Annotated in this window: 198 protein-coding genes, 6 tRNA genes and 4 pseudogenes (1 of these 208 only partly in view); 82 read left to right on the top strand and 126 right to left on the bottom strand. The window is 61.4% G+C overall.

Annotated features, from left to right (window positions below):
* The 3 genes from dapE to cls form a co-directional block, all read left to right on the top strand.
* A protein-coding gene (dapE, locus tag AB6809_RS09950; protein ID WP_371026515.1) for a succinyl-diaminopimelate desuccinylase crosses the window boundary here: on the top strand, positions 1-94 show its 3' end. The gene continues 1,046 nt to the left of window position 1, outside the view; 94 of the gene's 1,140 nt are visible here — the last part of the coding sequence; its start codon lies beyond the left edge, outside the window; it ends in the stop codon at positions 92-94.
* 38 nt (positions 95-132) lie between these two features.
* Positions 133-1,017 carry a 50S ribosomal protein L3 N(5)-glutamine methyltransferase gene (gene prmB, locus AB6809_RS09955; protein WP_371026516.1) on the top strand — a complete coding sequence of 295 codons (885 nt, stop codon included), beginning with the start codon at positions 133-135 and terminating at the stop codon, positions 1,015-1,017.
* Positions 1,018-1,308: 291 nt separating this feature from the next.
* Positions 1,309-2,790, top strand: a complete 1,482-nt coding sequence (gene cls, locus AB6809_RS09960) for a cardiolipin synthase (RefSeq protein WP_371026517.1) — start codon at positions 1,309-1,311, stop codon at positions 2,788-2,790.
* Between the two features lie 23 nt (positions 2,791-2,813).
* Here cls and AB6809_RS09965 read toward each other — a convergent pair whose 3' ends face one another.
* Positions 2,814-3,293: a glutathione peroxidase gene (locus AB6809_RS09965; protein WP_371026518.1), complete on the bottom strand. Its 480-nt coding sequence runs from the start codon at positions 3,291-3,293 to the stop codon at positions 2,814-2,816.
* A gap of 135 nt (positions 3,294-3,428) precedes the next feature.
* Between AB6809_RS09965 and AB6809_RS09970 the strand changes: the two genes are divergently transcribed.
* The gene (locus tag AB6809_RS09970; RefSeq protein WP_371026519.1) at positions 3,429-5,393 is read left to right on the top strand and encodes an ATP-binding cassette domain-containing protein; all 1,965 of its coding nucleotides are present in this window, start codon (positions 3,429-3,431) and stop codon (positions 5,391-5,393) included.
* 175 nt (positions 5,394-5,568) lie between these two features.
* Positions 5,569-6,711, top strand: coding sequence for a CaiB/BaiF CoA transferase family protein (locus AB6809_RS09975; protein WP_371026710.1), 1,143 nt, complete (start codon positions 5,569-5,571; stop codon positions 6,709-6,711).
* 44 nt (positions 6,712-6,755) lie between these two features.
* On the opposite strand, the gene AB6809_RS09980 is transcribed toward AB6809_RS09975, so the two are convergent.
* From AB6809_RS09980 to alr, 3 genes are all read right to left on the bottom strand, one after another.
* The gene (locus AB6809_RS09980; RefSeq protein ID WP_006053001.1) at positions 6,756-7,034 is read right to left on the bottom strand and encodes a DUF2866 domain-containing protein; all 279 of its coding nucleotides are present in this window, start codon (positions 7,032-7,034) and stop codon (positions 6,756-6,758) included.
* Positions 7,035-7,189: 155 nt separating this feature from the next.
* Entirely contained in the window at positions 7,190-8,566 is a 1,377-nt protein-coding gene (radA, locus tag AB6809_RS09985; protein WP_371026520.1) for a DNA repair protein RadA, read from the bottom strand.
* 62 nt (positions 8,567-8,628) lie between these two features.
* Complete coding sequence (gene alr / locus AB6809_RS09990; protein WP_371026521.1) at positions 8,629-9,699, bottom strand: alanine racemase; 1,071 nt, start codon at positions 9,697-9,699, stop codon at positions 8,629-8,631.
* Positions 9,700-9,917: 218 nt separating this feature from the next.
* Here alr and lplT (AB6809_RS09995) point away from each other — a divergent pair, with 218 nt between their 5' ends.
* Both lplT (AB6809_RS09995) and thiD read left to right on the top strand, forming a co-directional pair.
* On the top strand, positions 9,918-11,225 hold the full coding sequence (gene lplT, locus AB6809_RS09995; protein WP_006052998.1) for a lysophospholipid transporter LplT: 1,308 nt from the start codon (positions 9,918-9,920) through the stop codon (positions 11,223-11,225).
* Between the two features lie 82 nt (positions 11,226-11,307).
* Entirely contained in the window at positions 11,308-12,117 is an 810-nt protein-coding gene (gene thiD, locus AB6809_RS10000) for a bifunctional hydroxymethylpyrimidine kinase/phosphomethylpyrimidine kinase (RefSeq protein WP_006052997.1), read from the top strand.
* Positions 12,118-12,133: 16 nt separating this feature from the next.
* On the opposite strand, the gene AB6809_RS10005 is transcribed toward thiD, so the two are convergent.
* The 4 genes from AB6809_RS10005 to tsaB all read right to left on the bottom strand — a co-directional run bounded on the left by AB6809_RS10005 (position 12,134) and on the right by tsaB (position 15,663).
* On the bottom strand, positions 12,134-13,096 hold the full coding sequence (locus AB6809_RS10005; RefSeq protein ID WP_371026522.1) for a DUF1853 family protein: 963 nt from the start codon (positions 13,094-13,096) through the stop codon (positions 12,134-12,136).
* Positions 13,097-13,194: 98 nt separating this feature from the next.
* On the bottom strand, positions 13,195-14,367 hold the full coding sequence (locus AB6809_RS10010; protein WP_371026523.1) for a uracil-DNA glycosylase family protein: 1,173 nt from the start codon (positions 14,365-14,367) through the stop codon (positions 13,195-13,197).
* Positions 14,354-14,848, bottom strand: a complete 495-nt coding sequence (gene rimI / locus AB6809_RS10015; protein ID WP_006052994.1) for a ribosomal protein S18-alanine N-acetyltransferase — start codon at positions 14,846-14,848, stop codon at positions 14,354-14,356. Before rimI ends, AB6809_RS10010 begins: the two co-directional genes overlap by 14 nt.
* Positions 14,845-15,663: a tRNA (adenosine(37)-N6)-threonylcarbamoyltransferase complex dimerization subunit type 1 TsaB gene (tsaB, locus tag AB6809_RS10020; protein WP_371026524.1), complete on the bottom strand. Its 819-nt coding sequence runs from the start codon at positions 15,661-15,663 to the stop codon at positions 14,845-14,847. Before tsaB ends, rimI begins: the two co-directional genes overlap by 4 nt.
* Before the next feature lie 169 nt (positions 15,664-15,832).
* On the opposite strand from tsaB, the gene AB6809_RS10025 reads away from it, so the two are divergent.
* From AB6809_RS10025 to aceA, 3 genes are all read left to right on the top strand, one after another.
* A complete protein-coding gene (locus AB6809_RS10025) occupies positions 15,833-16,102 on the top strand; it encodes an acyl-CoA-binding protein (protein WP_006052992.1) in 270 nt (89 codons plus the stop codon).
* A gap of 478 nt (positions 16,103-16,580) precedes the next feature.
* Positions 16,581-18,194, top strand: a complete 1,614-nt coding sequence (locus tag AB6809_RS10030; protein ID WP_006052991.1) for a DEAD/DEAH box helicase — start codon at positions 16,581-16,583, stop codon at positions 18,192-18,194.
* 430 nt (positions 18,195-18,624) lie between these two features.
* Entirely contained in the window at positions 18,625-19,932 is a 1,308-nt protein-coding gene (gene aceA / locus AB6809_RS10035) for an isocitrate lyase (protein ID WP_371026525.1), read from the top strand.
* A gap of 310 nt (positions 19,933-20,242) precedes the next feature.
* Here the strand turns inward: aceA and AB6809_RS10040 are convergent, their stop codons facing one another.
* On the bottom strand, positions 20,243-20,677 hold the full coding sequence (locus AB6809_RS10040; RefSeq protein WP_006052989.1) for a universal stress protein: 435 nt from the start codon (positions 20,675-20,677) through the stop codon (positions 20,243-20,245).
* 172 nt (positions 20,678-20,849) lie between these two features.
* The gene (locus AB6809_RS10045) at positions 20,850-21,752 is read right to left on the bottom strand and encodes a LysR family transcriptional regulator (RefSeq protein ID WP_029970826.1); all 903 of its coding nucleotides are present in this window, start codon (positions 21,750-21,752) and stop codon (positions 20,850-20,852) included.
* Between the two features lie 148 nt (positions 21,753-21,900).
* On the opposite strand from AB6809_RS10045, the gene AB6809_RS10050 reads away from it, so the two are divergent.
* Entirely contained in the window at positions 21,901-22,719 is an 819-nt protein-coding gene (locus AB6809_RS10050; RefSeq protein ID WP_371026526.1) for a haloacid dehalogenase type II, read from the top strand.
* A gap of 96 nt (positions 22,720-22,815) precedes the next feature.
* Positions 22,816-24,426: a malate synthase A gene (gene aceB, locus AB6809_RS10055; RefSeq protein ID WP_371026527.1), complete on the top strand. Its 1,611-nt coding sequence runs from the start codon at positions 22,816-22,818 to the stop codon at positions 24,424-24,426.
* A gap of 97 nt (positions 24,427-24,523) precedes the next feature.
* Here aceB and AB6809_RS10060 read toward each other — a convergent pair whose 3' ends face one another.
* The gene (locus AB6809_RS10060; protein ID WP_006052985.1) at positions 24,524-24,925 is read right to left on the bottom strand and encodes a gamma-glutamylcyclotransferase; all 402 of its coding nucleotides are present in this window, start codon (positions 24,923-24,925) and stop codon (positions 24,524-24,526) included.
* Between the two features lie 145 nt (positions 24,926-25,070).
* Between AB6809_RS10060 and AB6809_RS10065 the strand changes: the two genes are divergently transcribed.
* Positions 25,071-25,991 (top strand): helix-turn-helix domain-containing protein, encoded by a 921-nt coding sequence (locus AB6809_RS10065; protein ID WP_371026528.1) that lies wholly within the window; start codon positions 25,071-25,073, stop codon positions 25,989-25,991.
* Between the two features lie 26 nt (positions 25,992-26,017).
* Here AB6809_RS10065 and AB6809_RS10070 read toward each other — a convergent pair whose 3' ends face one another.
* The 7 genes from AB6809_RS10070 to gltX all read right to left on the bottom strand — a co-directional run bounded on the left by AB6809_RS10070 (position 26,018) and on the right by gltX (position 28,971).
* Positions 26,018-26,482, bottom strand: a complete 465-nt coding sequence (locus tag AB6809_RS10070) for a GNAT family N-acetyltransferase (protein ID WP_371026529.1) — start codon at positions 26,480-26,482, stop codon at positions 26,018-26,020.
* Between the two features lie 141 nt (positions 26,483-26,623).
* Positions 26,624-26,700: transfer RNA gene (locus AB6809_RS10075), tRNA-Asp, on the bottom strand.
* A 92-nt stretch (positions 26,701-26,792) separates the two neighbouring features.
* Positions 26,793-26,868: transfer RNA gene (locus AB6809_RS10080), tRNA-Glu, on the bottom strand.
* A gap of 61 nt (positions 26,869-26,929) precedes the next feature.
* A tRNA-Asp gene (locus AB6809_RS10085) sits at positions 26,930-27,006 on the bottom strand.
* An 80-nt stretch (positions 27,007-27,086) separates the two neighbouring features.
* Positions 27,087-27,162, bottom strand: a tRNA-Glu gene (locus AB6809_RS10090).
* Positions 27,163-27,346: 184 nt separating this feature from the next.
* Positions 27,347-27,422, bottom strand: a tRNA-Ala gene (locus tag AB6809_RS10095).
* Positions 27,423-27,561: 139 nt separating this feature from the next.
* On the bottom strand, positions 27,562-28,971 hold the full coding sequence (gene gltX / locus AB6809_RS10100; RefSeq protein ID WP_371026530.1) for a glutamate--tRNA ligase: 1,410 nt from the start codon (positions 28,969-28,971) through the stop codon (positions 27,562-27,564).
* Between the two features lie 419 nt (positions 28,972-29,390).
* On the opposite strand from gltX, the gene AB6809_RS10105 reads away from it, so the two are divergent.
* A complete protein-coding gene (locus AB6809_RS10105; protein WP_006053094.1) occupies positions 29,391-30,341 on the top strand; it encodes a patatin-like phospholipase family protein in 951 nt (316 codons plus the stop codon).
* A 121-nt stretch (positions 30,342-30,462) separates the two neighbouring features.
* Here the strand turns inward: AB6809_RS10105 and AB6809_RS10110 are convergent, their stop codons facing one another.
* The 6 genes from AB6809_RS10110 to AB6809_RS10135 form a co-directional block, all read right to left on the bottom strand.
* Positions 30,463-31,128: a C40 family peptidase gene (locus tag AB6809_RS10110; protein WP_107706669.1), complete on the bottom strand. Its 666-nt coding sequence runs from the start codon at positions 31,126-31,128 to the stop codon at positions 30,463-30,465.
* Positions 31,129-31,265: 137 nt separating this feature from the next.
* Positions 31,266-32,912, bottom strand: a complete 1,647-nt coding sequence (locus AB6809_RS10115; protein ID WP_371026531.1) for an ABC transporter ATP-binding protein — start codon at positions 32,910-32,912, stop codon at positions 31,266-31,268.
* 2 nt (positions 32,913-32,914) lie between these two features.
* A complete protein-coding gene (locus tag AB6809_RS10120) occupies positions 32,915-34,021 on the bottom strand; it encodes an ABC transporter permease (RefSeq protein WP_006053091.1) in 1,107 nt (368 codons plus the stop codon).
* Positions 34,021-35,058 (bottom strand): microcin C ABC transporter permease YejB, encoded by a 1,038-nt coding sequence (locus tag AB6809_RS10125; RefSeq protein ID WP_053858284.1) that lies wholly within the window; start codon positions 35,056-35,058, stop codon positions 34,021-34,023. Before AB6809_RS10125 ends, AB6809_RS10120 begins: the two co-directional genes overlap by 1 nt.
* Positions 35,059-35,122: 64 nt before the next feature.
* Positions 35,123-36,949 carry an extracellular solute-binding protein gene (locus AB6809_RS10130; RefSeq protein ID WP_371026532.1) on the bottom strand — a complete coding sequence of 609 codons (1,827 nt, stop codon included), beginning with the start codon at positions 36,947-36,949 and terminating at the stop codon, positions 35,123-35,125.
* A gap of 341 nt (positions 36,950-37,290) precedes the next feature.
* Positions 37,291-37,638 carry a hypothetical protein gene (locus AB6809_RS10135; protein ID WP_006053088.1) on the bottom strand — a complete coding sequence of 116 codons (348 nt, stop codon included), beginning with the start codon at positions 37,636-37,638 and terminating at the stop codon, positions 37,291-37,293.
* A gap of 605 nt (positions 37,639-38,243) precedes the next feature.
* Between AB6809_RS10135 and AB6809_RS10140 the strand changes: the two genes are divergently transcribed.
* The 9 genes from AB6809_RS10140 to AB6809_RS10180 all read left to right on the top strand — a co-directional run bounded on the left by AB6809_RS10140 (position 38,244) and on the right by AB6809_RS10180 (position 48,867).
* Positions 38,244-39,530, top strand: coding sequence for an MFS transporter (locus AB6809_RS10140; protein ID WP_006053087.1), 1,287 nt, complete (start codon positions 38,244-38,246; stop codon positions 39,528-39,530).
* Between the two features lie 18 nt (positions 39,531-39,548).
* The gene (locus AB6809_RS10145) at positions 39,549-41,972 is read left to right on the top strand and encodes a TIM-barrel domain-containing protein (RefSeq protein WP_371026533.1); all 2,424 of its coding nucleotides are present in this window, start codon (positions 39,549-39,551) and stop codon (positions 41,970-41,972) included.
* A gap of 69 nt (positions 41,973-42,041) precedes the next feature.
* The gene (locus AB6809_RS10150) at positions 42,042-43,226 is read left to right on the top strand and encodes a porin (protein WP_371026534.1); all 1,185 of its coding nucleotides are present in this window, start codon (positions 42,042-42,044) and stop codon (positions 43,224-43,226) included.
* 159 nt (positions 43,227-43,385) lie between these two features.
* The gene (locus tag AB6809_RS10155; protein ID WP_371026535.1) at positions 43,386-44,219 is read left to right on the top strand and encodes a GntR family transcriptional regulator; all 834 of its coding nucleotides are present in this window, start codon (positions 43,386-43,388) and stop codon (positions 44,217-44,219) included.
* On the top strand, positions 44,216-45,955 hold the full coding sequence (locus AB6809_RS10160; RefSeq protein ID WP_371026536.1) for a fumarate reductase/succinate dehydrogenase flavoprotein subunit: 1,740 nt from the start codon (positions 44,216-44,218) through the stop codon (positions 45,953-45,955). Before AB6809_RS10155 ends, AB6809_RS10160 begins: the two co-directional genes overlap by 4 nt.
* A gap of 12 nt (positions 45,956-45,967) precedes the next feature.
* Positions 45,968-46,243 carry a ferredoxin family protein gene (locus AB6809_RS10165; RefSeq protein WP_006053082.1) on the top strand — a complete coding sequence of 92 codons (276 nt, stop codon included), beginning with the start codon at positions 45,968-45,970 and terminating at the stop codon, positions 46,241-46,243.
* 39 nt (positions 46,244-46,282) lie between these two features.
* Positions 46,283-47,287, top strand: a complete 1,005-nt coding sequence (locus AB6809_RS10170) for a HEAT repeat domain-containing protein (RefSeq protein WP_371026537.1) — start codon at positions 46,283-46,285, stop codon at positions 47,285-47,287.
* A complete protein-coding gene (locus tag AB6809_RS10175; RefSeq protein WP_371026538.1) occupies positions 47,284-47,586 on the top strand; it encodes a gamma-butyrobetaine hydroxylase-like domain-containing protein in 303 nt (100 codons plus the stop codon). The genes AB6809_RS10170 and AB6809_RS10175 overlap by 4 nt, the downstream gene beginning before the upstream one ends.
* A 336-nt stretch (positions 47,587-47,922) precedes the next feature.
* On the top strand, positions 47,923-48,867 hold the full coding sequence (locus AB6809_RS10180; protein ID WP_371026539.1) for an AEC family transporter: 945 nt from the start codon (positions 47,923-47,925) through the stop codon (positions 48,865-48,867).
* Between the two features lie 61 nt (positions 48,868-48,928).
* Here AB6809_RS10180 and poxB read toward each other — a convergent pair whose 3' ends face one another.
* The 3 genes from poxB to AB6809_RS10195 form a co-directional block, all read right to left on the bottom strand.
* Positions 48,929-50,650 (bottom strand): ubiquinone-dependent pyruvate dehydrogenase, encoded by a 1,722-nt coding sequence (gene poxB, locus AB6809_RS10185; RefSeq protein WP_371026540.1) that lies wholly within the window; start codon positions 50,648-50,650, stop codon positions 48,929-48,931.
* 144 nt (positions 50,651-50,794) lie between these two features.
* Positions 50,795-51,304 carry a DUF3331 domain-containing protein gene (locus AB6809_RS10190; protein WP_371026711.1) on the bottom strand — a complete coding sequence of 170 codons (510 nt, stop codon included), beginning with the start codon at positions 51,302-51,304 and terminating at the stop codon, positions 50,795-50,797.
* A gap of 75 nt (positions 51,305-51,379) precedes the next feature.
* Complete coding sequence (locus AB6809_RS10195) at positions 51,380-57,346, bottom strand: AAA family ATPase (RefSeq protein WP_371026541.1); 5,967 nt, start codon at positions 57,344-57,346, stop codon at positions 51,380-51,382.
* 478 nt (positions 57,347-57,824) lie between these two features.
* Between AB6809_RS10195 and AB6809_RS10200 the strand changes: the two genes are divergently transcribed.
* Complete coding sequence (locus tag AB6809_RS10200) at positions 57,825-58,832, top strand: LysR family transcriptional regulator (RefSeq protein ID WP_161966572.1); 1,008 nt, start codon at positions 57,825-57,827, stop codon at positions 58,830-58,832.
* A gap of 20 nt (positions 58,833-58,852) precedes the next feature.
* Here AB6809_RS10200 and AB6809_RS10205 read toward each other — a convergent pair whose 3' ends face one another.
* Together AB6809_RS10205 and AB6809_RS10210 are read right to left on the bottom strand one after the other, a co-directional pair.
* A complete protein-coding gene (locus AB6809_RS10205; RefSeq protein WP_371026542.1) occupies positions 58,853-60,586 on the bottom strand; it encodes an FAD-dependent oxidoreductase in 1,734 nt (577 codons plus the stop codon).
* A gap of 100 nt (positions 60,587-60,686) precedes the next feature.
* Positions 60,687-61,364 carry a type 1 glutamine amidotransferase domain-containing protein gene (locus tag AB6809_RS10210; protein ID WP_006052667.1) on the bottom strand — a complete coding sequence of 226 codons (678 nt, stop codon included), beginning with the start codon at positions 61,362-61,364 and terminating at the stop codon, positions 60,687-60,689.
* 315 nt (positions 61,365-61,679) lie between these two features.
* Here AB6809_RS10210 and AB6809_RS10215 point away from each other — a divergent pair, with 315 nt between their 5' ends.
* The gene (locus tag AB6809_RS10215) at positions 61,680-62,327 is read left to right on the top strand and encodes a response regulator transcription factor (RefSeq protein WP_371026712.1); all 648 of its coding nucleotides are present in this window, start codon (positions 61,680-61,682) and stop codon (positions 62,325-62,327) included.
* Between the two features lie 157 nt (positions 62,328-62,484).
* Positions 62,485-62,898 carry a response regulator gene (locus tag AB6809_RS10220; RefSeq protein WP_149029180.1) on the top strand — a complete coding sequence of 138 codons (414 nt, stop codon included), beginning with the start codon at positions 62,485-62,487 and terminating at the stop codon, positions 62,896-62,898.
* 23 nt (positions 62,899-62,921) lie between these two features.
* Here AB6809_RS10220 and AB6809_RS10225 read toward each other — a convergent pair whose 3' ends face one another.
* The 3 genes from AB6809_RS10225 to AB6809_RS10235 form a co-directional block, all read right to left on the bottom strand.
* Positions 62,922-63,386 carry a universal stress protein gene (locus tag AB6809_RS10225; protein ID WP_006052664.1) on the bottom strand — a complete coding sequence of 155 codons (465 nt, stop codon included), beginning with the start codon at positions 63,384-63,386 and terminating at the stop codon, positions 62,922-62,924.
* Between the two features lie 56 nt (positions 63,387-63,442).
* Positions 63,443-63,802 (bottom strand): BON domain-containing protein, encoded by a 360-nt coding sequence (locus AB6809_RS10230; RefSeq protein ID WP_371026543.1) that lies wholly within the window; start codon positions 63,800-63,802, stop codon positions 63,443-63,445.
* Positions 63,803-63,911: 109 nt separating this feature from the next.
* A complete protein-coding gene (locus AB6809_RS10235) occupies positions 63,912-65,237 on the bottom strand; it encodes an epoxide hydrolase family protein (protein ID WP_371026544.1) in 1,326 nt (441 codons plus the stop codon).
* Between the two features lie 383 nt (positions 65,238-65,620).
* Here AB6809_RS10235 and AB6809_RS10240 point away from each other — a divergent pair, with 383 nt between their 5' ends.
* Positions 65,621-66,577: an enoyl-CoA hydratase/isomerase family protein gene (locus AB6809_RS10240; RefSeq protein ID WP_181324804.1), complete on the top strand. Its 957-nt coding sequence runs from the start codon at positions 65,621-65,623 to the stop codon at positions 66,575-66,577.
* Between the two features lie 5 nt (positions 66,578-66,582).
* The gene (locus AB6809_RS10245) at positions 66,583-67,038 is read left to right on the top strand and encodes a VOC family protein (RefSeq protein ID WP_371026545.1); all 456 of its coding nucleotides are present in this window, start codon (positions 66,583-66,585) and stop codon (positions 67,036-67,038) included.
* Between the two features lie 163 nt (positions 67,039-67,201).
* Here AB6809_RS10245 and AB6809_RS10250 read toward each other — a convergent pair whose 3' ends face one another.
* The 4 genes from AB6809_RS10250 to AB6809_RS10265 all read right to left on the bottom strand — a co-directional run bounded on the left by AB6809_RS10250 (position 67,202) and on the right by AB6809_RS10265 (position 71,309).
* The gene (locus tag AB6809_RS10250; RefSeq protein WP_371026546.1) at positions 67,202-68,143 is read right to left on the bottom strand and encodes an aldo/keto reductase; all 942 of its coding nucleotides are present in this window, start codon (positions 68,141-68,143) and stop codon (positions 67,202-67,204) included.
* An 83-nt stretch (positions 68,144-68,226) separates the two neighbouring features.
* Entirely contained in the window at positions 68,227-68,559 is a 333-nt protein-coding gene (locus tag AB6809_RS10255; RefSeq protein ID WP_371026713.1) for an ArsR/SmtB family transcription factor, read from the bottom strand.
* A gap of 20 nt (positions 68,560-68,579) precedes the next feature.
* A complete protein-coding gene (gene ilvB / locus AB6809_RS10260; RefSeq protein ID WP_371026547.1) occupies positions 68,580-70,445 on the bottom strand; it encodes a biosynthetic-type acetolactate synthase large subunit in 1,866 nt (621 codons plus the stop codon).
* Positions 70,446-70,643: 198 nt separating this feature from the next.
* Positions 70,644-71,309: a GlxA family transcriptional regulator gene (locus tag AB6809_RS10265; protein ID WP_371026548.1), complete on the bottom strand. Its 666-nt coding sequence runs from the start codon at positions 71,307-71,309 to the stop codon at positions 70,644-70,646.
* Between the two features lie 348 nt (positions 71,310-71,657).
* Here AB6809_RS10265 and AB6809_RS10270 point away from each other — a divergent pair, with 348 nt between their 5' ends.
* Entirely contained in the window at positions 71,658-72,683 is a 1,026-nt protein-coding gene (locus tag AB6809_RS10270) for a GlxA family transcriptional regulator (RefSeq protein ID WP_371026549.1), read from the top strand.
* Complete coding sequence (gene mug, locus AB6809_RS10275) at positions 72,680-73,210, top strand: G/U mismatch-specific DNA glycosylase (protein ID WP_371026550.1); 531 nt, start codon at positions 72,680-72,682, stop codon at positions 73,208-73,210. Before AB6809_RS10270 ends, mug begins: the two co-directional genes overlap by 4 nt.
* Here mug and AB6809_RS10280 read toward each other — a convergent pair.
* Positions 73,183-74,103 carry a LysR family transcriptional regulator gene (locus tag AB6809_RS10280; RefSeq protein WP_371026551.1) on the bottom strand — a complete coding sequence of 307 codons (921 nt, stop codon included), beginning with the start codon at positions 74,101-74,103 and terminating at the stop codon, positions 73,183-73,185. The genes mug and AB6809_RS10280 overlap by 28 nt on opposite strands.
* 136 nt (positions 74,104-74,239) lie before the next feature.
* Positions 74,240-74,440, bottom strand: coding sequence for a hypothetical protein (locus AB6809_RS10285; protein ID WP_371026552.1), 201 nt, complete (start codon positions 74,438-74,440; stop codon positions 74,240-74,242).
* A 14-nt stretch (positions 74,441-74,454) separates the two neighbouring features.
* Between AB6809_RS10285 and AB6809_RS10290 the strand changes: the two genes are divergently transcribed.
* The 4 genes from AB6809_RS10290 (at position 74,455) to AB6809_RS10305 (ending at position 79,593) form a co-directional block, all read left to right on the top strand.
* Entirely contained in the window at positions 74,455-75,141 is a 687-nt protein-coding gene (locus AB6809_RS10290) for an antibiotic biosynthesis monooxygenase (RefSeq protein ID WP_371026553.1), read from the top strand.
* 355 nt (positions 75,142-75,496) lie between these two features.
* The gene (locus tag AB6809_RS10295; protein ID WP_029970787.1) at positions 75,497-76,969 is read left to right on the top strand and encodes an MFS transporter; all 1,473 of its coding nucleotides are present in this window, start codon (positions 75,497-75,499) and stop codon (positions 76,967-76,969) included.
* A 12-nt stretch (positions 76,970-76,981) separates the two neighbouring features.
* A complete protein-coding gene (locus AB6809_RS10300; protein WP_371026554.1) occupies positions 76,982-78,058 on the top strand; it encodes an HlyD family secretion protein in 1,077 nt (358 codons plus the stop codon).
* Positions 78,055-79,593 carry an efflux transporter outer membrane subunit gene (locus AB6809_RS10305; protein WP_371026555.1) on the top strand — a complete coding sequence of 513 codons (1,539 nt, stop codon included), beginning with the start codon at positions 78,055-78,057 and terminating at the stop codon, positions 79,591-79,593. The genes AB6809_RS10300 and AB6809_RS10305 overlap by 4 nt, the downstream gene beginning before the upstream one ends.
* 597 nt (positions 79,594-80,190) lie before the next feature.
* On the opposite strand, the gene AB6809_RS10310 is transcribed toward AB6809_RS10305, so the two are convergent.
* Genes AB6809_RS10310 through AB6809_RS10325 form a run of 4 tightly spaced genes read right to left on the bottom strand, consistent with a single transcriptional unit; the run spans position 80,191 to position 85,209 of the window.
* A complete protein-coding gene (locus AB6809_RS10310) occupies positions 80,191-81,267 on the bottom strand; it encodes a substrate-binding domain-containing protein (protein WP_371026556.1) in 1,077 nt (358 codons plus the stop codon).
* Positions 81,268-81,314: 47 nt separating this feature from the next.
* Complete coding sequence (locus AB6809_RS10315) at positions 81,315-82,697, bottom strand: LLM class flavin-dependent oxidoreductase (protein WP_371026557.1); 1,383 nt, start codon at positions 82,695-82,697, stop codon at positions 81,315-81,317.
* A gap of 45 nt (positions 82,698-82,742) precedes the next feature.
* Entirely contained in the window at positions 82,743-83,957 is a 1,215-nt protein-coding gene (locus AB6809_RS10320; protein ID WP_114156200.1) for an SfnB family sulfur acquisition oxidoreductase, read from the bottom strand.
* A 4-nt stretch (positions 83,958-83,961) separates the two neighbouring features.
* Complete coding sequence (locus tag AB6809_RS10325; RefSeq protein WP_371026558.1) at positions 83,962-85,209, bottom strand: SfnB family sulfur acquisition oxidoreductase; 1,248 nt, start codon at positions 85,207-85,209, stop codon at positions 83,962-83,964.
* Between the two features lie 236 nt (positions 85,210-85,445).
* On the opposite strand from AB6809_RS10325, the gene AB6809_RS10330 reads away from it, so the two are divergent.
* Genes AB6809_RS10330 through AB6809_RS10345 form a run of 4 tightly spaced genes read left to right on the top strand, consistent with a single transcriptional unit; the run spans position 85,446 to position 90,013 of the window.
* The gene (locus tag AB6809_RS10330) at positions 85,446-86,486 is read left to right on the top strand and encodes a sugar ABC transporter substrate-binding protein (protein ID WP_371026559.1); all 1,041 of its coding nucleotides are present in this window, start codon (positions 85,446-85,448) and stop codon (positions 86,484-86,486) included.
* Entirely contained in the window at positions 86,483-88,036 is a 1,554-nt protein-coding gene (locus tag AB6809_RS10335; RefSeq protein ID WP_371026560.1) for a sugar ABC transporter ATP-binding protein, read from the top strand. The genes AB6809_RS10330 and AB6809_RS10335 overlap by 4 nt, the downstream gene beginning before the upstream one ends.
* Positions 88,033-89,061: an ABC transporter permease gene (locus AB6809_RS10340; protein WP_371026561.1), complete on the top strand. Its 1,029-nt coding sequence runs from the start codon at positions 88,033-88,035 to the stop codon at positions 89,059-89,061. Before AB6809_RS10335 ends, AB6809_RS10340 begins: the two co-directional genes overlap by 4 nt.
* Positions 89,054-90,013 carry an ABC transporter permease gene (locus AB6809_RS10345; protein WP_371026562.1) on the top strand — a complete coding sequence of 320 codons (960 nt, stop codon included), beginning with the start codon at positions 89,054-89,056 and terminating at the stop codon, positions 90,011-90,013. The genes AB6809_RS10340 and AB6809_RS10345 overlap by 8 nt, the downstream gene beginning before the upstream one ends.
* Here the strand turns inward: AB6809_RS10345 and AB6809_RS10350 are convergent.
* Positions 90,004-91,083 carry an ABC transporter permease gene (locus AB6809_RS10350; protein WP_371026563.1) on the bottom strand — a complete coding sequence of 360 codons (1,080 nt, stop codon included), beginning with the start codon at positions 91,081-91,083 and terminating at the stop codon, positions 90,004-90,006. The two genes, AB6809_RS10345 and AB6809_RS10350, sit on opposite strands and share 10 nt — an antisense overlap.
* Positions 91,080-92,576: a sugar ABC transporter ATP-binding protein gene (locus tag AB6809_RS10355; protein ID WP_371026564.1), complete on the bottom strand. Its 1,497-nt coding sequence runs from the start codon at positions 92,574-92,576 to the stop codon at positions 91,080-91,082. Before AB6809_RS10355 ends, AB6809_RS10350 begins: the two co-directional genes overlap by 4 nt.
* A 300-nt stretch (positions 92,577-92,876) precedes the next feature.
* Here AB6809_RS10355 and AB6809_RS10360 point away from each other — a divergent pair, with 300 nt between their 5' ends.
* Positions 92,877-93,167, top strand: coding sequence for a co-chaperone GroES (locus AB6809_RS10360; RefSeq protein WP_006052637.1), 291 nt, complete (start codon positions 92,877-92,879; stop codon positions 93,165-93,167).
* A gap of 18 nt (positions 93,168-93,185) precedes the next feature.
* Complete coding sequence (gene groL / locus AB6809_RS10365; protein ID WP_006052636.1) at positions 93,186-94,826, top strand: chaperonin GroEL; 1,641 nt, start codon at positions 93,186-93,188, stop codon at positions 94,824-94,826.
* Between the two features lie 162 nt (positions 94,827-94,988).
* On the opposite strand, the gene AB6809_RS10370 is transcribed toward groL, so the two are convergent.
* The 10 genes and pseudogenes from AB6809_RS10370 to AB6809_RS10415 form a co-directional block, all read right to left on the bottom strand.
* The gene (locus AB6809_RS10370) at positions 94,989-95,753 is read right to left on the bottom strand and encodes an amino acid ABC transporter permease (protein ID WP_371026565.1); all 765 of its coding nucleotides are present in this window, start codon (positions 95,751-95,753) and stop codon (positions 94,989-94,991) included.
* The gene (locus AB6809_RS10375; protein WP_371026566.1) at positions 95,750-96,490 is read right to left on the bottom strand and encodes an amino acid ABC transporter permease; all 741 of its coding nucleotides are present in this window, start codon (positions 96,488-96,490) and stop codon (positions 95,750-95,752) included. The genes AB6809_RS10370 and AB6809_RS10375 overlap by 4 nt, the downstream gene beginning before the upstream one ends.
* A 91-nt stretch (positions 96,491-96,581) precedes the next feature.
* Positions 96,582-97,400 (bottom strand): ABC transporter substrate-binding protein, encoded by an 819-nt coding sequence (locus tag AB6809_RS10380; RefSeq protein WP_371026567.1) that lies wholly within the window; start codon positions 97,398-97,400, stop codon positions 96,582-96,584.
* 258 nt (positions 97,401-97,658) lie between these two features.
* Positions 97,659-97,787: pseudogene (locus AB6809_RS10385) on the bottom strand (ABC transporter ATP-binding protein); the annotation flags it as partial.
* Between the two features lie 76 nt (positions 97,788-97,863).
* Positions 97,864-98,241 carry a nuclear transport factor 2 family protein gene (locus tag AB6809_RS10390; protein WP_371026568.1) on the bottom strand — a complete coding sequence of 126 codons (378 nt, stop codon included), beginning with the start codon at positions 98,239-98,241 and terminating at the stop codon, positions 97,864-97,866.
* A 133-nt stretch (positions 98,242-98,374) separates the two neighbouring features.
* Positions 98,375-98,728 (bottom strand): DUF1428 domain-containing protein, encoded by a 354-nt coding sequence (locus tag AB6809_RS10395; RefSeq protein WP_006052629.1) that lies wholly within the window; start codon positions 98,726-98,728, stop codon positions 98,375-98,377.
* 159 nt (positions 98,729-98,887) lie between these two features.
* Positions 98,888-100,090: an MFS transporter gene (locus tag AB6809_RS10400; RefSeq protein ID WP_371026569.1), complete on the bottom strand. Its 1,203-nt coding sequence runs from the start codon at positions 100,088-100,090 to the stop codon at positions 98,888-98,890.
* A 113-nt stretch (positions 100,091-100,203) separates the two neighbouring features.
* Complete coding sequence (locus AB6809_RS10405) at positions 100,204-100,965, bottom strand: SDR family oxidoreductase (protein ID WP_029970770.1); 762 nt, start codon at positions 100,963-100,965, stop codon at positions 100,204-100,206.
* 42 nt (positions 100,966-101,007) lie between these two features.
* Positions 101,008-101,808: an SDR family oxidoreductase gene (locus AB6809_RS10410; RefSeq protein WP_053858320.1), complete on the bottom strand. Its 801-nt coding sequence runs from the start codon at positions 101,806-101,808 to the stop codon at positions 101,008-101,010.
* 159 nt (positions 101,809-101,967) lie between these two features.
* Complete coding sequence (locus AB6809_RS10415) at positions 101,968-102,939, bottom strand: GlxA family transcriptional regulator (RefSeq protein ID WP_029970767.1); 972 nt, start codon at positions 102,937-102,939, stop codon at positions 101,968-101,970.
* 208 nt (positions 102,940-103,147) lie between these two features.
* On the opposite strand from AB6809_RS10415, the gene AB6809_RS10420 reads away from it, so the two are divergent.
* Together AB6809_RS10420 and AB6809_RS10425 are read left to right on the top strand one after the other, a co-directional pair.
* Positions 103,148-104,797, top strand: a complete 1,650-nt coding sequence (locus AB6809_RS10420) for an FAD-dependent oxidoreductase (protein ID WP_371026570.1) — start codon at positions 103,148-103,150, stop codon at positions 104,795-104,797.
* 110 nt (positions 104,798-104,907) lie between these two features.
* The gene (locus AB6809_RS10425; protein ID WP_371026571.1) at positions 104,908-106,281 is read left to right on the top strand and encodes an FAD-dependent oxidoreductase; all 1,374 of its coding nucleotides are present in this window, start codon (positions 104,908-104,910) and stop codon (positions 106,279-106,281) included.
* 172 nt (positions 106,282-106,453) lie between these two features.
* Here the strand turns inward: AB6809_RS10425 and AB6809_RS10430 are convergent, their stop codons facing one another.
* The 10 genes from AB6809_RS10430 to AB6809_RS10475 all read right to left on the bottom strand — a co-directional run bounded on the left by AB6809_RS10430 (position 106,454) and on the right by AB6809_RS10475 (position 117,395).
* Positions 106,454-107,356 (bottom strand): SMP-30/gluconolactonase/LRE family protein, encoded by a 903-nt coding sequence (locus tag AB6809_RS10430; RefSeq protein ID WP_006051458.1) that lies wholly within the window; start codon positions 107,354-107,356, stop codon positions 106,454-106,456.
* Positions 107,357-107,393: 37 nt separating this feature from the next.
* A complete protein-coding gene (locus tag AB6809_RS10435; RefSeq protein ID WP_371026572.1) occupies positions 107,394-108,335 on the bottom strand; it encodes a 3-hydroxyacyl-CoA dehydrogenase in 942 nt (313 codons plus the stop codon).
* 15 nt (positions 108,336-108,350) lie between these two features.
* Entirely contained in the window at positions 108,351-110,450 is a 2,100-nt protein-coding gene (locus tag AB6809_RS10440) for an ABC transporter permease (protein ID WP_371026573.1), read from the bottom strand.
* Positions 110,451-110,460: 10 nt separating this feature from the next.
* Positions 110,461-111,984: a sugar ABC transporter ATP-binding protein gene (locus tag AB6809_RS10445; protein ID WP_371026574.1), complete on the bottom strand. Its 1,524-nt coding sequence runs from the start codon at positions 111,982-111,984 to the stop codon at positions 110,461-110,463.
* A 10-nt stretch (positions 111,985-111,994) separates the two neighbouring features.
* Positions 111,995-113,134 (bottom strand): sugar ABC transporter substrate-binding protein, encoded by a 1,140-nt coding sequence (locus AB6809_RS10450; protein ID WP_029970761.1) that lies wholly within the window; start codon positions 113,132-113,134, stop codon positions 111,995-111,997.
* 39 nt (positions 113,135-113,173) lie between these two features.
* Entirely contained in the window at positions 113,174-113,953 is a 780-nt protein-coding gene (locus AB6809_RS10455; RefSeq protein WP_371026575.1) for an N-acyl homoserine lactonase family protein, read from the bottom strand.
* Positions 113,954-113,969: 16 nt separating this feature from the next.
* Positions 113,970-114,902 (bottom strand): 3-keto-5-aminohexanoate cleavage protein, encoded by a 933-nt coding sequence (locus tag AB6809_RS10460; protein WP_006051452.1) that lies wholly within the window; start codon positions 114,900-114,902, stop codon positions 113,970-113,972.
* Positions 114,903-114,917: 15 nt separating this feature from the next.
* The gene (locus AB6809_RS10465; RefSeq protein ID WP_006051451.1) at positions 114,918-115,724 is read right to left on the bottom strand and encodes an SDR family oxidoreductase; all 807 of its coding nucleotides are present in this window, start codon (positions 115,722-115,724) and stop codon (positions 114,918-114,920) included.
* Between the two features lie 31 nt (positions 115,725-115,755).
* Positions 115,756-116,481, bottom strand: coding sequence for a GntR family transcriptional regulator (locus AB6809_RS10470; protein WP_006051450.1), 726 nt, complete (start codon positions 116,479-116,481; stop codon positions 115,756-115,758).
* A 260-nt stretch (positions 116,482-116,741) separates the two neighbouring features.
* Positions 116,742-117,395, bottom strand: a complete 654-nt coding sequence (locus AB6809_RS10475; RefSeq protein ID WP_310399508.1) for a helix-turn-helix domain-containing protein — start codon at positions 117,393-117,395, stop codon at positions 116,742-116,744.
* Between AB6809_RS10475 and AB6809_RS10480 the strand changes: the two genes are divergently transcribed.
* Positions 117,396-118,145: an SDR family oxidoreductase gene (locus tag AB6809_RS10480; RefSeq protein WP_371026576.1), complete on the top strand. Its 750-nt coding sequence runs from the start codon at positions 117,396-117,398 to the stop codon at positions 118,143-118,145.
* Positions 118,146-118,244: 99 nt separating this feature from the next.
* Here AB6809_RS10480 and AB6809_RS10485 read toward each other — a convergent pair whose 3' ends face one another.
* The 4 genes from AB6809_RS10485 to AB6809_RS10500 form a co-directional block, all read right to left on the bottom strand.
* Entirely contained in the window at positions 118,245-118,907 is a 663-nt protein-coding gene (locus tag AB6809_RS10485) for a GntR family transcriptional regulator (RefSeq protein WP_006051447.1), read from the bottom strand.
* Positions 118,908-118,918: 11 nt separating this feature from the next.
* Positions 118,919-120,550, bottom strand: a complete 1,632-nt coding sequence (gene hutH, locus AB6809_RS10490; RefSeq protein ID WP_371026577.1) for a histidine ammonia-lyase — start codon at positions 120,548-120,550, stop codon at positions 118,919-118,921.
* Positions 120,551-120,731: 181 nt separating this feature from the next.
* Entirely contained in the window at positions 120,732-121,739 is a 1,008-nt protein-coding gene (locus AB6809_RS10495; protein ID WP_371026578.1) for an alpha/beta hydrolase, read from the bottom strand.
* 26 nt (positions 121,740-121,765) lie between these two features.
* Positions 121,766-122,659 carry an MBL fold metallo-hydrolase gene (locus AB6809_RS10500; RefSeq protein WP_107706629.1) on the bottom strand — a complete coding sequence of 298 codons (894 nt, stop codon included), beginning with the start codon at positions 122,657-122,659 and terminating at the stop codon, positions 121,766-121,768.
* A gap of 74 nt (positions 122,660-122,733) precedes the next feature.
* On the opposite strand from AB6809_RS10500, the gene AB6809_RS10505 reads away from it, so the two are divergent.
* Complete coding sequence (locus tag AB6809_RS10505; RefSeq protein ID WP_371026579.1) at positions 122,734-123,702, top strand: LysR family transcriptional regulator; 969 nt, start codon at positions 122,734-122,736, stop codon at positions 123,700-123,702.
* Positions 123,703-123,737: 35 nt separating this feature from the next.
* Here the strand turns inward: AB6809_RS10505 and AB6809_RS10510 are convergent, their stop codons facing one another.
* Positions 123,738-125,246, bottom strand: a complete 1,509-nt coding sequence (locus tag AB6809_RS10510) for a M81 family metallopeptidase (RefSeq protein WP_107706627.1) — start codon at positions 125,244-125,246, stop codon at positions 123,738-123,740.
* 287 nt (positions 125,247-125,533) lie between these two features.
* Between AB6809_RS10510 and AB6809_RS10515 the strand changes: the two genes are divergently transcribed.
* The 3 genes from AB6809_RS10515 (at position 125,534) to AB6809_RS10525 (ending at position 128,789) form a co-directional block, all read left to right on the top strand.
* Positions 125,534-126,484: a LysR family transcriptional regulator gene (locus tag AB6809_RS10515; protein ID WP_006051441.1), complete on the top strand. Its 951-nt coding sequence runs from the start codon at positions 125,534-125,536 to the stop codon at positions 126,482-126,484.
* A 110-nt stretch (positions 126,485-126,594) separates the two neighbouring features.
* Positions 126,595-127,932, top strand: coding sequence for an MFS transporter (locus AB6809_RS10520; RefSeq protein ID WP_371026580.1), 1,338 nt, complete (start codon positions 126,595-126,597; stop codon positions 127,930-127,932).
* 38 nt (positions 127,933-127,970) lie between these two features.
* Positions 127,971-128,789 carry an oxaloacetate decarboxylase gene (locus tag AB6809_RS10525; RefSeq protein WP_006051439.1) on the top strand — a complete coding sequence of 273 codons (819 nt, stop codon included), beginning with the start codon at positions 127,971-127,973 and terminating at the stop codon, positions 128,787-128,789.
* Between the two features lie 58 nt (positions 128,790-128,847).
* Here AB6809_RS10525 and AB6809_RS10530 read toward each other — a convergent pair whose 3' ends face one another.
* A complete protein-coding gene (locus AB6809_RS10530) occupies positions 128,848-129,534 on the bottom strand; it encodes a GntR family transcriptional regulator (protein WP_006051438.1) in 687 nt (228 codons plus the stop codon).
* Between the two features lie 198 nt (positions 129,535-129,732).
* Between AB6809_RS10530 and AB6809_RS10535 the strand changes: the two genes are divergently transcribed.
* From AB6809_RS10535 to AB6809_RS10560, 6 genes are all read left to right on the top strand, one after another.
* Complete coding sequence (locus AB6809_RS10535; RefSeq protein ID WP_371026581.1) at positions 129,733-131,070, top strand: FAD-dependent oxidoreductase; 1,338 nt, start codon at positions 129,733-129,735, stop codon at positions 131,068-131,070.
* Positions 131,071-131,081: 11 nt separating this feature from the next.
* The gene (locus AB6809_RS10540; RefSeq protein WP_107706624.1) at positions 131,082-131,822 is read left to right on the top strand and encodes an enoyl-CoA hydratase/isomerase family protein; all 741 of its coding nucleotides are present in this window, start codon (positions 131,082-131,084) and stop codon (positions 131,820-131,822) included.
* Positions 131,819-133,447 (top strand): CoA-transferase, encoded by a 1,629-nt coding sequence (locus AB6809_RS10545; RefSeq protein ID WP_371026582.1) that lies wholly within the window; start codon positions 131,819-131,821, stop codon positions 133,445-133,447. The genes AB6809_RS10540 and AB6809_RS10545 overlap by 4 nt, the downstream gene beginning before the upstream one ends.
* 130 nt (positions 133,448-133,577) lie before the next feature.
* Positions 133,578-134,879 (top strand): MFS transporter, encoded by a 1,302-nt coding sequence (locus AB6809_RS10550; protein WP_371026583.1) that lies wholly within the window; start codon positions 133,578-133,580, stop codon positions 134,877-134,879.
* A 28-nt stretch (positions 134,880-134,907) separates the two neighbouring features.
* On the top strand, positions 134,908-136,239 hold the full coding sequence (locus AB6809_RS10555) for an MFS transporter (protein ID WP_107706622.1): 1,332 nt from the start codon (positions 134,908-134,910) through the stop codon (positions 136,237-136,239).
* Between the two features lie 424 nt (positions 136,240-136,663).
* Positions 136,664-137,047, top strand: coding sequence for a hypothetical protein (locus tag AB6809_RS10560; protein ID WP_371026584.1), 384 nt, complete (start codon positions 136,664-136,666; stop codon positions 137,045-137,047).
* A gap of 198 nt (positions 137,048-137,245) precedes the next feature.
* Here the strand turns inward: AB6809_RS10560 and AB6809_RS10565 are convergent, their stop codons facing one another.
* The 3 genes from AB6809_RS10565 to AB6809_RS10575 form a co-directional block, all read right to left on the bottom strand.
* A complete protein-coding gene (locus tag AB6809_RS10565; protein ID WP_371026585.1) occupies positions 137,246-138,013 on the bottom strand; it encodes an SDR family NAD(P)-dependent oxidoreductase in 768 nt (255 codons plus the stop codon).
* A 204-nt stretch (positions 138,014-138,217) separates the two neighbouring features.
* The gene (locus AB6809_RS10570) at positions 138,218-139,132 is read right to left on the bottom strand and encodes a LysR family transcriptional regulator (protein WP_371026586.1); all 915 of its coding nucleotides are present in this window, start codon (positions 139,130-139,132) and stop codon (positions 138,218-138,220) included.
* Positions 139,133-139,857: 725 nt separating this feature from the next.
* Complete coding sequence (locus tag AB6809_RS10575; RefSeq protein WP_371026587.1) at positions 139,858-140,310, bottom strand: DUF2934 domain-containing protein; 453 nt, start codon at positions 140,308-140,310, stop codon at positions 139,858-139,860.
* Between the two features lie 775 nt (positions 140,311-141,085).
* On the opposite strand from AB6809_RS10575, the gene AB6809_RS10580 reads away from it, so the two are divergent.
* The gene (locus AB6809_RS10580; RefSeq protein WP_035570457.1) at positions 141,086-141,343 is read left to right on the top strand and encodes a DUF1488 domain-containing protein; all 258 of its coding nucleotides are present in this window, start codon (positions 141,086-141,088) and stop codon (positions 141,341-141,343) included.
* A gap of 580 nt (positions 141,344-141,923) precedes the next feature.
* Here the strand turns inward: AB6809_RS10580 and AB6809_RS10585 are convergent.
* From AB6809_RS10585 to AB6809_RS10605, 5 genes are all read right to left on the bottom strand, one after another.
* Positions 141,924-142,130 carry a hypothetical protein gene (locus tag AB6809_RS10585; protein ID WP_029970752.1) on the bottom strand — a complete coding sequence of 69 codons (207 nt, stop codon included), beginning with the start codon at positions 142,128-142,130 and terminating at the stop codon, positions 141,924-141,926.
* A gap of 160 nt (positions 142,131-142,290) precedes the next feature.
* The gene (locus AB6809_RS10590; protein ID WP_371026588.1) at positions 142,291-142,704 is read right to left on the bottom strand and encodes a type II toxin-antitoxin system HicB family antitoxin; all 414 of its coding nucleotides are present in this window, start codon (positions 142,702-142,704) and stop codon (positions 142,291-142,293) included.
* A gap of 391 nt (positions 142,705-143,095) precedes the next feature.
* Positions 143,096-143,539: a hypothetical protein gene (locus tag AB6809_RS10595; protein ID WP_371026589.1), complete on the bottom strand. Its 444-nt coding sequence runs from the start codon at positions 143,537-143,539 to the stop codon at positions 143,096-143,098.
* A 78-nt stretch (positions 143,540-143,617) separates the two neighbouring features.
* Complete coding sequence (locus AB6809_RS10600; protein ID WP_371026590.1) at positions 143,618-152,224, bottom strand: GH36-type glycosyl hydrolase domain-containing protein; 8,607 nt, start codon at positions 152,222-152,224, stop codon at positions 143,618-143,620.
* A 919-nt stretch (positions 152,225-153,143) separates the two neighbouring features.
* Positions 153,144-153,788, bottom strand: a complete 645-nt coding sequence (locus AB6809_RS10605) for a hypothetical protein (RefSeq protein ID WP_053858331.1) — start codon at positions 153,786-153,788, stop codon at positions 153,144-153,146.
* Between the two features lie 204 nt (positions 153,789-153,992).
* Here AB6809_RS10605 and AB6809_RS10610 point away from each other — a divergent pair, with 204 nt between their 5' ends.
* Positions 153,993-154,466, top strand: coding sequence for a DUF2254 family protein (locus AB6809_RS10610; protein ID WP_371026591.1), 474 nt, complete (start codon positions 153,993-153,995; stop codon positions 154,464-154,466).
* Positions 154,467-154,673: 207 nt separating this feature from the next.
* Here AB6809_RS10610 and AB6809_RS10615 read toward each other — a convergent pair.
* From AB6809_RS10615 to AB6809_RS10625, 3 genes and pseudogenes are all read right to left on the bottom strand, one after another.
* Positions 154,674-155,364: pseudogene (locus AB6809_RS10615) on the bottom strand (phosphatase PAP2 family protein).
* A 332-nt stretch (positions 155,365-155,696) separates the two neighbouring features.
* Positions 155,697-156,002, bottom strand: coding sequence for a hypothetical protein (locus tag AB6809_RS10620; protein ID WP_371026592.1), 306 nt, complete (start codon positions 156,000-156,002; stop codon positions 155,697-155,699).
* 326 nt (positions 156,003-156,328) lie between these two features.
* Positions 156,329-156,910: a chemotaxis protein CheB gene (locus tag AB6809_RS10625; protein WP_371026593.1), complete on the bottom strand. Its 582-nt coding sequence runs from the start codon at positions 156,908-156,910 to the stop codon at positions 156,329-156,331.
* Between the two features lie 717 nt (positions 156,911-157,627).
* Here AB6809_RS10625 and AB6809_RS10630 point away from each other — a divergent pair.
* Positions 157,628-157,800, top strand: a pseudogene (locus AB6809_RS10630) (hypothetical protein); the annotation flags it as partial.
* Positions 157,801-158,309: 509 nt separating this feature from the next.
* Here the strand turns inward: AB6809_RS10630 and AB6809_RS10635 are convergent.
* Positions 158,310-159,176, bottom strand: a complete 867-nt coding sequence (locus tag AB6809_RS10635; protein WP_053858335.1) for a LysR family transcriptional regulator — start codon at positions 159,174-159,176, stop codon at positions 158,310-158,312.
* A 137-nt stretch (positions 159,177-159,313) separates the two neighbouring features.
* Between AB6809_RS10635 and AB6809_RS10640 the strand changes: the two genes are divergently transcribed.
* From AB6809_RS10640 to AB6809_RS10650, 3 genes are all read left to right on the top strand, one after another.
* Positions 159,314-160,519 (top strand): MFS transporter, encoded by a 1,206-nt coding sequence (locus AB6809_RS10640; RefSeq protein ID WP_371026714.1) that lies wholly within the window; start codon positions 159,314-159,316, stop codon positions 160,517-160,519.
* Between the two features lie 23 nt (positions 160,520-160,542).
* Positions 160,543-161,541: a zinc-binding alcohol dehydrogenase family protein gene (locus AB6809_RS10645; protein ID WP_371026594.1), complete on the top strand. Its 999-nt coding sequence runs from the start codon at positions 160,543-160,545 to the stop codon at positions 161,539-161,541.
* A 92-nt stretch (positions 161,542-161,633) separates the two neighbouring features.
* Entirely contained in the window at positions 161,634-162,113 is a 480-nt protein-coding gene (locus tag AB6809_RS10650; RefSeq protein ID WP_371026595.1) for a hypothetical protein, read from the top strand.
* Positions 162,114-162,286: 173 nt separating this feature from the next.
* Here AB6809_RS10650 and AB6809_RS10655 read toward each other — a convergent pair whose 3' ends face one another.
* The 5 genes from AB6809_RS10655 to AB6809_RS10675 all read right to left on the bottom strand — a co-directional run bounded on the left by AB6809_RS10655 (position 162,287) and on the right by AB6809_RS10675 (position 169,991).
* Positions 162,287-162,988: a TetR/AcrR family transcriptional regulator gene (locus AB6809_RS10655; RefSeq protein ID WP_371026596.1), complete on the bottom strand. Its 702-nt coding sequence runs from the start codon at positions 162,986-162,988 to the stop codon at positions 162,287-162,289.
* Positions 162,988-163,962, bottom strand: a complete 975-nt coding sequence (locus AB6809_RS10660) for a LysR family transcriptional regulator (protein ID WP_006051408.1) — start codon at positions 163,960-163,962, stop codon at positions 162,988-162,990. Before AB6809_RS10660 ends, AB6809_RS10655 begins: the two co-directional genes overlap by 1 nt.
* A 73-nt stretch (positions 163,963-164,035) precedes the next feature.
* Positions 164,036-165,538, bottom strand: a complete 1,503-nt coding sequence (locus AB6809_RS10665) for an efflux transporter outer membrane subunit (protein WP_371026715.1) — start codon at positions 165,536-165,538, stop codon at positions 164,036-164,038.
* 167 nt (positions 165,539-165,705) lie between these two features.
* Positions 165,706-168,843, bottom strand: coding sequence for an efflux RND transporter permease subunit (locus AB6809_RS10670; protein WP_371026597.1), 3,138 nt, complete (start codon positions 168,841-168,843; stop codon positions 165,706-165,708).
* A 14-nt stretch (positions 168,844-168,857) separates the two neighbouring features.
* Positions 168,858-169,991, bottom strand: coding sequence for an efflux RND transporter periplasmic adaptor subunit (locus AB6809_RS10675; protein WP_371026598.1), 1,134 nt, complete (start codon positions 169,989-169,991; stop codon positions 168,858-168,860).
* A gap of 570 nt (positions 169,992-170,561) precedes the next feature.
* On the opposite strand from AB6809_RS10675, the gene AB6809_RS10680 reads away from it, so the two are divergent.
* Positions 170,562-171,545 (top strand): AraC family transcriptional regulator, encoded by a 984-nt coding sequence (locus tag AB6809_RS10680; protein WP_371026599.1) that lies wholly within the window; start codon positions 170,562-170,564, stop codon positions 171,543-171,545.
* 3 nt (positions 171,546-171,548) lie between these two features.
* On the opposite strand, the gene AB6809_RS10685 is transcribed toward AB6809_RS10680, so the two are convergent.
* The 4 genes from AB6809_RS10685 to AB6809_RS10700 all read right to left on the bottom strand — a co-directional run bounded on the left by AB6809_RS10685 (position 171,549) and on the right by AB6809_RS10700 (position 174,271).
* Positions 171,549-172,169, bottom strand: coding sequence for a glutathione S-transferase family protein (locus tag AB6809_RS10685; RefSeq protein ID WP_371026600.1), 621 nt, complete (start codon positions 172,167-172,169; stop codon positions 171,549-171,551).
* 2 nt (positions 172,170-172,171) lie between these two features.
* Positions 172,172-173,218 carry an aldo/keto reductase gene (locus tag AB6809_RS10690; RefSeq protein WP_371026601.1) on the bottom strand — a complete coding sequence of 349 codons (1,047 nt, stop codon included), beginning with the start codon at positions 173,216-173,218 and terminating at the stop codon, positions 172,172-172,174.
* Positions 173,219-173,220: 2 nt separating this feature from the next.
* Entirely contained in the window at positions 173,221-173,769 is a 549-nt protein-coding gene (locus tag AB6809_RS10695) for a nuclear transport factor 2 family protein (protein ID WP_371026602.1), read from the bottom strand.
* 76 nt (positions 173,770-173,845) lie between these two features.
* Positions 173,846-174,271: a MarR family winged helix-turn-helix transcriptional regulator gene (locus AB6809_RS10700; RefSeq protein ID WP_006051400.1), complete on the bottom strand. Its 426-nt coding sequence runs from the start codon at positions 174,269-174,271 to the stop codon at positions 173,846-173,848.
* Between the two features lie 350 nt (positions 174,272-174,621).
* Here AB6809_RS10700 and AB6809_RS10705 point away from each other — a divergent pair, with 350 nt between their 5' ends.
* Entirely contained in the window at positions 174,622-175,413 is a 792-nt protein-coding gene (locus AB6809_RS10705) for an alpha/beta fold hydrolase (protein WP_006051399.1), read from the top strand.
* Positions 175,414-175,966: 553 nt separating this feature from the next.
* Here AB6809_RS10705 and AB6809_RS10710 read toward each other — a convergent pair.
* The 3 genes from AB6809_RS10710 to AB6809_RS10720 form a co-directional block, all read right to left on the bottom strand.
* The gene (locus tag AB6809_RS10710; RefSeq protein ID WP_371026603.1) at positions 175,967-176,698 is read right to left on the bottom strand and encodes a dienelactone hydrolase family protein; all 732 of its coding nucleotides are present in this window, start codon (positions 176,696-176,698) and stop codon (positions 175,967-175,969) included.
* A gap of 228 nt (positions 176,699-176,926) precedes the next feature.
* Positions 176,927-177,892: an alpha/beta fold hydrolase gene (locus AB6809_RS10715; protein ID WP_371026604.1), complete on the bottom strand. Its 966-nt coding sequence runs from the start codon at positions 177,890-177,892 to the stop codon at positions 176,927-176,929.
* An 82-nt stretch (positions 177,893-177,974) separates the two neighbouring features.
* The gene (locus AB6809_RS10720; RefSeq protein ID WP_371026605.1) at positions 177,975-178,619 is read right to left on the bottom strand and encodes a glutathione S-transferase; all 645 of its coding nucleotides are present in this window, start codon (positions 178,617-178,619) and stop codon (positions 177,975-177,977) included.
* 114 nt (positions 178,620-178,733) lie between these two features.
* Between AB6809_RS10720 and AB6809_RS10725 the strand changes: the two genes are divergently transcribed.
* Positions 178,734-179,297, top strand: a complete 564-nt coding sequence (locus tag AB6809_RS10725; RefSeq protein ID WP_006051394.1) for a TetR/AcrR family transcriptional regulator — start codon at positions 178,734-178,736, stop codon at positions 179,295-179,297.
* A 624-nt stretch (positions 179,298-179,921) separates the two neighbouring features.
* On the opposite strand, the gene AB6809_RS10730 is transcribed toward AB6809_RS10725, so the two are convergent.
* The 7 genes from AB6809_RS10730 to cysS all read right to left on the bottom strand — a co-directional run bounded on the left by AB6809_RS10730 (position 179,922) and on the right by cysS (position 188,365).
* Entirely contained in the window at positions 179,922-181,151 is a 1,230-nt protein-coding gene (locus AB6809_RS10730) for an integrase arm-type DNA-binding domain-containing protein (protein ID WP_371026606.1), read from the bottom strand.
* An 80-nt stretch (positions 181,152-181,231) separates the two neighbouring features.
* A tRNA-Ser gene (locus tag AB6809_RS10735) sits at positions 181,232-181,325 on the bottom strand.
* Positions 181,326-181,524: 199 nt separating this feature from the next.
* The gene (locus AB6809_RS10740) at positions 181,525-182,775 is read right to left on the bottom strand and encodes an aspartate kinase (protein ID WP_006051483.1); all 1,251 of its coding nucleotides are present in this window, start codon (positions 182,773-182,775) and stop codon (positions 181,525-181,527) included.
* A 400-nt stretch (positions 182,776-183,175) separates the two neighbouring features.
* Complete coding sequence (tilS, locus tag AB6809_RS10745; protein ID WP_371026607.1) at positions 183,176-184,648, bottom strand: tRNA lysidine(34) synthetase TilS; 1,473 nt, start codon at positions 184,646-184,648, stop codon at positions 183,176-183,178.
* 61 nt (positions 184,649-184,709) lie between these two features.
* Positions 184,710-185,681, bottom strand: coding sequence for an acetyl-CoA carboxylase carboxyltransferase subunit alpha (locus AB6809_RS10750; protein ID WP_006051481.1), 972 nt, complete (start codon positions 185,679-185,681; stop codon positions 184,710-184,712).
* 126 nt (positions 185,682-185,807) lie between these two features.
* Complete coding sequence (locus AB6809_RS10755) at positions 185,808-186,920, bottom strand: DNA-3-methyladenine glycosylase (protein WP_307255160.1); 1,113 nt, start codon at positions 186,918-186,920, stop codon at positions 185,808-185,810.
* A 47-nt stretch (positions 186,921-186,967) separates the two neighbouring features.
* Positions 186,968-188,365 (bottom strand): cysteine--tRNA ligase, encoded by a 1,398-nt coding sequence (gene cysS / locus AB6809_RS10760; RefSeq protein ID WP_029970742.1) that lies wholly within the window; start codon positions 188,363-188,365, stop codon positions 186,968-186,970.
* 345 nt (positions 188,366-188,710) lie between these two features.
* On the opposite strand from cysS, the gene AB6809_RS10765 reads away from it, so the two are divergent.
* The 4 genes from AB6809_RS10765 to AB6809_RS10780 all read left to right on the top strand — a co-directional run bounded on the left by AB6809_RS10765 (position 188,711) and on the right by AB6809_RS10780 (position 191,711).
* Positions 188,711-189,571 carry a tetratricopeptide repeat protein gene (locus AB6809_RS10765; protein ID WP_307255164.1) on the top strand — a complete coding sequence of 287 codons (861 nt, stop codon included), beginning with the start codon at positions 188,711-188,713 and terminating at the stop codon, positions 189,569-189,571.
* 45 nt (positions 189,572-189,616) lie between these two features.
* The gene (locus AB6809_RS10770) at positions 189,617-190,201 is read left to right on the top strand and encodes a peptidylprolyl isomerase (protein ID WP_029970740.1); all 585 of its coding nucleotides are present in this window, start codon (positions 189,617-189,619) and stop codon (positions 190,199-190,201) included.
* A 171-nt stretch (positions 190,202-190,372) separates the two neighbouring features.
* Positions 190,373-190,867, top strand: coding sequence for a peptidylprolyl isomerase (locus AB6809_RS10775; protein WP_006051475.1), 495 nt, complete (start codon positions 190,373-190,375; stop codon positions 190,865-190,867).
* A gap of 46 nt (positions 190,868-190,913) precedes the next feature.
* Positions 190,914-191,711 carry a UDP-2,3-diacylglucosamine diphosphatase gene (locus AB6809_RS10780; RefSeq protein WP_006051474.1) on the top strand — a complete coding sequence of 266 codons (798 nt, stop codon included), beginning with the start codon at positions 190,914-190,916 and terminating at the stop codon, positions 191,709-191,711.
* Between the two features lie 224 nt (positions 191,712-191,935).
* On the opposite strand, the gene cysE is transcribed toward AB6809_RS10780, so the two are convergent.
* Positions 191,936-192,856, bottom strand: coding sequence for a serine O-acetyltransferase (cysE, locus tag AB6809_RS10785; protein ID WP_371026608.1), 921 nt, complete (start codon positions 192,854-192,856; stop codon positions 191,936-191,938).
* Between the two features lie 274 nt (positions 192,857-193,130).
* A complete protein-coding gene (locus AB6809_RS10790) occupies positions 193,131-194,006 on the bottom strand; it encodes an RNA methyltransferase (RefSeq protein ID WP_371026609.1) in 876 nt (291 codons plus the stop codon).
* A gap of 795 nt (positions 194,007-194,801) precedes the next feature.
* Here AB6809_RS10790 and AB6809_RS10795 point away from each other — a divergent pair.
* From AB6809_RS10795 to AB6809_RS10810, 4 genes are all read left to right on the top strand, one after another.
* Positions 194,802-195,605, top strand: a complete 804-nt coding sequence (locus AB6809_RS10795; RefSeq protein WP_029970735.1) for an inositol monophosphatase family protein — start codon at positions 194,802-194,804, stop codon at positions 195,603-195,605.
* A 416-nt stretch (positions 195,606-196,021) separates the two neighbouring features.
* Positions 196,022-197,320, top strand: coding sequence for a lysophospholipid transporter LplT (lplT, locus tag AB6809_RS10800; protein ID WP_029970734.1), 1,299 nt, complete (start codon positions 196,022-196,024; stop codon positions 197,318-197,320).
* 104 nt (positions 197,321-197,424) lie between these two features.
* Positions 197,425-198,432, top strand: coding sequence for a DUF2515 family protein (locus tag AB6809_RS10805; protein WP_006051469.1), 1,008 nt, complete (start codon positions 197,425-197,427; stop codon positions 198,430-198,432).
* 22 nt (positions 198,433-198,454) lie between these two features.
* Complete coding sequence (locus tag AB6809_RS10810) at positions 198,455-199,054, top strand: flagellar biosynthesis sigma factor (RefSeq protein ID WP_371026610.1); 600 nt, start codon at positions 198,455-198,457, stop codon at positions 199,052-199,054.
* Between the two features lie 785 nt (positions 199,055-199,839).
* On the opposite strand, the gene AB6809_RS10815 is transcribed toward AB6809_RS10810, so the two are convergent.
* From AB6809_RS10815 to AB6809_RS10835, 5 genes are all read right to left on the bottom strand, one after another.
* Positions 199,840-200,226: a hypothetical protein gene (locus AB6809_RS10815; RefSeq protein ID WP_035570426.1), complete on the bottom strand. Its 387-nt coding sequence runs from the start codon at positions 200,224-200,226 to the stop codon at positions 199,840-199,842.
* A 181-nt stretch (positions 200,227-200,407) separates the two neighbouring features.
* Entirely contained in the window at positions 200,408-200,830 is a 423-nt protein-coding gene (locus AB6809_RS10820) for a hypothetical protein (protein ID WP_371026611.1), read from the bottom strand.
* Between the two features lie 453 nt (positions 200,831-201,283).
* On the bottom strand, positions 201,284-201,856 hold the full coding sequence (locus AB6809_RS10825) for a hypothetical protein (protein WP_244814116.1): 573 nt from the start codon (positions 201,854-201,856) through the stop codon (positions 201,284-201,286).
* On the bottom strand, positions 201,849-202,049 hold the full coding sequence (locus AB6809_RS10830; RefSeq protein WP_371026612.1) for a hypothetical protein: 201 nt from the start codon (positions 202,047-202,049) through the stop codon (positions 201,849-201,851). Before AB6809_RS10830 ends, AB6809_RS10825 begins: the two co-directional genes overlap by 8 nt.
* A 98-nt stretch (positions 202,050-202,147) precedes the next feature.
* Complete coding sequence (locus AB6809_RS10835; protein WP_244814118.1) at positions 202,148-202,414, bottom strand: hypothetical protein; 267 nt, start codon at positions 202,412-202,414, stop codon at positions 202,148-202,150.
* Positions 202,415-202,855: 441 nt separating this feature from the next.
* Here AB6809_RS10835 and AB6809_RS10840 point away from each other — a divergent pair, with 441 nt between their 5' ends.
* The 4 genes from AB6809_RS10840 (at position 202,856) to AB6809_RS10855 (ending at position 204,964) form a co-directional block, all read left to right on the top strand.
* Positions 202,856-203,254, top strand: coding sequence for a DUF6088 family protein (locus AB6809_RS10840; protein ID WP_244814119.1), 399 nt, complete (start codon positions 202,856-202,858; stop codon positions 203,252-203,254).
* 249 nt (positions 203,255-203,503) lie between these two features.
* On the top strand, positions 203,504-204,013 hold the full coding sequence (locus tag AB6809_RS10845; RefSeq protein WP_371026613.1) for a hypothetical protein: 510 nt from the start codon (positions 203,504-203,506) through the stop codon (positions 204,011-204,013).
* Between the two features lie 161 nt (positions 204,014-204,174).
* Positions 204,175-204,396, top strand: coding sequence for a hypothetical protein (locus AB6809_RS10850; protein ID WP_244814121.1), 222 nt, complete (start codon positions 204,175-204,177; stop codon positions 204,394-204,396).
* Positions 204,397-204,469: 73 nt separating this feature from the next.
* Positions 204,470-204,964, top strand: a complete 495-nt coding sequence (locus AB6809_RS10855) for a hypothetical protein (RefSeq protein WP_244814122.1) — start codon at positions 204,470-204,472, stop codon at positions 204,962-204,964.
* Between the two features lie 673 nt (positions 204,965-205,637).
* Here AB6809_RS10855 and AB6809_RS10860 read toward each other — a convergent pair.
* Positions 205,638-206,837 (bottom strand): hypothetical protein, encoded by a 1,200-nt coding sequence (locus AB6809_RS10860; RefSeq protein WP_244814123.1) that lies wholly within the window; start codon positions 206,835-206,837, stop codon positions 205,638-205,640.
* A gap of 113 nt (positions 206,838-206,950) precedes the next feature.
* Between AB6809_RS10860 and AB6809_RS10865 the strand changes: the two are divergent.
* Positions 206,951-207,540: pseudogene (locus tag AB6809_RS10865) on the top strand (DUF935 family protein).
* On the opposite strand, the gene AB6809_RS10870 reads toward AB6809_RS10865, so the two are convergent.
* Positions 207,535-208,548, bottom strand: coding sequence for a hypothetical protein (locus tag AB6809_RS10870; protein WP_371026614.1), 1,014 nt, complete (start codon positions 208,546-208,548; stop codon positions 207,535-207,537). The pseudogene AB6809_RS10865 and the gene AB6809_RS10870 overlap by 6 nt on opposite strands.
* Before the next feature lie 154 nt (positions 208,549-208,702).
* Between AB6809_RS10870 and AB6809_RS10875 the strand changes: the two genes are divergently transcribed.
* The 5 genes from AB6809_RS10875 (at position 208,703) to AB6809_RS10895 (ending at position 211,399) form a co-directional block, all read left to right on the top strand.
* Positions 208,703-208,921, top strand: a complete 219-nt coding sequence (locus tag AB6809_RS10875; protein WP_244814126.1) for a hypothetical protein — start codon at positions 208,703-208,705, stop codon at positions 208,919-208,921.
* Positions 208,922-208,969: 48 nt separating this feature from the next.
* Positions 208,970-209,110 (top strand): hypothetical protein, encoded by a 141-nt coding sequence (locus AB6809_RS10880; RefSeq protein ID WP_244814127.1) that lies wholly within the window; start codon positions 208,970-208,972, stop codon positions 209,108-209,110.
* A gap of 303 nt (positions 209,111-209,413) precedes the next feature.
* A complete protein-coding gene (locus tag AB6809_RS10885; RefSeq protein ID WP_371026615.1) occupies positions 209,414-209,743 on the top strand; it encodes a hypothetical protein in 330 nt (109 codons plus the stop codon).
* A 136-nt stretch (positions 209,744-209,879) separates the two neighbouring features.
* The gene (locus tag AB6809_RS10890) at positions 209,880-210,332 is read left to right on the top strand and encodes a hypothetical protein (protein ID WP_371026616.1); all 453 of its coding nucleotides are present in this window, start codon (positions 209,880-209,882) and stop codon (positions 210,330-210,332) included.
* Between the two features lie 755 nt (positions 210,333-211,087).
* On the top strand, positions 211,088-211,399 hold the full coding sequence (locus AB6809_RS10895) for a hypothetical protein (protein ID WP_371026617.1): 312 nt from the start codon (positions 211,088-211,090) through the stop codon (positions 211,397-211,399).
* Between the two features lie 146 nt (positions 211,400-211,545).
* Here AB6809_RS10895 and AB6809_RS10900 read toward each other — a convergent pair whose 3' ends face one another.
* From AB6809_RS10900 to AB6809_RS10940, 9 genes are all read right to left on the bottom strand, one after another.
* Positions 211,546-211,818 (bottom strand): S16 family serine protease, encoded by a 273-nt coding sequence (locus AB6809_RS10900; RefSeq protein WP_244814131.1) that lies wholly within the window; start codon positions 211,816-211,818, stop codon positions 211,546-211,548.
* Positions 211,819-212,104: 286 nt separating this feature from the next.
* Complete coding sequence (gene xseB, locus AB6809_RS10905) at positions 212,105-212,368, bottom strand: exodeoxyribonuclease VII small subunit (RefSeq protein WP_371026618.1); 264 nt, start codon at positions 212,366-212,368, stop codon at positions 212,105-212,107.
* A 13-nt stretch (positions 212,369-212,381) separates the two neighbouring features.
* The gene (gene xseA, locus AB6809_RS10910) at positions 212,382-214,112 is read right to left on the bottom strand and encodes an exodeoxyribonuclease VII large subunit (RefSeq protein WP_371026619.1); all 1,731 of its coding nucleotides are present in this window, start codon (positions 214,110-214,112) and stop codon (positions 212,382-212,384) included.
* Positions 214,113-214,228: 116 nt separating this feature from the next.
* The gene (locus AB6809_RS10915; protein WP_371026620.1) at positions 214,229-214,747 is read right to left on the bottom strand and encodes a hypothetical protein; all 519 of its coding nucleotides are present in this window, start codon (positions 214,745-214,747) and stop codon (positions 214,229-214,231) included.
* A 34-nt stretch (positions 214,748-214,781) separates the two neighbouring features.
* Positions 214,782-215,732, bottom strand: a complete 951-nt coding sequence (locus AB6809_RS10920; RefSeq protein WP_371026621.1) for an ADP-ribosylglycohydrolase family protein — start codon at positions 215,730-215,732, stop codon at positions 214,782-214,784.
* Positions 215,733-215,826: 94 nt separating this feature from the next.
* A complete protein-coding gene (locus AB6809_RS10925) occupies positions 215,827-216,354 on the bottom strand; it encodes an HD domain-containing protein (protein WP_371026622.1) in 528 nt (175 codons plus the stop codon).
* Between the two features lie 820 nt (positions 216,355-217,174).
* Positions 217,175-218,755, bottom strand: coding sequence for a DUF2779 domain-containing protein (locus tag AB6809_RS10930; RefSeq protein ID WP_371026623.1), 1,581 nt, complete (start codon positions 218,753-218,755; stop codon positions 217,175-217,177).
* Positions 218,752-219,150, bottom strand: coding sequence for a hypothetical protein (locus AB6809_RS10935; RefSeq protein WP_371026624.1), 399 nt, complete (start codon positions 219,148-219,150; stop codon positions 218,752-218,754). Before AB6809_RS10935 ends, AB6809_RS10930 begins: the two co-directional genes overlap by 4 nt.
* A 42-nt stretch (positions 219,151-219,192) precedes the next feature.
* Positions 219,193-219,903 carry a hypothetical protein gene (locus AB6809_RS10940; RefSeq protein WP_244814140.1) on the bottom strand — a complete coding sequence of 237 codons (711 nt, stop codon included), beginning with the start codon at positions 219,901-219,903 and terminating at the stop codon, positions 219,193-219,195.
* Between the two features lie 1,660 nt (positions 219,904-221,563).
* Here AB6809_RS10940 and AB6809_RS10945 point away from each other — a divergent pair.
* Entirely contained in the window at positions 221,564-222,556 is a 993-nt protein-coding gene (locus AB6809_RS10945; RefSeq protein WP_370653304.1) for a helix-turn-helix transcriptional regulator, read from the top strand.
* Between the two features lie 343 nt (positions 222,557-222,899).
* Entirely contained in the window at positions 222,900-223,625 is a 726-nt protein-coding gene (locus tag AB6809_RS10950) for a Sir2 family NAD-dependent protein deacetylase (RefSeq protein ID WP_244814142.1), read from the top strand.
* A gap of 255 nt (positions 223,626-223,880) precedes the next feature.
* Here the strand turns inward: AB6809_RS10950 and AB6809_RS10955 are convergent, their stop codons facing one another.
* The 7 genes from AB6809_RS10955 to AB6809_RS10985 all read right to left on the bottom strand — a co-directional run bounded on the left by AB6809_RS10955 (position 223,881) and on the right by AB6809_RS10985 (position 230,651).
* A complete protein-coding gene (locus AB6809_RS10955; RefSeq protein ID WP_371026625.1) occupies positions 223,881-224,651 on the bottom strand; it encodes a hypothetical protein in 771 nt (256 codons plus the stop codon).
* A gap of 126 nt (positions 224,652-224,777) precedes the next feature.
* The gene (locus AB6809_RS10960) at positions 224,778-225,356 is read right to left on the bottom strand and encodes a hypothetical protein (protein WP_244814144.1); all 579 of its coding nucleotides are present in this window, start codon (positions 225,354-225,356) and stop codon (positions 224,778-224,780) included.
* 183 nt (positions 225,357-225,539) lie between these two features.
* Positions 225,540-226,946: a hypothetical protein gene (locus AB6809_RS10965; RefSeq protein WP_244814145.1), complete on the bottom strand. Its 1,407-nt coding sequence runs from the start codon at positions 226,944-226,946 to the stop codon at positions 225,540-225,542.
* A 116-nt stretch (positions 226,947-227,062) separates the two neighbouring features.
* Positions 227,063-227,890 carry an NAD-dependent deacetylase gene (locus tag AB6809_RS10970; protein ID WP_371026626.1) on the bottom strand — a complete coding sequence of 276 codons (828 nt, stop codon included), beginning with the start codon at positions 227,888-227,890 and terminating at the stop codon, positions 227,063-227,065.
* Positions 227,887-228,825 (bottom strand): 5'-nucleotidase, encoded by a 939-nt coding sequence (locus AB6809_RS10975; RefSeq protein ID WP_244814147.1) that lies wholly within the window; start codon positions 228,823-228,825, stop codon positions 227,887-227,889. The genes AB6809_RS10970 and AB6809_RS10975 overlap by 4 nt, the downstream gene beginning before the upstream one ends.
* A gap of 284 nt (positions 228,826-229,109) precedes the next feature.
* Positions 229,110-230,102 (bottom strand): hypothetical protein, encoded by a 993-nt coding sequence (locus AB6809_RS10980; RefSeq protein WP_244814148.1) that lies wholly within the window; start codon positions 230,100-230,102, stop codon positions 229,110-229,112.
* Between the two features lie 132 nt (positions 230,103-230,234).
* Positions 230,235-230,651, bottom strand: coding sequence for a hypothetical protein (locus AB6809_RS10985; RefSeq protein ID WP_244814149.1), 417 nt, complete (start codon positions 230,649-230,651; stop codon positions 230,235-230,237).
* Between the last annotated feature and the right edge of the window lie 35 nt (positions 230,652-230,686).

Genomic DNA, 230,686 nt, shown 5'->3' on the forward strand with positions numbered 1-230,686 from the left:
CAGCATCCACAAGATCGACGAACATATCGAAGTTGCCCACATCGAGCCGCTCAAGAACGTGTATCGCCGCGTGCTCGAACAACTGATCGCTTAACCCTCGGCACATACGAGGGACATTCAAGGACTATTGCGATGACGCTGCCCTTTTCCACCGTCCGCGACCTGCTGCGTTTCGCGGTGTCGCGCTTCAATCAGGCCGGGCTCTCGTTCGGCCACGGCTCGGCCAACGCCTACGACGAAGCCGCCTACCTGGTGCTGCACACGCTCCATCTGCCGCTCGACCTGCTCGAGCCGTTCATGGACGCGCGTCTCTCGGCAGCCGAAATCGACGCCGTGCTCAACGTGATCGAGCGCCGCGCCAGCGAGCGCGTGCCGGCCGCGTACATCACGCAGGAAGCGTGGATGCACGGCTTTCGCTTTTACGTCGACGAGCGCGTGATCGTGCCGCGTTCGTTTATCGGCGAGCTGCTGCAGGACGGCCTGCAACCGTATGTGGAAGATCCCGAGCAGGTGAGCGCCGTGCTCGAATTGTGTACGGGTTCCGGGTGTCTCGCGATTCTCGCGGCGCACGCGTTTCCGAATGCCGACATCGACGCGGTGGACCTGTCCGCGCCGGCCCTCGAAGTCGCCGCGCGCAACATGGCCGACTACAAGCTCGACGACCGCATCGCGCTCTTCGAAGGCGATCTTTATGCGCCGCTCGCGCAGCGCCGCTACGACGTGATCATCAGCAATCCGCCGTATGTGAACGCGGCGTCGATGCAGGAACTGCCCGCCGAGTACAAGCACGAGCCGGAAATGGCGCTTGCGGGCGGCCCGGACGGTATGGACATCGTGCGACGAATCATTGCGGACGCACGCAACTGGCTGACCGAAGACGGCGTGCTCGTGATCGAGATCGGCAACGAGCGTCAGCATGTGGAAGCGGCGTTCGGCGGCCTGAACCTCGTCTGGCTGTCGACGAGCGCCGGCGACGACAACGTGTTCCTGATTCAGGCTGCGGATCTGCCTCTCTGATGTTGTGACGATGTTTTAGCGCCGAGCGGTGCGTGGGCGAGAGGCGCCTGCGCGCCGGTCGGCGTTGGCTTGCCTCTTTTGCTGGGCTGCGCGCCGAAGCCAGCCGGCGAGCACGCGCGCCGCCGCGCGCACGCGCACGCGCAGTCCACAGAAGCTCTAAGCCCGCCCCCGCCGCCGCCCCACACAAACCCCGCCCTCACCCCAACCGCCTCGCGTTCGGTAAGATGAGCGCCGTTGCCCGCGTTCCTCCGACGCCCCGGCACCGCATTTCGCTCAACCCTTCGCTCGCCTATGCAATTCGACCTGCTTCACGTCGGCACGCTGGTGGCCCTCGCGCACATACTCGGCGCGGTCGCGGCGTGTCACGCGATTCTCAATACCCGCACGTCGCAAGGCGCGATCGCGTGGGCCGTGTCGCTGGTCGCGATGCCGTATCTGACGCTCGTCCCTTATCTTTTCCTCGGGCGCAGCAAGTTCGCCGGCTATGCCGACGCCCGCCGCGTCGAGAACGAACTGTTGCGCACGCACGCGCATCCTCCGCAGTGGGACAAGCTGGCTTCGTCGGTCGAACTGCCCGCGCACGCGCTGGGCGGCAGGCTCGTGCACTCGCTGACGCGCCTGGGCGGCATGCCGTTTCTGCCGGGCAATGCCGTGCGTACGCTGGTGAACGGCACGGCGACTTTCGAGGCCATTTTCGACGCCATCGAGCACGCGCGTCACTACATCATCGTGCAGTTCTTCATCGTCCGTGAAGACGCGCTCGGCGAGATGTTCAAGGAAGCGTTGATCGCGAAAGCGCGGCAAGGCGTGCGCGTCTATTTTCTGTACGACAGCATCGGCAGCTTCGATCTACCTCATCGTTACGTCGCGTCGTTGCGCGCGGGCGGGGTGGACACGCGTCCGTTCGCGACCAATCGCCTGTTCGTCAACCGGCTGCAACTGAACTTTCGCAATCACCGCAAAATCGTTTCCGTCGACGGCGAACGCGCGTTTGTCGGCGGACACAACGTCGGCGTCGAGTATCTGGGCGCGAAGCCGCCGCTTTCGCCGTGGCGCGACACGCATATCGAAGTGCGCGGGCCGGCGGTCGCGAGCATCCAGTTCGTGTTCACCGAGGACTGGTACTGGGCCACGCAGCAATTGCCGCAACTCGATGTGCCGCCGATGCCGGTGGACTCCACGAACGCGTCGCTCCCCGCAAGCTCAACGCCCGCCGCAAACCACGACATGCACTGCCTGGTTGTGCCGAGCGGCCCCGCCGACAAGCAGGAAACCTGCTCGCTGTTTTTCGTCGAAGCGATCAACGCGGCGCGCGAGCGCATCTGGATCACGACGCCCTACCTCATTCCCGACGAAGCCGTGTTCTCCGCATTGCGGCTCGCCGCGCTGCGCGGCGTCGACGTGCGCATCATGATTCCGAGCCGGCGCGATCACGTCGTGGTGTTCGAAGCGTCGAAGCTGTACGCGTACGATTCGCTGCGCGCGGGCATCCGCATCTTTCGTTATCAACCCGGCTTTCTGCACCAGAAGGTCGTGCTGATCGACACGGTGGCCGCCGCAGTGGGCAGCGCCAACCTCGACAACCGTTCGTTCCGGCTCAACTTCGAGATCATGGTCGTGACCGTCGATCAGTCATTTGCGAAAGAAGTCGAAGCCATGCTGCTCGACGACTTCGCGCAATCGCGCGAGATCGACCGCAACGAGTATCGCCAGGCGAGCGCGGTGCGGCGCGTACTCATGCATGTGGCCCGGCTGTTCTCGCCGATTCTCTAAAACCCCGCCACGTGCCGCCGGTTTCACAGCAGCTTTTCGATGTCCTCGGTAATCGTCTCCGGCTTGGTCAGCGGCGCATAGCGCTTGACCACGTTGCCGTCGCGGCCGATCAGAAATTTCGTGAAATTCCACTTGATGCCTTCGAGGCCGAGCAGCCCCGGCGCCTCGCCCGTCAGATAACGGAACAGCGGATGCGCATTCGCGCCGTTCACGTCGATCTTGTCGAACATCGGGAACGTCACGCCGTAGTTCTTCTCGCAAAAGCTACCGATCTGCGCGGCGTCGCCCGGTTCCTGCTTGCCGAACTGATTGCATGGAAAGCCCAGCACCGTGAGCCCGCGCGCCGCGTAGTCGTCGTAGAGCTTTTGCAAGCCCGCGTATTGCGGCGTGAACCCGCATTCGCTCGCCGTATTGACGATCAGCAGCACCTTGCCTTCGTACTGCGCGAGGCTCACTTCTTCGCCGCCTAGCGTGCGGGCCGTAAAAGAATAAATCGATGTCATATGCTCTCCCCACGAAAGCCGTCAGTCTATGTCAAAAGCGCGGCCGATACAGTCGGCCGAATGGCCGATGCCGGCTAAGGTCCCGGTGTCATCCCCGGCAGTCTAAAATAGCGTTTTTCTTCAGCCGGCCTTTTCGTGATCCGCTTTAACCAGTTCAGCCTCGCGCGCGGCACCAAGCCGCTCTTCGACAACACCACGTTCACGCTCAATCCCGGCGAAAAGGCCGGCCTCGTGGGCGCAAACGGCGCGGGCAAGTCGACGCTGTTTGCCGTGCTGCTCGGCGAACTGCACGCGGACGGCGGCGATTTTTCGATCCCGCCCACGTGGCAGATCGCGCACGTCGCGCAGGAAACGCCCGCTGCCGACAAGACCGCACTCGCCTATACGCTCGACGGCGACGCCGCATTGCGCGCGATCGAAGCACGCATTGCCGCCGCCTCCGCCGCGCACGACGGCGCGGCCGAAGCCGAAGCCCACGCAGCCTTTGCGGACGCCGACGGCTACACGGCGCCCGCGCGCGCCGAAGCCTTGCTGCTCGGTCTCGGCTTCACGCTCGAGCAGACCCGCGAGCCGGTCAGCAGCTTCTCGGGTGGCTGGCGCATGCGCCTGAATCTCGCGCAGGCGCTGATGTGCCGGTCGGACTTGCTGCTGCTCGACGAACCGACCAACCACCTGGACCTCGACGCAATCGTCTGGCTCGAGGAGTGGCTGCATCGCTATCCGGGCACGCTGATCGTGATCTCGCACGACCGCGAATTTCTCGACTCCGTCTGCAACGTCACGCTGCATCTCGAACAGCAGCAGATCAAACGTTACGGCGGCAACTACTCGCAATTCGAAGTGCTGCGCGCGCAGCAGATCGCGCTGCAACAGAATGCGTACGAGAAGCAGCAGCGCACGGTCGCGCATCTGCAGAGCTACATCAACCGTTTCAAGGCGCAGGCCACCAAGGCGCGTCAGGCGCAAAGCCGCGTGAAGGCGCTGGAAAAGATGGAACTGATCGCGCCGGCACACGCCACGTCGCCGTTCACGTTCGAATTCCGCACGCCCGATTCCGCGCCGAATCCGATGATGGTGATGGAAGACGTGCGCTGCGGCTACCACAGCGAGGACGGCGCGGAGATTCCGATCGTCGAGCGTGTGATGCTGTCTATCCAGAACGGTCAGCGCATCGGCCTGCTCGGCGCGAACGGCCAGGGCAAGTCAACGCTGATCAAGACGCTGGCCGGCACGCTTGCGCCGCTCGGCGGGCATGTGCGCGAAGGCAAGGGTTTGCGCATCGGCTATTTCGCGCAGCATCAGTTGGAGACGCTGCGCGCGGACGACACGCCGTTGCAGCACCTCGCGCGTCTCGCGCCCGACACACGCGAACAGGAATTGCGCGACTTCCTCGGCAGCTTCAATTTTTCCGGCGAAATGGCGACGTCGAAGATCGCGCCCTTCTCCGGCGGCGAGAAGGCGCGGCTCGCGCTTGCGCTGATCATCTGGCAAAAGCCGAACCTGCTCCTGCTCGACGAGCCGACCAATCACCTGGATCTGGAGACGCGGCATGCGTTGACGATGGCGCTCGCGCAGTTCGAAGGCACGCTGATTCTCGTCTCGCACGACCGGCATTTGCTGCGCGCCACGACCGATCAGTTCATGCTGGTCGCGAAGCATCGTCTGCAGGAATTCGACGGCGATCTCGACGATTACCGCGACTGGCTGTTGCAGCACGCAGCGGAGCAGCGCGCTGCGTTGAAGGCGGGGAATGCGGCGAACGGCGTGTCCAACGGTGGCTCGAACGGTACCGACAACGGCGCTGACGGCGGCGTGAATCGCAAGGAGCAACGCAGGCTCGAAGCAGAAACGCGTCAGAAGCTCGCGCATCTGAAAAAGCCGCTGCAAAGCCGCATCACGAAGATCGAGAAGGAAATGGACGCGCTCAACGCGGAGAAGGCGACGCTCGACGCGTTCGTCGCCGATCCGGCCAGTTACGAGCCCGCTCAGAAGAGCAAGCTGACGGACGCGATCCGCCGTCAGGCAGATGTGAACGCACGCCTCGAGGCGCTCGAAGCCGAGTGGCTCGAGACACACGAGGAACTCGAACAAATCGGTTAGCGGAACGCTCGCTGCGATCCGCGCCGGCATCGACGAGAGGTTGGCTTTGTCATCTGCGACGTCTTCCGCTGCATCTGCTGCATCTGCTGCATCTGCTGCATCTGCTGCATCTGCTTCGTCTTTCGGCGAGTCCGCGCCGGCCGACGCCGCGCCACCGCCTCTAAAGGGCCTGCGCGTGCTCGACCTCACGCGCCTGCTCCCCGGCCCGGTTGCCGCTTTGCGGCTTGCGGAACTCGGCGCCGACGTGCTGAAGATCGAAGCGCCCGGCGCCGGCGACCCTACCCGCACGATGATGCAGTCGTCGAGCGACCGCGTAGCCGGGCGGCCCGGCGCGTTCTACCGGCTCGTCAATCGCGGCAAGCGCGAGACGCGTCTCGACCTCAAATCCGAAGCGGGACGCAATGTGCTGCGCGCGCTCGCGTCCGAGGCGGACGTGCTGATCGAAAGCTTCCGGCCGGGCGTGATGGACCGGCTCGGCGTCGGCTATGCGACGCTGCGCGCGGCCAATCCGCGGTTGGTGTACTGCGCGATTAGCGGCTACGGCGCACGCGGACCATTCGCCGATCGCGCCGGGCACGACCTGAACTACATCGGCTACGCGGGTGTGCTGGATCAACTCCAGAGTCGCGACGGCACGCCTATCGTGCCCAACTTTCAGATCGCCGATCTGCTTGGCGGCGCGCTTAGCGCGGTCACGCAGATTCTCGCCGCGTTGTGGCAGGTGTCGCGCGGCGGCGAGGGCCGCTTTGTCGACGTTTCCATGACGCACGCCACGCATGCGCATAACGTGGTCGCGCAAGTTGCGCTTGCCAATGAGAATGCCGCGGCAAACATAGCAGCAAGCGCAGCGGGAAACATGGCGGCAAGCGCAGCGCGACAGGCGCCGGAAGAAACACGCGCGGGTTCGGGTCTGCTGAACGGCGGGGTGCCCTGCTACAACCTCTACCGCACGCTGGACGGCCGCTGGCTCGCGGTCGGCGCGCTCGAACTGAAGTTCTGGGAGAGCTTGTGCATGGCGCTCGATCACCCCGAGTGGGCCACTCGTCACTGGAGTCTTGGTCAGGCGATTGGCGGACCGGACGCCGCCGCGCTCACGCAGGAGCTTGCTGACGTGTTCGGCTCGCGCGCACTCGACGAATGGGTCGCGCTGCTCGAGCCGCTGGATTGCTGCGTCTCGCCTGTACTGACGGCGGCGGAAGCGGCGCGGCATGTGCTGTTTGATCCGCGGGCGTATGAAACGCAGGAAGCGGATCAAGCGCATGAGCCGAACCACGAGCTCGACGCGTTCGGTCAGCGCAACAAGGAAAGCGAAGGCTAAAGCGCCCTTCGCTCCTCATCCCAACCCGAGGACGCCGCCGACAACTACCGCCGCGCCACCGTCTGCCGCGGCAACGTCTGACGCGGCGTCTTTTCATCGTCGTAAAGCAGATGCTTGCGGCCTTCCACGTGGCGATTGATGGTGGCGCGCACGTCGGCGGCGGTGGCGTCGCCCGCTACCACGCGGCGTGAAATCTGTCCGGTCCGGTCGATCCACTCGACAATCCGGCAAGCGCCGCCCCACGGTTGCTGAATGGGCGCGGAGACCCGGCAACCGCGCACCTGTATCGGCCGCTCGGCTACGGTTTCATGTGACTGTTTCAAGGCGCGATCCTTTTTCCGGCATCGAAGGGATGCAATACCCTGGCAGCTTAAGGAAAAAGGAAGGGCTTGTTGGTTACAGCCAACCTGGAGATATTTACCGCGCATTACGGCAAGCGCCGCGCGCGCCCCGGTCGCGGCAGCGGCGAAACGCCCGTCTACTCGAGCGTACGAACCCGGTCGATTGCCTGTTCGATACGCTCGACCGCAACGACCTGTAAGCCTTCGATCGGCTGCTTGGGCGCATTGGCCTTCGGAATCACGGCTACCGAAAAGCCGAGCTTGGCCGCTTCCTTCAGACGTTCCTGACCACGCGGCGACGGCCGGATTTCGCCGGCGAGGCCGACTTCGCCGAACACCACGAGACCTTTGGGCAGCGGCTTGTTACGCATCGACGAATGAATGGCCAGCAGCACTGCGAGGTCAGCGGCCGGCTCGGTGATCTTCACGCCGCCCACCGCGTTCAGGAACACGTCCTGATCGAAACAGGCAATGCCCGCATGCCGATGCAGCACCGCGAGCAGCATCGCGAGACGATTCTGTTCGAGGCCGACCGCGAGGCGCCGCGGATTCGGCGCATTGGCGGCATCGACGAGCGCCTGCACTTCCACCAGCAGCGGCCGCGTGCCTTCCTGCGTCACCAGCACGCACGAGCCCGGCACCGACTGTTCATGCTGCGACAGAAAAAGCGCCGACGGATTGGCGACGCCGCGCAAACCGCGCTCGGTCATCGCGAACACACCGAGTTCGTTGACCGCGCCGAAGCGGTTCTTGATCGCGCGCACGAGGCGAAACGACGAATGCGTGTCGCCCTCGAAGTACAGCACGGTGTCGACGATATGTTCCAGCACGCGCGGCCCCGCGAGCGCGCCCTCTTTCGTGACGTGGCCGACCATGATGATCGTGGTGCCCGACTGCTTCGCGATGCGCGTCAATTGCGCCGCGCACTCGCGCACCTGGGCGACTGAACCGGGCGCGGACGTGAGCGCGTCCGAGTACACGGTCTGGATCGAATCGATGACGGCGACATCGGGCCGCTGGTCGGCAATCGTCGCCTGAATTTTTTCCAGCTGGATTTCGGCGAGCAATTGCAACTCGCTCGCCTTCGAACCCGGTTCGAGCAGCGACAATCGTTGCGCGCGCAACGCAATTTGCGCAGCCGATTCCTCGCCGCTGATGTAGAGCGCGCGCTTGTCGGCGGCAATTTCGGCGAGCGACTGCAGCAACAGCGTCGATTTGCCGATGCCCGGATCGCCGCCGATCAACACCACGCCGCCCGGCACCAGACCGCCGCCGAGCACGCGGTCGAATTCGCCGACGCCGGTGGTGAAGCGCGGCACGTCGGACGCTTCGATGTCGGCCAGACGCCGCACCGGCGCGCTCTTCGCGAGCGACTGGAAACGATGTGTGGAAGGTGCTTCCGCAACCGATTCGACCAGTGTGTTCCAAGCCTGGCATGACGGGCATTGTCCTGCCCATTTCGGCGATTGACCGCCGCATTCACTGCATACGTACAACGTTTTTGCTTTTGCCACGCGTTCCTGCCCGAGTTGCGGTTGTTCTAATGTTGCTTGGTTGTTATTTGCTGTCGCCTACGTCATTCCGCACGCACCGGAACCCGCGGCGCGACCGCGCACATCAGCTCATAGCCGATCGTGCCGCACGCGCGCGCCACATCGTCGATGGGCAACGACGCGCCGCACAATTCGACGCGCGAGCCGACGTTCGCCGTGGGAACCGGCGTGAGGTCGACGGTCAGCATGTCCATCGAAACGCGTCCGACGATCCGCGTGCGCACGCCGTCCACGATCACCGGCGTGCCTTCGGGCGCGACCCGCGGATAGCCGTCCGCATAGCCGCACGCGACCACGCCGATGCGCATCGGCCCGCGCGCCTTGAAGAGCGATCCGTAGCCGACGGTCTGACCTTCCGCGATGTTTTGCACGGCGATCAGTTCCGACGCAAGCGTCATGGCCGGCTGCAAGCCGGTGCCCTGGATCGCCGCGGACACGCCCGAAGGCGACGCGCCGTAGAGAATGATGCCCGGCCGCACCCAGTCGAAATGCGATTGCGGATGCCACAGCGTCGCAGCGGAATTAGCGAGGCTGCGCGCGCCGGCGATGCCTTGCGCGCCGCGCTCGAACGCTTCCATCTGGTGAGCCACGCCGCGCTCGCTGTCGGCGTCGGAGAAATGGGTCATTAGCGTGATCTGGCCGACGCCCTGGCAGGCGCGCGCCCGCTCCCACGCCGCGCGGAATTTTTCCGGCGTGTAGCCGAGCCGGTTCATGCCGCTGTTCATCTTCAACTGGATGTTGACGGGCTTGGAGAGCCGCGCCATTTCCAGCATGCGCAACTGCTCGTCCGAATGCAGCGCCGTGGTGAGGCTATAGCGGTCGATGACGTCGATGTCCGTCGGACGGAAAAAGCCTTCGAGCAAAAGAATCGGGCCGGCCCAGCCCAATTCACGCAACTTCACGGCTTCTTCGAGGTCCAGCAACCCAAAGCCGTCGGTTGCGCGCAAACCTGGAAAAGCGCGCGCGAGGCCATGCCCGTAGGCGTTGGCCTTGACGACCGCCCAGATCTTCGATTTGGGCGCATAGCGGCGCGCGACGGCAAGGTTATTGGCAAGGGCGGACGTGTGAATCGTGGCTGAGAGGGGGCGCGGCATGGAATATTTTCGTAAAGACGCTTGCGAATCAGCGGCTTACAGGGCGTTTTCAACGCGCGGCAGCCCGCTGGGCGGTGCGATCAAGGATTCTGCTAGTCTGAATGCAGCTATTTTCATGATATAAAGCCGTGCGCACAACCCATTTCGAACGGCATAAGCCCGGACGCATAACAAACGGCCGGGGCGGACAGACCGCAGCGAGGACAGCATCGCATCAGATGAAAAAAGGTTTTTACACCATCATGGCCGCGCAGTTTTTTTCGTCGCTGGCCGACAATGCGCTTCTGATCGCCGCTATCGCACTGCTGAAAGATCTTCACGCTCCGAACTGGATGACGCCGCTGCTCAAGCTGTTCTTTGTGCTGTCGTACGTCGTTCTTGCCGCCTTCGTGGGCGCCTTCGCCGATTCCCGTCCGAAAGGACGCGTGATGTTCATCACGAACACGATCAAGGTGCTCGGCTGCATCACGATGCTGGTCGGCGCGCATCCGCTTATTGCCTACGGTATTGTCGGTTTCGGCGCGGCGGCGTATTCGCCGGCCAAATACGGCATTCTCACGGAACTGCTGCCGCCTGACCGCCTGGTTGCCGCCAATGGCTGGATTGAAGGCACCACGGTCGGCTCGATCATTCTCGGCACCGTGCTCGGCGGCGCGCTGATCAGTCCGCATATCGCGGCGCCCATTCTGCGGCACCACATTCCCACAGTGAACACGCCCGCCGAAGCGGCGATGCTCGTGATCATGGTGATCTATGTGATCGCGGCGCTCTTCAATCTGCGGATTCCCGATACCGGCGCGCGCTATCCGAAGCAGCAGCACGGTCCGATCAAGCTCGTGACCGATTTCGCCGACTGCTTCGTCGTGCTGTGGCGCGACAAGCTCGGGCAGATTTCGCTGGCCGTCACCACGCTCTTCTGGGGCGCGGGCGCGACGCTGCAATTCATCGTGCTGAAGTGGGCGGAAGTGTCGCTCGGCATGTCGCTCTCCGAAGCCGCGATTTTGCAGGCGGTGGTGGCCGTCGGCGTCGCGGCCGGCGCGATCTTCGCGGCTTCGCGCGTGCCGCTCAAAAAGTCGCTGTCGGTGCTGCCGGTCGGCATCATGATGGGCATTGCCGTGATGCTGATGGCGTTCTACACGCGCCACCTGTTCCCCGCTCACTGGGGGCTGTACTTCGGCCGCATGCATGTGCCCGGCTATCTGATCTTCGCGTACATTTTCCTGATGATCGTGGGCGGCCTGTCGGGCTTCTTTGTCGTGCCGATGAATGCGCTGCTCCAGCATCGCGGCCACGTGCTGCTGTCGGCCGGCCATTCCATCGCCGTGCAGAACTTCAACGAAAATCTCTCCGTGCTTGTCATGCTGTGCCTGTACGCGGTGCTCGTCTGGCTCGACGTGCCGGTCGCGGCGGTGATCGTGCTGTTCGGCACCTTCGTCTGCGTGATGATGTGGCTCGTCATGCGACGTCACCAGGCGAATCAGCGCGCGTTCGACTCGGTCGCGCTGATCGGCGAAGTCAAGCACTGAACCACGCGCGCGGCCCGGTTGTCGGGCCGCCCACCGTCAACCGTCCTCGCGGCTTTACGCTGCTGTGCCCGTCCGCTTTGCCATGACCCAATCGATTCCCAATGTGCTGACGATCGCCGGTTCCGACTCGGGCGGCGGCGCCGGCATTCAGGCCGATCTGAAGGCCTTCTCCGCGCTCGGCGCTTACGGCGCGAGCGTGATCACCGCGCTGACCGCGCAGAACACGCGCGGCGTCACCGCGATTCACGCGCCGGACGCGGGCTTCGTCAGCGCGCAACTCGACGCGGTGTTCGACGACATCCGCATCGACGCCGTGAAGATCGGCATGCTGGCCAATGCGTCGATCGTGCGCGCCGTCGCCGACGCGTTGCGCCGGCACAAGCCCGCGCACATCGTGCTCGATACCGTGATGATCTCGAAGAGCAACCATGCGCTGCTGCTGCCCGACGCGGTCGCGGCCTTGCGCGACGAACTGCTGCCGCTTGCCGATCTGCTGACGCCCAATCTGCCCGAAGCCGCCGCGCTGCTCGGCGGCGCGCAAGCCGCTGCCGACGAAGCCGCGATGCTCGAACAAGGCGAAGCGCTGCGCGCGCTCGGCGCCCGCGCGGTGCTGATGAAGGGCGGCCATTTGAACGCCGCCGACAGTCCCGACTGGCTGGTGCAGGAGAGCGGCACGCTGCGGCTGGGCGGTCCGCGTGTACCGGTGAAGAACACGCACGGTACGGGCTGCACGCTGTCGTCGGCGATTGCAGCGCTGATCCCGCAACGCGGCGATCTGGCGAGCGCGGTCGCGGATGCCAAGGAATATCTGACCGGCGCATTGCAGGCGAGCGATCGCCTCGACGTCGGCAGCGGCGTCGGGCCGGTGCATCATTTCTATCGATGGTGGTAACGCAGCGCGCCCACTGCTACTGCTGCCGTGCGTAGTCCCTCGCCCGCTGCGGCCAATCGTCGGGCACGATGAAACCGCGACTGCGTTCGAGCAGATTGCCCGTCGTGTCTTCGTCGAATGCGGCGACCATCGTCGGAACGTGCTGCTGTGAAGTTTGAGCCGCGAGTGTTTGTGCATCGACGAAGGGCGTGCTGGCCGCGTGTTGTTCGTCCACACGATAGCGGCGCGGCGCCAGCCATTCGAGACGCGGCAACGTGCGCCAATGCCGGCCATGCGCCGACGCGAACCGCAGCCACTCGCCATGCGTCACCCACCAGCCGCGGCCATGCGCGGGATCGAGTTCGACGGGATCGGCCGGCGTCTCGCCGTGTCCGTGCCGATAGAACAGCCAGCCCTTGATGAACATTTGCGGCGTCCACGAGCCCGGATAGCCGGCCGACGCGAAGTCTTCACGCGCGCTCAACAGCAATTGATGGCCGAGCAGATGGGCGAGCTTCAGATCGAAGCGGTCTTTCAGATTTGGGCCGACATAGTCCGATAGCTCTGACGCGTGGTGCGTGCCGGAATGGCCCGCATGCAGATAGCACTTCACCGCGAGTTCCCAGTGAAGCCGCGCGCCTTCTTGCGTTTCGAGCAGAAAATCGCATTCGCCAAGCGTGACGCCTGCGCGCCGCAACGGCACACCGGCCGCGACGAGCCGCGCCGCCGGTCCGTGCTGCAGAAACCAGCCCAGCAGACGTTCGGCGTAGCGGCCAAGCCGCGTGATGCGCGTCGCCGCGAGATCGCGATGCAAAGGCTCGGGCGCGGCGTCGAGCGAGCGCAGAAAGTCCAGCGTTTCGGCGAGTTCCTGCGGCGTATGAAAAAGCGTGGCCAACTCGCCTGCCGGCGGTTGCGGACGCAACAAATCGGCGCTCAGAAGCAGCCACGCGAGATCGCGCACTGCGGGGTCATGCAACGCGTCGAGCAAGGCGCGAAGCATCGCCGCGTCGGCGCGCGGCGCGTCAGGCCGGGCCGCGTCAGGTCGGGCCGCGTCAGGCCGGGCCGCGTCAGGCCGGGGCGCCGACGATGGGTCGACCGTCACTGGCTCGCCGCATTCGACGGCGCGCCGCCCGCCTCGCGCCACGTATCGCGCGCGAGGCACAGATCGGCCCACGCTTTCGCTTTGTCAGGCAGGCTGCGCAGCAGATAGGCCGGGTGATACGTGACGATCACCGGCACGCCCTCGTATTCGTGGACGCGGCCGCGCAGCGACGAAATGCTCGCATCCGTCTTGAGCAGGCTTTGCGCGGCGAAGCGGCCGAGCGCGACGATCAGCTTCGGCTTGACGAGCGCGACCTGGCGTTGCAGATACGGCTCGCAGCGCGCGACTTCGTCGGGCTCGGGATTGCGGTTGCCAGGCGGGCGGCACTTGATGACGTTCGCGATATAGACGTTGCTGTCGCGCGCGAGCGTCAGCGAACGCAGCATGTTGTCGAGCAGCTTGCCGGCCTGGCCGACGAACGGTTCGCCCACGCGGTCCTCGTTTTCGCCTGGCGCTTCGCCGATCAGCATCCAGTCCGCGTTCCGATCGCCGACGCCGAATACGGTCTTCGTGCGTTTCTCGCACAGCCGACAGCGCTCGCAGGTCGAGACGCGCTCGCTCAGTGCGTCCCAGTCGAGCGTGTCGATTGCGGGCAGCGCCGGCACGGCGGCGTCGGCCTCGGCGTCTCCCGGCGGATGTAGCGGCAAATCGTCGAACCACGCGAAGCCGTCGTCGGGCGGGGCGTCGAAAGAAGACGGCTCCGATGTGCGCGGCGGCTGCGCCACGGCCGGCTCATCGCTTGCGGCGATGGAAGGCCGGCGCTCCGGCTCAGGCGTGCCCAACGGTTGCGCCGTTCGCGGATCGCTGCCGTCGGCTGCCGGTTGCACGCGTTGCTGCTGCCGCGCTTGCGACGCAGGCGGCGCACCAAGGCCGCCAAGCTCCGCGCCCTGCTGCGCGCTCCCGGCGAAGCGCGCGGACTCGGCGGCGCGCCCGGCCGGCTCCCCGCTCTGCGACCGCTCACGCGGCAGCGCTGCCGCTCGTGGCGTCTGAACGCCGTCAGTACGCGATCCCGCTTCAACCGAGGTTCGCGCGTGGACCGCATCGTCGGTCCGCGTGCCCTGCTGCTCGTCGCTCAGCCCGGCAGCCGCTTCCTGCACCGCGCCCATACCGCGACGCACCCAGCGCGGCGCGAGTCCGAATTCTTCCAATACCGATTCATGCAGCGCCATCCGCGCCCTCCCTGACAAACGATAAACGCATCACGATGGCGTCCTCCCGGCTGCGATGCCGCGCCGGATAATAGTTTTTGCGCCGGCCAATCGACGTAAAGCCGAAACGCTCGTAAAGCCGGATCGCGCGATGGTTCGACGGCCGCACTTCGAGCAGCAGTCCGTCGAGCTTTTCGGCGCGCGTGATGCGCACCGCTTCGCGCAGCAGCGTGAGCCCGGCGCCCGCGCCTTGCGCATCGGGCGCGACGCACAGATTGAGCAAATGCATTTCGTCGACGACGGGCATCAGCACGCAATAGCCAATCAACGTGCCGGTGACATGCCGCAGACAGATGCCGAAATAGCCGTTGCGCAGCGAGTCGCCGAAGTTACCGCGGCTCCACGGAAATTCATAGGCGAGCTTTTCGATGGCAGCCACTTCGTCCAGATCGCCTTCGGTCATCGGGGACATGTAGCGATCCGCCAGCAGCACGCCGCTCATGGCCGGCCCTCGCGCAATGGGGTGTCCTCCGCACCGTTCGGGCGCTCCGCGAGCGCCGCCGCCTGCTCCGCTTTCGCGGCTTTTTCGGCGATGCGCTCCGCCGTGGTCTGCGCGACCTTGTTGCGCACGTACTCGGGCGCGGCCTGGTCGGCGGGCACCGTGCGTCCCGCGTGGAACGCCCGCAGCGCGGCGTAGGCGAGCGGCAACGCATGCGGCAGCGCGTCGTGATCGACGGTTCGGGCGGCGGACGCGGCCGGCAGACGCGCGCCGAAAGCCGCGGCGGCGTTGCCCGCGAGCGTGAACGGCTCGGCGGGCACGACAAGCTGCTGAGGCGTGTCGAGCGACGCTTGCTGCAAGACGCGCCACTCGCCTTGTGCTTCGTCCCACGCGTAATCGGCCCAGTAAATCTCGTCCATGCGGGCGTCGAGCGCGGCCAGCACGCGCGTCGCGGCCGGATCGCGGCGCCGGGCGCTTTCCGCGCAGACGAGCAACGTGCTGATCGGCACGACCGGCAGATCGAGGCCGAACGCGAGTCCCTGTGCGACGCCCGTCGCGGTGCGAAGTCCGGTGAAAGAGCCGGGGCCGGAGCCGAATGCGATCGCGTTGCAGTCGGCGAGCGTCAGGCCGGCTTCGTCGAAAAGTTCGCGGATCGCGGGCAGAAGCCGCGTGCTGGAGACGGCGCCGGTCTGCTCGTGGCGGACCCACGCGCGCGGCCCGGTTTGCGCGTTGCCGGCGGCGTCGACGGCGGCGGACAACAGCGCGACCGAGCAGAATTCGGTGGAGGTATCGAGGGCAAGAAGCACGGTCTGAGTCATGGACGGTATTGTAATCGGCACGGCGCACCCGGATGCGGTTTGGGCCCGCATCCGGGTGCCGGTTTGCCGATCAGCGATCGCCGGCGTTTGGAATAAGCCCTCGGCCACGCCGCGGCATGCAATTGCTATGATCGTCGGCCACCCGATCACCGCGCCGGAGCGCATCAAGATGACGAACCTCGACACGCAGTTCACCCAGGCCCAGGAAGACGTCAAGCAACTGCCCGAACGCCCGGGCAACCTCACGCTGCTGCGCCTCTATGCGCTCTTCAAGCAGGCGAGCGAAGGCGACGTGCAGGGCGACAAGCCGGGCTTTACCGACATCGTCGGCAAATACAAGTACGACGCGTGGGCCGCGCTCAAGGGCACCGCGCAGGACGCAGCCAAGCAGCAATACGTGGAACTCGTGGAATCGCTGAAGAGCGGCGCCTCGGCCTGACACGCGTGCGGGCGGGAATCCGGCTGGAAATTCGGCCATAAGCGCAGCCATAAAGCGGCCGAAACACGCGCCCCAACGCGCCGCAGCGCCGGCCCGCGCCGCAAGTTTCGCGCTAGGAAATATCCTAACAGTGGCGCAGTGCAACAAATACCTATACAATGCTGCCTGCGCTTCACTGCTTTGCCCGGCTTTCTCAAGCGGCCTTTGCGGCGCAGCGCCTCGTAGCGTTTAGCTCCAATCCAGTTTAGAACCTGTCCCCTCCTGCCTAGCCCCCTACGGGCGATCATGTCCCAGGCTGGCGGCAAGCCAATGTTGGCGTGTCGCATCCGATACAGCTTCTAACGAAAAACTCGCCCTCCATTGGTGCGAGTTGCCCCCGTTTTTCGATTTGCTCGCTGCTTCTTTGCTCGCTGAATCCGACGACTTGGGTATGCCGATTGGCGCCGACGTTTTAATTCCCTGTGTTTTAAGGATTCTCATGACTTCGAGCAATACCCCCAGCAGCCCGTTGAACGCCATCGCCGACCAGGCCCTCGGTTTCGCCGACGCACCCGCGCAAGCTGCAGCACCCGCTGTTGCCGCTGCCGCGCCTGCCGTCGCCGCTGAAGCCGCCGCCCCCGCCGGCCCGTCGTTCGCGTCGCTCGGCCTGTCCGCGGATGTCGTCTCCGCGCTGACCGCCGCTGGCTATCAGAACCCGACGCCGGTTCAGCAACGCGCAGTGCCCGCCGCCATCGCCGGCCGCGACCTGATGGTCTCGAGCCCGACCGGTTCGGGCAAGACCGCCGCGTTCATGCTGCCCGCCATCGAGCGTTTCTCGCAATTGCAAAAGGCGCAAGCCAGCCAGCCGCGCGAGCCGCGTCCGGCCGACGGCGCCCGCAACACGCGCCGTCCGCAACCGGTTGCACGTCCGACCATGCTGGTTCTGACGCCGACCCGCGAACTCGCGATGCAGGTCACCACCGCCGCCGCCACGTACGGCAAGCACCTCAAGCGCCTGCGCACCGTCAGCATTCTCGGCGGCGTCGCTTATGGTCAGCAATTGATGCTGCTGGCAAAGAACCCGGAAATCCTGGTTGCCACGCCGGGTCGTCTGATCGACCACCTGGAACGCGGCCGTATCGACCTGTCGCAACTGCAGATTCTCGTGCTCGACGAAGCTGACCGCATGCTGGACATGGGCTTCATCGAAGACATCGAAACGATCGTCGCCGCTACGCCGGCTACGCGTCAAACGATGCTGTTCTCGGCCACGCTCGACGGCAAGATCGGTTCGCTGACGGGCCGTCTGCTGAAGGATCCGGAGCGTATCGAGATCGTTCAGCGCCTGGAACAACGCACGAACATCGCGCAAACCGTCCATTACGTGGACGACCGCGATCACAAGGACCGTCTGCTCGACCATCTGCTGCGTGACGAAGGCCTCGATCAGGCCATCGTCTTCACGGCAACCAAGATGGACGCCGATCAACTGGCCGGACGTCTCGCCGACGCCGGTTTCGAATCGGCCGCACTGCACGGTGACCTGCCGCAAGGCGCGCGTAACCGCACGATCAAGGCATTGCGCGAGCGTCGCGTGCGCGTGCTGGTGGCAACGGACGTCGCCGCTCGCGGCATCGACATTCCGGGCATCACGCACGTGTTCAACTACGACTTGCCGAAGTTCGCCGAAGACTACGTGCACCGTATCGGCCGTACTGGCCGCGCCGGTCGCTCGGGCATCGCGGTGAGCCTCGTGCATCACGCCGAACAGGGCGCGCTCAAGCGCATCGAGCGCTTCGTGCGCACGCCGCTGCCGGTGAACGTCGTCGTAGGCTTCGAGCCGCGCAAGTCGGCTCCGTCGGGTAACGGCCGTCCTGGCTTTGGCGGCCGCGGCCGTCCGGGCGGCGGCAATAGCGGCGGCCGTCGCTTCGGCAGCGGCTCGGGCAAGCCGGCCGGCAGCGCAGGCAGCTCGCGCAGCGGCAGCGGCAATGGCAGCGGTTGGGCCGGCAAGCCGGCAGGCAGCGGTTCGCGCGAAGGCTACGGCGGCTCGCGTGACGGCGGCTACGGCGCACGCCGCAGCGACGGTCCGCGTACCGCGCGTCGCGGCAGCTAACGTACGCAGCGCTACGCTCTGCGTAGCAATGGGTTGAATGACCCCGACAGCGCTTCATCGTCGGCTGGTCGACAGAAAAACCGGTGCCCAGGCACCGGTTTTTTTTCGCCTGCGACGCATCGCCGCCCAAATTTCACGATGTGGAAAAATTTTTTGCGTCGTAAAAAATCGTGCTGCACGGCACAACGACGGGCATTGCAGCAGGGAAAATAACGTTTCTTAATGCGGAACGTCGAAGATAACCTACTGATTATTCGAATAAAGATTTATTGGAAAATCGCGCCCGCCCCGCTATTGCGCGTCTGTCGATTTGCCTAGACTCTTATATAAGACTTCACGAAACGAAACGCTTAGGCGCTGAGCGCCGGCCGGCCCGCTTCGACGAAGACAGAGTCCACCATCTGTTCATTAGGCAACCAAGGAGAAAATCATGACGACGCGCGAAGAACAAGCCCGCCAACTTCAACAGCAATGGGAAACCGATCCGCGCTGGAAAGGCGTGAAGCGCAGCTATACCGCCGAAGACGTGATCCGCCTGCGCGGCTCGGTGCCGGTCGAGCACACGCTCGCGAAGCGCGGCGCCGAAAAGCTCTGGCATAGCGTGAACACCGAGCCGTTCGTCAACTCGCTCGGCGCGTTGACCGGCAATCAGGCGATGCAGCAGGTCAAGGCAGGGCTGAAGGCGATCTATCTGTCGGGCTGGCAGGTCGCGGGCGACGCGAACGTGGCCGGCGAAATGTACCCGGACCAGTCGCTGTACCCGGCGAATTCGGTGCCGCTCGTCGTCAAGCGCATCAATAACACGCTGACGCGCGCCGATCAGATCCAGTGGTCGGAAGGCAAGAATCCGGGCGACGAAGGCTATATCGACTACTTCGCGCCGATCGTCGCGGACGCCGAAGCCGGTTTCGGCGGCGTGCTGAACGCGTTCGAACTGATGAAGGCGATGATCGAAGCCGGCGCCGCGGGCGTGCACTTCGAAGACCAGCTCGCCTCGGTGAAGAAATGCGGTCACATGGGCGGCAAGGTGCTCGTACCGACGCGCGAAAACATCGCCAAGCTGACCGCCGCGCGTCTCGCCGCCGATGTCTCCGGCGTGCCGACCGTGCTGCTCGCCCGCACCGATGCGGAAGCCGCCGACCTGATCACATCCGACGTCGACGAAAACGACAAGCCGTTCCTGACCGGGGAGCGCACCGTCGAAGGTTTCTATCGCACGAAGCCGGGTCTCGAACAGGCGATCTCGCGCGGCCTCGCCTACGCGCCCTACGCCGACATGATCTGGTGCGAGACCGGCAAGCCGGACCTCGAGTTCGCGAAGAAATTCGCCGACGCGATCCACAAGGAGTACCCGGATCAACTGCTGTCGTACAACTGCTCGCCGTCGTTCAACTGGAAGAAGAATCTGGACGACGCGACCATCGCCAAGTTCCAGCGCGAACTCGGCGCAATGGGCTACAAGTTCCAGTTCATCACGCTGGCCGGCTTCCACGCGCTGAACTACTCGATGTTCAACCTCGCGCACGGCTACGCGCGCAATCAGATGACGGCGTTCGTCGAGATGCAGCAGGCCGAATTCGCGGCAGCGGAAAAGGGCTTCACCGCCGTCAAGCATCAGCGCGAAGTGGGCACCGGCTATTTCGACGCGGTCACGCAGACGGTCGAGCGCGAAGCATCGACGACCGCGCTGCACGGCTCGACGGAAGACGAGCAGTTCTTCGACAAGAAAGTCGCGTAACGGTCTCGCGACCTGATCGCAAAAATGAAAGGCAGATAGACAGCGGACGGGCGGCGCAGCGGTTGCGCCGGCTGGCCGCCGTCGGCAGGGAGGAGCTTCAGCGGCGCATCGGCGGTTCTTGTGCGCAGCGCCGGAGGGAGTTGACGGTAAGGCGGGGGCTGCATAAAGCCAGCACAGCCAGGCATCACCGGATTGTGCGGCGAATGGACGACGCGCCGGCCCAGGCGCCGGCGCGTTCTCCACTATCAGCGATCACGACGGCGGTAACGACGGCGATAGCGACGACGATAAGCGCCGGTATCCGCGAATTTCAGCGATACACCAGCACTGGAATTTTCGTGTGCGTGAGCACGCGCTGCGTTTCGCTGCCGATCAGCAGACTGCCGAGACCGCGCCGTCCGTGCGACGCCATGAAGATCACATCGCAGCCACCGCGCTCCGCGGCTTCGATGATCCCGAGATACGGCGCGGGATGTACGCTCGTGCGTCGATCGACGACCACGCCGACGCGGCTCGCCGCAAATTCGACTTCGCGCAGATGCTCTTGCGCTTCGCGCTCGCTGCGGTTGAGAAACTCCGACGGCGGTTCGACGGCGATCTCGGAGAACGGCGCGTACGGATATTGCGGCAGGCACGCGTACGCGGTAATGCGCGCGCCGACCGCCTGTGCGAGATCGATGGCGCCGGCGATCGCTTTGCGCGAGAGGTCCGAACCGTCGGTCGGGACGAGAATGTGCCTGAACATGTGCCCTCCGTTTGCGTGCCCGGTTGGGTTGCTGCTGCGGTTGCGGGTCGGGTTTAAGCGCAATCCCCGCGGCGCTTTTCATCCACGCCTTAAAACCGATTGTAGGCCGCAGAAACCGGCGCCCAGGTCTTATTGCGGGTCTGTCCGAATATCGAAAACCCGTTGCGCGGCGTCATCCCCAGTAGTCTGGAAGGCCATACGTATGCTTGAGAAAATCCAGGAAGAGCCGCACGCGCAGCGGCAAATGGCGGCGCTGCGGAAACACCGCATGAATGCCGATGGGCGGCGCGGCGAACTCGTCGAGCACGCTGACGAGCCGGCCCGCCGCGATGTCCGCGCCGACTTCCCACCACGAGCGCCACGCGAGGCCGTGGCCTTCGAGGCACCACTCGTGCAGCACCGCGCCGTCCGAGCATTCCATCGTGCCCGATACCTTGATCGACACCACCTTGCCGTCGTGCTGGAACATCCAGCCGCGCTGCTGATTGGCGCTCGCGCCGAGCGCGAGACAGTTGTGCTGCGCGAGATCCGCGAGGCTGTGCGGCGCGCCGCGCCGGCTCAGATACGCGGGCGACGCCACGCACACGCGCCGGTTTTCGCCCAACTTGAGCGACACGAGCGACGAATCAGGCAATTCGCCGAGCCGCACCGCGCAATCGAAACCTTCGTTGACCAGATCGACGAGCCGGTCCGACAGATCGAGCGTGATCGACACATCGGGATGCGCGACGGTGAACGCCGGCACCAGCGGCGCGACGTGCCGGCGTCCGAAGCCGGCCGGGGCGGAAACGCGCAAATGCCCGCTCGCCTTCACGCCGCCCGCCGACACGCTCGCCTCGGCATTCTGCATGTCGTGAATGATGCGCTGACAGTCCTCGAGAAACGCCGAGCCTTCGAAGGTCAGCGTGATCTTGCGGGTCGTGCGCACCAGCAGCTTGACGCCGAGGCGCTCTTCGAGCGCGTCGATACGGCGGCCGATGATCGCCGGCGCCACGCCTTCGGCAAGCGCCGCGGCGGACAGGCTGCCTTTGGCCGCGACGGTGACGAAAGTCTCGATCTGCTTGAAACGGTCCATGGAAGAAGCGCCGCTCGGGCGGCAAAGTTGGCCGGTGCGCGCCAGATTAGGTGGATGAAAGTAAAAGATCAAGTGATCTTTAGCCTCTTTTTTAGCGCGCAGTACCGCTAATACAATCTGTCCCGACCTCTGACAGGAGCGCACGGCAATGTCGGCCACAACGACACTCTCCCCAAAAGCCATCATTTTCGACGCCTACGGCACGCTGTTCGACGTGCACTCGGTGGTCGCCGCGGCGGAGCAGATCTTCCCCGGGCGCGGCGACGCGCTTTCCCAGTTGTGGCGCCAGAAACAGATCGAATACACGCAGTTGCGCACGCTTGCCGATGCCGGCGAAGGCGCCGCGCACTATCGGCCGTTGTGGGACATCACGCTCGACGCTCTGCGCTTTTCCGCGAAAAAACTTCAGCTCACGCTCGGCCGTACCGCGGAAAAACGTCTGATGGACGAATACGCGTGTCTGTCGGCGTTTCCCGATGCGGTGCCGGCGCTGCGTCTGTTGCGCGATGGGGTTTCGTCGTCAGCGGCGACTAGCGCGCGCCCCGGCCTCGCGATTCTCTCCAACGGCAATCCGCAAATGCTCGACGTCGCCGTGAAAAGCGCGGGCATGAGCGGCCTGTTCGACCAGGTGCTTTCCGTCGACGCCGTGCGCGCCTACAAACCCGCGCCGGTCGCGTATGCGCTCGGCACCCAGGCTTTCGGTGTGGAGCCGCGCGACATCGTCTTCGTTTCGTCGAACGGCTGGGACGTGGCGGGCGCGACGTGGTTCGGCTTCACGACGTTCTGGCTCAACCGCCAGAACGCGCCGCTCGAGGAACTGGGCGTGACGCCGCACGGCACGGGCGCGGGCATGAACGATCTGCTGGCTTTCGTGAACACGCTCGCATCTGCCGGCGATGCGCCGCGCCCAGGACGCGCCACCGCCGCGAGCCGCACGCGCCGTCCGCGCAGCAGCGGGGGCGCATAGCCGCGCCTCCCTTAGCCGACTCATCAAGCCCACTCAAACGATTACAACCGCACCTCAACTTTGCATCTTCGCAATCTGACCGACCAAGGAGAAAACATGGCGAATTCGCTGCCATCGCTGTCATCGTTAGACCTGCCGCAAGGCATGGAAATCACCGGCGAAATCAAGCCCGGCTATGAAGCGATTCTCACGCGCAAGGCGCTGGAGCTCGTCGCCGCGCTGCATCGCACGTTCGAGCCGCGCCGTCAGCAGTTGCTGCAGGCACGCGCCGAACGGACCAAGCGCCTCGACGCCGGCGAGCGCCCCGACTTCCTCGCAGAGACGAAGAGCGTGCGCGAAGGCGACTGGACCATCGCGCCGCTGCCGCGCGACCTGCAATGCCGCCGCGTGGAAATCACCGGGCCGGTCGAGCGCAAGATGATCATCAACGCGCTGAACTCGGGCGCGGATTCGTACATGACCGACTTCGAGGATTCGAATGCGCCGAGCTGGGAGAACCAGATCACCGGCCATATCAACCTGAAGGACGCGGTGCGCCGCACGATTTCGCTTGAGCAGAACGGCAAGAGCTACAGGCTGAACGACAAGGTCGCCACGCTGATCGTGCGTCCGCGCGGCTGGCATCTCGACGAAAAGCACGTGAAGGTGGACGGCAAGCGCGTGTCCGGCGGCATCTTCGATTTCGCGCTCTTCATGGTGCACAACGCGAAGGAACTGGTCGCGCGCGGCTCGGGCCCCTACTTCTATCTGCCGAAGATGGAGAGCCATCTCGAAGCGCGTCTGTGGAACGACATCTTCGTCGCCGCGCAGGAAGCGGTCGGCGTGCCGCGCGGCACGATTCGCGCGACGGTGCTGATCGAAACCATTCTCGCCGCGTTCGAAATGGACGAGATCCTGTACGAGCTGCGCGAACATAGCTCGGGCCTGAACGCCGGCCGCTGGGACTACATCTTTTCCGCGATCAAGAAGTTCAAGTCCGACCGCGACTTCTGCCTCGCGGACCGCTCGCAGATCACGATGACGTCGCCCTTCATGCGCGCCTATGCGCTGTTGCTGCTGAAGACTTGCCATCGCCGCAATGCGCCGGCTATCGGCGGAATGAGCGCGCTGATTCCGATCAAGAACGATCCGGCCGCGAACGACAAGGCCATGGCCGGCGTGCGCTCGGACAAGGCGCGCGATGCCGGCGACGGCTACGACGGCGGCTGGGTCGCGCATCCTGGCCTCGTGCCGATCGCGATGGAAGAGTTCGTGAAGGTGCTCGGCGACAAGCCGAACCAGATCGGCAAGCAACGCGACGACGTGCTCGTGACCGCGACGGATCTGACGGACTTCCGCCCGGAAGCGCCGATCACCGAAGCGGGTCTGCGCAACAACATCAACGTCGGCATTCACTACCTGGGCTCATGGCTCGCGGGCAACGGCTGCGTGCCGATTCATAACCTGATGGAAGATGCCGCGACCGCCGAGATCTCGCGCTCGCAAGTGTGGCAGTGGATTCGCTCGCCGAAGGGCACGCTCGACGACGGCCGCAAGGTGACTGCCGAGCTGGTGCGCGAACTCGCCGTGCAGGAACTCGACAAGGTGAAGCAGGCTGTCGGCGGCGATACGAAGCCGTACGAGCGCGCGGCGCAGATCTTCGAGCAGATGTCGACGTCGGAGCAGTTCACGGACTTCCTGACGCTGCCGCTCTACGAGGAAATCTGAGCAAGGGCGCAAAGAATGACCGGCCTTACGGCCCGCGAGGCTTGCTGTCTCGCGGGCTGTTTTTTTGCGGCGTGCCGGCGCTTTTGCGGGCTATCTATCAGCGCGTTGCGCGATACTTGACCCAATCGCCGGATTTGATTTCCGGCAGTCCCTTCACCGTGTTCGGCGCGACCGGATAGAAGCGGCAGTTCACCACGTTGCCGTCCACTTTCACCATCACGTCGCGAGCCAGAAAGCGATCTTCGACGCCGGGATACACGGCCTCGATTTCGTCGAGTACGGCGACGAGTTCATCGTCGATTTCGTAGACATCGCCGATCACGTCCACACCCTGATCGTCGACCACCAGGCCCGGATACGAGCCGAAGTCGAACAGATGGCCGCGAACCGTGGCCGTGCCGAGCAGCGTCGGCTCGGCGATCTCGTTGCGCGCCGCAGCTTCGCGGATGTCGTTTACTTCGCCCGCTCGCAGCGTGCCGTAGACAAAGACGGTTTGCATCGTCGTTCGTGCTCCTCGAGTATGTGGTCGGTCAGACTGGCCATTATGCAACGTCGCAAAGCGCGCACGCTCTACAATAGGAAACCGCCCGCCCGCGATCGCGCTTCGTTCAGTGGCGTTTCGTTTTATGGATCGACCTTTGCCCATGACTCCGTACGCCGGCTCGGACCGCTCGAGCTTCGTCAGCCTGACCGACACGCCGCCAGAATTTCAGCCGAACGAAGCGCACCCGATTCGCGTGCGCTCGCGTCCCATGCCGATGGGTTCGCACTTCGCGCGTCACCAGCATGCGTGGGCGCAGGTCGCGTATGCGTCGCGCGGCGTGTTGCGCGTCGCCACAACCGGCACGACGTGGATGGTGCCGCCCTCGCGCGCCATCTGGGTGCCGCCGCATGTGACGCACGAAGTGGTGGCCGTCGAAGACGCGTTTCTACGCACGTTGTACATCACCGAAAGCACGGTGCCCGCGGGGCTCGACGCGCCCCGTGTCGTGGAAGTGTCGAATCTGCTGCGCGAAGTCATTGCCGCGCTGGATACGCCCGGCCTCTCGCCCGCGCGCGAGCGCCTGCTTGGCGCACTCGCGCTCGACGAGCTGACGCGTTCCCAGCCGCTGCCCCTTTCGGTGCCGATGCCCAACGAAAAGCGCCTGCGCGCGCTCTGCGAAGCGGTGATCGCCGACCCGACGCCCGGTGAATCGCTCGAACAATGGGCAGCGAGCGTGGGCGCGAGCACGCGCACCATCGCGCGGCTTTTTCGGCAGGAACTCGGCGTGAGCTTTTCGCAATGGCGCCAGCAGGCGATTCTGGCGCGCGCGATTCCGCTGCTGAGCCAGGGACGGCCGCTGTCGCACGTCGCACAAGAGTTGGGCTATCAAAGCCAGAGCGCTTTTTCCGCGATGTTTCGCCGTGCCTTTGGTGAAAGTCCGCGCGCGTTTATCGAACGCGGCTCGGAACATCGGCTGGAAAATGGCGAAAGCGCTGACGACGCCGATCAAGACGAAATTTCTCTTGAACAGACTTTGCCGACCGGCGCCGATCCGATCGCGCCGGGCGCGGACCGCCGCTAAGCGCCGCTAGGCGCCGCTCGGCGAACTCAAACCCGCCGCGCCAGATGACGAATCGCGCCGAGTTGCGCGAGGCGCGGCCCCGCGAGCTTGTAGCCCTTGCGCTGATAGAGACGTGCGGCGGGATTGTCGACGAACACGCGCAGCTCCAGCTCGCGTAGTCCACGTTCGCGCGCCCATTGGTGCGACATGTCGAGCAGGTAGGTGCCGGCGCCGAGCCGCCGGTAGCCCTCGGCGATCTGCACGTCGCGAATATGCAGCGAATCGCCCTCCTGCGTGATGCGCAGCACGCCGATCGGCTTGCCGTCCATTTCGAGGATGAAGTTTTCGGACTCGCGCCAACTGCCGAGAAAAAGATCGCCGCGCCAGACGAGATGATGCCGCTGATAGTAGCCGCCCATGTTGCCGTGAGTCAGCGCCTCGGCGAACTCGAAGTCGTCCATGCTGGCTTTGCGCAGATGGAACGGTGACGGAGCTTCGGTTGGATCGAACATGGCGGCACGACGAAGAGAAGTCGGATAAACGGTAAAACAGGCCGCGCGCGCTGGCAATGGCTGTTTGTCCCGAGCATAGCCAGGCGGAAAGGCGGCGCAATAAAAAAAGCCCACTTCTTTCGAAGTGGGCTTTTCAAAATCTGGCGGAGCGGACGGGACTCGAACCCGCGACCCCCGGCGTGACAGGCCGGTATTCTAACCAACTGAACTACCGCTCCAGATTTTTACAACTGACCGGCAAGTGAGAAGCAAGGCTTTGCTCGCTCGCCAACCGCACCGTTCAACTTCTTACCGAACGACGCCGATGTTCTGGCGTCCCCTAGGGGATTCGAACCCCTGTACTCACCGTGAAAGGGTGATGTCCTAGGCCTCTAGACGAAGGGGACAACGTACTGCTTACACCTTTAATGAAAAAGCCCGTTCAAGTTTGCATGAACGGGCTTTGTCTGGCGGAGTGGACGGGACTCGAACCCGCGACCCCCGGCGTGACAGGCCGGTATTCTAACCGACTGAACTACCACTCCAGTCTTTACACCCTAGCTTGCGAGCGTCGGTTATGTCTCTGCAAGCTGCGCTGCTTTACTGCTAAAGCGACGCTGATGTTTGGCGTCCCCTAGGGGATTCGAACCCCTGTACTCACCGTGAAAGGGTGATGTCCTAGGCCTCTAGACGAAGGGGACATAATCGTTTCAGACTCTGTCTTTAACTCGCTGCTGACTCGAATCAACTGATACTAACCGCGGTTACTGGTCAGATGTTCGTTTCGTCAACTGCGAAGACCGCTATTTTAACTACGATACAGCGGCTTGTGAAGTCTTTTTTGCTACAAGCTCCAGACTTCGGAACGACTTCACTCTGCTCTGATGGTGGAGGTAAGCGGGATCGAACCGCTGACCTCTTGCATGCCATGCAAGCGCTCTCCCAGCTGAGCTATACCCCCCTTGCAGAACAGAAACGAGATTCTAGAGGCCGTTTTGCGCTTTGTAAATACCCTTTGAGCAACTGCGTGCGACTTTTTTCCGAACTCGCACGCAAACCATCTCAATGCACGGACGAATGCGCTTGCGCCCTTCCGCGTCTTAAGCCAGCGCCTTCTCGATACGGCTCACGACAACCTCGCGGCCGAACAGCATCAGCACCGTATCGATCGACGGCGTATGTGTCGTGCCCGCCACCAGCAGACGAACCGGCATCGCCAGTTGCGGCATCTTCAGCTTGTGCGCGGAAAGCGTTGCCTTGAGCGCGGCGGCGATGGCTTCCTTGGTCCACTCGACCGTTTTCAGCGCGGCGGCCAGTTCGCCGAGCGCCGGGCGCACCGCATCGGTCACGTGCTGCGCGAGGGCTTCGGCATCCGGCGCCGGCGTGCGATAGAACATCGCCGCGTTCTCGGCGATCTCCTTGACCGTGGACGCGCGATCTTTCAGCAAGCCAACCACCGCGGTCAGATCCGCGCCTTGCGCAATCGTCGCTTCGTCGATACCCAGGTCGGCGAGGAATGGACGCGCGAGGCCGGCGAGGCGCGCGTCATCCGCTTCCTTGATGTAGTGCGCGTTGAGCCAGTTGAGTTTGTCGTGGTCGTACTGCGCCGGCGACTTGCCCAGATGCTCGAGATCGAACCATTCGACGAACTGCTCGCGCGAGAAAATCTCGGCGTCGCCATGCGACCAGCCAAGGCGCGCGAGATAGTTCACCACCGCTTCCGGCAGATAGCCGGCGTCGCGATAACCCATCACGCTCATTGCGCCGTGACGCTTGCTCATCTTTTCGCCCTGCTCGTTGAGCACGGTCGGCAAATGGGCGTAGACGGGCGGCTCGGCGCCGAGCGCGCGCAGAATGTTGATCTGCCGCGGCGTATTGTTCACGTGGTCGTCGCCGCGAATGACGTGCGTGATGCGCATGTCCAGGTCGTCCACCACCACGCAGAAGTTGTAGGTCGGCGTGCCGTCCGGCCGCGCGATCACGAGGTCGTCGAGTTCCTCGTTCGAGATCTCGATGCGCCCTTTCACCGCATCGTCCCAGGCGACCACGCCGGTCAGCGGATTACGGAAGCGCAGCACGGGCTGCACGCCCGCCGGCGGCTCGGGCAGCACTTTGCCCGGCTCGGGACGCCATGTGCCGTCATAACGCGGCTTTTCGCCGGCTTCGCGTTGACGCTCGCGCAGCGCGTCGAGTTCTTCCGTCGACATGTAGCACGGGTACACGAGCCCGGCGCTCTGCATCTGCGCGAGCACTTCGCGGTAACGGTCCATGCGCTGCATCTGGTAGAACGGGCCTTCGTCGAAATCGAGGCCGAGCCATTCCATGCCTTCCAGAATGGCGTCGACGGATTCAGTCGTGGACCGCTCGACGTCGGTGTCCTCGATCCGCAGCACGAAGGTCCCTTTCATCTTGCGCGCGAACGCCCACGGATAAAGCGCGGAGCGGATGTTGCCGAGGTGAATGAAGCCGGTGGGACTCGGTGCAAAGCGGGTGCGAACGGAGGTGGTCATTAGCGGTTACTCGAAGACGGGCGCCGGCCTCGGACAGACATCGCCCGTCAGGCGCGGCAGCGAAGCGCGCCCGGACGGCACAACGGCTGCCGCGCGGACACGAAGGAATCAAAGCAAGAGCCGAATTATACCTTTCACGGACGGCCCGGCCGCCCTCGTCCGAATGGCCTGGCGAGGCGCCAGGGAAGCGTCCATGCAACGTTTCATTACGCGCCGCCGCGAGCGCGCCGCTTTGCTTTATGATGTGCGCGCGCTGGGGCGCGGACCCGTCAGCGCGCTGGAGGCGCTTTGTTTGCGGCCGCGTGGACTTTGTCCCTGGCGCTGTCTTCGGTGTTGTCCCCGGTTTGTCCCTGACCCTTGCCTGATCGCGGCAGTTGGCGGCGCCCATTTCGCCGCTTACGCCGTTGCTGGAGAACTCGTTGAAACCTTCGTCGCCTCGTTACGGCCGCCGCCATTTTTCGCTCGCGGCCGCTTCAGCGGTGCTCGCCGCCTGCACCACGGCCGGCAGCAAAATCGACGGCGTGTCGTCGAACGCCGCCACGCCCACCACGAACGCGCCGCCGCTCGACAAGCCGCAGCGGCCGCTGCGCGTCGCGCTCGCGCTGGGCGGCGGCGCGGCGCGCGGCTTCGCGCACATCGGCGTGATCAAGGCGCTCGAGGCGCGCAACATTCAGGTGGATCTGGTGGCCGGCACGAGCGCCGGGTCGGTGGTCGGCGCGCTCTACGCGTCCGGCATGAACGGCTTTGCGCTCAACAAGCTCGCGCTCACCATGGACGAAGCGTCGATCAGCGACTGGGCCATGCCGTTTCGCACGCGTGGCTTTCTGCAAGGCATCGCGCTGCAGAACTATCTGAACACCACGCTCAACAATCGGCCGATCGAGAAGATGGTCAAGCCGCTTGGCGTCGTCGCCACCGACCTGAAAACCGGCCAGCCGATTCTTTTTCAGCGCGGCAATACCGGCGTTGCGGTGCGCGCGTCGTGCAGCGTGCCGTCGATCTTCGAGCCGGTGAAAATCGGCGGACATGAATATGTGGACGGCGGCCTTGTGAGTCCGGTGCCGGCCTCGTTCGCGCGCAAGATGGGCGCGGACTTCGTGATCGCGGTCGACATCTCGCAGCGCCCGGAAAGCGGCCTCACGGCCAGTTCGTTCGACGTGCTGATGCAAACCTTCACGATCATGGGCCAGACGATCAAGGCGTACGAACTCGACAAATACGCCGACATCGTGATCCGGCCGAATCTGGCGGCCATGAGCGGCAGCGACTTCTCGCAACGCAACGCAGCGATTCTCGCCGGCGAGGAAGCCGTCGCGAAGATCATGCCGGAGTTGCAGCGCAAGCTGGCCGCGAGCCGGGTGGCGGCTTAAGGGCTTAAGGGCTTAGTGGCGAAGGACCTAAGGGCTTAGCGGCAACACGCAAAAAAGCCTGCTTCTTTAAGAAGCAGGCTTTTTTCGCTGGATCAGCACAACAACCGCCGGCGAACCGGAATCAGTTGTTTCCGCCGATCGTCGCATTCACGCGCTTGCGCAGATCTTCGCCTTCCTGATACGACGTCTCGATCCGGCGTGCGCCCGTGAAGCGCTTTTCCCAGTAGCCGCTATCCATGTCGTCGACGCGGATCGTGCTGCCCGTGGAAGGCGAATGCACGAACTTGTTGTCGCCGATATAGATGCCGACGTGCGAGAACGTGCGGCGCATCGTGTTGAAGAACACCAGGTCGCCCGGCTTCAGGTCGCTCACGCGAACCTTTTCGCCGACGCGGCTCATTTCCTCGGCGCGGCGCGGCAGTGCCATGCCCAGCGTGTCCTGGAACACGTAGCGCACGAATCCGCTGCAATCGAGCCCGGAGTCCGGCGTGTTGCCGCCCCAGCGGTAGCGCACGCCGATCATGTTCAGCGCGCCGACGACCACGTCGCCCGCCTTGCCGGCCATGCCGGAAAGAAACGATTTGGCGCCGCTGTCGGTGTTGCCGGCGAGCGATTGCGAACTGGAGGAAGACGAGGAATTCGCCGGGTTAGTCGGCGAAAAGGAGGCATTCTGATTGAAACTGCTTACTTCGTCGGCGAAAGCGCCGGGAGCTGCTGCGATCAAGACGCCAATGAACATCCCGGCGACGGCGCGCGTGCAAGCCTGGGTCAGATTTCTGTGCTGCATTGGTCGGTATTTTTTGCTAAAGAATCAGGGGTCTACGGAAAAAAGTTTGGTCGATACTAGCCAGTAAGTATTCACGTGTCAAAACAAATAGAAAAATACAATCGAGACACGCACCCAATTGGTGAAAGGGTGAAAAATCAGCGGTCCAACGCGGCTTTCAGGAGTTTTCGAGTGTACGGGTGCGAAGGCGTCGCAAAGATCTTCTCAACGTCTCCACTTTCGACGATAGAACCGTTTTGCATGACCGCCACGCGGTGTGCCATCGCCCCGATCACGGCCAGGTCGTGGCTGATGAAAACGAAGCCGAGGTTGTACTTCTGCTGCAGTCCGGCGAGGAGTTTCAGCACTTGCTGCTGGATGGAAACATCCAGCGCGCTGGTCGGTTCGTCGAGGATCAGAATGCGCGGCTCGACCACGAGCGCCCGCGCAATCGCGATGCGCTGACGCTGCCCGCCGGAAAACTCGTGCGGATACCGGAAAAGCGCGGTCCGGTCGATCCCGACCTCGCGCAGCACGGCAAGCACCTTGTCGCGCCGCGCTTGCGGCGACATCTGCGGCCGGTGCAGCGCGAGCCCTTCCCCAACAATGCGTTCGATCGTCTGACGCGGCGAAAGCGAGCTGAACGGGTCCTGAAACACGACCTGCATGTTCGAGCGCAACGTCGTCTGCTCCGTGCCGCGGTAGCTGCCGAGCGCCCTGCCCTGAAATTCGATGTCGCCATGCGCGGTGCGCTGCAGGCCGAGCAGCGCCATCGCGAGCGTCGACTTGCCCGAGCCCGATTCGCCGACAATCCCGAGCGTCTCGCCTTGCCGCACGGCAATCGTCGCGTCGGCGACCGCACGAAAGCGCCCCGAGCGGAACCAGCCGGCCACGCCCGGCAACTTCGTTTTGAAATCGACGGATACGCCGCGCGCTTCCAGCAGCACGGGCGAAATGGGCAGCACCGGCACGACCGTGCGCTGCGGCCGGCTCGCGAGCAGCCGCTGCGTGTACGGATGCTGCGGCGACTCGAACACCTGCTCCACCGATCCGCTTTCGACGAGCACGCCGTTTTCCATCACCGCGATGCGCTGTGCGAAGTGGCGCACGAGGTTCAGGTCGTGCGTGATCAGCAGCACGGCCATGCCGCGCTTTTCGGCCTCGTCGCGCTGCAGTTCGAGCAGCAAGTCGACGATTTGCGCGCGAATCGTCACGTCGAGCGCGGTGGTCGGTTCGTCGGCGAGCAAGAGACGCGGACGGCACGCGAGCGCCATCGCGATCATCGCGCGTTGCCGTTGTCCGCCGGAAAGCTCGTGCGGGTAGCTGTTCACGCGCTTGCCCGGCTCGGGAATGCCCGTGCGTCCAAGCAGCGCGACCGCGCGCTTGCGGGCTTCCGCTGCCGGCACGCCGTCGTGCACGACGATCGTCTCCGCAATCTGCTCGCCGATCGTGTAGAGCGGGTTGAGCGCCGTCATCGGCTCCTGAAAGATCATCGCGATGTCCGAGCCGCGCAGGCCGCGCATCTCGCGCTCGCTCTTGGCAAGCAGATCCTCGCCGTCGAAACGGATCGCGCCGCTCACCTGCGCGTCGCTCAACAGACGCAGGATCGACAGCGCCGTCACGCTCTTGCCCGAACCCGATTCGCCGACCAGCGCGATGCGCTCACCGCGGCGAATGGTCAGCGTGACGTCGTCGACGGCGACCGTTTCGCCGAAGCTCACATGAAGGTGATCCAGTTCGAGTAGCGGCGCATGGCTCCCCGCTTCGCCGCCGTCGTGCTGCTGCCCGTTTGTTTGCCGTTGCATGCTCACTGGTTTCCTCCGGCGCGCATCGCATCTGAGATGCGGGTGTCGAGCGCGTTGCGCAGCGCGTCGCCCATGAAAGTCAGCAGCAACAGCATCGCGACCAGCACCCCGAAGGTCGACAACGAAATCCACCACGCGTCGAGGTTCGCCTTGCCCTGCGCGAGCAGCTCGCCGAGGCTCGGCGTCGGCGAAGGCACGCCAAGGCCAAGAAAGTCGAGACTGGTCAGCGCGAGAATCGAACCGCTCATGCGAAACGGCAGGAACGTAATCACCGGCGTCAGACTGTTGGGCAGCACGTGACGCCACATGATCTGCCAGTTGGACAGGCCCATCGCTTTCGCCGCGCGCACGTAGTCCTGCTGACGGTTGCGCAAAAACTCCGCGCGCACATAGTCGGACAGGCCGATCCAGCCGAACAACGAGAGCAGCACGATCAGCAGAATAAATCCGGGCTCGAAGATCGACGAGAAAATGATCAGCAGATAAAGCTCCGGCATCGCGCTCCATATTTCGATCAGGCGCTGCCCGACAATATCAGTACGTCCTCCGAAATAACCTTGCACGGCGCCCGCCGCGATTCCGAGTATCGTGCCGATGAAAGTCAGCACGAGGCCGAATTCCACCGAGACGCGAAAGCCGTACAGCAGACGGGCGAACAGATCGCGGCCGCGATCGTCGGTACCGAGCCAGTTTTCACGCGAAGGCGGCGCCGGGTTGGGCGCTTTTGAAAAATAGTTCAGCGTGTCGTAGTAGTAATGATTCGGCGGATACACGGCGAAATTGCCCGGCGCGTCAAAACGCTGCTTGATATAAGGATCGAGATAATCCGCGGGCGCGGGGAAATCGCCGCCGAAGGTCGTTTCCGCGTAGGTGTTGAAAAGCGGGAAATACAGATGGCCGTCGTAGCGCACCACGAGAGGTTTGTCGTTCGACCACAGCGGCCCCGCGAGGCTCGCAGCGAACGCCACGACAAATACGATCAGACTCCAGTAACCAAGACGCTGTTGGCGAAAGCGCTGCCATATGCGGCGCGCGGGCGAAGGCGAGACGAACGCGCGCGCGGGTTCGACGCGCGCTGCTGCATCGGCTGAGAGGCGGGCTCGATTCATCAGCGTTCCAGTTGTTCGAATTGGATGCGGGGATCGACCCACACATAGCAAAGATCGGAAATGAGCTTCGTCGCGAGACCGATCAGCGTGAAGAGATAGAGCGTGCCGAGCACGACCGGATAGTCGCGCCGCACGACCGACTCATACGACAGCAAGCCGAGACCATCGAGCGAAAAGAGCGTCTCGATCAGCAAACTGCCCGTGAAAAAGGCGCCGATAAACGCTGCGGGAAAACCGACGATCAGCGGCAGCATCGCGTTGCGAAACACATGCTTCCACAGCACGCGTTTCTCCGAGAGACCTTTCGCGCGCGCGGTCAGCACGTATTGCTTGCGGATCTCGTCGAGAAAGGCATTCTTCGTGAGCATCGTGACGACGGCAAAACTGCCGACCACCGAAGCCGTGATCGGCAACGCGATATGCCACAGGTAATCGAGCACCTTGCCCACGACACTCAACTGCGCCCAGTTATCCGACGTGAGATTGCGCAACGGGAAAAGCTGCAGGAACGTGCCGCCGCCGAACAGCACGAGCAGCAGCACGCCGAGCACGAAGCCCGGGATCGCATAACCGATCAGCACGACGAGACTCGTCGCGATGTCGAAGCGCGAGCCGTTGCGCACCGCTTTCGAAATGCCGAGCGGCACCGAAATCAGATACGTGAGAAAAAACGTCCATAAACCGATGCTGATCGACACCGGCAACTTGGACACGATCAGCGACCACACGCTCTGATGGCGGAAATAGCTCTGTCCGAGGTCGAACGTGGAGAAGCGCTTGAGCATCAGCACATAGCGCTCGAGCGGCGGTTTGTCGAAACCGTAGAGCGCCTTGAGTTGCGCGATCTGCTGCGCGTCCACGCCGCTGTGCGCGCGCAGGCCGAACGGCGCCGCGCCCTCGGCGCCCTTGCGCAGTTCATGCTGCATCTGTTCGACGGGACCGCCCGGCACGAACTGGATCACGACGAAGGTCAGCGTCAGCACGCCGAGCAAAGTCGGAATCATCAGCAGCAGGCGTTTGAGAATGTAGCTCCACATGGCGGGCGTTCCGTTGCGAGGGCGGTGTGTGAATGACGATAGCGTGCGGGTTCAATGCCGTCGATTACTGCGGCTTCGCCTGACTCGCCGCTTGCGGCTCTGCGAACCACCACGTCGACGTGATCCAGCCTTCCGCGCCATAGTACAGGGGCAGCGTCGACGGCCAGGCCAGCCCGCGCTTGAACGCCACGCGATGCGTCGCGCTGTACCAGTGCGGCACCACATAATAGCCATGCATCAGCACGCGATCGAGCGCATGCGTCGCATCCAGCAGTTGCTCGCGCGTTTGCGCCTGCACGAGCGCGCGCAGGATTGCATCGACGGCCGGCGACTTCAAGCCGATTACGTTGTCCGAGCCGTGGGTATCCGCTGCCTTGCTGCCGAAGCGCTCGATCTGCTCGGAACCTGGCACCTGCACGTCGGGCATGCGAATCGTCGTGGTATCGAAGTCGAACGCGTCGAGGCGCTTCTGATACACCGCGAAGTCCGCCACGCGAAACGTTGCCGTAATGCCGAGCTTTTTCAGGTTCCGAATGAAGGTCGCGACGATCGGCTCCATTTGCCCAGCCGATCCGGAGTCGTCGAGTATCTCGAACTCGAACGGCTCGCCTTTCGCGTTGCGCAGCGCGCCGTCGCGATAGGTCCATCCGGCCTCTTGCAACAACGCGCGGGCTTGCAGCAGATTCGCGCGCAAAGAGCCCGGCGGATCGGTGTCGGGCTGCTTCGGCGGCGGCCCGAAAACCGCAGGGTCGAGCTTCGCGCGCCACGGCTCGAGCAGCGCCAGTTCACCGGGCGAAGGCAGTCCCTTTGCCTGCAGATCGGTGTTGGCAAAGAAACTGTCGATACGGCTGTACTGATTGAAGAACAACTGCCGGTTCAGCCATTGGAAATCGAGCGCGAGATCGAGTGCCTTGCGCACACGCACGTCCTGGAACAACGGCCGCCGCGTGTTCAGCATGAAGCCCTGCATGCCCGTGCCGTTGTGCTGCGGGAACACCTTCTTGATCAATTCGCCGCTGTCGAACCGCTTGCCGACATCGCGCCGCACCCAGTTACGCGCGACATACTCGACGAGTGCATCGTATTCGCCCGCCTTGAACGCTTCGAGCCGCGCGACGCTATCGGAATACAGCTTGTAGACGATGCGATCGAAGTTGTACATGCCCACGCGCACCGGCAGCGCCGCGCCCCAGTAATCGGGGTTGCGTCGATAGGCGATGGTGCGCCCGTTGTCGTAGCGTTCGATCAGATACGGACCGCTGCCAATGGGCTTTTCGAACGCGAGCTGATCGAACGGAATATGGCTGCCGTCGGCTTTCATCCCCCACTTGCGCGAGAACACGGGCATGCCGCCCGCGAGCAACGGCAACTCGCGATTGCGCTGGTGAAATTCGAAGCGCACCGTCTGCGGATCGACGACGACCGCGCGCACGATCTGACCGAAGATCGACATGAACTGCGGCGCGGCTTGCGGACTCTTGAGCGTGTCGAGCGAATACTTGACATCGTCCGCGGTAACGGGATCGCCGTTCGAAAAGCGCGCGCGCGGGTTGATATGGAAGGTGGCCGACAGACCGTCCGGTGCAACCTTGATGTCGTCGGCGAGCAACCCGTAGGCGGACGCCACTTCGTCGCTGCTACCGGTCGTCAGGCTTTCGAACAGCAGGTCGACGCCGGGCGCGGAATTGCCGCGCAGCGTGAACGGATTGAATTTATCGAAGCTGGTCAGGCGGCTCGGATTGGCCAGCACGAGCGTGCCGCCCTTCGGCGCATCCGGGTTGACGTAACCAAAATGCTTGAAGCCGGCCGGATACTTGGGCTCGCCGTACTGCGCGATTGCATACACCGCGTGAGCCTGCGGCGCCGCGAAGAGACCGGCCGCGGCGATCACGCCACACCCTATCGCGACGCAGGCTTTGCGCGATAACCGCGATGCAACGGCCGGACTGACACGCGAGCGCCTCGAAGTAACACGTCGAATAACGTATTGGATAGCGTATTGAAGCGCACGAGGCGATGGAACCCGTCGCGAGCCAGTTGTCATAAGCGCCTTTGGTCAGTGGGCAATTGCGTGGTGAGGGAATTCTACCGAATAAACTCACGCCAACTGTAGGTTCGCTGGCCACATCGCCGACGCGCGAAGGCATAAAAAAACCGCCCGTTGGGGCGGTTCGGTTTGTCTCGTCGCTGAAGCTAAAGGCGCCAAAGACGCTAAAGATTCGCGGCTGCCGTTCAATGCCAGCCGCGGCCGTGATCGTAGTGATCGCGGCGATAGTCATAGCGGCCCGGCGGATGATGGCGATACCAGTCGTCGCGCGCCCAGTAGCGGCGGCCGTCCCAGTAGCGGTCGCCATGCCAGCCGATCACGACGGCCGGCGCGCCGTAATACACCGGCGCCGGCTGATACACCACGGGCGGCGGAGGCGGCGGAGGCGGCGCATAAACGGGAGCCGGCGCCACGTAGACCGGCGCGGGAATGCCGATATTGACACCGATATTGACGCCGCCGGCCATGGCTGCACCCGACGCGCCCAACGCGATAACCCCGAGAAGAAGCGGAACAAAACGAGCGGACTTCATCGATCACCCTTTGGAAGAATGTGTTGTTGGCGGAAATATAGCGCAACCCCGCAAGCCGCGTATTTCAACTTTGTAATAACTGATGCATAAGATCGCAGCATCGGTCTGACGTTACTTCCGGTTACATCCTGGGCGGTTCCGAGTAGGTGAACGCAGTGAGTGGGACACCAGGCAAAGGCGCGCATGCCTGCTTTTGCGCGGTCTCTGCAGTCGTCGAAATACATAGGATGGCGAATTATTATGCCGTTTAGGCAGCATGCGGCCCGGCGGCGGTCCCCTGCCCGCTTGCTGACGCACGCGGGCATGAGCGGGCGCTGCACGGCGGCGACCACGCCGATCGTCAATGAACATTACATGTTCGAAAGAACATTTTAATCGCACTTTGATAAGAAAGCAGTCGTCGGACTTCATTACGGTCACACGACCGCGTCACCTATATACTCACGTTAAATCCGGCCATACAGCGCTACAAACAATGGTTTTCCCTAGTATGAAACAGCTTTCTCAGTGATACGATGACTGTCACTAAACGCCGATAAATGTTCGAATTCGCGCATTGCCGCGTCAGCGGCCGGCCACCGGACATGCGGGCACGGAGACAGACTTTGAAGACAATCATTGGTTTGCGCTGGTGGATCATCGCTCTCGTATGTCTTGGGACGATCGTCAATTACCTGTCGCGCAACGCGCTCGGCGTGATGGCCCCCGAGTTGATGAAGCTCATGCACATGAGCACGCAGCAGTACTCGTATGTGGTCGGCGCGTTCCAGGTGGGCTACACGGTCATGCAGCCGGTGTGCGGTCTCATCATCGATCTGATCGGTCTGCGCCTCGGCTTCGCCCTCTTTGCGTGCCTCTGGTCGCTCACGGGCGTGCTGCACGGCTTCGCGAGCGGCTGGTTCTCGCTTGCCGCGCTGCGTGGTCTGATGGGCCTCACTGAAGCCGTCGCGATTCCGGCCGGCATGAAGGTGGTCGCCGAATGGTTTCCGAATCGCGAGAAGTCGGTTGCGGTCGGTTACTTCAATGCGGGCACGTCGCTCGGCTCTTTGCTTGCGCCTCCGCTCGTCGTGTTCCTCTCGCTTCGTTACGGATGGCAAAGCGCGTTCGCCGTGACGGGCGCGCTCGGCTTCATATGGGCCGCTGCGTGGTATACGCTGTACCGTTCGCCGGCCGAGCATGCGCACATCGGCGAAGCCGAACGCCAAACCATCATCAGCGGACAGACGCCGCCGGCCGCGCGGCGCAGCAGCATTCGCGAAGTGCTGCGCACGCGCCGCTTCTGGGCAATCGCGCAAGCGCGCTTTTTCGCCGAGCCCGCATGGCAGACCTTCAGCTTCTGGATTCCGCTTTACCTCGCCACGCAGCGCCATATGGATCTGAAACAGATCGCGCTGTTCGCGTGGCTGCCGTTCCTCGCGGCTGACCTGGGCGGTCTGTTCGGCGGCTATCTGTCACCGTTCCTGATGAAGCATCTGCGGGTGCCGCTGATCTGGTCGCGCATCGCAGGCGTCGCGCTCGGCGCATTGATGATGCTCGGGCCCGCCTGCATCGGTCTCGTTGCCTCGCCATACGAAGCAATCGCACTTTTCTGCGTCGGCGGCTTTGCGCATCAGATGATCTCCGCGCTCGTCAATACGCTCGCCGCCGATGTCTTCGATCCGGGCGAAGTCGGCACTGTCGCGGGTTTCGCGGGCATGTCCGCGTGGATCGGCGGCCTCGGCTTCTCGCTGCTGGTGGGCGCGCTCGCGGACACCATCGGCTATACGCCGCTCTTTGGCGCGCTCGGCGCTTTCGACATCATCGGCGCGACGCTGCTGATCATCCTGATGCGCGGTGTTTCGCGCGACGCACGTCCGCGCGAAGCCGATGCGGCCTCGAATGCAGCGGCGTGATTTCATCGAGAACTCATCATGCGCTCAATCACGAATCTGAAGCATCCGCCGCGCTTCGCGCTGGCGTCTCACGAAGGCAATCGCATCGTTCTCGCTTCCCCCGCGAATTGCCGGATCGAACTCTTCGTTCTTGCCGAAGACATCATCCGCGTGCTGGTGTTGCCGGACGGCGAACTGCATGGCCCGCGCACATGGGCCATCGCGCCCGGCGCGGAAGACGTTGCGCTCGAAGGCCGCGAGCGCCGCGATATGAGCGGCTTCACGCCGCCGCCCTTTCACGTATCGAACGACGGCGCGCAACTCGTCGTGCAAACGGCGTGCATCCGTCTGCGCGTGGCGCTTAACGGCGGCTTCTGTGCGTGGGACATTCTGCGCGGCGCCAAATGGCATTGCGTGATGAACGACCGCAAGACGCAGGCGTACAACTTCGGCTGGTGGGACGAGCGCGTTTATCACTACGTCGAGCGGCGCAAGGACGAGATTTACGTCGGCCTCGGCGAGCGAGCCGGCTCGCTCGATCGCGCGGAGCAGTCGTACGAGATGCGCAATATCGACGCGATGGGCTACAACGCGCGCACGACCGATCCGCTCTACAAGCACATTCCGTTTTACGTGACGTGGCAGCCGCAAACGTCGACGGGCTTCGGGCTCTTTTACGACACGCTCGCCGATTGCCGCTTCGACATGGGCCGCGAACTCGACAACTATCACGGCCACTATCGCCATTTCGTCGCCGAGCATGGCGACCTCGACTATTACTTCATCGCGTCGGCTGATACGCCGTTGCACGCGGTGCGCCGCTTTACGTGGCTCACCGGACGTCCCGCGTGGATGCCGAAATGGGGACTCGGCTATTCGGGCTCGACGATGAGCTACACCGACGCGCCGGACGCACAGCAACGCATGGGCGAATTCATCGACCGATGCAGCGAACACGACGTGTTGTGCGATTCGTTCCACCTATCGTCGGGCTATACGTCGATCGGCGCGAAGCGCTACGTCTTCAACTGGAATCACGAGAAGTTTCCGGACATCGACGGCTTCGTCAACGGTTACCTGGAACACGGCGTGCGTCTGTGCGCGAACATCAAGCCGTGCCTGCTGCAAGACCACCCTGCATTCGAAGAAGCCGCGAAGGCCGGCTTGCTGATCGAGTCGCGCGACGGCGAACCCGCGTGGGTGCAGTTCTGGGACGAAGTCGGCGCGTACCTCGACTTCACCAATCCCGACACGATCGACTGGTGGAAGTCGCGGGTGAAAGAAAGCCTGCTGAAACACGGCATCGCTGCAACCTGGAACGACAACAACGAGTTCGAGATATGGACACGCGACGCCATCGCGCGCGGCTTCGGCAACGCGTATCCGGCGCACCAGGCGAAGGTGCTGCAAACGCAGTTGATGATGCGAGCCTCGCGCGACGCGCAACGCGAATTCGCCCCTGAACGCAGGCCTTTTCTCGTTTCGCGTTCGGGCGGCGTGGGCATGCATCGGTATGTTCAGACGTGGTCGGGCGATAACTACACGTCGTGGGAAACGCTGCGTTTCAATCTGAAGATGGGTCTCGGGCTCGCGATGTCCGGCGTGTCGAACAGCGGCCATGACATCGGCGGATTCTCGGGCCCCGCTCCCGGTCCCGAACTGTTCGCGCGCTGGGTCGCGTTCGGCATCTTCCTGCCGCGCTTTAGCATTCATTCGTGGAATGACGACGGCACCGTCAACGAGCCGTGGATGTACCCGGAAGTGACTCCGCAGATCGCCGCGCTCATCAAACTGCGCTATCGGCTGATTCCGTATCTGTACGAGTTGCTCTGGCAATCGCACAGTGCCTACGAGCCGGTTTTGCGGCCCATGTTCGCCGAGTTTCCGCATGACCCGCGTTGTCTCGTCGATGGCGACGACATGATGCTCGGCTCGTCGATGCTGGTCGCGCCCGTGGTGGATGCCGGTCAAGCGACGCGCGACGTCTATCTGCCCACGGGAACGCGCTGGGTGTCGTACTGGAGCGGCGAATCGTTCGACGGCGGCCAGAGCGTCACGCTGCCCGCACCGTTCGAGCAACCGGTCATGTTGTTGCGCGAAGGCAGTGTGATCGCATTGAACATTGCCGAGCAGCACTTCGGCCAATCCGCCGACGAACGCGCGTTCATCGCCGTGCCTTACCTGGGCGCAGGCACAGCAAATGGCGGCTCGATCGAAGACGACGGCGAAAGCGAAGCCTGGCGCTCGGGCGCGCAAGGCCGCTGGAACGTGACGATCGCGAGCGACGCCGCGACGCTGCGCGTTGCCATAGAACGCGAAGGCGCGATGCCGCACACGCAGAACGAAGTCCGTCTGTTCGTGCCTGCACACGAAACGCGACCGGTCACGTGCACACGCGGCACGCTGCTTAACGACGAATCCGCCGACGGCTGGCGATGCCTGACCATTTCCCTCGCGCCCTGAAACGCGCGCTATTCCGTTGCATCACACAACACCGAAAACACCGAAAGACTGGACCGGAGACTTCTCACCATGAATTCATCGAAGCGCGCACGGACCCGCGCGGTCATGTCGTGCCTGCCGCTCGCAGGCGCATTGCTGTCGAGCGGCGCATCGGCACAAAGCAGCGTCACGCTATACGGCGTGGTGGACAACGCGTTCACCTATGTCAGCAATCAGCGCGGCCATGCGAACTTCTATATGAGCCAGGGCAATCTGCAAGCAAGCAAATTCGGCCTGCTCGGCGCGGAAGATCTCGGCGGCGGCACTAAAGCGATTTTCCGGCTTGAAAGCGGCTTCAATTCGCTGACGGGCGCGCAGAGCAGTTCGGGTTTCATCTTCAACCGGCAGGCGTATGTGGGGCTCAGCAATGACCGCTATGGCACGCTGACGCTCGGCCGCCAGTACACGCCCTACTTCCAGATGGTCGGCGCACTAGGACCGACCGGCGTGCTGACCGGCGCAACGGGCGCGCATCCCGGCGACATCGACGCACTCGACACCACGCTGCGCCTGAATAATTCGGTAACCTATCTATCGCCGACACTCGCAGGTCTGCAATTCAGCGCGCAATACGGGCTCGGCGGCGTGCCGGGCAGTGTCGCGAACGGTAGCCACTTCAGCGCGGCGTTCCGCTACGACTACAAACCGTTCGCCATCGCTGCGGGCTACGTCAAGCTCAAGGACATTGCGACGAGCGCCGCGCTCGGCACTTACGCGATCAATTCGCCGGTGAATAGCGGCTACGCGACGGCGCGCAGTGCGCAGTTGTTCGCGGCTGCGGCGCGCTACACCGCGCAGGATCTGATGGTCGGCATCAACTATTCGAATGTGCAATATGCGCCGGGCCACGGCTCGCTGTTCGCAAGCGAAGGCGTGTTCAATACCTACGGCGTGATTTCGACCTACCGGATCACGCCGGCCGTGATTGTCGGCGCCGGCTACAGCTACACGCGGGCGAGCAAGGCGAACGGCGTCAGCGATCCCGCGCGCTATCACCAGATTTCGCTCGAACAGACGTACAGCCTTTCCACTCGCACCACGCTCTACGCGCTCGAGGCGTATCAGCTCGCGCGAGGCAAGACGCTCGCCGCGGCGGGCAGCAACGCGACGAGCATCATCGACGCGGTGGCCGTGGTCGGCGACTCGCAGAACACGACGCCGTCGTCGGGACCTTCGCAGTTCGTCGGCATGGTCGGCTTGAGGCACGCGTTCTAACTTTGCATCCGGGCACGATGCGCTGCCGGCGTTGCAGCGCATCTTCCGCGCTTTCATTCTTCTAACTCCGCGGCGAGAAATACAAAGCAGAAAAACTTGGTTTGATCGCAGACGACGTCTTACTAGACTCACATCGTCTTGTCATAACAAGTTTGAGCGATGTCCAAAACGACTCTCGTACCGCTGGGCGCCGACACTGCTCGCGCCTCGGTCTCCCCGCTTCCGCTGTACGCGCAGATCAAGGACGCGCTGCGCGAGCGCATTCTCGACGGCACGTATGCGCCGCATTCGCAGATGCCGTCCGAACACGAACTGTGCCGCAGATTCGCTGTGAGCCGCATCACCGTGCGCCAAGCGCTCGGCGATTTGCAGAAGGAAGGTCTGCTGTTCAAACTGCATGGCAAGGGCACCTTCGTCTCGAAGCCCAAGGCATTTCAGAACGTCACGTCGTTGCAGGGCTTTGCCGAAGCGATGTCGTCGATGGGCTATGAAATCGTCAACCAGTTGCGCAGTTTCAGAACGGTCGAAGCCAGCCGCCACGTCGCGACGCGCCTGAACATTGCCGAGGGCGCGCCTGTCACGGAGATTCATCGCGTGCGGCTGCTCAATCGCGAGCCCGTCTCGCTCGAACTGACGTGGGTGCCTGAAGCGCTCGGCAAGCGCCTCGCGAACGCGGACCTCGCGACGCGCGACATCTTCCTGATTCTCGAGAACGACTGCGGTGTGCCGCTCGGTCACGCCGATGTATCCATCGACGCGATTCTTGCCGACGCCGACATCGTCGATGCGTTGCACGTCGAAGAAGGCAGCCCGGTATTGCGTATCGAGCGTCTCACGCACGACGCGTCGGGACAGCCTGTCGACTTCGAATATCTGTACTTTCGCGGCGACGCCTTCCAATACCGGCTGCGCGTGGACCGCGAGAAAGAACAGCAAAAACAACAGCAAAAACCCCTGCAAAAAAGCCCCAAAAACGCAACGGAGGCACGATGAATACCCATGTACTCGACTACGACGTCGTCGTGGTCGGCGGCGGCACGGCCGGCCCGATGGCCGCCGTCAAGGCGAAAGAACGCGATCCGTCTCTGAAGGTATTGCTGCTGGAAAAGGCCAACGTGAAGCGCAGCGGCGCGATCTCGATGGGCATGGACGGCCTGAACAACGCGGTGATTCTCGGCCACGCGACGCCCGAGCAGTACACGCGCGAGATCACGATCGCGAACGACGGCATCGTGGATCAGGAGGCCGTGTACGCGTATGCACGCCATAGCTTCACGACGATCGAGGAACTCGACCGCTGGGGCGTGAAGTTCGAAAAGGACGGCAACGGCGACTACGCGGTCAAGAAAGTGCATCACATGGGTTCGTATGTGCTGCCGATGCCCGAAGGCCACGACATCAAGAAAGTGCTGTACAGGCAGCTCAAACGCGCGCGAGTCGCGATCACGAACCGCATTGTGGCGACGCGCCTGTTGACCGATTCGCAAGGCCGCGTGTGCGGCGTGCTCGGCTTCGATTGCCGCACCGCCGATTTTTACGTGGTGCGCGCGAAGGCCGTCGTGCTGAGTTGCGGCGCGGCCGGAAGACTCGGGTTGCCGGCGTCCGGCTATCTGATGGGCACCTACGAGAACCCGACGAATGCCGGCGACGGCTACGCGATGGCCTACCACGCCGGCGCCGCGCTCGCGAATCTCGAATGCTTCCAGATCAATCCGCTCATCAAGGACTACAACGGCCCCGCGTGCGCGTATGTCACCGGTCCGCTCGGCGGCTTTACCGCGAATGGCAAGGGCGAGCGCTTTATCGAATGCGATTACTGGAGCGGCCAGATGATGTGGGAGTTTTATCAGGAACTGCAAAGCGGCAACGGCCCTGTGTTCCTGAAGCTCGACCATCTCGCGGAAGAAACCATTCAGACGATCGAACAGATTCTGCATACCAACGAGCGCCCGAGCCGCGGCCGCTTTCATGAAGGACGCGGCACCGATTACCGCAGCCAGATGATCGAGATGCACATTTCGGAGATTGGCTTTTGCAGCGGACACAGCGCGTCCGGCGTGTATGTGAACGCGCGCGCGGAAACCACCGTGCCGGGCCTTTATGCTGCCGGCGACATGGCGGCCGTGCCGCACAACTACATGCTCGGCGCGTTCACGTATGGATGGTTCGCGGGGCACAACGCGGCCGACTACGTGGCGGGCCGCGAACATGCGGCCGTCGACGAAGAGCAGATCGACGCCGAGCGCGCGCGCATTTATGCGCCGCTAGAGCGCAGCAACGGTCTCGCGCCCGCGCAGGTCGAATACAAACTGCGCCGCATGGTGAACGACTATCTGCAGCCGCCGAAGGTCACGCGCAAAATGGAAATCGGTCTACAGCGCTTTGCTGAAATCAGTTCGGATATCGAATCGATGTCGGCCGCCAATCCGCACGAGTTGATGCGCGCCGCCGAAGTGCGCGCGATACGCGATTGCGCGGAAATGGCCGCACGTGCATCGCTTTTTCGCACCGAGAGCCGCTGGGGGCTTTACCACCATCGCGTGGATTACCCGCAGCGCGACGATGCGCAATGGTTCTGCCACACGCATTTGCGCAAGGACGCGAATGGCCGCATGACGAGCGAAAAGCGTGCGGTCAAACCGTACATCGTCGCGCTCAACGAGAACGAACGCGATGCCTATCGCAACCTGCGAATCGGCGAGCCCGCGCTCGACGCCGCCACAGCCTGACGGAGCATGACCATGTCCTCGACGCCGCTTACATCACCGCTTACCGCCTTTACGCCGCACGATATTTTCCAGCGCAGTTCAGCGCCCGTCACGATCGACGAAAGTAAGTGCATCGCCGAAAAAGGCTGCACCGTATGCGTCGACGTGTGCCCGCTGGATCTGCTCGCAATCGACATGACGAAGGGCAAGGCGTATATGCAATTCGACGAATGCTGGTACTGCATGCCTTGCGAGCAGGATTGCCCGACGGGCGCCGTCAAGGTGTCCATTCCGTATCTTCTGCGTTAAGCGATGCGCGGAATGTCTACTCTTTCAACACGTTCATTCATGTCCGATTCGACTGATCCGAATGCTTCGCTCGACGCCGTTCCCGCGGAAGCCCTTGCGCTGCTGTCCCGTCTCGCGTCCGAAGACGCCGTCGTGCGCCGGATCGCGCTGCTCGATCTCGCCGATCTCGAGGATGCCTGCGTGATCGAGCCCATTGTCGACGCGCTACGGCGCGACGCGTCGCCTGAAGTGCGCAGCGAGGCGGCGCTCGTGCTGGCTTCGTGGGAGCGCGACGATGTGGTGGAGGCGCTGTGCGGCGCGTTACTCGACGGCGACGCGTCGGTGCGTGCGAGCGCGGCGCAGAGCCTCTCCGAACTGAAGCACGCGTCCTCGGGCGCGATCCTGCTCGAGTGGTTGAAGCGTCCCGATTCGTTCATGCGCGCCGCGCTGTTGCGCGCGTTGCGCGAACTTCGCGTGGCCGATGCGTTCGCGCCTGCATTGCAGGCGCTCGCCGATGTGGACGCGAATGTGCGCGAGCAAGCCGTCGGCGTGCTGGGATGGTTGAAGAACCCGCTCGCGCTCGAACCGTTGGCGTCGCTCGCAACCAGCGACGCGGATGCTTCGATCCGGCGTGCCGCAGCGGCGGCGCTTGGCTTTGCGCCGCCCGCACATCGCGAGACGACCGCGGCGTTGCTCAGTGCATTGCGCGACGACGCCTGGCAAGTGCGCGAAGAGGCCGCGACGACGCTCGGCAAGCTGCGCGCCGCCGAATCGCGCGAGGCTTTGGAGAAAGCACTCGACGACGCCTACTGGCAAGTGCGCTTGCGTGCGCTGCGCGCGCTCGGACAGATTGGCGACAGCGCGAGCGCGGCACGCGTCGCTCCCCTGTTGTCGCATTCGATCAGCAACGTGCGCAAGGAAGCCGCGCTCGCGCTAGGCGAGATCGGCAGCAGCGACGATGCGCCCACATTGTCCGCGCTCGAAGCAGCCGAGGCCGACGGCGATCCCGAAGTGCGCAAGGCGGCGCGAATCGCGCTGCGTCAAATCGCCGGGCGTCGGCCGTGAACATTCCAGACCATGTGGCGATCGACGCAAGCAGCGCTAGCCTGTCGATACGCTGGCCCGACGGCTCGGCCGCGCAGTTGCCGTTCGCCGCATTGCGCGCGGCGTGTATGTGCGCGCAGTGCCGCAAGCGCAAGTACGACGGGGAAGCTCCGTTGTCACGACCCGATGTGAAGCTGCTCGATGCGCGGCCGTCGGGCTATGGATTGCAACTCGTGTTCGACGATGCGCATGAGCGCGGGATTTTTCCGTGGGTCTATCTTGAGCGGCTCGCGAAAGGTGAGCGGAACGATGTCGTCTAGCTCGGGCACCGCGACACATATCGAAACTGCCACGGACGACCGGGCGTTACTCCGGCTGCTATGTGAGCGCCACTGTGTCGGGCGATTTCTCCGACCATACGCTGGCGAGTGACGCCCACCTTCACACCTGCAAAGCAGGCGCCCGTGGGTTATTTATTGTGCACCATTGGCGCTGACGTGCACGGACGACGTGGCTCCCTCCTCCGCTCCCCCACCCCCGCACAAAACGAAAATGTCTTTTGCCTCATCTGATCTCGCCGACATTGCCAACTAGACTCCCCTATAGGCGAATCAAAGTCAGCGGCGTCGAGGCCGGTTGAAAAACCAGGAGCACCTTTGCTCAACACCATTCTCAACGGACTTCTGCCGGTCGCGTTCGTGATCATGCTGGGCTGGCTATCGGCGCGCATAGGCTTGCTGAAACACGGCGATGCAAACGTGTTCGCGACGCTCGTCATCCGTTTCGCACTACCCTTCGCGCTGTTCGAAGGCGCGGTCAGGACTTCGCCGGACAAGCTCCACAACGTGGGGTTCGCGCTATGCCTGACACTCGGACTGATGGGCACGTATGTGATTGCGTTAGGGATCGGCCGATTCGTCTTCAGACATGATCTGCGCACCGCTACCATGCAGGCGCTGGTGTGTGCATTTCCCGATATGGCCTATTTCGGCGCCCCGATTCTCGCCGCGGTGTTCGGGCCGGAAGGATTTCTGGCGGTGCTGGTCGGCAATCTCATCACGAGCCTGTTCATGCTGCCGCTGACGATAGTCCTGACCGGGCTCGGCAACAACAACGGAAAGGCCGGCGAGCGATTGGACGTGTTGCGGGTGTTCCGGCAAAGCATTGCCCGCGCCGTCATCCATCCGATTGTGTGGCTGCCGGTCTCAGGCATGGTGCTGAGCTTTTGCCACGTCACGCTGCCCGAACCGGTGCTGACCTCCGTCGGCCTCATTGCAAAGGCCGCCGGCGGCACGTCGCTGTTCGCACTCGGATTGATGCTTTACGGCGAGCGCTTCATGATCAACGCCAACATCCTCGTGAATCTCGGCATCAAGAACTTCGTCCAGCCCGCGTTGATGGCGCTCGGCGCCGTACTGTTCGGCGTAGTCGGCGCCCCCGCACATCAGGCCATCATTACGGGGGCCGTGCCGACCGCGACCGCCGCCGCCATGTTCGCGATCAAGAGCAACACCTACACACGCGACGCCACGGCAACGATTCTCGTCAGTACGATTCTCGGCGTGTTCACTGAGGGATTGCTGATCGCCTGCTTCTTTTGACGAGGCCAGCCAGCAATCGCCACACGCGAATGAACAGCCTCGCACAAGATCGGCCCGCTGCCTAACGCAAGTTGGTGCGCGCCAGTTCGACGATCTCGTCGCCGCGTCCATTGAGGATCGCGCGCATCATGTAAAGGCTGAATCCCTTCGCTTGCGCCAACTCGATTTTGGGCGGCATCGCCAGTTCATGTTTGGCCGTGACGACGTCCACGAGCGCGGGCCCCGGATGATCGAATGCCTGCTTTAACGCAGCCGCCACATCTTCCGATTGCTCGACGCGCACACCGAAGATACCGGCTCCCTTTGCGATCGCCGCGAAATCGGTTCTGGCCAGATCGACATTGGTATCGAGGTAGCCGGCCGCCTTCAGTTCCATCGAAACGAAGCCGAGCAGGCTGTTATTGAAGACCACGACCTTGATCGGCAAGTCTAGCTGCCGCGCGGTGAGCAGATCGCCGAGCAGCATCGACAGGCCGCCGTCGCCGGACAGGGACACGACTTGCCGCCGCGGATGCGCCCCTTGCGCGCCGAGCGCCTGCGGCATCGCGTTGGCCATCGAGCCGTGATTGAAAGAGCCGTGCAACTGGCGCTTGCCGTTCATCGTCAGATAGCGCGCGGCCCAGACCGTGGGCGTGCCGACGTCGGCGGTGAAGATCGCGTCGTCGCTGGCGGCTTCGTCGATCATCTTCGCCAGATACTGCGGATGGATCGGCCGCCCTGGCCCCGCCGGCGTCGCCAGATCGTCCAGATCCTTGCGTGCGGACGCGTAATGCCTGCGCGCGTTGTCGATGAAACCGCGATCCGTTTGGCGTTGCAGCCTTGGCAGCGTCGCGGCGATGGTCTCTTTCACCGTGCCCACGAGCCCGAGCGCGAGCGGCGCACGGCGGCCGAGCCGTGAGCCTTTCCAGTCCACCTGAATGATTTTCGCGTGAGCGGGATAGAACGGACGGTAGGGAAAGTCGCAGCCGAGCAGCAACAAGGTGTCGCACGACATCATCGCGTGATAGCCCGAGCTGAAGCCGATCAGCCCGGTCATGCCGACGTCGTAGGGGTTGTCGTATTCGATGAACTGCTTGCCGCGCAACGCGTGAACGATCGGCGCACCGAGCGTATCGGCGAGCGCCACGACCTCGTCATGCGCGCCTTGCGTGCCGCTGCCGCACATGATCGTCACGGCGTCGGACGCATTCAGAAGCGCCGCGAGACGATCCAGGTCTTCTTCGGCGGGCAGGATTCGCGGCGCGGCGCTTTCCGTCCACGACACTGGCTCGGCCGGGCCTTCGCTCAGCGCGACGTCGCCGGGCAGCACGATCACCGCGACGCCGCGCTCCTCGATCGCGGTGCGCATCGCGCGGGCGAGCACGCGCGGAAACTGCGCGGCCGACGACACGACTTCCACATAGTGACTGCACTCCTTGAACAACTCCTGCGGGTGCGTTTCCTGAAAGTAACCGAGGCCGATTTCACTCGAAGGAATGTGCGCCGCAATGGCCAGCACGGGCTGATGATTGCGGTGGCAATCGAACAGACCGTTGATCAGATGCAGATTGCCCGGACCGCAACTGCCCGCGCACACCGCGAGGCGCCCGCTCGAAGCCGCGTCGGCGCCGGCCGCGAAAGCGGCGGCTTCCTCGTGACGCGTATGCATCCAGCGTATCGAGCCGACTTCATCGAGGCTGTAGGCGAGCCCGTTCAGACTGTCGCCGGTCACACCCCAGATTCGCTCGACGCCCGCTGCGGCAAGCGTTCTCGCGAGGTATCCGGCAATCGTGTTACTGGCCATGCTTGACTCCTTTTCAGTGAATGAAGACTGGCGGCAAGCAATGACGGGACCGCGGCATTGCCATGCCGAATTCATAACCTACGAGACCGTCGCAAACAAGTCCTGAATTACGCCTGAAAACAACTGAAGCCGGTGTATGAATCGTCACGGCGCGGTGGTCGGTTGCAGCGGCGCCATCAACTCTAGCGCCGATTCGAGAATCATGGCGTGCGCGTTGACGGGTTCCGGGTTCGACCGCCAGGGATGATAAATACGATCGCCGCGACGAATCCGTTGTCCGGTCAGGACACACACGCCTGAAACCTTGGCGCCGGCCACTCGCCATATCTGCGCGCCGTAAAAGCAGCTCGTGGAATCGCGCCACTGAATCGTGACGGCGGAGGGCGAGGTTCGCTCGATCAGACTTACGACAGGTCGGGCAGCACAGTTCACGTTCGAGTGCGCGTCTGAACGGCACGGCGTCATACGCTCGTGCGCGGAAGTTCTTCGCCCAGCGCATTCCTCGCATCGCGATCCGGATAAAAGCAGATGTATCGTCTGCGCCCACGGGTCCACTCGCTTGGTCATGATCAAGTGCGCTCTCCAGTAGAAGACACGTCGGGTGAAGGGAACATTGCACGCAGACCATGCCCCGACGTCTATTTCGCCTTCCATGAAAATAGCGCTTTTGCTCACCTGGAAAACCGATGCAGCACGAACAACACTTGATCCCCGGTATCAACAATGGCCTTAAGGCGCAGCCCCCGCGGACGGCAGCGTGAAGTGAAAACGCGCCCCGCCGTGCACCGACAGATTGTCGGCCTCGATGCGTCCGTCATGCGCGTCGATGATCGAGCGGCATATCGGCAAGCCCATTCCCATCCCGCCTTCCTTCGTCGTGAAGAAACTTTGGAACACGCGATCCATATGTTCGGGCGCGATGCCGGGACCACTGTCCTCGATAGCGCAATGCAGCGTGCCCGCGTCCGGTGCATTGGTTCGAATGGTGATCCTCCGTTCCGGGCTGCCCGTCTGCTCCATCTGCTGCATCGCATTGACCACGAGGTTGACGATCACCTGCTGCAATTGCACGCGATCGGCGCGCACTCGCCTCACGCCCGGCGCAAGTTCGAGCGAAACCTGGACGTCGCGCGTCTGGATCTCACGGCGCAAGAAAACCAGCGCCTCGTCGATGAGCAGCGCAAGCGGTTCGAGCGTGTATTTAGGCCCACGCCGCAGCGCCATCCCGCGAATCCGGCCGATGATGTCGACGGCCCTCTGCGCATCGGCGGCGATGCGCTGGTTCGTGTCCCGCACCTCGTCCAGTTCGGGCACCGGCCGGTTCAACCAGCGCTCGCTGACCTGGCAATTTATCGCGATCGCAGCGAGCGGCTGGTTGAGTTCATGCGCGATCGACGCCGTCAGTTCACCCAGCATCGAAATGCGCGCCGCATGCGCGAAATCCGCTTGTAGCCGCTGCAGCATGTCCTGGGCACGAACGCGCTCGGTCAGGTCGACGAGGCTAATCAGCGCGATCCCCAGGTCGTCGACCGTGCGCGGGCGCGCGACAGTCAGCAGAACGTCGATCACGCGCCCGTCGAGCGTCGGCAGCCGGGTCGTTTCCTGGAACAGCATGTCCCCGCGATAACGGCTCTCGAGCGCGCGCCGAAGCGTATCGGGACTCTCCTTCCAGACCCACGGCAGCGGACCAAGCAGCGCGCGCCGTTCGGTCGCGCCGAACATCTGAAGCGCATGGTCGTTTGTCTCTTCGACGACAAGCGTGTTCTTCGCGCGCTCGAGCCAGTCTGCGTGGTCGCTGATATATGCCGACAGGTCGTCGACACCTTGCCTGCGCAGTTCGGTCAGCATCGCGGTCAACGGCTGCGCCTCGATCTGCCACAGTCCGACCGGTATATCGCGAAAGAGGCTGCGATAGCGTTGCTCGCTGCGCGCAAGCGCGGCGTGCGCCTGCTTGCGGGTCGTGATGTCCATCAGCGCGCCGACCAGCCGCCTTTGACCAGGCCCATCGGCCACCACGTGCGCCACGACCTGCAAGTGACCATGCGAGCCGTCCGGCATCGACAGCCGATGCTCGATGTCGAACGCCTGGCCGTCGCGCGCGGCGCGATCGAACGCCGAGCGCACGAAGGCAAGATCGTTGGGATGGACGCGATCGAGCATCAACTGCAACGTCGGCGTGATGCTTGCGTCGTAGCCAAAGATACGGAAACTCTCTTTCGACCAGAACATCGCATCGCCCGTCACATCCCAATCGAAGCTCCCCGTGTGACTCAACTCCTGGGCGGCCGTCAACAGCGCTTCCGCGTGTTGAAGATCGGCGTATAGCCGCAACGTTTCGAGCGACAGCGCCGCCTGCGATGCCAATAGCCGCAACACGGCTGTTTGCGCCGGCGAGAATACGTCCACCGTCAGCGTGTTTTCGAGGTACAGCACGCCGATCAGCCTGGTCAGTTTGACGAGCGGAAGACACAGGATCGAGCGGCAGTCATGCGCGCGAATGTACTCGTCCTGTGAATAGGGGTTGGGCGCAGTCACGTCGTCGAGCATGAGTATGTCCCGGGTCCGCGCGACATAGCGAAGGATGGACATAGGCAGATCGGCGGCGCTCGGGCGCGATTTCGGCAAACGCACTGCCACCGTATTACCGACTGTCTCGGCTTCCGCTTCGATGCGCAGTTCGTCGCCGCGCGCGAGAATCAGCAGCCCGCGGTTGGCACCGGCGTGTTCGAGCGCAAGCAGCATCAGCTTGCGAATCAGCTCGTTCAGATCCATGCCGCTAAAAATGGACTCCGATACCTTGACGACAGTCGCGAGGTCCAGTTGTTCTACCGATGTCGCAACCGACCCTTCTTCGTCGACCAGTTCGGCTCTTAACTGCGGGTAGATACTTTCCAGTTGACGCACCTTGCCTTGTGCGCCCCAGCGTTCGTAGCAGGAGCGAGCATCGGTCAGATAATGATCGGCAAGCGTCGCGCGAGCTCGCGAGGCGTGAAATCGCGCGGCCAACTCATTGGCCATCGCCTGATTCTGAATGAAGCCGTGCACGCGGGCGAGCCGCAGCGCGTCTTCGTAATGGTGCATCGCGTCGACGTCGCGACCGTCGATGCGCGCCAGTTCCGCCAGAACCAGCGAATAACGGTTTCCGTAATTCGCCGGGCAATGTCGCGCCCACATTTCAAATTTCTCGAGCTTCTCGGTGATGACCTGGCGATACGCCTGCTGCTGGCCGGTAGACCCGTCGGCATAAAGCGCGCTCAGTGTGAGCACATGAAAAAAGTGAAACGTGGGCTCGATCGCCAGCGCCATCACGGAACTGAGGACCGCGTTGGCCATCGCTGCGGCGTTCAGTGCGTCGGCATAGCGGCCATCGAGATACGCGAGCATCAGCTTGATGATGTGATAAACGCCGATGCCGCAGCCGAAATTGGATTTGACGATGGCCTCGCAACAGGCGGCTTCGTCGAAGTGGTCGTCGTTGAGCGTGAACATTCCGCTCGACAGACCTCGCAAGCTCGCGACGAACTGCTGCTCGATACGAATCGTTTCATGAACCGCGTCGTTATGACTCTCGAGCATGAGCGTTGCGTATCGTGCCGAATGCGCGTGCACGTCCTTGAGCGCGTCGCCTTTTTCGATCGACTGCCATACGGCATTGAACGCGAGATTGCCGGCGAACACGAGGTCGCCCACTTCCATGCAGGCAACGGCCGCCTGTTCAAACACCGGGAGGTTCTCGTCGATGTGACATCGCCAGAAATTGACATGACTGCAATACAGATGAAGCAGCTTTCCGTACAGGCGGCGATTGCCGAACTTTTCGTTCAGACGCAACGACATTTCGGAGAACTGCACGGCAGCCGGGATATCGCCGATACGGGAAACCAGCATTAACGCGAAATTGCCGTACGCGAAACTCGAGTTGTCGGTATTGCCGTGACGCAGCGAGAGATTGACCGCCTTCAGCGTGAATAGCGGATAAAAGACCGGACGCGCGGCGAACGCGCACGGCATGGCCTCGACAAGCAGGTTGATGACCGCGCGGCTTGCAGGATCTTCGGCCACGGGCGCGTCGACCAGTTGTTCGGTCGGACGACCCGCCTGGTTGATGGGCACCTCCAGCAACGCGTCGTCGACGGCTGCGCGGAGTTCGTCGTCAGCCTCTGGAAAAACGATACCGAAGTCACGCAACGCCGCCAGTGCGGCGGCGAAGCTCTCGTTGTACTTTCCGGCGAGCTGATATAACTCCATCCGCAGACTGAATACTTTGGCCCGATCGAGATTGTCATGCGCCCTTTCGAGTACTAGATCGGCTACGGCGTCCGCCCTGGCGAAATCGCCAACCAGGTACTCGCATTCCAGATACGCGAGATAGAGTTCCAGCGTGCTGTCGTAACGCTCGTCCCACGCGGCGTCCGAGAGCAGCGCGACGCCCTGGGCGAGATAGCTTCGGGCCGACGAGTACGCCGTCGAACTCATCGCGCGCTTGCCTGCAATCAGGTTGAGTGCCGCGGCTTGCTCGCGCTCCGTCTTGCTCTGTATTAAAGCCGCACCGCGATTGAGGTGATTGACGATGTCGAAAATCGCCTCGTGAAGCGCCTCGGGCGGAGTATGCGAGGCGAGCGCTCGGCCGATTCGCAAATGCGCCGCGGGCCGCTCGCCGGCGGGAATCAACTCATACGCGGCTTCCTGCACGCGGTCGTGAGCGAACACATAGTTCGAGCCCACGCGAAACACCAGTCCGCTGCGTATGGCTTCCCACATGCGGGCGTTGGTGACCTCCTCCGCTTTGTCTTCCGCTTTGTCCTGCACCCATGTCAGCGCGGTGACATCGGCCACATTGCCGAGGCACGCGAGTTGTCCCAGCACGTCACGTGTTTCGGCGGACAAGCGGCCGAGCTTCGCAGCCATCAGGTCGGCGACGTTGTCGGTATAGCCCTTTGCGCGGATGCCCGGCAAATCCCACGTCCATACCGCGGCGCGATGATCGAAGCGGATCAAGCCTTCATCGTGCAGCGCGGTCAGAAACTGGATCGTGAAAAACGGATTGCCGCCTGTCTTCTCATGCACCAGTTGCGCAAGCGCCTCGACCGGTGCGCCGTCGCAGTGCAACGCATCGGAAGCAAGCTGCGCGATGCTTCGCGCGTTCAGCGGCTCGAGCACGATCTGCTGCACGTTGCCGGCCGCGCTACGAATCGAATCGAGCGTGCGCGCAAGCGGGTGCGACGCATCGACTTCGTTGTCGCGGTATGCACCGATCAGTAAAACATGGCGCACCTCGGGATGCGTGACGAGATGCTCCAGCAGTTCGAGTGTTGCGGTATCGAGCCATTGCAGATCGTCAATGAATAGCGCGAGCGGATGCTCGGCCCGCGCGAACACACCCAGGAAGCGACGGAACACCCAATGAAACAGGTTTTGCGCATCTTGCGGCGGCAGATTCGGAACGGGCGGCTGCTCGCCGATGATGAGCGCAAGCTCGGGAATCAGGTTGACCATCACCTGCCCGTTGGGCGCGAGCGCCTCCATCAACTGTTCGCGCCAGGGCTCGATCTCTGTGTCGCTTTTGCTGAGCAGATCGCGCAAGAGCCACTGGAATGCCTGCGCAAAGGTGGCGTACGGAACGTCTCGCTTGTACTGATCAAACTTGCCGGCAGCAAACAGCCCGCGCGGCGGCACCAGCACTTTGTGCAACTCGTTGACGACCGACGATTTGCCGATGCCGGCATAGCCCGCAATCAACACGAGTTCGGTCGCGCCGCCCGCGACGATTCTCTCGAACGCGTCGACGAGATTCCCGATCTGCGCCTCGCGCCCATAAAGTTTTTCGGGAATCAGCAGACGGTCCGATGCATCGTGCAAGCCGAGCGCAAACGGGGCTATCGAATGATTCGTGCCCCACGACGCAACGCACGCACGAAGATCCGCCTCGACGCCCGCCGCGGTTTGATAGCGGTCTTCCGCGGCCTTGGCCAGCAGTTTCAGCACGATGCGCTCGACAGGCTCGGGAATGCCCCTCGCCCGCTCGCCTGGCGGCGGCGGCCTGCGCGCGATATGACAGTGGATCCATTCCATCGGGTCGGATGCCGTGAACGGCAGCGAACCCGTAAGCATTTCGTACAAAACGACGCCGAGCGAATAGAGATCGCTGCGGGTGTCGATCGAGCGATTCATTCGCCCCGTCTGCTCAGGCGCCATGTATGCAAAGGTGCCCGCCACGACTTCCGGCGGTATGGGCGGCTGATGCTCCCGCGGCAATTGCGAAGCGATGCCAAAGCCGGTAAGACGCACGCGATCGTTGCTATCGACCAGCACATGCGCCGGCTTGATGTCTTTATGTACGAGACCGCATTGATGAACGCGGCCGATGACCTTTGCGAGGTTGACGGCGATACGCAACACACGCGCCAGTTCGAGAGGCCGGCGCAAGATGCGCCGCAAAGGCTCGCCGCCGTCGTCGTCGAGAACCAGCATGGGCGGCTCGCGGCGCGGGTCGAGCGCAAGCGGATGCGCCGCCCAGCTTGCATCGAGGAACGGTGCCAGACGGTACTCGTGCACGAGGCGCGCGACACTGCGCGAAGTCGGCCGCGCGGCGACCAGCGCAAGCATCGTCACCGCATGACTGGCTTTCCTCGCCCGATACAGCGAGAAATCGCCGTCATCGTGTAATGGCTCGAGTTCGTACCCGCTGAGGATCACGCCGCCTCCTGTCGTCGAGTGCGCCGAACGGACAGGAACGGAGCCAGCGCGGGACCTTGCGCGCCCGATCAGCCAACAACATCACGCCCGCGATCATTGAGCGACCATTCTTGTACGAATAGACAACAAACGCAAAGCAAAACTTACGGTTGCACGCGCAACGGCGACGCTCCACCAACCGCGCTCCGCGTCGCCGCACTCGAATCTTTCAGCCTGTAATGCACCGATTCAACGCAGTTTCGCGACGGTGCCTTCGTCATAGCACGATGGTGTGGCAAGCCATACCATCGTGTGATGGACTGGCCTTCCGACTCGCGGTTTCATCTACTCATCGCAGCGGTCTGAGCGGGTACGACGACCAACCCGGCAGAACTGCTAACGATCGATGTAGCCCGCGTTGCTGCACACGAAATGCTCGCTCATATCGATTCATAACGATTACTTCGATCTCGTCGGCGTCGCCTCCAGGAGTCGCATCATGGACCATCTTGAAACCATCCGTATCTTCGTGAAAGTTGCCGATACATCGAGCTTCAGCCGCACCGCTGAGCACTTCGCCGTGACCACAGCCGTCGTGACGCGACGCGTCGTCGCGTTGGAGAAACGTCTCGACGCCCGGCTCTTCCGGCGCACGACTCGACACGTCGCATTGACCGATGCCGGCGCGACGTTTCTCGAAAGCGCGCGCCGTATTCTCGACGACATCGACGAGGCCGAAATGGCCGTTGCCGGTCAGGAGCGCCGCGCATGCGGCGTGCTCAGGATCGCGTCTCCCGTTGCGTTCGGGCTGCGGCACCTGAGTCCGATCCTGAAGTCGTTCCGCGACGCCTATCCGCTCGTCATGCCGCATGTGGCGCTGTGCGACGACACGATCAACCTGGTCGAAAGGCGGGTCGATGTCGTGATCGTTCCCGAAGTGGAAGCCAGCGGCAATTCGCTCGTCACCAGACGGTTCGCCTCCAGTCCGATGCAACTCGTTGCATCGCCAATGTATCTGCAGCGGCACGGCGTACCGGCCACAGTGGCCGCGCTGAACGATCATGTGGTCTTGCAGCATTCAGGCAAGCAGTTCTCCGAATGCCTGCGCCGGCTCGAGCGGCTGGGCGATGGCCGCTGTCATCCGGACAGCCTGATCATGTCGAACAGTCTCGCGATGCTGCACAAGATGTCCGTGGACGGTCACGGCATCGCCGTGCTGCCGGCCTATCTGGCCGAGCCGGATATCGACAGCGGTCTGCTCGTCAATGTGCTGCCAGACATCGACATGCCGCGCCTCGACCTGTCGGTCGCGTTCGAAACACGCCATAACATGCCCGCGAGAATTCGCGCGTTCATCGACTTCATCGTGAATCACTTCAACATCGACGACATCGCGACAGCGCCGCACGTCGCTCCCGTCACGGTGCGAAAAGCCGCCACGCCGCCTTGCATGGCGCGCGCCATCCATCATTCGTTCGACGCGGTCGGCTCGCCGGTTTACGACTGAGTACGACTGAGCGCGTCTATTCACGCGCCAGCCGCGAGAAACCGGTGTATCTGCCCCACGACAGCCGCGCCCTCGCCCACCGCCGAGGCGACGCGCTTGGTCGAACCCGAGCGAACGTCGCCGATCGCGAACACGCCCTCGATGTTCGTCTGCAACGGCATCGTCGACGCGCCGGCTTCTTCCAGGTCGGCGCCGGTCAATATGAAGCCGCTGCTGTCGAGCGACACCGCACATTGATCCAGCCAGCCCGTATTGGGTTCAGCGCCGATGAAAACGAACAGGTGATGCGCCGTCATGCTTCCTTCGATGCCGCCGGCACCACGGTAGTGCACGCGCTCGAGACGCGCATTGCCGTCGAGCGCGGTCAGTTCCATCCGCGTATGAAGCGTGAGGTTCGCGAGCGACGCGACACGATCGGCGAGATAGTGCGACATGCTGCGAGCGAGGGTCGCGCCCCGAATGAACATGTGCACATGTTCCGCGTGCCCGGCGAGGAACACGGCAGCCTGTCCCGCGGAATTGCCGCCGCCCATCAGCACGACGGACTCCTTGCGGCACAGCCTCGCCTCGATCGGCGTCGCCCAGTAATAGACGCCGGAGCGTTCGAAGCGCGAGAGGTTCTCGACGGAAGGCCGGCGATATTCAGCGCCGCTCGCGATCACCACCGTGCGCGTGGTAATGCGGCGGCCGCCAATCAGTTCGACGACAAGCGGTTGCCTGTCGCAATGCAGTGCGCTGACCTCGCACGGGATTCCGATATGCGCGCCGAACTTCTGCGCCTGGACCAACGCGCGGCCCGCGAGTGCCTGCCCGGAGATGCCTGTAGGAAAGCCGAGATAGTTCTCGATGCGCGCGCTCGTGCCGGCCTGGCCACCGGGCGCGCGGCAGTCGAGCGCCGCCACCGACAATCCTTCGGACGCCGCATAGACCGCTGCTGCCAGGCCCGCCGGACCCGCGCCGACGATCGTCACATCGTAGACATGCGTCGGATCGAATTCCGGAATGAGTCCGAGACACGATGCCAGTTGTCCTTCATCGGGGTTTCGCAACACCGTGCCGTCCGGACAAAAGATCAGCGGGAAGTCGTCGGGCTGCGGCGTCAGTCGCTCTAGCAACGCGATGGCTTCCGCGTCCTGCTCGCTATCGAGCGTCATGTTGGGAAACGCGTTGCGCCGCAAGAAATTCTGCAAGGCGGCCAACTGCGGATGGCGCGACGAGCCGACGAGAACGACACCCTGTCCGCGTTCGATGACGAGCACGCGCCGCAAGATCAGCGCGCGCATGATCTTTTCGCCGAGGTCGGCTTCGCTCACCATCATCGCGCTAAGCTCGGCGGGCCGCACGAGCACGGCTTCGACATCTTCGAGGACATGCGCGTCGACCACGGCCAGCTTGCTCGATAGCTGCGTGACGTCAGAGGTAAATTCGCCGCGCTTCGTGTAGGTGTGAATCACGCGTTCGTGGCCGAGGCCGTCGCGGCCGACTATCCGGACCTTGCCTGACAGCACGACGAAAATTCCTGGGCAACGGCTTCCGGCACGGTAAAGCAAGTCGCCCTTGACGTAGCGCGACACGCTGCCAAACCGCCGTATGCTGTCGATCTCCGCAGCGGAGAGGACCGGAAACATCTGGTTGTAGCGAGGATGGTCGCGCACCGCAGGGTCGTCGGCGAGCGCCTCGTCATCAACGCGGCTCGTGTTCTCCGTCACTTCGCGGGCGGGCGCCTTGCCTGGCGACTCTGGCTCGTTGCTCATTGCCGAACCTCCTTGACCGGCCGGCTGGCGCCCGCGTGGCGAGGCTGCGCGCCGTCGCGGCAGGCAGGCGGCAGCGCCGGCAAATCACGCCCTGCACTCGCTAGGCCCGCAGGAGCTTGATCAGTTCTCTGGCAGCCGGGCCAGACGAAGCCGGATTCTGGCCTGTGATCAGCCGCCCGTCTACGATCGTATATACCGACCAGTCCGGGCCTTTTTCAAACAGGCCGCCCAGACGCTTCAGCTCGTCCTCGACCAGGAACGGTACGACCGCGGTAAGCTGCACAGCCTCTTCTTCGCTATTGGTAAAGCCCGTGACACGCTTTCCCTTGACGATGGGCTGCCCCTGATACGTGACGTTGTTCAATACGGCCGGCGCGTGACAGACGGCGGCGACCGGCTTGCCGGCGTTATAGAACGCCTCGATCAAGGCGATCGAGTTTCTGTCTTCCACGAGGTCCCACAGCGGGCCGTGCCCGCCCGGATAGAAGACCGAATCGTAGCCGTCGGAGCTTACTTCGGACAGCTTGACGGTGTTGGCGAGAATTGCCTGGGTGGCAGCGTCTTTCTTGAAGCGCTCCATGGAATCTGTCTGGTTGCCGGGCTCGTCGCTTTTGGGGTCGATCGGCGGCTGGCCGCCTTTGACGGAAGCCACGGTGACCTCCACGTCGGCATCGACGAACGCATAGTACGGAGCCGTGAACTCTTCGAGCCAGAAACCGGTCGGCTTGCCGGTGTTTCCAAGCACGTTGTGCGAAGTCAAAACCATCAAAACCTTCATTGTCAGTCTCCGGTTGATTGCGAGGACATGCCTGTGCGACGGCTGGGCGGACACCGGTAACGCTACGCCCAATCGCGGCGGCACACCATACGTACAACGCATGTCGGGCGACCGCCGTTCGATTGTTCAATCAATACCTACGTATGGCGTTGCCGGCCTGTGCGGTTGCGCAGAACGAGTACTTCGTCTTCAGCGCCCGGCTCGAGTGGCAATATGGAAAACCGTCTACAAAAATCTGGCGATAAGCGGGACGGTTGCTTACTATACGAACGTATCCGCGTCGGCTTAATGCAACCAGTTCTGGATGAGCAAGCGATGAAACATGACAATGCGATGGGCGCAAGGGAATCATTGTCGGACTCGCTTGTTTATGTGGTCGACGACGATGAATCCATTCGGGGCGCACTGACTTCTCTGCTCACTTCCGTCGGCATCAAGGTACTGGCGTTCGAATCGGCGGACGACTTTCTGGCCGCGGAAATGCCCGACGTGCCCAGTTGCCTCATTCTCGACGTTCGGCTGCGAGGCACGAGCGGCCTCACGCTGCAACAGCATCCATTCCGGGAGAGCGTCCCGTTTCCGGTCATTTTTCTGACCGGGCACGGCGACATCGAAATGTCCGTGAAGGCGATGAAGGCAGGCGCTTTTGACTTCATGACAAAGCCGTTCAAGGATCAGGACCTGATCGATACGATCGCCGCAGCGCTGAAGCGGGATGGAGAATTGAAGCGTCAGGCGAAGATCGTTGCGGGCATCCGTCAAACGTACGAATCCCTGACGGCGCGCGAGCGGCAAGTCATCAGACTGGTCGCCGATGGACTGCTGAACAAGCAGATCGCGGGCCAGCTTTCTCTGAGCGAAGTGACAGTCAAGATCCATCGCGCGCAAGCGATGCACAAGTTGAATGCACGCTCAGTGCCTGACGTCGTGAGGAAGCTACAGCAAGTGGCGCCTCTGCACTAGGAGCGGCTCGACAAACCGACTTGGCGCTATCGCGCTGCCCTCACCTCTTCTCTAATCACGACGAATGCGCTCAGGCTAATACACACTGTCATCCGGATCATTCGAACGTCTTATTGCTGCTTCGCCCGTTGGCCTGTAAGTTGCAAGAAGAATCAGCTTGTTCGAATCCGTGTCCGTGCTCTGTGGATTCCTGATGAAATCAAAGCGCTCTCCTGCAACTATTGCAGTGGTGGACGACGACGAATCCATCCGGATGGCGATATCCAATCTGCTCCGTTCGGCGAACTGGCACGCTATTGTTTACGAGTCCGCCAACCATCTTCTGGTCGATGCATCCCGGTCGCAGCCGAATCTGGTTATCGCCGATATTCACATGCCCGGTATGGACGGCTTTGCGCTTCTTGAGTCGATCAAACTATGGCAACGTCCAAGCCCCGTCATTTTTATTACGGCTTACGCGACTCAACAGTTATTCGAAAAAGCGCAAGCGAGCCGAGCCGCCGGTTTCTTCTCGAAGCCAGTGGACGGCGTGCGGCTACTCGCGCTGATTGGTGAAATACTACAGACGTAACCTTGCTTTTATCGCCGCCATCATCACGTCAGCCCTTTGTCCCGTGTTTCGATCAGTACGGGACAAGGCGACCGGTCGATCACTTCTCCGCTGATCGACGGATTAGCCCAGCGGCGCAGCCGTGACAGATGGTGGTGCCCCATCACGATGACCTCGGCGGCCAGCAGCCCGGCTTGTTCGATGATCACATCGGCCGGAGGATTTCCCGCGCGAAGGTGCTGCTCCACGATCAGATTGTGGCCGGCAAGCTGCCCCGCTGCTGTGGCGAGGACGGATCGCGCAAACGATGTCTGCGCGCTTGCGGGCGGATAGGTCAGCCCGTCGGGCGCGATACCGCTTTCGCTACCGGGAGGCAGTGCATAAGAAGGATCGATAACGCAGAGAAGATGTACGGTCGCGCGACCCGGCGACGCGACGCGCCGCACCAGGTCGATGACATTCGCACTTTGAAGCGTGCCGTCCAGCGGCACGAGAAGGATATTGAACATGGTGAGCCTACCCATCGAAGATCAGATTCACACGCGGGCTCCGTCGCCACACGAAGTCAATTTCCGGGCTCGTAGACCGTGAGCCGGTTGTCCACGCGATGAACGCCTCCTACGTTTTCCGCTGCTGTTCCGGCCGACTGGATTTGCGCCTCATCGGGCGCAGTTCCCGCAAGCGTGATGACGCCGCCGTGCGCCAGCACGTTAATGTGCGAGGAGTCCAGCCCTTTCACTTTCGTGAGCGACTTGCGCACGGCATGACTCAAAGCGCGATTGTCGGCTCGAAGCTGCTTCTTGCTCGGAGCATCCGTGCTGACGGACGACGAATCCGCAGCCGAAGTACTCGGTATGCCGCCAGGCAAAGCCATCGTAAAAGCGGCCACGGCCGTCATGGTGAAGATCAGTACTCGGGTTTGCATGTCAGGCTCCTGCCGGTAAGTAAATCATGGACGATCGATAGTCAGTCGCGGGCAATCCTGATTACATGACGTCACCCGCATTGCGCTTCTACTCGCCGTATCTGTGCGGTCAACGCAGAGACCGAAAGCTCACGCGCAACTCTTCCGAGAAAACTTGCGGTTGTTCCCACGCCGCAAAGTGGCCGCCTTTCGGAAGGCGGTTGTAGTGGATCAACTGTGGATATGCTTTCGCTGTCCAGCTTTGCGGCGCAGCGTAGATCTCATCCGGAAAGACGCTCACGGCAACCGGAATAGCAACGTGCTTCGGCGCAAAGAAGTTCAGCTTGTTTTCCTCATACAGGCGCGCCGATGAAATTGCCGTGCCCGTGAACCAATAGAGCGTCACGTTATCGAGCACGTCGTTGCGTGTGATTCCTTCGGACTGACCGTCAAATACTCGCGCGATCAGTGCCTGGCTGGCGGCGTCGTGGTCGATCATCCACGCGGCGAGGCCAAGCGGCGAATCTTCGATGCCATACAGCGTCTGCGGGCGGTTCGCCATTTCCAATGCGTAGCCGAGGCCGTGCTTGTAGAAATAGTCGAGCTGATCGAACGCGTGCTTCTCGTCGGCTGACAGAGACGCCGGCGCCGGCTCTCCGAACTTGAGCGCCCGCGCGATGTCGTCGGGCACCGTCGCCGGCATGTTGGTGTGAATGCCGAGCAGTTCCGGCGGTGTCAGCAAAGCCATTTGCTCCGTCACCGCATTGCCCCAATCGCCGCCTTGCGCGACGTACCGCGTGTAGCCGAGCCGCTGCATCAGTACGACCCATGCGCGTGCGATGCGAACGGGGTCCCAGCCCTCCTCGGTCGGCTTCCCCGAGAAGCCGTAGCCAGGGAGCGACGGAATCACGACATCGAATGCATCGGACGCAGTGCCGCCGTACGCCGTTGGGTTCGTCAGCGGGCCAATAATCTTCAATTGCTCGATGATCGAGCCAGGCCACCCGTGCGTGATGATGACCGGTAACGCATTGGCGTCCTTCGAGCGAACGTGGATGAAGTGAATGTCGACGCCGTCAATCTCGGTGACGAATTGCGGCAGCGAGTTCAGCCTCGCCTCGACGTCGCGCCAGTTGTAGTCCGTCACCCAGCAACGGGCGAGCTTTTGCATGGTTGCGAGTTGCACGCCTTGAGAGGCATCCTTCGCGGTTTCGCGCTCAGGCCAGCGGGTCGCCTTTATTCGCCTCTTCAAATCGATAACTTTTGATTCCGGCGCGTGCACACGGAGTGGCCGAATCGCCGATTTGTCGGCGCCGCCTGACGGCGATGCGTCAATGATCGATCGATTCGGTTCTGCGAACGCCAGTCGGCTTAGTGAACCAGCAACAGCGGCCGACGCCGCCACGCCGATAAAGCGACGGCGCGATGCGGTCTCGGGAAAGATATCGTCGGCCATACAGACTCCTGTTGGCAATAAGTGCGACGCCGCACGTCGCAGTGGTGGTAGCGATTGTGGGCAAACAAGCCTTGCGGGTAAACGGCCGCGTTAGAACAACAGTTGTGTCGGCCGCGAATAGATCTTTTCCGCTGCAATCAGCGTGGCCGCAGCGATACATACGATGCGCGTAAAGCACCGTGTGAGATGTCATGCGACGGCAACACAGCCGGATACGCCAGCCGTTTTTTCGCCTCGCTCAATACGGTATCAAGACTATTGATCGAGCGATGGCGTCACGCTCATTGGTCTTGCACAAGGCCGCGACTAGACTACCTGGGTGGACCGGATGCGCCGCACGCTTTTTGTCCCGCGAATCTTCTCAGGACCAAAAGGAAGCAAACATGAACCCGACTCAATTTGTGGTGGCATTGATCGCAAGCCCACTGTTTTTCAATAGCAGCGCGATCGCACAAGACAATCAAAGCGGCGCTGCCGCGAAGCAGGCGGTGCAACTGGAAGCGGGCGCAAAGCCGGAGTTCAGTATCAGACGCGTAACGCCGCAATACTGGCGTGTCACCATCGATCATCCGCCGTTCAATATCTTCGGCCCCGAATCCATACCCCAGTTGAACAGCGTCATCACGCAGATAGAAAACGATCCCGAACTAAAGGTCGTGGTGTTCGACAGCGCCGTACCTGGTTTTTTCCTGACTCACTATGATTTCGTGCCCCCGCTCGAAGCGACTACGAGCATGCCGCCCGGACCCACCGGTATGCCGCCACTACCCGATATGTTGAGTCGCCTGAGCCGCTCTTCTGTCGTGTCGATCGTATCGATCCGGGGCCGGGCTACCGGCGTTGGCAGTGAGTTGTCGCTTGCATCCGACATGCGCTTTGCCAGCCGCGAAAAAGCCGTGCTTTCGCAATTCGAGGTGGGCGCCGGGTTCGATCCGGGTGGCGGACCGATGTCGCGTCTTCCCCGCCTGATGGGACGGGGCCGTGCGCTTGAAATCCTGCTGAGCGGCAGCGACATCAACGGCGAACTTGCGGAGCGATATGGCTATGTCAACCGCTCGCTGCCAGATGCCGAGCTGGATAAGTTTGTCGACACCCTGGCCCGGCGCATTGCCTCGTTCGACAAGCAAACCATTGGGGAAATCAAGCATTTCGTCAACATTGCCACTCTCCCGCCCGATAGCGAGCTCGGCCCACAATGGGACGCCTTCATTACTTCCGTACAGCGTCCGCAGGCACAGCACGATATCGGCAAGCTGATGGAACTCGGGCTGCAGAAAAAGCCCGACGTGGAGATTCATCTGGATCGATATACGGGCGAAGTAAGTCGGGGTGGCAAGTAGGCATAATGGCGCAACGCGACCAGTTCATTAATAACGGAGAAGTCACAGTGGAAGGCAAACCCCTAACGCGCGGAATAGACCATATCGGTCTGACGGTTCGAGACCTCAAGCTCACGGTGGAGTTCTTCGCCCAATGCCTCGGCTGGGCTCTCGTCGGCGAGCGCCCGAGCTACCCTGCGGCGTTCGTGTCCGATGGACACGTCACGCTGACGCTTTGGCAAGTACTCGACGCGGACCGGCGCGTCGAGTTCGACCGCAAGACCAACGTCGGCCTGCACCATCTCGCATTGAAGGTGGGTAGTGAAGAAGCATTAAACGAGATATTTGCGCGCGTTTCGGAATGGGAAGGCGTGGTGGCCGAATTCGCGCCTGAAGACCTCGGTCAAGGACCAAAGCGGCACGCGATGGTTTATGAACCCGGCGGCATCAGGCTCGAATTCGATTTCGATCCGCGCGTTTAAGAAACGAATTGCGACGAGCTCGCGCTCGAGGGCGGTAGCCGCGAACACCGCGCGGTGCCATCGTCCAATACGGTGTCGCGCATCGTGCGCTCGTGTGTTCATGTAATACGTTCGGATGGACTCGTATCCGGGGAAAGCGGAACCCATGACCCCGGCCAACGCATCAAAGCTGCGATCTCGGAATAAACCCTGGATTGCCGGTCTTCACGACTTCATTGAAGCGCTGCCTTGTCTGAATGTCGTTGATCGCGTCGAAAGCATCATCGGGCAGCGGCGCGATGTCGAAGTTTTCACGCGCACGCGCGTCAGTCTTCGGTGTCGTCAATACAGCGGTGCCGCGCTGCACTGCCCATGCGATCAGCACTTGCGCAGGCGTCTTTCCAACTCGCTCGGCAATCCGCAAGACAACCGGATCTTCAAGTGGTCCGGGCCTTATGCCATGCCCCAATGGCGCAAACGCCAGAAAGACGATGTCGTTCTTTTGACAGAACTCCAGAAGTTCTCTTTCCGGAAGATAAGGATGAGCCTCGACCTGCACGACCGCCGGCTTGATTCGCGCAGATTCATACAGTGGCTCGAGCTCATTCAGGCCAATGTCGGAAAGGCCGATCGCGCGGCATCTTTTACGGTCGACGAGATCTTCAAACGCCCGCCACGTGTCGAGTAAAGTCACACCGCGATCATAGAGAATGGCTCCATGCTCGTCTCGCGGGTCCTGCTCGTCGCCAGGTTGAAACGCGAACGGCGTATGAATCAGGTAAAGGTCCAGATAATCGAGCCCTAGTCTGTCCAGACTCGCATTGAACGCAGGTTCGACGCGCTCGGGCCGGTGATTGGAATTCCACAGTTTCGTCGTGACGAAGATGTCTTCTCGCGAAAGCTCTCGTGCCGACAGCGCGGCCTGTAAAGCCGTGCCCACCTCGCGCTCATTGCGGTATCGCTCGGCACAATCAAGGTGCCGATATCCAACTTTTAGCGCAGCGGTCGTGGCGCTTGTCGTGACGGCTGCATCGGCAATCAACGTGCCAAATCCGACTGCGGGCATGCGGCCGCCGCCGTGACTGAGCGCTATTCTTTTGAGCTGGAAATCGGAAGGCTCATTCATGACGACACCTCCAGGAGTTTGTGCAAATGTCTTCCGGCGGCTGCCGGACTTTCAGCATAGGATGATTTGCGCGGCATGCCCGACTATTTCGACGAAGCTCTACGCGGGCGCGATGCTGACAAGTTGTCACTCATCTGCGTGGCAAACGCGAGGATCACTTCTTCATTGCGCGACAGGAAAGTCCACTGCCCTGCCCGCGTCGCAACAAGAAGCCGGGCCGCGACAAGTGTTGCGATGTGCGCAGAGACGGTCGACTGCGATAGACCGCTTCGTGCATGAATCAGATTCGGCGGTACGCCATGACTGAAATCGAAATGGCCCTGCTCGAATACTTTGGCAGGCGCCTTCAACCATTGGAGGACGTCCCGCCGAAAGGGATTCGCAAGGGCTTTATAGATCAGGTCGATGTCGATCATGGCGATAGAAGAAGGCATGGTCAGAACATGTCCGCAGCGTTCAAACGCACTGCGCCCTGATGTCCAGCTTCTGGCGTGCGACGCGAAGGGATGAATGGCCCCGTGATCATCTCCGAGTAGCTTTGGCCTGGCCCTACCATCGGGAACACGTCGGCGTTCTCATCGATCATCACTTCGAGAAAGGCGGGTCCTTCGAACTTCACGAATGACTTCAGTTTGTCCTCGAGTTCGCTTATCGCTTCGACGCGGCAGGCAAATCTGAATCCGTCGGCGCGCGCCGCCATCACAAAGTCCTTCTGATGAAGCGACTTGTCGCTGACAAACGTCCGGCCCTCGTAAAAGAGACGCTGCCACTGTCTGATCATCCCGTCACCGCGATTGTTGAGCAGCAACACCTTGACTGGGACGCCATACGTGCTGGCTGTTTCCAGTTCGCCCGCATTCATCCGGATACTGCCGTCACCGTCGATGTCGATTACCAGCGCATCCGGCCGCGCCAGTTGTGCGCCAATAGCCGCGGGCAATCCAAAGCCCATGGTTCCCATGCTGCCTGACGTCAGAAAGCTGCGAGGCTCGACGAACTCGAAAAATTGCGCCGTCCACATTTGATGCTGGCCGACGCCCGTACTGATAATGGCTCTCCCCTGAGTAATTTCGCTGAGTTTCTCGACGACGAATTGCGGCTGAATCAGCGGACTGCGCCTGTCGTAGTTCATGCCGTGGCGCTGCTTGAGTTCCACCACTCGTTCGAGCCATCCGGCAGGCGATTGCACACCTGCACCGTGCTCCATCAACGAACGCAACGCGTGCTTCGCATCGCCCACGTGGCTCCAGTGCGTACGCTTCACTTTGTTGATCTCAGCCTCGTCGATGTCGATATGCGCGACGTAACGTGCGCCGGCGGCAAATGCGTCCGGGCGGCCACCGGCGACGCGATCGTCGAATCGGGAACCCACGGCAATCAGAAAGTCGCAATCTTCGACCGCATAATTCGCGCACGCGGCGCCGTGCATGCCGAGCATGCCAAGCGACAATTCGTGTTTTGCCGGTATGGCGCCGAGACCCATTAGCGTCGTCACTACCGGGATCCTGTAACGCTCCGAGAACGCGCGCAGCTCGGCCGTTGCGCCCGCTGCGATGACACCGCCGCCGACGTACAGCAGCGGTCGTTCGCTCTGCCGCAGAAGATCGAAGAAACGCGCGCGTTTGTCCTCGCCGAGATCGCTGCCTTTCGCGACCATGCGCAGGCGATCGGAATAGCCGCGAAACTGCAACGTGCCTTTGCCCTGATAAACGCCCATCCAGTTCTGAATGTCCTTTGGCACGTCGACGACAACGGGACCGGGACGTCCGGTGCGCGCAATCTCGAATGCGCTTCGCAGGGTCTGCTCGAGTTTCGTTGCGTCGGTCACCAGGAACACCTGTTTGGAGCAGGCCGACATGATGTTGAAGACCGGCGCTTCCTGAAAAGCATCGCTGCCGATCGCGGCGCGCGGCACTTGCCCGCATATCAGTACAACAGGAATCGAATCGCCATTGCAGTCCGCAATGGGTGTCACGGCGTTCGTCGCGCCAGGTCCGGACGTGACCATGAATACGCCCACTTTTCCGCTCGCTCGCGCGTAGCCGGCGGCCATGAAGCCGGCCGCCTGTTCGTTGGCCGGCACGATGAATCTGATTTGGCGCTCGGGATGCGACGCGCACGCTTCATTGAATCGAAACACCGCGTCGTAAGTCGGCAGGATCGCGCCGCCGCTATAGCCGAATAGCGTGTCGACGCCCTGTTCCGCGAGTACACGCAGAATGATGTCGGCGCCCGACATCAATTCGCCGTCATGTGTCGGGTCTGGACAAACTTGCGAAGCTATTTGTGGATTCTGGGTCACGGCTGACTCGTATGGAAACCGGCGCTGAGGGCATCAGCGGCCGCGATTGGGGAATATCCCGTTCAATTCGAGAACAGCGTATGTTCGGCGCCAGTTCATGGACCATTACTGCGGCGGGATCTCCATACCGGTGCAGTCCATTTAGCACTTGCTTGGTGTGCATCTGGAAGAATTGCGAGGATGAATTGATTCTGCCAACTATCGGGACCTGCTGCGCGGGGATGCATTTGCGTCACAGGCCAAAAGAGTTCGCTTTTGGGTCACGAGGTCTTTGACGCGGTCTTTGACGTGCGTGTGAGCCAGCAATGTCTCCGCAATGCAATGCGCCACATCTGCGCCCAGATCTTCTTCGACCAGAGTCAGCGCGAGGTCAACACCGGCGCTCACGCCGTCCGAAGAATAGAGATTGCCGTCTTTCAGACAACCCGCATCTGGCACGACGTGCACCAATGGAAAGTCACTCGCGAGACGATGTGCGTCGCACTCGCGAATAGTCAATGAGCGATGATCGGCGAGACCGGCACGCGCCAGCAGAAACGCACCGTTGGATATGCACGCGATCTTTGTCGCAGTACGATCCACGCCGCCGAGCCAGCTCACCAGTTCCCGATGCTCACGCGCCGAGCCGACCGCCGGAGAGCCGGGCACGATGACGATATCAAACGATGTCCATGAATCGCGCAGAGATTCGGTCGTCCGTACCGCGGTCCCGTTCGAGCACATGACCGGCCCGAGTGTCGGGCCAATGACATGCTGTACATAGAACCGTTCACCGCATACGCGGTTTGCTTCCTCGAATACGTCCATCGGCCCGCTCACCTCGAGCAGTTGAAAGCCTGCATACAGCATCATTGCGACACGCATGCGCCATTTCTCCGCGAGTGCACCCAACCCAGAACGAACGATTCTTCAAACGAAGTCTAATCAATGCGGCCGATGTGCGACCCAGTAGATCGCGCGATGTCAGGCCATTCGATGCGGGATTTGCGCCACCTTGCAAAAAGAGGCATTCCCACGCGCAGGCGAGGCGCTTCTCTCTTTACGCCAGCGAAAAAGTCATTTACCACTTGTGACGGGCGGGCCGCGCCATCATTGGGGTAAGCTAGGCGCTCGCTCGTTGCCGCGGCTTATCGCAATGCATGGAATTCCCACGAAAACACGTCGGTCTGCACCGTCAAGGCGAGCGTGCTCTTACTCGATGAAGGTCACGGCATGAAAGTCGCCATTGTCATATTCGAAGGTGCGCAAGCACTGGATGTAGCAGGCCCACTCGATGTATTCGCTGAAGCGAATGCAAACCTTCCCGAGCATCAGCGATATGAAGTGTCGCTCGTCGGTAGCAAAGCCGGCACGGTCACGTGTTCAAACGGCATGCAGCTTGCCGTTCCTTATGGCTATGCGGACTCCGTCACTCAGTTCGACCTCGTACTGGTGGCAGGCGGACCCCGCTTGCCTGACTGCAATCCACCGAACGAATTGCTGACCTGGCTGAAAAACCAGGCACGCGGCGCGGCGCGCTTCGGCTCCGTTTGCAACGGTGCATTCGTGCTTGGACATGCTGGGTTGATCGACGGCAAGCAGGTGACGACTCATTGGGCCGATGCAAGGCGCCTCGCGGACAACTTCCCTCTTGCTCGAGTACAGCCCGACAGGATCTTCATTCGTGACGGTCGTCTTTTCACCTCTGCCGGTGTGACGGCGGGCATCGACCTGTGTTTGTCGTTAGTGGCGGAAGACTGGGGACACGAGATGGCGGTACGCGTTGCCAAACGTCTGGTTGTCTATATCCAGCGAGAAGGCGGCCAGTCGCAGTACAGCCCCTACATTGGTGCAGGCAAGGCGGAAAACCCGATCATCGGCAAGGTGCACCGCTATGTCACCGAACATATCACCGATGCATTGTCGATCGAACAACTGGCAGGCGCTGTTTCGGTAAGCCGGCGCACCTTCTCGCGGCTCTTTGCCAAGTATGCAAAGGTGACACCGTCGGCGTTCGTCGAGCAGGTTCGCGTGGACACTGCGAGGAAACTGCTTGAAGACTCGGACGCTCCGTTGAAAACCGTCGCGTTTCAATGCGGCTTTCACAGCGCCACGCAAATGCGGACCACGTTTACGCGAAGACTGAACGTCACGCCTAAACAATATCGTCAAAGATTTCGCGGCACAGTAAGCGCACCGCCGCGGACCTATAGCGGCGCCGATCAGCACGCCGCATCTCAGCTTTCGCCGCAGTTGTGATTCCTGAAGAGTTGCCCCCTTCTCTTCCGGATGTTCTCGAGCCGGGTTTGTCGCTGGTCTTTTGCGGTATCAATCCTGGCGTGCGTGCGGCAGCAACTGGCCATCATTTCGAGGGCAGAAACAACCGGTTCTGGCGTGCCGTTCATCTCGCGGGTTTTTCTCCGCAACAGATTCGGCCTGAAGACGACCGCAGCTTCGTTCAGTACGGATGCGGTCTCACTACAGCAGTGTCGCGCCCGACCGCACGCGCCGACCAGCTATCGCGAGCGGAAATCGAAGCAGGCGCGTCTGCATTCGAGCAAAAGATCAAACGCTATGCGCCACGCTACATTGCCTTTCTCGGGAAGATGGCGCTATCCGCTATGTCCGGCAAACGCGATATTCAATGGGGACTTCAGCAAGAACCTTTCGGTGGTGCGCGCGCCTGGGTGCTGCCAAATCCGAGTGGCCTGAATCGTGCGTATAGCCTCGAATTACTCGTGCGTGCTTACCGCGAACTTTACGTTGCCGTTGCGTCTTCGGATTGAAGATGCGGATTGCTGCGCAGGCTCTCCGTCACGAAGTCGACAAAAGCGCGGACCTTCCCGCTCGCGCCTCGCCGTTCGATATGCAAGAGACTCACTGGCGTGGGCTCCGGTTCGAATGCCGTGAGAATAGGCTTGAGTTTGCCGTCCTGTACCTCTTGAGCCGCCTGATAGGACAACAATTGCGTTAGTCCCACGCAATTGAGTGCCGCCAGAACGGCAGCCGCAGTCAGGTCGACGATCATTCGCGGCTGGATTCGAACCGGCATTCTCGTACCGTTGCCATCGAACACCCACTCCAGCGGATGAGAGACGCCCGTGAACGACACACATTGATGATCGGCGAGATCTTTTGGATGACGCGGCTCGCCATGCGCCGCGAGATACGCAGGCGCGGCGTAGGTCCGACGCCGCACAAACCCCAACGGAATAGCGAATATCGACGAATCTCCAAGATGGCCGATGCGAACGGCGATATCCACGCCTTCTTCCAGTAGCCGCGTGGTGCGGTCTACATAGATGGCGTTGACGGTGACTTCCGGATAGCGCAGCGCAAACGCATTGATGAGCGGCGCGATAAAGCGCTGACCAAACATCACCGGCGCGGAAACAGTCAGTGTGCCAACGGGATTCAGATGATCGGCGGCAACATTGGCGTCGGCCTCGGTGATCGCGTCCAGCACTTTGCGGCAAGCGTCGAGATAGCCGAGACCTGCGTCGGTCGGCCGTATTGTCCGCGTGGTTCGCGCGAGCAGTTGCGTGCCGAGACGGGCTTCGAGTGAATTGAGCGCGCGAGAAACCGCGGGCGTCGACATGCCGAGTTTCTCCGACGCGCTCGTGAAGCTCCCACGATCCACGATGGCTACAAAGACTTCCATCTCACGCAATTTGTCCATTCCGGCTTCCCATGCGGTAACGCTCACGTCTACACCGCGAATTGTAGGCGTCGTAATAGCCCGAATCCTGCATTGGCCTGAATTCGATTGAAAATGGCCCGCTTCTCACTCTTCCGGGTGACTGCAAAGCGAGTTTTCATGATGCTCGTCGCGAATCAAAGGCACTCTGTTGCGCGGCAGGAAAAACACTTGTTCGCCGCATGAAAACGGTGATGAAGCTTTTCGCCGCGCTGGCAAATTTCTCCACGTTATTGGCCCGATACGCGATCCATTCCGGCTTCTGCAATTCCCACGCGTCGCGGACAATCAACTCGCCACTCATCGTATCGACAAGCAAAGGAAGAGTCCGTTATGTTTTCTGCAATGCTCGAAGTCAATCCGCTACCTGAACAGTTCGACCTTTATCTCGGCATGGCAAAGATGCTGCGCCCGGAACTCGAGAAGATCGTCGGCTTTATCGACAACGCCCGCTACGCCAGCCTGACGCGCGAGGGATGGCTTCTTTCCCTATCGAGCTGGCGCGACGAGAAGTCGCTGGTTCGCTGGCGCACCACGACGAAGCATCATCAGATACAGCAGGCGGCGCGCGATCGTGTGTTTGCCGACTATCGGCTGCGCATCGGCCAGACTGTGGCCGATACACGCGTGCCCGAAGGAGAAGTTCTGCTCGAGCAACGGCTCGATGTCACCGAGGCGGGAGCGGGTACGGCGGTGACACTACTCGATGCGCAGCGCGCGCCCGAGTGGGTCAAAGAGGCCGGCGCAGAAGCCGTGGCAAGGTCGCTCGGATTTGATGCAACAACAGCGACATCGGCAGCGGGCCTCGTGGCGTGGGACGTATTCGACGCGCTAATGGCGCCCGGCGATGTGATCACTGTGCTGACCTGGCGCGATCACGCCGCCGCCGAATCTTTCGAACGCAAGGCTGCATTGCCGGAAGACGTGCGTCTGCGGCATATCCGCGTGGTGCGCGAGTACGGCATGTTCGATCGTCGCGAAGCGCCTCAGTACTTTGCGGACGTGCAACCTTCCGCATAGACAGTAAAGCAGCGTCCGGAAAACAAAAGACTATTGCGATGGACGCACATTGTCATTGTGCCAGGCCGAGCCGTGGCCTGATTTGCGAACGAAATGGCCAACTGCGCCAGCTCTGTTGTCTTCGGAGAGCAAAGCAATCTCCTAGAATGAATCAACGTCCGATTCATAGCCTTATTCAACCTTACTCGATTCGCGCACTCATATGACCATCGCTACGCCATGGAACGCGGGAACGGCAACATCGGACGTAGCAGATGCGTCGTCACCGAGTGTCGTCCGCGAGACAGAGAGCCCGCTTCCTCCTAAGTCCGCGGCAGCGGAGTTGTCGCCTCGTCTTGCGACGGGTCTCGTCGGGATGCTTCTCGCGTCTTTGTTGGCAATACTTAACGAGCAGGTCACCGCAGTGGCGATGACCGACATTCGCGGTGCGCTTTCAATCGGACACGATGACGGAAGCTGGCTGACCGCCCTCTTCGAGGCCGCGAATGTCGCCACGATGGTCTTCGCGCCCTGGTTCGCGATAACGCTCACGCTCAAGCGGTTCACGCTGGGCGCCGTAATAGCCGCGATGCTTATCGGTGTTCTTTGCCCGTTTGCACCGAACCTCCCGGCGCTTTATGCGCTGCGTGTGCTGCAGGGAATAGCCGGCGGATGCCTGCCTCCCATGTTAATTATCGCGGCGCTGCGCTACCTTCCGCCGAAGATCAAGTTATACGGCCTTGCCGGCTACGCGCTGACCGCAACCTTTGGACCATCGCTGGCAACGCCGCTCGCGGCTCTGTGGACCGAGTACGTCGACTGGCGAATGGCATTCTGGCAAATCGTACCGCTCGGCCTGATTAGCTGCGTAGCGATCCAGCAAGGGCTGCCTGACGAATCGTCGAAATTGGAACGTTTTAAGTCATTCAACTGGACCGGCTTCGTCACCGGCTTTCCCGCTATCGCCATGCTCGTGATTGGTTTATTGCAAGGCGACCGCCTCGACTGGCTGAATTCCGGCTTCATTCGCGTCATGCTCGGTGGAGGAACGCTGTTGCTGGCCGCGTTTCTCATCAACGAGTGGTTTCATCCCTCGCCGTTCTTCGGTCTTCAACTGCTACGCCGCAGAAACTTCACGCACGGTCTGATTACACTGGCGGGCGCGGTGATCCTGCTGACCGGCGTCGCGGTCATCCCCGCGCAATACCTTGCGAAAGTACACGGATACAGGCCGCTGCAAACCGCACCGCTCGCGCTGCTGGTCGCGATTCCGCTATTGATTGCGCTGCCTCTGACTGCCGCGCTGCTGAACATGCAGCGCGTGGATCGCAGATGGGTCATCGCGATCGGACTTTCACTCATGGCTACCACATGCTTCCTGGGAAGCTACATGACTTCCGAGTGGATTCGCGACAACTTCTATTGGCTGCAGTCATTGCAGATTGCCGCGCAACCGATGGTGATCCTCTCAATCCTGATGGGCGTAACCGGAGGCTTGCCGCCGACAGAAGGCCCGCTTGCTTCCGCGATGTTCAACACGCTGAAAGTTTTCGCCGGCGTGGCGGCCACCGGTCTCATTGAAGGGCTCGGTACTGCGCGCCAGCACTTTCACTCGAGCATGCTCGTGGACCGGCTTGGCAATAACGCGTTGATCACGACTCAAAGCGCCGACGCAAATCACGGTTTCGGCGCACTCGCGCAACGCATTCATGAGCAGGCGATCGTGCTGACATCCGCTGATCTGTATCGCGTGATGGCGTGCATTGCCGTCGCCCTGCTTTTTCTTGTTCCGGTGTTACCCACGCGCATTTATCCGCCCTGGAGCACCACGCCGCCATCTTCACGCTAAACGACAATAGATATGTCAGTTCTCACCCGCCCTTCCAACAAAACGCTTCGCCTCATAGCGTATGTGTCAGTAGCTTGCGCCATTGGTGTCGCCTGCATATGGCTGCTCGCGACGCCCAATAGCGAGTCGACCAACGACGCCTATGTCACGGCCGATTTCACGCTACTCGCAGCGCGTATCCCCGGCCAGCTTTCCGAAGTACCTGTCGCGGACAATCAGCAGGTGAAGACGGGGCAACTGATCGCACGCATCGACGACCGCGATTTTCGCGCCGCGCTGATGAGCGCCGAAGCGGACGTCGCTGCAGCGAAAGCATCGGTCGTTAACTACGACGCCGAAATCGCGCGTCACCCCGCGCTCGTCGCGCAGGCGCGAGCCACGCTTCGCTCCGACGAAGCCGAGATCCAGTTTGCGCGAGCAAACGCCGCGCGTTACAGCAATCTTTCGGAAGCCGGCGCCGGAACGACGCAAGAGCAGCAGCGTTCTTCCAGCGCATTAGCCGAGCAACTGGCGCAGCAATCGCGCAATCAGGCAGTACTTGTCGCGACCGAGCAGAACCTCGACGTTTTGCGTGCACAGCGCGACAAGGCGGCCGGCGCGTTAGCGCATAGCGAAGCCACGCTCCAGCAGGCAAAGCTCAACCTGTCGTATACGGAGATTCGCGCACCGGTCGACGGCAAAATCGGCAGACGTTCCGCGCGTGTGGGCGCATTTGTTACGCCGGGCGCCCCGCTTGTCGCCATCGTTCCGCTATCGGACGCATACGTCGTGGCTAACTTCCAGGAAAACCAGCTCGCGAGAATGCGGCCCGGCGCACGCGTGCGTATTAAGGTGGACAGCTTTCCAGGCGTCGTGATCCGAGGCCACGTCGACAGTCTTGCGCCTGCTACCGGCGTGAGCTTCGCGCCCATTGCGCCGGAGAATGCCACCGGCAACTTCACGAAGGTCGTTCAGCGTGTGCCTGTCAAAATCAGCATCGACCCGGGGCAACAGGCTGCATCTGCATTGAGCGTGGGCCTCTCTGTCGAAACGGAAGTCGATGTCGGCAAGCCCGCCGAAGTGTCGATCAACGGAGCGGACCCAAAATGAACGCGAACCTGTGTTCAATCCGCCCACCGGTGCTCGCGACGCTGCTTGGCATGTTGCTCAGTGCATGTATGGTGGGCCCCGATTTCGAACGCCCGCAGACCGTTGTGCCCGATGTATTCAGTCGCACGCAATCCGCACAGGCGCCAAGCCGCGCGATCGAAGCCGGCTTTGATTCGGACTGGTGGAAGCTGCTCAACGATCCCACGCTGGACTCGCTGGAGCAACGCCTCACCGATGCGAATCTCGACGTCGCGGCCGCGTCGGCCCGCTTGCGCCAAAGCCGTGCGCAGCAACGTATTGTCGGCGCGGACGAGTACCCGACCGTGAGCGGCGCCGCATCGTATAACCGCGAGCGAGGCAGCATAAACGGCATTCTGTCTTTGCTCGGCGTGACGCCGACAGGAAGCCAAAGCCAATCGGCCTCGGGCGCGTCGCCTACCGGCGTGGCCCCATTGCCAGGCGACAAAGGCTCGCCCGCTTACGACCTCTATCAGTTCGGCTTCGATGCATCGTGGGAACTCGATTTCTGGGGACGCGTACGACGCGGTGTCGAAGCCGCGACGGCGGTGAGTAACGCATCATATGAGGACCGCAACTTTGTGCTCCTGTCCGCGCGGGCCGAATTGGCTCGCGACTATGTGCAGTTGCGCGACACTCAGGCTCTGCTTGAAATAGCCCAGCAGAACCTTGAAATAGCACGCGATGCCACGAAGCTCACGGAAACGCGCGTGCGTGAAGGCGTCACGACGAATCTGGACGTCGCGAATGCGGCCGCCCAGGCGGCGTCGATTGAAAGCCTGATTCCGACTCTTGAAGCCAACTGCGAGACGACCATCAACTCAATTGGCTTATTGCTCGGAATGCAGCCTGGCGAACTACAGCAAACCTTGAGCGCGCGAGGCGCTGTTCCGAAGCTCCCGAACAATGTGCCTATCGGCTTCGCATCGGAAGTCGTGCAACGGCGGCCCGACATCAGAAGAGCCGAGGCGCAGTTGCACGCCGCCACCGCTGCGATTGGAATGGCGAAAGCCGATTTCTATCCACGCATATCGCTGAACGGCAGCGCGGGATTCCAGAGCCTTCAGCTTTCGAATCTCGCGGACTGGGCATCGGGGCAGTTTGTTATCGGACCGTCGATCACGCTTCCCATCTTCGAAGGCGGCCGCCTGAAAGGAACACTTCATTTGCGCGAGGCGCAACAGCAGGAAGCCGCAATCGTCTACAAGCGCACGGTGCTGGCCGCGTGGCGCGAAGTCGACGATGCGCTGGTTCTCTACGACGCCGAACAGCGGCGCAATGAGCGCCTGCAACAGGTCGTACGTCTGAATCAAAGTGCGCTTTCGATTGCGCGGCAACGATATAAAGCGGGCGCCGTCGATTTTCTCGATGTACTCAATGTGCAGAAGCAGTTGCTCGACGCGCAAAGCAATCTGGAGCGCAGCACGGCGAACGCGGCGACGAATCTCATCACGTTATGCAAGGCACTCGGCGGCGGTTGGGAGTCGACGTATGCGCAGCAGGATGCCAGGCAGTAACTTCCTGCCTGCCAATGCTCTCCTTCTAACAATCGACACGCAATAGCGAATTGCGGCACTGATGTGGCACTAACGGGGAACCAATGGGGCACTTGAAATCAGCAGTTCAATCTGCGCGATTCTATTGGTCATCGTGATCGACTAATCAGAACCGTTCTTTTAATCGAGGTGGAAAATGAAAGTCTCTCTTGCTTCAGTACTCGTCGCAACGGCGCTCTTTGCCGGATCGGGCGTTGCATTTTCGCAGCCGGCCGGCAATACCAGTCAGGGGGCAAACTCAACGCTGTCTCAACCGCCGATGGCGCAGTCGTCCGGCTCCATGAGCGGCAACGACTCCCGCGGACCGCAGTACAGCGGATCGACCGCAAGCGGACGCGCGAGGAATGGCGGCGCTTGTGTCGTGGGCTTGTCTTGCGACATCTATCAGGGCAGTTAGCCGGGCCGGGCTGGGACGCGTGCCGCCGATGAACGACAGGCAGTTCCTCGGCTCAGCAACGGATCGAAGTCTGTATGAGGGCCGCCCGGCTGTCATAGCGGGCCCCGGCAAGCTTCTGCACTAGCGCCCCCCTCATCGAGACAAAGAAAATAGCGTTACCTTCATTCCGCCACAGGAATCCAGGCAGCACTCGCCGCATCGCTAGACCTGAACGCCGGAAACCTGGCCCCCAGCTCCGTGACAGTCTTGATGTCGTTCTTCACGAGATCGTCACGCGTAATAAGCGTAGGCTTGACCACGATATGATGCGCAAGACCCTCACCCGCCACTGCCAAAGCCGCGGCCCGCACAGAAACAGCGCCAACCACCGCGGGATTAGTCGCAGCGGTCGCTACCCACGCACTATTAGGCGCGCGAATCGCCTCTATGTCCGCAGTCGAGATATCGGCACTGTAAATGCGAACCTTTGATCCTAGTTTCGCTTCATCCGCCGCCAGCTTCGCGCCGCGTGCAAATTCATCATAAGGCGCAAAGACCACACGAATCTCAGGATGCGCACGGTACGCCGCCGCGGCCTGGTTCGCGACCGATTGCGCAATCGGATTGTTCACGGTCCCAAAGCGCGCCTTCTCCTGCACCTGTGGATGCGCACTCTTGAACTCGCGCCACACGGCATCGCGCCGGTCCAGCGGCGCAAAGCCCGCCACATAGACATAGCCGGCGGAGAACGCGTCGCCGTTATCCTTGACCGCCTGATTCAACAGCAGCGTCGCAAGGTCATGATCGCTCTGCTCGATCTGCGGCACCTTCGGGTTGTTCAGGTCGACGTCGAATGCAACCACCTTGATGCCTTTATCCAACGCTCGCTGCACCACGTCCTTAAGCGACTCCGGCAACCCATGATTTACGATGATCGCCGACACGCCAAGGCTGATCGCCTGCTGAATCTGCTCGCGTTGTTCGGCAGCATCCTGCCGCCCCTCGTAAATGCGCAGGTCGATCCCAAGCGCCTTGGCCTGCTTCTGCGCGCCGGCCTCATAGGCCTGGAAGAAATCGCCCTCCGAAAGATAGTTGACCAACGCAATCTTCACACCGCCCTTGTCGAACGGTGCAGGTGCGCCCTTGAGCGGCGCGGCGTGCGTCGGCTGACCAACGCCCAGCATCGCCGCCGCGGAGAACAACGTCAATGCAACAGCCATGCGTCGCGCGCGCAACGTGTGACTAAAAATCGATTTCATCGGAGGTCTCCTGCAAACCGGTTAACGTAGTGATGGGTGAATGCAAACTATTCGGCGTGCGCCGTATGTCGAGCCCGGTAGCGCGCGCCAGGATGCGGTTCCGCAAGACGCGCCCCCTTGCCATGCAATTTTTCGCGGAGCGAACCGTTCGAATACTCGGTCTTGTACACGCCGCGGCGCTGCAATTCCGGCACGACGAGATCGACGAAATCGCTAAACGTTTCGTGCGTCAGTGCATAGGCGAGATTGAAACCGTCGACGTCGGTCTCTTCGACCCACGACTGCAACTCGTCGGCAATCTCCTGCGGATCACCCACCGACAACGGTCCAAGTCCGCCAATACCGCCCCACTTCGCAATCTCGCGCACGGTCCATACGCGCGTGGGATCGGCGCTCGATAGAGCCTCCACCGCGGATTGCACCGCGTTGCTCTCGACGTGACGCAGCGGCTCGTCCAGTTCGTACTTCGACAGGTCGATGCCTGTCCAGCCCGACACCAACGCGAGCGCTCCCTCGTCGCTTGCATAGCGCCGATAATCCGCATGTTTTGCATGGGCCTCGGCGGAGGTCTTTCCGGTAATCACCGTATGCAGATTGAAAATCAGCACGTCATGCGGATCGCGGCCGAATGACTTCACGCGAGCGCGAATATCCGCGACGAACTGCTTGAGAATGGTGCGCGACGGCGCCGCGATGAAAATGCACTCGGCGTGCTGCGCGGCGAAGTCCTTCCCTCGCTTCGATGCGCCCGCCTGGTACAGCACCGGCGTACGCTGCACAGAAGGCTCGCAAAGGTGGATGCCCGGCACGTCGAAGTACTTGCCGTGATGCTCGATGGGATGCACCTTCGACGGCTCGGTAAAGACCTGTCGTTCGCCATCGCGCACAACGGCGTCGTCTTCCCATGACGACTCCCATAGCTTGTAGCAAACGTCCAGATATTCTTCGGCGAGCGCATAGCGTTCGTCGTGATTCGCCTGGCTCGGCAAACCGACATTGCGCGCTGCGCTATCCAGATACGACGTCACGATGTTCCAGCCCACGCGCCCGTTGGTCAGATGATCGAGCGTCGACATGCGCCGCGCAAACGGATATGGGTGCTCGTACGAAAGCGAGCACGTCACGCCAAAGCCGAGATGCTGGGTGACATTCGCCATCGCCGAAACGAGCAGGATCGGATCGTTGACGGGCACCTGCGCCGCCTGACGGATCGCCGCTTCGCCGTTGCCCTTGAAGACATCGTAAATGCCGAGCACATCCGCGATGAACAGGCCATCGAACTTGCCGCGCTCGAGCAGCTTCGCAAGATCGGTCCAGTAATCGAGGTGCTTGTATCGCCACGATGTGTCACGCGGATGCGCCCACAAGCCCGGCGACTGATGCCCAACGCAATTCATGTCGAACGCGTTTAGACGGATCTGTCTGGCCATAATCGGATCCAGTTAGGTTGATGCAAAAAGGAAGCGGCGAGCGCGCTAAATCGCGCCGTGACGCGGCGGCAGCACGTCGTTCAGAAAGTAGTTGCCGACGGCGATGTATTTCCAGCGCACCGGATCATGCAGCGTATGCGTGCGGGCATTGCGCCAGTGGCGGTCGAGGTTGTGCTCGCTCAACGTGGACTGCGTGCCCGCCAGTTCGATCAGACGCGTCGAGGCCTGCAACGCTATTTCCGTTGTGGCAGCACGCGCCTGCGCCACCGCAATCGATGCAGCAGCAACAGTCTGCTCATTCGACTCCTGAGCCGCGAGGTCCACCTTGCGTCCTGCGCGCTCAACCAGCGCGTCCGCGGCATTGAGTTGCAACGCGAGCTTGCCGAACAATTCGATCGTCAGCGGATCGTCGCTTGCGCGTTCCACGCCGCTGTCGATCCACGGACGCGACCGCTCGCGAACGAAGCGCCGTGCATCGGCGAACGCGGCGCGCGCAATGCCGAGATCCACCGCCGCATGAATCAATTGACCGACCGGCCCTACCGTCGTGGGCTTCGCATTGAACGCCGCGCTATACGGCACGACGGCGGCGGCTTCCACATAAACGTTATCGAGCGTGGTCGTGCCGCTACCCGTGGTCCGCTGACCAAAGCCCGACCAGTCATCCACCACGGACAAGCCCGGCGTCTGTGCGCTCGCAAACGCCACATGCAGCGTATTGTCGGAAGCCTTCGCGACAATGGGAATCCACTGCGCAAACAGCGCACCCGTCGAATAGAACTTCGTCCCGTTGATGCGAAAGCCGTTGCCATCCGGTGTCAACGTGGTGCGGTAATCAGCGACGGTTCGGGTGCCCCGCTCAGATAGCGCATTGCCGAATCGTTCGCCCGCAAGCGCCCGTTCGAAGTAAAACGCCTGCTGTTCGCGCGTGCCGTTAACCCGCAACACGTCCAGCATATAGAAATGATTTTGCGGAATCTGGCCTATTGCAGGATCGGCTTCGGAGATGATTGCGGTTACCTCGGCCAGCGTCGCAAACGACACCTGGGGTCCACCAAACTCGCGCGGCACAGCAATGCCCCAAAGACCGCTCGACGAGTACGCTTCGATTTCCGCATGCGGCAAGCGGCGCTCACGGTCGCGCTGCGACGCTTCGCGGGCGAAGTCGCGCGCTAACTGGCGCGCGACGTGCAGCGCTTCTTCGTCGTTGGCAATCCGCCTTGCTTCGCTACGCGCCGCCGGTTCTGTCAAAGCATTCATAGCATCAGTTCCACGCATGCCGGGCCGGTTTGACGCCGTTCAGATAGTAGTTGCCGACAAGGTGATATTTCCAGCGCACCGGATCGTGCAAGGTATGCGTGCGCGCATTGCGCCAGTGGCGATCCAGATTGTGTTCGCTCAAGGTGGACTGCGTGCCTGCAAGCTCGAACAGCTTTTCGCTCGCCAGTAGTGCGATTTCCGTGGTCAGGACTTTGGCCTCGCCGACTGCGACGGAAGCTAGCGCCACATCGTCCTCGCTGGTGTCGCCCTTGGCGGCGATCGCGTCGAGTGTCCGCGCGGCGTGTTCCAGCAGCGCCTCGGCGGCGTGCAACTGAATATGCAGGTGGCCGATTTCGCGCACGGTCAGCGGATCGTCGCCGGCGCGCTCGACATTGCTATCGATCCACGGCCGCGAGCGCGTGCGCACGAACGTCAGCGTGTCGTTCACCGCGGCCTGTGCGATGCCCGCGTCGATCGCCGCCTGAATGATCTGCGAAACCGGTCCGTTCAAGGTGGGGAAATCGGACACGCGATGCGCAGGGAACACATGCGACGCAGGCACGCGCACGCCCTCGAGCACGACCGTACCGCTCGCCGTGGTGCGTTGCCCAAAGCCCGACCAGTCGTCGATCACATTCAGACCCGGCGTGCCCTTCGGTATATACGCGAGCCAGCCTTTACGCTCGTCATCGAGGCCCAGCACCGGCACGAAGTGCGCAAACAACGCCCCCGTCGAGTAGAACTTGGTGCCGTCGACCACGTAATCGTCACCGTCACGCCGCACGCGCGTCTTCAGATCCAGTACGTTTTTTGTGCCCTTTTCCGAAAAGCCGTTACCGAAGCGCTTGCCGCTCACTATCTGCGCAAAGAAATAGCGCTTCTGTTCTTCGGTCCCTGTCAGCGAAATGACATCCACCAGACCGAAGTGGTTTTGCGGCAACTGTCCGAGCGACGGATCTGCTGCTGCGACGATCTTGATCACTTCCGTCAGCGTCACGAAGGACACGCCCGCGCCGCCATACGCCTTCGGCACGGTGATCGCCCACAAGCCCGATTGCGAAAACCATTCAATTTCCTCGTGCGGCAAGCGGCGTTCGCGGTCACGCTGAGCGGCGTCCCTGGCAAGACGCACAGCCAGTTCATGCGCGACGGCAATCGCCTCGGCGTCATCCGCAATGACACGCGCCGCATGTTGATGCACACCGCTTACCTGCGACGCGTTCGCTTCGTTCGCTTCATGTACCTCGGCCATACGAATCTCCGCTTGAGTGACTGATTACACAATCTATCAGCGGGTACGACGCGCGCAAACTGAACGTTTATGAAATGAATATTCCTTCGGATGGCAAACGAATTTTTCCGCCTTCGCAGATAAGCACTTCGCAGCCGACCTGATAAAGATAGTCCGATTCGATAGTTTCATGCGCGATGCGTTGTTGATTAGAGTCATCGCAGGATGGACCTTCTTGCCTCTTCAAACCGGACACCATGAAACGCCCTCTGCCCACTCTGCCCACTCTGTTCTCGCTGCTCGCCGCAACCGCTTTCACACTTGCCGGAGGCCTCTTCTCTTTAGCGCACGCGCAAGGCGAAACGCCCGCAGCGGCGTCCACGGGCGATAACGCCGCGCCGGTGCCCTCGCTCAAGGGCAAACGCATCGGCATCACGGTCGCAGGCACGGATCATTACTGGGATCTGAAAGCCTACCAGGGCGCCGTGGATGAAGTAAAACGCCTCGGCGGCACACCGATCGCGCTCGACGCGGGCCGCAACGACAACCGCCAGATTGCGCAGATCCAGACGCTGATCGCGCAGAAGCCCGATGCGATCATCGAACAATTGGGCACTGCAACAGTGCTGGAGCCGTGGTTGCAGAAAATACGCCAGGCCAACATCCCGCTGTTCACAATCGACACAGCGTCTCCGTCGAGTATCAACGACACCACTTCGGATAACTTCTTCATCGGCGAACAGCTTGCGCTGAAGCTCGTCAACGACATTCACGGCGAGGGCAACATCCTCGTATTCAATGGTTTTTACGGCGTGCCGGTTTGCGCAATCCGCTACGACCAGTTGAAAGCCGTGCTGAAGTACTACCCGAAAGTACACATCATTCAGCCCGAGTTGCGCGATGTAATCCCGAACACGGTGCAAAGCGCGTATGCGCAAGTGAGCCAGTTGCTTGCCAAGTACCCGAAGGGGCAGATTGCCGCGATCTGGTCGGCATGGGACGTGCCGCAGGTCGGCGCCACCCAGGCCGTGGATGCCGCGCATCGAAATGAAATCAGAACCTACGCCGTGGATGGCAGCCCGGACGTCGTGGCGCTCGTCAAGGATCCGAAGTCGAGCGCAGGCGCCGTGGTCGCACAGCAACCGGCGTTGATCGGCAAGACGGCCGTGGACAACGTCGCGCGCTACCTCGCGGGCGACCGCACCTTGCCGCCCTACACTTACGTGCCGTCTATTCTCGTCACCAAGGACAACGCCGGCAACGTCCAGCAAACCCTGGGACAACTCGGCTCGAAATGAATCCAAAGGCGCATCCTTCCGCGCTTGTGCTGCGCGACGTCGTCAAACATTTCGACGGCGTGCCTGCGCTGCGCGGCGCGTCGCTCAACGTGGCGCGCGGCAGCGTACACGGTCTGATCGGCCAGAACGGCGCGGGCAAATCGACGCTGATCAAGATTCTCGCCGGTATTCACGCAGCGGACTCGGGCACGATCAGCGTCGACGGCATCGAACAACCGCTCGATGCGTCCGCTCACACGCGTGGGTCCGGCATTGGCTTCATCCATCAGGAACGCATGCTGCCGCCCACCTTCACGGTCGCGGAGGCGCTCTGGCTGGGCGACGAACGCAGCTTCGGTCCACGCGCGGCGGGCCCGTTTCGTCTACTGGACGTGCGCCGCATGCAGCGCGATGCGCGCGACGCGTTGCAGAAACACTTCGGTGTCGACTTGCCGCCCAACCGGCTGATAGCCGATCTCAGCGTCGCTGAACAGCAGATCGTGCAGATCACGCGCGAACTGATTCGCGAGCCGCGCATTCTCGTCTTCGACGAACCGACCGCGGCGCTGGTGAGCCGCGAAGTGGACCGCTTGCTGCAGACCATCGATCGTCTGCGGCAACGCGGCCTGACCATCCTTTACGTGTCGCATTACCTCAACGAAATCGCGGCTGTCTGCGATCGCGTGACCGTACTGCGCGACGGCGCGGACGTCGCTCATGTCGATGCACGCACCACCTCTACGGAGTCGCTCGTCACGGCAATGATCGGCGCGCAGCCGCAAACGCGTATGCCCCAGTCGGCGCGCACACCTGGCGAAACCGTGTTGAGCGTACGCAATCTGAGCGCGCAAAACCGCTTCGAAGACGTCTCGTTCGATGTGCGGCGCGGCGAGATTATCGGCGTGACCGGTTTGCTCGGCTCCGGCGGCAAGCAGGTGATCCGCAGTCTGTTCGGGCTTGAACGCGGCGTCGAGGGCGTGATCGAAATCGACGGCAAGCCGGTGCGTTTGCGACGTCCGCAGGACGCCGTGCGCCGACGCATTGCCTTCGTTCCGGAAGACCGGCGCGCGCACGGCGTTGCGCCTGCGCTTTCCGTGCGCGAGAACATGACGCTTGCCAGTCTCGCGCGCTTCAGTCGCTTCGGGCTGCTGAAGCAACGCAGCGAGACTCTCGCCGTGCAAGGTCTGATCGAGGATCTGGCCGTGCGCACGCCGGGCACGGAAGCGCCGGTGCGGCATCTGTCCGGAGGCAACCAGCAGAAAGTCGCGCTCGCGAAGTGGCTGAGCCGCGCGTCGTCGGTGTATCTGCTCGATGAGCCTACAGTCGGCGTCGACATCGGCGCGAAGACCGAGATCTATCGTCTGCTGGACCGGCTTGCGCGGGACGGTGCTGCCGTACTGCTGTTCTCCAGCGATCTGATCGAACTGCTCGCCATGACCGACCGCGTGCTGGTGATGGCGCGAGGCCGGATCGTACGCGAACTCGTCTCGCGCGAAGCCGATAGCCAGGACGTACTCGCATGGGCAACCGGTGCACGCGGCGCGTCATCGCAACAGGAGGTTGCCGCATGAGCAAGGTCCTCGAAAACGCGCCACGTAGCGGCAAATTCGAAATACCCGAGCGCTTCTTCGGCGCGCAATGGTGGCTGCGCAGCGGTGCGGCGCTCGCCTTTGCCGCTGTGTTCGTCGGTTTTGCCATCAGTTCGCCGCTCTTTTTCAGCCTCGCCAATCTGGCCAACGTCGTGCAGCAATCCGCGGTAGTTGGAATACTCGGCTTTGGGTTGACGATTGTGCTGATAGGCGGCGGTGCCGATCCGATCAGAGGCGGCCTTGATCTGTCCGTCGCGGCCAATCTCGGGCTGAGTGCGGCGGTGTACGCGGTGACGCTGCGCGAGGGCTTTTCGCCTTTGAACGCTTTCGCGCTGACGCTGGCAGCGGGCGCCGCAGTCGGTGCGCTCAACGCGTTCGCCGTGATCGTACTGCGCATCTTCCCGTTGCTTGCCACCCTGACGACGATGAATCTCTGCGCGGGGTTCGAACTAGTGCTCACGCAGAATACGTCGGTGCCTGCAAGCGGAGCATTGCCCGGCTTCCTGCTCGACAATGGCGCGCTTGGCGTGCCCCATCTTGCGTATGCGTTGCTGCTCGTTGCCGCGCTCTTCACCTTGCTGATTCACTACACGCCGTTCGGATTGCGCTTGCGCGCGGTCGGCGCTCATCGCGACGCCGCGCAGGCAGCGGGCGTTCGAACTCACCGCTACATTGCGGCCAGTTACGTGTTGAGCGGCGTGGCGGCTGCGTTGGCGGCACTGGCTTCCACCGCGCTACTCAGCGGCAGTTCACCAGGCGCGGGAGAAAATCTGCTGGCGACCGTCGCGGCGGCATTGCTCGGCGTCGTGTTTTCGCGGCGCCTCGTGCCGACCATTCCGGGCACGCTGCTCGCCGTGCTTTTTATCGGCGTGATCAGCAACGGCTTTCAACTCGACAATGTATCGAGCTATTGGGTCAACGGAGTGGAAGGCGTGTTGATTCTGTTCGTCGTCGCCACCACTGCTCTGGTCCGCCGCCGTCATGCGGGGAGTCACGCCCATGATTGAAACCATCGGACGCTTTCAGCGCTTCGCGCTAGTCGGCGCATTGATCGCCGTGATCGTTTTCTTTGCGGTTTTTGCGCCCGGTTTTGCGCGGGCCGGCAATCTCGCCGACGTTCTGCTCAACAACTTCGCATTGCTCGCTATCGCCTCGCTTGGCATGACGCTCGCATTGTCCCTGGGTGCGATCGATCTGTCGCTCGGCACGTCTATCGACGTCGCCAGTCTCGCGTTCGTGCTGTTGAGCGCACATCATGTGGGCGTGTTGCCGGCGGCATTCGGCGGTCTCGCCGCCGCATTCGTAATTGGCGCGTTCAACGGCGTGCTGATCGGCAGACTCGGCATCGCACCGTTTCTCGCGACGCTCGGCACGTTGTTCATCGGACAAACCGTGCAACAACTCGCGACCGATGGCGGACAGCCCGTGTATCTGTTGAATATGGCGTTGCCGCCGCTATTCAGTGCGCTCGCGCATGGCGCCGTAGCCGGCCTCCCGGTGCCGTTATGGATCGTCGCTGCATTGGCGCTTATCGTACACGTCACGCTTTCGCGCTCCGCGTTCGGCAGGGCGATCACGGCGCTTGGCGCGCAACCTGGCGTTGCGCGCTATTCGGGGCTGCCGGTGGCGACGATCACGGCAGTGACTTTTATCGCCAGCGCGTTGATTTATGGCGTCGTGGGACTGCTGCTTTCGTCCACCGTCAAAGCGTACGTTCCGCAGGCCGGCAACGGTTATCTGCTCAATGCGATCGGTGCGACGTTTATCGGCACCACGTTGTCGCCGACGCGCCGTCCTGGCGTCGTCGGCACCTTGCTTGGCGTGCTGCTGCTCAGTCTGGTCGCAAACGGACTCTTGCTGATCGGCTGGAATTTCTACTGGCAACAAGTGGCGACCGGCGCATTGATCTTCGCCGTGCTGGCCGTCAGCTTCGCTCAGCGCCGCGCCCGTTATGCGTGAGATTCCGCGCCACGTCCCACGCTAAACGTAAATGCCAACGCGCCGACCAGCAGCACACCCTTGATGAAATCCTGCATGTAGTACGGCGCGTTGAGCATCGTCAAGCCGTTCAACAACACACCGACGAACACCGCGCCGACGACCGTGCCGAACACGTTCGGCCGCTTGGCGCCCCACACCGCGTATCCGACGAGCGATGCCGCGACGGCATCGAGCAGCATCGAATGGCCCGCGCTGACATCGCCACGGCCGACACGCGCGGCAATCAGCACGCCGCCCAGCGAAGCAATCGCGCCCGACACGACATACGCGGCGATCCGGTAGCGCGCAGTCGGTGCGCCAGCCAGACGCGCCGCCGTCTCGTTGCCGCCGATTGCGTAAATGACGCGGCCCCAGCGCGTGCATTCCATCAGCACGCAAGCCACCACCGTCAACACGGCAAGCACGATCACCGGCAGCGGCACGACGTCGAATAGACGCAGACGTCCGAGCGCCAGGAACGCATCGGGGAATACGCCGGTCGTTTCCGTGCCGTCGGGCAGGATAGTACCCGTGGCGAGCGAACGGCCACCTGTGGGTATCAATTGCAAGCCGGCCAGCAGAAACAGCGTGCCGAGCGTGGCAAGCTGATCCGGCACGCGCAGGCGCGTAATCAGCAGGCCGTTGAAGAGACCCGCCAGCACGCCGATGACAAGGCACGCGGCGACTGCCGCGAGCGTATTGCCGTGCCAGACGATCAACACATAGCTTGCCGCCATCTGCGCCGATGCGGCCACGCTGCCCACCGACAGATCGAAACCGCCCGCCGCAAGCGTCACGGTCACGCCGATTCCGAGCAGCGCCACAATCGACACCGACTGCAAAATGCTGAACAGGTTGTCGATATTCAGAAACGCCGGCTGGTTGAGCGCAAAGACGACGATCAGTAGCGCGAGCACGAGGAGCATACCGGTTCGTTCGAGGTGGCCTCGCAGGCTGCGCAATGCGCCGCCTTTGCGTGCGACCGGGGTTCGTGCCGCATGAGCGTTTTGATCGACGGCCTCGGATGCAATCGAAGAGCTGGTTTTCATGAGTGAGCGTGGAGATTGAGGTCGGAATGGGCGGCAGGCTCGAGCGTGGCCCGATCGAAACGGACGACGCGATCGGCGATCTCGAGCGCCTCTTCGAGATCGCTGACGAAAACGAGCGTGGCGCGTTGGCCGGCGTGACGCCGCAACGTATCGACGATATCGGCGCGTGCGCCCGCATCGACGCCCTGAAACGGTTCGTCGAGCAGCAGCAAACGCGCGGGCTGCGCATGCCAGCGCGCGAGCACGACTTTCTGCTGATTGCCGCCTGATAGACGCGTGAGCCGGTCATCCGGACCCGTGCAGCGAATCCCGAAGTTGTCGATTGCGTCGGCTGCGGCGCGCTGTTCGCGGCCGCGCTTGACCACGCCCCGCCTGAACCAGCGCGTGAGAAACGGAAAGCTGAGCGTGCCCGCGATCGACGCGAACGGTACGCTGTCCGGAAACAGCGACGTACGCCAACGGTCTTCGCCCGCGAGGAAGACACCGGCGCGGATTGCGTCGGCAGGTGAGCGCGGACGCCACGGCTTGCCGTCGAGCGTCATCGTGCCGGACGCTGTGCGGATCGCGCCGAAAATGGCCCGTGCAAAACGCGACTTGCCCCCGCCGACCGGCCCGGCGATCGCGACGATTTCGCCTTGCTGCACGTCCAGATCGAAGGGGACGCTGCCGGGCGTCAATTGCAGATCGCGTACGCTGAAGCAGGGCTTCTGAGCGGAGAGAGCAGCATGAGTGGAGACGGCCGCGTTGCGATCGCTGCGCAGTTTGCGGCCGATCATCGTTTCCACTGCGGCGTTGAAATCGATCGGCGCGCGTAAGTCGGAGACGATGCGGCCGTCGCGCACAATTGTCACGCGCTGCGCAATACGACGCAGGTCGCCGAGCCGATGCGATACCAGCAGAATCGCAACACCTTCATCGCGCAAGCGCTCGAGCAACGCAAAGAGACGCTCGGCCTCCGGCTCGGAAAGACTGGCCGTGGGTTCATCGAGGATCAGCAGCGCCGGTCGCGTAGCCAAAGCACGCGCCAGCGTCACGAGCTGCTGCGCGGCGAGCGACAGCGACGCCAAGGGCGCAGCCAGATCGGCGTCCAGCCCTACCCGCGCGGCCAACGGCGCCGCGTCGCGAATGCGCGCTGCCGGCGGCGCGCGCCACGGCGAGGCCGGATCGCACAGGCGGTCGAGCAACAGGTTGTCCGCTATGGAAAGCGTCGGCACCACCGCATCCGCAATGGACTGGTGGACGGTCGCAATGCCGAGCTGTTTCGCGTGATGCGGCGACGCGGGCTGGAACGGCTCGCCACGCAAGCTCAGATTGCCGCCGTCCGGGCGATAAACGCCACTCAAGATTTTGACGAGTGTGGATTTGCCCGCGCCGTTGGCGCCCATCAGCGCGACGACTTCACCGGCGCTGATCGAGAAGTCGACGGAATCGAGCGCCAGCGTGGGGCCGAAGCGTTTCGAGACGGCGGCGACGGTCAGAATGGGAACGGCCATCGAAGAGCGCGCAGCGTAACTGCGCTCGTAGCGAATGACCGACCATCGTAGCTAGCGGATATCAGCCGGCCAACGAAGCGTTGCTCATATCGATAGTGTGACCGCTTTCTCTTCCCGGGCCCGATATCGGCCCGGAGACCGAACGGCAAGCAACGGGCGACTAGCCTCCACCCAAATGCCAAACGCGCATAACCTTCGATGAATCGCTTATTGGAGCAACGCGCGCTCTTCTTTCTATACTCGATTCCGGTCAGCACTGACCAACGACGAGTGCCAAAACTCACACGCGGATATCGAACCATGAGCCTACGTCCTTTGCATGACCGCCTGATCGTCAAGCGTCTCGACCAGGAAACCAAAACCGCTTCGGGCATCGTGATCCCAGAAAGCGCTGCCGAAAAACCCGATCAGGGCGAAGTTATCGCCATTGGTCCGGGCAAGCGCGATAGCGACGGCAAGCGCGTCGAACCTGACCTCAAGGTCGGCGAGCGCGTGCTGTTCGGCAAATATGCGGGACAGTCGGTGAAAGTCGACGGCAACGAACTGCTCGTGCTGCGCGAAGAAGATGTCGTGGCAGTGGTCACTCAATAACGAACGGAGCGTCAAATCATGGCAGCAAAAGAAATCATTTTCAGCGACGTCGCCCGCTCGAAACTCGTCGAAGGCGTCAACATTCTGGCCAATGCGGTCAAGGTCACGCTCGGTCCGAAGGGCCGCAATGTGGTGCTCGAACGCAGCTTCGGTTCGCCCATCGTGACCAAGGACGGCGTCTCGGTCGCCAAGGAAATCGAATTGCCGGACCGCGTGCAGAACATCGGCGCGCAGCTCGTGAAGGAAGTCGCCTCGCGCACCAGCGACGCCGCCGGCGACGGCACCACCACCGCGACCGTGCTCGCGCAAGCCATCGTCCGTGAAGGACAGAAGTATGTGGCGGCGGGCCTCAATCCGCTGGACCTGAAGCGCGGCATCGACAAGGCCGTGATCGCCGCGATCGACGAGCTCAAGAAGATCAGCAGGCCGACCACGACCAGCAAGGAAATCGCTCAGGTCGCGACGATCTCGGCCAACGGCGAAGAGTCGATCGGCCAGCGGATTGCCGAAGCGATCGACCGCGTCGGCAAGGAAGGCGTGATCACCGTGGAAGACGGCAAGTCGCTCGACGATGAGCTGGACGTGGTGGAAGGTCTGCAATTCGATCGTGGCTACCTGTCGCCGTATTTCATCAACGATCAGGACAAACAGGTGGCCGTGCTCGATAACCCGTTCGTGCTGCTGCACGACAAGAAGGTATCGAACATTCGCGATCTGCTGCCGGTTCTGGAACAGGTCGCGAAAGCCGGCCGCCCGCTTCTGATCATCGCGGAAGATGTCGAAGGCGAAGCGCTGGCTACGCTCGTGGTCAACAACATTCGCGGCATTCTAAAGACCGTCGCGGTCAAGGCTCCGGGCTTCGGCGATCGCCGCAAGGCGCTGCTCGAAGACATCGCGATTCTGACCGGCGGCCAGGTGATCGCCGAAGAAACGGGACTGTCGCTAGAGAAGGCGACGCTCGCGGAACTCGGTCAGGCCAAGCGGATCGAGGTCGGCAAGGAAAACACCACCGTCATCGACGGCGCGGGCGACAGCAAGAACATCGAAGCACGCGTGAAGCAGATTCGCACGCAGATCGAGGAAGCCAGTTCGGACTACGATCGCGAGAAACTGCAGGAACGGGTCGCGAAACTGGCGGGCGGCGTGGCGGTCATCAAGGTGGGCGGCGCGACCGAGATCGAGGTCAAGGAAAAGAAAGACCGTGTCGACGACGCGCTGCATGCAACGCGTGCCGCTGTCGAGGAAGGCATCGTGCCGGGCGGCGGCGTCGCGCTGATTCGCGTGAAGCAGGCTATCAGTGCGCTCAAGGGCGTGAATGCCGATCAGGATGCGGGCATCAAGATCGTGCTGCGCGCACTCGAAGAACCGCTGCGGCAGATCGTGACGAATGCCGGCGAAGAGGCCAGCGTGGTCGTCGCGAAAGTGGCGGAAGGCACGGGCAATTTCGGCTACAACGCACAGACCGGCGAGTATGGCGACCTGGTGGAATCGGGCGTGCTCGATCCGACCAAGGTGACGCGCACGGCGCTGCAAAACGCGGCATCGGTCGCGGGTCTGCTGCTCACCACCGACGCGACCGTCCATGAAGCACCGAAAGATGCGCCGGCAGCGGGACAGCCGGGCGGTCCCGGCGCGGGCGGGCCGGGACTCGATTTCTAAGTACCCGTACCGTCTGCCGCAAGGCATCGCGCGCTTGCACTGCGCGCGGTTAAACGCAAGGGACACGGGCCCGTATTCGCTTTGTCGCGAGCCGGCCTGTGTCTGTTCTACCTCTCCCCCGCTCTCGCCCACGGCCCGCAGCCGATGCGCAAACTCATCGCATCAACGCACCGCCACGCCGTGTTGTTCATCGCGCACCGTACCGCTTTCGGTTTCCGTTTCTGTTGCCGCATCGATACGCGTGGCGTGAGCCCGCCGTTCCCGCAACAACATGCGAGACGCAATCCATTGCAGCGCGGAGCACAAAAGCAGATACACGATCCCGACGAATACGAAAATCTGCGCGGGATAAATCATCAGACGGCTGTTGACCTGATTGGCGAGAAACGTGAATTCCGGCACGCCGACGATATACGCGAGCGACGTGTCCTTGACGAGCGACACCCACTGATTCACGAATGACGGCAGCATGATGCGCACCGCCTGCGGCAGCACCACGTAACGTAACGCCTGCCAGCGCGTGAGCCCGAGCGACAGCGCCGCCTGCTGCTGGCCCGCGCCGACCGACACGATCCCCGCATGCACCGCATGCGATAGATACGCGCCGCCGATCAGCGACAGCGCGCAGACCACCGCGACCAGACCCGGCACGTCGATATGCAGCAGCATCGGCATCAGGAAGAAGGTCCAGAAGATCAGCATCAGCACCGGAATTGCGCGGAAAAACGCGACGATTCCGAGCAGCAGCAGACGTGCGCCGCCGCGTGTCAGCGCGAGCGCCACGCCGCCCGCCAGTCCCACGACGGCGGACAGCAACGCCGACACCACCGAGAGCACGACCGTCAGCGCCGCGCCGCCCAGCGGCCCGTTGGGAAACGCACCGAGCAGCAGATAGCGCAGCGTCGGCAGCCACTCGAGGGCGGTCATGCTCGCCCCCGTTGCAGCGCGCGTACGCCCGTGTGCTGCCAGATCACGAGAGCCATTTCGATCAGCGCGATGGTGCCGACATACAGCACGGTTGCCGTGCCGAACGCCTGAAAAGTCCGGAAGCTTTCCGTGTCGACCTGGCGGGACGCATACGACAACTCGGCGACGCCGATCGCCATCGTCAGCGACGAGTTCTTCACGATATTCATGTATTGCCCCGCGAGCGGCGGCGTGGCGATCCGCACCGCTTGCGGCAGCACCACGTGCCGCAAGGTCGCGTAACGCGTCATGCCCAATGCCGCGCTCGCCTGATATTGCGCGATGCCCACGCCGCGGATTCCGGCGCGAAACTCCTCGGCGATAAAGGCCGTGCTGTAGCACGTCAGCCCGAGCCAGCCGGCGAACAGTTCGAAGCTCGGCCAGTGCAGCGCAAACGGCCCGGCGCTCAGGACATGCGGCGTGTTCAGCCACGTCATCCACGCGGAAGGCAGCAGCGTTGCCGCGCCGAAGTACCAGAACAGCAATTGGACCAGCAACGGAGAATTGCGAAACACGAGTACGTAGAGCTTCGCCGCGGCGGCGACCGCACGATGTTGCGCGATGCGCGCCATTGCCAGCCCGAATCCAAGCAACGTCGCGCACACGCTCACGCACGCCGACAGGATCAGCGTGATCAGGAAGCCGTGCGCGAGCCAGCCGAGATAGCGCGGGTCCAGCCAGAAGTTCATCAAATGCATTTGGAGAAAACGCGGTCCTGTATCAGCAAGAAGGCCCGGTCACGCGTTTCGTGACCGGGCCATGTCGAGACGGCTGTCAAGCGACGGGCGTTCAGCTCTTCTGCGGATCGCCGATCCTGAACAGACGCGGCAGCGGCGCGGCGCTCTTCGGGCCGAACCAGGTATCGTAGATCGTGCCGGCCGTGCCCTTGGCTTCGAGATCCTTCAGCGTGTCGTTGACGACATTCAGCAGGCGCGTCTCGCCCTTCGGCACACCCACGCCTTCGTAGTCGTTGGAGATCGTGAACGGCGGGATCTCGTAGTTCGCCTTGTCCGGCACCTTCGCCAGCAACGCGACGAGCTTCGGTCCGTCCTGCGTGATCGCCTGCACGTTGCCCGTGCGAAGCGCGGCGAAGGCGAACGGCGTGTCGTCGTAAGCGATGATCGTCGCGCTCGGGAATTGCGCGCGCACCTGCTGCTCATTGGTCGTGCCTTTGTCGGCGCCGATCCGCAAACCGTTCAACTGTTGCGGCGCAGTAAGCGTGCCCTTCTTCGCGATGAATTGCGTGCCCGACGCAAAATACGGCGTGCTGAAATCGACTTCCTTCTTGCGGTCGTCGGTAATCGTGAAGTTGGCGAAAACGAGATCCACCTTGCCCGACTTCAGGAACGCGATGCGGTTCGCCGGATTGGTCGGCTGGATCTCGAGCTTGACGCCGAGGCGCGTGGCGAGCGCCCGCGCATAATCGACGTCGAGCCCGACGATCTGATTGCTCTTCGGATCGACGAAGCCGAACGGCGGATTGCTGTCGAACGCGGCCACGCGCAATACGCCCGCCTTCTTGATGTCGTCGAGGCGATCCGCGTGCGCGGCAGCGGACATGACAAGCAGACTTCCGGCGATCGCTGCGCCAAGCACTCTGAGATTCATAGCGGTGGTTTCCTGTTGTTTTGATGGGCCGCGCGCGAGGTCGAATAGCGCGTGCCTTAGCGTGAGAAGTGGACTCTAGCAACGCTCGCGGACAGCACAAACCAAGCAATTTTCAGGTGCTAAGCAGCGTTGCTGATAATGGGCGGGGCGCGGCGGCGGGGTTGGGTATTCCCGTGTTCGCGTTTTCAGTGCGGGTGTCCGCGCGGAACCTGTCGTCTATCCACGCAACGCACCAGGGCAATCCACAATCCGTCGCGCTCACGACGCCGTTTCCGCCGCAAGCGATCCGCCAAGATAAGCATCGCGAATCCGTTGATCGCCGAGCAGTTCGCTTGCGGTGCCTGACAACACCACGCGGCCGGTCTGCAGCACATAGCCGCGATGCGCGCATCGCGGCCAGGTCATCCGGTTGTCCCATTGCCGACAACCGCGCAAAACCGCGCTTCTGGCATCCAATGAGTTGCTACGCGACCGACGTCACATATCCGCCATCGGGCGCGTCGTGCGGAAGGGACCAGCCGAAATAGACCTCTGCCTCGACGATCTTGCCGCCGCGGACGGTCAGCCGCTCCGTATTGCGGAATCGTCGACTGCCAAGAGTCGTTCCTTCGTAAACGACGAACACCTGTTCGCCATGAACAACGACATCGACGAACTGAAAGTCGGTAATCGACTCACTGTTCGGCCAACAACGCGTGAAGTAAGTGCTGCGATCCAGGCGGTTATCCAGAGGGCTAGTGAAATGGAAGTCAGCGCCGATCAGCGCCTCGATGGCGGCGCGGTCCTTATGTACATAGGCGAGATAACTCGCACGGGCGATGTCGGCAGGATCTTGCTGCATATACGTCGTCTCCATTGAATGTTTCAAGAAAGCGCCTCAACGGCCCGTTCCCGCAGGTGGACCTGCGGAAAACTCAGGTGCATCGCAGGCTCCTGGCCATTGTCGGCCCGACCGGCGCCGCCTTCTCTGCCCCTCATGCGTCCACGATCACTTCAAACCCGCCGTAGATCAGCCGCTTGCCGTCGAACGGCATCGGATTCGTGTCAGGCTGCAGCCGTGGGTCGGCCATCACCGCTTTCATGCCGTCGTCTCGTGCCTGACGCGAAGGCCAGACAACCCAGGAGAACACCACCGCCTCGTCATGCTGCCGTTTGACCGCCATCGGAAAAGACGTCAGCTTCCCTTCCGGGACGTCATCGCCCCAGCACTCGACCACCTTCAATGCGCCGTGCTCCTTGAAGACGGCCGCTGCCGATTCGGCATGCTTCCTGTACGTTTCGCGATTGGCCGTGGGCACCGCGGCGACAAACCCATCTATGTAAGTCATGAACGATCTCCGGTTTGCGTGAGTCATGAATAAGGGCGCAAAAGCGACATCGGGACCGCATTGCCGCAATCTTGCCGCCCTATACACACGACGAACCACGCTTGAGGAAATCGACAAAGCTCACGATAAATTTCGTCCGCGTGCGCGCGCACTGGAAGATCAGGACTGACTCGAGCCGCCAGCGACAGGCACCTGGATCCTCGCAACGGAAGCCCGCGAAATAATCAGACTAACAGCGGAAAGTGCGAGGAAGCCCAACGAGGTGCAGATGACACCCGCAAAACCGAACACCGGATAGACATGCCCCGCCACTGCCGAACCAAAGCCGATTCCGCAAAATACGAACGACGCAGTCAACGCCAATGCAGTCCCGCGCCGGTCCGGCACCATCTCGACGATCCGGCGCTGCTGGGAAGGCCACAGCAGGTCCGTGGCGAATGCCCAGCCAGCAAGCGCACCGAAGAACCATTGCAGATGGGGTGGCGTCATCCAAAGCAACGCGAGGTCGAGGGCGAGCAGCGCGAGCCCAGCGGTCAACATCGCTTCCGCGCTATAGCGCCTCGCGGCACGCGTCACGAAAAGGTTCCCTGCGACGCCGGCAACGCCCAGCACGACAAGCGCGGCCGATACAGCACTGGAACCGGCATGGAACGTGTCGCGAACAATCGGCGCAATAAACGAGTACGTCGAATAGACGCCTGCCGCGATGAAAAACACGACGAGAAACGCGCTGAGTGTCTCGGTACGGCTTAGCAGCGATGTAACGGTTCTGAGCTCGACATGCTCGCCCTCGCTGGAATCGGGCACGACCGCCACGATAAGCGCCGCTGTTGCCGCGCCCGCGCACGCAATCGCAACGAATAACGCCCGCGCCCCCCACACGTGAGCGACCCATGCCGAAAGCGGCATCCCGACGAGACCCGCGATACTCAGTCCGAGCAGAACGATGGCGATCGCGCTGCCCTGATGCCTGGGTTCAACGAGGCTCGATCCCAATGCGCCAAGCACAGGACCAATAAATCCCGCGCCCAATCCCATCAGCACGCGCGACAGAACGAGGACGGAGTAGTTTGGTGCGGCCGCGAACAGCAATGCGGCGGCGCTGAAGAGCGAGAGCCCGATGAGCACCTGGCGACGCCGTCGCAAATGTCCGAAGCCGACTTGCAGTAAAGGCGCGGCAAACGCGAAGGTCACGCCAAAAAAAGATATCAGGTAGACGCTCTGCGCGTCGGCAAGACCCCATTCACGCGAAATCGCATTGAGACTGCCGACGACCGATAACGCGCCTGTCGCTTGCACGAAGTACGCAAAACTGAGCGCGCGAAGCGCACGCGTGGTTTTCGCAGGGATAGCTGGGGTCATGAGCGAGTACTGGAGTTGAGCGATTCCGGCGCCGGACGGCGGACGGCGGACAAGCGGCCGGACCGCGCAAGCGGCGCCGAGCGCCGCTTTGTCGCGATCGCCGTTCGGGTACGTCAGGCTACTGGAATGGGGTTGTCTTTCAACGAGAGGTTGAACTGGTCGACGAACGCATACTCGTTAGGTCCAACGTTGTCGCGCAGCGGCTGGGCAGCGCTGACCACCACTTCCTGCGTCGCGGTAGCGAGCTTGTCCAAGGTCTCGGCGATGAACGCATCGAGCGGCATTGCCCGCGGATCGCCACTCCTGTGGACGAGATCCGTGTCGACCCACGGCGGCGCGATTTCGAGCACGCGCACGCTGGTGTCGCGCAGCATGAATCGCTGCGACATGGTGTACGAGTGGACTGCTGCCTTGGTTGCGGAATACAGCGCGGTAGCAGCCAGCGGTACATAGGCGAGCACGGAACTGTTGTTGATGATCGTCGACTCCGGCTGCTGCTTGAGATGTTCGACAAGCGCCGCACTCATCCGCACTGGACCGAGCAGGTTCGTATTGATCAGATGCACCGCCTGCGCATCGTCGAGCGCACTGCCCGCGTTGTCGAACGGCATGATGCCCGCGTTGTTGATCAAGACGTTCAGCGTGGGATAGCGCCCGATCAATTGCCTTGCCACCTGTTGAATCTGCGCGCCGTCTGCAATGTCGAGTTCGATGACATCGATGCCCGGGTTCGCGTTTGCGACCTCGTCGAGTAACGCTTTGCGCCGCCCGGCGATGATCACCTTGTTGCCGCGTTGATGGAACGCTTCGGCGAGCGCGCGTCCAATACCCGACGTGCCGCCCGTAATGAATATCGTGTTGCCTGAAAGTTTCATGATCACCGCTTCCTTAATGTAGATGTGTATCGGCAACCAATGTCAGTGAGTGGTCGTGTAGCGCGGTGCCGGAACGTTGGTCGACAATAGCGGCGACATTGCACGCCTCGCGCTTTCGTATTCTTCCCATTTGGCGACGTCGTGCAGCGAAGGAATCGTCACGAGTTCGCCCCGCTCGAACCCGACCAGCGCCGCATCGACCATGTTTTCCGCGGACATCACGATCGACTTGTCCAGGTTTTCGAGGGGTAGCCCTCCCGTTTGCCAGAAATCGGTAGCCGTTGCGCCCGGCAAGACGGCCTGGATCCGAATTCCCTTGCCGGCAAGCTCGTGGTGCAGGGACTGGCTGAATGCGAGCACGAAGGCCTTGCTTCCACCGTAGACACCATTGAGCGCTTCCGGCGCAATCGCGACGATCGACGAAATATTGATGACAGCGCCTTTGCCGCGCGACACAAAGCCGGGCACGGCGGCGTAGGTAAGACGCATCACGCTCGTCACGTTGAGATCGATCATGCGCGACATCGCATCGACGTCACTGTCCTCGAGAGGCGTATGCGTACCGACGCCCGCGTTATTGACCAGCAGGGTGATCGTCGCATCCTGTTTCAGCTTTGTTTCGACGATCGAAAGGCCAGCCCGAGTCCCGAGGTCGGCGTCGAGAATCTCGACACTGCGTTGAGTTTGCGTCGTGATACGGCTGGCTAGCGCGGCGAGGCGCTCACGGTTGCGGGCAACGAGTATGAGTTCGTAACCGCGTCGCGCGAGGCGCTCCGCATACACTGCACCCATACCGGACGATGCGCCCGTAATCAGTGCTGTGCCCAAATGTGCTTGCGTCATCATGTCACTCCGGTTGAAGACAGTTGTGCCGGAGTGAATTGTGGTGCCGAAGGCCACCAACTCAAATGACGTTAAAGGTCATGTTTTAGGACATCCCAGATACAGCGATGACCGACTGGCAGCCCGTCGAATTTCTAGCGGCACTAAAGCCGTCTCTTTCTATTCGTCGATCGGGTGATCGTCACCGGTCACATTCCGCGACTCTCTTCTCAACGACTGCGGAGTCATTTGATAGGCTCGCGTGAACACTTCCCGGAGATGACGCCTGTCACGAAATCCTGTTTCGCGCGCAATTGTTTCAAGTGAATGACGGCCACGTTCAATCAGATTTCTCGCCTCTTCCAGACGCAGACGTTCGATTGCCTTCGCGGGAGATATGCCGGTCTCGGAAAGAAAAATGCGCGCGAATTGCCGGCTGCTCAGATGCGCTGCCTTCGCTAGATCGTCCACGCGCAAGGGTTTGGATAAATTGAGGCGTGCATGTTCGAGCGCCTTCTGGACCCGGTCCGACTTTGGCGCGAGCGCCAGCATTTCAGAGTGCTGCGACTGCCCGCCCGAGCGCCGATGCGTCATGACCATCGCACGCGCCACCCTGGTCGCGAAGTCCGCACCCATGTCCTTCTCCACCAGGCCAAGCGCCAGGTCCATCGCCGCCGTCAAACCCGCTGACGTCCATATCGGGCCATCGACGATAAAGATGCGGTCGGCTTCGACCTGAACGAGCGGCCAGCGCGCCTGCAAAGCGTCTGCGAACGCCCAATGCGTGGTCGCGCGTTTACCGTTTAGAAGCCCGGCTTCAGCGAGAACGAACGCACCCGTACAGAGGCCCGCGGTGCGCCGTGAGCGCGCGGCCGCTTCGCTGATGAATCGGAGTTCTTCGGCGGTTGTGGTGCGGCCGGTTGGATTGGCCACGCCGCTGATCATCCAGGTGTCTGCCGTCGCATTCGAATCGGCCGGCCTGGTCATGACGGAGACGCCGAGCGACGAGCGGATTTCTCCGCCCTGCAGCGAGTAATTCGTCACATGATAAATAGGCTCGCGCGCAACGACGTTGGCGATTTCAAATACGGTCTGGGTCCCAATGGCCATGACCTGGAAGTCGTCCGTCAAGAAGTAGCCAATCCGATGCATTAATACGCCAGCCGTGGTGTCCGAAAACGTGAGTATAAATGTCGTTGTAAAAGCCTGCCTGCGGCATGGATGATAAGCATCCTATCCGCCAAAACCGTGCCGCTCGTCCGGCATAACAGCGCGCTGTGTCGATGTCTGTGTCGATGTAATAGCCGGCTCAATCAGGCGCGTGGAACTTCCCATCGCGCACGCAACCGCAGGAACGCAAATGAGCAGCTCCACATGGTTAGCGCCAGCTACCGACCGTCATGAACAGAAGTATCCGCAACTGACCGAGGCCGAATTAGCACGACTGCGTCAATACGGCGTTGTTCGTTCGTGGACATCGGAACGGATCTTCGAAGTCGGCGCGCCAGGGTTCGGGATGTGCGTGGTATTGCGCGGGATGATTCGCGTGAGTAGCCGCGACGCGTTCGGGCGTCATGCCGTCGTTAGCGAAAACGGTCCGGGACACTTCGTTGCGGAAGTCGGACAGCTATCCGGCGGTCGCTGCATAGTGGACGGCGATGCGGTCGGCGATGTATCGGCCATTCACATCCTCCCCGACAGACTGCGGGCGCTCCTGATCGCCGAAGCGGAGCTGGGTGAGCGCATTATGCGGGCGCTTATTCTCAGGCGGGTTGCGCTTATTGAGCGAGGCAATGGGATCGTTATAGTCAGTCAACCGCATAACGCCCGCCTCCACGCATTGCAAAGTTTCCTGCGACGTAACAATGTTCCTCATGCGGTCATCGGCGCGTCGTCAGAAGACGACGACACAGCCCGTTACGTAGCGAAGTGGGTACGCGATGACGCCGACTACCCGCTCGTGCTGCATCCAGACGGGACCATCTTGCGAGCACCCGATGAAGCGGAGCTTGCCAACGCGCTGGGCTGGCTCCCTGATTTCGATCCGGAGCATGTCTACGACGTCGCAATCGTCGGAGCGGGTCCGGCGGGTTTGGCGACAGCCGTCTATGCCGCGTCCGAGGGGCTGAGAGTCATCGTACTCGATCATAGTGCGCCAGGCGGACAGGCCGGTGCCAGCGCCCGCATTGAAAACTTCTTCGGATTCCCAACAGGCATCTCCGGCCATGCGCTCACCGCCCGCGCGTACGTACAGGCACAGAAATTCGGAGCCGACGTAGCCATTCCCGCTCAGGCGGAAAGCCTCGATTGCGGCACAACGCCGTTCGCGCTGCGCTTGTCCTCCGCCGTGACCATCCGGTCCCGAACGATCGTTATCGCTTCGGGCGCGGCTTATCGCAGACCCGACATTCAGGGCCTGGAACGCTTCGAGGGACGAGGAACATACTATTGGGCTTCGCCGGTCGAGGCGAAGCTTTGCGCGGGACAAGACGTATTGCTGGTCGGCGGCGGAAACTCCGCGGGACAGGCCGCCGTGTACCTCGCGTCGCGCGCGCGGCGAGTCCGCATGCTGGTACGTGGACAAAGCCTGAAGGCCAGTATGTCGCAATATCTCATCGACCGTATCGCTGCTCTGGACAATGTCGACGTGACGTACGGCACTCAGATCACCGCGCTGAGAGGCACCAGGACGCTCGAGGAAGTAGAGCTTTTGAGCGGGACGCAACGGTCGGTTGTATCCGCCGAACACGTGTTCCTGTTTACGGGTGCATCTCCCAACACATCGTGGCTTGACGGATGCGGCGTCGCCGTCGACAAAAACGGCTTCGTGCTTACGGGCGAAGGCGCCGGACCTGGGTCGCAAGAGCATGAAACAAGCGTGCGCGGCGTGTTCTGTGCGGGGGACGTCCGCTCGACTTCGACCAAACGTGTTGCCGCGGCGGTGGGAGACGGTGCTGCCGTAGTTGCGCAGATTCATCGTCAACTGGAGCGGACGGTCGCTCAGGCATAAGCGCCGTCGTGATGGATTGGCGTGCAGCACACAGCACGATGCTAGTGCTGATTTTCAAGGTACCGCCGAGGTCGGGCGATGATAGTTGACGGGCAAAAAGGAACTCCGCGATGACAACGATCGAGCACTTCGAATATGTATTTCTTGGCGGCGGCAAAGGTGGCAAGACACTGGCGATGGAACTCGCGCAGGCGGGCCGCAAGGTTGCCGTGATCGAACGAGGCATGATCGGCGGATCGTGCATCAACGTGGCATGCATACCGACCAAGACGCTGATCCAGACCGCGCGCACCGAATACATACTGCATCGACAGGATGGCAAGGCCGCGGACATGGCCAAAGTGTCGCAGCGCGTGAAAGCCGTGGTCGACGGTATGGTGGAAATCAATCGCAACGCGTTGCGTGACTCCGGCCTCGAACTCGTGCTGGGCACGGGCCGCTTTGTCGGACCGCGCCGGCTCGAAGTGAAAACCAATGACGGCGATCTGCGAATGATCGAAGGCGAACATGCTTTTATCAACACGGGCACGACGGCGGCGATTCCCGACGTGCCAGGATTGAAGGCCGCCGAGCCGCTGACGCACGTCGAAGCGCTGGTGCTGACGACGTTACCCGAAAGCCTGATCGTTCTCGGCGGTGGATATATCGGGCTCGAAATGGCGCAGGCATTCCGTAGACTGGGCAGCAAGGTCACGCTGATACAGGACGCGCCACGCGTGGCGATGCGTGAAGACGAGGACGTCACCGAGGCGATCGAGGCGGCGCTGAAAGAGGAAGGCATCGATATCAGAACCGGCGCGAGACCCGCCAGCGTGACGGGCAAGTCGGGAGAGTCGGTGACCGTTGTACTGCACAACGGCAGCACGGTGAGCGGCAGTCATCTTCTGGTCGCGGCAGGCCGCACCCCTGGCACGTCCGGTATCGGCCTCGACGCCGCCGGGGTCGAAGTCGACGCGCGCGGCTTCATCAAAACGGACGAACGTCTCGCGACGACAGCAGAGCGCACATGGGCCATCGGCGAGGTCGCAGGCACACCGATGTTCACGCACGCATCGTTCGACGATTACCGCGTGTTGCGCTCGCAGCTTGCTGGGGGAGATGCGAAAACCACGCGCGACAGAATCATTCCGTATGCGCTCTTTATCGAGCCGGAACTCGGTCGTATCGGTCTCAGCGAAGCCGACGCGAAGGCGCGCGGCATCGCGGTACGTGTTGCAAAGCTGCCGATGGCGGCGGTGCCGCGGGCGCGGACGAACGGCGCGACGAAGGGCTTCATGAAGATGCTGATCGACGCGGACTCAGACGCTATCCTTGGCTTTGCGATGCTGGGCACCAATGCCGGCGAGGTAGTGACCGCGGTGCAGATGGCGATGCTCGGCGGATTGCCTTATACGGCCGTGCGCGATGCAATCATTGCGCATCCGTTGATCTCCGAGGGCCTCAATATCCTGCTTGCGAAGGTGCCGCAGCGTGCGCCCAAATGAGGAGCCGCGATAGAGACTTGCAGCGATGAACCTCCTTGCTTGTCTGCGATTACCCAGGCCGGTCCAACCCGCCGCATGCAGCCCGCGCACGGCGTGCGCGAAACCATGTCGAACGACACTGCTTTTGTCCGGGGAGTTTGCAAGAATCGCGTGACGTTGGCGGCCCGCTCTCTCACCCAGCGAAACGCGGCTCCGGCAAACCGCGCACTCCCAGCCCCGTCACCGCGAACAAGCCGCCCTTCTCGCGTTCTTTCTGCGGAATGCCCCACATCGGGCGGCCCATCGTCGTCACGTAGAGCGTGTCGAGATTCGGGCCGCCGAACATCACGCTCGTCAGATTGCGCACCGGGAATTCGACGACGCGGTCGAGCTTGCCGTCCGGCGCGAAGCGCAGGATGCGCCCGCCGAACACCAGCGCGGACCAGACGTAGCCTTCCTCATCGACGGTTGCGCCGTCGAAAGTGCCGGCCATGTCGCGCGCCGATGCGAACAGGCGGCGGTTGCCGGCGGCGCCGGTTTCGATGTCGTAGTCGTACGCGTACATCTCCCTGCTATACGTGTCCGTGAAGTACAGCGTGCGATTGTCGGGGCTCCAGCAAGGTCCGTTCGAACAGCTGATGCCCGAGTCCAGCCGCGCCAGCGTGCCGTCGATATCCAGGCGGTACAGACCGCCGCTGCGCGTTGAGCGCTGGCCGCGATCCGCGTCGTAGCGGTCGAAATCGTAGGACATCGTGCCCGCGATGAAGCGGCCGCGCCGGTCCACCTTGCCGTCGTTGAAGCGGGTCTCGGGATCGTCGCTTTCCGGATCGGCGATGAACTGCACCGTCTGCGCATCGAAGTCGTAAAAATGCAGGCCGTTGGCAAGCGCCACGACCGCGCCGCCCTGCTCGCGCAGCGCCATCGAACCGATATGACGCGGCACGAAAAAGCGCTTTACCTCGCTGCCGTCCGCGCGGCAGCTATAGATTTCCGCGGCGGTACTGTCGATCCAGTACAGCCGTTCCTCCTTGACATCCCATAGCGGGCCTTCACCAAGATGATTGTTCGCATCCACGAGCAAGCGTACTTCAGGCATCGTCGCCTCCTTGTTGGCACGATGTTGGCGCTTCGGTTCACTCGTTGTCCTTGAGCGCGCGCCGATGAGCGAGCAGCGCCATCAGACGCCGATCCCGCCAGCGGCTGCGCTCCTCGATACGCTCGCGCGGCAGCGCGGCACGCCGCTCGGCATCGAGGCGGTCCAGCGTGGCGGCGGCCCAGTCAAAAGGCACGCGCGTTTCGGCGATGCTGCGGTATGTGCCGCCGTAGCGCTGCGCATAGTCGGCCACGCCGCCCGGTGCGTTCAGATCGATCGTCTCGAACGGGCCCATGAAGGACCAGCGCATCGCGAGACCGTCGCGCATCACGGTGTCCAGATCGGCGGCGCTCGCATAGCCCTGCTCGTAGAGGCTCAACGCCTCATCGAGCACCGCGCCTTGCAGGCGGTTAAGCAGAAAACCCGAGATTTCGCGATTCACCGTGACCGGCTTCTGTCCAGCTTGCTCATAGAAAACGCGAGCACGTTCGAGCGTGTCCTGCGATGTCCAGGGCGCCCCGCACAACTCGACGAGCGGCACGAGCGACGGCGGGTTCACCGGATGCGCGACGAGACAGCGCGCGCGGCCTTCCAACGCTTCGGTGAACGTGGATGCCGGCAGACCCGAGGTCGAACTGGCAAGCAGCGCGTCGGGCTTCGTCAGGCGGTCTAGCTGCGCAAAGAGCGTGCGCTTCACGTCGACGATTTCGGCAATGTTCTCCTGCACGAGATCCGCCTCTGCGACCGCTTCGGCAAGGGTCTCGCATGTTGTGATGCGCGCGACGAGCGCCTCCACCGGCTCGTCGATCAGATCGAACGACGCGAGGTCCTCCACGCTTTCGCGAATGGCCGGGACAGCGTCCCTCAGCATGTCTTGCGAGGCGTCGTGCAACTTCACGTCGAAGCCGCTGCGCGCGAACACAATCGCCCACGCGCGCCCGATGCGCCCCGAACCGATTACCGCTGTCGTCTTCGTCTGCATGAATGTGTCCCGATGTTATGCGCGCCGGTCGCGCAGCGTGATGACGGCCGCCAGCACGACGAGCCCATTGATGATGTCGCGCACGGCGGGCGGCACGGTCGTGCCCGCGAGCAGCGTGCCGAGAGCGGTCAGCAGCAGCGCGCCGCCGAACACGCCGAGATAATGCCCGCGCCCGCCGGTGATCAGCGCGCCGCCCACGACGACCACCGCGATGGACGGCAGCAGATACGGATCGCCCATACCGAGGAACGCCTGCGAGCTGAAGCCGGCGAGCAGCAAACCGACGAGCGCCGAGCACAATCCCGAGAGGCAGTACACGGCGATCAGCGTGGTGCCGACACGCACACCGGAGAGCTTCGCCGCGATCTGCGAATTGCCGACCGCGTACACGCGCCGCCCGAACGGCGTGCGATGCAGCAACAACAGCGCGAGCGCGAGAAACACCGGCACGCTCCATGCGGCGAACGACAAGGGCCCGAGTTTGCCGTTGGTGAATTCGCTGATCGCGGACGGCGACCAGCCTTGCGGCGAGCCATTGCAGTAGATCAGCGTGAGACCTTGCAGCAGGCCGTTGGCGGCAAGCGTCACGACGATCGGCGGAAGGCCCAGCATCACGACGCCCACGCCGTTGAATGCGCCGACGAGCAGGCCGACGCCGAGCACGGCCGGGACCGCCCACGCCGCCGCCGCGTTCGCGCCGTGCGTGAGGCCCGTGAGAAGAACGCCGGCCAGCGTGATGAGCCAGGGCATCGAGAGATCAAGTCCGCCGGTCAGGATCACGGCGCCCTGTCCGAGGCCGAGAATCGCGAGGAACAATGTCAGCGTCAGCAGGCTGCTGTAGAAGTTCGCGCTGGTCAGCACCGCTGGGCCATACACGAAGCCGGTGATCACCACTACCGCGAAAAACAGCAGGTACGCCGGCACGACATACTTCACCCACTCGCGGTTGCGCTCGATCCAGTCCGCAATCGCGCGGCCCTTCAGCTCCGTGTTGGCGATCGGCTGAAAACCGCTCACTTCGAAGGACACGCGCCGCGCATGAGCGTCGTTCTTCACTCGCGTGCCGGTGCGCATCGCCCTCAGCCATTGTGCCGCGTGACGCGCGCATTCATGCGCGGCCGACTGCTTGCCGATCGACGAACCGAGTACCGCGAGAATCAGGATCACCGCTTCCGCGATCGTCGTGAAGAACGCCGACACGTTCAGCACCAGCAGGATATTCACGGTGACCATCAGCGTCATGGCGGCGAACACCGTGCCGACGCAGCCGCCCCGCCCGCCGCCGAGCAGCGTTCCGCCGAGCACGACAGCGGTGAACATCGACAGCATCAGCGGACGGCCGACGAGGGGATCGGCAGAGCCCGTCTGCGCCGACACGTACAGGCCCGCCGCCGCGTAGAACATGCCTGCGAGCGCGTAGGTCATGATGCGATAGCGCGTGACGGGCATGCCGTTGGCGTACGCGCTGTCCGCGTCGCTGCCGAGCGCGTACAGACCGACGCCGAAACGCGTGCGCCGGATAAACGCCCAGATCAGCAGCGCGGCGATCAGCACGCCGGCCGACATCGGCAGTTTCCCGTCAATCAGATCGGATGTGATGAACGCGCCGAACTCGTCGCCGACGCTGCCGCCAGGCTTGTTCTGGATCAGCAGCGTCACGCCCTGAACCATGAACATGGTCGCGAGCGTGACCACGATGGATTGCAGGCGGAACCACGCGATCAGCGCGCCATTGATCAAACCGATGCCGCCGCCTGTCGCGAGAATCAGCGCCGCACCCGCCCATTGTTGAAGCGGCGTGCCATGCACGAAGCGCACCGCGAGCACGTTGGCGAGCGACACGACTGCCGACGCGGACAGATCGAAGCCGCCCGACAGCACGACGATGGTCTGTCCGAGCGCGGCGAGCGCGAGCGTCGTCGCGCTGGAAATGACGGAGCCGATGTCGTACGCGCCCACCGGCGTGGCCGACAGCGCGCCCCACGCAACGAGCATCGCGACAAGCGCGCCGATCGCGATGATCAGTCCGCGATGATGATCGACTCGCGCAGCCCAGGCAGCGCCCGCGCCTCGACGCACGATCCCGCTGTCGGGCGACGCAATAGCTATTTTCATGGCCAACCTCTCAGCTGGAAAGCATGTTGCGCATCACGGCTTCTTCCGTGAGCGCATCGCCGGACAATTCTCCGACGTTGCGGCCGCGATACATCACCGACACGCGGTCGCACACATTGACGAGTTCGGGAACATCGGTCGAATAGAACAGCACGGCGCCGCCTGCCGCGGCGAACGCGCGCATCAGCACGAAAATCTGATGCTTGGTGCCCACGTCGATGCCGCGCGTCGGATCGAACATGAGCCAGACGCGGCTTTGCGTGAGCATCCACTTGGCCATTGCGATCTTTTGCTGGTTGCCGCCCGAGAACGACAGGCACGGCTTGTAGAGCGCGCGCGGATTCACTTCCATCTGCGCAAGCGACCTGGCGATCGCGGCCTGCTCGCGCTTGCGGTCGATCAGTCCAAAGCGCGCATACCGGCCGATCACCGGCAGCGACACATTCTCTCCGCCGGGCAGACGCAGAAACAGACCTTCGGTCTTGCGGTCTTCAGGCAGGAAACTGGTCGACACACCGGCCTTCAGCGAATCGGCGGTCGAGGTCAGCGTGACCGGCTTGCCGTCGATACGGATTTCGCCGTCGTCGATATAGGTGGCGCCGAACAGCGCCTCGAACAGTTCGCGCTGGCCCATACCCTGCAACGCCGCGATGCCGTGCACTTCGCCGGCGACAAGCGTCAGGTCGAAGTCGCTCACCATGCCGTCCACGCGGATGCGGCGCGCCTGCATGGCAGGCGGCCGGGTTTGGCCCTGCGCCAGCGCCGGCGGCGCGACCTTCGGCGGATATTTCGCTTCCATGGAGCGGCCGATGACGAGGCGGATTACCTCGTCGTCCGAAATGTCGGGCGTGTCGAATGAGCCGACATCGCGGCCATTGCGATACACGGTGAGGCTGTCGCAGAACTCGCGCACTTCCTGCATGCGGTGCGAGATGAACACGAACGTGACGCCCTTTGCCTTTAACGCATCGATCCGGCGCGAAAGCCACGCCACGTCCGCGCCCGACAGCGACGAAGTCGGCTCGTCGAGCAGCAGTACTTGCGGGCCACGCAGGATCGCCTTCGCAATCTCGATCTTTTGCCGCACCGGCAAGGACAGATCGCGAACATACGCACCGGGGCGCACGTCCGGCAGATCGAGTTCTTCGAGCCACTGCGCCGCCATGCGCTGCGCCTCGCGCGTTCTGATGCGGCCGAAGAGCCCGGTCGGCTCGTACGACAGAAGCAGGTTCTGCGCGACCGTGAGATCGCGCACCAGCGTCATCTCCTGAAACGCCGTCTGCACGCCGGCGCGATGCGCGTCCTGCGGGCCGCGCATCGTCAGGTCGCGGCCCATCACGCGGATGGTGCCCGCGTCGGGCTGCATCAACCCGGACAGCAGCTTGACGGTGGTGGACTTGCCTGCGCCGTTCTCGCCGAGCAACGCGTGCACGGCACCGCGCTTGACGCGAAACGACGCGCCGTCGAGCGCGACGGTGGCGCCGAAGCGCTTGGTCACGTTCGACAGGTCGATGGCGAGAGATGCGTCGCTCATGACAAGGTCCTCAGTCCTGGTTGCCCGTGAGCGCCGCGTTGAAGCCGACCTCTCTGGTTTCCTCGGAATAGATGTCCGCGAACCAGCCCGGCGGCACCTTGTCCGGCATGAAGGCCGTGCACCCCGCCTTCAGTTCGTCGATGCTGCCGGTCTTGCACAGCCTGGACTGCGGCGTTTCGACGAGCGGCAGCTTGAGCGTGATGCGCTGCGGGAAGTCCTTGCCGTCCAGCTTCTGCACGGCCATCTTGAGCGCCATTGCACCCGAATACGGCGGCGCGCCATACGAAATCGAACGGTAGCCGATCGAGCGATAGGCGCCCTGCCCTTTCACCTCGCCAGGCGGCAGCATCTGCACGCGATGACCGTTCGACGACTCACCCGCGCAGGGCTTGATCTTGTCGTCGGCGATGCCGGCATCGAGCTGCATCGACGCGGCGGTGAAGCAGCCGACCTGCATCCACAGCCCGTCGATCTTGTCCCAGCTATTGGTCGCGAGAATCTTCGACAGCTCGGTCTTGGCCGTGGCCTGACTCCACATGCCCGTGCCTTCCGCCACGACCTTGATGCCCGGATACTTCGCGAACACGGCCTTGGCGGCTTCGGTGCGGGCGCGATCCACCGACGTGCCCGGAACGCCGTTGATCAGCACGATGTTGCCCTTGCCGTTCAGCGTCTTCGCGAGCCATTCCGCCGTGACGGTGCCGGCCTGGTGCTGGTCGATCGTCACGTTGTGGGCGCACGGTTCGGTCACTTCGCCGTCGTAGGCCGCGACGACCACGCCCTTCGAGCAGGCGTTCTTGATTGCGCGGTTCAGCGCCGTGGGCGAGATCGGATAGATGATGATCGCCTTCGCGCCCGCCTGCACCATCGAGTTGATCTGCTGGATCTGCTTCTGCGCGTCGGTGCCCGCGACCTGCACCTCGAGATCGACCTTGTCCTTCAGCGCGGGCGTGTTCGCCATCGCCTTGACCATGTTCGCGGCCTCGGTCTGCCAGTCGTTGCCGACATAGCTCATCGACAGGAACACCTTGTACTTGCCCGCCGCATGCGCCTCGCCCGAGACAGCGAGCGCCGCAGCGAAGCCGATACCCATACCGATACCGAGCGCCGTCAGTCCCGCACGACGAATAGATTGCGTCCATGCTTTCATGTCATCCTCCAATGTTCGTTTTTTGTGTCGAACTACGCTTCAGCCAGAAACCGGTACATGCGGCAAGCGCGCACTGGCCGGCAATGCGATACCCGCGCTGCCCGGCACGACGTTGGGATCGTGGCCGGGGATCACGTAATCGGCGATCTGGCGAATGCGCGTGAGCGAGCCCATTTCCGCAAGCGTCTCGTGCACGATGCCCACCGGCACCAGATCGACGATGTTTTCCATGCAGTTCGCGCAATCCCCCGCGATCAGCACCACGCCGTCTTCCGTATCCACCGCAACCGATTGATGGCCGGGCGTATGTCCTGGTGTCGGCACGACGCGCACGCCCGGCACGATATCGGCGACGCCATGCACGAACTGCCAGCGGAAATACGCGAGCGGCTCGCGGCCGATCAGAAACTCCTGGTAGTAAGTGGCCTGCGTCGGCAGAGGCTGGCCCGCGTATTCCCATTCTTTCGCCTGCACGATAAAGCGCGCGTTTTTGAACAGCGTATTGCCGCCCGAATGGTCGTAATGCAGATGCGTGTTGATGACAATGTCGACCTCGTCCGCACTCCAGCCGACGTAATGTTTGAGTGCGCGCTCGAGCTTCTCTTCCGGCGCCTGGTCGCAAGGACACACGAAGTCCGACACCCAGCCCGGATCGTGAATGCCCGTATCCACCACGATCTTTTTCTGCGCGCCGACAATCGCCGTGGACCACACCGGCACCTTGATCGACTGTCCGAAATAGCGGCCGTACACCTGTGACGAGCGATCGACGGTGAGCCAGCCCGTCGGCATCGCGACTACTTTCAATCTGGCGTTCACGCTGCGCTCTCCGCTATCAGAAGTTGGTGTTGGCTGCGCCCTTGAGTTGAAGCATCTCGCGCGCTTCGGCGGGCGTCGCGATATCGAGCGACAGGCCTTCGATCACCTGGCGTATCTTGCGTACCTGTGCCGCGCTCGATTCCGCGAGCTTGCCCGGCTCGATCCACAACGAATCTTCAAGGCCGACGCGTGCGTTCGAGCCTTGCGCCACGCCGATCGACGCGAGCGGAATCTGATTGCGTCCCGCGCCGAGAATGGACCACACGTAGTCCTTGCCGAACAGGCGATCCGCCGTGCGGCGCATATGCGCGAGGTCTTCCGGATGCGCGCCGATGCCGCCGAGCAGACCGAATACGCTTTGCACGAAGAACGGCGGCTTCGCGAGCCCACGGTCGACAAAATGCGCGAGGTTGTACAGATGCGAGATGTCGTAGCACTCGAACTCGAAACGCGTGCCGTTCGCCCCGCAAGACGTCAGGATGTATTCGATATCCGCGAACGTGTTCTTGAACACCAGATCGCGGCTGTTCTCCAGATGCTTGCGTTCCCAGTCGTACTTGAGTTCCTTGAAGCGCTCGAGCATCGGATACAGGCCGAAGTTCATCGAGCCCATGTTGAGCGACGCCACTTCCGGCTGAAAATGATGGGCGGGCTTCAGGCGTTCCGCGACCGTCATATGCGGGCTGCCGCCCGTGGTGAGGTTGATGACTGCATCGCATTCGGCCTTGATGCGCGGCAAGAACTCCTGGAACACGGCGGGGTCCTGGGTCGGATGACCGTCGTCCGGATCGCGCGCATGCAGATGGATGATCGCAGCGCCTTCTTTCGCCGCGGCAAGCGCGGCATCGCCGATCTGTTGAGGAGTGACCGGCAGATACGGCGACATCGACGGTGTATGGATTGCGCCCGTCGGCGCGCACGTGATGATGACCTTGCGTTTCGTTGCCATGTGAGCCTCGTGCGGTTAGAGGAATTCGACGTTGCCGCAGACGGATATCGCTTGTCCCGAGATGCCGCTGCCGGCGGGCGAACACAGAAAGAGCGCGGTGGCGGCCACTTCTTCCGGCGTGGTCATGCGGCGCAGCGAGATTTTGGCGAGATACTGCTTCTCCATCTCTTCGTAGGAAAGCTTGAGCTGCTTCGCGCGCGCTGCGATCACGCGCTCGATGCGCGGGCCTTTCACAATGCCGGGCTGTATCGCGTTGACACGGATATTCGAAGGCCCGAGTTCGATGGCAAGGCTCTTGGTCATGCCGACCACCGCCCATTTGGTCGCGGCATAAGGCGTGCGGAACGCATAACCAAGACGCCCGGCCACCGACGACAGCGCGATGATGGTGCCGCCGTCGCGCGCCTGCCTGAGAAGCGGCACCGCGCGGCGCGCGAAATAAAACTGCGCGTTGAGATTCACGTCGACCGTGTTGTTCCATTCCTGCTCGTCGAGCTCGTCGACGCCGCCGGTCGGCCCGGCAATGCCTGCGTTATTGACCAGCACGTCGAGACCGCCAAGCTCCGCCTGCACATCGACGAAAACGCGCTCCACGGCCGCGCGATCCGCCACGTCGGCGAGCGTCGCGGTGATGCGGTTCAGTTCGACACTTTCCTGGGCTTTTTGAAGCGCGTCGATCGCCTGCTGGCTCGCATCGCAAACATGCACGCGAGCACCTGCTTCGATGAACGCCTGGGCCATCACGAGGCCGATGCCCGATGCGCCGCCCGTGATAAGCACGCGCAAGCCCGCGTGCGGCTTCAGCATCTGAAGAACCGTCATTGTCTGTCTCCGTTGTCCGTGTTTTTACAACTCAGGCGCGTGCCTGTTCGCCGGGGTCTTCGCCGTCCTGTATCGCGCTTTGCAAGCGCTCCTTCAGATCGGCGGCGGCTTCGCCGATGTCCTGCTCGATGCCCGCGCGCGCTCCCTCGCCGTCGCTGCGCCACAGGGCCTCGACGATATGGCGGTGTGCATCCATCGACCTGCGCATGTGCGGAATGTCGGGGGCCACGAGATTCAGAAACGGGCCGATGCGCATCCACAAGTTCTGAATCGTGGACAGCGTGATATCGCTCGCGCCGTGCGCATAGATCGCGATGTGAAACTCGAAGTTGCTGCGCAGATAGGCCGGCACATCGCCCGCTTCGACGTGCGCGTTCATGGTGTCGAATACCTGTTGCAACACAGCGAGATCTTCGCGGCTCATGCGAGTCGCAGCCCGCTTTGCGACGGCGCCTTCGAGTGCGATACGCACGTCGCGCAACTCTTCGAGGAGTTCGACTGTCATGGGAGGGACGATGAGCGCGCGGCCCGGTCCGTCGATCAGCGCGCCCTCGGCTTGCAGGCGTGTGAGCGCCGCACGCACCGGCATGGTGGACGAGCCGACCGCGTCCGCCACGCTGCGCAGGCTCAGCAATTGTCCTGGCGCGAAGCGTCCGGTCATGATCGCTTCCTTGAGTTGCGCATAGACGCGACCGGCCATCGTTTCACGCGCCACGAGCTGAAGCTCGGGCAGGTCTGAACTCGTGCGTGGCGCCACTAATGCCTCCGTGGATTCGCTGCGATGTGAGATTCCGCTGCAAGTGTGACCTGTGATCACACTTGTGTTGAAAGAAGTTTGGCCTTTGCTCGAGCCCGAGTCAACCTTGGATTGCTAGGGGAAAACGCGGAAGGCTTTCCATCGCGTGCGACAAAAATCAGGCTTCAACCGATGCGGCGGCCGCAGTACAAAAACGCTCGGCTTAAATGAAACAGCCTGAATGCTCATGATCTCCAGTCAAGACGTCGCTGGTGCCGCGCTTACGTTTTGCCGATGCCGTCGAAGAAGAGATCGATCAGGTGGGTGACGCGGGATCTGGTTGTGCCGCCTTGCTCGACGGCGAGAGCGATCGCCGTCACGACACACACGAGATCGCCGATGGAGACGTCCTTTCGAACCGCCCCCGCCTTCTGGGCCCGCTCGAGCAGCCGGCGTCCTTCTTCACTGCCGGCGCGGCAGCCAGGCGTCCCTTCCTGTAATACCGTTCCGAGCAACGCAGCGAGCCCGCGATAGTGGTTCGCGTGGTTCACGAGCTCCTTGACGAAGGCGCGTAGGGACGCGATCGGTTCGAGCTTGTCATCGCGTGCGCGGCTTGCTTTGGCAAGCGACAGCAGGCGCTCATCACTCGCCGCGGCAAGCAGCGCGTCGCGCGTCGGGAAACGACGGTAGAGCGTGCCGATACCAACGTTGGCGCGCCTCGCGATATCGTCAAGCGAAACCTCAGCGCCGCGTTCGAGAAACAGCGCTTCCGCCGCTTCGAGAATGCGTTCCCGGTTGCGGGCTGCATCGGCGCGCAGCGGTGCTTCGTCGGTCGTCGAACACTTTCTGTTCATCGTTGCCTTGATTTCTGTTGATAAGTGGATGATGCCTCCATATACTAAGTGGAGCAATACTCCACTTAACGAGGAACGCATATGGCAAAGCGATTCGGGAACAAGGTCGTGGCAATCACCGGCGGCAGCGAGGGCATCGGCCTTGCGAGCGCCAGGCTTTTCGCGGAAGAAGGCGCGCGGGTCTACATCATGGGGCGCAGGCAAGCTCGACTGGACGAGGCGATACAGGAAATCGGCAACGGTGCGGTGGGCGTTCGGGGGGACGCGAGCAACCTCGCCGACCTTGATCGACTGTATGAGCGCATCCAGCACGACCACGGCAGGCTCGACGTGGTTTTCGCAAATGCAGGCGTTGCCGAAGTGGAGCCGCGTCCGCTGGGCACCATCGACGAGGAGGGTTTCGACAGGCTTTTCGGCCTCAACGTGCGCGGCATGCTCTTCACTGTGCAGAAGGCCTTGCCGCTACTTTCGTCGGGTAGCGTTGTCGTCCTCAATGGCTCGGTGGCTGGCAGCAAAGGCTTTCCTGGCCAGTCGCTCTACAACGCAAGCAAGGCGGCTGTGCGGTCGTTTGCGCGAAGCTGGACGACCGACCTGAAAGAGCGAGGCATTCGCGTGAACGTGGTCTCGCCGGGCGGGACCGAGACAAGCCCGATGCGAAGCTACCTCGATGCGCGGCCGGGAGTCGAAGATATGCTGAACCAGCTCGTGCCGCTGGGGCGTCTGGGCCAGCCGGATGAAGTCGCGCGCGCCGTGCTCTTTCTGGCGTCGAGCGAGAGCAGCTATATCGCGGGCGTTGAACTGTTCGTGGACGGCGGGTCCATTGCCGTTTGAGCCCTCGATGTCGCTGTCGCGCCGCTCTCGCCGGGCGGGCGCGGATTTCCGCGGCGAGTGAGCGAGGTTATGCCAGACGTACGAATGCGCGCGCCTGGCTCACTCGTCAGTCTGTGAGCGAAGAGAACCCACCGCATCGACAAGAATGCACCCTGCGTCATCGATATGTTTTTCCATCAACGCACAGGCACTCCGATCGTCTTTCGCTTTTATCGCTTCCAAAATCTCCAGATGCTCGTTTTCTGATTTGACGTCCCACTCAATCAGCGTCGATGTCGCATACATGTAGCGAAGTCGCGCCTCATGCAGGGCGTCAATATGTGAAAGCAGCCGAGGCATTTGGCAGGGTCGATAAATACTTGCATGGAATTCCCGGTTGGCGGCCTCCCACGTGCTGATGTCACGGGCCGTGTTCCCTTTGTGCATCGCGTTTTCTGCACACGTGATGTCATCTTGAGTCAGGTTGGGTATCGCGTACCGGAGCGCCAGAACCTCAAGTGCGGTACGCATCCGGGTAATCTCAATGATGGATGCCTGATCGAGCAGTGGGACATACACGCCTTTACGCTCGCGCGAAACCAGCAGGCCGCGAGCTTCCAGACGCCTGAATGCTTCCCGGACCGGAACGTGACTGGCATTGAACTCATCTGCGATTGCGTCCTGCCGAACTCGCGCTCCCGGCCTAAGATCGCCCCGGATAATCTGTTCGGCCAGCGCCGCCGCAATGCGTGCAGGAAGTGAATCCGAGCTGTCTACATCCACGTTTGCTTTCCCTATGCCGAAGGTGCCCAGATATCGCCGCAGGCAACCGAAACCGCTTCATTCAGCGTGCCGTTTTGTACCAGGCATTTTACCGCTTCGACATCGTCATGCACCCACCGATCGTTACCCATCATCGCAGGAACGACCGATCTGACTTTCTCCAGCGCCGTGGATGCGCCAAGGCCGAGCGGCAGGTGTGAGAGCGCTTGGCGACTAATATCGAGCGCCTGAGATGCAATCAGAATTTCGGCGCAGACAACCGCCTGCGCATTTTCAACAACCGTCCGCGTGCGCCGCGCAGCGAAACAGGAATTACTGATGTGGTCTTCCTGGTTACCTTTGGCAGGCAGACTCGTCACACTGGCTGGACTACATAGCCCTATGTTCTCGAGCACGAGTCCGGTACCCATACTCTGGATAACGGCGAAACCCGTGTTGATGCCCGGCTCGGTAGCGATCATGTTTCTCGGCAATCCGTAGTTGCAGGCCGGATCGATCAGCTGATTATTACGGCGATCACAGATTGCGCTCAGGTCGGTCGTCACCAACGCGAGAAGGTCCATCGCTTGCGCGACGTATTGTCCGTGAAAATGCCCGCACGAGACGATGTCGTAGCCTGCATCGGAAGCGAATATCAACGGATTGTCCGTTGCGCTATTCATCTCGGTGACGAGTATGCCGTCAATGTAATCGAGTGCATCAAGAACGGGCCCGTAGACCTGTGGCGCGCAGCGGAACGAATAGACGTCCTGTATCCGCGGTTGGACCGTGTCGCCCGGCGCGGCAAGAGCGTCCATCGGAATGGCACGTGCCTCGGTGCTGCATCGCATGGAACCATTGAGCAGCGTGCGAATGGCCGCAGCGACGCGGCGCTGCCCCGGATGTGGACGCGCTAGCATCACACGGTCTTCAAAGCAGGCCCGCTCCGCCCGCATTGCCTCCAACGACAACACCAGTGAGATCGTTGCGCTAGTCAGCAGGCGACGCGCGTCGAAAGCGGCGATGACCGCGTACGCCAACGACGCCGTCGAGCCATTGATCAATGCTGTCGCATCCTTTGCTTCCACATCGAAGGTCACTGGAAGGCCCGATCGCTCAAATGCTGAGCGCGCGCTTGTTACGGCGCCCTGGAACGTCACTTTCGATTGTTCCAGCCCAAGCAATGCACCGCTCATGATCGCCAACGGTGCAAGGTCCCCGCTGGCACCGACGCTTCCTTTTGCCGGGATGACGGGCGTAATGCCTTCGTTGAGCATCGCCACAAGCCGCTCGACCACTGCGACGCGTATGCCGGAGTGATTGCGAGCAAAGGTGTTCACCCGGATCGCCATCATCGCGCGCACGACCTCAAGCGGCATGTTTTCGCCGGTGCTCGCGGAGTGCGAGTGAATAAGATTGCGCTGAAACCGCGCGATGTCCGAAGCGCTGATACGTTGATTCTTCAAGGCTCCTACCCCGGTGTTGAACGCATACATCAGGGGAGCGTCGTCGACCAGCCAGTTTTCCTCGATGAATCCTCGAGTCGACAACAGATTCGCCCGAGCCGCGTCAGACAGACGAACGCGAGCGCCGTGACGCGCGATCGCGATGATCTGGTCGATCGTCAGATCGGAACCTGTGAGTGCGATTTCGTTTTTTGCCATGAGGGCCTCGAGTGGTTTTTATCTATTATCTATAGAATATGCTCGACTAGCAATCTTTTCGACGATCGCAACTCAATCGCACTAATAGTCAGTCATCGGGCACACCACTGTTTAGGCCGATAAGCCTGTCGACGAGAATCGCAATGAGTGTGGGGCTTCGGGGCGTGGGCCTGCGCTTGTGCTAGCGCTTCCCGGTTTCTTCCTGGAAAGTGCGGTCGTAGAAGTCCCGGATCGCCTGATACGCGAGCAAGCGATTTTTCTCGAGCAAAACGAGGTGCGTGGCTTCGCCTATTTCAGCCCACTGACGGTAAGGCGCGTTTCTGAGTTCGAGGAAAAGCGACTGCGCGAGGTCAATAGGCACATCGATATCCCACTCGCCATGGACAAGCAACACGGGCACACGAATCTCGGCCGGCTCGTAGTATTTTCGTCCCGCACGCCAGTAGTCACGGATATCCTGGATCGGGCCGTTACTGGCCCGCAACTGGTGCGGCGCGCGCTCCCGGCTCCAGGGATCCTCGGCCAGCGTGAAATCGGCCCACTGCTCGAACCAACCTTCCGGGACCAGGCTCGCGCGTCCGTGTTCCGGTGCGGTGCTGAGCCAGCGGGCCTTGCTTTCGCGCACCGGAACCAGGCGCCACGCGTCGAGCCTCCCGCCAGTGTCGATAGGAATCGGCCGATCGCTCAGCCACTGCGGCGCCAATAGGACCAGTTTATGGACCTTGTCGTTATTGCGGCTGGTATAGGCACCCGCCACTGTGCCGCCCCATGACATGCCAAATACCGATACTTTGTCCAGCTGGCGACGCTTGAGGACGTAATCGACCACGGTGCCGAGATCGGCCAACCCGATGTCGGTGCCGACGACCGGAGGACTCAGATCCGCTGCCTGCTCCATCTCCGCCGGGCGTGTTGAATGGCCGTAACCACGCACGTCGAGCGCATAGACGTCATATCCCGCCGCGGCAAGAAAGTCGATGAACGACATTCCGTTGAACGGAACGTCATACAGGCTTCCCGACGAAAAGGTGGCACCGTGAACCATGACGATGGTGCGTTCCGCCGTGAAGGTCTCGAGCGCGGCGGGGCGCTTGTTGCGAACGTAGAGGTCAATGCCGGGGGTACCGGTCGCTACGCGCAATTCCTCGAAGACAAGTTGCTTTCCTTTAACTACGATGTTCTGGCTCATGATGGGTAGCTCCTGGGTCTGGCTCATTATTCATAGCGCCAGGAGAAACGGTCGCCTTGGCTGGTGACGTAACCGGCCGATGTCTCGGCGAAGTGCGGGGTGAACAGCAGCAGATTGCGTTCGGCGCCCTGCTCCAGCACCCAGCGGCGCGACGCGCGGGCCTCGTCCTGCCATTCGCAGAACACCGAATTCCAGTCGGGGCGCACCACCTGCAACGGGTGATGCATGACGTCTCCGGTAAAGAGCGCCGCCTGCCCCTTCGAATGCAGTTCAATCGACATGTGGCCAATACTGTGTCCCTTGGTCGGGCGGAACACGAAGTTATCGAGGTACTCGCCCCCGTCGTTGCTGATGCGTTCGGCCTGCCCGGAGGCAATGATCGGCGCGACGCTGTCCTCGAATACGCCAAGGCTGGGCACGTTCACTTCGTTGTGGCTGTCGGGGCCGCCGTAATAGTCCTCCTCCGCCCTCGCGAACACGTGCCGCGCATTCGGGAAGGTCGGCACCCAACGGCCATCGACGAGCCGTGTATTCCAGCCGACATGGTCGACGTGAAGGTGCGTATGCAACACATAGTCGACTTCCTCAGGGCGCACGCCAACCGCGGCGAGCCGCTGCAGATACGGCGTGTTCAGATGATGGAAGATCTGATTCTGCGGCCGTTCCTTGTCGTTGCCGGAGCCGGTATCGATCAGGATGGTGTGATGCGGCGCGCGCACCAGCCACGTGTGAATGCTCTGGATCAGGTTTCCGGTCGTCGCGTCCATGTTGCTGGGCGTAAGCCAGTGAAGATTGGGCTCGAGTTGTTCAGGTTCCCACGCCGGGTAAAGAAAGGACGGCGGCGCGACGTTCAGGCGCATTTCTTCGATCTTGGTGACGGTCACATCACCGATCCGGTAGGTTTTGTTCGGATGAACCATGCTGGATCTCGCTTGGCTGAAAGGACGTCCGTAGTCTATGATTCGAACAACGAACGAACAAATCGATTCAAATCATGAGCTCCATCGATCACTTCAATTTATGGTCTTTCGACCTGAATCTCCTGGTCGCCTTCGATGCGCTGATGCGCGAGCGCAGCGTCACCAAGGCAGCTACGCGGTTGAAGATCCAGCAGTCGGCCATGAGCCACAACCTTGGTACGCTGCGTATGCTGTTCGATGACCAACTCTTCGTTCGTGTGGGGCACACAATGAAGCCGACGCCCCGATCTGAAGCGCTCGCGGCGGCAATCGGCACGGTTCTCGAGCAGGCTCAGCATGCGATCACTGCCCGCGAAAGGTTTCGTCCCGAAACCGAGGAGCGGACTTTTTCGATCGGCTTTTCGAGCGAGCTCGAGGTGCTCCTGATGCCGTGCTTGACCGCCCACGTACAAAGGTGTGCTCCAGGAATCCGGCTACTCGGTCGCCCGGCGCAACCGGGCGACGTGCACAGGATGCTGGATGACGGCGTGATCAATCTGGCGATTGGATGTTTTGGCGACGGCGCTGAACGGCATCGAAGGAAACTGCTGTTCGAACAGTCCTTGATGTGCTGCTTCAACCCCCGCCTGCTCAATCTGTCGGTGCCCGTCAGCCGAAGTGCGTACCTGGCTCAGAAACACGCCCTTGTCTCGCAAAACGCGAGTATTCGCGGATGCCTGGACGACGCCCTGCGCGCCGCCGGCGTTGAACTTGACGTGGCCATGGCTGCGCCCGAATTCCTGACCATTCTCGGCGCGGTCATGCAAACGCCTGTCATCGCTACGTTGCCGTCGAGGATCATCAAACGGTACGCCGCGCTGTTGGGGCTGGTGGCAAGCCCCGTCCCGTTCGACTTTAGAGTCACACCAATTTCGATGGTCTGGGCTGCCTATTCAGATCGAGACCCGGCTTCTGAGTGGCTACGGCAGCAGGTTGAACCAATCCTGGCGCAGATCGAGGAAGCCAGCCCGTCATTCGAAATCGCCACCGACAAGATTAGTTAAACCAAGGGGTCCTCCGGCGCGGTCCGGCCCGTTGTTCATACGGGCTCGTCAATGCGCGCGCTGAAGGGGGCGCCGAGCGGAGCGATGCGCAAACCGGGTCGCAAGTCCTTCCAGGGAAGATCGCGCGGATCGGCGCGCATGGCTCCCGGCGCTTTTGCGACGAGTGTCGCGCAAGCAATGGCGTCGAAGTCGGCACGAAAGTGCACCGAACTTTTGTTGACAAGAATGCGCATGTTCTCGGGTTCGATACCCGCCACCCGATAGAGATTGCGATCCATCATCTGAGGTGGACGTTCGCTGCTGACAATGACGAAAATCTCGTGGATTTTCAGCAATGCAGTCAGCCCCAACTGAACCTGCATGCCATTCAGCATTGGGCCATCGAACACACATTTCCCGTCCGACAGTTCGACGACTTCGAAAACACCACGAAAGCGCGCACCATTAGGCAAGCCGGATTCACCACCCAGTTCAATTTCCAGCGAGCGGCCGATGCCGGTCTGCTGTGCTGCGATAGCGGCCTCGGCATCATGAACAACGCCGAATGCAGCACTACTGGCGCCCTGGGCGATGAGTGCCCGAAGCATTCCGGTGGTGTTGGATTCGCCCCCGGCGCCCGGATTGTCCTGCGTATCGGCAATCACGACCGGTCTGTTCTTGCCGTCGGACAGCTGCATGGCTTGCGTCACGGCGTCCTCCGGCGTGAGGAAATCGACGGCCCAGTCCGCCTCTGAAAGCGCTATCCCGTCGAAAATTTGGCCGACGGCGGCTTCCACAGGATTCCTATGTGTCCCGTACGCCCACACCATCGGCCCGCATTCGGGGAAGTCGGCGGCAGGAAAGCCGAGTGTGAACGACATTGAGGCAAGACCGGCCTTCTCACGTTGCTCGACCTTCTCAAAGGCCGACTTTGCCGGGTCGACGAGGGTGCACATTGCGTTCAGGGGAATAAGAAAGGGCAACCGGCGCCAGGCGCAGTGCCAACGCTCTCCACCCAGAAGCGCCCGCAAAAGGCGAGCAGCTCGCGCGCCCGTTGCAGCCATGTCGACGTGGGGATAGGTTCGGTACGCGACAAGCGCGTCGGCGCAAGCAAGCATGCGCTCGGTGACATTCGCGTGCAAATCGAGCGACGCGACGATAGGAACGCGAGGTCCGATCACGCTTCGCAAGCGGGCTAGCAGTTCGCCTTCGCCATCGTTGGTCTGTTCGGCGACCATGGCGCCGTGCAGATCGAGGTAAACAGCATCCGGCACATGCATTCCAGCCGCCTCGACGATTTCGCCGGCAATCTTCTCATACGTGTCGTGCATAACGTGTGCCGAGGGACCTGCGCCTGCCCAAAGTACCGGGACAAGCGTATGACCGTCCGGTTCGATCTCGCTAATGAAGCCCCCGATCGGAAGGTTGACGTTTCGGAAACCAAGCACTTGCTGGCCGCGCCTCAACGCGGGGAACGTTTCACCATTCACGAAGTTCTGGTAGAGCGCCTTTCGCTCGACGAATGTATTGGTTTCGTGCTGGAAACCCGCGATCAATATTTTCATTTCCGCTTTGTCTGGTAGGTTTGACGGGTAATTGCCATGCCCGAGGCATAGACCGATGCAATAGCGCAGGCTTCAATGCTCGATCCAGACCCGCGCGCGCGGCAACAGCAAAATGCGGCCTTCGACGCTGCCTGACGGGCAGCACGCTGACAAAGACCGGTCCCTCGCCCCCCGGATGCACGATCTGACATACTGCTAACATTTCAACAGCCCGGAAGGTCGCACGGCTGTCGGGTTCATCGCGACTCGCCTCAGACGAGATCATTCCGACAGATCAGGAGAACCGAATGGCCATTGGTGAAATCAACCAGCGCCGTCTGCGCTACTTCCACGAAATTCTGGCGCGCGGCTCGATCCGCGCGGCGGCGGATGCGCTCAACACCGCGTCCTCAGTGCTGACACGACAGATGAAGCTGCTCGAGGACGAAATCGGCACGCCGTTGTTCGAACGCGGCAATCGCGGCGTCGCGCCGACCGAGGCAGCGCACGCGCTGCTCGCGTACTGGCGCGGCTGCCAGTCCGAACGCGCGGTGTTTGAAAATACGCTGCAAAATTTGAACGGCCTTCAGATCGGCAGCGTGCGCCTGGCCATCAGCGAAGGCTTCGTCGACCCGCTCATGGATCATGTGCTGACACCGTTTATCAACGCGCATCCGCAATTGAACATTAGTGCGAAAACGCTTGCGGTCAACGACGTCATCAGCGAAGTTGCGAACGATGAGGTGGACATCGGCCTCGCGTACAACCCGCAGCCCGCGGCGCGTGTGACGCAGCATGCGATCGCCGCGAACCCGGTCTGCGTGCTGATGTCGGGCGCGCACACGCTCGCGTCGCGGAACACACCGCTGACAATCGCCGAACTCGCGCCGTTTCCACTCGCGCTGATGTCGTCGGCTTTCGGGCTGGGCCAGATCGTGCGCACGGTCGCCGACCTTGAGCGCGTGCGGCTGACGCCGGCGCTCGTGTCGAACTCGGTCGCGATGCTTAAGCGATTCGTGCGCAGCGGCAACGGCGTTACCTTCCTGACGTACGCGGCGACGCTCATTGATAGCGCGGATCCGGCCTTCTGCGTCGCGCCGCTCGCGCATCCCCTGTTCGGTGCGGCACAGTCGTGCGTGCTGGTCCGCGAGGGCCGTCGATTGCCGAATGCCGCGCAACGCGTGCTCGATCTGATCGTCGAGCAAATGCCGCTATTCGGCTCCGAAGTGCATGTGAGCAGTGCGCTTGTGCGATGCTGACCGAGCGATGCCGAAAAGGCAGCGCAACGGCGATGCGATTGCTGTTGTGCCCGACGTTTTGACCGGGAAACATTGTCCACACCTCCCATCCCCCGACGGTGTATGACAACATGCAAAACGACGCCACGTGGCCGTTGACGACCTCCACGAATAACCTGTTTGCGCGGATCAACTGGCGGCTCCTGCCTTTCTTGACGCTGTGCTATGTGTTTGCGTATCTCGACCGGATCAATATCGGTTTCGCAAAGTTGCAGATGCAGGCCGACGTCGGCCTGAGCGACGCCGCGTACGGTCTCGGCGCCGGCGTCTTCTTTCTCAGCTACATGCTTTTCGAGATTCCGAGCAACATCCTGCTCCCGAAAATCGGCGCGCGGCGCACGCTGAGCCGCATCATGATCCTCTGGGGACTGACCTCGGCGAGCATGATGTTCGTCACCAGCGCGAACGCGTTCTACGTGATCCGCTTCCTGCTCGGCGTGTTCGAAGCTGGCTTCGCGCCCGGGCTGATTTTCTACCTGACCTACTGGTACCCCCAGAACCGGATGGCACGCGCGATCACCGTGATCATGCTGTGCGGGCCGATCGGCGGGATCTTCGGCGCGCCGCTGTCGACCGGCACGATGATGCTGCTGGACACGGTCGGCGGCCTCCACGGCTGGCAATGGATGTTCATTGCCGAGGGACTGCCGAGCGTCTTGCTCGGCGTGTTCGGCCTATTCTGGATCACCGATCGCCCGGCCGAAGCGAAATGGCTCAGCGACACCGACAAGCGTCTGCTCGCCGCCGAGCTGAAGCACGACACAGCAGGCAACGAACCTCGTCACCATTCGTTCCGCCAAGTGGTCTCCGATCCACGCGTGCTGCTTCTCGGCGTCTCGTACTTCTGCATCATCTGCGGGCATTACACCGTGAGCTTCTGGCTGCCGACCATCCTTAAGAGCGCTGGCGTCACCAGCACAATGACGATCGGCATCCTCGCGGCGATTCCCTACATCGCGGCGATCTTTGCGATGGTCTGGTGGGGACGCCGCTCGGACCGTCTTGGCGAGCGCCGCTGGCACACGGTGTCGATGCTCACGCTAGCCGCCGTCGCGTTGCTGATCGCCGCGCTGAACGATACCAGCCTGCTGATCACCATCATCAGCCTCACGGTGGCGACCGCCGGGCTGTGGGCCGCGTACACGGTATTCTGGGCGATGCCGTCCGACTATATGAAGGGCGACACGGCAGCCGGCGGCGTCGCGCTTGTCAACACGATCGGACTGTTCGGAGGCTTCGTGAGTCCGACCTTAATCGGCTATTTCAAGACACTGACGGGTACGATGCAGGCCGGCCTGCTCGGCATGGTCGGAATTCTCGTGATGGGTAGTCTGCTGCTGTTGTTCAACCGCCTGCCTTCGCCGGCAGGCACACAGGATCTCGCCGCCGCGGAGTTCGAGTCGTCATGAATGCAGCCGTTCTCCTACGTGCCCGACTGAGACAGCGGATGAGCAGACCGCGCACGCTTGCTGCTCCCGGCACCTTCGATCCGCTATCGGCGTTGCAGGTTCAACGCGCAGGCTTCGAGGTCGCCTACGTCGGTAGCTATGCGCTATCGACCAGCGTCGGGCAACCAGACGTCGGCTGGCTCGATCTGACGACGCTGTGCGCGAGGCTCGCCGAGTTCTGCGACGTACTGAGCATTCCCCTGATCGCGGATGCCGAAGGCGGCTTCTTCAACGCGACAGGTATCGGCAAGACGATCCGCGCTCTCGAGCGAACCGGCGTTAGTGCGATCCATATCGAGGATCACGTCAGCGGCAAACACACCAATATGCCAAAAGCAGTGCTCTCGACGAGGGAAATGGTACAGAAGATCCGCGCGGCGCTCGATGCGCGCGAAGATCCGAACTTCCAGATCATCGCGCGCACTGATATCGCCGACGTCACCGGCAGTCCACTGGATGCGCTAGAACGAATGCTCGCGTATCTTGACGCTGGGGCCGACGCGGTCATGCCGGGCGCGCTTGATGTCGCCCAACTGGCGACAATCCGCGCGCGGATTCCGGGCAAGGTCGTGCTGGTCAACACGGCCGGCGCGAGCGTCGCCGACGAGCAGGCGGCCGGAGTCGACGTCGCGATCTATCACGGCCTATGCCTGCAAGCGGCACAACATGCCATTGAGCAAAGCCTGCGGACGTTCACGGAACAACGCGATATTCGTGCACTTGATGGATCGCTCGCGTCCAGCGCCGCGCTCGACGCACTTACCGGTTACGAAGACTTCAATCGGCGCGCCGCTGAATATGGCTTGATCGATCCATGAACGAACATCCGGGCGCTCGTCTCTCGAAGTGTCCTGACACCGAAACTGCGACGCCTCTTCAGCGGAACGTGTCGAACGCGGAGCGCGTAAGCCGATCGAGGAAGACCATCAGTTCATCGCCCGCGACCGTCGCTTCGTCGGCCGCACCCTTCGCGATCGCGCGCAGCACGGCCGCGTGGCGAGCGGCGCCCTCCGCAAAAGCCTCGCTCTGCTGTACGTGCACGAACCAGAAGCGCCGTGATTGAGCATGGATGACCTGCATGGTCGTCGTGAGCATCGAGTTGTGCGTTGCGGTGACTTCCAGTTCGTGGATCGCGCGATTCACCCGGAAATATTCATTCACATTGCGCTGCCTGGCCGCCCGGACGATGTGGTCGGCGAGCGATTTCATCTCCGTGCGCTGCTCGCTTGTGGCGCGCGCGCATGCTGCTGCCACGACAAGAGGCTCCAAGGCGCGACGCACTTCCAGCAGTTCCAGTTGCTTGCGAACATCGACGGTCGACACGAATGTGCCGCGCCGCGGATGTGTTTCCACGAACCCGAACTGCTTCAGGCGCGCCAGTGCCTCGCGCACTGGCGTGCGGCCCACGTTGATCTCGTTTGCGAGTTGCACCTCGGACACGAGCGCGCCCGGTGGCAGTGCCCGCGTCACGATCATCTCTTCTAGACGCCGATAGGCGTAATCCACCTTGGGCTCGTTTGCATCGGGGTCGGCGGGCGTGGCACGCGTGCTGGATTTCGTCATGAAAGCCGGTTAGAGAGTTCGATTGGACCAAAGTGAGTATTACATATCGGCCGCGTGAGGCGGCTTGCGCCGGCCCCGATCCTGCCGCACCGTGCGCTTCGCGATGCGCCCTCGGGGTTAACCTGCAATCGACAGCGGTTGACGCGGCCTCACTCCAATCGCTATCCTGATGTTGTGCTGACATGTCAGGAGTATATTATGAGTTTATCAGTAGTGGAACATCGCCTGGTCGATGCACTTTCCACCGACGTTCTCGTCGTTGGCGGCGGCGCGGCGGGCGTGGCGGCTGCCGTCACGGCGCGAAGGCAAGGCTTGCGCGTCACTGTGCTCGAACGCTATGGCTTTTGCGGAGGCGGCGCGGTCGCGGGCCTCTCTGGCACTGTCTGCGGTCTGTATCTCGCGACGGAGCGCGCCGGCGCCAAGCCCGAGCAGGTCGTCTTCGGTTTCGCGGACGAATTCGTGCGCGCGCTGGAAACGCGCGGAGGACTGGCGGACCCCGTCCGGTACGGGCGCACCTGGACGCGCGTGCACGATCCGTTGATCTGGCGCGATACCGCCGACGCGCTGCTCGCCGGTGCCGGCGTGCAGGTGATCTATCACTCGATCGCGACCGGCGCGCTGATGGATGGGGCGCGCGTGGAGGGCGTACGGGCATGGACCAAGCAAGGTCCGCTCGATATCCGCGTGAAGCTGACCATCGACGCAAGCGGTGACGCGGACGTCGTCGCGATGGCGGGCCTGTCGAGCTTCATCGGTCATGACGGACGTGTGCAGAACCCGACGATGATCTTCCGCCTGCTGGGCGTCGATATCGGACGCTTTCTCGCTGCCTACGGCGACGACACCATCATGGGCGAAGAAGTCTCGCTGAAACTGCGCGCCGCCGCAGACGCGGGCGCGAATCTGCCGCGCGCCAAGATCTGGCTCTTCACGACGACGCGGCCCGGGGAATTGCTCTGCAACTGCACGCGCGTGACCGGTGCGGACGGCCGCGAGTTGAACTCGCTGCTGCGCGATGACTTCACCGAAGCGGAAATCGAAGGGCGCAAGCAGGTGCATGCGTACGCACAGTTCTTCCGGAAGAACCTCGCGGGATGCGAAAACGCCTTCGTCAACGACACGGGCATGCAGGTGGGCATACGCCAGAGCCGGCAGGTCAGCGGAGTCACGCGCCTGTTGAACGACGACGTGCTCGCGGCTCGCAAGTTCGACGACGGCATCGCCGTATCGCCGTGGCCAATCGAGCTGCATGCGGGTGCAAAGCCGAAGGTCGAGTGGATTCTCGACGACTTTTACACGGTGCCGTATGGCTGCTTCGTGCCGCAGTCGGGAGATGGCCTGCTCGTGGCCGGCCGCTGCCTGTCGGCGGAACACGAGGCGGTCGCCTCGGCGCGCGTCACCGCGCAGTGCTTCTCGTACGGGCACGCGATCGGACATGCGGCGGCCATCGCCATCAACGAAAGATTGGAGCCCCGTCAGGTGGAGCCGTCGGCGATCCGCCGCGCGCTCGACCGCGACGGCGCACAACTGAGCTAAGGAGAATACAAATGCAAATCGAAGACATCGGCGGCGTGCGGCAACTCGTGCTCGACCGTCCGCAGCGGCGCAACGCGCTCAGTCAGGCGCTGATGGAGCAACTCGAACAGGAATTGCGGAGGGCGGAAAGCGACGCTTCGGTCGCCGCGATCGTGCTGTCGGGCGCCCCACCGGCCTTTTGCGCGGGCAGCGACCTGAAGGAGCTCGGCGGCCTCTCGATCGATCACATGTGCGAACACGAACTCGAAACGGCGCGGATCGCGCGCGGCATAGCGGGACTATCGAAGCCGGTGATTGCCGCGGTGGAGGGCTTCGCGCTCGGCGGCGGCTTCATTCTCGCGGTGTCGTGCGATCTCGTCGTGAGCGCTGTCAACGCACGCTGGCATCTTCCCGAGGTGCCGAACGGCTGGCTGCCGCCGTGGGGCCTGCAGGCGCTCATCGCGCGGGTCGGCGCGGTCCGGGCGCGCATGCTCGTGTGGGGCGACGAACCCATCGACGGCGTGGAAGCACACCGGTTGGGCGTCGCTGACCATTTGGCCGAAGCAGGTCATGTCGACGCGCGGGCAATCGCGCTCGCGCAACGCCTCGCCAGACTCCCACGCGGTGCTGTCGCGTCGGCCAAGCGCTTTTTCGAGCCGTTCATCGCGCTCGATGGCGAGCGTCTGGACCGAGAAGCAGCCCGCATTTTTGCCGACGACTGCAAGTCCGATGCGGCCCAACAAATCTTCGCAAAATTCGCGGTGAAATCATGAATATGAGCAAGGTCGTGACGGGCAGGCAGGCCGTGGAATCAATCAGGGACGGCCAGACCGTCGCATCCGTCGGCGTCATCGGCTGGGTCGTGCCGGACGCCACGCTCGCGGCACTCGGCAAGCGCTTCGAGGACACCGGTACGCCGCGCAACCTGACGTTCTATTTCCCGTGCGGAACGGGCGACGCCGTCGGCATCAAGGGTATGGACCATGTCGCGCGTGAGGGCCTGATGAAGCGCATCGTCGCAGGTTCCTATATCAATCCCATCGATCCGCGCACGGGCAAGCGGCCCGCGCTGATGCAACTCATCCAGGAGAACCGCATCGAGGCGTATTCGTGGCCGATCGGTGCGTCGATGCACTGGCTGCGCGAAGTCGCACGAAAGAGCCCCGGCTATGTGACGCGCATCGGCGTGGGCACGTATGCGGACCCCGCTCAGGGCGGCGGCAAGTTCACCGCGCGCTGCACGGACGATCTTATCCAGAAGATCACGCTAAACGGTGAGGAATGCCTCTTCTATCCAACCTGGCCGATCGATGTTGCAATCATCCGCGCAAGCAGCGCCGACGAATTCGGCAACTTGTCCTTCGAGGACGAGCCGCTTGTCTCGTCCGGCCTCGCACTCGCGCTCGCGGCGAAGGCCAGCGGCGGACGCGTAATCGCGCAGGTGCGACGCATCGTCGGACGAGGCGAACGGCCCGCGACACAAGTGCGCCTGCCGGGCATCTTCGTCGATTCGATCGTCGTCGATGCGGAAATGATGATGACGACCGGCACGCCCTACGATCGCAACTACCTTGTCTCGGCGGGCGATCGCCACGTGTTTCCTTCGATTCCGTTCGGGCCGGACAAGGTCATCGCGCGGCGCGCGGCGCTCGAGGTCAGGAAGCGCGAGCTCGGCATCTTCGGCTTCGGCGCAGCGGCCGACATTCCGCTCATTCTTGCGGAGCAAGGTCTGATCGATCCGCAGACCGGTTCCGAGGATTACTGGTTCACCACCGAGCACGGCTCTTACGGCGGCATCGTGATGAACGGCTGGCAGTTCTCTGCGAACCTGCATCCGAGCGCGCTGCTCGACGGCCTTCAGCAGTTCGACGTCATCGACGGCGGCTTGTGCGAATTCGCCGCGCTCGCATTCGCCGAATACGACTCGCATGGAAGCGTGAACGTCAGCAAGTTCGGACGCGCGAATCCCGGCGCGGGCGGCTTCACCGATATCGCGGCCAACGCGAAGCGGCTCGTGTTCACCGGCACGTTCACAACCGGCGGGCTCGACGTCGACTATGCAAACGGCCGGATGAACATTCGCCGCGAGGGGAAGGTCAGCAAATTCGTGCGCGACGCCCAGAGCATCACGTATTCCGTTCGCAACGGCGTCGCGCGCGGCCAGAGCGCGCTGATCGTCACAGAGCGCGCAGTCTTCGAAGCCACGAACGACGGGCTCGTGCTGCGCGAGATCGCACCGGGTATCGACGTGCGGCGCGATGTGCTCGACCACATGGCGTTCGCACCCGCGCTCATCCTCGATCCGCTGCCGCTCATGGACGCGGCGCTCCTCCAACCCGGCGTGCAGGCAGGCGCCGATCTCGACGAAACCGCGCTCGGCGAACACGAAGTTTCGTAAGCGCCACCCGGGCGCTCCCAATCCAATAGACACGCGTCAGGAGAAGCGCCCGCAAGGCACTTCTTCCGGCGACGCGCGTCCATCGGTTGCGCGGCGGCGACCCAATCCCTATCGCATGCAGGAGACACTCATGCAGCTCCGCTCACTACGCTGGTTCATCGTACTCATGCTGTTTCTCGCCGGCGCGATCAGCTACCTCGACCGCGCTGCGCTGTCGGTTGCTGCGCCGCTTATCGCGAAAGATCTCCAACTTACGCCCGCGGAACTGGGCATCGTGTTCAGCGTGTTCTTCGTCGGGTATTCGCTGTTCTGCTTCGTCGGTGGCTATGCGGCCGACAGGTTCGGCGCGAAGCGCGTGCTCGTTGCGAGCATGTCGCTGTGGTCCGTGTTCTGCGGACTCACGGCGGGCGTCGTAGGCATGGGTTCGCTGATCGTCGTGCGTGTGATCTTCGGTGCAGGCGAAGGACCGTATGCGACGTGCACGAACAAGATGATTAGCGGCTGGTTCGGGCGCAACAAGCAGGCGAGCGCCGTCGGCTATGCGAACGCGGGACAGCAATTCGGCGGCGCGATCGCCGGGCCGATCGTCGGCATGCTGGCGCTTTCCGTCGGCTGGCGCGTGTCGTTTGTCGTGATCGCGGCGCTCGGGCTCGTCTGGGTCGCGCTATGGGCACTGCTGGTCACCGACCGTCCGCAAGAGAACCGCTGGCTTGACGCAAAGCCCGCGCATCATCGCGACGACACGCCCGTTGAATGCGCATCTGTCACCGAAGACGACGGCCGGCCGCTCGGCGCGTGGCTGCGCAGTCCATCGATTCTTGCGACGGCCTTCGCCTTCTTCGGCTACGCCTACATCCTGTACTTCTTTCTCTCGTGGTTCCCGAGCTATCTGACGATGGAACGCCATCTCAGCCTGCAGTCAATGAGCTTCGTGAACGTCATTCCATGGGCGTGCGGGGCCGTCGGTATTGCACTCGGCGGTGTGATATCGGACCTCATCTACCGCGCTACGGGGAGAGCCGTGCTCTCCCGCAAGATCGTCATCGTGACGAGCCTGGTCGTATCCGCCGTGTGCGTTGCACTGGCGGGCCGCGTCGCGACCCTTCCGCTCGCCGTCGCGCTGATGGCCGTCACCGTGTTCTTCATGAACCTCACGCTGGGCGCGTATTGGGGAATCATTCTCGACACCGTCCCGCACACGCGCATGGGCAGCGTCGGCGGCTTCATGCATCTGATCGCGAACACGGCGGGCATTCTCGCGCCCGCAGCGACAGGCTTTCTGGTGCAGGCGACCTCTGTGTTCGCAAGCGCATTCATGCTGAGTGGCGCCATCGCCCTGCTCGGTGCACTGGCAGTCGCGGTCTTTGTACGCGCGCCACGCGCACCGGCCGACCAGAGCCTCACACCCGAAATCGCGACGTCGACGCGATAAACACATACGACTAGCCAAGGAGACAAAAATGCGGCCTCGCGTAGCTTACCGATGGATCATCGCGTTCGTGCTGTTCATCGCGTACAGCATCCAGTATCTCGATCGCGTGAAGAGCAGCGTGCTCAATCCAGCGATCGCTCACGACATCGGATTGACGACCGCGGATATCGGCACCGGCGCCTTCCTGATGCTGCTCTTCTACGGACCCGCGCAATACGTATCGGGCTTGCTGACGGACCGTTTCGGCGCCAGGAAAATGCTGATCTTCTCGGTCATCGTCTGGTCCGCAATGACGATGTATATGGGGCTCATCCAGACGCGCGAAGAATACCTCTGGCGGATGGCGATCTTCGGTATGCTGGTGGGCACCGAATACGTTCCTTCGGCGCGCGTGCTCATGCGCTGGTTCAACAAGGAAGGCCGCGCGCGTGCGCAAACCGTTCTGGCGTGGGCGTGGATTATCACGCCCGCATGGGCGAGCGTCCTTGCTACGCAATTCGCGGCGCACGCGGACAGCTGGCGCATCGTGTTTTTTGTCACGGGCGCGCTCGGGGTGGTGCCGCTCGCCCTGATCGCGGTGTTCGTGTTCGACCGGCCGGAGCACTATCGCCATGCGACCGAAGCCGATCTCGAATACGCGTACCGCGACGAGCTCGAAGCAGGCACGATCACACGCGGACAATATGCATCGGCGCAAAAGACCATTCTCAAGGGCGCCGGCGTGCGCTTTCTCGATCTGTTCAAGAATCGCACGTATGTCGCAGTCGTTTTCGTCGATATCGTGATGCAGATTACGCTCTACGGCGCGCTCACGTGGATTCCGCTATACCTGTCCGACACCTTCGGCTTCAAAATGCAGACGATGGGCTGGTGGAGCGGCCTCTACTTCGCGGCAGGCGCAATCGGCAGCTTCATCTCATCGTACATGTCGGACAAAGTCTTCAAGGGTAACCGCAAGATCATGATCCTCGTGTGTTTCATCGGGCTCGCGCCGTTCGTGGTTCTGCTCGGCACGTTGCAACAGGCAAATCAGGTTCTGCTCGCGGTCGCGCTCTGCGGCATGGGATTCTTCGGGAACATGGCATGGGGCCCGTTCCTCGCGCTGCCTGCCGAAATCTTTTCCCCCGAGGTTTATGGTAAGGCGATGGGCTTTGTCAATGGCGCGGGCTACTTCGTCGCGGCTTTCTCCGCGAAGATCTTTGCAGCGCTCGTGGTCGTCGACGCATCGGGCCACAAGACCTATACCAACGGCTGGTTTTTCATCGCGTTCTGTGTGGTGGCGGGAATTGTCGCGGCGAGTTTCATCCGGACCACGGGTCGAGCCCCAACGATTGCGATACGTTCTGCGACGTCTTCATGACGCAGCCGATTCGGCTGAGCACCCAGGACTTCCATCGCGGTCTCCGTACCGGAGTGGCCTAAAAGCCTTCGACCACCTGCACCCTATGCAGACTAGCTGCCCGCCTGAATTGCGAGCGCTAGTGGTCGAGTTCCTGCATATCTGCCGCACATCAACGCTGCTTTGTCGCAGACAGGCGCCGAAATGTGATGTATTCACGATCGCGGTGACTGCACTTCGTGCAATTCGCTCACGCCGTGCCTCGATCGGATGAACACTTTCGAACAGCGTCGTGCGGCAGCGCGCTGCGAGCTCGCGTGCATCGGCTAGCGAGACGACATGCAGTGGCCCCAGCATATCGGCTCACGACGCAGCGCGCACTGCTTCGTTCGCAGGATTCGGCATTCTCATTGGCCGGCTCGCCTCCGGCATACTCGCGGATCGCGTGCACGCACCGATCGTGGCCTGCCTTTTCTTAACGGCCGGCGCGGCCGGGTTTGTCCTGCTAGCGCAACTCGACAGCTACCCCAGCGCGCTATTCGCCTCGGCGCTCGTCGGGCTTGCAATTGGCGAAGGCGACCTTCTATCGCATCTCCTCGCCCGCTCGTATATCGGCTTGAAGCGCTTCGGCCTGTTCTATGGGATCGCGTTTTCGGGCTACGCCTTTGGCGCAGTGTCTGGAGCGGTCGCGGTCGGGAGGTATTTCGACTTGCGGCACAACTATGGACTACCGCTGCAAGTCGCCCCGCTTCTGCCGCTTGCGGCCGGCGTTCTGCTGCTGTCGCTTGGAAGTTGTGTGAAGCCCGGCACACGGGTTAGGGTGCCCTGAAGCACGCAGCGACCGACTGACGTGTGAATGCGGGAGCCCTGCGTACCGCAGGGCGTTGATACCTGCCCGCTGCACGCCCGACGGCTCGACCGGCTGCAACGCCGTCAATGACCGTCGGCAGTTAGCTGCGTTCAGTTGACGCTATTCGAAATCGAAATGCATGCGCCATTCGAATAGCGTTCAACAGGGCTGCCCGCGTCAGGCAATCCATCCGCCGTCGACTGTCAGGCTTTCGCCGGTCGTGTAGCCTGCTTCGGGGCTGGCGAGATATGCGACGGCCGCCGCGATTTCTGCCGGTTTGCCGAAACGGCCGACGCTCGCGAGCTTTACCATCGTCGCGTGATCTTCCGTGCCGGGCTGCGGAGCAAGTTCTGTATCGATCGGGCCGGGCTGGACAGCATTCACGGTCACGCCGTATTTGCCGAGTTCACGCGACAGCCCGCGCGTGAAGCCTCTGAGAGCGAACTTCGACGCGATGTAGAGCGTCACGCCAGGCAGCGGCGCGGCTTCGCCAAAGGCCGAGCCTACGTTGATGATGCGCCCCCAGCCAGCCGCGACCATGCGCGCCGCCGCGTCTTTTGCCAGTTCGATCGGCGCACGAACATTCAAGTTGAAGTGCGTGTCGTACGAGCTCTCCGAAGAATCGAGAAATGGTCCGTACTCGACTGTGCCCGCGTTGTTGACAAGGATGTCGAGCCGCCCCTCGAAACGGCCGCCGAACGCGCCGTTCAGCGAGTCGACGAGGCTTCTGACGCCTTCCGGTTTCGACAGGTCGGCGCCCACAGCTTCAGCCTCGCCGCCGGCATTGCGGATCTCGTTGACGACTGCTTGGGCGCGCTCCGCACTCGACGCATAGTGAACGATGACGGATGCACCATCGCGCGCAAGACGTGCCGCAATGGCTGCACCGATTCCGCGCGAAGCGCCGGTAACGAGGGCGAGTTTGCCTTTCAGAGCTTGAGTCATGGTTTTCCTCAACGGGTAGGTTTTGAATCGGTTCTCCGGCATGAACTGCAGGAAAGACCGCTGCATCAGAGCCAATCTGTGATGCATTGGTTGATGCGTATCCTCCGCTCAGGCGGCGTCGTACGGTAGTCGTGGCCGAGGAATAGCTCCTATTCCTGCGGCAAGGGAACAGGTCGGGGCGAATCGAACCGGGCTGCACTGCGGCTAGGCAATCGGGTCGTCGCTGGATTTGTGCTCATTGAGAATGTGCTCGACGAACGCGACGAACGCGCGCGCTTTCGCTGTCGTCATACGCCCGGCCGGAAAAACTGCCCACAGGTCGATGGTGGGCAAGGGCCAGTCAGTCAGGACGGCCTGCACCGTGCCGTCCGCGAGTTCAGGCGCGAACATCCATTCCGATGCGACAGCAAGGCCCATGTGAGCGAGCACTGCCGTGCGCATGCCTTCAGCCGCGTTCACGCTGATTCGGCCGGACAGGGTCACGGTTGAATCAGATCCATCATCGCGGCTGAACAACCATGATTCACCGCCGCCTCGCACGGAATAGACGACCGCCTGATGCCGGCCGAGGTCGACAGGTGTTTGCGGAACTCCGGCTTCCGCGAAATATGACGGCGTGCCGACTACGACTCTCCGCCCGCTCGCGATGCGACGCGCAGTCATGGACGAGTCGTCCAGCGTGCCCATACGCAAAGCGACATCGACGCCCTCTTCCAGTAAATCGACGGACCGGTCGTCAAGCACGATGTCGATGCTCAGATTGGGGTGTTGATGGAGGAAAGACTTTAGCGCCGGCAAAACGTGCAGCCGGGCGAAGGTGACGGCCGCGCCTATGCGCAGTTGCCCCGACAGACCATCGGAAGACTCGCGCACTGCCTGTTCGGCTTGATCTGCCTCATGGATGGCCCTGAGCGCGTGCTCATAGAACCGCTGCCCGGCAGCCGTCGGCGCCAAGCCACGAGTCGATCGTAATAGCAAACGGGCGCCCAGACGTTCCTCCAGTTGGGCGACCGCCTTTGAGACAGCTGGCTGACCTAGCTTCAACCGACGGGCGGCGGCAGAGAATGAACCCGCATCGACAACCGTCACAAACGTTTCCATCGTCACCATGCGGTCCATGCGCATCCTCCTGGCAAGCTTGTCGGCGAAAATGCGCAGTGTAGCGAAACGGCGAGCGGCTCAGGAGGACATGTCAGTACCGTTTCCGATACCGACAGTTCCATCAGGTAATCAGGTATAGCCCAGACCGTGCAGCCCCATGCCGGACAATGGTGTCAGGGCGCAATTTCGCAGGCGCCCCCGACGCGCTGCCGCCTATCGCGCCGTCACGAGATCAAAGGCACGTAATGGAGCGGTCCGATCGTCGAGGCGAACTTTTCGGGGACATCAGTTCGGCCATTGCCGGAACTCAGGTGACGATGTCCGTGAGGCAGTTGTAGATCGGGCCCCTGCCGTTCGTGTATCAATTGGCCCAATGCAGGGTCCGGATGTCAGCGAACGCGTGCTTTCGGACCCGAAGCGGTCGTCGGGCCCGTGCTTACCCGAAGGGCGCTTTCAAGCTATAACGGCCATTCTGACGGTCGTTTTGGTCGGCGGGTCATCGGGGTCGTTGCAGCCGTTCGAGTGTCGGCCACTGTTAGCGACCTCGACTCTTATGTCAGCCTTTCCCCGTTGTCGCCGCGGCGCTCACACGCACCCGCAGCGAGAGGCCGCCGTGGCGATCGATATCAATGGTTCGGCGATGCAAGAAGACCGATCCGCCCGACCTGGTCGAAGGGGATGTCTGCGCATGCCGCCTCGGTTCTCCTTTTCGCTACGCACCGGACGGTCCAAGGTGATCGGAATCACTGAGCCTGGAAATCCACAAGCCGACGCCAATACTCATCCTGTCGCCCCTCGGGACTTCCTTCCTGCTGCCACAGAACGTAGGCGCGCTCCCGAAGATGCTGGTCGAGAGCACGATGCCAGTATTCTTCCGCACGCCTTTCAGGGCGTCCTTCTTTCTCCCAGAGCAGATAGGCGCGTTCCCGAACAGCCTGCTCCAGGCCCGATTTCGTTTCCGAGTCCCTCAAGAAGTCATCGCCGTAGGGAGCCATCTGACCGCCCCGGCTCGTGTGCATCCTGGCCGTCAGGGTACCGAGTTCAGCGTCCGGCACAAGCCGGCTGTGCGCTGCTGCTTCCAGCGCCTTGGCCAGGTATTCGGAGTCGTCGGCGTTGCCCGACTCGCCCAGCGTAATCGGGTATGTGTGCAGCACAGTGCCGCTGCGGTCTATTACGTCAACCAGTCGCTCGATCATGATCGTCTTCCAGGTGTTTTCGTTGGGATGGAGGGGCCAGCCCACTGCTGGCCCCGGACCTGCACCGCTTGGGACGCCAATAGCGGCCCGCACAACTTGAACGCGTATCATGCCTGGCGGTAGGCCCGCACAAGGCCATTGGGACGAACCTCCGTCAGCGCGCTGCATTCAAACGCTATGACAAATTGCACACGGACCGGGGAAGTTTCCGAAGAGCAGGCTTTTCAGCTTCTCGTCGCAGGTGACAGGAAGTGCGCAATTTTCGTGCTGGACCCGGACGGTTTCATCAGAACGTGGAATGCCGGCGCCAACGCTTCACGGGCGATGCTGCCAGTGAAATCATCAGCCTGCACTTTTCGTTTTTTTGAGGAAGCATGACCGCGCTACCAACCGCTGAGCAGCAGGTCAATACGAATGGTATCGACTGGCGCTCTCAGTCCGAGCGAATTTTTCTATGCGGACCTGCATAACGTTTCGGAAAACTGAACTCCAGGGATGCAGGTAAATAAAGACGTCGATGCCAGCCAAAGGGTATACAGTGGGGAGACCGGTCGTCCATGAGCGACCTCCAGCTTAGGAGCCCCATCATGCGATCGCAATTCAAGCCCGCTTCTGCTGCAATTGGCAGGGAGAGCGAGTACGCCGCCGAATGCAGGACGCGTGCTCATATACTCGACGCAGCAGATGCTCTGAGAGCAGAGAAAAGACGCGCCAGTTACGCCACGATCGACTCCAACGCCACTAAGTGGCGCTACTCGGCCGTGTACGAGAAAGACTGATCGCGGTGCTTAAATTTCCCAACCCCAGCCGTAGCTACGATGCCGCCCGACATTGCGTGTGTTTCTGGGGGTACGACGATTCGCGCGAGATCACCTTCATGATCGATGACGCAATGCTCAGAAATCTGCAACCTGGCGTTGGGTCCGACGAGCGTTCGCTGCTTGGTGCCTTTGACGAGTTTCGTGAAAAGGTTCTCGAAATCGCAAACAGGCAGTATGTCGGCGGCCCGCAGAACCGGTATTCGATTTCATGATCTACAGCCCTGTCGCGAGAATGTTTCCGGATCTGTGAACACCGGCTTCGTGCAGGAAGCGCGCATGGTTTCGACGCCATAGTTCGCCAACCTCCCGCCTGGAATAAACCCGTACCAAGATATGCGCTGGCCGGAACTGCAGCGCCCGGGCATGTGCCGGCTCGCCCCCTCTCCGATTTATTTCTGACGCATCGCGGTTCATCCCGGCGACCGTCGGGCGGTGGCCTTGCCTGATATCAATGCGCGCTCGACTTCATTGAATACGTTAAGCAGTCGGGTTACGCGCCTGGTGCCGTCAGGAAGCAGACTCTGCTGCTGCGATAGCGACGAGACTCGACGCTGCCAGTACGCTAGCGCCAGGGGATTTCCGTGCACAAGTAACGGAATGATCCGTTCGAGATGCGCCAGATCTCCTTCGAATTGGTAGCGCGACATCAGGATCCTTGCAAAGGTGATTCGGTGTCGCGGATCAGCTCTTTATGGGCCGCGCGCTCTGCGCGCTCCCGTACCAGCGTGTGAGGCGTCCGGAACGTCTCGCACGAGCCATTGATGGCTTTACGCGCATGGCTTCAAGTCGAAGTCAAGGTCGCATAAAGCCGCCTCCAGCACCCAGCAATTTCCTTGCGTGCCGGATCCACTGCTTCGGCCCTCTGTATTGAGTCCCGTCGACAACCCGCTTTTCATCTTCGGGGCCCACGGGCATACCATCATCCGTCGCATTCGCCGCGGCCTCTCTCTGTTTCCTGCTTTCTGCCAATTCTTCGGCATTTACCTGGTCATCGATCATGATGCACTCCTGCTATGGAAAAAACTGGTTCGCCATCAGGTGGTCGGCGTCGCCCCGATAGCGGGACGACGCGACCCATCGCAAGGTCGGGTTTTAAATGCTGACGCGGTCGTGGCGCGCGATGGAAGCCGTCCGCGAACAGCCACCGTAAAACCGGCATCTAGCACAATTGCCCTTCGTCCCGGTTTCCAAGTTCGTGCACAGCAGCCAGCGTAAAGAACATGGAGCGCGTCGAGTGTCGCTCTTTTGCTGCAGCATCCACTCGCTGCAGCAGACTCTCGGGCAGACTGAATTGAACGCTCACAGCTTTCGAGGTAACCCGCGTCAGGTTGATCTCGACGAACATCCAGATCCCTTGCCCATCGTCCATGTCGAGCGATTGCAATTCGGATGTACTGCAGGTTGGAGCGGGTATGAGTTGCTCGCTGCGGTCATACATCAGTTCGACAACCTCTTGCGCGTTGCGTTTCAGCTTATCGAACGAATCACCGCTCGCAACTGCTCGGGGAAGATCGGGAAAACTGGCGCTAAAGCCGGCAGTTCCATCACGGTGCACATAAAGCGGATATTGCATGACCTGCTCCACTCAGCTGCGTGCTGACTCGCATGCGGTACGTCATAGCGTACGAACGACGGGAACTGCCTGGGTCCTTTGGCATACGGATCACGATGCAGAAGGAATACGTGGTCAGAGTACGTACATAGCTCGTACTCTCTGTATTCGATAGTGGAGATGGTCATGATCGCGCGCTCCTTAAGCGATACTGACCGTCATGAACCGATACCTGTCCGGATGCGAAAAAAGGGCCGTCAGGTACATCTGGATCTTCACCATGCGCTCATGGCCGTCGAAAAGCAAACTAAATCGTGACAGTGTGAAAGGAAAGCGTGCGTCGCGCCTGCATCGCCGGGACGACCTGCTCATGCAGGTCCAGAAAGCCCGATTATCAATGACGGACAATCGGCTAGCATGCTGCGAAGCGCTGCCATTTGAATGATTCGCTCAACACGTGCACTACCATGCCATCAACCGGCATTGAGTCAACCGAGCCGCACCACGCGGCAGGATACGCCTGCTGCAATTTCCCAACGGCATACAAGGCCGCCCAGACTTCGTGGGTCATCTGTGCTTTTCGCCGCAGCACTTCGCCGGCGTACAGGCGTTTAACATCGCATCCATACCGCACGAGCCCGCCGCTCGCTACGTAAGTTTCACGCATCGTCAGACGGCGCACCGATTGCCCAGTCTCATGGCACTCGTCGCCGGCGGTTTGCTCCCAATGCTGATTACGCGAAAACCACAGTACAGGCGTCCCGGTGGGCTCGGCCCCGATGCCGCCAGGGATGAGCATCCCGCTTGCGCTGATCTGCCGGAACTTTTGTCCCGTGGTGTAGTGCCATGCCAACATCGTTTGCTCCGGTCGGATTTGCCTGTCATTACCACTATTCGTCTCCTGTTTTCCTTTCGGAGCACGATGCGTGCTTCGTCACGCGACGTACGCGCCCGAGTTCACGTCTTCCCTTACGCGGAGACAAAGCGAAATCAGGAGCTTGTGCGAGCCGGCATCGAGCGGTACGCGCACCCGTCCATCACCACATTCGAGACTCGCGCCGTCGAGCACCGCGCGCGTCACATCGAGCTCGTCAGCGGCTTCGACGTGAATCTCATACCGCGTCGAATCCATCGTCACCGTTGCTTCAAACCCCGGCCACGTGTCCGGAATACACGGATCGATCACGAGAAAACCGCCCTCGCGACAAATCCCGAGAATGCCCTCGACACCCGCCCGGTACATCCATCCAGCGGACCCCGTGTACCAGGTCCAGCCACCGCGCCCAGCGTGCGGCGGCACGGAGTACACATCGGCGGCGACGACATAGGGCTCGACCTTGTAGCGGTCGACTTCTGTCGGCGTGCGCGCATGATTGACGGGGTTAAGCAGTGAAAACAGCGCGGCGGCCTTGTTGCCCTCGCGCATTTTGGTGAACGCGAGGATCGCCCACATCGCTGCGTGGCTATACTGCCCGCCGTTTTCACGCAGCCCCGGCGGATAGCCCTTGATATAGCCTGGATCGTGCGACGTTTTATCGAATGGCGGCGTGAACAGCAAAGCAAGCCCGTCGTCCGGACGGATCAGGTGCTTTTCCAGCGAGGTCATCGCCAGCGCCGCGCGGGCGGGATCTGCCGCGCCGGACAGCACCGCCCACGACTGCGCGATCGAATCGATCTGGCACTCGTCACTGTCTTTTGAGCCAAGCCACGTGCCGTCGTCGAACGTCGCCCGGCGATACCATTCGCCGTCCCATGCTTCACGCTCCAGCGCCTCGCGCACCGAGGCCGCATGCGCACGCCAGCGCGCAGCGTGCGCAACGGAAGCCGCATCGCGCGATTCAGCCAGCGGGGCAAACAATTCGATCGTCCGCAATAAGAGCCAGCCAAGCCAAACGCTTTCTCCCTTGCCGTGCGCACCGACGCGGTTCATGCCGTCGTTCCAGTCACCCGTGCCGATCAGAGGCAAACCGTGCTCGCCGGTCAGTTCCATACATTGATCCAGGCCCCGCGCACAATGCTCGAACAGCGACGCTGATTCATCCGCGACCATCGGCTGGAAGAACGCATCGTGCTCGCCAGGTCGCAGTGGCGGTCCATCGAGAAACGGCACGATCTCGTCGAGAATCGCGACGTCACCCGCGCAGCCAATGTAAGTCGCCGTCGCGAACGCGAGCCACACGCGGTCATCGGAAATCCGCGTGCGCACGCCTTGCCCCGACTGAGGCAACCACCAGTGCTGGAAATCGCCTTCGATGAACTGCCGCGCCGCAGTGCGCAACAAATGTCGCCGGGCCTCGTCCGGCTGCGCCAGCGTCAACGCCATGCCGTCCTGCAACTGATCGCGAAAGCCATACGCGCCGCTCGCCTGATAGAACGCCGAGCGTGCCCAGACACGACATGCGAGCGTCTGATACAGCAGCCAGCCGTTTAGCATCAGATCCATCGCGCGGTCGGGGGTCTTCACCTGGACGGTGCCGAGCACGTTCTGCCACTGGGTCGTCACCTCGGCGAGGACGGCGTCGAGGTCGGCCTTGCGATAACGCTCGATCAATGCGCGTGCGTCTTCGACGCACGCGCATTGCCCCACGAACGACACGACTTCGACGGTCTCACCCACGCCCAGCTCAATCACGCGCTGCAACGCCGCGCATGGATCGAGGCCCGCGCCGGTTGCGCCAGACAGCGGCGCGTTGCCGGTTAGCGCGGCGGGTGCCGCAGTCCGTCCGTTGCGTCCGAGAAATTCGGTGCGGTCTGCCGTCCACGAGGTCTGCCGGCCGCTCAGGTCGGCGAACGCGACTCGCCCGGCGAACCCCATGCTCCACGGATTGCGCGCCAGCATCGCGCCGGTAGTGGAGTCGATTTCCGTCACGATGAAGGGTCCCGATGCGCCGCGCGATGTGCCAAGGACCCATTCCATCCACGCCGTCACGGACAGACGGCGCGGCATGCCGGACAGATTGCGCAACGTCAGCCTCGAAATCTTCAGCGGGTCGGCGAGCGGCACGTATTGCAGCAAGTCGAGCGCGATGCCATTCGCCTCGTGTTCAAAGCGGCTATAGCCATGCCCGTGACGCGCCACATACGTCCCGCCGTCGCGGATTGGCAACGCGGTGGCGCCCCATACATCGCCAGTGACTTCGTCGCGCACATAGATGGCTTCGCCGGCCGGGTCTTCGACGGGGTCGTTCGACCACGGCGTGAGTTGATTCTCGCGGCTGTTTTCGGCCCAGGTGTAGCCGCTGCCTTCCGCCGCGACCTGAAAGCCAAAGCCGGAGTTGGCGATCACGTTGATCCACGGCGCGGGCGTGGTCGCGCCCGCCACGAGGACGCTCACGTATTCCCGGCCGTCTTTATCGAAGCCGCCCAGACCGTTGAAGAACTCGAGCCTCGATGCAACCGGCGAAAGCGCGCGAGGCAGATGAGGCGCCGCGGGCCATGGCGACGACATCGGCGACTTCTGCCGGCGTAGCGCCAATGGCTGTCCCGGCGACTGCGGCAAGCGCGCGAGCTGGTCGGCGATCGAACCGCGGCGCGCGATCAACGCGACACGCGCGACCGATTGCAGCAGCGCCCGCGCCTCCACGCTCATCAAATCGGCGCGCAGCGTAAAGACAGCCCCTTGCGCGAGCTCTTCGCCGATACGCGGCCGCAACTGGCTGCTGCGCACGGCTGTCTCGATCGCACCCTGCAACTCCTGGATATAAGACGAAGCCCGTTCGTTGACGATGACGAGATCGACGTCCAACCGCTTCATCCGCCAGTACTCGTGCGCCCTCAATAATTGCCGGACTTGCGCGATGTCCTCGACGTCATCGATACGCAGCAGCACGATCGGCAGGTCGCCCGAGATCGCGTGCGGCCAGACTCCGGACTGAGGACCTGCTCCTCGAACGATCGTGTCCGACGGCGCCCTGAAACGCGCATCGGCGTAAATAACCGGCGCGGCGAGGCGTTGAAAATCCGCAGCCTCGTCGGCTTCGACATCGAGATGACGCAACTGCACCTGAGCCTGCGTCCAGGCTAGCGTTTTGGCGCGGTCGAACGCGTTGCGGTCATGGTGTTTGTCGACCAGATCGAGCAACAGCGCTCGCGACTCGGCCACTACTGTCCAGAACGTCACGCGCGCGACCTTGCCCGGCGGCACCAGCACGCGATATCTGAGCGCAAGGACCGGATCGAGTACGGTCCCGGCAGTATTGCTCAGCGGCTGATCGTCGAAGATCGCTGCCGCCGTGCCGGCGTTGCGCCCGCGTCCCAGAAAGCGCGCGCGATCCGATTCGTATTGCGGCTCTGCAACGATCTCGCCGTCGACAACCGCGAAATGCGCAGCCCACAATTGTCTTTCGTCGTGCGAACGCAGACGGCGCGTGGCCACCAGCGCGCCGAACTCCGCAAGGTGCTCGGTCTGGACAAACATCCGTGAGAAGGCGGGATGCGCGTTGTCGGCAGCGGGCGTCGCGAGCACGATTTCCGCATAGGATGTCAGTTCGATCTCGCGCGCGCGGCGTCCACTGTTGGCCAACGAGACGCGGCGCACTTCACCGTCTGCTTCACCGGAAACCAGTACGTCCATCGTCGTTGTCAACGAGCCGTCGCGGCGGATGAATTCAGCATGGTCCTCGCCGAACACAACCTCTTCGTAATCGGCAGCGCTATCAGCCGGCTTTGCGCCGGCCGACCAGACGTGGCCGCTCTGCGTGTCGCGCAGGAAGATGAAAGAACCCCAATCGTCGCGGGTTGCGTCTTCGCGCCAGCGCGTCACGGCGAGATCGCGCCAACGACTGTAGCCGGCGCCGGTCGCAGTCAGCATGACGGCGTAGCGTCCATTCGACAGCAGGTGTGTCACGGGCGCCGCGCCGGCAACGGCCGACGCTGTGAGGCGCCGTACGGTCGGCGGCACGACGCCGGCGACCGTTGCTGACGTTTTCACTTCTTCGGCACGGGGATGCGCGACGGCGACATTGCGCGGCATACGCTCCTGCAGCAACAGTTCGCTGGCCTGGATCATGGGTTCGCGATGAAAACGTGCCCGCATCTGCGCGTCGAGCAACGTGTTCGCGATCGACACGATCGTCATGCCCTGATGATGGGCCATGAAATTGCGCACGATCGCAACATCCTCGTTCTCAGGTAGCCGCGAGCGGGTGAAATCGAGTGCTTCGTAGAAACCATAGCGACCCAGCGCGCCGAGCGCGGCGAGTCGTGCGTAGTTCTCTCGCGCGGCTAGTGGGTCGACCATCGCGGCTAGCCCCGTTGCATACGGTGCGATCACCCGGTTCTCCGAAAGCCCCCGCTTGAGGCCAAGGCCGGGCACGCCGAAATTCGAATACTGGTAGGTAAATTCGATGTCGCGTGCGTTGTACGCCGATTCCGAAATGCCCCACGGGATGCCGAGCGAACGCCCATACGCGGCTTGCCGTTCCACCACCAGACGGCTTGTCTGCTCGAGCAGGCTGCCGACCGGTGCACGCATCACCAGCGAGGGCATCAGGTATTCGAACATCGACCCCGACCACGAGATCAGCGCCGAGCCGTCACCGACCGGCGTTGCAGCGCGACCGAGGCGGAACCAGTGGCGCGTCGTCACGTCGCCTTTCGCGATGGCGAACAGGCTTGCGAGACGCGCTTCGGACGCCAGCAGGTCATAGCAGTTCACGTCCAGGCTGTTGTCGGATTGGGAATAGCCGATCGAGAGCAGCTTGCGTTCCGGATCGAGCAGGAATGCGAAGTCCATCTCGAGCGCCATCGCCCGCGACGTATCGGCGAGCGACTTCAGGCGTGCCTGCAGAAGCTCTGGTGCCGCGATGAGTTGTTGCCGGTCGCGGGCATGTTCGACCAGGCTTTTACTCAACGCGTCGATCCAGAACATCAGGTCGGCAGAACTATCGCCGCCGCCGGCGGGCACGAGTTCACGCGCTGCCTTCGCGGCCTTTTCGGTCAGCCGCGTGAGCGATGGCGACAGCGCTTCGAACGCCTGCGGACCGTGCAACTGCTTGCTGATCTCTTCGAGGATCGCAACCAGTTGCCTGCCATGTTCACCGCCTGCGGCGGGCAGCGTGTCGATGGCTTCACGCGCGAGTTGCAGGTTATCCATCAATCCGGGCCGCGCGGCCGGCGCGAGCAATTCATGCGGCCACTCTTCGCACGCGTTGGCGAGAACGATCAGATGACCGGCCAGATTGCCGCTATCGACCGACGAAACATACGCCGGTGCCAGCACCCGGAGATCGAGCGTCCCGTACCAGTTATAGAAATGCCCCTTGAAACGCGTGAGCTTGTGCATCGAAGCGAACGCCGCTTCGAGCCGTTCGACGGTTTCCGTCGTCCCCGCCCAGCCAAAATCCCGCGCAGCAACCGCCGACAGCAGATAGAGCCCGAGGTTGGTCGGCGAGGTGCGGTGCGCGACGACCGGCTTCGGATCTTCCTGGAAATTATCGGGCGGCAGCATGTTCTCTGCGGGCGTAACGAAGGTCTCGAAGAAACGCCACGTGCGTCGCGCGATCAGGCGAAGGCTGCGTGCGTCCGCGTCCGCCATCGCGAAACGCCGCGCGACGGTCGGCGACCGGCTCGACCACAGCGCGAGCGCCGGCGCGGCGAGCCATAACAGCGCAAACGGCAGCACGAGCGGCCAGTGCGAGGGTGCAAACGCGATCGCACCAGCCGGCAGCACAAGGCCGAGCGCGACACCGCCTTTCATCTGCCGATAAAAGCCGCGCAAGTCGAGTCGGGGGCTGCCCTTCGACTGGGCGGCGGTGGTCCATTCGAGCAGCCGGCGATGCGTCACGAACAGCCGTATCAGCGTGCGGATAATCGCATCGCCCATGCGCCACGCCTGGTCAGCGAGGAACGCGGTCGACAGAACGGTTTGCAAGGTTGCGAGCCGCACATCGGCGGCCAGCACGTCCAGATGATTGCGCAGATGGATGCCGCTGCGGCGCGGCAGGATCGCGAACAGCGTCGGCAGGAATGCGGGAATCGCGAGCGCGCTTAGCACCAGCAGCGAGCCTGCCATTCCGGCGTGGATCGGCATCAGCCAGCACAGGCCGAGCGCGGCGACCATGAAGGGGGCGAGCAGCGAGCGGCGCAAATTGTCGAGCATCTTGAAGCGGCCGATCGACGGCATCGCGTGTCGGTCCCGGCCGCGATAGCCGACGATCCACGGCAGCAATTGCCAGTCGCCACGCGTCCAGCGATGCTGGCGCTTGCCGATCACGTCGTAACGCGACGGCACTTCCTCGACCACCTCGACATCCGACGCGAGTCCGGCGCGCGCAAAAATCCCTTCGAACAGATCGTGACTGAGCAGCGCGTTTTCGGGCACGCGTCCCCGCAAAGCCGCCTCAAACGCATCGACGTCGTAAATGCCCTTGCCGGTATACGACCCTTCGCCGAACAGGTCCTGATAGACATCGGACACCGCCGCGGCGTACGGGTCCATCCCGCCGGGCCCGGAGAAGACGCGCTGATGCAGTGACCCTTCCTGCCCGACGGGCAGCGATGGCGTGACACGCGGTTGCAGGATCGCGTATCCGTTGACCACGCGTTGATCGGCGTCGCTGAACGTCGGCCGGTTCAGCGGATGCGCCATCTTGCCGATCAGCCGCAGCGCGGCGTCGCGTGGCAGACGCGTATCGGCGTCGAGTGTGATGACGTAGCGCACCTCGGGCGGCACCTGCGGTGCACGGCCGGCGATCGACACAAAGGTCGTATCCGTCGCACCGCGCAGCAGGCGGTTGAGTTCGTGCAGCTTGCCGCGCTTGCGTTCCCAGCCCATCCATTTGTTCTCGCTCGCATTGAACACGCGGCGGCGATGTAGCAGCAGGAAACGGCTGCCGCCGGGGCCTGGCTCGTAACGGCGGTTCAGCTCGTCGATCGCGCCGGCGGCCACGGCGAGCAGGTGTGCGTCGTCCGGCAGCACTTCCTGATCCGCATCGAGCCCGTCCGCGAGCAACGCGAAGGACAGGTCGCCACCGGCTCCCGCGAGGTGATGCACTTCGAGGCGTTCGACCTGCTCGCGCAGATCGGCTTCGCTCGTCAGAAGCGTCGGCACGGCAACCAGTGTGCGCAATGACGACGGCACGCCGGCAGTCAGTTCGAGAGCCGGTAACGTGATTGCGCCGAAACTCCATGTCACCGCGCGATTGATTAGCGCGGTCGTGACCTCGGTGACGGGCAGGAATGCGCATACGGCAAACAACGCGAGTACCCAGGCTTCGGTACCGGGCGGCGCCAGTGTGGATAGTGCCCACAACGCGAGCGCCAGTAACGCCAGGGCGAGCGTCAGGATTGTGGCGACATAGCCGTGGATGCCGAGGCGGACGTTGAGGCGCGTGATCCGCAGACGCGCAGGCGCCCGGAATCCGATCGCCCGCTCCAGTGCTCGCCGGCCCTCGGCGATCAGGTGATAGCCGGGGTCGCCGGCGCGTTGCGCATGTGCGCCATCGCCTGCTTCCAGCGCCGCCACCCGGGCCGATTCCAGCGCTAGTCCGGCGACTTCGAGTTCGGTGAAAGAAGAGCCGCGCGCCAGTTGTTCGATCGCGCTGCGATACAGATTGCGCGTCGGGAAATCCATCGTCGGAAAGCCGCTGTCCGCGCGCAACCGGGCGTCGACAAGACTCACGCTCTCGAACAGTTCGGTCCAGTCGATGTCGGAAATCAGCCGCATGCTGGTGATCACATTGCGCACGGTGACGTTCGACGCGCCCTGCCGCTGCTGTGCGTGTTGCACGACTTCATCGACAGAGACGCCCTGAAGCTTGAGCCGCTCTTCCAGCCAGCCAAGTGCCGGCGTGATGCGCGGATCCTGGTCACGCAGCCGTTTTGCGAGCTGTGCGGCGAACAGCTCCGACAACAGGCCTGAGGAGCGCGTGGAAATGTCCGCTTCGAGCGCCGAACGGGCACTCCCCGATTCGAGCAGACGGTCGGTGAGTGCATCGGCGTCGGCGCGTGCGCTGCGGCCAGCAGTAATCTGGTCAGTCAGGCGTCGCAGGTTCTCGATCAGCACGATGCGCAACGTGATCGCCACGGCCCACAATTCGCCGATTGTCAGCGGCTGAATCCGTTGATACGCGCTGATGAAACGCCGCAGGATCTGCGGGTCGACGTGGCTGTCGGTATGCGCAACGAACGCCCACGCGATACCGAACACTCGTGGATACCCGGCGAACGGACCTGCGGCAAGCTTGGGCAACTGACGGTAGTAGCCGGGCGGCAAGTCGTCACGAATCTCGCGGATCTGCTCCTCGACGAGGTGATAGTTGTCGAGCAGCCATTCCGCGGCGGGCACCACGCCCCGGCCGCGCTCCAGTTCTTCGGCGCTCGCGCGGTAGGCCGCGAGCAGGACCGCGGCATTGTCGTTCAGTCTCGTGTGCAGCGATAAAACGGCAGGCGGTGTCTTCGTGACCGGTTGCGCGGCAGCGAGGCTCTCCGCATGTTGCTCGAGCCGTTCGACGCCGAACAGCTCTTCGCGCACCGGCGCGGTGTCGGTCCACGGCGCCGACGGCGAACGATGTCTCGCGACATACCTGAGGATCGTTTTCACAGGCGCACTTCCTGCGGCGCCGATGAGTTCGGCCGGGTGGACCGGTCGCGGTGGCGTGTCATGTTAGCGGCGCGCACAGCGCTTGCCGTCGGGTTTGCCATCGTAATAGCGACCGACGGCTCATCGAGTTGGAACATGATCGGGACTTTCCTTCGGCGAGGCCACACCCCACCTTCGCATGCATGCACGCCTGCGGGATGTGGCTTGATTCACGGTGTGGGCGGACACGCGAGGAACCGTCAGGACAACCAAGCAGCTATGCGGCTTCTGCGGAAGCGGTCGGCAATGACTCGCCCCCGCGCAAAACGGTAGCTGCCGTCGAGGGGCACACTAAATTTGGCAGATAAGCTTCGATGTGACCGGTGCGGCAATCGGCGACGGGCAGGAGCACGTATGCACAGCCCCGTCGACGCAGCTTGCGGCTGAACATACGGAAACGATGGAGCAGAAAGGACACGGATCCGTGTCCCAGGCGCCTGCTACTTCTTCCTGGCCGGTGCGCCGCCTGCGGCGGTCTTCGAGGCAAGCGCTGGGGACACGCCTACCGCAGGAGACACTACCTTTTTGGGTTGTTTGGGCTTTTTAACTTCGCGATTACCGCGCATCGTGCTCTTCGCCAATATGGTTCCCCGGTTTTGCCCGTCGCAAAAGCAACGGCCATGTCGCCCAGTGTGAACGCATCTGGTGACGCTGTCGCGATTTATATTTTTTCGTACCGTGTAGATGCGTTCCCGACGAGCCGGCCAACTCGACGATCGCCGGATCGTGTGGATTTACCGGCGCATGCCATGCATGCACGATGCCATCGGAGCAAACGCCCTCTCCGAACGTAGCGATAGGGTGGACCGACTAAGGGGACTCGCGACGATATCGCCGCGCTCTGTCTCGTTGCCCGTCGGTAGCTACTTTGCACCGCTACTCAGTTTTGTGTGTTTTCCTCGCAATCTTCCCAGTACCTCAGCGGGTCGTGGTGTTGTGGATAGCGTGAGCTGAGCCACGCCGACAGCCTGGCCCAATCTGGATGGTTGGTACCGGTTCGAGCCGACCATGTTGACGACCTCTCGAGAATTTGACCGGTCCCGCGATCACGGACAAGCAAGCTGCCCAGTCCGCTCGATCTGTTCGCCTGCGACTCAACAACGTACCGTGGAAGAATCCTGAGTTCCGCATCCGTGGCCCACCCGTATAAGGCACGGACCACGCCGGACGGATCTCGCAACTCTATGGGGCCGGTCTCGGGGCGAACGGCGGTCCACCCTTCCGGAAACTCCGCGACAACCTCGTTTTTGCCCTCCCTCACCCACTTCACGCGCCAGGCCCGCGCCATCGCCTCGCGCAGGCGCGAGACCGACTCGTAGCCGGTCGGCAACTCGATCGACATCGGAAGAGTAATGAGGCTGTCTTTCCAGAGTTTGGTTTCGTCGTCGACGCGCTCGACCACGTCGAACACCCCTGCTTCGAATGGGTTCTCCGGCCGGCTCGATCCTGTCGTCTTACTGACGGGCAGCCCCTCGAAAAGGCGCTCAGCATCATGGCGGGTGAGTTTTGTCTTTCCTTTCTTCATTGGTTCCTCTACAGCAAAGTTGCCTCGGTAACGGAAAGCCCTGATGAGCGAAGTCTGGCACCGCTTCCTCTCACGCGCGTTTGAAGGTACTCACCATCCAATTCTGCGCCATTACACTTTTTCCCGCTTGCGCGGCGGCGCTCGCACGGCTTGTGCCGCCGCCCCTTTCGCCGGATGTCGGATGCATCGTAGCTATGGGGATTGATGATCCGGCAGCCTCAGCATTGCAAGAGATTTTCGAATGCTTCTTACCCCGCCGGACGCGAGGAGGACAGAGGCGTACCGGATCGGATTGTTCATCATCGCGGCAAATCTGGCATCGTTCTGGCGGTGAATCTGGAATGGCTGGTGGCCAAGGCGCGGCGCACTGACTCAATCATTGAATTCGTACCGCAAGTGGGTGATTTCGTCGCGGTGGACGAACCCCTGTTCTATCTGTACGGGAATTGTGGCGCAATCGATGAGAGGAGGCTCCGCACCCTGGTCGCTTTCCGGACGGAACGCAGCATGGAGCAGGACCCTATGTTCGCGTTTCGCATCCTGGTCGATATTGCGCTGAAAGCGCTGTCGGCGGCGATCAACGATCCGACGACGGCCGTGCTTGCCATCGACCAGTTTGCACCGACTATTGCGCGTGGTGGGCAAACGGTCTCCGCACATCGAAGAGATGGTGGATAAGTCGGGGCAGGTGCGCATGATCTTGCGGACGCCCAATTGGGAAGACTTCGTGCATATCAGTTTTCACTGAGATACGACAGTACGGCGCGGGCAGCGTTTAGATCGCGCGACGTCTGTCCGCGGCCATTGAGAATCTCGTTCAGAGCCTTCCGGAACATCGTCATGACGCGTTGCGCGTCGAATTGGCACTGCTCGATCGCGCGACCGTCAGCCTTGCACCAGGGACCGGCCGAGAACAAGTAGCTCGTTGAACTGGGTCACCAGTTCAAAACACAAAGCAAACATCACGGCATAGAAAGGCCCGGGGAATCTTTGCATCCATCCGAGGATCGGAGCTGAAAAGCGGGTCCTAATGGGGTCCCGAGTCATGCTCCAGGTGATGATCACCCCAATCGCCGCCCCCGCGAGTATGTCGGTCGGATAGTGCCAGCCGAGATAAGCGCGGCAGTAATATGACGATCGCGGTGTATAAAAGTGCGAGCACGCCGACGCCGCGTCGAACCAGGAAAATTCCCATCGCAACCGAAATCCACAACATCGCGTGGTCACTCGGAAACGAACTCCACGCGGGCAGTACGGCCGGATCGACGCCACCTGACGGAAAATTGAAGTGCAGGTCGGGATTGAACATGGGCCGCATCCGGAATGGCAAATATCGGGCGATAAGCCTGAACACCGCGAGTGCGAGAAGACCGCTCGCGATCGTCGCGACAACCATTTCACGCTCCCATTCGCCCCGCTGGCTGGGTTTGAACCATATCCACCACAATACGGGTACGAGCACCAGGCCTTTGAATGTGTAGAGGTCCGCGATGACTCTTATCGGGTGGTTCAATACACCGCAAGTCATCGCAGTGTGCGTCAGAAAAGCCTGGATTGCCGTATCGAAAGGGTTCATCTTTGCATCTTCTCCCGATCTTCTAGTTATGGAACTGCGCAGCCAAACGTTGGATCGGAGCGATGACGAGTTCATCGATATCCGACCTCTCGAGCGTGTCGTCGCAGCACATGCTTCACACTCACAAACGTTAGCCGTCAACGCCGCAAGCCTCCTTCGAGAAAGCGCGTGGCGGTCGCAGGGAGTTGCGGCAGCGCGTTACCGTTTGAGCATGGGTATATGCTCTCGACACCACGTCCGTCTGGATCCGGTGAACCTCGCATGGGATCGTTCGCCTTTGGCTTCCAGGTCGCGAAGCCGGGCGACCACAGATGTATGGCCGATAGCGTCCTTTAGGCGATTTTTCGGCCGGCAACGTTGTTGAAGACATCCGTCGCTCTATTCTCCTCCGCGATATTCGCAGGATCGGTGTGGCATCGAACCTTCTCCGGCCGTTGGCGCTTGTTTGCCGCGCGGTAGACCAGATCATAGGAGTCGGGCGAAAAGGATGGTTGGCGGGGCGTTGCGCCGAGTCGGGCTTCACCATGGAACATGCGGCGGTTTTGTAAAGGTACTGTCGGCCACTTCACCGGCTGCTCTTCCATCTTGGCCCGGACAAAGTCCGACGAGCGACGGCTCAGTGCGGAATCAGCAGCCATTTTCCGTGCTCCCGCATGTCCGACCCGCGGGTTACATCTGCGCGTGCACCCCGGCGCGACACTCTCTGACGCCGGAGGAAATGGAAGATCGGTTCACATTCGAACGCCTCGCGCGGGAATGCACGATAACGATGCCGACGGCCTGAACCGCGTCAATTGCCGTCGGGCACAGGGCAGCTTTGCCGTGAGATGGAGACGATTGAGCGTCCGCGCATCCCACGGCGCGAAAGACTCTTCATGGCCGATCTCTGCATGATGCTGTCGGCTCAGTACGACCCGTCAAGGGCTTGTAAGGGCCAACGCCTCTTAACGAAGGGATCCCGATCTCAGGAATCAATCTCTTCTTGAACGAGGCGCGAGAGTAGCGACGCTATCTGCACTACCGGCAGCACGAATTTCGGGTGGCCGCCCGCGATAGCACTGGCGGGCATCTCGGCCGCCCGTGCGTCCAAAGGATCCTGAACAATACCAACGCCTCCGGCCGCGGTGATTGCACTAAGCCCATTCGAGCCGGCGTGAGCGCGGCCGCTCAGCACGACCCCGATCGCGCCAATGCCAAAAACCTGGGCGACCGACTCAAACAGCTTGTCGATAGACGGACGTACAAATTGCACCTTGGGACCGCAGTCAGATCCCAGGTGGCATGGGTCGCGGACGATCATGTGGCAATCGGGTGGCGCAATGAAGATGCACCCGTTCTCAAGTGTATCGCCGTCCTCGGCGTACCTGACTGGCAGAGAAGTAGAGCGGCTGACGATCGCGGCAAGCAGGCGGGGGCTGGACGGTGCCGTATGCAATACAATCAACAGGGCCGCTGGGAAATCTTGTGCCAAACCCGACACGAGAGTAGATAGTGCATCGAGTCCACCAGTAGACGCGCCAATAGCCACGATATTACGGTTTGCCATCCCACTCCCTCATTGAGATTGCGCCGACGTCTGAATCGATCCCCTAATTACGCGACTTGGTTGAGCAAACCGTTTAAAACCGCGAGTGCTCCGTCATCGGGCTAGATGGGTAGTCAGGTCGACCAAAAGAGCTAGAGCTTGGCCTTTCTGCGCATTGGCCATCAGACTCCCGTCCTCCAGATGTCGGGGTATCTCCGATTCATCCGCTTTTCCTCATGGTATGTAACGGGCGTGCGCATTTTTTGTTCCAGAAAGCGGCGTCGCGATTATCACCAGTTAGAGGCTCGCCCGCTGTTCACGCCGCCGCACAATGCATGTCGAGGGTCGGCCTCGACAATACTCGCGGTTTTGCGCCAAGCCATCTGATGCGCTTGCCTATCAACACGCTGAAGATCGATAAAGCACTCGCGTGGGCGCCTGGCAATGAACCCAATGCGGTAGCATCATACGGGCAGTGATTACGCTGGCGCATGCTGCAGGCATGGCCACCGTTGCCGAAGGCGTCGAAACAGAGCAGCAGCGGGGACGGTCGCCAGGGAGGGCTGCGATGTAGTCCAAGGCTATCTCATCAGTCGCCCGCTTCCTGCTGCCGAGTTCCGCGCGTTCTTTCGCGGATGGCACTGACCAGGCCTCCGGCGCATCGATCCGCGCTGACCAACACGTCATGTAACGTTGCGCCGGTCCCGCGATAGGGGCTCCAACTGGCCACTCGTTGCCATTCAGCAGATACGTAAGGCAAGCACAGTGTCCTGCCGGTCGATCAACGCCCAAGCGGCTTTCTGGATCAGGATCGGCATGCTGCGCGAATGAGTCCGACGCTGCGCTTCAATGAAATAGCTACCCGCGAACTGAAAGCCGCAGGTGTCGTGGCGCAAGCCGTCAAAGCGTCGTTGGCAATTGCGGACGCAGGGGCGGCTATCGAGGAATTGGAAGGTGACGAAACAGCGCTCGTATCCAGCCTTAACAAAGTTCGTGACGATGCGGCTAAAGCACGCTGTTTCTTTGCAAACGGCGAGTATCCGGACGCCGATATCGGTGCCGCCATCAAGCGATATAGTACGCCTCCCAAGGCTGCCGGCGCCGCGGCCGCCAGCGCTTCCAGCAGTGGTTAGATGGTGTCTATAACAGGCGTCAGGCGACCAAGGGGTCGCTTTTTTCAGCCCAAACCCAGCAATCTACTGGCGGCTTCATCCATCAGCAGAAGAGCTATCGTAATAGGACCCCGCTTCTAGCTCGCGATTCTGCCGGGCCTTCCATTCATCGATGCCCTTGCGTAGGCCCGTCATGTTATCCGCAAGCCTTTCACGTTCCACGCTGAGAAATTGGATGAAGCCCCTCATGTCGTTCTCAAGTGCCCTGAACCTCTTCTGTTTCTTGATGTTGTTGTGCACTGTTCGTTCTACCGCTCCCCGTTGTCAAAGTCATTGACGAACTTCTCCGCAATGAAATCCATCACGAGACGCACGGCCGCCTGCCGTCGCATGTCAACGTGGGCGATCAGATAAATATCACGCGACAGTTTTTCTGCGTCCACAGGCAGCGCGATTACGCGTTCATCGTCTGCCGCAAAAAAGTGGGGAAACGCAGCAATGCCCAGACCTTCGCGCGCCGCGGCAAGCTGGCTCACCAGATCGTTGCTCCTGAACCCGATGCGGCGGCCACCCGCGAAGTCAAGCAGCCATACCTGCTCCGGTACGTGATCGAGTGCCGCATGGTACGCAATGAACTGCCACTCGCCGGATGGCCGGCTGATGTAGCCCTGCGCCGCATACAACCCATAACTCACGCTTCCGATCCTGCGGGAAACATAGCTTGGTTCTGTAGGTTGAGTCAGGCGAACGGCAATATCCGCCTCCTGACGACTGAGCGAGATCATCGGCTGAGTGCCCAGGAGCGTCAGTTCGATTTCGGGATGCCGTGAAGCAAGTTCGGCAAAACGAGGCGCGAGGAAGACGCTCGCGAAAGCAGGCGGAGCACTGACAACGACTCTCGCCCGCGCTCCCGTGTTACGGCTTCGCACCGCCATTTCCAATGCATGAGCCTGCGTCTGCATGCCCTCGGCGACGCGCGCAACGTCGAGGCCTGCCTCGGTTAACCGCCAACGTCTCGCAAGGCGGTCCACCAACGTTTCTCCCAACGCGTGCTCGAGCGCTGCAATACGCCGCGCAACTGTGGCGTGATCCACCTGCAGCTTGCGCGCCGCACCCGACAGAGTGCCCGCCTCCGCCAGGGCGATGAAATGTCTCATGTCATTCCAGTCGAACATTGGTGCAAATTCTCACAAGCGATGTGAATGCTTTCCGGGTTTCCGACTTCCGGTACCAGTGCTATTTTGCATGATGCTTGACATCTTATCGTGATGCCGGCGCCGAGTGCATGCGTCGCATCGCGTGGCATCTATTGATGGCGATGGAAATTAACGATTCCCGAGGAGCCAGGTTGATCAGGATTCTTCCCTTATGCCTCGGCACGTTTGCGCTTGGCATCGACGCGTACATCATGGCGGGCTTGCTGCCCGGCATCGCCAACACCTTCGCGGTCTCCGCCTCCGTGGCAGGTCAAACAGTCACAATGTTCACCGCGTGTTATGCCGTTGCAGCGCCGGTGTTTGGCGCACTGACGGCAGGCAAGCCCGTGCGGCGCGTGCTAGGCGCAGCGCTGATCCTTTTCACGCTCGCGAACACGCTTAGCGCACTCGCAACGAGCTTCCCCGTCCTGCTCCTGTCGCGCGCAGCGGCCGGAGTCGGCGCAGGCCTATATGGTCCCAGCGCCTTCAGTGCTGCTGCAAGCATGGTTTCTCAGGAACGACGAGGCCGCGCACTCGGTGTCGTCGTGGGCGGCCTCGCACTGGGCACCGCCGTCGGCGTACCGTGCGGTCTCATCGTCGCTCACGGTTTCGGCTGGAGAAGCGCGATGTGGCTGATAGTGGCGCTAGGTGGAATCGCATTCACGGGCGTCGTTTCGCGCATGCCTGAAATCGCCGCCTCGACACCACCTTCGCTTCGCCAACGCGTTGCAGTACTGGTCGACCCTCGTGTCGCTGCAACCATTGCTGTTTCATTCGTCACATCTGCCGCATCAATCGGGCTCTACACCTTCGTGGCACCGCTGCTGCGCGCGAGCGGCGGCATCACTGATCCGTTACCTTATCTGTGGGCCTGGAGTGTAGGCGGGGTTCTCGGCATCTACTTCTGCGGCGCGCTGATCGACGCCACAGGCCACCCGGAATGGGTGATGTCGGTCGTACAGATTCTGATGCTCGCGGTTTTCGGAACCCTGGGGCCAGCGCTGCCCTATCCCGCAGCGGCTCTCGCCCTGTTTGGTGTGTGGGGCGCCGCGGCGTGGTCCTCGCAGGCGCCACAACAACACAGATTGCTGACTTTGCATCCGGATAAAGCAAGCGTCGTCGTCGCATTACAGAGCTCCGCGCACTATCTCGGCAGTGCTGCCGGCGCTGCGCTGAGCGGGCTCGCCCTTGCCGCGGGCATCCGCCTTACGCAGTTGCCGATGTTATCTACGGCACTGGTCGTCATCGCCCTGTCAGGGCAACTCGGCATTGCCCTCTGGGCGAAGTCGGACTCGATCCGCTCTCACCCAGGCGAGGCATGATCCCATCAAACAGGAAGTCCTCAATGAAAGCCATTCAGTATCGAAAATTCGGAGGCCCCGAAGTCCTCGAGTACGTCGGATTGCCCGACCCCGAGCCGCGAGCGGGCGAAGTGTTGATCGAGACCACTGCTATCGGTGTCAATTTTCCGGATGTTCGGGAGCGCATGGGTGTCTACAACCGGGCAGAGACGCAGGTCGGCGGCGTGACGCTACCTCAGGTCGGCGGGCTGCAAGTGGTCGGCCGTGTGCTGAATGCCGGCACCGAGGCGCACGACCACCTGGTTGGGCGCAAGGTGATGGCCCTGATGTCGAAGGGCGCTTACGCGCAACGCGCAGTGGCTCGCGCTGACATGCTCGTTGAACTCGAAGACGATACCGATGACGTCGTCATGGCGAGCGTGCCGTGTCAGGGCGTGACTGCATTTCTCGCTCTTCAGGTTTGCACAGTGCTGCGCCCGGGCGAAAGCGTGCTGGTTCATGGCGCAGCCGGCGGCGTCGGCAACCTCGCGGTCCAGATTGCGAAAGTACTCGGTGCGGCCACGGTGATCGGGACCGCGAGTTCAGACACCCGCCGAGCCTTCGTACTGAGCCGTGGCGCCGACCATGCGATTGCTTATGACTCGCCGCACTGGCCGGAATCGGTCCTGAGCCTCACTGACGGCAAAGGCGTTGACGTGATCCTCGAAACAATCGGCGGCGACGTCTTCGACGAGAACTTCGCCTGCCTTGGCATGCTTGGCCGATGCGTTGTCATCGGTTCGACGCGCGGCCCCGGCAAACCTCTCGCGCCGCGTCGGTTGATGGCAAAAGCGCAAACGCTGACCGGAGTCTATCTGCCCTCGTTTTTTCAGCGCCCGGATCTTATCCAACGTGGTCTGCGCTTCCTGAAAGACGGCATTGCACAAGGACTGATTCGACCGAGGGTTGCGGCTACGCTCCCGCTGAGCCGCGCGGCCGATGCGCACGCCATGCTCGAACGCCGGGAAGCCCAGGGCGTCATCGTCCTCGATCCGAGGTACTGATCAATGGCCCTGCTCCAACGCGTTCGCGCAGATCAGTCATGGTCCCGCTCGCTGAACGCTCTCCTTGAAGATCGCAATCCCCAGGATTATTTATGAAAAAAATATACCTCGCCGCGGCCGCGCTCGCTGGTGCGTTGATGTCTGCAGGCGCAACGCACGGCGCAGAAACGGATGTGGCTCCTGCGAATCTTGACTCCGCGCACCCATTGCCCGATGGATCGCTTGAAGATGTGAAGAACCGCTTCCGGCAATTGACATTGGCGGCAAACCGTCACGACGCTGCAGCCATAGAGAAGATGTTCTGGGACTCACCGTCAGCGCTGCTGGTCGCCAAAAGCGTCGATCCCGCAGAGGGAAGCTGGGCGGGTTTTTGGGGATCTGAATCAGTGGCGCGCAAGCTTCGGGATATATACGCGGCCGGCACACTCACACTGTTTCCCGACTGGGCAAAACTAAAGGTCGTGGGCATTTCTTCAACAGTCGCACAGACGTATGCGCCGATGAAAATCGCCATCAGCTACGGCGGCCAGGATCCATCTCCGCGTCCGTTTATCATGATCATTCAATGCTGAATCTGGATGGTCAATGGAAAATCGCGTCGGAAATCATCTTGCCAGTGCCGTCGCCCTGACCCGCCGCGATTTAGTCCGAACTCGCGAAATAGCACAACTCACCGCTGATCCAGGTCCTCATTGCCGATCAAGTTGGCCGTCGCCTGTCATAAACATGGCTGCTGCCGCGAAAGTCATGGCAGCAGCGCTTTCTTGGCCTCTCGAAGGATGGACGACGACAGTTGCTCGTCGTTCACCATACGCGCCATCGTAAGTGCGCCCATCATGGTTGATAGCATGACAAGCGCCTTCTTCCTTGCCGCAGCGGGTGGCAGTTCGGTGAGACGGCTTGCGATGAGGTTGACAAGGTTCACGACGCCCTCCGTGGCCGCGTCGCGCACCTCGTCGCTGGAGCGTGCCAACTCGCCTGCAAGTGCGACGAAGGGACAGCCGCTGCCAGGATCGTCCCGATGCTCCAGAGAAAGATAGTCGTTGATTGCCGCATTCAGACCTCGGACGTCGGTCGAACGCGACAGCGACGCTTCCATCGATTCGCGCAGCGACCCAGCGGCGAGTTGTAGCGACTCCAGTACTACGTGTTCCTTCGATGTGAAATGTTTGTAGAATCCGCCGTGCGTCAGGCCCGCCTGCGACATAAGATCGGCGACGGCAGTCCCGTCTATGCCGTTTTCCCGAAACCGGCTGGACGCCGCCTCGACGATGCGCTGGCGGGTCTCGGCCGCCTCCTGTCTGGATTTTCTCATGACCTCGATGATCTTTCGTTGATTTAGATTTGATATAACATCCAGCTTGCCGGCGCAAGTCGGAGATGCACTCATTGCGTAGGGAGTGACGCGAATCGTCGCGCCTTTCGGGTCCACCACCGGCGGGGCCATCAGTCGATCAAAGGCGCCTCTGCGTCGACGCGATAGCCACTCGAAGACGGATTACCAAGATCGAGGTTACCCAGAAATAAAGGGCTTTTTTCCAATAGCTCCGCCGCCCACTCCACAAAGACGCGTGCCTTAAGGGCGATCTGCCGGCGGTGCGGAAACACGGCTGCAACCGGCATCGGCCCTGGCTGCCACTGAGACAGCACTTCGACGAGTGCGCCCGAGTTCAGGTATGGCGCAAGTATGAACCGGGGAGCCTGAATTAGTCCCATGCCGTTAGCGCTGCATATTGCACAGCTCTCCGCGTCGCTGATTGAAAGCGCAGCCGGCAAGCCGACCTCGACCGCATCACCGTTGATGTCAAACATGAAGTTCGCGACTCTTCCGGTAGCGTGTGAGAGGCAGTGCACTGCAAGATGTTGCGGAATATCCTCCACGCGTTGAGGTTCGCCGTAACGGACAAGGTAGTCGGGGCTGCCAGCGGTCACTATCTCCAGATCACACAGCCGGCGCTGAATGACGCCTGGGTCTTCAGGCTCCCCCATACGGATTGTACAGTCGAGGTTCTCATCGCTCGGGTGAATGGGCCGATCATCCAGACCGATCATCAGCTCGAGATCGGGGAACCGTTTGTGAAAGTCGTCGATGGCTGGCAAGACGACAATTCTTCCAAGCGCCGTCGCGATCTGCACGGAAAGCCGACCTCGCGGTCCGTTCCGAGCGCTAGCAAGCATCTCTTCCGACTCCCTGATCTCGGCCAGGATACGTATGCAATGCCTGTAGTACTCCGCTCCTTCCGGAGTAAGACTAAGGTGTCGGGTCGTCCGCTGCATCAGACGAACCCGCAGGTGTGCTTCCAGCTTCCTGACCACAACAGACACCGTCGAACGCGGAAGACGGAGCGCGTCCGCCGCACGGGAAAAGCTGTTCAGCTCGACCACCCTGGCGAACACCTGCATTGACTGAAACCGGTCCATATCGTCTCCGAGTCGACGCCGTACCAGACAACCACCCGGCTCACGAAGGAGACAAGGCAACGGCCCAGGCATCTCACCTGACCGGAACCGCCGGTGGAGAACTATTCGTTGCCACGCGGGCGTCCGGGGAGATGTCCCAGCCGCCGCCCAGCGCACGAAATGCCCCGACCGCAGCGCGCGCCACGTCCGCGCGTGAGCTGTCCAGATCGTCACGCGCGACGAGGAGTTGACGGTCCGCGTCCAGCACATCTGTGAGGGTTATGGCCCCTGCTCTGTAGGCGCGTTCGGACAAGTCGCGGGCGCGCGTCAGTGATGCCACTTCATCCTGCAACTCCTGCCGTCGAGCCTCTGTCTGGGAAAGCGCTGTGAACGCGTTCTCAACATCCTCAGCGGCCTTGAGCACCGCCTGGCGATACAGTGCAAGCGCCTCTGCGTTCGCGCCTCGCGCCTGCTTAACCTCCGCATCCACCTTCCCGAAGTCAAACAGACGCCACCGAAGCGCCCCCGTACCGACCGGCTGAAACGCTGCCGCGGTAAAGAGGTGATTGGTGCTCACGCTGTCAAAGCCAAGCGCGCCAGACAGGGAGATCTTCGGGTAATAGCCCGAGATTGCCGCGCCGATCCGCTCACTTGAAGCGGCCACTCGCCGCTCCGCCGCGATGATGTCAGGTCTACGCCTCAAGACGTCCAGTGGCTGGTCGTTATCGTCAATCTTCGGGATCGCGGGGATGGTGGAGGAGACGGACAGTTCATGCGCGTACGTACCCGGTTGGGCACCCATCAGCACATCCAGGCGGTTTAGTTGCGCCTCAAGCGACGTGCGCAGGATAGGTACAGTGGACCTTGCCTGTTTTAGCAGAGCCTCGGCCTGGGCAATCTCCCTCTCGTCCGCCGCGCCAGCGCGACGCCGCACCCGGACAAGCTCAAGAAGGCGTCCGTCGGTGTCAATCTGATCCTGCGCCACCGCAAGCCGCGTCTGGAACCCTCTGACCTGCAGGTATGCATCGGCGGCGTCGGCGGCCACCGTAATCCGCGTGCCGAGTTGCTCAGCCTCGGCCGCCTGCACTTCGTCACGCGCCGCAGCGGCGCTGCGGCGCAGTCCGCCGGCCAGATCGATTTCCCAGCTCGCGGTAGCCCCAACGTTGTATTCGCGCTGGTCGCGACTGTAGCCAGGAAACGTTTTCGCGATGGTGCCGACCGGACTTAACAGGCTCTGATGCTCGGCGGTGCCCGTCGCGCCGAAATCGAGCGTTGGCAGAAGCTGCGCGCCCGCCCCCGCTGCGACCGCCCGCGCCTGCTGAACGCGGGCAAACGCTGCCGCAAGATCCAGGTTCTGCGCAAGAGCACGCTGAACGACGGTTACGAGCATTGGATCATCAAATCCGGTCCACCAGGTGTCGAGGTGCGGAGACGGTCTGGCCGCTTGCTGGGTGCTTGTCTCAACCCGGTTATGGAACGGCACAAGCTGCGTAGTGGGCGCCGCATAATCCGGCCCCACCGCACAAGCCCCCAGGCCCGTCGCGATTGCTACGCCCACGCATATAACACGGAGCAGGCTCGTTGAAGGCCGGCGCATGACCGTGTGACGTCCGTCTTCAGCCGCCTGCCGCCGGCACGCCGGTTTCGCTCCGCTGATCTCGGGCAGATATGGGGCGCCGTCATGCGGCTCGTGTCGAAGATTGCCAGCTTCACTATGCGAACCTGAAACACACATTAGTCTGCGAGCAACGGCAGTAGTGAAGATCATGTGCGCTCCTTACGGCCAAATTTGCGGATGAAAACATAGAAGGCAGGAGTGAACAGAAGTCCGAAGCAAGTCACACCCAGCATGCCGAACAGCACCGCCGTTCCTAGCGACTGGCGCATTTCAGCGCCTGCTCCTGTGGCGACCGCGAGCGGCGCCACTCCGAGGATGAAGGCAAAAGACGTCATCAGGATAGGACGCAGGCGTGTGCGTGCAGCGTGCACCGCGGCGTCAACCGGTGCGGTCCCCTCGTCCTCCTTCTGACGCGCAAATTCGACTATCAGGATGGCATTCTTCGCAGCCAGTCCGACGAGAACGACGAAGCCGATCTGCGCCAGGATATCGATGGGCATGCCGCGAGCGATCAGGCCAGTGACCGACGCGAGAATACACATCGGTACGATCAGGACGATCGCAAGCGGTAGCTTCCAGCTCTCATACTGCGCGACGAGAACGAGAAACACGAAGAGCGCAGCTGCTCCGAATACCAGGAGCGTCGGCGTGCCGTGTTGCTGCTGCTGGTAAGCCAGGTCCGTCCATTCGAAGCTGATACCCTGCGGCAGCACCTGATGGGCAAGCTCTTCCATGCGATGGAGTGCTGTACCGGTGGCGATGCCTGGCGCTGCGACGCCCTGAACTTCCGCGGCAGGATACAAGTTGTAGCGAGGCACACGATAGGGAATCGTACGGTTCTCCATTTGCGCCACTGTGCCGATCGGCACCATCTCACCGAACTGGTTTCGCGCTTTTAGACGGGTGATGTCCTGAGGCGTATGCCGGAATTGCCCGTCAGCCTGAACAATGACCTGATAAGTTCTGCCAAGGTAGTTGAAGTCGTTCACGTACTGTGAACCCAGATAGACCTGCAGTGCGGAAAACACATCCGTGGGTGTGAGCCCGACCTTTTCGGCCTTTACACGATCAATATTCGCGAAAACCGATGGCGACCCCGCATTGAACAGGGTGAAGACTCCGGCAAAACTGGGATCCCTGTTGGCCGCAGCAACAAGGGCATTCGCCGCATGCACGAGCGCCTCTGACCCAAGTCCCGCGCGGTCCTCCAGCATCATCTTGAACCCGCCCGAATTGCCAAGACCCTGCACAGGAGGCGGCGGAATGGTCAGCACATAAGCGTCCTTGATGACGGAAAGGCGTTTGCGCAGGTCGGCCAGTACCGTGTTCGCGGTCACTCCCGGAATCTCGTGGTTGTACAGCGACGGCAACCCCGAAAAAATCGTTCCCGAGTTCGACGCCACGGTCAACGTTGTTGCGTCAAGCCCAACGAACGGGGCAACGTGTTCAATTCCGCGCGTCGTCAGGATAATGTCAATGGCATTTCGGACCACTTTCTCGGTACGGTCGAGTGCCGCGCCCGGCGGAAGTTGAACCACGGTAATCAGATAACCCTGATCCTGCTCCGGAATAAAGCCGGTTGGCGTACGCGAGAACTCAAGACCCGTAATGCCAATCAGCACGACGTATATTGCGAGAACGACGGTGAGTCCACGAACGATACGACGTGTGACGTTTCCGTACCCGAACGACAGTCTGTCAAAGCCCCTGTTAAAGCGATCAAAGCCCGCATGTAGCAGACGCTGCGCGAGGCCCCCATGCGACGCGATATGCGGCTCATGCGACTTGAAGAGCACCGCGCAGAGGGCGGGACTCAGAGTAAGCGACACAAAGCAGGATATGACAGTCGATGCTGCGATCGTCACCGCAAACTGGCGAAAGAACAGCCCCGAAATCCCGCTAAGGAAGGCGGACGGGATGAAGACCGCACATAGCGTCAACGCAATCGACAGCAGTGCCCCGCCCACCTCGTCCATCGTCCGGTGGGCCGCCTCGACCGGCGACATGCCAGAGCGCATGTTGCGCTCGACGTTCTCGACTACGACGATCGCATCATCAACGACAATGCCGACCGCCAGCACGAGGCCAAACAAAGACAGGTTGTTTAGCGATATTCCGAACGTGGCGAGTACGATGAACGACCCAAGCAGGGAGACCGGAATTGCAACGACGGGGATAATCGTGGCCCTCCAGTTCTGCAGGAAAAGAAAGACGACGCCAACAACCAGCAGGATTGCGACGAATATGGTGACAATCACCTCGTCGACCGATTTGCCGATAAAGATGGTCGGGTCGTAGATGATCTTGTAGTCCATTCCTGCGGGGAACTCATTCTTTAGCCCGCGCATCGCGGACAAAACCTGCTGCTCGACTGCAAGTGAGTTCGCACCAGGCTCCGCGTAGATGAGCAACGTCGAAGCGTTGTCACGGTCCATGAAAGCGGTTGAGCCGTAGTCTGCGGCGCCGACTTCGACCCGGCCAATATCGCGTATCCGCGTCACGCGACCCTGTGCGTCGGACTTGACGACGACGTCGGAAAATTGCTGTGGCGTGGACAGCCGGCCGAGCGCCTCTACGTTTATCTGGTACGCGTCGCTGCCCGCCGTGGGCGGCTGGTTCAGGACACCAGCCGATACCTGCAGGTTCTGTGCGCGTAGTGCTGTGAGCACTTCACTCGCGTTCAGATTGTTGGCTGCGACCTTGTCGGGGTCGATCCAGATACGCATTGCGTACTCACGGGCACCCTGGAACTGCACGTCGCCGACGCCTTGCAGACGCGCTAGCGTGTCCTTCACGTGCAACGTCGCGTAGTTCGAGAGATAAAGTGTGTCGCGCGTTCTGTCAGGTGAGTACAGGTGAACAGCCAGCAATATGCTAGGTGTGGACTTCCTCACCTGAACGCCAAGGCGCCGGACGTCTTCCGGCAGGCGCGGTAGTGCATCCTGAACCCGATTCTGTGTGAGCATCTGCGCGACGTTCAGGTCGGTGCCGATACGAAACGTAACCGTGACCGTCAACCGGCCGTCTCCCGTGGACTGGCTGCTCATGTAGAGCATGTTCTCGACGCCGTTGATCTGCTGCTCCAGCGGCGTGGCCACTGTTCGCGCAATCGTTTCGGCCGACGCACCCGGATACGATGTCGTCACCTGCACAGTCGGTGGAACGATTTCCGGGTACTGGGCGACGGGAAGCACGAACATCGCGCCCAGGCCAATTAGCGTCAGAAAGGCACTGACCACCGTCGCGAAGCGCGGCCTGTCGATAAAGAAATGGGCAATACGCATGGCTTCACTGTCCGCTAGTTCTGTTTAGGCTCATAGCGGATCGCACCATCGCGCGTCGCCACTTTCGTTCCGGGCGCCGCAAAGGGCAAACCGTCGACGATCACGCGATCGTCCCGAGACAGGCCCGAGCGGATCACGCGCAATCCCCCGCGTATCTCACCGACCTCGACATGCTTTGCCACAACCGTTCCGTCGGTGCTAACCGTCATCACGAGGTACTCGGACTGGTCGGGTAAAACGGATGCGTCCGGCACGAGCAGCGTCGGTGCGGGATGCGCCACCGCGAGACGCACGCGTGAGAACTCGCCAGGTGTAAAGCGCAGGTCGGCATTGGACACCGTCGCTCGGGCGTGGATTGTGCCGCTGGAACGGTCCAGTACGTTGTCGACGAAATCAAGCGTGCCTTGCCGTGTGTAGGTCGTCGAATTGCCCGCCGCCAGTTCGACGCGATTTGCAATCGGCCCTTTGGCGTCGCCGCGATACTGCGAAAACGACTGGAAGTCCGCCTCGCTCATATCGAAGTCGAGGTAGACCGGATCGAGCGAGACGAGCGTCGCGAGCAATGTCGTCGGACTCGTTGCACCACGGCTGCCTGCAATAAGGTTACCGGTGGAAACAAGATGCCTGCCAATGCGGCCGGTAAACGGCGCCGTGATGCGGCAGCGATCCAGATCGAAGCGGGCGTCGCGGATCTGCGCCGCAGCATCGTCGAGTGCGGCTTGCGCAGCATTCAGTTCGGACGTGCGCTGCTCGACGTTCTGCGTCGTGCCAGCATCATTGCGCTCAAGCTCCCGTGCGCGCGCCAACTCCTGCTTTGCCAGAACGAGGCGCGCCTCAGCGGTCCGCCGCAAGGCAGTCGCCTGCGCGAGCCGAATCTCATACGGCACGGGATCGATGGTGAACAGCAGATCGCCCTTGTGAACGATGTCGCCGTCCCTGAAGTGAATACCTGTGAGCGTACCGCCTACCTGTGCGCGCAGTTCCACCTGATCGACGGCCGAGAACTGCCCAAGAAATCCAAGTCGGGTGTCGAGGTCGCGTACCAGCGGCCGGCTGATTGTTACCTCATGGGGCGGCACGGGTCGAGCATTGGCGACGCTATCACCGCCATCATGCGAGTAGAGAAACCACGCGCCCCCGCTTGCCATGATCACAGCGGCTGCGGCAGCCCAGGTTCTGGCGCGTCGGCCCACCGTGCCATATCGCGCACGACGAACTGTTCTGCCGTCTTCCAGCCTTGTTTTCGTATCCAACTTCGATCACCTCGAAAAGTGTTGTCGTTCGCCTCGTCGCGAAACGGCGTCTCGACCAATCGGCGCACCAACTGATTGCGCGGACCGGACAACGCGGCTATTTAGATTTCGCACAACTTCTAACTGGCGTTAGATTACATGTGAAATCTAATACGTCAAGACTTTTCAAGGCGCTAACCAGTAGCTCTACCGGCCCTCAACCGATGCATCTCAGAACCAGCAACGCTTCGCCCGATTGTTCGCGCCTGGCAGCATGTGTATTCATCATCGACGGATTTATGCGAACAACTGGATCCGCTATGCTGTGCACGCTTTTAACTACTGTGCGCGTGGAATCGCTTTCACGTGCCATGGCAGGTGATCGCGTTTGTTCTTTTTGCGGCATGAAGGAGCGCTCCTCCATACCGGTCCTTCTTTTGTCGCGGCGCACGTTCCCTGAAGTGCGCTTTTTTTGAGGCGCAAGACATGATCGGCGACGACGCGATGAGGCGATCCATTCATGAGCGCGAATCGCGTGCACACAGGCTGTCCCGGCAAGATGTGCTTTCCGACGTTCTGGATCTGATACGGCTACAAGGCGAATCAATCGAGATATACGAGACGGTCGAGGCGCAACGCAAGCCCTTTGATGCTGGACGCGCCCGCTTTCACTTTATTCAGGACGGCGCCTTCCGGCTCGACGCGATCGCTATCGATACGACCACGTTAGTCGCCGGTGATCTTGTTTTGCTACCTAAGGGATGTGCGCATGTTCTCTCCGCAATCCATGCGCGTGACTCTCTGCCCGGATCACCCTCGCGACCCGATGAATGTCGCAGCTTCGCCGAAAAGCCCTTTCGCGTCCTGACGGGCTCGTTCGTATTCGAATCCGCGTCCGCCGGCTCATTGATCGCGGGTCTCCCGGACGTCATTCATCTCCGGGCCGACGCATCGGGTACACCGGAATGGCAACACGCGATCCTGCGGTTCGTGCGGCTGGAAGCGAGCGAGCCGTCGCCAGGCGCTGCGCTCATGATCTCGCGCCTGATCGATCTGCTGGTGATACGGAGCTTGCGCGAGTGGGTGGCGAAGAGTCCCACACATAGCGGATGGCTCCGGGGCCTCGGCGACGCACGACTTGGGCGTGCACTGGCGGCCATGCATGAGGATCCCGCGCATGAATGGAAACTGGGTGCGCTTGCGAAGATTGCGACCATGTCCCGGTCGCACTTTGCGGACCGATTCACGGAGATTGTCGGCGAGCCGCCGCTCAGGTATCTCGCACGGTGGCGCCTGAGCCTTGCCGCCGACCTGCTGCGCAACGGTCGTGTGCGAATCAGCGAGGCAGCGTCTGTCGCCGGTTACCAGTCGGACTCCTCGTTCTCGCGGGCCTTCAAGGCACATTTCGGATATTCGCCCGGTGCCATACGTCATGGTGCAGATCCGGATCAGGGCGTGCCGTCACGCTGAGCTTCAGTCGAAAGCGATCATGCCACGCTCTACGCCGGACCTCGCCATCACGGCAGCGAACCATCGCTGAAGTTGCGGATACCGCGCCCAGTCGATCGACGGCGACTGCGCGGCCACTATGCTGACAGCAGCGATGTCTGCGAGCGTGAATGACTGCCCTGCCATAAACGGTGCGTTTTGCAGAAACCTCTCGCTTGCAAGGAGCATCTCAAGGCTGCGCCGTTCCATCAATCTTTGTCCCTCCTCGCACCCTTTGTTCTTCAGAAAGAAGGCCGCGTGGCTGGGCGCGATCACGTCAGTCACGAAAAAGAAGAATCGCTCGAGTGCAAGCGGCGCCGATGCATCTGTTTCGGGCGGTAACAACCTGCCTCCCGCTCGTCGCGCAAGGTAAAGAAGAATCGCATTGGACTGCGCGAGGACAAGCGGAGGCGCCGCCGACGAGCGAACTCGCAGCACCGGCACTTTTCCACTCGGATTCAGTGAAAGGAAGTCTGGTGTGCGCTGCTCCCCCGCCCGAAGATCGAGCTTCACGACCTGGTGGGCGATCGCGAGTTCCTCCAGCGCAATCGCCACACGAAGACAGTTACCCGTCTTCGCGCCATACAGGGTAACGTCGGCGGACATTGTCAGGGAGCCGGAGTTTCGGGCATGACGATGCGCTCGTATTGGCCTCCGGCCGCAGCTTGCCGGTACGCAGGCGCGTCAATCATCGACTGCGGAAAGATCGGAGCCAATGCACTGGCATCATCCAGCCGCTCGACGTGATGCTGCACAAGCGTGAGCTTTGCAGCGCCAAGGTATGCCGATAATTGTTCGCTCGTCCGAGGTCCAATGATCGGCAGCGAACCCTTTAGCAAGACCCACGCTACTGCCACCTCGGATGGCGTGACCCCAAGCTCGGTCGCAACCGCGAGGGTGGCATCGACGATCGCCGTACGCTGGCCGGAATTTTCCTGCTGGAATACGGCACCGCCCAGTGCTTCAAGGCGCCCTTTCTCGCCCCGACGGTACTTGCCCGAAAGCAATCCACCACCGAGCGGCGACCACGCCACCATCCCCAGTCCAAGTGCCTGGCCTGCCGGTATCAGTTCGTGCTCGGCTGTGCGCTCGACCAGGCTGTGCTCGAACTGCAAGCCGGCGACTCGCGCCCAGCCGCGCAACTCGGCGATCGTTGCCGCCCGCGCAACGCGCCACGCAGGGAAGTCGGACAGTCCGATATAGAGCACCTTGCCGCTGCACACCAGGTCGTCCAGGCCTCGCATGATCTCGTCCGTTGGCGTGATGCCATCGGAAAAGTGCACCCAGTAGACGTCGATGCGATCGGTCTTGAGACGCTTGAGGCTCGCCTCAACAGACAGGCGCATCGCGAGCCGGCTATTGCCCGTCGCCAAAGCGCCCGCGTTGGGCGCCGATGCCTGAGTGTACTTGGTCGCAACCACGAAGTTATCGCGGCGGCCCGAGAGGAGCTTACCGAGAAACTCCTCGGATTCGCCGAACTGATACACGTCGGCGCAATCCAGGAAGTTACCGCCCGCGTCCGCATATCGGTCGACGATCTCGCGTGCGGCATCAAGATCTGACCCGTACCCCCACCGGCCGCCGAAGTTGGCTGTACCAAGAACCAGCTCAGACACGCGCAGGCCCGTATGTTTACCGAAGACACGATATCGCACGATTACACCCCTTGAAGCTTCGGGAGATACGGCGCTACGGCAGCTGCCGATGTGTCGGCAGGCGTGAGGACACGACTGGTGGTCGAACCGCCGATATAACGCTCATAGATCCTCCACCCCGCCGCCGTCTTGCGCAGCCGGTCACGCATCGGCGAATACAGCCAGATCGCGGGCAGCCCGGTATCGTTGTGCATCACCTGGCCCGCACCGAGTTTCGACGCATCCTCGGGCGAGGCATAGCGGATCAGCAGGTTTTGATATCGCACGACCACGCCGTCTTCGTCCTCATCGACGATATGGTTTGTGGCATGACGCCCCACGCCAGGTATCAGATACGGATAGTCATGCTCGAAGAAGCGCCGGATTTCGGTGTGTCCATTAATCGTTCCGTGAAAGTGGTACGCCACGGCGTCGGGCAGGAATGCCTCGATCATGGCTTCGACGTCCCATGTCTCGAAGAACCAGTTGACGCGATTGACGAAATCGACGGCGCTCGCCCGGTCTTCGGCGCTGACTGTGCTCACATGCGGGACGGAAGGAAAGGCTGTCATGCAAAGTCCTTGAAAGAAGACGTTGATCGGAATGAGACAGATAATATGTGCAATTACACATATGAACGAAAAATTTTCAGCCTGCAAAGACAACGGTCAACAGACCTGCCCGCAGTGCAGCCGCCTGTTTGCGACTGACGCCAGCTTCGAACTCCGCCTGCGCTGCTCGCCAGCAGGGCTCAGCCTCCGACAGCTTCGCCTTGCCCGCAGCGGACAGCGTGAACGTCAGTGCCGCTTTCGGACCTTCCGCATCGCTCGTCAACCACTTTGCGTCCCTCAGGGGTCTGAGTGCACGTACCAACGTGGTCCGCTCCATCACCATCAGGTCCGCCAGATCGGCAACCGCGATTCCTGGATGCTCTTCAACGAGCGCAAGTATCGAAAATTGCGAGATCGAAATACCTACGCCTGACAAGTGGCTATCGTAAATACGCGACACGTACCTGGCAGCGCGACGTGCAGCCAGACAGTGACAGAGATCGGGACCAGTGAGCGGTTTCATGTCTCTCATTCTCATGTGCTATTACACATTTGTCAATGCTTCGGGATAGCGGCTCACGATTCAGCCAAAGAGGTGCTTTTGTGAGGGGCCGCCTCAGAGATCGGCCGACTTTTCCGTCGCCCACGCTTCGCCGGCGGACACTGCAACAGGCTGGCGCATACAGTCTTATGGGCCACGGAAATCTTCTCTCTTATCTTTCGGACGCAATGTCATTGAAACCGGACGACGTGCAATAGGCGGCGCCCCTTAGCCCGGTTACCGTTCGTGTTGGCGTCGCGCTCGTCCTGATACTTCCTGTCGCTAGACGGGCGCGATATTGGAATCTCATTTGGCGTCTTAACCTTCCTATCATGAAGTCTTACATTCTGCGGCTCTTTGCTGCTCTTGTCGTATCGCTCGGTCTCGTCACTCTCGCATCCGTTGCGGCATGCGGCAGCTCTTCCGCAAGCACCACGGGCACGGTCGTACTCGTACACGGGGCGTGGGCCGACGGGTCTAGCTGGTCATCAGTCACGCGCGTACTGCAGGCGCGTGGCCTGAAAGTAGTGACTGTTCAGCTTCCCCGCACGTCGCTAGCCGACGATGCCGCAACCGTCACCCGTGCCATCGATGCCCAGCAGGGCCCAGTCCTTCTGGTCGGACATTCCTACGGAGGCGCCGTCATTACGCAAGCCGGCAGCATTAACAAGGTTGCAGGTCTCGTTTATGTGTCAGCATTCGCGCCCGCAGACAATCAGTCGATCTCCGATCTGACGAGTCCCTTTCCGAAGCCGGCCTGGCAGGCGGGTCTGGTATCCGACGAAGCTGGATTCCTTACGCTCAACACTGACACTTACCTGAGCAGTTTCGCACCGGACCTTCCGAAAGACACATCCAGTGTGCTCGCCACGGCTCAGGGGCCGCTCAATGCGCGCTGTCTTACCGATAAGGTGTCTGTGGCCGCCTGGAAGTCCAAACCGTCGTGGTGGGTCTATGGCGACCAGGACCAGATCATTCCCGCGGCGCTCCAGCAGGCCGAGGCTAAACAGATCGGCGCGAAGATTACGTCGATTGCTGGCGCGAGCCATGTAGCACTGATGTCTCAACCTGCCGCAGTGGCCGCGGTAGTTCTCGACGCGGCACGAGCCACCGGCGTGCTCTGACCGGTCTCGAAAGCATCAGCGCGGCGGGGACTAACGCCCGCCGCGCCCGCCCTCTTGCGCAATAGCTCACGCAGTGACAGAGATATCATTTTTCTGACAACCTTAAAATGATCACACGCAAAATATTCGTGGTAGCTGCGATGCTTCTGTCGCCATTGCTATTTTCCGCTTGCATGGCAACCACATCCGGCCAATCAGCTACGCAACGGATCTCACCCGTCAGCGCTTCGCCTAATGAAACTGGCGTGAGCAGGAGCGACGTAGATGGCCAGCAGGATCAACATGCCGGCGACGCGGAAAAGCATAACCTCGAGATTCTTCGCTTTGTCCGCGGTTTCTAGCCGACAAGGAATGACGGTCACAGCGAGCGTAATGCGTTGCGATCTGGTGACGGGGTGATGTACCCCCAAGCAGAGATTTTAGGAAGGGGCAGCGACGTCTTCGTCCTGCCAATCTCCACGGCGTGCAGCATAGCGAGACCGTATTCAGCGATGGACCGCGTGTTGCGCCTTTCGCCGCTGCGTCGCATCGCGCCATGAAATACCGCAGTGGGTTATGACGTACGTCTCACTACGACTGGCTCCTTCCAAAGGGTGCGGCCAAAAAACGTCAGTGTGCGGTCCCACGCGAGTTGCGCCCAGACCGGATCGTATTGCGTGCCTGGTATGCGCCCATCGCCCACGGCGGTTTCATTGGCGAACGCATGATGTGCAAGATAGCGATGGAATTCCGCCGAGACCTCACTGCGGGCGAACTTCTCCTCAAGCACATCGACACTCGCGGCAGGAAAGAATGCGTCCTGTGTGGCCCAGTGCGCCTGGATGGGCGCTTTGATGCCAGAAGCGTCCAGGCGATCCAGCGGCGGGAATCCGTACCATATAACGCCAGCCGCAAATTCAGGGACAGCGCTGAGGGCAAGAAGCGTCAATGCGCCGCCCATGCAAAACCCGGTTACACCGATATTTCTCGTGTACGTACTCAGGTATTGAACCGCGCCGCGAACGTCCTGAGAGATCGCGTCAGCAAAGTCCAGACTATCCATGTAGTGGTGAGCCTCTTCTTCCTCGACGGTAGACTTTCCTCTGTAGAGGTCGGGCACCAGCGCGATGTAGCCCGCGTGAGACAGACGGTCCGCCACGCCCCGGATCTGAGCGTTAAGCCCCCACCACTCCTGGATCACAACGATTGCCGGCGCGCCTTCCAGCTTCGCCGGATTAGCAAGATAGCCCTCAACGGCTTGACCGTCCGGACGGCAAAAGCTGACCATGGTTCCCACGTTGCGCATCGGGTTTCCTCCCATAATTTATCGACAGTTCAAGTTAAGCGCGGCTGCCTGCTTGTTGGGTACTCAACCGGCTTTCAGAGTCGCAAAGGGCATCCGTGTACCGCCTATGACCACGGAACCCCGCGCCTGAGAGTTGAAAAACTCGTCTCTTGTCGCTGCGAGGTTTCTCCGTGGCTAGCAGCTATGAGACGATGAACATAAGCGAGCACCGGCTGCTGCATGAAGGTTCTAGTCTTCGCGATCGAGAAAGGCCGTGACATCGGCCACGAAGCGCTTGGGATACTGATACTGCGCCCCATGACTCGAGTCAGGGTACAGAATCAGCTGAGCGTTCGGCAGCTTCTCCTCCAGGGTGAACGAATTCACCGGATAATGAACGATGTCGTGATTGCCGCCCACGATGAGCACAGGCTGCTTGATGTTTTTCAGGTATGCATCCGCATCAGCGTGAGGCGCGCCCCATGCCGCGAACGCCGCTACCTGCGCCGGTGCGACCTTATCATTCACGTCCGGGTCACGATCGCGCGAACGAGCATGAAGGCGATTGAGGAATTCACGTCCCGCAGCGCGACTCGCGTCTGATTGCGTGAAGAACACATCAAGCAGCAGTTGATCGTTGTTTCCGCTGTCCTTCTTGATCATTTCCTGGAACTCTGGCGTAAGCGTGGCCATTCCAGCCCCGCCGCGAGGTCCGCTCCCAACCAACACCAGATGTCGAACAACTTCAGGGCGCTCAACGGCAACTTCCTGTGCCACGAGACTTCCCAGAGAAAATCCGAGAAGATCAGCCGTTTTGACGTTGAGTGCGTGAAGCAAGTCGATAGCATGCCGTGCCATCCCCTCGACGGTGCTGGGAACTTCTCCTTCTGAACTGGCGACGCCGGCGTTGTCGAACAGAATTACCTCTCGATTTTTAGCAAAACCGTCAATGACCGCAGGGTCCCAGTTGTCCATGTTGCCCACAAAGTGCTGGAAAAAGACCAGCGGCACATTGCCGGGTTTTCCGAAACGGCGATAGGCGAGCTTCGTACCGTTTACATCGATAAACCTCGTCGGCGCTGTCTGATGCGTGTAGACGGCGCGCAGATTCTGCCCTTCCCCTGCCGCATTGGATGGCGTAGTTGCGAAAGCGGCAGCTGTAGCAAGTACTAGCACCCCCGCCTTGACCGTCGCGATTTTTATCGGCTTTCTCACTTCAGTACTCCTGAATTCAACACATTAAAAAATATTCTTACTGCGCTCCGAGAACTGGCGTGGTGTTGGGGACGAACGCTGCTTACGCCGGATTCTTGACGGAAGAGCGCTCGTCAACCGTCTGCCGCCAATTGAGCAGCGCGGTGCATTCCTCGGGGACCCGAATGTTTGCAAAACCAGCGAACACGAGTCCCGCCCAAACTGTGATATCCGCCATTGAGAAGGATTCGCCCGCAACGTACGGTTGCGCCGTGAGCACCTTGTCAAAGTAGCGCATCCCGGCAACAGCCTTGTCGCGTGAGCGTTCACCCCATTCTCGGCGGCCCTCCCAATCGAGGCTCTTGTACGCCTGAAGCGCCGGTCCAAGACCGGGCGTCGCATGGTGAAAGTAAGTCCCTACCGCATCGATCAGTTCTGACTCAGCCCGCTTCTGCATCATATGAACCAGCGCTTTCTCTTTTGGCGACTTGCCCGTCAGCACCGGATTGCCGTCAAGATTGTCAAGATACTCAGTGATGGCCGTGCACTCCGAGATGTACGTTCCGTCATCCAACTGCAGAACGGGCACAGTCCCGGTGGGGTTGATGGCGAGGAAGGCGGCTTGCTTGTGTTCCGCAGCGGGAAGATCAACTTTGATGAACTCAATCTGGGAAGCGAGATTTTTCTCCGCCAGCACGATCCGGATGCGAAGCGGGTTGGGAAAACCTGGAATGTCGAAAATTTTCATGGTCGGTCTCAAAAGTCAATTACCTATCGATAGGTAAGTAAAGCGCACTTTAGCGAGGCGTCCTCCCCGTGTCAACACTTACTTATCGATAGGTATCGTGTTAGAGTCTCCCACATGACAACTGACACCAAACAGCGCATTCTCGGCTCTGCCCGACGCATGGTTCAGGCGCGTGGATACAACGCGCTGAGTTTCCGCGAAATCGCCAAAGAGGTCGGCATCAAGAGTGCAGGCGTGCATCACCACTTTCCTACAAAGGGTGATCTAGGCGCGGCGTTGGCGCGCCAGTACACGGAGGAAGCGGTCACTTTGCTGCATGACCTTCTCGAACGGTTCGATAACGAGCAGCTGACGCTGGAGCGCTATGCGAGCATCTTTCGTTCGGCACTCGTGCAAGACAATCGAATGTGTCTTTGCGGCATCATGGCGGCAGAGCATCATGACCTTCCCGCCGAAGTCCGGGTAGAAGTCGATCACTTCACCGAGGTAAACGTCGACTGGCTTTTTAAGGTTCTGTCTCTCAGGGAGGACGGAAGAGATGCCGAGTCTATTAAGCGCCACGCGCTAGCAATTTTCGCGGCTATTGAAGGCGCGCAACTGGTCGCTCGTGGACGCGGCGACGTGTCGGTCTTCGACGCTACGGTCCAGGCATATCGAAGTACCGGCCTTTTTGCGTAAACAGCGCACGCGCTGTGACTTCGCGATGCCGATCGGGTGCGGGAAAGTGAACATACCCTGTTCGTAGATTGCCCTCATCATGGCGGACGGCGCCAGCGGGCTTTTGACTACGTATCCGAGGTTCTGACCGTATTGTCGGTGGCGTTCGTTCCGGGCGAGGACCGCTGCGAATCGTGAGTTTCCGCCGGCCAAACGAGATGAACAGTGCGCCTATCGCGAGTGGCTCGAAAATCACTTCGATGACTAGCGCGGAAATGCACGATGTTCACTCGCGCGGCGAAAGCTGCACTGACTGGGAACGTGTGCGCCGAAAAGCGGATCAGGATACGGAAGGGCCATGGAAAACCGCGCCATCGGCGAAGCCATTGGGCGCAAGCGTGACTGGCCGGTGGGGCCGGTGAGCCGAAGGCCGCCATATCAGGCAATCTCCCGGGCTCCGTGTCGGGACAGTATGGACTGCTACGGGAAGTACTTCTGCCGAGGGCGGAGGGCGAATTAAAAAGGAAAACGAAGCATTCATTCCCGCAGTACGACCGAGCAACTCAAGGTCCCGCAAGTCCGTGTTCTGTCGCGCTCCGATGGCTTCTGATGTCACGCAAACCGCCGCGACAGAATGGAATCAAGCTAGGTTGCTCCGGGCCCACTGGCCTCAACGCGGTCGACAATCCATGCATCAACGTCGGTCTCTAGCCATGCAACCCTACCACCACCGATTTGCACTGGCCGTGGAAACTTACCTCCGGCCAGATACCGATAGACAGTACTTGTGCCCAGGCCAACACGCAGACGCACCTCGCGAAGGCGAATCAAACGTTGCTTTGCCGGATTCTCCTTCGGGGGCGTAATAGACACGACGCTCGCAGACACCCCCGCGCAGTACTGCGACCAGTGGTCCATCATCTTTCGGCGCCTCTCGAGCATGTCACCTCGTTGATACGCACGCCGCGCCTTGTTGCTCGTCTTGTGGGCAATCGCCTTGTCGGCTAGCACTTCGGGATACTCACCATACTCCTCCGCCCAGTCCTGAAATGTCGAACGGAACCCGTGCACCGTAATCTCTGAATATCCCATACCATCAAGCAACTCGAGCATCGCCATGTTCGAAAGTGGAGCTCCCTTTTTATCGCCCGGAAAGAGGTAGCCATACCTGGCCGTCTCCATAGCTCTCTTCACGAGATCGCAGGCCGTATCACACAACGGCACGCGGTGAGGAAGGCCCATCTTCATCCGCTCGCTGGGGATCGTCCAAATCTTGTGGCGTAAGTCGAACTCTTCGGGCCGCGCTCTCCGGATCTCATTCGTTCTACAGACGGTCAGGATCACCAGGTGCAACATCACGGCTGAGCGAGAACCTTCGTCTTCCTTCACCTTAAGCTTTGGTATGAATTCACGGATGTCGGCCCACGGCAACGCTGGAAAATGATTCACGGCGCGCCTGCCGCTTTGCCAGCACCTTATCCAGGTGACCACGCCAGCGTGCAGGGTTGTCGCCGTCACGATGCGCCGCGCCTCTTTACGCGCCTCGATCGGGTCGATCTTGTCGTTCACGAGTGCCCTGCATCGGGCCGCCTCGGTACGCGCTTCTGCAAACGAGACAGTCGTCATGGGCCCAAGCCCCATCTCGCGCGAATGCCCGAATAGTTTGAACTGATAGATCCAGGAGCGCGAACCCGAGCCAGAAATCTGGAAATAAAGGCCGCCACCATCGGCGTAGTAACCGCGATCAACCAGCTTCGCTATGCGAAGCTGGCGAGAGCCAATGAGGTTGCCTGGATTGAGATTCCGCCATTTCCCACCCCTACTTTCACCCCAACTTGATGGGTCGATTCTGTCGGTACGAGCCGGAAGCAGCAAAGAAAAAACCCCGGAAGGCGCTTGTGGCGGCCTTCCGGGGTTTAGTCCGGGACATGGTGAAATGTCCCGGAAGGTGCTCCTGGCGGAGACGGAGGGATTCGAACCCTCGATCCAGGTTTTGGCCCAGATGCTCCCTTAGCAGGGGAGTGCCTTCGACCTCTCGGCCACGTCTCCCAAACTTTCGCTCGCGCAGGGAGTCAGCGCGACGAAGCCAAGATAATAGCGGGCCGGACCGCCAAGGTCAATGTCCGACGAACACTTTTTGTGCCAATGTCGTCATTGACGAAGGATTTTTTTCGCCAGGCCACGCATATGTACAACAACGAACGAGGCGCTCCTGCACGCCCCGCCGCTTCTACCAAATCACACCCAGTTACGCCTGATCCAGTTCGAACGCCTTATGCAGCGCGCGCACTGCGAGCTCCATATACTTCTCGTCGATCAGCACCGAAATCTTGATTTCGGACGTCGAGATCATCTGGATGTTGATGCCCTCTTCCGATAGCGTGCGGAACATCGTGCTCGCGATGCCCACATGCGAACGCATGCCCACGCCGACCACCGAAACCTTCGACACCTTCGGATCGCCCAGCACCTGCTCGGCCTGCACGTGACCCTTCACCTGGTTCGTGAGGATGTCCATCGCGCGCTGATAATCGCCGCGACCCACCGTGAACGTGAACGCCGTTTTGCCTTCGACGCTCTGGTTCTGGATGATCATGTCCACGTCGATATTCGCGTCCGCCACCGGGCCGAGAATCTGATACGCGATGCCCGGCTTGTCGGGCACACCCATCACCGCGATGCGAGCTTCGTCGCGCTGGAACGCGATGCCCGAGATGACTGCTTTTTCCATGGTCTCGTCTTCTTCAAAAGTAATCAGGGTGCCCGACTTCATTTCAGCGTCGAGCGGGATGAGCGGATCGGTCAGGCTCGACAGCACGCGCGTCTTCACCTGATATTTGCCGGCGAATTCCACCGAGCGGATCTGCAACACCTTCGAACCCAGGCTTGCCATTTCCAGCATTTCTTCGAACGTCACGCGATCGAGCCGGCGAGCCTCTTCGACCACGCGCGGGTCGGTCGTGTAAACACCGTCGACGTCCGTATAAATCAGGCACTCGTCGGCCTTCAACGCAGCCGCGACCGCGACCGCCGACGTGTCCGAGCCGCCGCGGCCGAGCGTCGTGATGTTGCCGTCCGGGTCGATGCCCTGGAAGCCCGTGATCACGACCACCTTGCCCGCGTCGAGATCGCGCAGCACGCGCTCGCCGTCGATGTCGCTAATGCGCGCTTTCGTGAACGCGCTATCCGTTTTGACCGGCACTTGCCAGCCCGCGTAGCTCACCGCGTCGACGCCGGCTTCCTGCAGCGCGATGGCGAGCAGCCCTGAGCTGACCTGCTCGCCGGTCGCGGCGATCATGTCGAGTTCGCGCGGGCTCGGCTGGCTCGTGATCTCTTTCGCGAGGCCGAGCAAGCGGTTGGTTTCGCCGGACATTGCCGACGGCACGACGACCATCTTGTGGCCGGCCTTTTGCCATTTCGCGACGCGCTTGGCGACGTTCTTGATGCGCTCGACCGAGCCCATCGAAGTGCCGCCGTATTTATGTACGATGAGTGCCATTGTCGTTCTGAACTGAAGGAGAAACCGCGCTGGCGCGCTCGCGACGACCGCACAAAAGCACAGGGGCGCAACGTCTTGTGAACGGCGGCGAAGTGTATGGCGGCGTAGATGCAGCGCGCGTGCAGCACGCGCGGATTTGCCCGTGATTGATCGCTAATGGCTTACCGGAAAACTCGGATCACGATCGGAAAACCGACAAAAGCGAGGGCAAAAGCGGGTCGGGCAAACAAGTTAACGTACCCGATCAGAGGCAAAAAGACAAGCTGCGAAGGCCGTGGCGACGCGTGCAGCGGCGCTTGTGCGGCGCTCTTTGATGCGGATTCGCGCTTCTGTTCGCGTTCATAATTGCGCCCTATTTGGACGACGCGCCGTTGGATGATGCCAGTGCCCGACCGGCCGGTCAGGCGATCAACAAGTCCTCGCGCCAGACGATTCGCACGCGCGCTTCGTCCGGCGCTACGTCAGCGTGCAACGCCGCGTGGTTCACGCCGAGCAAAGGGACGAACAGCAGTTCGTCGCCGAGAAAAAGCAGCGGCACGTCGCGCTTCCACGCGGGAATGCCGCGCTCCTGGAACAGGTTCTTCAGCGTTCGACTACGCGCGCCCGGCGCGTCGCTCGTGCGCATGCGTTCGCCGCCGCTGCGCGAACGCGCGCGCAGTGGTGCCTGTTGCAGCAGGCTCATCGGAATGGTGTCGTTGAGCGCGGCGTTAATGGCATTGGTGGCATTCGCCGCGTTCACCGCTAAAGCGTCAACCGCTTCAAACACAAACGTCCCGCGCCATTGCGGCAAGCGCCACGTCGCTTGTCCCTGCCACACCAACTCGCTGATCTCGCGCGCCGCAAGCGAAGTTTCGTCGGCGGGATCGCTGCTGTCGCCCGCTTCCCAATACACCAGCCCGCGATAGCTGCGCAGCGCATGACCCGCATGATCGACGCGCAGACGATGCCCGTCACCGCCCTCGCCCACTTCGCGCAGTTGCCGCAGCGCATCGCCAAGACGCGCGCTCGACGCCGCGATGAAGCCCTGCGAGCGCATCCAGTAACGCATCAGGTTGAGCGCGCGGTCGTCATCGAGTGCGATGAGCGCGTCATGCGAGAGCGCGTGCCCGTCGTCGCGCGAGACGGCGTCGAGGTCGATGCGCGCAAGCTCATCGAGCAAGCGCTGCGCCGACGCCGCATGCGACGCCGTGCGCGCGAGCGCGTCGCGGAAACCGGGGAAGTGAACGGCCAACGCGGGCGTGACCTGGTGGCGCAGCGCGTTGCGCGCATAGCGCGTGTCCGCATTCGATTCGTCGTCGATCCAGCGCAGTTCGCGCGCGCTCGCATAGCGTTCGATCTGCGCGCGCAGCAGATGAAGCAACGGCCGCACGCGCGCCGCCGCGGCGCCCGCAGGCGAAAACTCCGGCGCCATCGCCGCGAGGCCCGCGAGGCCCGCGCCGCGCAACAGTTGCAGCAGTACCGTTTCCGCCTGATCGTCCGCGTGCTGCGCGAGCCATAGCCAGCCAATGCGGTGCGCCGCGCACAGTGCGTCGAGCGCGCGATAACGCGCATCGCGCGCCGCGGCCTCCACGCTCACGCCGGCATCGCGCGAAACGTCGACGTAACGCACGACGAACTCGACCTCGCGTTCGCGCGCGAACGCCTCGCAATGCGCGAGCCACGCATCGGCGTTCGGACTCAGGCCGTGATGCACATGAAACGCGATGCAACGCGACGAGCCGGCGACACGCACGGCCGCGTCCAGCAGCACGCTCGAATCGACGCCGCCGCTAAACGCAACGGCAACGCGCGCGCTCGCGGGCAGCGCGGCAAACGCAACGCGGACCGCCTCGAGAACGAGGCGGTCCGCAGGCGATTCGGCGATGGGAGTCATGTCGCTAGCGCGGTTGCATTAGTCATGCGTCGCGCCGATGGACGAAAGAAAACGCGCGGGCTCAAACGCCCGGCGTCGTTTCCTTGAACTTGCCGTACGACATCAAACGTTCGAAACGGCGTTCGCGCAAGTCGTTGATGCTCATGCCCTGGAACTGACGCAGCGAATCGGCGAGCGCACGGCGCAGCATCGCCGCCATGCCCTTCGGATCGCGATGCGCGCCGCCGAGCGGCTCGTTGACGATCTTGTCGATCAGACCCAGCGCCTTCAGACGATGCGCGGTGAGACCGAGCGCTTCGGCGGCTTCCGGCGCCTTGGCCGCGCTCTTCCACAGAATCGACGCGCAGCCTTCCGGCGAAATAACCGAATAGGTCGAGAATTGCAGCATCAACACGCTGTCGCCGACCGCGATGGCCAACGCGCCGCCCGAACCGCCCTCGCCGATGATGGTCGCGATCAGCGGCGTCTTCAGTTCGGCCATCACGTACAGATTGCGGCCGATTGCTTCCGACTGCCCGCGCTCTTCCGCGCCGATGCCAGGATAGGCGCCCGGAGTATCGATGAACGTGAAGATCGGCAGGCTGAACTTTTCGGCGAGACGCATCAGCCGCTCGGCCTTGCGATAGCCTTCCGGACGCGGCATGCCGAAATTGCGCAGCGCGCGCTCTTTCGTGTCGCGGCCCTTCTGATGGCCGATCACCATGCAGGCCTGGCCATTGAAACGCGCGAGGCCGCCGACGATCGACAGGTCGTCCGCATAGTGGCGGTCGCCGTGCAACTCGTGGAAATCGGTGAAGAGCTCGTTCACGTAGTCAAACGTGTACGGGCGCTGCGGATGTCGGGCGATTTGCGAAACCTGCCACGGCGTGAGGTTCGCGTACAGATCTTTCGTGAGCTGCTGGCTTTTCTTGGACAGCCGCTCGATCTCTTCCGAAATATCGACGGCCGAATCGTCCTGCACGAAGCGCAATTCTTCGATCTTCGCTTCGAGTTCAGCGATCGGCTGTTCGAAATCCAGAAAGGTGGTCTTCATTGGTTTTAATCCTTGGACTTACCGGCAGCGCGTATTCTAACCGCGCTCGCCGATGTCAAAACCACTTCGCAACTATCAAAATCTAACAATTGATAGTTTCGCCAAGCGGCATTGCTTCTTCTGCTTTCAGTAGTCGACCGGCAACGGGTCCAGACTACGCCACATATACCAGGTGGCGACGGTGCGCCACGGCTCCCAGTTCGCCGCGACCTCGCGCGCTTCGCTGCGCGTGACTGGTTCGCCGCTAAAGTAATTCACGCTGATGGCGCGGATCAGACCGAGGTCGTCGAGCGGCAGCACATCGGGACGCGACAGGTTGAAGATCAGGAACATCTCCGCAGTCCAGCGGCCGATGCCGCGAATCTGCGTGAGTTCGGCGATCACCGCCTCGTCTTCCATGGACCGCCACTTGCCGACGTGCAAAGCACCCGACACGAAATGTTGCGCGAGGTCGAGCACATACTCCGCCTTGCGCCTCGACAAGCCGCATGCCGTGAGTTTTTCCTGACCCAGCTTGATGAACTGCTGCGGCACGAGCTTCGGACAAGCCGCCGCGACCTTGGCCCAGACGGCCTGCGCGGACGCTACCGAAATCTGCTGACCGACCACCGAGCGCGCGAGCGTGACGAACGGATCGCCGCGGCTCAACAGATGCACCGGGCCGAACTTCGGAATCAGCTTCTTCAGAATGCGGTCGCGCTTGACGAGGTCGGCGCACGCCTTGTCCCAGTAGTCCGGACGCGTGACTTCGGGCGCAAGCCCGGCGATCTGCACCGGCACCGCGACCTCGCTTGCGCTCGCCGCTTCGCCGCCCGCCGAAGACGACGCGCGCGTCTTGCGCACGATCTCGCCTTCCTGGTTCTCTCGCGTTTTCGCGACGCGCGCGAGCTCCTGCACGTCGCCCGCAAGTTCGGCCGGCAACGCGCCGTTCGCGCTACTCGGCTTCGCACGCGATGCCTTCACGGACGACGCCTTCGTGCGTCGCGTGGCGGACGAAAGCGACGACGCCGCGGACGAACCCACATGCGCAGGCGCGGACGCGCCGTTCAACGCGCGCTTGACCGCCGTCTTCTTCGAGGCGCCCGCGGCGGTTTTTGCCGCCGCTCCCGCGCCTTTCGACGTTGCTGCCTTCACCGCGCCGCTTGCCGTGCGCGCCGACGTTCGAGTCGACTTGGGCGCGGCTGCCGCGTTTGTTTGAGACGTGGCTCGTTTAGCCGGCGTCTTCGTGGCCGTTGCCATCCTGCCTCCTGCCTGGCGAGTCGTTCAGAGGGAAGTACGAGGTGCGCTCACACGCGCCGCCACTCGGTTAGCCCGCCGGGTTTGTCTTCAAGTGCAACGCCGGCCTCGAGCAATTCCGCCCGGATCCGGTCTGCTGCTGCATAGTCCTTCGCCTGCTTGGCGGCCACGCGCTCGGCGATCTTCGCTTCGATCGCGGCGGGTTCCAGCGCGCCTTCTACCGCGGCGCCCGCTGCCTGCTGCAGGTATGCACGCGGCTCGCGCCCGAGCAGCCCGAGCACCGCGCCGAGCGAGCGCAGTTGACGGGCCAGCGCGGGGTCGCGCGTGCGGTTCACTTCAGTTGCCAGCTCGAACAACACCGACACCGCAACCGGCGTGTTGAAGTCGTCGTTCATGGCTGCCTGGAAACGCTGCGCATGCGCTTCGTTCCAGTCGAGCGCGGCGCCGTCCGGCGTCACGTCTTTCAGCGCCGTGTAAAGGCGGCCGAGGGCGTTGCGGGCGTCGTCGATATGCACGTCGCTGTAGTTCAGCGGCGAACGATAATGCGCGCGTGCAATGAAAAAACGCACGACCTCGGCATCGTACTGCGCCAATACCTCGCGAATCGTAAAGAAATTATTCAACGACTTCGACATCTTCTCATTGTCGATCTGTACGTAGCCGTTGTGCATCCAGTAATTCACGAACGTTTGACCGGTCGCAGCTTCGCTTTGCGCGATTTCGTTTTCGTGGTGCGGAAACTGCAGGTCCTGTCCGCCGCCATGAATGTCGAAACGTTCGCCAAGCAGCGCGCACCCCATAGCCGAGCATTCGATATGCCAACCAGGACGGCCGCGGCCATACTTCGAGTCCCAGCCCGTGTCCGCGGGTTCGCCCTCTTTCGACTGCTTCCACAACACGAAGTCGAGCGGATCTTCTTTCGCGTCGTTCGCGGCGACGCGCTCGCCCGCACGCAGATCCTCGAGCGACTTGCCGGAGAGCTTGCCGTAGCCCGCGAACTTGCGCACCGCGTAGTTCACGTCGCCGTCGCTCGCCTGATACGCGTAGCCGTTCGCCTCGAGCGTCTCGATCATGCCGAGCATCTGCGGAATGAAGTCGGTGGCGCGCGGCTCGATGTCGGGACGCGCGATGCCGAGCGCGTCCGCATCTTCATGCAACGCATTGATGAAGCGATCGGTCAGCGACTTGATGGTCTCGCCGTTTTCGACGGCGCGGCGAATGATCTTGTCGTCGATGTCCGTGATGTTGCGCACGTACGTGACCTGGTAGCCGAGCGTGCGCAGCCACCGCTGCACGATGTCGAACACGACCATGACACGCGCATGACCGACGTGACAATAGTCGTACACGGTCATCCCGCAGACGTACATCCGCACGACGCCTGCTTGCAGGGGCACGAAAGTTTGCTTGTCACGCGCGAGCGTGTTGTAGATGCGCAGTGATTCCATAGAGAACGGTGCGTGGGCCGAAAGAAATCCGCAATGTGTTTCGTGCGTGCCGCCCCCGAACACGACGGCGGGGACGAATTGTTGCCGACTGTTGCCTATTGCCTGTTACCTGTTCGGACGGGCTCTGATCAGACTTCTTGATGACCAGACTATTGCCCGACGTGAAACACGCACAGCGGCGACTGTTGAAACACGCACAGCAGCAAACCGGTGCACCTGGTGCGGCGGTCAGACTGCTATCAAGGCGGAGACGACCACGAGTGGCGAAAAGACAGCCGGCGGTTCGACGGAACGCGCAGACCTTTTGTTAGAATGGCTCGGAGTATAACACCCAGACCCGAGCCTATGAAACCTTCCAGCGGCCGCGCGCGCAGCGCTGCGACCCTCGCCGCGACGGCGTTTGGCGGCCTTGCCGGCACCCTTGTTCGCGCCTCTGTTCGCGCCCCTCTCCGCGCCTCTGTTGGCGCTTCGGTGCGCGACTCGATGCACGGCGCCAGCGGCAAGTTCGCGCGCGCCGTCACGCTGCGTGTCGCCGTGGCCGTCGCGCTCGGCATGCTGCCGGGCGCCGCCGCCTTCGCGCAGAAAACGCCCACCATGCCGCAAGGGCCTGCCGTGCGCGACAACACGCCGGAGATCGACGCGTCCATCGCGCAAAAGGACTGGCAAGCCTCGCTGACGCAACTCGATGCGCGCATCGCGTCGAATCCGCGTGACGCGCAGGCGAAGTTCAAGCGCGCCACGGTGCTCGCGCATCTGAACCGCGACGACGAAGCGATCACCGCGTTCACCGAACTCACGCAGTTGTATCCGGAGTTGCCCGAGCCGTACAACAACCTCGCCGCGCTCTACGCCAAGCACGGCCGCTATGCGGAAGCACGCGCGGCGCTCGAAACCGCGACCAAGGTCAACCCCGGTTACGGTCTCGCTTACGAGAACCTGGGCGACCTCTATCTGCGCATGGCCAACGAAGCGTATCGCCGCGCGCAAAGCCTCGGCAAGGCGAACGCCACGACCACGCAGCGCATCGCCGACATCCAGAAAATCGTATCGCCGCCGAAGACCGCGAAAGCGCCGAAACGGGCCGCGGCCGCGCCGCAGGAATACACGCCCGGCTCCACCGCGAACATGACGCAAACGCCGAGCTTCCAGTACGGCGGGCCCAACGGCTCGCTCGCCATGCCGCCTTACATGGCACCCTCGCAATAAGGCCGCCGCCGCGGTCATACGTTTTTTCCAACCCTGAGGATTTTCATGAAATGGTTGATGTTGGCGCTCGGCAGCGCCGCCCTGATCGCGAACGCACCCGCGTTCGCCCAGTCCGGTTCGCAAGCCGCGCATCCGTCCGTCCTCCTCAAGACGTCGGAAGGCGATATTCGCGTCGAGTTGTATCCTGAGAAAGCGCCGAAAACGGTCGCCAACTTTCTCGACTATGTGAAGTCCGGCCAGTACAGCGGCACGATTTTTCATCGCGTGATTCGCGGCTTCATGATCCAGGGCGGCGGCTACACGCAGAGCTTCGCGGAGAAGCCCACGCGCGCGCCGATTCCGCTCGAAAGCCGTAACGGTCTGAAGAACACGATGGGCACGCTCGCGATGGCGCGCACCAGCGACCCGAACTCCGCGACCGCACAGTTCTTCATCAACACGGTGGACAACGCGGGCCTCGACTATCCGAATCCGGACGGCAACGGCTATGCGGTGTTCGGCAAGGTCACGAGCGGCATGGACGTCGTCAAAAAGATCGAAGCCGCGCCGACCACCACGCGCGGTCCGATGGGCGACGTGCCGCAAAAGCCGATCGTGATCGAATCGGCTGCCGTGGTCGGCGGCAAGTAACGGAACAACCCAGAGCAACACGGAACAACACTGAACATCGCGCACGCGTAGAAGCGTCGAACTCACGCCCCGCGCGGCCCGCCGTCAAACGCATCGACGCGCACAGATTGCACAGCGCACGACGGCTCGCCGCGTCTTTTCCACCCACCCCGTTCATCAAAGGATTCCATCATGGTTGAACTGCATACGAACCACGGCGTCATCAAACTGGAACTGGACGCCGAGAAAGCGCCGAAGTCGGTTGAGAACTTCCTCAACTACGTGAAGGCCGGCCACTACGACAACACGGTGTTTCACCGCGTGATCGACGGCTTCATGATTCAGGGCGGCGGCTTCGAGCCCGGCATGAAGCAGAAGCCGACGGCCGAGCCGATCAACAACGAAGCGAACAACGGTCTGAAGAACGTGAACGGCTCGATCGCGATGGCTCGCACGAACGACCCGCATTCGGCAACCGCGCAGTTTTTCATCAACGTGAACGACAACGACTTCCTGAACCACTCGTCGCCGACGCCGCAAGGCTGGGGCTATGCGGTGTTCGGCAAGGTGGTCGAAGGCATGGACATCGTCGAGAAGATCAAGAAGGTCAAGACGGGTTCGAAGGGCTTTCATCAGGACGTGCCGGTCGACGACGTCGTGATCGAAAAAGCCGTGGTCGTCGACTGATTGCGGACGCGCCTTAACTAGAAAAACTGCGATACAGGCACCTTCAATGCTGCAAGAAAAGCCGCTGCGAAGCGTCGCCGCGGGCGTGCCTGGCGAGGGCAAACGCCCGCACGCCGCACGCCCGTTTTTGTTCCTCTCCGATATTCATTTGAGCGAGGCGATCCCGCGCACGGTCGCCGCGTTCGAACACTTCATTCGCGTCAACGCCGACCAGGCCGACTCGGTTTTTATTCTCGGCGATCTGTTCGAGTACTGGATCGGCGACGACATGCTCGCCGAGCCGTTCGTCGCGCGGATGGCCGCGCTGTTGCACACGCTGACCGAGCGCGGCATTGCGCTTTACATCATGCACGGCAATCGCGACTTTCTGCTCGGCAAGCGTTTCATGAAAGCGGCCGGCGCGATCTGGCTGCCCGACCCGTTCGTGATCACCGCATTCGGCACGCGCATTGCAGTCGCGCATGGCGACCGTCTGTGCACCGCGGATCGCGGTTATCAACTGTTTCGCGGATTCGCGCGCAACCGCCTTGCGCAGATGCTGTTTCTCGCGTCGCCCTTTTCGTGGCGTCAGGCGCTCGCTGAAAACATGCGGGCAAAGAGCGAGGGCGGCCGCATGCGTCCCGTTTCGCTGAAATACGACGTGACGCCCAAAGGCGTCGCCGCGTTGTTCAAGTGGTCGAAAGCGGCGACGATGATTCATGGGCACACGCACCGCCCCGCGCGTCATCGCGAGCCGGGCGGCATACGCTGGGTGCTGCCCGACTGGGATCTCGATCATGGCGAGCGACGCGGCGGTTATTTGCGCGTCGATTCGGAAGGGATTCGGGCGTTACCGCTTGATTGAGAGTGGTGGTGAGAGGTGGTGCGTTGCGCGGCGTGATGAGGTGGCGTTTCACCCGCGGCGTGACCAGGCGATGCGCCGCCACGGCGGCATGAAAAGGTCGTGTCTCACGCGTAGCAGCGAGACCACGCTGCGCCCCGCCTCCGGCCGCATGATGATGTGCTGCGCCGCCGACGGTGGCATGAAGAGGCGGTGCCGCGCTCACGGCCCCGCGCATCTTCAAGCCTTCAACGCGCGGCCACCGCGCCCTCCACCTTGCCCGCGATCGCCGCGGACAAACGGCGTAAATCGAGCAGCGCGGGATCGGCGCCTTGCAGGCCTTCCAGGCTCGTGCCCAGATGCTCGAGCGCCACGACGATTTCATCGATGCGCTTCGCTTGCGTCGCGGCATGATCGATCAGCCCGTGAATGGCGAGCGACACCGGATCGTCTGCATTCGGCGTGATGCCGTACGCGCAGAAATCGCTGTGCCTGGCGGCTAGCTTGCCGCGTTCATCCTCACGCGTTACGCCATTCGACGCAGCAGCGCCGTTCGCCGTGGCATCCGACGCTACACTCGCGCGGCCATTGGCCACCGTGCCAACAGCCGCAGCCTTCGCCACGACAGATGCAGCGGCAGCAGCCGACGACGACGCCGGCACGATGATTCGCGCCGGATTGCCGACCGCCGTCCCGCCGGCGGGCACAGGCTTCGTCACCACCGCATTCGATCCGATCTTCGCGTCCGCGCCAATCGTGAACCCGCCGAGCACCTTTGCGCCCGCGCCCACGATCACGCCGCGCTCCAGCGTCGGATGCCGTTTCGCGCCGCGTGTGAGCGACGTGCCGCCGAGCGTGACGCCCTGATAGATCGTGCAATCGTCGCCGATCTGCGCGGTCTCGCCGATCACCACGCCCATGCCGTGATCGATGAAGACTCGCCGTCCAACCGTCGCGCCCGGATGAATCTCGATGCCCGTCATGAAGCGCGCCATCTGCGAAACGAAACGCGCGAGCCAACGGCGCCGCGCACGCCAGCACGCATGCGCGAACCGGTGCAGCACCAGCGCGTGCAAGCCCGGATAACACGTGAGCACTTCCCAGGCACTGCGGGCGGCGGGATCGCGCTCTCGGATCGTGGCAATGTCTTCGCGAAGTCTCGTGAACATGGCAGGGACTATGTTATGTGGGGGAAGCCGCGCGCGAAACGTCATGCGCACGTGCGCGGCTGCCGCATAGCAGATCGGCAGCTTTGCTTAGAAGGTTTCGAGGATTGTAGGACGGTTCGCGCAAACCTGCCGCAAGTCCATGTAGCGCAAAAGGTCGTCGTGCTAGTCGGTGGCCGCCAGCCCGGCCGCTGATTGCTTGCTCATTGGCCGCTCATTGCTCGCTTATTGCTCGCTCATTGCTCGCTCATTGGCCCTTCATTGCCCGCGCCGCGCGCTAGCGTGCGCTGTCGTCCTTGCGGCCGGTATTCAGCAGGATGTGCTTCGCAATCCCGCGCACGATGTTCACCTCCTCGCGATCGAGACCCGAACGCGCGAAGAGCCGCCGCAAGCGCGACATCAGCTTCTTCGGATTCGCGGGATCGAGAAACTCGAGTGCGACGAGCGCGCTTTCGAGATGCGCAAACATGCTCTCGATTTCATCGCTCGCGGCACGCGGACCTGCAGGCTCGGCCGATGCAGCGGCTGCGGTCGATGCAGCCGATGCAGCCGACCCAGTCGACGCTTGCGGCGCGCGGCTCGCCGGTGCGTTGGCCTCCGCACCGCTCGTCAGATAGATCATGCGCAGTTCATACGCGAGGACCTGCACGGCCTGAGCGAGATTCAGGGAACTGTAGGCGGGATTCGCCGGAATATGCGCGAGCGCGCTGCATCGCTCGACGTCTTCATTCGACAAGCCCGTGCGCTCGTTGCCGAACACGAGCGCGATCTCGCCGTGCAACGCTTCGTCGCGTGCGAGGCTTGCGGCTGCGCGAGGCGTCCATTGCGGCGGGCCGTACTCGCGCTGCCGCGCGGTCAATGCGATCGACCAGTGCACGCCGGAGAGCGCATCGGCAAGCGTCGGCACGACGTGCGCGGAGGCGAGCACGTCGTCGGCGCCGCTTGCCATCGCTATCGCCTCCGGATCGCTCTGCACGTGCGGCACGCGCGGCGAGACGAGCACGAGCCGCGAAAAACCCATGGTTTTTAGCGCGCGCGCCGCGGCCCCGACGTTGCCCGGATGGCTCGGCTCGACGAGCACGAAACGCGTCGACGTGAAGCCGCCGCGCAAGTCCGCCACGGCGGGATCGGAAGAATGGTGGGTATGGTCCACGATGAAAGCCTGCGAGTCGGAGAACGCGTATGGTAGCGCCAACGCGCGAAGCCGCCGAACGGCGTGTGTGTGGGCGGGGGGGATTCAGGCTGCAAATGCGTCGTCAAGCGCGGCTGGAAGGCTGCGCGCCGGCGCGTGGGCAAGCGCGGTTGCAAGCAGTTCTAACGCGTCTCCAAGTGCGTGCGCAAGCGCGGCTGCGCGCCCGTGAGCGAGCGCCGCCGCAAGCAGTTGGAGCGCGTCTCCGAGCACGTGCACGAGCACGGCTGGGAGCGCATGTGCAAGCGCGGTTGCAAGCCGCTCAAGCGCGTCTCCAAGCGCGGGTTCGAGCGCGGCTGGAAGACCGTGCGCGAGCAGCTCACGCGCGCGCGAAACCGCGGCTCAAGCCCGTGCGCAAGCGGGTTGCAAGAGGCTCGAGCGCGTCTCCGCGTGAGTCTTCAACCGCGCATTCAAATCCGCATGCAAGCGCCCACGAACGCCCACGAGCGCCCTCCCCAACCCGAACCCTGCCGCGCCTGGCAGACTCGGGTAAAATACCGGAATTCGCGTCCGGCCTGCGCCACGCCGATCTGCATACCGCACCAGTTCAAAGCAGTGCACGCAGTCAGGCAGAGCTATCAGCCAGAACCCGGCGCCTCGTTCTTATTCAATTCGTCTCCGTTGGCGGAATGCGCGCCGGTCCTGTACCGGGCGAGCGTTCCGTGCTGTTTCCGCGCCTCATCGAGGGCGCCCATTAGCGCGCGCGTCGCGCTTATTTACCGGCAAGCAGCCGTGCTGCCCCGGCACAAGGATCCGTCCATGCATCCCATGCTCAACATCGCTGTGAAGGCCGCGCGCCGCGCAGCCCAGATCATCAACCGCGCGTCGCTCGATCTCGATCTGATCCAGGTCAGCAAGAAACAGCACAATGATTTCGTGACGGAGATCGACAAAGCGTCCGAAGCCGCGATCATCGACACGCTGAAGACCGCTTATCCCGATCACGCTATCCTCGCCGAAGAATCCGGCAAGTCGGACAACGAGTCCGAGTACCAGTGGATCATCGATCCGCTCGACGGCACCACCAATTTCATTCACGGCTTTCCGTACTACTGCGTGTCGATTGCGCTGGCCCACAAGGGCATCGTGACGCAGGCCGTCGTGTACGACCCGACCCGCAATGACCTCTTCACCGCCTCGCGCGGCCGCGGCGCGTTCCTGAACGATCGCCGCATTCGCGTCGGAAGGCGCGATCGTCTCGCGGACGGCCTGATCGGCACCGGCTTCCCGTTCCGTGAAACCGACGGTCTCGAAGCATATGGCCGCCAGTTCGCCGAAATGACGCAAGCCTGCGCGGGCCTGCGCCGTCCCGGCGCGGCCGCGCTCGATCTGGCAAACGTGGCCGCGGGCCGCATGGACGGCTTCTTCGAGCAGGGCCTGAACCCGTGGGACGTCGCCGCGGGCAGCCTGCTGATCACCGAAGCCGGCGGCCTGGTGGGCAACTACACCGGCGACTCGGACTTCCTGCACGTCGGCGAAGTCGTCGCCGGCAATCCGAAGATTTACGCACAGATGGTGCCGATCCTCTCGCGTTACAGCCGTACGCGTCAGCAAGCGGCTTGAGTTGCGCGGCGGGCTGGCGGGTCGGTCCGCAGCCCGAGTGTAGCGGGCGCATGCGCGAGCCGTTACCGAGCGAGAAGCGCGTGAGTTGCGCGGCACGCGCTTCCGCGTCGTAGCGCCCGAAGCTCCAGGCGAGCACAACGCGACGCCACGGGTAAGCCGCGCACTGCACGCCCGCAATCACAACAAACACTCGACACAAGCGGCTTCGGCCGCTTTTTCATTAGCGCGCCTGCATCGTGCGAGCGTTCGTGCTACAAAGCGGGAAGCCGCGCCGGCCCTACGCTTTTCGCCGGCTGCATTCCGCGTCCCACGCTGCGCCCGCATGCGCGTTGTGTGCGCAGCGATCCGCGCTCGCATCCGTGCGTCGTTCCTGCGTCCTTCGCGCCTCGCCTCGCGCGCCGCTTCCCATCCGCTTCATGAAAAAAGGCTTCTACACGATCATCGCGGCGCAGTTCATTTCGTCGCTTGCCGACAATGCCCTGCTGATCGCCGCCATCGCATTGTTATCGGTGATCCGCTCGGCTGCGTGGGTCACGCCCTTGCTGCAGATCTTCTTCACTGTCTCGTACGTGCTGCTCGCGCCATTCGTGGGCGCGTTCGCGGACGCCATGCAAAAGCGCCACGTGATGTTCATCTCCAATGCGCTCAAGGCGAGCGGCTGCATGATGATGATTGCAGGCGTGCATCCGATGATCGCCTACGGCGTGGTCGGCTTTGGCGCAGCCGCGTATTCGCCGGCGAAATACGGCATTCTCACCGAGCTGCTCCCCGCCGAAAAACTCGTCAAGGCCAACGCATGGCTCGAATCGGCGACAGTGCTCTCGACGATCGTCGGCACCATGGTGGGCGGCGCGCTCATCAGCACATTCGCCGATAAATTCGTCGCGCGCGCGCATCTGCCCCTGATCGGCTCATCGGCGGATCTGGCGATGTTCGCGGTGATGCTCACGTACGCGATCGCCGCCGCCATCAACATCTTCATTCCCGACACCGGCGCGCGTTATCCGAATCGCCTGACCGAGCCGACGAAGCTCGTCGGCGACTTCTATCATTGCTTTAACGTGCTGTGGGCCGACAAGCTCGCGCAGATCGCGCTGTGGGTCACGACGCTGATGTGGGGCGGCGCCGTCACCCTGCAATTGCTGGTGCTGAAATGGGCCAACGTGAACCTCGGCCTGTCGCTCTCGAAGGCAGCGGTCATGCAAGGCGTGACCGGGCTCGGCATCGCTGTCGGCGCCGCGGCGGCGGCCGCGCTGATTCCGCTGCGCCGCTCGCTGACCGTGCTGCCGGTCGGCATCGTCACCGGCGCGGTCGCCATTGCGATGGCCTTCTACAACAAGAACCTTTTCCCCGCGGGCGCGGGCATCCACATCGGCTCATATGTCGTGCCGATCTACATCCTGCTCGCGTATCCGCTGATGATCCTGCTCGGCGCATTGTCCGGCTTTTTCATCGTGCCGATGAACGCGATTCTTCAGCATCGCGGCGCCACCCTGCTGTCGGCCGGACACTCGATCGCGGTGCAGAACTTCAACCAGAATCTCGCCGTATTGCTGATGCTTGGCGCGTACGCGCTGCTGCTCACGGCGAAGATGCCGGCGCAATGGATCATCGTCGTGTTCGGCGTTTTTATTACGTTCATGATGTGGCTCGCAAAGCGGCGGAGTGCGGCGAACGAACGGTCTGCGAATATGCATGCGCTGCTGGAGGAATGAGGGTGGCGTGACGTCGAATACCCGCATATCGAGATAGCCTCTGCTCTTGCCGTGGGAAACTGGGGTCAGCAAATCCCCAAGACCCGACAGCGAGAAAGAGCTCGATGGCGAAGTGCGAAAACCACCGTTGTCCGGTCTGTTACCCGAACTGGAGAGACGAGGAAGCGGCCGCAAAAAAGCAGTCGGAAGATGACCAGCAAGACTGCATCAACTGTTGGCGCTTCTACCAGAAAAAAGCGGAAGCCCTCGTTGCCATCGACGATCCCATCGCCCGCAATCGACGCATCAACGCCGCGTATGCGCAGTTGTGGCTAGACGATCACCGGTTCCAGTGGGCGGGGCTCGCGGCGTTTGCATCCAAACAGGTCGGGTGCGGCTTGCTCAACGCTGCGGAACTGATCGGCAAGTCAAATCGGGAGCGTAACGCTTACCAACAATGGGAAAGACAAAGCTCTCCGCTCGAACGGATCGCACCGTACGGATCGCCGCGCATGCCGATCCCGGATCAGGTGAACGGTACGGGCGCAGAAAAGGTATATCAGATGCTCGCAAAGGGAAACACGGCGCTATTTCTCGACGTCTGGCCTCTGCACATGTTTTACAGGAAGTTCGGGCTGCAGCGATTTCAGAAATGCCTGACCGAGCGCTCGGGTCTCCGCGGGTCGGTTATCTGGCCGATCGCAGACCGTGTTCTCTTCGCGGAAAGCAAACCCGAGGTGTTACTCGCGTTCCGGGCAATCGATGCAGGCAATCTCGCGGAGGGCGTCAGGCTGCTTGCCCGTCACGAACAGATCAATATCCTGCAACCGGCCATGTACACCGATCCGGCGTTCGCGGTGCTGATGCGCGCCAACCAGTTCGCGTGGGCGTGGCACATTCCGACCGGTTCCGCGCGCGAGATCCAGTTGGCATTTGCGAACCAATGCACACTGGCAGCAACCAGCGCGAAGAACGAACGTTTCAGCAACCAGGCTCTCGCCAACATCGCAGATCCCGATCAGCGCATGGCGTTCGTTATCCGCGCAGCCCAGCGGTTCGACGAATTGTTACGCGACCCGATCGAAAAGCACTCGGTCGAAAACTCGCTGTATCTCATTGCGCACCCGAGGTGATCATGGTGCGCGGAACAATCAGGTGGTTCGGGTACGCGGCGCGCTGTTCGGCTCCGCTGTCGTTTGGGGCATATACGCGATGACAAGACCCGTCGACGAAGTCGTGCTGACGCTTGGTGAGTCTTATGAACACGTGCGGCAGCACTCGCGATCGACGCTCCCGGCTGCAACCGACGAGAAGTCCATCAACCTTTACGTAACGCGCCCCGCAACCTTCCGCTTCAGCGATTCGCAGTTCGGCTTCGTTACGCCGCCTGCCAGGTTCCTGAGTCTTTATGCGGATCAGCTTGGCAATGTGTCGCTTGTTACCCTATCGCCACAAATCGAAACACTGCCGCTTGACGCGTCGATCGCTATTCTCACGGACCTGCAAAAGCAGTTCCAGCGGGCGGGCTGGAAACCGTTCCAGTCTCGCGACAACCGCCCTATCGAAGACACTCAGGCAGCCCGAAATGCGATCCGGGCATGCACCGCCCCCACAACGCGCTGGCAAGCCGGTAACAAATATCAGGTTTCAGTCAATATCCGGTGCTTCGGCAGCAGAGGCCATCCAAACGACGAGCGCTATGTGATCACCTTGGACTTGAGTCCACCAGTGTTTGAAGATTCGCCTGCTCGTTGAACGAACGCTCTGCCAACAGCCACGCCATTCCCTAGCCGCACCCCTCGCAACCCGCATTGGCCATTCGGCCAGGGTCCGCTCGCGGCGTCGGCGGGTTAAACTCACGCCCTGAACAGCTAAATCAGAAAGATACCGAGGATGGGCACTCAAACCGCAGCGGCCAGCGACGTCGCACAACATACCCCGATGATGCAGCAGTATGCTCCGATATACGCACGTTTTTCGTAAAACTCGCTGATAAACAATGAGTTACACGATTTTGTATAAAGCGTAAAACAGTTTGTTTTCCACCCATTTTCCGCATTTCCATCGGACGATTTTTGGTGCATTGCACAACCGAGTGGAGTTGGCGCAGAGCGATACCCGAGCCGAGCACACCGCCAGCTCAAAAAAAGCCCCGGACAAATCGGGGCTTTGTTCATTCAGAGTGTGAGGAACAGACACTGACGCGTCATCAGCGTGTGCGGCTATCGTTCGCGTATGCTTCGACCAGTAGCCGATAGCGCGTGTCCATGGGCTCGCTGATACCGAACTGTCGACAGTAACGTCGTGTCAACAGCTGCGAGGCGCTCTGCAAGGAACGGCTTCATGCCGCCGTCCACAATGCGTATCGCGGTGCGCTCGAGGAAAAACTCAATCGCAGCTTTGTCATGTCCCTCTTCGTGCATCGCCCACCTCGAATGCCTGTGTTTTTATACAGTATGCAGGGATGAAAGAGCAAGGGCCACGCACCAAGCCGCGTAGCCCTCAATCTCGCCGATGCCATTGAAAAAATTCACACGTCTTCATCCGTCCTTGAAAACGGAACCGAGGTGCGCAATCATCATTTCCTTACCGGCGGCGGTCAGACGGTACATCGTGCCGTCCTCGTCTTTCTCAACAAAGGATTCCGCTAATCCGGCCTCGACTGCCTTCTCAATGCCCGCAGCAACGACGCGATTCGTGTCGTCGCGGTCGAACGCGAAGCGCAGACCCAGCTTCATCTCAATCTCGTGCATACCGCCGTCTTCTTCAGCGTTAGCAAGCAGACAAAGCACCACTGCTGCCGCGGGGTTGAGCGGTGCGGAAATGTTTTGCGCCACCGACCGATGCGTGTGAAAAAAGATTGGCAGGATGGCATCCAGTGCGGTGGACGCCGGAGTGTATTTTTGCTCTGCTGCGACTTCGCTCATGCTGCTTTTCCTTTGTTCTCAAGAGTGCACCGGGCTTTGACCGGGTCGACGTACAGCGTCGGCTCGCTGGTTATCGTCAATTCTCACAAGTTCTTGAGCAAAAACGGAGGAGCGAAGCTGGTCGACCGGAGGCATGCCGGCCAACTCAGCATCCGGCCACGCCTCGAGGCTTGTTTTTCAATTACGCGAACTGCAGGTCACGCTGAAATGCATCAGCTAGCGCGTCGAACGATGTACAGTCTTCATCGCTGAAGCAATTCTGCAGTGCGCAAAAATATCGGTCGTTCAGCCAATGCATCTCGCTGCCATCGCGCATCAGCTCGAGCAGTGCATCAATGTCTGCACTGTCGGCAAAAAGCTGGTCAGCGAGCCCATCGGTATCGAGCACGCCCGCTTCCGCTGCAGCTGCCAGGCTGTCGAAGAACCAGTTCAGGACAGGGGCACCGGGTTTTTGCGTGAGTGCCTCTACGCTAATCGGCGTCAACGTCTTCGAGACGTGATTCCAGCCGCCAAACTCGATAAGCGCGCTCGCGGCACGCTGACCTTCTTCGTTCTCGAACATCAGCGGCGTAGGACGCGCTGCGTAAGCTTCAATCTTTGCCATCAAATCCCCGTAGGTTGTGCCACCGGGCTCTCACCCGGGTCGGCGTCAAAGCGCCGGCACGCTGGATAACGTCAAACCTTACGAATTCTTGAGCACAAAAAAAGGGGAGCGAATGCGTGTGCTGTATTTTCCGCGAAAGTACAGTACAGCTACCACGCAAGTAGAACGCGTAGCCGCTCAATGAGCCACTGCAGCTCTTCAGGCGACACCCAGGCTTTGCCGGCAACTGCACGGCGAACGCGCCCAAGTGTCTCTTCTTGAGCGTGCCCGGGGTGCTTCTCAGCGTCAGCGCGCGCTTTGGGCAGCAACTGATGCGCGAGGTCTTCGCAAATCTCGTAGCGCTCCGCACGCTCTTCAGCTGACTGAAGGATGTATCGGCCGCGGGAAAGCACTACACCCACCTTTGTTTGCACGCCCGGCACCGTTGCTGGCATGTGCTCGTGTGGGAAGTCGTCAGGCACTGGCAGCATCAGCGGTCTCAAGGACTGACCGGGCGATAGTCACAACGTCGTCGCCGATGACGAAAGCCACGGGTGGCAGGTCGATGCGATGCTGCGTGCTATGCACGCTGGCGTAAGCAAGCCCGTTTCTGCACTCAACAGCGACGTGCAGAGATGCCCGCACTTGCGACTCCGCTGGTCCTTCCAGTCGCACCTCGTGCACATAAATCGTAAAGAGGCTAGAAACTGGAAAAGGCCCTCTCGGGTCGGGCCGATTCAGCGCACTGCGCGCACTCCGCCAACGCGGCTCTCCGTACGAGAGCGTCGTGCCCTCGCACACAACCTGCACGCTGTCGCCGGTGCCGTCGCCCAAACAAACTAAGGCATTTGTTTGCAGCGGTCCCTCGACGCGATACGCGTGCTCACTGTCGCCCGCTCGGGACGGCCGGACGCTACGCAGCTTTTCTCTGTATGCAAGAACGCTGTCGCGGTCCAGTGCGAGGTCGCTGACCGCAAGCAAGCGGAGTACATCGGCTTCGGTAATGTGCAAGACGGCCGCCGCCTCTGCTTCTGTAAAGTCAGTCATCGCCGTTGCTCGCGTGCACACGCAAAGCGAGGGCGACGGCCGCATCCGGACGCATCGGCAGCGGGTCGCGCGGCGCTACATGTACCGCCCATCCGCACAACTCGCGCACCTTGTACTTGTCAGCATCGGACAGATGCATAGTAAGCAGCGCGGCGTCGACGACCGCTTCCGCAGCCCCCTGCAGTGCGGTCATCCTCCTGCAGCATTCAAACACAGCGTCGAACGCGGCCTGCACACGCGTAGAGTCGGTATTCGCTTCAGCGCGCGCATCCCGAATCAATGCTTCATATGTCATTGCTGGAAAGCCTCCCGCACTATCTGTTCGCAACGAGCAATAACGCTGTCGGGCAGCTTCGCGAACCAGTCCCAGCTGCGCCGCTCTGACGCCGGCAGCTTGAAGTCGTTCGTAGCGATTCTGCGGACGAGAGCCGCAGCGACGAACTGTGGAATATCGAACTCCATGTCAATGCGTCGCATCGCAAGGTACCACCCTGTTCCACCCATATAGCTCCCGATGCCAATGCGCTCAACGCGGCGCGTTAATTGCACTTTTCCCATGGTAGCATAGTCGCACTTTGTTCGATGAAACAGGGGTTTTCCCACCCTTAATTGCATCATGCAACTAAGGTCAGAACTTATCGACAACATATCCACATTTATTTGAAACAAAAGAGGTTCGTTTGATGAGAAGATTTGGCGCAAGGGTCGTCGTGCAGGTTGGCGACACTAAACCGTTCATGTTGCACGAGTGCGCACCCCTGATTCAGCAAGATTCCGCGCGCGCGGAAGACCGGAAATTCGCCCGGAACCTTGTTAGCCTTAATCTGCATCAGTGCAGCAGCTGCTATGACCTGCTTTTCCGCATGTACAACCAACGCGTAGCGGAGGAGTGGGAAGCCAAGCGCTACTGTCCTACGCCCGAAATGGAGTTTCTGTGCGAACTTTTTCAGGTTTGTCTTAAGTATTCGAAGGCAACGCTATATATCGAGGCGTTGACCGGTGACGACTGAAGCGAGAATCAAGCGTTCCATAGCGTTGCGCGACGGCACTGTAGTGCTGCGCTCGGATGTCGCAAATCTCGGTAGCCCCGCTCAAGTCTCCCGAGTGCTCGCACGGCTTGTGGCTAACGGTGCGCTCGTGCGCGTGAGCCTGGGCGTGTATGCGAAAACGCGACTGAACAAATTCACGGGAAAACTGGCACCGGCTGCGCCATTTGAGTCCATAGCCGCCGAGACGTTTCAGCGCTTGGGCATTGCAGTTATGCCGGGCCGCCTCGCACGCGAATACAACGAGGGAAAGACAACGCAGATTCCTGTCGATGGTGCGGTGAGCACCGGAGCGCGACGCATAACCCGAAAGATTACGGTAGGTCGCAAGTCCGTCAAGTACGAGCGGTGACCAGCCTGTTTTCAACGTTGAAAACTGTAATGCGCCTCATCCGGTACGACACCTTTCGACGTCGAAACTCGTCACTCAGGGCACGCTGAAACACCGCGCTTACCTGCGGCGTACCGCCCAGTTCGGTTGACGCATAGCCGGTTGACAACAGCAATGCGAGCAGCCAGCCGAAGGGCTGCTCAGGCCCGTGCTACACGGCTCTCCCATCTTTTCATGCACATGGATAAAGGTGTCGCCCTAGACATCTGCATGAAAATCCCCGCCAAACGCTCCGCCCGCGCCGCTAGCCGCGTTGCTGAATCCACGTCCGAGTCGCTTTTTGTCGACAAGGCGCCGCCAGCGCCCTCTGCTGCGCAGCCCGCCACGCACTTCATCGCCTACCGTGGCCTCGGTTTGCTGCCAAACGCTCCACTCATCGCCGTGTACTCGACGGCACCGTTCGAGCCGCTTCTTGCCGACAACGAAGCCGCTGCTGCGTCGAGCAGCTACAGCGGCGAGCAGCTCTTTGTCGCCAGCGTCACGTCATCAGAGCGCGTTACTGCCTACAAAGACCTTGAGGGCAAGGAAGGCGCTGCGGTCATGTCGCAGCTGCTGGCGCTGAGCGCGCCGCATTCGCACTGGTTCCTAGTGCCGGTGCACGGCTTTGATAGCAGCCCGCTTGCCACCATGGACCATCTGCGCGCGCGCGCCACGTATGTCGCCCAGGGCGACCGGCGCCTCCGCGAGCTGCTCGCAAGCGATGCTATCGAAGAAGTCTGAGTCGACCGTTTAGAGTATTCACTCTAAATATTTTGTAAGCAAGCCCCCTGCATTGCGCCCAATGAGGCGCATTACGCAGGGGCTGTTTTCATGGGGTGCTTATACGTCGTATACAGCCCTCAGGGAGCTGTCCTTAAAACTCTCTTTCAGTGAGACACACCATGAAACGCTTTCACTACTTCGCCGGCTCGCTTGCGTGCGGTCCCTTCAAATCCGTTCGTGTTGGATTCCGCAAAAATGGCGAGGCCGAATACGAGCTAAAGGTCGGTCAAGAACGATTCGAAATCTCCGCGGATGACTACAAAGACCTCTACAACGCTTATCTGTACGACAACCTCGGCTTCGCGATGGGTATGTACGCGCGTCTGTCGCGACCCAACTGATTGAAAGCAGCATGCGGGGCTGGCCAATGCCGCCTGCCCCGCCTTTGACAACAACAGAAATATTGGACAGCAAATGACCTTCAAAGAAACCTACACGGGCGCCGACATCCTCTCGATTGTGCGCACTCACTATGCAAACAGCGATGCAGCTGACGAAGACTTGACAGCAGAACAAGTGGTTGCAAGCGGCAAGTGCTATGGCGACACGGCGATGGACATTTTGCTTTGCTTGCTGGCGAGCGAAAAGCACGACACGGAGTACGGCACGCTCGAAGAATGCTGCGATGAGTTGGCTCGCTACCCGCTGGACAAAGAAACACATACGCAATTGGGCGTTCGAGTTCGCGAATACGAGTCTGGCGCGCGGGAAGTCAGCTGGGGCTTCGGCGACGACTACGTTCATATTCACGGCATCCGCGACTTGCTCGAGCACGCTCAACTGCAGGAAGACACGATGCCCATCTGGTTCGATGATGAGTGGGTCGAGGTCTGGGACTATGACGCTAGCCTCGCTTACGGAGGCAGGTGGGTCACGAAAGCAAGCATCGAAGCGCGCGACAACGACTAACACGCAATGACACCAGGGCCGGCGATGCCGGCCCCTTGATAACAACACAAACACTGACTGCACGGAGACGCTTATGTCCCTCTTCGCTCGCCCCCTGCTTACCCGCCCCCTCCTTGTGACCAAGAACGTTCGCGACGCCTCGATGGCGGCACGTGCCGCCGGCCTCGAACTCTTCCGCTCTGGCGGTAGTGGACGCCTTACATTGCTCCTAATGAGCCGCTGTTACACCGTCGTCCCGTGCGAAGCTAGGGTTTTGGCCACGACGACCTCTTAGGGAATTGGACCCGCTCGAGCAGTTCTTGCAGCATTGCAGCGGCGACCATCACCACGGATTTTGGCGCGGTGCCTATCCGTCGCTCGAGTTTCGCCACATATTAGCGCCGCGCCTGATGCGCCGGGGGAAGGCTATCAGCCCGACGACCCTTTGGGCACGAGGAGGCTGCTGTGACGCTCGCCAAGTGGGCTACCCTCCAAGCCTCTGCACAAAGACGACCTGCCCGACTAACGCGCGCCGCTCGACGCTGCCGCACGGCTGCTCGCAACCGTCGCGCCGGAAGTCGTCGTCGACTGACTCGACCTGCATATAAGTCGAAATCCGCGCCCTAGACGAGAGAGCCAATAACAAGTCTCTCACCTTGTCGAGAACAACTGTCGTAACCCTCTAGGCGTTTTTTCATCTGTTGCGGCGGTATGGGTAAGCGTCCAGCAGACCTTCTCGGTGCTCGTCGGACATGCCTGCTTGCAGTTCGTCGAACCACTCAATCAGCTCGTCCCAGTTGTTCAGGCTGAAAACACGGGTGTTGTACCGGGCCGCAAGATTGACTTCCGGGCGTGATACCAATTCGGCCATCGGCTTGTCCATGATGAACGCATCAACGTACGGTGCGTACGTGGAGATGTGTTTGATATCAAAATACACGCCAGACAGCCTGTTCAGTGTCCGGTCGCGGCGCTGGTACGAGCCCGCCTTCACTTGTGCCTTCAAGGTTGCCCACATGTGCGACGTAAGCCATTGCGTCGGCACAGAGCGGAAGTGCTCGGACATCAGGAAGCTGACACATTGCTGCACCCGTTCCTCGGGCGACATCTCCTCTGGCATCGAACACATGCAGCCCTGCATGTATTGCGACATTATCGGAGCGTCCAAGGGCGCATCCATGTCCCCGTGCGCCAAGCGCTGCACGAGTCGAAGGTAGCTAGCCCAAAGAGCACGCGCTGCAGCATTGCATTCGGCAACGACGTCTTGCGCGAGAGTGGCTTGTGACTGGCGCCAGTTCGGGAACACTTCGTCGATGAGCCGTTCGACCGACTGCTGTTTTGCTTCAGCAATCAGCACCGGGTCGCCGTGGTACTGGCCTACGTCAATCCAAACATAGCCGTCCCATTCGAACACATGCTCTGTATCGAGCGCGTCTTCGCGCTCCAAGGCTTGTTCGACAGCACCATCGTTTCGCCAGTTTGAAAATGCACGGTAAATCTGCTTTCGCTCAACCTCGTAGGCCGCCTCGAATTCGGCGCCGCGGCTAGCCTTCTTGATGAACTCAAGCAACTCCGCGTAGGCGGGCCATTGGTGCGTCTCGTCTTCGTGAATACTCGAGTACGGAGCCACGATGAGCTGGTCTTCTGCCAGCTCGGCGATACGATTTGCCGCACGAACAAAGCGCTCGTCGCCGCCACGGAAGGCGCTCGAGAAGAAGAACTGGTCGAGATATATGACCTTTTTCTGGACGGGGGGGAGGTACACGTGCCGGCTATAACGGCAATGGCGACAGCCTCGAAGAACGCCGTTGCGGCCAACATCGACGTTGCCAAAGCAGTTCTCGCGGCGGCAGCCGGGACAGTCCCCCAGAACATATGTGACCAGCATCTTCACCCTGTCGCGAATTCTTATCAGCAGATGATACTTCGGCGGCAGCCCTGCGCTACACCGAGAACGGTCAGCCGACGCGCCTCGGAACGTTTCAGCGAGACAGCAAGAAAGAAGACGTGCTTAGCCTCAAGAAGGCTCTGGCTTCGTTGGGCACTGATGCCTACGCCGTTATGCCGAACGACATGAAGGGCAAATTCCTGAACGGAGTTTCGGCCGGCAATGTCGACATTTTCGAAAAATTCGACAAGTACATCGAAGACCAGCAAGCCGCCTCGTGCTCGGGCAGACGCTTACGTCGGGCAGTGGAAATGGCGCCGGCAGCTATGCGCTCGGCCTCGTGCACAACGAAGTGCGGATGGACATTCTGCGTTCGGATGCAAAGCAGCTTGCGTCGACCCTGCTGCGCGACCTCATCCGTCCGCTCATTGACTTCAATTTCGGCACCGAAGTGCCGATGCCCGTAGTTCGCTTCGCGGCAGACGAAGGCGAAGACTTGGTGGCACTGACCACCGTGCTATCGCTGACCGTGCCGTTGGGCATCGGCGTGCCGCAGAAATCGGCTCGCGACAAGTTCGGCATCCCTGCGCCAGAGGGTGATGAGCCGTTGCTGGCAGCTATGGCGGCTGCCGCCGCAGCGGCAACGCCGAAAGACGGCAAGCCACTCCCGCCGCTCAGACCGAAGCAAGGGAAGGGACTGACATCATGAGCGCTGCCGGTTTCTGGCGCGCTCCTCCTTAGAACGCTCGACCGCTTCTTCAACCTGCTGGTCAATGACGCCAGCCGCGTCCAAAATGAAGCTATCGTAGAAAGCAATTTCGTCGTAGAGGCGGTCGTACGATATCAGCGCTGTGCGGCCGTCTTTTGTTTGTCGAATCTTCCCAGTCCGTTTGCGCCAGCCGACGAAAGGCAACGCGTCGTACTTCGGTCGCCAGGTCGCGCTCATCTCAGCGTGCTTATTGCTCAGGTAGCGAGATAGTGGCTCGCCATCCTCGACATCGGGCGGAACGTTCGCGAACAGGTCTTTCCACCATTGGGCTTCCTTCAGTACATCCGGTACAGGTTTTCCGAACCCGCGCACGGTGTAGTCCGTCACCTTATCCAGATGCGAAATCCATTCGTCGAGCGCGTCTCCGTAGTATTCGCCAGCGTTTCGCGCGAGTTGCGGCCGCGCTGCGTTGAGCGAGTTGGCAATCGGCTGAGTCATGTAGAGGTCGACACGTCCCTGCTGCCACGAGGCCGGGGCATGCTTTGCTACGCGCTCGGGGACAACGATTTTCAGACCGTGACTTCGCGTTTTGGTATCCAGCCGCAAGAACAACTCGCAAGCCAATTCGTGATAGAGAGCCGCGACCGGAAACAGGATGTTCTCTCGAGACAGGCCGACGTGGTAAGCCTCGTTCCGATACTTGTGGCAAAGCCCCACGAAGTTGGCCTCTATCTCGGAGAGCCGGTTTTCGGCGCGGACGAATCTAACCTTTTCGTCGAATCGATTGCCCAGCACTCGCGCTTTCGACGCGCGGCTGTAGCGTTGTGGAGCGTCGGGAGATGCCATCATGCCGGCCCAGCCGAAGCGACTCTCGCAGTATCGATGCAGCATCAGCTCGATAACGTTGTCGACAAGAATCAACGCAAGGCGATTGCCAACGTCGGTGCCGACTCGCATTTCTTCGGCAGCGCGGTCCAGCTGCTCTACGTAAGTCGTCAAGGTCTTCACAGCGGTCGTTTTTCGTCGAAGACTACATATAGTACTCGGGCTGCAGTCCCGAAAACTCGTTCTTTCGAACAAGTCCTGGGCGTAGTAACTGATTCGACGGCCGATGCAGCGGCCGTTTTTCTTTGCGCGCTACACGGTGGAAACGGAGGCTCTCATGCGAAACATCTTGTTTCCACCCGACACCGCAGGCATGGCGTTGCTCGCAGCGCACTGGGCGCTGTTCATTAGCGTCATGATTCTGTCCGCAAAATACGTCTTCTGGCGCCGACGTCGCAAGGCGCTGTATCGCGCCCTACATCCGTATCGAGGCCCACACCTGTACTGGTCGCAACGGCTCGGCGGTGGCTTCAGAATCGGCATGCGTATAAAGTGACCCGCTATATCTCTTGTTTACAGCAAGAGACCCACGTATACTTTACGCATGCTCCAAACCATCCTTGAAAATCGCGACTTGCTCCTGACGCTCGGTTTTCTCACTGCGCTCTTCGGCTTCGCGTTCCCGACCACCTTCGGCAACGGGAACGCAGAGTTCTACGCGCAGCTCGAGCAGCAAGGCAAGTAAAACGCTACTCGCCTCGTAGAGCCTCGTCCTATTGGCGAGGCTTTTGTTCGCCCATCGAATAGTATTTATCAATTAAACGTCACCAACGATGTAACCATTCAAGCAGACTACCTTCGTAAAGCGTCTCAAAAAATGCATTAAGCGTTGTGTGACGGCCGCCGGAAGCGAGACGACTTTTTCAAGGTGCCTATAGGCTGTATGCAGATGTTCTGCATCGGTGCGACGGCATCGTCAACTATCGCCCTTCGGATACCTCGCCGAAGGGCGACGGAATGGAAGGGCAAAACCTCGAGGTGTTTCAATATGGCATTCAATCCGCTGGTATCGCTCCCGCTGTTCACGCAGTTTGCAATTTTGGCCACAATCGGCTTCTTCTCAACTGAGATTACTCGCCGAACGCTAGTACTGCACCGTCAGGGCTTCTTCAGACTGGTCCCCAACCTGGCAGTCGTCGTTGCAACTGCGTTCGTCGCGTATGCACTCGCCGGCCCGGTGGTAGCAGCAGTAGCCGCCGCCTGCTCGCTAAACGTCTTGATGATGGTCGCCGGTGTCCGTCGGGGTGTCGTTGAACGACGTCAGCACCTCGCGAACTTGGATGCGTTTTATAAGGCTCTTTTCGCACGAAACAACTGATTTTTGATTCCAAAGCCCACTTCGGTGGGCTTTTTCTTGGCTTCACGGCTTAAAGAAAATCGGCACATGGTCGATAACCAAATGCGAACAATGCCTTCGACGGGCACACCTCTTTATTTCGATTTGAAGAACGTTTATGTCAGTCTTGGAATTCCGGCGGAAAGCCACAACACAGTTGCACAGCGAGGTTGACGCGTTGGCGCGCGAGGAATCTTCGCTCGACTTCGCACCGGATGAATGGGGAGTCGACGAGCAAGGATTTTACGTCGCATCAGACGACGACTGGCGGGGTATGGAGGCTCATTTTGCACGATACGGGCACAGGATTAACAGGTGTTCGCCGCTCGACAGCTATAAGAACGGGATGCGGTACTTGGGCGGATTCCTGTCTAAAATCGGCTACCTTCGTGAGCACCCGTGGCACTACCAGCTTTTTACAAAAGATTGGACGGAGGACGAGCACGCGTACCTGCGAGCCGTGGCCGATGGCGACATCGAGCGGGTCTTCGAATTAGTGTCGAAAACCCGCTTTCTCGGCGAGATTGGGAGAAAGATGCGCTTGCCCGAGGGATGCGCGCTGACAAACTGAATTGATTGCTGCTTAGGTGTACGAGTGGTTTCTAGGTTTTTTATATGGCGTTGCTAGACGCCATATAAAAATATCTAACCTCACTTCTCGACTCGACTCGGACGCATCTTCGACGTTTATGATGAGCTTCCGCGATACGTCCCCGATGCTCTATCAAATAGAACCCGAGTTCGAGCTCGAGAGCCGCAAACTCGTCTTTTGTTCGCATCCGTCGAGGCAATCAAAGCCCCTGACTATCACCGACGCGTACTTCTAGAACTTCCGGCATTGACGCACATGATGAGAGCCCGCGAAAGCAGGCTCCCAAAAATCACGCATAGCTACGCTGTCATTTTTTGCCTGCATCCGTGAATGCAAGCAACCTCAAATGTCGAACAATTGTCCGATAGCTTCCCCGTCCAAGTTCCAGCCGCACGTTTGTCGGCCCCAGTTTTCGCCGCTGCCGTTGTAATGCTACGCAAGCGCAGACTACATCTGCTGCGGACACCGCTTTTCTTCCTCTCATTGATGACCTCAATCACGAAGCGCCGAGTCCCATGACCGGGCACATCTCGTGTAGTCACCAGCGAAATTGGTAATCGAAACTGCGTGCGAAGCAACTGGAATTCATCCATTCTGGATGCCATTACATCACGATAGAGTTCGCCGATATGGAAGCAACACCCTTTGATACAAGCTCGCCCGGAGTTCGCACCGTTCTGCATATGTCACCCGCCGTGATGGCGGCAGCAGTCCTGTCGGCTCAGAAATGCGGCTTGAACTTGCGCGAATGGCTCGACCGCGCCGTAACGAGCCTCATCGCGGACGACCATCCCGAAGGCGCAGCACCGTGGTCCGTGCAGGCGGCGGATTTGTTTGCACAGGTGGCCAACTGTTCGCCGGAACTATTGCATGGACGGTGGGCGGCGCTGCTCGAACTCGTGCGACTAGACCGCTCGCTGTGGCACGAGCCGACGCAGACCGTCGGCGAAATCGAGGACGGAGAACCGTTGAGTGAGCCGTACCTGTCGCCGGCTCGACTGCGAAAAGCATGGCCAAGACTGGTCGGACAGGTGTTTTGCCTGTGACGGGTCGGTGGGAAAATGGTGAGGTAAGCCCCGACGAAGCTTCGATAAATCTATGGGTTTGGGTATGGCGGCGGCGGGTGTAACAACATGTGGTCGGCTTGGAGCCGAAGTTCCATGCCTGAACCGATGCTCGAAACGCTATAGCCTCATTCGGCTAGCGCCTTCAGCAAGGCGTCGCGCGCATCTTGATAGAGCTCGATGTCAAGCTTTGTCGCCATATCGTCCGACAGTTCGAAAAGTTGTCGACGACAAGACACCGGCAGCAAGAGCGACTGGGCGCCCTTCTCGACCGCGATTTCCGCGAACGTGACTGCATTGTGAATCGGTTCAACGGTGCCACCCAGCGTCACTTCCCCAACGACAATCAAACCGCCACGAACCGACTTCCGCAGTAACGCGCCTGCCAGAGCAACCGACACGGTTGCCCAGCATGACTGCTCAGCGCACACATCATTCGTAACTGGTCGTTGTGAGCAAGCAGCCTATCGATGGCAACAGGCTGTGGTCAACATATTCCAACCCGCACGTCGATTTCGATGGGCGCAAAGTCCGAGCCGATGTCCGTTCCGTCACTGAAGGCACCAGTCGTGATGGAGAGCCGTTTCTCAATAGCAGGCTGGTCGGTTAGTTACTGGCATGCGTCTCGATGTGGGTCAACGAGTCGGAAGGCTTGGCGATGGCTCAGCGCTGGCATCCATCCAGCGTCTAGAACGGGATGTCATCATCGTCCGGTGCAGGTTCTCTTGGCTGCATCGTGACCGGTTCTGCGCTACCGACCCCTGCTCCACTAAGCGCTTGCTCGAGAGCCGTCTCAACCGCATCAATGCGCTCCTTGCAGACCTTATATGCGGCAACCGACTCCGTAACGATAGTCAGCAGGTCGTCGATGTTTGGCTCCTGTTGATTACGCAGAGTTTCGGCGTGCTTTTGCAGCACCCCATACGCTTGCTTGAAAGATTTCTCGCTCATCTGTTCGCAATCCTTATTTGACCCGGACGGCTACACGCCCGTTCCTGAACTCGATTTCCAACCCATCGCCTGATTTTGCATCGGTTGCAGAGGTAACAGGCTTACCCTCCTCACCTCGCACAATTGCAAAACCGCGCCCCAACGTTTTCTCAGGTCCTTGCCCAGCCACTTCACGAAAAAGCGCCGTCGCGGCCGTTAGCGCGCCAGCAACTATTTGTCGTGCCGACACCGTAACATCCTGCAGGCCTTGCTCCACCGATTCTCGGCTTCTACGAACATCCAACGATGTACGGTCATGAATTGCTTCAAGCCGGGTCGTCGCGAGTACTCGTGCCGTGCTCACAACATTGCTGGCCTCTGCCTTTATTTCTGAGAACATGCCTGGCACGTCGCGGTTTGCCATCGCCAGCAACTGGTAGGCGTCATGCCGGACATCCGTCACCAATTTCCTCGCATCGTGTTTTGCGTCATGAACCGTGCTGGTTGCCCCGAGTTGAAGTTCACCCATCAATTCGGACGCGGTCTGTTTCGCGGTCGCAATCTGCCTGAATGCACCGGAATGTATGGCTGAGAAGTCTCTATCGAGTACGGCGCTTGAGGCGTTTGCAACTCTTGTTGCCTGCGTAGTCAACAGTTCAAAATTCGCTTTGGCTTCATCAACCCTTTTTTTGATAGCCTGCTCTATGCCCGCGGCCACCTTACTGGGCGTATCGAACCGGATGTTTGCAACCTCATCGAGAATGGTGTTGTCACGCTCATGGCCCACCCCGGTCAAAACAGGAATTTTCAGGCTGCAAATGCACTTGGCCAACTCATAATCGTTCAGCCAAGCCAGGTCATTGACGGCTCCCCCTCCCCGGATAATTGCCACAGCATCGGGGCGCGGATAATCTGAGTCGCTCCAGTTCTCCAGAGCATCTAGCAGTGCAGCTCGTATTTCCAGAGCGGCCCCCTCGCCCTGGAAGCGACTGGAGGCGTAGACAAACCGACAGATAGCGAAGCGCTCGAGGCGATTGGCTTCGGCCTGGAAGTCACCGAGCCCGGCAGCGCCCTTCGGAGCAACGACAAGAACAGCGTTGAAATCCCACGGCACCGGCAGCTTTTTGTTGGCGTCGAATATTCCCTCTTGCTGAAGCCGCGTTCGGATTTCCCTCTTCCTCGCCTCGAGGTCGCCCAGCGTGTACTCGGGGTCGATGGCATCAATCTCAATACTGAAGCCGTACTGCGGCTTAAAGGCCGGCTTTGCCCTGACCAAAAGTTTGATGCCGGAAGCGATGCTGGCACCTGTGGCTCGTTCGAATTCAGGGAGAATTTTGTTTGCAACATTGGCCCAGATGGTCGCTCTGGCTGATGCTAATACACCGCCTTCAGGTGTCCGCTCAGAAAGCTCAAGATAGACATGGCCGTTTTTGGTTCGGGCCTCAACAACTTCCACGATGGTCCAGACGCCGGATTTGAATGCCTGAGCAACCGCTTGCGCGACGCCGGCAAGTAGCTGCGAGAGCGTGACGCCTTTCTTCGATAACGCGACTCCCCGGCCAGCAACCTCGATGGCAGGCGCCAGCTCAGAAGAAGGAGCGGAAACAGGACTTGCGGACATCAGTGACGTAGGCAACCAAGCAGTGAACAGTGCCACTTCTGTACCCTCAGGTACATACCATTTGCGGGCGCCAGCATCCCATCGGGCGCCGAGCGCCTTGGCTTCATCTTTCTCTTTAAAAGGGACTTCGAGATAGGTTGTCACAAGACGAGGGCCGATGTTTATAGGCTTAGTCGGAAATACGCTCTAGCGCCAGATTGTCCTCAATCTTACCGCTTCCGCGGGGCTGTTTCAGCGGAACGAATTTGGGAACACAAAATCTATTCCCGTTGACCGAAATACGGTACTTCGGGTGTCACGAGTCGGGACTCTGACTCCTCCGTGCTTTCCGGTTCAGCCCCAGCCACGCTCTCGTCCTCTTGCTCGACCAGCCCCAGCGCTGCTGCCAAAGCCCCTTCCGGCACCCGACACTCCGGGCAAAAGACGGCGATTTCCTTTTCATCGAGTATGCGCATTGATGCGAGCCACGGCTGCGACACGTCTTCGAACTCGCCTGTGTACAACGTGTAATGAGGCTGCGTTCTGTCTACTGGCTTCCGGCAATCCGAGCACGTTGCGACCAAATGAAGTGGCTGGTATAGCGGATGAAGGCCTTGTGTAATCTGCTCCTCCATTGCCTCCCAACATTCCTGCCCGCAAAAAGCCATCTCTTGAAGTTCATGTAAGACGGTAATGGCTTTGGTCTCGCCTTCGATAGACACTTTCTGAGTGCGGCTGTAGAAACAGTGCATGCGAGAGCCGACCTTCTCCCCGCACACCTGGCAGCGGCCTAGGTCCATAGCGCTATCTCTTTCCTGTAGGGCTCACAGAGCTTCAACTCATCGCACTTGCGCCGGCGCCGCGAAGCACTCTTTCGACAATGTCTTTGCCCTTCAATACTTCGAGCCACTTCAAAGGTATGCCGCGGTAGCCGTACAAAAGCCCCGCCAGGCCTCCCGCAATGCAGGCAGTCGTATCGGTATCATTGCCCAGCATCACGGCCCGGCGTACACATGACTCGTAGTCGGTGGTTGCCAGCAGACAGTCAATCGATGACCACAGGCTGTCGACAACATAACCTGAGCCCCGTGTCGGCTCTGCTCGAGCGCTCAATACTAACTGAGCTTCCCGCTCGTTCTGGGTAATCGTAAATCTGCGCCGAAACTCATCTTCAGCGTGGCTGACTGCCTCCTTTGCCACCAACCCATTAAGAATCCCCGCGCCTATGAGCGCATATAGCGCGCAGCACAACTGCGAGCGTGCGTGCCCGTGGGTCAAAACACCCTGCCGCATCGCCAATTCGATAAGATGGTCCGTCGATTTGGCGACGAAGACAACCGGCAGGCAGCGCATAAGCGCCCCGTTCCCATTGTCCCGCTCTCCGGCTGGCCCCGCGTGATTCGCAACGGTGCCGCTTCTTTTTAGAGTACCGAGGGCGCGCCGCGTCTGAATCCCCACATCAAAAACCTTGCCGTCAGGAGTCATGTGCCCGTCCTCGTACCACGCAATCAATTGCCCGGCGAAATCGACGAAGTCCAGGGACCCGTTACGGTTGAGGCTGTCGAACAGACAAAGCGCCTGTGCGCCGTCGTCGCTCCACGTACCGACGGGAACGCCGGCATGGGCGCGTCGAAACTCCCGCGGCGGTTCCATCTCGATTTCATCCTCTGCAGGTATCTCAGAGGCATCGTGGAACTCGTACGGTACACCGAGCGCATCCCCGACCAGGAGGCCGTAGAGACCTCCGCGCACGCGGTCCAGGCGTTCCTCACTATTGTTGGTCATATGGTTCCCCGTAGATGGTATGCGGCATTAGATGACGTTGACGCGGATGCCGGGTTGGCACATAACATGTGGCACGCAAGGGCCGCTCAGTGTGCTATACCGCGGATGGCTTCGCTTCGTAAGCTTTGTCGAAAATCGCTTCCAAAGCAGGATGCACACCGCGCAGCCCAGCTACCACCGCCTTGGCCCAGTCGAAATACTCGCGCTTTCGCTCAACCGACCAGTCTGCCGGAGGTGAAGCGGCAATATCGCGGAGGTTGCAGATTTTGTCAGCAAGCTTCACGAGCTTCGCTTTCCCGCTAATGTGAGCTGCGTGTTCGACCTGCAAGCGCTTGCGTTCCGCCTTGGGCAGCCCCTTGTCGTCAGTCACCTCGGCGACAATTTCAGCGACCTCCCGGCCAAACTGGGCAACCAGTTCCTCCAGTGAAGTCTCTGTGTCTTCAATCGTGTCGTGAAGAATCGCGGCGATGAGAACAACCTCGTCGCCCACGTCGCCTTCATTCGCCAATGCATCGGCCAGCGCGATGGGATGGTTGATGTACGGCGATGAGTCGGCATCTTTCCGCCGCTGATTCCGGTGCTTGTATGCAGCGAATGCTGTCGCCTTGATGAGCATGTTCATAGGTTGGCTTTCTTCTTTTTGATTAAAGCAGCGACCCCTAGGGCAGTCAGGAGCCGGCCTGGTCGTCGACCGAAACCGTTTATGGCTGCAGACTCACGCGACCCTTTGTCTCAAAACCGGTCGAGTCGTAATAGCTCCCACCTGCGAACCGCGGCTCGAGTGAATTCAACACGCTTATGGCGCTTTCTGCGGTCACCTCGGACAGACGCTCCGGCGGTATAGGCGCGCGATACCATCTGCCAGAACGACTGAAAGACTCATACTCGATGAAGAAACGCAGCCAGACGGTGGAACAGCGCGTGCATTTGCTCAGCGTCACATCGCCATAGTTGCTGTTCGTCGTATCGACCCCGCTGAATATTATTTCGGGGTTGACGGGACCGCCCGCTGCTTCGAAACACTCACAGCCTGTTGGATGCACTGATTGCATGATTGCTACTTTCCCTTGTTATCTTGCTCGCCCGAAGCGTCGAGCTTGCCCGGGTGAGATGCTACCCATAGTCTCCGTATCGCTCGACGATATGGGAAACACCTGACCGCTCTTCGCGCACCCACGCAGCACGTCGAATGCGATAGCCTCCCCGACTGTCATCAAGCCCGGTTCGCGCCCTCCCCTGCAGCCAAGGCTTGCGCTGCCATCTGATGGCGTCACCGCTCCGCGTCGGCAGGACCATGCCATTGTCCCCAAGCGCATCGAGATGATGGCGAATCAGCCGCGCGTTCGGGACGTGATGCCGAGCACCTCCAACTGGCGGATGACTTTGGAGTTGACATCCACTTTTCGGCGCTGCGCTCGGTCGGCAGGATGCACAGGATGGACTCATCGAGCTGCCGGTACATCGCTGTGGTCTCTCGCAACTGGTTGTGCGTGCCCACACTGGTCGTCCGCCGCAGCGGGGGCGTCGATACCGTACTCGGACAGACGTATGGGTCGGCCCGCACAAAGGCCGCCATACACGGCGACCATCGCGAGCGTGTCGCGTTTGCAGTATTCGAGCAAGCGTCCCCGCAGCTCTAGGCGTTCCAGTGCTGAGCTACTCGCGTCGACAGCAGCCCACCACGCCCGCTGTGCCGCTCCACCGTCTGCCACGCCGTTCAGCGACGTATATTCCAGTTCCGGGCAGAGCGTCGGCACGACCTGCTTGATGGAAAAAGAACCTTTCATCGCGGGATGATAGTAGCCGCTGCGTACTACCTGCAGCAGGTCAAGCAGGCGACGCATGATTGCCTGAAGTTCGGCTCTGCACTCCGGGACCAGTTCGCATAGCTCCCTTAGCCGTGTGCGCTCGAAGGTCGAATAGACAATGACAGGCCCCTCGGTTCCGACCGTCTCAATGAGCGAACGCACAAACTCTCGTGCCGGCAGCTCGCCGGACAGGTCGAGAAATTCGTGGTGAGTCAGAATTCCCGGTGCCGTCTCGACATGACAGGACCACTGAAAGGGAATCTGCTGATACGGGTGCGTCCCTGCCCAGAGCGGCACGGACGACGACATCGTTTCGAAATCGAGGAAGTAGCGCGGGTACGGTCGCGTTCGCAGGAATTGCTGCGCCGAAGGCGCGATATACGGGACGCCCTCTCGCGACGCACGCAGAATGAGCAGGTTACGCGCGCTTCCCAAGGCAGTTTCGGGGACCTCCAGCGCATTGGTGTAACCGGCCTGTCGTAGCTTGCGCGCGGCGATTCGATGAAATATCTCCACCGGGAATTCGGCCGGAGGCGGCTCCTGACTGCGGCAGTATGAGATGAACGGGCAATCGTACGGACTCGAGCAATGTTCGCCCGTGCGAATATCAGGTTTGTCCCGAGCCAGCATGGCCTGCAGTTGCCCGACGATGCCATCGACGCTCACCTTCAACTGCGCGACTTTCGCTGTGACGTCTAACTCGCGCAGCAGGCCGGCGTAGTTCTCTCCACCAGCGTAGACGAACTGGTTGTTCGTGTACGCAAGGGTGACCCGTCGCACTGGATAGCCTGCGCCTTCTGCCACCCACGCCTGAAGAGCACAGTCGAGATAGAAGTACGCCTTGTCCGAGGTCGCCGCCTTCACCTCAATCATGTGCCAGCCGTCGAGGTATGGGGCAAACCCATCTGCTCTTGAGACGACGTCCCGGTACGAGAAAGCAGCCTCGTAGACGACCGTACCATTTGCCGATGCACGTGCAAGCGCTGCCGGCGTCTCGTCAAGCGCCCTCACAATGTCGCGCTCGTGGCCGACAAGCTCTCCCGGCCCCATCAGTTCACGTGCGCGGTCACCGAAGAGGTGCCCCATCCGGAAGATGTGCTCGCTCTCAGGTGAAACGTGAGCCAACTCTCGCTCGTGCATCTCCAGCCAGAGCCGCTTGTGGCACTGCAGGCCGGACATGATTTTTGACTTGGACAGGCGGTAGATTCGGGTCATTGGCCCAACGTTTCCTTTCGTGAAGGAAGCGCGCATTGGTCGCAAAGCACGCATATCCTGTGGCGCACTCCCGTAAGCGTGCCGGGTGCGCCGCAAAGTTCGCAGGTGCGCAGGCTTCGTTCGCGCGCTCCATCCACGAGCGTCTCCGCGGCCTCAGTAGTGGGCCCCGCGAGGTACACCCGAAGTGAGCCAAGCTTTTGCTTAACCTGCTCAACCGCGATGGGCTCATCGCTTGATTCGCGCGCGATTTGCTCGAGCCCAGTTGCAAGGTCCGCAATAATCGCCTTCCAGCCCGGCGCGCACTCGAAGCGCTCGCCTCTCGGCAGACGCGATTCCAGCTTCCGAAAAATGAGCGGATGCGCGAGGATGATTTGGCGTTCGTCATCAAGATTCATTCATGCACTCCCCGTATTTGACGTAGGCCCCAAAGTCAGCAGCTACGATAGAGCAGCCTGTCGCGATGACAGTTTCCAGTGCGTCGGCGTCTTGCCGTCCGGGGTCCCTTTTGCGTTGCAACGGACGACACTGAAAGTGTTCTCCACGGGCAGTCCAACCCACACAATCTCACCGAAATCTTCGAACGAATCGAGAACAGCGCGAAACGCGGCGCTTTGTCTCGTCGCGCTGGAAATCGGGTTCAGCGGCGACATCAGCACAAGCCGCGGGCGCACGTTCGGGTTGCGGTCAAATGCGGGCTTCATAGCCCGGTACTGGGCGAGCTTCGAACGCATCTGTTTCGTGTCCCAGTTCCCCACGCCTTTCGCCTCCAGCAGCAGCAGATGGGTGATAGCTGGCGCGTTGGCAGGACGCTCGGTGAAGCACATCACAAAGTCTGCATCCTGCTGCCGGCCAGTAACTGGAAATGCGCCAGACTCACCAGCCAAGAGCGGAAGTGGCTCGTCTGGGCGCAGTTCGTCGCTCATCAGGGCCGCATACAGCCAGTCGAGGTGAAAATCCATCGCGCAAAACACCTTTTCCGTCGTGACCTCGATTCCGCACTTCGCGAGAACCTCGCCAAGGAAGTCATCGTGTGGCACGAATTTGACGCCCAGCACGCGCTGGATGAGAGCGAAGCGCTCTTTGGCGTTGAACCTGCCAAGCTTGTACTCAAGGCTTTCAGCTGGAAAGCTTACTGATTGGTCTGTCATTTCTTGTATTAGTCTAGTGCAGCATTGGAAGAGTCGGCGCTTAGATGTCAGGGACGCAGCTCGGAAGCTCAACACCATAGATTCTACCGATATAGAGGACATTTTCTGCCCAGTACACTCCTAGCCCCTTGGTTGAATGAATCTCAGCAAGCTCAGCGTCAGTGACCCGCGCCAGATGACAACGGCCGAACTCGCTAAATGCCGGACACTCGTTCTAATGCCAAAGCCATTGCAATGCCTCACAATGAGCGCAGGGATAGCTCAACGTCACCAGCCGTCACGTCAGTATTCAACCTGGCGCCTTCGGACAGCAGAATTCTGATGCCGTAATCAAGCGGCATAGTCATGCAATGGCAGTCAGTTCTCTTAATCATTTTTGTCGCGTTGGCTGCGGGTGGGAACGAACTTACGTGGCCAGCGCCTCTTGCCGGCGTGATACACCTCGTCGAACAGAGACCAGTCCGCGGGGGATTCGTCGCGATGTCCCGCAGATTGCAAATCTTGTCGGCGAGCTCGGCGAGCTTCGCACGGCAACTGACCATGAGGCATCCCCATACAAGGTTGACAACGTCGCTTACGCGATTATTTGACGCTTCTCCAAATGAGGGCAGATAGTTGGTTTCCAGTACCGATAGTCCGGAAATGGCTGTCCCGGGTCTTGTCTTCTCGCGGGTTGTACTCCCCGACGCGAGCGAAATGAGCATCCCGACCAACCTGTTTGCCCGTCGAATCCGTCTCGATACTGCCAATAACCTTAAAATGGTCGTCTCGCAGATATTCTGTGCTCATTCAAGCCCCGTAGTTGGTGACGTATTGTTGCGCTCGCGTTGGTCGCAAACGGGGACCCCGTTGCGCACCCGAGCCAGTCTACGTCTCAGCTGGGACATTTCATGTCTCGAAACAAGTGGAATCAGAAATTCTCGGGCCACCGCTCCCAGAAGCACGGTTCGTCGTGGTGCGAGTTCTTCATCGCGTTCTCAAGGGGCACACCTTAGGACTTGAACGTCGTCGAAGCGCATGGTGCCGTCCGGGTACTCGAAGAATGCCTGCACCTTCCAGTACTCTGCGTCGCCTTCGTCAAACGGCACGTCGATGAAGACCGCACCGGCGTATGAGTGCGTCACCGTTTCCGACGCATATGGCCGGCACTCGCGCCAAGGTGCGTACTGGGCATCGAACCACTGCAAAACGCATTTTCGACTGTCCAGTTCCGCGTAATCCTTGAAGTTCGGCCGGTCCGCCAGGTCAAAAATCGAGATAGAGCACGTCTCGCTACAGCTTTCGTGCAATGGCGTCGATGTGTCCGAGTAATGCCGGCATTTCCCTTCCCCCCAATTGTTATGCCCAAGTTTTCACGGCTTTGGTACATCTCCGTCCATGGGCAGCACGGCCTTACCTGTCTGTGCGGGGACCAGGATACCTGCGCCCAAATATGGACAGCCGAAACCGTCCCGAACATCAATAATTGCATGCAACCGGGACAATTAACGTCTCGCGCTAGATGAGACACAAGACGTCCCGAATCTTCCGTACAATCACAAAGAGACGGACCTGAAAGCAAGGTACGCCCGCCAACCTCGAAAGAACGAACGCGATGCCCTCCAGCCTCGATGAAGTAATCCTGCGAGTCCTGCCGACCGAAAGAGACGCAGTGCCTTGGATGTCCACACCGGAAGTTCGCCGTCAGCTGGAAGAGCGTGGGCATCGTGTGGGGTACACAAAGAAGGTACAGCGGCATCTGACCAAGCTGCAAGACAAGGACAAATTGGTCTTGTCGACCGAGAACGGGCGCGAGTTGCTGTGGCAGAGAAAACCTTGGCTGCAAGGGACACGCGAAGGCGTTAGCCTGATGAGCGCGTCCGAAGCAGTTGCCTTTCACGTCCTGCAGCAGTTTGCGGGCAACAAGCTTCCCAGCGCCGTCACCAAGGACATCCAGCCACTTTTTCAGGCTGCGGAAGTTCGTCTTTCGCAGGAAAGGGCGGATAGCCGGGTGTACCGTGCATGGCCCGACAAAATTGACTCGGTCGACGGCACGTTCTCACTCATTCGACCGAAGCTGCGTCCGGAAATCTTCCAGACCGTCGCGACTGCAACCTTTTTTGAGCGCGAGTTGCTCGTGCAATACCGCCCTGCTTACAAGGGTGAACAGGCTGAAGAGCCGAAGGCAAAGCCACTGTGGCCTCTCGCGCTGGTCGAGTCAGGAGGCGTCATGTATATGGTGGCACAAGACCCGACTCGGCCGCCGCAGCCGGAGAGAGGTCGGAACGAATGGATGCGCACGCTTTATCGACTGGACCGAATTGGGTCGGCTACTGAGTCAGGAAAGAGCTTCGCCTATCCTGAAGACTTCAAATTGCGCAAGTACATCGAGACAGAACAAGCGTTTAACTTTCTCACGGAAGCGCCCGTGCGGCTCGAATTGGCGTTTGATGGCAATGCTGGTAACCACCTCAAAGAGTCACCCATGGCAAAGGACCAGGAAATCGAGACCTTGCCAGACGGACGCCTGAAGGTTTCCGGCACGGTAATTCCGAGTCTGAAGCTCCGGTGGTGGCTTCGCTCGATTGGCGCCGCTGTTGAAATTGTGGCGCCAAAATCGCTTCGTCAAGAATTCGCCGCGGACTACCTCAAGCTGGCGAACAGGTATCGTTAGGACGAGGACCACGTTGGGTTGCGAATCGGAGCATGCCAGCGTGACAAGACTCCTGTTCGACACCATTGTTTTTTTCGGTACTGCCGATAAGACGGAGTCAGATTGGCGCTCCTACCAGAGTCAGAAAACAGGCGAAGGAAATGATTCTCTGCCGGCCCTCCCGTTCCCCTTGTCGCTTGTTCCGCCATGGGAAAAGCTCGCCGAGCCTTCGGGACAACTGGGCGGAGAAATGGTCAGCGTTCGGCGCTCAATCCAAGCTTTATTACCCTGCCGCCGCGCACCTGCGAGCGGTGAAACTGTAGTCTTACCAGGGGAGTAAAAGTGCCTACTGCTCAACACCTTCATGTGCCCCGTCTATGCGTATTTGCAGGCGCGGGACTGTCAGCAGAAAGTGGTATATCGACGTTCCGCACCCGGAGACGGCATCTGGACCCAAGCGAGCATCGACGAAGTCTGTAACTTCACGACATGGCGCCGCAATCGCGAGGCGGTTTTCCGCTTCTATAACGAAAGAATTGCCGAGAAGCGGGACGCACGCCCAAACGAAGCGCATCAGATTCTCGCCGCATGGCAAAGAACCTGGGGCACAGAGCGGGTTCAGCTTATCACCCAGAATATCGATGACCTGCTTGAAAAGGCAGGGGCGCCGCATGTCGTACATCTTCATGGTGACATGCATTCGCTGCAATGCACTGCCTGCGATTTTCGCTTCGCCAACGATGGAGACGAGTTCCGTTCGGACGCGGCATGCCCGAAGTGCGGCGAAGTGGATGCGGTCAAGCCTGGCGTCGTGTTCTTCCACGAGCCAGCCCCTGAATACATGAACTTGCATCGCATGAAGGTGGAGATGACAGACAACGACTTGTTCGTCGCGATTGGGACGGCATTCGAGGTCGTCTCGCCCCAGAGTATGCTGCCTTGGGGGCGGCAGGACCGGCATGAGAGGAACTTTCTGATTGACCCGTCGCCAAGACGAACAGAGGTTTTTGGGGTTGTGGAGCCCGAGTGCGCTACGGTAGGCCTGCGCAATCTGGCAAATCGCATCACCAGTTTGATGACGACGTGCTGACCAGACAGACGTGTTAGCCGAAGTAAGCATTTGCGGGTCTCGGGAGGTTCGCCGTGACCTGCCTTAGCGACCGCCCGACAAACAATGCATACCCCTCGGACCGGTGAACAACGCACGCCGGTTTCCCAGCTTGCCTGGTATGGTTCTGGCACCCATGAAATCTCGTGCGTCGCGCCGCTGGCGCCAGCTTGACGCGGACGTTCGAATTCGCCTGCACCACGAACGCAGTTCGCGAATCATGGTTGCGGCGGAAAACTATTCCTCATCCATTTTCTCAAGCCGTTGGATAAACTCTTGGGCGCTCACCGGCTCGGACATGTTCGCGTCCTCTGCAGCTTCGTGAATCATGTCCACGAACTCGTCCGTATCCCGCGGATTACCCGCCCACGACAGTTCCCACAACACGGCATGGATGACCTGTGCGAGCGTCGGGTTCGGCAACTGAAATGTATGGAGCGTGCGCGTGATGTCCCGACTGTCAGCAACTGTCACCTCGGGGTTCAAACGCAGCGGAAGGTTGAAAATATGGCCGACCGGTGCGAACTTGATGGCCCACCGGATGCGGGTTCCCTTTTCGTATCGAAGATTACCATCCTCCATCACATCGTCGCGCAGTTCATAACCCACCCCGCCAACCCACAGCCGATGGACGCCGCGGAGCTCATCTGTCTCCCGGTCCTTTTCCCAGTCGTAGAACAGTTCAAGATATTCGATACCTGTCGGGTCGTACTCGCCCGTGCAAGCCTCTGCGTTGCCCTTTTTCGTCTCCTGCAAGTATTCCGCCGCATACACCCGTTTGAACATCTCGATGAGCAAAGGATTGCGGTCAAGCAGCGAAAAAATGTCGCGAACGTAAATCTCGCCACAGAATCGTACTGGCTCCATCATGTACGCAGCAGCGTTGTCGGTCGTGTCAGACGGGACGTATGCATCATCGCCCGTTGCCTCATCGCTCACCCAATGAAAATATTGGAGTTTGCCACCCGTCGTCAGCGTCAGTTCTCCCACTGGTTTCTCCTGTTTCATTCGTTCCTGGCTTGCGCCAAGACGTCTCGTCGGCGCGAACACAACATTTCCTGACGCGCGGATGCGCGCGCCGAACCAGCAGTCAGCGAAGGTACGCTCGGCCGAATATGGACGGCTGCCCCGGCACTACGGCTCCATCCAGCAAATACGTGATGCTTCCGCCCCATTCAAGTACTGGCGAATCGAGGCGTATGGCAGCACAACTGTCTTGCAGCAGGCTTGAACAACGTGCGCGGGTTCAGGGTAGACATAAAGCCCATCACGACCTAACCCAAGCCTGGCCGCGTCTATCGCGCTCTCAGAGTCCCCCGCCATATCATCCTCGATGACCGCAGAGCAGTCGCCACCATCGTGCGTCGCCTTGGCACTCAGAATGAGACGCCTTTTGATTACATCACGAATGTCCGTGCGCCATTTCACTGACCCACTGATACCTTCCTGCCATCCAACCTGGTAGAGCGTAAGCGTCGAGTAACGCTCTCCGGTAATAGCGTCGAACACGACCGGTCTAACGTCAGCCAACGGATAAGGTCCGCCACAATACTCGCTGACCGACACCTCGACCGAAAAAACTGACGGTGTGTCGAGCAGAACTGTAGCTCGCGACGAATAGGAGCCCGCACACTCGCCAGCATCCGCTTTGATTTCTCGGCGCAAATCCTTCACTGCGGCAACAAGTTCGTGTTGCGTCCGGGACTTTGCCACCGGGAAGGGCGCCGGCCGAATATCGACGGTAGCTGCAATACAGGTCCCCACCCTGGCAGTCACGACAGTCCACGCGATGAACCCCAAAAGGCGATTACGCACTATTCAAATGAATCAACGACAAAAGACAGGTGGAAAGGTCTCTTCTTGAGTTCGGGCGCCAGCTAAAGCGACAAGACGCCATCATTTGCCCACGGTGTCTGCAACATCCCGCCAATTGACCGCCAGAAGCGGCACCGTTGCATACCCACGTCGAACATATTCCGCCAGCAACGCGTCCCCCTCTCCCGCCAAACGCACTGCTGGAGGGCAGCCCAGCAAACAGGGAGCCCGTCGCTCGACGAGTTCGCCTACGGGCCAGGTCTCCGGCATACACCCCGCCAGTGCATGGCCAACGGGCAAACCAGTAGCCTCCCGGCTTGCATAGGCTTCACGCATTGAATCGAGGGGGAGGTCGACGAGCGATGCTCGGACAGAAAACAACTGTTCTTCACGCGGCATGGGGACAGGGGCTTGCCACCAGATGGCATTTTCATGCCGGAGAGCCAACAGGACCGCTTCGCTGGCAGTGCCGGGCAAGCGACCGAGCGTTGAACCACTACCTGCCAGGTAGCCATAGAAATCCGAGTATTGGCTCAACCACCCGCGCTCGCCGTCAAGGAACGCCGCGACGCCTCTCTTCCGACAGTAACTCGCGTGCGCGCAGATGTTACACGCTGGACCGTCGCCGACGCACACTACTTTGCGCGACGACCATCGCATCGCGTCGAGACGAGACCACGCGAAGTTCGACGCAAATACGGCCTCAACATAACGAAACGGCTTCCCTGACGCGACAGAGACTTTGCCATAAAAAGTCGCCGCCTCGCGGCGTTCCGCCTCGGACGGGAGGCGCAGCGTGCCACCACCGCTGACTACTCCGAGGCGCTGCAGAATGAGCACCCCCGGCGGCGTGACATCGCAAGTCAGGCCGAGTTTCCGGATAAGCGAGTCGGCGTGGTCGCTGTCCAAACTATTGAACGTTCCCACAAGCGCCGCATGCAGTTCCGGCTGCTGTTCCCCGCCATACATGCGGATGAACCGGCTGAAAAAAGCATGAAGGCTCCCAACCCTCGTGTCGCTGACAATGTCTTTCGCCGTGCGGGCGAACTGGACACATCTTGTGAAGTTGCATTTGAATCGCTGCGGGATGCCAGCCAGCCGGAAAATGCGCCTACGGTCGTGCGCGTCATAGCCAACGACCTGGTTCATGTCCTTCATGTACGGCAGCAGCAGTTCCAGGCGGGAATTGATGATGCGACACCGCCACTGGCTCCCGGGGGTGGTCTCGAATGAGTGCCCCCGCCAGTGTGGGTCTTGCCTCATGGTCGATTCCATCAGCGCTAGAAAGTAGCGCTCATCCGACGTGTCAGCAAGGCTTCGAAGGTATGCCAATCTGGCAACGTCCGAAGTCCGCATAACGTTGGCCTCCGCGTCGGCAAACAATTTCCCAAGGTCAGGCAATGATGAAGCCACAAAACTCCTTTTGATGTTCACGACTGCTCGATTTCCTCTGTCGATATCGAGGGCAGAGAGGTTGAGGATGCCCACGTCCTGCAGTGCTGGTTACAAGCCCTTCGACGCTGACGCTCGCCAACACAAGTGTCGACATGTATTAGGGCTGGAAATCCGAGATGGTACGCATACCGCTTCGGCAAACTCCTCCGCTACCTGTCTTTCAAAAGCTCGTCCAACGCCGACAGCGCTTCGACCGCACGCCCCTGAATGCCGACGCCCTTCGCTGGGTTGGTTACGGCCTCCCGCGCATTGATGCGGATGACGCGCGGACCATGGCGCTCACTGAACCGTCTTACGGTAGGCAGCGCTTTGCCCGCGCCGATTTCGACCACAGCGAGCCGAGCGACGCCCCCAAGCCAATGGTCCAACCTCGCCAGCTGCCTTTCAGTACGCGAATCGAGCCACGCCCAATCTCCGAACATCAGAATATTTTGTCTGGCCAGCGCACCGCAGCGCGGGCATTTTGGAAATGCGTTCTTGAGGTGACACGCGCGCTCGTCGACGTCGGGTGCGAAACGGGCCGCTGACCAGATGTCCACTGAACACGGCTCTGTGCATTGGAGGTGGTGAATGGAGCCATGACATTCCGCGATGGCGCTTTCCGGAAACCCGGCCTTCTGGAACTGACCGTCGACGTTGCTCGTAAAGACGAACGCTCCTCTACTCATCCCGTCTGCCCAGCGCTTCAGGATGGCAAAACCGGCGTGCGGCTCGATGCTCCGGTACAGCGCAAGCCGGTGGCCGTAGAAGCCCCAGGCAAGCGCGGGATTCTTCATGAAAGCATCCGGGTTGGCAATCGACTCGAAAGGGATTTTTGCCTCGCCCAGTGCGGGATAGGCGGCCCACATCCCCTGATTGCCGCGAAAATCCGGCAACCCCGAATCCACGCCCATCCCCGCCCCAGCGGTGATGAGCAGTCCATCCGCTTCGCGCAACCATCCGGCCGCCGTCTCGAGTGACTGAGCTTCTAGCGTCATTGCAACGCAACCTCGGGTTCATTGTTGATTCCGTAAGGAACATGACCGGTTGTGACGTGCCGTGACGCGGACTCACAATTGCGGACATGGTCGTCAAAGAAAATGTCCGGCTCAAATTCGGCCAGGAAGGGGGCTTTCGGCCGACCACCGAGAAACATCGCTTCGTCGACCGTGACGCCCCACGCCATCAGCGTACGAATGGCGCGTTCGTGCGCGGGCGCGCTTCGCGCGGTGACAAGCGCGGTCCGCACAGTAACAGTCGACCTGCGTCCGCGTTGGAGCCAGCAGAGCGCATCAAGGAAAGGCTTCAGCGGTCCCGGCGGCAGTGGTATACGGGCGTTGCGCACTTCATGGTCGATGAACTGCTCCAACTGCATCAGCCTGAAGATACGTTCCGCCTCGTCACTAAACAGGACGGAATCGCCGTCGAAGGCGATTCGCAATTCGCCGTTGTTCCGAAGACGAGTTCCCGCCGATGCGGGATAGACTCGTGCGGCCGGAAACCCTCCCGCCATCGCGGCCCGTACGTCAAGAGCATTGACCGACAGAAACAGGTTCGCGCCGAGCGGACGCAGGTAGCGATGCGGCGCAGCGCCGCTGGTGAAGATAGCGCGGCTGATTGCCAGCCCATGATGACGGGCGGAGCCGAAGACCCGCAGGCCGGTCACCGGGTCATTGCGCGAAAGAATGGCCACTTCGACATCATTTCCACCTTCACCGCTGAATGCAAGGAGCTTTCGCACAAGCGGGAAAGCAGCGCCCGGCTGAGCGGGAAGGTCGAGCTTCCTCTCCTGCAGCGCGCGGTACGCAGCCGGGTCGGCCTCTCGAAAAACGAGGTTCTCTTCTTCGAAGTCGAAGAGCGCTCTTGCAGAAACCGCGACGATAACCTTTCCGTTCGTACCCAACGCAGCCTCCCGACTTCGAAAGAGTTTCATCCTACTGCCGATTTCGGACACTTCATGTCTCACGCAAACAGCGCGTCTGCCGCGCTCTTACCTGCTTTATGTGCTACAGCGCCAGGCAACGAAGAGATGCCGAGCCCGCAGCACCACAGGCCGGCATCCGCCAAGACCGTCCAGGAAGACACGGGCCTCGAGCGAACGTGTCGCCGCAGGGCGGTTCTCGAGAGCCACAAAAATGTGAGTCCGCCAGTGGCGGACGAGCGCCTGCGGGTCACTGCTGGATAGGAGCGAGTTGCAATGGCCGCGCGGGAACCGAGTCAGCTTACAAGCTTGAGTACAGTCTTGTGCCGGACCGTTGCGTTTCGCGGCGCCCATTCTTTGAGGAGCCGCTCGTATTCGGCCCGATACTCACGCCCACGGGCAATCAGGAATTCGCGCTCAACCGCCGCTTCATCATCTTTGCCAGAGTAAATGAGTGCAGCGTAAAGCGCCGCCCTGACCTGGATGTACAGCAGGTGCGTCCTGCTATGGGGGGCCAGCCGCAGGCGGCAATTTTCCGGATAACTGGCGCCGCTCGCACTGAGCGTCGCCCGCGCCTTTGATTCCGCGATGTCGTACTCGCCAGCAATCATATGTCCGGCAGCCCCGAATGCCGCCGCTGCAAGCAAGCCAGGCCGGTCAACAAATTCGTCAGCGGCCGCGTCAAGCTGGAATATGTCTTGGCGCAAGAGGCTAAACGCGTCGAAGTCCTCATCAGCCAGACGGGCCGCGTGGCACGGCTCCAGATAGGCATAGCGCTCACCGTTGACCATATCGGTCCGATAACTATATATCGGCTCCGCAATGGGCAAAAACGGACTCGGCCCCATCAAGGCCTGCCAGTGCGTCGCCCCGAAGAGCTCTGCAACCACTTGGCAGGCCGTAGGTGCATCAATCCTCAGCGCTATCTCAAGGCGTCTGGCGAAGGTCCGAATGCTGACTCTTGGCACCGGTGCTACCGGCAAATCGCGCGGGTCGGGCTCGAAGCACCCCGGCAACACGTCGATGAGCTCCCATGCATAGTCTTCGAGGTCTTGTTGCGTACTGACTGCTCCGAGCGCTTTCTCTGTTTCCCTCCAGGTCCGCATTACGCAGGTCGCACTGATGGCATCAAGACTGCATTCCCGGCTCAGACCCGGCAGCAACATCTGTAGGCGCAATGCCTTCGTTTCCAGTCGCCGTTTCAGCTCCCCAAGGAAATCTTGTGTTGCATCAGCCTTCCACGTTGGCAGCTTTAACGCGGTGGCGAGCAGACAAAAGCGTTCGTACAATCCGGTCCTCCGTTATCGCCCATCCAGAAACAGTTTCAGGTCCGAGCGGCTTGCATCCCAAGGGGTCGCGCAGCCCGGTTGAGCTTCCACGCATCCCCGCACGCAAGGCTGCAAGGTCCATAGCCGACCGGGTCAACTACGGGCGCGATTTTCGAAGTAGAAGTCATCAGCCTGACGTTTCCAGGTATTCAGTTCTTCTCCCCGCTTTTGGTCGGCGAAGCCATGATGCGGAATGTACCAGCCGCGGTCGATTCGGATGGCGACTACGTCATCCTCGGGTCCAAGCAACTCATTGTGCTTTGGAAATCCGCCAATGTCGCCTGGCGAAAAATGGGTTTCGGTGTGAAGCAGATAGAAGTTCGCCCCGACGTGAACGTACGGCTCAAACCGCGCTGTCGCGCGAGCGCGAGACGGCTCGGCTGTGTAGTACTTCAGGGTGGCCTCCCACAAAGCCTGAAGTGCCGCTTCCATCTTGGATGCGCGGGTCTTGGGATTGCCGTCCGCTATCGAAAACCAGATGGCGTAGCTTGCAACGTTATTAGCCGACATTGCTTCGTTCCCCCGTGAAAATTCCCTGGTTACAC

The organism is Paraburkholderia sp. RCC_158, from assembly GCF_041355255.1.
In the GTDB taxonomy this organism is placed as follows: Bacteria; Pseudomonadota; Gammaproteobacteria; order Burkholderiales; family Burkholderiaceae; genus Paraburkholderia; species Paraburkholderia graminis.

What these genes read in the sequence shown, in the direction of transcription:
- prmB (WP_371026516.1), top strand. Translation starts at nt 133, where the DNA reads ATGACGCTGCCCTTTTCCACCGTCCGCGACCTGCTGCGTTTCGCGGTG.
- cls (WP_371026517.1), top strand. Translation starts at nt 1,309, where the DNA reads ATGCAATTCGACCTGCTTCACGTCGGCACGCTGGTGGCCCTCGCGCAC.
- AB6809_RS09965 (WP_371026518.1), bottom strand. Translation starts at nt 3,293, where the DNA reads ATGACATCGATTTATTCTTTTACGGCCCGCACGCTAGGCGGCGAAGAA.
- alr (WP_371026521.1), bottom strand. Translation starts at nt 9,699, where the DNA reads ATGCCGCGCCCCCTCTCAGCCACGATTCACACGTCCGCCCTTGCCAAT.
- lplT (WP_006052998.1), top strand. Translation starts at nt 9,918, where the DNA reads ATGAAAAAAGGTTTTTACACCATCATGGCCGCGCAGTTTTTTTCGTCG.
- thiD (WP_006052997.1), top strand. Translation starts at nt 11,308, where the DNA reads ATGACCCAATCGATTCCCAATGTGCTGACGATCGCCGGTTCCGACTCG.
- AB6809_RS10005 (WP_371026522.1), bottom strand. Translation starts at nt 13,096, where the DNA reads ATGCTTCGCGCCTTGCTCGACGCGTTGCATGACCCCGCAGTGCGCGAT.
- AB6809_RS10010 (WP_371026523.1), bottom strand. Translation starts at nt 14,367, where the DNA reads ATGGCGCTGCATGAATCGGTATTGGAAGAATTCGGACTCGCGCCGCGC.
- rimI (WP_006052994.1), bottom strand. Translation starts at nt 14,848, where the DNA reads ATGAGCGGCGTGCTGCTGGCGGATCGCTACATGTCCCCGATGACCGAA.
- tsaB (WP_371026524.1), bottom strand. Translation starts at nt 15,663, where the DNA reads ATGACTCAGACCGTGCTTCTTGCCCTCGATACCTCCACCGAATTCTGC.
- AB6809_RS10025 (WP_006052992.1), top strand. Translation starts at nt 15,833, where the DNA reads ATGACGAACCTCGACACGCAGTTCACCCAGGCCCAGGAAGACGTCAAG.
- AB6809_RS10030 (WP_006052991.1), top strand. Translation starts at nt 16,581, where the DNA reads ATGACTTCGAGCAATACCCCCAGCAGCCCGTTGAACGCCATCGCCGAC.
- aceA (WP_371026525.1), top strand. Translation starts at nt 18,625, where the DNA reads ATGACGACGCGCGAAGAACAAGCCCGCCAACTTCAACAGCAATGGGAA.
- AB6809_RS10040 (WP_006052989.1), bottom strand. Translation starts at nt 20,677, where the DNA reads ATGTTCAGGCACATTCTCGTCCCGACCGACGGTTCGGACCTCTCGCGC.
- AB6809_RS10045 (WP_029970826.1), bottom strand. Translation starts at nt 21,752, where the DNA reads ATGGACCGTTTCAAGCAGATCGAGACTTTCGTCACCGTCGCGGCCAAA.
- AB6809_RS10050 (WP_371026526.1), top strand. Translation starts at nt 21,901, where the DNA reads ATGTCGGCCACAACGACACTCTCCCCAAAAGCCATCATTTTCGACGCC.
- aceB (WP_371026527.1), top strand. Translation starts at nt 22,816, where the DNA reads ATGGCGAATTCGCTGCCATCGCTGTCATCGTTAGACCTGCCGCAAGGC.
- AB6809_RS10060 (WP_006052985.1), bottom strand. Translation starts at nt 24,925, where the DNA reads ATGCAAACCGTCTTTGTCTACGGCACGCTGCGAGCGGGCGAAGTAAAC.
- AB6809_RS10065 (WP_371026528.1), top strand. Translation starts at nt 25,071, where the DNA reads ATGACTCCGTACGCCGGCTCGGACCGCTCGAGCTTCGTCAGCCTGACC.
- AB6809_RS10070 (WP_371026529.1), bottom strand. Translation starts at nt 26,482, where the DNA reads ATGTTCGATCCAACCGAAGCTCCGTCACCGTTCCATCTGCGCAAAGCC.
- gltX (WP_371026530.1), bottom strand. Translation starts at nt 28,971, where the DNA reads ATGACCACCTCCGTTCGCACCCGCTTTGCACCGAGTCCCACCGGCTTC.
- AB6809_RS10110 (WP_107706669.1), bottom strand. Translation starts at nt 31,128, where the DNA reads ATGCAGCACAGAAATCTGACCCAGGCTTGCACGCGCGCCGTCGCCGGG.
- AB6809_RS10115 (WP_371026531.1), bottom strand. Translation starts at nt 32,912, where the DNA reads ATGCAACGGCAAACAAACGGGCAGCAGCACGACGGCGGCGAAGCGGGG.
- AB6809_RS10120 (WP_006053091.1), bottom strand. Translation starts at nt 34,021, where the DNA reads ATGAATCGAGCCCGCCTCTCAGCCGATGCAGCAGCGCGCGTCGAACCC.
- AB6809_RS10125 (WP_053858284.1), bottom strand. Translation starts at nt 35,058, where the DNA reads ATGTGGAGCTACATTCTCAAACGCCTGCTGCTGATGATTCCGACTTTG.
- AB6809_RS10135 (WP_006053088.1), bottom strand. Translation starts at nt 37,638, where the DNA reads ATGAAGTCCGCTCGTTTTGTTCCGCTTCTTCTCGGGGTTATCGCGTTG.
- AB6809_RS10145 (WP_371026533.1), top strand. Translation starts at nt 39,549, where the DNA reads ATGCGCTCAATCACGAATCTGAAGCATCCGCCGCGCTTCGCGCTGGCG.
- AB6809_RS10150 (WP_371026534.1), top strand. Translation starts at nt 42,042, where the DNA reads ATGAATTCATCGAAGCGCGCACGGACCCGCGCGGTCATGTCGTGCCTG.
- AB6809_RS10155 (WP_371026535.1), top strand. Translation starts at nt 43,386, where the DNA reads ATGTCCAAAACGACTCTCGTACCGCTGGGCGCCGACACTGCTCGCGCC.
- AB6809_RS10160 (WP_371026536.1), top strand. Translation starts at nt 44,216, where the DNA reads ATGAATACCCATGTACTCGACTACGACGTCGTCGTGGTCGGCGGCGGC.
- AB6809_RS10165 (WP_006053082.1), top strand. Translation starts at nt 45,968, where the DNA reads ATGTCCTCGACGCCGCTTACATCACCGCTTACCGCCTTTACGCCGCAC.
- AB6809_RS10170 (WP_371026537.1), top strand. Translation starts at nt 46,283, where the DNA reads ATGTCCGATTCGACTGATCCGAATGCTTCGCTCGACGCCGTTCCCGCG.
- poxB (WP_371026540.1), bottom strand. Translation starts at nt 50,650, where the DNA reads ATGGCCAGTAACACGATTGCCGGATACCTCGCGAGAACGCTTGCCGCA.
- AB6809_RS10190 (WP_371026711.1), bottom strand. Translation starts at nt 51,304, where the DNA reads ATGGAAGGCGAAATAGACGTCGGGGCATGGTCTGCGTGCAATGTTCCC.
- AB6809_RS10200 (WP_161966572.1), top strand. Translation starts at nt 57,825, where the DNA reads ATGGACCATCTTGAAACCATCCGTATCTTCGTGAAAGTTGCCGATACA.
- AB6809_RS10205 (WP_371026542.1), bottom strand. Translation starts at nt 60,586, where the DNA reads ATGAGCAACGAGCCAGAGTCGCCAGGCAAGGCGCCCGCCCGCGAAGTG.
- AB6809_RS10210 (WP_006052667.1), bottom strand. Translation starts at nt 61,364, where the DNA reads ATGAAGGTTTTGATGGTTTTGACTTCGCACAACGTGCTTGGAAACACC.
- AB6809_RS10215 (WP_371026712.1), top strand. Translation starts at nt 61,680, where the DNA reads ATGAAACATGACAATGCGATGGGCGCAAGGGAATCATTGTCGGACTCG.
- AB6809_RS10225 (WP_006052664.1), bottom strand. Translation starts at nt 63,386, where the DNA reads ATGTTCAATATCCTTCTCGTGCCGCTGGACGGCACGCTTCAAAGTGCG.
- AB6809_RS10230 (WP_371026543.1), bottom strand. Translation starts at nt 63,802, where the DNA reads ATGCAAACCCGAGTACTGATCTTCACCATGACGGCCGTGGCCGCTTTT.
- AB6809_RS10235 (WP_371026544.1), bottom strand. Translation starts at nt 65,237, where the DNA reads ATGGCCGACGATATCTTTCCCGAGACCGCATCGCGCCGTCGCTTTATC.
- AB6809_RS10240 (WP_181324804.1), top strand. Translation starts at nt 65,621, where the DNA reads ATGAACCCGACTCAATTTGTGGTGGCATTGATCGCAAGCCCACTGTTT.
- AB6809_RS10245 (WP_371026545.1), top strand. Translation starts at nt 66,583, where the DNA reads ATGGCGCAACGCGACCAGTTCATTAATAACGGAGAAGTCACAGTGGAA.
- AB6809_RS10250 (WP_371026546.1), bottom strand. Translation starts at nt 68,143, where the DNA reads ATGAATGAGCCTTCCGATTTCCAGCTCAAAAGAATAGCGCTCAGTCAC.
- AB6809_RS10255 (WP_371026713.1), bottom strand. Translation starts at nt 68,559, where the DNA reads ATGATCGACATCGACCTGATCTATAAAGCCCTTGCGAATCCCTTTCGG.
- AB6809_RS10265 (WP_371026548.1), bottom strand. Translation starts at nt 71,309, where the DNA reads ATGCGTGTCGCAATGATGCTGTATGCAGGCTTTCAACTGCTCGAGGTG.
- AB6809_RS10270 (WP_371026549.1), top strand. Translation starts at nt 71,658, where the DNA reads ATGAAAGTCGCCATTGTCATATTCGAAGGTGCGCAAGCACTGGATGTA.
- AB6809_RS10280 (WP_371026551.1), bottom strand. Translation starts at nt 74,103, where the DNA reads ATGGACAAATTGCGTGAGATGGAAGTCTTTGTAGCCATCGTGGATCGT.
- AB6809_RS10290 (WP_371026553.1), top strand. Translation starts at nt 74,455, where the DNA reads ATGTTTTCTGCAATGCTCGAAGTCAATCCGCTACCTGAACAGTTCGAC.
- AB6809_RS10295 (WP_029970787.1), top strand. Translation starts at nt 75,497, where the DNA reads ATGCTTCTCGCGTCTTTGTTGGCAATACTTAACGAGCAGGTCACCGCA.
- AB6809_RS10300 (WP_371026554.1), top strand. Translation starts at nt 76,982, where the DNA reads ATGTCAGTTCTCACCCGCCCTTCCAACAAAACGCTTCGCCTCATAGCG.
- AB6809_RS10305 (WP_371026555.1), top strand. Translation starts at nt 78,055, where the DNA reads ATGAACGCGAACCTGTGTTCAATCCGCCCACCGGTGCTCGCGACGCTG.
- AB6809_RS10310 (WP_371026556.1), bottom strand. Translation starts at nt 81,267, where the DNA reads ATGAAATCGATTTTTAGTCACACGTTGCGCGCGCGACGCATGGCTGTT.
- AB6809_RS10315 (WP_371026557.1), bottom strand. Translation starts at nt 82,697, where the DNA reads ATGGCCAGACAGATCCGTCTAAACGCGTTCGACATGAATTGCGTTGGG.
- AB6809_RS10320 (WP_114156200.1), bottom strand. Translation starts at nt 83,957, where the DNA reads ATGAATGCTTTGACAGAACCGGCGGCGCGTAGCGAAGCAAGGCGGATT.
- AB6809_RS10325 (WP_371026558.1), bottom strand. Translation starts at nt 85,209, where the DNA reads ATGGCCGAGGTACATGAAGCGAACGAAGCGAACGCGTCGCAGGTAAGC.
- AB6809_RS10330 (WP_371026559.1), top strand. Translation starts at nt 85,446, where the DNA reads ATGAAACGCCCTCTGCCCACTCTGCCCACTCTGTTCTCGCTGCTCGCC.
- AB6809_RS10335 (WP_371026560.1), top strand. Translation starts at nt 86,483, where the DNA reads ATGAATCCAAAGGCGCATCCTTCCGCGCTTGTGCTGCGCGACGTCGTC.
- AB6809_RS10340 (WP_371026561.1), top strand. Translation starts at nt 88,033, where the DNA reads ATGAGCAAGGTCCTCGAAAACGCGCCACGTAGCGGCAAATTCGAAATA.
- AB6809_RS10345 (WP_371026562.1), top strand. Translation starts at nt 89,054, where the DNA reads ATGATTGAAACCATCGGACGCTTTCAGCGCTTCGCGCTAGTCGGCGCA.
- AB6809_RS10350 (WP_371026563.1), bottom strand. Translation starts at nt 91,083, where the DNA reads ATGAAAACCAGCTCTTCGATTGCATCCGAGGCCGTCGATCAAAACGCT.
- AB6809_RS10355 (WP_371026564.1), bottom strand. Translation starts at nt 92,576, where the DNA reads ATGGCCGTTCCCATTCTGACCGTCGCCGCCGTCTCGAAACGCTTCGGC.
- AB6809_RS10360 (WP_006052637.1), top strand. Translation starts at nt 92,877, where the DNA reads ATGAGCCTACGTCCTTTGCATGACCGCCTGATCGTCAAGCGTCTCGAC.
- groL (WP_006052636.1), top strand. Translation starts at nt 93,186, where the DNA reads ATGGCAGCAAAAGAAATCATTTTCAGCGACGTCGCCCGCTCGAAACTC.
- AB6809_RS10370 (WP_371026565.1), bottom strand. Translation starts at nt 95,753, where the DNA reads ATGACCGCCCTCGAGTGGCTGCCGACGCTGCGCTATCTGCTGCTCGGT.
- AB6809_RS10375 (WP_371026566.1), bottom strand. Translation starts at nt 96,490, where the DNA reads ATGCATTTGATGAACTTCTGGCTGGACCCGCGCTATCTCGGCTGGCTC.
- AB6809_RS10380 (WP_371026567.1), bottom strand. Translation starts at nt 97,400, where the DNA reads ATGAATCTCAGAGTGCTTGGCGCAGCGATCGCCGGAAGTCTGCTTGTC.
- AB6809_RS10390 (WP_371026568.1), bottom strand. Translation starts at nt 98,241, where the DNA reads ATGCAGCAAGATCCTGCCGACATCGCCCGTGCGAGTTATCTCGCCTAT.
- AB6809_RS10395 (WP_006052629.1), bottom strand. Translation starts at nt 98,728, where the DNA reads ATGACTTACATAGATGGGTTTGTCGCCGCGGTGCCCACGGCCAATCGC.
- AB6809_RS10400 (WP_371026569.1), bottom strand. Translation starts at nt 100,090, where the DNA reads ATGACCCCAGCTATCCCTGCGAAAACCACGCGTGCGCTTCGCGCGCTC.
- AB6809_RS10405 (WP_029970770.1), bottom strand. Translation starts at nt 100,965, where the DNA reads ATGAAACTTTCAGGCAACACGATATTCATTACGGGCGGCACGTCGGGT.
- AB6809_RS10410 (WP_053858320.1), bottom strand. Translation starts at nt 101,808, where the DNA reads ATGACGCAAGCACATTTGGGCACAGCACTGATTACGGGCGCATCGTCC.
- AB6809_RS10415 (WP_029970767.1), bottom strand. Translation starts at nt 102,939, where the DNA reads ATGCATCGGATTGGCTACTTCTTGACGGACGACTTCCAGGTCATGGCC.
- AB6809_RS10420 (WP_371026570.1), top strand. Translation starts at nt 103,148, where the DNA reads ATGAGCAGCTCCACATGGTTAGCGCCAGCTACCGACCGTCATGAACAG.
- AB6809_RS10425 (WP_371026571.1), top strand. Translation starts at nt 104,908, where the DNA reads ATGACAACGATCGAGCACTTCGAATATGTATTTCTTGGCGGCGGCAAA.
- AB6809_RS10430 (WP_006051458.1), bottom strand. Translation starts at nt 107,356, where the DNA reads ATGCCTGAAGTACGCTTGCTCGTGGATGCGAACAATCATCTTGGTGAA.
- AB6809_RS10435 (WP_371026572.1), bottom strand. Translation starts at nt 108,335, where the DNA reads ATGCAGACGAAGACGACAGCGGTAATCGGTTCGGGGCGCATCGGGCGC.
- AB6809_RS10440 (WP_371026573.1), bottom strand. Translation starts at nt 110,450, where the DNA reads ATGAAAATAGCTATTGCGTCGCCCGACAGCGGGATCGTGCGTCGAGGC.
- AB6809_RS10445 (WP_371026574.1), bottom strand. Translation starts at nt 111,984, where the DNA reads ATGAGCGACGCATCTCTCGCCATCGACCTGTCGAACGTGACCAAGCGC.
- AB6809_RS10450 (WP_029970761.1), bottom strand. Translation starts at nt 113,134, where the DNA reads ATGAAAGCATGGACGCAATCTATTCGTCGTGCGGGACTGACGGCGCTC.
- AB6809_RS10460 (WP_006051452.1), bottom strand. Translation starts at nt 114,902, where the DNA reads ATGGCAACGAAACGCAAGGTCATCATCACGTGCGCGCCGACGGGCGCA.
- AB6809_RS10465 (WP_006051451.1), bottom strand. Translation starts at nt 115,724, where the DNA reads ATGACGGTTCTTCAGATGCTGAAGCCGCACGCGGGCTTGCGCGTGCTT.
- AB6809_RS10475 (WP_310399508.1), bottom strand. Translation starts at nt 117,395, where the DNA reads ATGCGTTCCTCGTTAAGTGGAGTATTGCTCCACTTAGTATATGGAGGC.
- AB6809_RS10480 (WP_371026576.1), top strand. Translation starts at nt 117,396, where the DNA reads ATGGCAAAGCGATTCGGGAACAAGGTCGTGGCAATCACCGGCGGCAGC.
- hutH (WP_371026577.1), bottom strand. Translation starts at nt 120,550, where the DNA reads ATGGCAAAAAACGAAATCGCACTCACAGGTTCCGATCTGACGATCGAC.
- AB6809_RS10495 (WP_371026578.1), bottom strand. Translation starts at nt 121,739, where the DNA reads ATGAGCCAGAACATCGTAGTTAAAGGAAAGCAACTTGTCTTCGAGGAA.
- AB6809_RS10500 (WP_107706629.1), bottom strand. Translation starts at nt 122,659, where the DNA reads ATGGTTCATCCGAACAAAACCTACCGGATCGGTGATGTGACCGTCACC.
- AB6809_RS10505 (WP_371026579.1), top strand. Translation starts at nt 122,734, where the DNA reads ATGAGCTCCATCGATCACTTCAATTTATGGTCTTTCGACCTGAATCTC.
- AB6809_RS10510 (WP_107706627.1), bottom strand. Translation starts at nt 125,246, where the DNA reads ATGAAAATATTGATCGCGGGTTTCCAGCACGAAACCAATACATTCGTC.
- AB6809_RS10515 (WP_006051441.1), top strand. Translation starts at nt 125,534, where the DNA reads ATGGCCATTGGTGAAATCAACCAGCGCCGTCTGCGCTACTTCCACGAA.
- AB6809_RS10520 (WP_371026580.1), top strand. Translation starts at nt 126,595, where the DNA reads ATGCAAAACGACGCCACGTGGCCGTTGACGACCTCCACGAATAACCTG.
- AB6809_RS10525 (WP_006051439.1), top strand. Translation starts at nt 127,971, where the DNA reads ATGAGCAGACCGCGCACGCTTGCTGCTCCCGGCACCTTCGATCCGCTA.
- AB6809_RS10530 (WP_006051438.1), bottom strand. Translation starts at nt 129,534, where the DNA reads ATGACGAAATCCAGCACGCGTGCCACGCCCGCCGACCCCGATGCAAAC.
- AB6809_RS10535 (WP_371026581.1), top strand. Translation starts at nt 129,733, where the DNA reads ATGAGTTTATCAGTAGTGGAACATCGCCTGGTCGATGCACTTTCCACC.
- AB6809_RS10540 (WP_107706624.1), top strand. Translation starts at nt 131,082, where the DNA reads ATGCAAATCGAAGACATCGGCGGCGTGCGGCAACTCGTGCTCGACCGT.
- AB6809_RS10545 (WP_371026582.1), top strand. Translation starts at nt 131,819, where the DNA reads ATGAATATGAGCAAGGTCGTGACGGGCAGGCAGGCCGTGGAATCAATC.
- AB6809_RS10550 (WP_371026583.1), top strand. Translation starts at nt 133,578, where the DNA reads ATGCAGCTCCGCTCACTACGCTGGTTCATCGTACTCATGCTGTTTCTC.
- AB6809_RS10555 (WP_107706622.1), top strand. Translation starts at nt 134,908, where the DNA reads ATGCGGCCTCGCGTAGCTTACCGATGGATCATCGCGTTCGTGCTGTTC.
- AB6809_RS10565 (WP_371026585.1), bottom strand. Translation starts at nt 138,013, where the DNA reads ATGACTCAAGCTCTGAAAGGCAAACTCGCCCTCGTTACCGGCGCTTCG.
- AB6809_RS10570 (WP_371026586.1), bottom strand. Translation starts at nt 139,132, where the DNA reads ATGGACCGCATGGTGACGATGGAAACGTTTGTGACGGTTGTCGATGCG.
- AB6809_RS10575 (WP_371026587.1), bottom strand. Translation starts at nt 140,310, where the DNA reads ATGATCGAGCGACTGGTTGACGTAATAGACCGCAGCGGCACTGTGCTG.
- AB6809_RS10585 (WP_029970752.1), bottom strand. Translation starts at nt 142,130, where the DNA reads ATGATCGATGACCAGGTAAATGCCGAAGAATTGGCAGAAAGCAGGAAA.
- AB6809_RS10590 (WP_371026588.1), bottom strand. Translation starts at nt 142,704, where the DNA reads ATGCAATATCCGCTTTATGTGCACCGTGATGGAACTGCCGGCTTTAGC.
- AB6809_RS10595 (WP_371026589.1), bottom strand. Translation starts at nt 143,539, where the DNA reads ATGTTGGCATGGCACTACACCACGGGACAAAAGTTCCGGCAGATCAGC.
- AB6809_RS10605 (WP_053858331.1), bottom strand. Translation starts at nt 153,788, where the DNA reads ATGAAGAAAGGAAAGACAAAACTCACCCGCCATGATGCTGAGCGCCTT.
- AB6809_RS10610 (WP_371026591.1), top strand. Translation starts at nt 153,993, where the DNA reads ATGATCCGGCAGCCTCAGCATTGCAAGAGATTTTCGAATGCTTCTTAC.
- AB6809_RS10620 (WP_371026592.1), bottom strand. Translation starts at nt 156,002, where the DNA reads ATGGCTGCTGATTCCGCACTGAGCCGTCGCTCGTCGGACTTTGTCCGG.
- AB6809_RS10625 (WP_371026593.1), bottom strand. Translation starts at nt 156,910, where the DNA reads ATGGCAAACCGTAATATCGTGGCTATTGGCGCGTCTACTGGTGGACTC.
- AB6809_RS10635 (WP_053858335.1), bottom strand. Translation starts at nt 159,176, where the DNA reads ATGTTCGACTGGAATGACATGAGACATTTCATCGCCCTGGCGGAGGCG.
- AB6809_RS10640 (WP_371026714.1), top strand. Translation starts at nt 159,314, where the DNA reads ATGGCGATGGAAATTAACGATTCCCGAGGAGCCAGGTTGATCAGGATT.
- AB6809_RS10645 (WP_371026594.1), top strand. Translation starts at nt 160,543, where the DNA reads ATGAAAGCCATTCAGTATCGAAAATTCGGAGGCCCCGAAGTCCTCGAG.
- AB6809_RS10650 (WP_371026595.1), top strand. Translation starts at nt 161,634, where the DNA reads ATGAAAAAAATATACCTCGCCGCGGCCGCGCTCGCTGGTGCGTTGATG.
- AB6809_RS10655 (WP_371026596.1), bottom strand. Translation starts at nt 162,988, where the DNA reads ATGGCCCCGCCGGTGGTGGACCCGAAAGGCGCGACGATTCGCGTCACT.
- AB6809_RS10660 (WP_006051408.1), bottom strand. Translation starts at nt 163,962, where the DNA reads ATGGACCGGTTTCAGTCAATGCAGGTGTTCGCCAGGGTGGTCGAGCTG.
- AB6809_RS10665 (WP_371026715.1), bottom strand. Translation starts at nt 165,538, where the DNA reads ATGCGCCGGCCTTCAACGAGCCTGCTCCGTGTTATATGCGTGGGCGTA.
- AB6809_RS10670 (WP_371026597.1), bottom strand. Translation starts at nt 168,843, where the DNA reads ATGCGTATTGCCCATTTCTTTATCGACAGGCCGCGCTTCGCGACGGTG.
- AB6809_RS10675 (WP_371026598.1), bottom strand. Translation starts at nt 169,991, where the DNA reads ATGGCAAGCGGGGGCGCGTGGTTTCTCTACTCGCATGATGGCGGTGAT.
- AB6809_RS10680 (WP_371026599.1), top strand. Translation starts at nt 170,562, where the DNA reads ATGATCGGCGACGACGCGATGAGGCGATCCATTCATGAGCGCGAATCG.
- AB6809_RS10685 (WP_371026600.1), bottom strand. Translation starts at nt 172,169, where the DNA reads ATGTCCGCCGACGTTACCCTGTATGGCGCGAAGACGGGTAACTGTCTT.
- AB6809_RS10695 (WP_371026602.1), bottom strand. Translation starts at nt 173,769, where the DNA reads ATGACAGCCTTTCCTTCCGTCCCGCATGTGAGCACAGTCAGCGCCGAA.
- AB6809_RS10700 (WP_006051400.1), bottom strand. Translation starts at nt 174,271, where the DNA reads ATGAAACCGCTCACTGGTCCCGATCTCTGTCACTGTCTGGCTGCACGT.
- AB6809_RS10705 (WP_006051399.1), top strand. Translation starts at nt 174,622, where the DNA reads ATGAAGTCTTACATTCTGCGGCTCTTTGCTGCTCTTGTCGTATCGCTC.
- AB6809_RS10710 (WP_371026603.1), bottom strand. Translation starts at nt 176,698, where the DNA reads ATGCGCAACGTGGGAACCATGGTCAGCTTTTGCCGTCCGGACGGTCAA.
- AB6809_RS10720 (WP_371026605.1), bottom strand. Translation starts at nt 178,619, where the DNA reads ATGAAAATTTTCGACATTCCAGGTTTTCCCAACCCGCTTCGCATCCGG.
- AB6809_RS10725 (WP_006051394.1), top strand. Translation starts at nt 178,734, where the DNA reads ATGACAACTGACACCAAACAGCGCATTCTCGGCTCTGCCCGACGCATG.
- AB6809_RS10740 (WP_006051483.1), bottom strand. Translation starts at nt 182,775, where the DNA reads ATGGCACTCATCGTACATAAATACGGCGGCACTTCGATGGGCTCGGTC.
- tilS (WP_371026607.1), bottom strand. Translation starts at nt 184,648, where the DNA reads ATGACTCCCATCGCCGAATCGCCTGCGGACCGCCTCGTTCTCGAGGCG.
- AB6809_RS10750 (WP_006051481.1), bottom strand. Translation starts at nt 185,681, where the DNA reads ATGAAGACCACCTTTCTGGATTTCGAACAGCCGATCGCTGAACTCGAA.
- AB6809_RS10755 (WP_307255160.1), bottom strand. Translation starts at nt 186,920, where the DNA reads ATGGCAACGGCCACGAAGACGCCGGCTAAACGAGCCACGTCTCAAACA.
- cysS (WP_029970742.1), bottom strand. Translation starts at nt 188,365, where the DNA reads ATGGAATCACTGCGCATCTACAACACGCTCGCGCGTGACAAGCAAACT.
- AB6809_RS10765 (WP_307255164.1), top strand. Translation starts at nt 188,711, where the DNA reads ATGAAACCTTCCAGCGGCCGCGCGCGCAGCGCTGCGACCCTCGCCGCG.
- AB6809_RS10770 (WP_029970740.1), top strand. Translation starts at nt 189,617, where the DNA reads ATGAAATGGTTGATGTTGGCGCTCGGCAGCGCCGCCCTGATCGCGAAC.
- AB6809_RS10775 (WP_006051475.1), top strand. Translation starts at nt 190,373, where the DNA reads ATGGTTGAACTGCATACGAACCACGGCGTCATCAAACTGGAACTGGAC.
- AB6809_RS10780 (WP_006051474.1), top strand. Translation starts at nt 190,914, where the DNA reads ATGCTGCAAGAAAAGCCGCTGCGAAGCGTCGCCGCGGGCGTGCCTGGC.
- cysE (WP_371026608.1), bottom strand. Translation starts at nt 192,856, where the DNA reads ATGTTCACGAGACTTCGCGAAGACATTGCCACGATCCGAGAGCGCGAT.
- AB6809_RS10795 (WP_029970735.1), top strand. Translation starts at nt 194,802, where the DNA reads ATGCATCCCATGCTCAACATCGCTGTGAAGGCCGCGCGCCGCGCAGCC.
- lplT (WP_029970734.1), top strand. Translation starts at nt 196,022, where the DNA reads ATGAAAAAAGGCTTCTACACGATCATCGCGGCGCAGTTCATTTCGTCG.
- AB6809_RS10805 (WP_006051469.1), top strand. Translation starts at nt 197,425, where the DNA reads ATGGCGAAGTGCGAAAACCACCGTTGTCCGGTCTGTTACCCGAACTGG.
- AB6809_RS10815 (WP_035570426.1), bottom strand. Translation starts at nt 200,226, where the DNA reads ATGAGCGAAGTCGCAGCAGAGCAAAAATACACTCCGGCGTCCACCGCA.
- AB6809_RS10820 (WP_371026611.1), bottom strand. Translation starts at nt 200,830, where the DNA reads ATGGCAAAGATTGAAGCTTACGCAGCGCGTCCTACGCCGCTGATGTTC.
- AB6809_RS10825 (WP_244814116.1), bottom strand. Translation starts at nt 201,856, where the DNA reads ATGACTGACTTTACAGAAGCAGAGGCGGCGGCCGTCTTGCACATTACC.
- AB6809_RS10830 (WP_371026612.1), bottom strand. Translation starts at nt 202,049, where the DNA reads ATGACCGCACTGCAGGGGGCTGCGGAAGCGGTCGTCGACGCCGCGCTG.
- AB6809_RS10835 (WP_244814118.1), bottom strand. Translation starts at nt 202,414, where the DNA reads ATGGGAAAAGTGCAATTAACGCGCCGCGTTGAGCGCATTGGCATCGGG.
- AB6809_RS10845 (WP_371026613.1), top strand. Translation starts at nt 203,504, where the DNA reads ATGAAAATCCCCGCCAAACGCTCCGCCCGCGCCGCTAGCCGCGTTGCT.
- AB6809_RS10850 (WP_244814121.1), top strand. Translation starts at nt 204,175, where the DNA reads ATGAAACGCTTTCACTACTTCGCCGGCTCGCTTGCGTGCGGTCCCTTC.
- AB6809_RS10855 (WP_244814122.1), top strand. Translation starts at nt 204,470, where the DNA reads ATGACCTTCAAAGAAACCTACACGGGCGCCGACATCCTCTCGATTGTG.
- AB6809_RS10875 (WP_244814126.1), top strand. Translation starts at nt 208,703, where the DNA reads ATGCGAAACATCTTGTTTCCACCCGACACCGCAGGCATGGCGTTGCTC.
- AB6809_RS10880 (WP_244814127.1), top strand. Translation starts at nt 208,970, where the DNA reads ATGCTCCAAACCATCCTTGAAAATCGCGACTTGCTCCTGACGCTCGGT.
- AB6809_RS10885 (WP_371026615.1), top strand. Translation starts at nt 209,414, where the DNA reads ATGGCATTCAATCCGCTGGTATCGCTCCCGCTGTTCACGCAGTTTGCA.
- AB6809_RS10890 (WP_371026616.1), top strand. Translation starts at nt 209,880, where the DNA reads ATGTCAGTCTTGGAATTCCGGCGGAAAGCCACAACACAGTTGCACAGC.
- xseB (WP_371026618.1), bottom strand. Translation starts at nt 212,368, where the DNA reads ATGAGCGAGAAATCTTTCAAGCAAGCGTATGGGGTGCTGCAAAAGCAC.
- AB6809_RS10915 (WP_371026620.1), bottom strand. Translation starts at nt 214,747, where the DNA reads ATGGACCTAGGCCGCTGCCAGGTGTGCGGGGAGAAGGTCGGCTCTCGC.
- AB6809_RS10920 (WP_371026621.1), bottom strand. Translation starts at nt 215,732, where the DNA reads ATGACCAACAATAGTGAGGAACGCCTGGACCGCGTGCGCGGAGGTCTC.
- AB6809_RS10925 (WP_371026622.1), bottom strand. Translation starts at nt 216,354, where the DNA reads ATGAACATGCTCATCAAGGCGACAGCATTCGCTGCATACAAGCACCGG.
- AB6809_RS10930 (WP_371026623.1), bottom strand. Translation starts at nt 218,755, where the DNA reads ATGACCCGAATCTACCGCCTGTCCAAGTCAAAAATCATGTCCGGCCTG.
- AB6809_RS10935 (WP_371026624.1), bottom strand. Translation starts at nt 219,150, where the DNA reads ATGAATCTTGATGACGAACGCCAAATCATCCTCGCGCATCCGCTCATT.
- AB6809_RS10940 (WP_244814140.1), bottom strand. Translation starts at nt 219,903, where the DNA reads ATGACAGACCAATCAGTAAGCTTTCCAGCTGAAAGCCTTGAGTACAAG.
- AB6809_RS10945 (WP_370653304.1), top strand. Translation starts at nt 221,564, where the DNA reads ATGTCCACACCGGAAGTTCGCCGTCAGCTGGAAGAGCGTGGGCATCGT.
- AB6809_RS10950 (WP_244814142.1), top strand. Translation starts at nt 222,900, where the DNA reads ATGTGCCCCGTCTATGCGTATTTGCAGGCGCGGGACTGTCAGCAGAAA.
- AB6809_RS10955 (WP_371026625.1), bottom strand. Translation starts at nt 224,651, where the DNA reads ATGAAACAGGAGAAACCAGTGGGAGAACTGACGCTGACGACGGGTGGC.
- AB6809_RS10970 (WP_371026626.1), bottom strand. Translation starts at nt 227,890, where the DNA reads ATGACGCTAGAAGCTCAGTCACTCGAGACGGCGGCCGGATGGTTGCGC.
- AB6809_RS10975 (WP_244814147.1), bottom strand. Translation starts at nt 228,825, where the DNA reads ATGAAACTCTTTCGAAGTCGGGAGGCTGCGTTGGGTACGAACGGAAAG.
- AB6809_RS10985 (WP_244814149.1), bottom strand. Translation starts at nt 230,651, where the DNA reads ATGTCGGCTAATAACGTTGCAAGCTACGCCATCTGGTTTTCGATAGCG.